At 69.9% G+C, this 230,686-nt stretch carries 168 protein-coding genes, 1 other RNA gene and 2 pseudogenes; 100 read left to right on the forward strand and 71 right to left on the reverse strand.

The annotated features are described in order from the left end of the window. Nucleotides 1-134: 134 nt before the first annotated feature. Nucleotides 135-440, forward strand: a pseudogene (locus KY572_RS48175) (hypothetical protein); the annotation flags it as partial. A gap of 363 nt (nt 441-803) precedes the next feature. On the opposite strand, the gene KY572_RS24140 reads toward KY572_RS48175, so the two are convergent. The 4 genes from KY572_RS24140 to KY572_RS24155 all read right to left on the reverse strand — a co-directional run bounded on the left by KY572_RS24140 (nt 804) and on the right by KY572_RS24155 (nt 4,901). After that, nucleotides 804-1,316, reverse strand: coding sequence for a hypothetical protein (locus KY572_RS24140; RefSeq protein WP_224245306.1), 513 nt, complete (start codon nt 1,314-1,316; stop codon nt 804-806). An 18-nt stretch (nt 1,317-1,334) separates the two neighbouring features. Then, nucleotides 1,335-2,285 carry a CarD family transcriptional regulator gene (locus tag KY572_RS24145; protein WP_224245307.1) on the reverse strand — a complete coding sequence of 317 codons (951 nt, stop codon included), beginning with the start codon at nt 2,283-2,285 and terminating at the stop codon, nt 1,335-1,337. Between the two features lie 74 nt (nt 2,286-2,359). After that, nucleotides 2,360-2,542 (reverse strand): hypothetical protein, encoded by a 183-nt coding sequence (locus tag KY572_RS24150; RefSeq protein WP_224245308.1) that lies wholly within the window; start codon nt 2,540-2,542, stop codon nt 2,360-2,362. 151 nt (nt 2,543-2,693) lie between these two features. Then, nucleotides 2,694-4,901, reverse strand: coding sequence for a serine/threonine-protein kinase (locus tag KY572_RS24155; protein ID WP_224245309.1), 2,208 nt, complete (start codon nt 4,899-4,901; stop codon nt 2,694-2,696). A 119-nt stretch (nt 4,902-5,020) separates the two neighbouring features. On the opposite strand from KY572_RS24155, the gene KY572_RS24160 reads away from it, so the two are divergent. The 3 genes from KY572_RS24160 (at nt 5,021) to KY572_RS24170 (ending at nt 8,737) form a co-directional block, all read left to right on the forward strand. Beyond that, nucleotides 5,021-6,007, forward strand: a complete 987-nt coding sequence (locus tag KY572_RS24160; RefSeq protein ID WP_224245310.1) for a phosphatidate phosphatase App1 family protein — start codon at nt 5,021-5,023, stop codon at nt 6,005-6,007. Further along, complete coding sequence (locus tag KY572_RS24165) at nt 6,004-6,819, forward strand: hypothetical protein (protein ID WP_224245311.1); 816 nt, start codon at nt 6,004-6,006, stop codon at nt 6,817-6,819. The genes KY572_RS24160 and KY572_RS24165 overlap by 4 nt, the downstream gene beginning before the upstream one ends. 121 nt (nt 6,820-6,940) lie before the next feature. Further along, on the forward strand, nt 6,941-8,737 hold the full coding sequence (locus KY572_RS24170; protein ID WP_224245312.1) for an acyl-CoA dehydrogenase family protein: 1,797 nt from the start codon (nt 6,941-6,943) through the stop codon (nt 8,735-8,737). A gap of 1 nt (nt 8,738) precedes the next feature. Here KY572_RS24170 and KY572_RS24175 read toward each other — a convergent pair whose 3' ends face one another. Next, nucleotides 8,739-9,266, reverse strand: a complete 528-nt coding sequence (locus tag KY572_RS24175; protein WP_224245313.1) for a hypothetical protein — start codon at nt 9,264-9,266, stop codon at nt 8,739-8,741. After that, nucleotides 9,259-10,581: an AAA family ATPase gene (locus KY572_RS47850; RefSeq protein WP_224245314.1), complete on the reverse strand. Its 1,323-nt coding sequence runs from the start codon at nt 10,579-10,581 to the stop codon at nt 9,259-9,261. Before KY572_RS47850 ends, KY572_RS24175 begins: the two co-directional genes overlap by 8 nt. 181 nt (nt 10,582-10,762) lie before the next feature. Here KY572_RS47850 and KY572_RS24185 point away from each other — a divergent pair, with 181 nt between their 5' ends. The 3 genes from KY572_RS24185 (at nt 10,763) to KY572_RS24195 (ending at nt 13,321) form a co-directional block, all read left to right on the forward strand. Continuing rightward, the gene (locus KY572_RS24185; protein WP_224245315.1) at nt 10,763-11,932 is read left to right on the forward strand and encodes an NAD(P)/FAD-dependent oxidoreductase; all 1,170 of its coding nucleotides are present in this window, start codon (nt 10,763-10,765) and stop codon (nt 11,930-11,932) included. Beyond that, nucleotides 11,929-12,774, forward strand: coding sequence for an RNA polymerase sigma-70 factor (locus tag KY572_RS24190; RefSeq protein ID WP_224245316.1), 846 nt, complete (start codon nt 11,929-11,931; stop codon nt 12,772-12,774). Before KY572_RS24185 ends, KY572_RS24190 begins: the two co-directional genes overlap by 4 nt. A 112-nt stretch (nt 12,775-12,886) precedes the next feature. Further along, nucleotides 12,887-13,321, forward strand: a complete 435-nt coding sequence (locus KY572_RS24195) for a chitosanase (protein ID WP_224245317.1) — start codon at nt 12,887-12,889, stop codon at nt 13,319-13,321. An 86-nt stretch (nt 13,322-13,407) separates the two neighbouring features. On the opposite strand, the gene KY572_RS24200 is transcribed toward KY572_RS24195, so the two are convergent. The 3 genes from KY572_RS24200 to KY572_RS24210 all read right to left on the reverse strand — a co-directional run bounded on the left by KY572_RS24200 (nt 13,408) and on the right by KY572_RS24210 (nt 18,271). Further along, nucleotides 13,408-15,075: a hypothetical protein gene (locus tag KY572_RS24200; RefSeq protein ID WP_224245318.1), complete on the reverse strand. Its 1,668-nt coding sequence runs from the start codon at nt 15,073-15,075 to the stop codon at nt 13,408-13,410. Nucleotides 15,076-15,165: 90 nt separating this feature from the next. Then, nucleotides 15,166-15,786: a hypothetical protein gene (locus KY572_RS24205; RefSeq protein ID WP_224245319.1), complete on the reverse strand. Its 621-nt coding sequence runs from the start codon at nt 15,784-15,786 to the stop codon at nt 15,166-15,168. Between the two features lie 328 nt (nt 15,787-16,114). After that, entirely contained in the window at nt 16,115-18,271 is a 2,157-nt protein-coding gene (locus KY572_RS24210; RefSeq protein WP_224245320.1) for a DUF6851 domain-containing protein, read from the reverse strand. 212 nt (nt 18,272-18,483) lie between these two features. Between KY572_RS24210 and KY572_RS24215 the strand changes: the two genes are divergently transcribed. Further along, nucleotides 18,484-19,029: a hypothetical protein gene (locus tag KY572_RS24215; protein WP_224245321.1), complete on the forward strand. Its 546-nt coding sequence runs from the start codon at nt 18,484-18,486 to the stop codon at nt 19,027-19,029. Between the two features lie 651 nt (nt 19,030-19,680). Continuing rightward, nucleotides 19,681-20,067: a hypothetical protein gene (locus KY572_RS24220; protein ID WP_224245557.1), complete on the forward strand. Its 387-nt coding sequence runs from the start codon at nt 19,681-19,683 to the stop codon at nt 20,065-20,067. 150 nt (nt 20,068-20,217) lie between these two features. Here KY572_RS24220 and KY572_RS48180 read toward each other — a convergent pair. Then, nucleotides 20,218-20,574: pseudogene (locus KY572_RS48180) on the reverse strand (FadR/GntR family transcriptional regulator); the annotation flags it as partial. Then, a complete protein-coding gene (locus KY572_RS24230) occupies nt 20,531-21,025 on the reverse strand; it encodes a tetratricopeptide repeat protein (protein ID WP_224245548.1) in 495 nt (164 codons plus the stop codon). The pseudogene KY572_RS48180 and the gene KY572_RS24230, both read right to left, overlap by 44 nt. 76 nt (nt 21,026-21,101) lie before the next feature. Here KY572_RS24230 and KY572_RS24235 point away from each other — a divergent pair, with 76 nt between their 5' ends. Then, nucleotides 21,102-21,620: a hypothetical protein gene (locus KY572_RS24235; protein WP_224245322.1), complete on the forward strand. Its 519-nt coding sequence runs from the start codon at nt 21,102-21,104 to the stop codon at nt 21,618-21,620. 9 nt (nt 21,621-21,629) lie between these two features. Here KY572_RS24235 and KY572_RS24240 read toward each other — a convergent pair whose 3' ends face one another. Both KY572_RS24240 and KY572_RS24245 read right to left on the reverse strand, forming a co-directional pair. Then, on the reverse strand, nt 21,630-22,349 hold the full coding sequence (locus KY572_RS24240; protein ID WP_224245323.1) for a PilZ domain-containing protein: 720 nt from the start codon (nt 22,347-22,349) through the stop codon (nt 21,630-21,632). 105 nt (nt 22,350-22,454) lie between these two features. Further along, the gene (locus KY572_RS24245; RefSeq protein ID WP_224245324.1) at nt 22,455-23,084 is read right to left on the reverse strand and encodes a hypothetical protein; all 630 of its coding nucleotides are present in this window, start codon (nt 23,082-23,084) and stop codon (nt 22,455-22,457) included. A gap of 323 nt (nt 23,085-23,407) precedes the next feature. Here KY572_RS24245 and mraZ point away from each other — a divergent pair, with 323 nt between their 5' ends. The 18 genes from mraZ (at nt 23,408) to ftsZ (ending at nt 58,257) form a co-directional block, all read left to right on the forward strand. Beyond that, entirely contained in the window at nt 23,408-23,857 is a 450-nt protein-coding gene (gene mraZ, locus KY572_RS24250) for a division/cell wall cluster transcriptional repressor MraZ (RefSeq protein WP_224245325.1), read from the forward strand. 47 nt (nt 23,858-23,904) lie between these two features. After that, nucleotides 23,905-24,288, forward strand: a complete 384-nt coding sequence (locus tag KY572_RS24255; protein ID WP_224245326.1) for an STAS domain-containing protein — start codon at nt 23,905-23,907, stop codon at nt 24,286-24,288. A gap of 14 nt (nt 24,289-24,302) precedes the next feature. Continuing rightward, a complete protein-coding gene (rsmH, locus tag KY572_RS24260; protein ID WP_224245327.1) occupies nt 24,303-25,208 on the forward strand; it encodes a 16S rRNA (cytosine(1402)-N(4))-methyltransferase RsmH in 906 nt (301 codons plus the stop codon). Continuing rightward, nucleotides 25,205-25,603 carry a cell division protein FtsL gene (ftsL, locus tag KY572_RS24265; protein ID WP_224245328.1) on the forward strand — a complete coding sequence of 133 codons (399 nt, stop codon included), beginning with the start codon at nt 25,205-25,207 and terminating at the stop codon, nt 25,601-25,603. Before rsmH ends, ftsL begins: the two co-directional genes overlap by 4 nt. Further along, a complete protein-coding gene (locus KY572_RS24270; RefSeq protein ID WP_224245329.1) occupies nt 25,600-27,621 on the forward strand; it encodes a penicillin-binding transpeptidase domain-containing protein in 2,022 nt (673 codons plus the stop codon). The genes ftsL and KY572_RS24270 overlap by 4 nt, the downstream gene beginning before the upstream one ends. Before the next feature lie 51 nt (nt 27,622-27,672). Further along, entirely contained in the window at nt 27,673-29,196 is a 1,524-nt protein-coding gene (locus tag KY572_RS24275) for a UDP-N-acetylmuramoyl-L-alanyl-D-glutamate--2,6-diaminopimelate ligase (protein WP_224245330.1), read from the forward strand. 24 nt (nt 29,197-29,220) lie between these two features. Then, the gene (locus KY572_RS24280; protein ID WP_224245331.1) at nt 29,221-30,624 is read left to right on the forward strand and encodes a UDP-N-acetylmuramoyl-tripeptide--D-alanyl-D-alanine ligase; all 1,404 of its coding nucleotides are present in this window, start codon (nt 29,221-29,223) and stop codon (nt 30,622-30,624) included. Further along, the gene (mraY, locus tag KY572_RS24285) at nt 30,624-31,802 is read left to right on the forward strand and encodes a phospho-N-acetylmuramoyl-pentapeptide-transferase (RefSeq protein WP_224245332.1); all 1,179 of its coding nucleotides are present in this window, start codon (nt 30,624-30,626) and stop codon (nt 31,800-31,802) included. Before KY572_RS24280 ends, mraY begins: the two co-directional genes overlap by 1 nt. 12 nt (nt 31,803-31,814) lie before the next feature. Beyond that, on the forward strand, nt 31,815-33,182 hold the full coding sequence (gene murD / locus KY572_RS24290; RefSeq protein WP_224245333.1) for a UDP-N-acetylmuramoyl-L-alanine--D-glutamate ligase: 1,368 nt from the start codon (nt 31,815-31,817) through the stop codon (nt 33,180-33,182). A gap of 10 nt (nt 33,183-33,192) precedes the next feature. After that, nucleotides 33,193-34,350, forward strand: a complete 1,158-nt coding sequence (gene ftsW, locus KY572_RS24295) for a putative lipid II flippase FtsW (protein WP_224245334.1) — start codon at nt 33,193-33,195, stop codon at nt 34,348-34,350. Further along, complete coding sequence (gene murG, locus KY572_RS24300) at nt 34,347-35,492, forward strand: undecaprenyldiphospho-muramoylpentapeptide beta-N-acetylglucosaminyltransferase (protein WP_224245335.1); 1,146 nt, start codon at nt 34,347-34,349, stop codon at nt 35,490-35,492. The genes ftsW and murG overlap by 4 nt, the downstream gene beginning before the upstream one ends. Before the next feature lie 3 nt (nt 35,493-35,495). Then, entirely contained in the window at nt 35,496-36,923 is a 1,428-nt protein-coding gene (gene murC / locus KY572_RS24305) for a UDP-N-acetylmuramate--L-alanine ligase (RefSeq protein WP_224245336.1), read from the forward strand. Nucleotides 36,924-36,925: 2 nt separating this feature from the next. Next, on the forward strand, nt 36,926-37,858 hold the full coding sequence (gene murB, locus KY572_RS24310) for a UDP-N-acetylmuramate dehydrogenase (RefSeq protein ID WP_224245337.1): 933 nt from the start codon (nt 36,926-36,928) through the stop codon (nt 37,856-37,858). Nucleotides 37,859-37,905: 47 nt separating this feature from the next. Then, entirely contained in the window at nt 37,906-38,799 is an 894-nt protein-coding gene (locus tag KY572_RS24315) for a D-alanine--D-alanine ligase (protein WP_407659993.1), read from the forward strand. A gap of 129 nt (nt 38,800-38,928) precedes the next feature. Continuing rightward, nucleotides 38,929-39,783 (forward strand): cell division protein FtsQ/DivIB, encoded by an 855-nt coding sequence (locus tag KY572_RS24320; RefSeq protein WP_224245339.1) that lies wholly within the window; start codon nt 38,929-38,931, stop codon nt 39,781-39,783. Between the two features lie 44 nt (nt 39,784-39,827). Further along, complete coding sequence (ftsA, locus tag KY572_RS24325) at nt 39,828-41,060, forward strand: cell division protein FtsA (protein ID WP_224245340.1); 1,233 nt, start codon at nt 39,828-39,830, stop codon at nt 41,058-41,060. 216 nt (nt 41,061-41,276) lie between these two features. Beyond that, nucleotides 41,277-56,681 carry an Ig-like domain-containing protein gene (locus KY572_RS24330; RefSeq protein WP_407659994.1) on the forward strand — a complete coding sequence of 5,135 codons (15,405 nt, stop codon included), beginning with the start codon at nt 41,277-41,279 and terminating at the stop codon, nt 56,679-56,681. A 346-nt stretch (nt 56,682-57,027) separates the two neighbouring features. Further along, nucleotides 57,028-58,257 (forward strand): cell division protein FtsZ, encoded by a 1,230-nt coding sequence (ftsZ, locus tag KY572_RS24335; RefSeq protein WP_224245342.1) that lies wholly within the window; start codon nt 57,028-57,030, stop codon nt 58,255-58,257. A 102-nt stretch (nt 58,258-58,359) separates the two neighbouring features. Here the strand turns inward: ftsZ and KY572_RS24340 are convergent, their stop codons facing one another. Continuing rightward, a complete protein-coding gene (locus KY572_RS24340) occupies nt 58,360-58,737 on the reverse strand; it encodes a hypothetical protein (protein WP_263451961.1) in 378 nt (125 codons plus the stop codon). A 155-nt stretch (nt 58,738-58,892) separates the two neighbouring features. Here KY572_RS24340 and KY572_RS24345 point away from each other — a divergent pair, with 155 nt between their 5' ends. The 3 genes from KY572_RS24345 to KY572_RS24355 all read left to right on the forward strand — a co-directional run bounded on the left by KY572_RS24345 (nt 58,893) and on the right by KY572_RS24355 (nt 61,309). Continuing rightward, entirely contained in the window at nt 58,893-60,242 is a 1,350-nt protein-coding gene (locus tag KY572_RS24345; RefSeq protein WP_224245343.1) for an acetyl-CoA carboxylase biotin carboxylase subunit, read from the forward strand. Nucleotides 60,243-60,304: 62 nt separating this feature from the next. Next, nucleotides 60,305-60,517 carry a biotin/lipoyl-binding carrier protein gene (locus tag KY572_RS24350; RefSeq protein WP_224245344.1) on the forward strand — a complete coding sequence of 71 codons (213 nt, stop codon included), beginning with the start codon at nt 60,305-60,307 and terminating at the stop codon, nt 60,515-60,517. A gap of 15 nt (nt 60,518-60,532) precedes the next feature. After that, complete coding sequence (locus KY572_RS24355; protein WP_224245345.1) at nt 60,533-61,309, forward strand: enoyl-CoA hydratase/isomerase family protein; 777 nt, start codon at nt 60,533-60,535, stop codon at nt 61,307-61,309. 9 nt (nt 61,310-61,318) lie between these two features. Here the strand turns inward: KY572_RS24355 and KY572_RS24360 are convergent, their stop codons facing one another. Both KY572_RS24360 and KY572_RS24365 read right to left on the reverse strand, forming a co-directional pair. Continuing rightward, a complete protein-coding gene (locus tag KY572_RS24360) occupies nt 61,319-61,912 on the reverse strand; it encodes a response regulator (RefSeq protein ID WP_224245346.1) in 594 nt (197 codons plus the stop codon). A gap of 71 nt (nt 61,913-61,983) precedes the next feature. Continuing rightward, nucleotides 61,984-63,696 (reverse strand): FHA domain-containing protein, encoded by a 1,713-nt coding sequence (locus tag KY572_RS24365; RefSeq protein ID WP_224245347.1) that lies wholly within the window; start codon nt 63,694-63,696, stop codon nt 61,984-61,986. Nucleotides 63,697-63,869: 173 nt separating this feature from the next. Here KY572_RS24365 and KY572_RS24370 point away from each other — a divergent pair, with 173 nt between their 5' ends. The 3 genes from KY572_RS24370 to KY572_RS24380 all read left to right on the forward strand — a co-directional run bounded on the left by KY572_RS24370 (nt 63,870) and on the right by KY572_RS24380 (nt 67,898). Continuing rightward, nucleotides 63,870-65,468: a rhomboid family intramembrane serine protease gene (locus KY572_RS24370; RefSeq protein ID WP_224245348.1), complete on the forward strand. Its 1,599-nt coding sequence runs from the start codon at nt 63,870-63,872 to the stop codon at nt 65,466-65,468. A gap of 115 nt (nt 65,469-65,583) precedes the next feature. Further along, nucleotides 65,584-66,366, forward strand: coding sequence for an outer membrane lipoprotein-sorting protein (locus KY572_RS24375; protein WP_224245349.1), 783 nt, complete (start codon nt 65,584-65,586; stop codon nt 66,364-66,366). After that, a complete protein-coding gene (locus KY572_RS24380; RefSeq protein ID WP_224245350.1) occupies nt 66,363-67,898 on the forward strand; it encodes a hypothetical protein in 1,536 nt (511 codons plus the stop codon). The genes KY572_RS24375 and KY572_RS24380 overlap by 4 nt, the downstream gene beginning before the upstream one ends. 138 nt (nt 67,899-68,036) lie before the next feature. Here the strand turns inward: KY572_RS24380 and KY572_RS24385 are convergent, their stop codons facing one another. After that, nucleotides 68,037-68,936 carry a hypothetical protein gene (locus KY572_RS24385; RefSeq protein WP_224245351.1) on the reverse strand — a complete coding sequence of 300 codons (900 nt, stop codon included), beginning with the start codon at nt 68,934-68,936 and terminating at the stop codon, nt 68,037-68,039. Between the two features lie 12 nt (nt 68,937-68,948). Then, nucleotides 68,949-70,301 carry a hypothetical protein gene (locus KY572_RS24390; protein WP_224245352.1) on the reverse strand — a complete coding sequence of 451 codons (1,353 nt, stop codon included), beginning with the start codon at nt 70,299-70,301 and terminating at the stop codon, nt 68,949-68,951. A gap of 439 nt (nt 70,302-70,740) precedes the next feature. On the opposite strand from KY572_RS24390, the gene KY572_RS24395 reads away from it, so the two are divergent. The 6 genes from KY572_RS24395 to mtgA all read left to right on the forward strand — a co-directional run bounded on the left by KY572_RS24395 (nt 70,741) and on the right by mtgA (nt 77,638). Then, complete coding sequence (locus KY572_RS24395; protein ID WP_224245550.1) at nt 70,741-73,059, forward strand: glycosyltransferase family 39 protein; 2,319 nt, start codon at nt 70,741-70,743, stop codon at nt 73,057-73,059. Continuing rightward, a complete protein-coding gene (locus KY572_RS24400) occupies nt 73,056-73,973 on the forward strand; it encodes an ABC transporter ATP-binding protein (protein ID WP_224245353.1) in 918 nt (305 codons plus the stop codon). The genes KY572_RS24395 and KY572_RS24400 overlap by 4 nt, the downstream gene beginning before the upstream one ends. 2 nt (nt 73,974-73,975) lie before the next feature. Next, nucleotides 73,976-74,776 (forward strand): ABC transporter permease subunit, encoded by an 801-nt coding sequence (locus KY572_RS24405; protein WP_224245354.1) that lies wholly within the window; start codon nt 73,976-73,978, stop codon nt 74,774-74,776. Nucleotides 74,777-74,962: 186 nt separating this feature from the next. Further along, a complete protein-coding gene (locus tag KY572_RS24410) occupies nt 74,963-76,015 on the forward strand; it encodes an SPFH domain-containing protein (protein ID WP_224245355.1) in 1,053 nt (350 codons plus the stop codon). Between the two features lie 105 nt (nt 76,016-76,120). Next, on the forward strand, nt 76,121-76,756 hold the full coding sequence (locus tag KY572_RS24415; protein ID WP_224245356.1) for an alpha-ketoglutarate-dependent dioxygenase AlkB: 636 nt from the start codon (nt 76,121-76,123) through the stop codon (nt 76,754-76,756). Nucleotides 76,757-76,777: 21 nt separating this feature from the next. Beyond that, nucleotides 76,778-77,638, forward strand: coding sequence for a monofunctional biosynthetic peptidoglycan transglycosylase (mtgA, locus tag KY572_RS24420; RefSeq protein ID WP_224245357.1), 861 nt, complete (start codon nt 76,778-76,780; stop codon nt 77,636-77,638). Nucleotide 77,639: 1 nt separating this feature from the next. Here mtgA and KY572_RS24425 read toward each other — a convergent pair whose 3' ends face one another. From KY572_RS24425 to KY572_RS24435, 3 genes are all read right to left on the reverse strand, one after another. Continuing rightward, complete coding sequence (locus KY572_RS24425; protein WP_224245358.1) at nt 77,640-78,917, reverse strand: alpha-amylase C-terminal beta-sheet domain-containing protein; 1,278 nt, start codon at nt 78,915-78,917, stop codon at nt 77,640-77,642. A gap of 79 nt (nt 78,918-78,996) precedes the next feature. Continuing rightward, nucleotides 78,997-79,362 (reverse strand): response regulator, encoded by a 366-nt coding sequence (locus KY572_RS24430; protein WP_224245359.1) that lies wholly within the window; start codon nt 79,360-79,362, stop codon nt 78,997-78,999. Between the two features lie 2 nt (nt 79,363-79,364). Further along, nucleotides 79,365-80,861, reverse strand: a complete 1,497-nt coding sequence (locus tag KY572_RS24435) for an ATPase domain-containing protein (protein WP_224245360.1) — start codon at nt 80,859-80,861, stop codon at nt 79,365-79,367. A gap of 239 nt (nt 80,862-81,100) precedes the next feature. Here KY572_RS24435 and KY572_RS24440 point away from each other — a divergent pair, with 239 nt between their 5' ends. Further along, the gene (locus tag KY572_RS24440) at nt 81,101-83,548 is read left to right on the forward strand and encodes an RCC1 domain-containing protein (RefSeq protein WP_224245361.1); all 2,448 of its coding nucleotides are present in this window, start codon (nt 81,101-81,103) and stop codon (nt 83,546-83,548) included. A 48-nt stretch (nt 83,549-83,596) separates the two neighbouring features. Here the strand turns inward: KY572_RS24440 and KY572_RS24445 are convergent, their stop codons facing one another. After that, nucleotides 83,597-85,315 carry a chromosome segregation protein SMC gene (locus KY572_RS24445; RefSeq protein ID WP_224245362.1) on the reverse strand — a complete coding sequence of 573 codons (1,719 nt, stop codon included), beginning with the start codon at nt 85,313-85,315 and terminating at the stop codon, nt 83,597-83,599. Nucleotides 85,316-85,345: 30 nt separating this feature from the next. Here KY572_RS24445 and epmA point away from each other — a divergent pair, with 30 nt between their 5' ends. From epmA to KY572_RS24460, 3 genes are read left to right on the forward strand one after another with little or no spacing between them, the layout of a single operon-like run. Next, a complete protein-coding gene (gene epmA, locus KY572_RS24450; protein WP_224245363.1) occupies nt 85,346-86,350 on the forward strand; it encodes an EF-P lysine aminoacylase EpmA in 1,005 nt (334 codons plus the stop codon). Next, nucleotides 86,347-87,081 (forward strand): lysophospholipid acyltransferase family protein, encoded by a 735-nt coding sequence (locus tag KY572_RS24455; RefSeq protein WP_224245364.1) that lies wholly within the window; start codon nt 86,347-86,349, stop codon nt 87,079-87,081. The genes epmA and KY572_RS24455 overlap by 4 nt, the downstream gene beginning before the upstream one ends. Beyond that, on the forward strand, nt 87,078-87,743 hold the full coding sequence (locus KY572_RS24460) for an inorganic pyrophosphatase (RefSeq protein WP_224245365.1): 666 nt from the start codon (nt 87,078-87,080) through the stop codon (nt 87,741-87,743). The genes KY572_RS24455 and KY572_RS24460 overlap by 4 nt, the downstream gene beginning before the upstream one ends. 12 nt (nt 87,744-87,755) lie before the next feature. On the opposite strand, the gene KY572_RS24465 is transcribed toward KY572_RS24460, so the two are convergent. Then, nucleotides 87,756-88,940 (reverse strand): TonB C-terminal domain-containing protein, encoded by a 1,185-nt coding sequence (locus KY572_RS24465; protein WP_224245366.1) that lies wholly within the window; start codon nt 88,938-88,940, stop codon nt 87,756-87,758. Nucleotides 88,941-89,062: 122 nt separating this feature from the next. Between KY572_RS24465 and KY572_RS24470 the strand changes: the two genes are divergently transcribed. The 3 genes from KY572_RS24470 to KY572_RS24485 all read left to right on the forward strand — a co-directional run bounded on the left by KY572_RS24470 (nt 89,063) and on the right by KY572_RS24485 (nt 95,199). Next, nucleotides 89,063-90,508, forward strand: a complete 1,446-nt coding sequence (locus tag KY572_RS24470; RefSeq protein ID WP_224245367.1) for a nicotinate phosphoribosyltransferase — start codon at nt 89,063-89,065, stop codon at nt 90,506-90,508. A gap of 445 nt (nt 90,509-90,953) precedes the next feature. After that, entirely contained in the window at nt 90,954-94,175 is a 3,222-nt protein-coding gene (locus KY572_RS47340; RefSeq protein WP_263451962.1) for a fused MFS/spermidine synthase, read from the forward strand. A gap of 52 nt (nt 94,176-94,227) precedes the next feature. Further along, nucleotides 94,228-95,199, forward strand: coding sequence for a nicotinamidase (locus KY572_RS24485; RefSeq protein WP_224245368.1), 972 nt, complete (start codon nt 94,228-94,230; stop codon nt 95,197-95,199). Between the two features lie 30 nt (nt 95,200-95,229). On the opposite strand, the gene KY572_RS24490 is transcribed toward KY572_RS24485, so the two are convergent. Genes KY572_RS24490 through KY572_RS24505 form a run of 4 tightly spaced genes read right to left on the reverse strand, consistent with a single transcriptional unit; the run spans nt 95,230 to nt 98,567 of the window. After that, entirely contained in the window at nt 95,230-96,405 is a 1,176-nt protein-coding gene (locus KY572_RS24490; RefSeq protein ID WP_224245369.1) for a glycerate kinase family protein, read from the reverse strand. Then, complete coding sequence (locus tag KY572_RS24495; protein WP_224245370.1) at nt 96,402-96,746, reverse strand: hypothetical protein; 345 nt, start codon at nt 96,744-96,746, stop codon at nt 96,402-96,404. Before KY572_RS24495 ends, KY572_RS24490 begins: the two co-directional genes overlap by 4 nt. Continuing rightward, nucleotides 96,743-97,240, reverse strand: a complete 498-nt coding sequence (locus tag KY572_RS24500; RefSeq protein ID WP_224245371.1) for a YkgJ family cysteine cluster protein — start codon at nt 97,238-97,240, stop codon at nt 96,743-96,745. Before KY572_RS24500 ends, KY572_RS24495 begins: the two co-directional genes overlap by 4 nt. A 49-nt stretch (nt 97,241-97,289) precedes the next feature. Continuing rightward, nucleotides 97,290-98,567, reverse strand: a complete 1,278-nt coding sequence (locus KY572_RS24505; RefSeq protein WP_224245372.1) for a class I SAM-dependent rRNA methyltransferase — start codon at nt 98,565-98,567, stop codon at nt 97,290-97,292. Between the two features lie 64 nt (nt 98,568-98,631). On the opposite strand from KY572_RS24505, the gene KY572_RS24510 reads away from it, so the two are divergent. The 4 genes from KY572_RS24510 (at nt 98,632) to KY572_RS24525 (ending at nt 101,544) form a co-directional block, all read left to right on the forward strand. Beyond that, a complete protein-coding gene (locus tag KY572_RS24510) occupies nt 98,632-99,120 on the forward strand; it encodes a hypothetical protein (protein WP_224245373.1) in 489 nt (162 codons plus the stop codon). A 40-nt stretch (nt 99,121-99,160) separates the two neighbouring features. After that, nucleotides 99,161-99,892, forward strand: a complete 732-nt coding sequence (locus tag KY572_RS24515; protein ID WP_224245374.1) for a DUF1499 domain-containing protein — start codon at nt 99,161-99,163, stop codon at nt 99,890-99,892. Between the two features lie 9 nt (nt 99,893-99,901). Beyond that, nucleotides 99,902-100,414, forward strand: coding sequence for an FxsA family protein (locus KY572_RS24520; RefSeq protein WP_224245375.1), 513 nt, complete (start codon nt 99,902-99,904; stop codon nt 100,412-100,414). A 68-nt stretch (nt 100,415-100,482) separates the two neighbouring features. Then, nucleotides 100,483-101,544 (forward strand): serine hydrolase domain-containing protein, encoded by a 1,062-nt coding sequence (locus KY572_RS24525; protein WP_224245376.1) that lies wholly within the window; start codon nt 100,483-100,485, stop codon nt 101,542-101,544. A gap of 9 nt (nt 101,545-101,553) precedes the next feature. On the opposite strand, the gene KY572_RS24530 is transcribed toward KY572_RS24525, so the two are convergent. Both KY572_RS24530 and KY572_RS24535 read right to left on the reverse strand, forming a co-directional pair. Further along, on the reverse strand, nt 101,554-103,146 hold the full coding sequence (locus KY572_RS24530; RefSeq protein WP_224245377.1) for a FecR domain-containing protein: 1,593 nt from the start codon (nt 103,144-103,146) through the stop codon (nt 101,554-101,556). Then, nucleotides 103,133-103,861 (reverse strand): RNA polymerase sigma factor, encoded by a 729-nt coding sequence (locus KY572_RS24535; RefSeq protein WP_224245378.1) that lies wholly within the window; start codon nt 103,859-103,861, stop codon nt 103,133-103,135. The genes KY572_RS24530 and KY572_RS24535 overlap by 14 nt, the downstream gene beginning before the upstream one ends. Before the next feature lie 122 nt (nt 103,862-103,983). Between KY572_RS24535 and KY572_RS24540 the strand changes: the two genes are divergently transcribed. Next, a complete protein-coding gene (locus KY572_RS24540; RefSeq protein ID WP_224245379.1) occupies nt 103,984-104,736 on the forward strand; it encodes a DUF7107 domain-containing protein in 753 nt (250 codons plus the stop codon). A gap of 149 nt (nt 104,737-104,885) precedes the next feature. Here the strand turns inward: KY572_RS24540 and KY572_RS24545 are convergent, their stop codons facing one another. The 3 genes from KY572_RS24545 to KY572_RS24555 form a co-directional block, all read right to left on the reverse strand. Beyond that, nucleotides 104,886-105,389 (reverse strand): hypothetical protein, encoded by a 504-nt coding sequence (locus KY572_RS24545; protein ID WP_224245380.1) that lies wholly within the window; start codon nt 105,387-105,389, stop codon nt 104,886-104,888. A 37-nt stretch (nt 105,390-105,426) separates the two neighbouring features. Then, on the reverse strand, nt 105,427-106,908 hold the full coding sequence (locus KY572_RS24550) for a hypothetical protein (RefSeq protein ID WP_224245381.1): 1,482 nt from the start codon (nt 106,906-106,908) through the stop codon (nt 105,427-105,429). A gap of 262 nt (nt 106,909-107,170) precedes the next feature. Beyond that, complete coding sequence (locus KY572_RS24555; RefSeq protein ID WP_224245382.1) at nt 107,171-108,166, reverse strand: class I SAM-dependent methyltransferase; 996 nt, start codon at nt 108,164-108,166, stop codon at nt 107,171-107,173. On the opposite strand from KY572_RS24555, the gene KY572_RS24560 reads away from it, so the two are divergent. After that, on the forward strand, nt 108,165-108,854 hold the full coding sequence (locus tag KY572_RS24560) for a UdgX family uracil-DNA binding protein (protein ID WP_224245383.1): 690 nt from the start codon (nt 108,165-108,167) through the stop codon (nt 108,852-108,854). The two genes, KY572_RS24555 and KY572_RS24560, sit on opposite strands and share 2 nt — an antisense overlap. A gap of 63 nt (nt 108,855-108,917) precedes the next feature. Next, a complete protein-coding gene (locus KY572_RS24565; RefSeq protein WP_224245384.1) occupies nt 108,918-110,063 on the forward strand; it encodes a cystathionine gamma-synthase in 1,146 nt (381 codons plus the stop codon). A gap of 56 nt (nt 110,064-110,119) precedes the next feature. On the opposite strand, the gene KY572_RS24570 is transcribed toward KY572_RS24565, so the two are convergent. Beyond that, nucleotides 110,120-110,587 (reverse strand): hypothetical protein, encoded by a 468-nt coding sequence (locus KY572_RS24570; protein WP_224245385.1) that lies wholly within the window; start codon nt 110,585-110,587, stop codon nt 110,120-110,122. A gap of 173 nt (nt 110,588-110,760) precedes the next feature. Here KY572_RS24570 and grxC point away from each other — a divergent pair, with 173 nt between their 5' ends. Next, the gene (gene grxC, locus KY572_RS24575) at nt 110,761-111,036 is read left to right on the forward strand and encodes a glutaredoxin 3 (protein ID WP_224245386.1); all 276 of its coding nucleotides are present in this window, start codon (nt 110,761-110,763) and stop codon (nt 111,034-111,036) included. Between the two features lie 96 nt (nt 111,037-111,132). Here grxC and KY572_RS24580 read toward each other — a convergent pair whose 3' ends face one another. Continuing rightward, complete coding sequence (locus KY572_RS24580) at nt 111,133-112,500, reverse strand: pyridoxal-phosphate dependent enzyme (protein ID WP_224245387.1); 1,368 nt, start codon at nt 112,498-112,500, stop codon at nt 111,133-111,135. A 282-nt stretch (nt 112,501-112,782) separates the two neighbouring features. Between KY572_RS24580 and KY572_RS24585 the strand changes: the two genes are divergently transcribed. Together KY572_RS24585 and KY572_RS24590 are read left to right on the forward strand one after the other, a co-directional pair. Further along, nucleotides 112,783-113,823: an aminoglycoside phosphotransferase family protein gene (locus KY572_RS24585; RefSeq protein WP_224245388.1), complete on the forward strand. Its 1,041-nt coding sequence runs from the start codon at nt 112,783-112,785 to the stop codon at nt 113,821-113,823. A 10-nt stretch (nt 113,824-113,833) separates the two neighbouring features. Then, nucleotides 113,834-114,862: a nucleotidyltransferase family protein gene (locus KY572_RS24590; RefSeq protein ID WP_224245389.1), complete on the forward strand. Its 1,029-nt coding sequence runs from the start codon at nt 113,834-113,836 to the stop codon at nt 114,860-114,862. Nucleotides 114,863-114,946: 84 nt separating this feature from the next. On the opposite strand, the gene KY572_RS24595 is transcribed toward KY572_RS24590, so the two are convergent. After that, nucleotides 114,947-115,351, reverse strand: coding sequence for a hypothetical protein (locus KY572_RS24595; RefSeq protein WP_224245390.1), 405 nt, complete (start codon nt 115,349-115,351; stop codon nt 114,947-114,949). Nucleotides 115,352-115,495: 144 nt separating this feature from the next. On the opposite strand from KY572_RS24595, the gene KY572_RS24600 reads away from it, so the two are divergent. Further along, on the forward strand, nt 115,496-116,332 hold the full coding sequence (locus tag KY572_RS24600) for a helix-turn-helix domain-containing protein (RefSeq protein ID WP_224245391.1): 837 nt from the start codon (nt 115,496-115,498) through the stop codon (nt 116,330-116,332). Between the two features lie 14 nt (nt 116,333-116,346). Here KY572_RS24600 and KY572_RS24605 read toward each other — a convergent pair whose 3' ends face one another. The 6 genes from KY572_RS24605 to KY572_RS24630 all read right to left on the reverse strand — a co-directional run bounded on the left by KY572_RS24605 (nt 116,347) and on the right by KY572_RS24630 (nt 122,946). Then, nucleotides 116,347-118,074 (reverse strand): DUF4340 domain-containing protein, encoded by a 1,728-nt coding sequence (locus KY572_RS24605; protein WP_224245392.1) that lies wholly within the window; start codon nt 118,072-118,074, stop codon nt 116,347-116,349. 27 nt (nt 118,075-118,101) lie between these two features. After that, a complete protein-coding gene (locus KY572_RS24610) occupies nt 118,102-119,733 on the reverse strand; it encodes a GldG family protein (protein ID WP_224245393.1) in 1,632 nt (543 codons plus the stop codon). A gap of 13 nt (nt 119,734-119,746) precedes the next feature. Next, nucleotides 119,747-120,466: an ABC transporter permease subunit gene (locus tag KY572_RS24615; RefSeq protein ID WP_224245394.1), complete on the reverse strand. Its 720-nt coding sequence runs from the start codon at nt 120,464-120,466 to the stop codon at nt 119,747-119,749. 42 nt (nt 120,467-120,508) lie between these two features. Continuing rightward, the gene (locus KY572_RS24620) at nt 120,509-121,513 is read right to left on the reverse strand and encodes an ATP-binding cassette domain-containing protein (protein WP_224245395.1); all 1,005 of its coding nucleotides are present in this window, start codon (nt 121,511-121,513) and stop codon (nt 120,509-120,511) included. A 177-nt stretch (nt 121,514-121,690) separates the two neighbouring features. After that, nucleotides 121,691-122,455: a Stp1/IreP family PP2C-type Ser/Thr phosphatase gene (locus KY572_RS24625; RefSeq protein ID WP_224245396.1), complete on the reverse strand. Its 765-nt coding sequence runs from the start codon at nt 122,453-122,455 to the stop codon at nt 121,691-121,693. Nucleotides 122,456-122,562: 107 nt separating this feature from the next. Continuing rightward, nucleotides 122,563-122,946: a DUF192 domain-containing protein gene (locus tag KY572_RS24630; protein WP_224245397.1), complete on the reverse strand. Its 384-nt coding sequence runs from the start codon at nt 122,944-122,946 to the stop codon at nt 122,563-122,565. 17 nt (nt 122,947-122,963) lie between these two features. Between KY572_RS24630 and KY572_RS24635 the strand changes: the two genes are divergently transcribed. The 7 genes from KY572_RS24635 to KY572_RS24665 all read left to right on the forward strand — a co-directional run bounded on the left by KY572_RS24635 (nt 122,964) and on the right by KY572_RS24665 (nt 137,755). Further along, nucleotides 122,964-123,467, forward strand: a complete 504-nt coding sequence (locus KY572_RS24635) for a tRNA (cytidine(34)-2'-O)-methyltransferase (RefSeq protein WP_224245398.1) — start codon at nt 122,964-122,966, stop codon at nt 123,465-123,467. Between the two features lie 33 nt (nt 123,468-123,500). Further along, nucleotides 123,501-130,094, forward strand: a complete 6,594-nt coding sequence (locus tag KY572_RS24640; protein ID WP_224245399.1) for a DnaJ domain-containing protein — start codon at nt 123,501-123,503, stop codon at nt 130,092-130,094. A gap of 152 nt (nt 130,095-130,246) precedes the next feature. Continuing rightward, nucleotides 130,247-133,138: a response regulator gene (locus KY572_RS24645; protein WP_224245400.1), complete on the forward strand. Its 2,892-nt coding sequence runs from the start codon at nt 130,247-130,249 to the stop codon at nt 133,136-133,138. Between the two features lie 42 nt (nt 133,139-133,180). Further along, the gene (gene tsaD, locus KY572_RS24650) at nt 133,181-134,179 is read left to right on the forward strand and encodes a tRNA (adenosine(37)-N6)-threonylcarbamoyltransferase complex transferase subunit TsaD (protein WP_224245401.1); all 999 of its coding nucleotides are present in this window, start codon (nt 133,181-133,183) and stop codon (nt 134,177-134,179) included. A gap of 15 nt (nt 134,180-134,194) precedes the next feature. Then, a complete protein-coding gene (gene rsmA, locus KY572_RS24655; protein ID WP_224245402.1) occupies nt 134,195-135,028 on the forward strand; it encodes a 16S rRNA (adenine(1518)-N(6)/adenine(1519)-N(6))-dimethyltransferase RsmA in 834 nt (277 codons plus the stop codon). A 198-nt stretch (nt 135,029-135,226) separates the two neighbouring features. Further along, the gene (locus tag KY572_RS24660) at nt 135,227-136,771 is read left to right on the forward strand and encodes a hypothetical protein (RefSeq protein ID WP_224245403.1); all 1,545 of its coding nucleotides are present in this window, start codon (nt 135,227-135,229) and stop codon (nt 136,769-136,771) included. Between the two features lie 117 nt (nt 136,772-136,888). Beyond that, nucleotides 136,889-137,755, forward strand: a complete 867-nt coding sequence (locus KY572_RS24665; protein ID WP_224245404.1) for an AraC family transcriptional regulator — start codon at nt 136,889-136,891, stop codon at nt 137,753-137,755. Between the two features lie 69 nt (nt 137,756-137,824). Here KY572_RS24665 and KY572_RS24670 read toward each other — a convergent pair whose 3' ends face one another. Beyond that, nucleotides 137,825-138,730: an NAD(P)/FAD-dependent oxidoreductase gene (locus KY572_RS24670; protein WP_224245405.1), complete on the reverse strand. Its 906-nt coding sequence runs from the start codon at nt 138,728-138,730 to the stop codon at nt 137,825-137,827. Nucleotides 138,731-138,856: 126 nt separating this feature from the next. Next, nucleotides 138,857-139,135: a hypothetical protein gene (locus KY572_RS24675; RefSeq protein ID WP_224245406.1), complete on the reverse strand. Its 279-nt coding sequence runs from the start codon at nt 139,133-139,135 to the stop codon at nt 138,857-138,859. Nucleotides 139,136-139,248: 113 nt separating this feature from the next. Here KY572_RS24675 and KY572_RS24680 point away from each other — a divergent pair, with 113 nt between their 5' ends. The 5 genes from KY572_RS24680 (at nt 139,249) to KY572_RS24700 (ending at nt 142,869) form a co-directional block, all read left to right on the forward strand. Then, a complete protein-coding gene (locus KY572_RS24680; protein WP_224245407.1) occupies nt 139,249-139,896 on the forward strand; it encodes a deoxynucleoside kinase in 648 nt (215 codons plus the stop codon). Between the two features lie 171 nt (nt 139,897-140,067). Then, the gene (gene panB, locus KY572_RS24685) at nt 140,068-140,976 is read left to right on the forward strand and encodes a 3-methyl-2-oxobutanoate hydroxymethyltransferase (protein ID WP_224245408.1); all 909 of its coding nucleotides are present in this window, start codon (nt 140,068-140,070) and stop codon (nt 140,974-140,976) included. Nucleotides 140,977-140,981: 5 nt separating this feature from the next. After that, nucleotides 140,982-141,836: a pantoate--beta-alanine ligase gene (gene panC / locus KY572_RS24690; RefSeq protein WP_224245409.1), complete on the forward strand. Its 855-nt coding sequence runs from the start codon at nt 140,982-140,984 to the stop codon at nt 141,834-141,836. A gap of 11 nt (nt 141,837-141,847) precedes the next feature. Then, on the forward strand, nt 141,848-142,333 hold the full coding sequence (smpB, locus tag KY572_RS24695; RefSeq protein WP_224245410.1) for an SsrA-binding protein SmpB: 486 nt from the start codon (nt 141,848-141,850) through the stop codon (nt 142,331-142,333). Between the two features lie 26 nt (nt 142,334-142,359). Beyond that, entirely contained in the window at nt 142,360-142,869 is a 510-nt protein-coding gene (locus tag KY572_RS24700) for a ClpXP protease specificity-enhancing factor SspB (protein ID WP_224245411.1), read from the forward strand. Nucleotides 142,870-142,875: 6 nt separating this feature from the next. On the opposite strand, the gene KY572_RS24705 is transcribed toward KY572_RS24700, so the two are convergent. The 6 genes from KY572_RS24705 to KY572_RS24730 form a co-directional block, all read right to left on the reverse strand. Further along, nucleotides 142,876-144,741, reverse strand: a complete 1,866-nt coding sequence (locus tag KY572_RS24705) for a protein kinase domain-containing protein (RefSeq protein WP_224245412.1) — start codon at nt 144,739-144,741, stop codon at nt 142,876-142,878. A 19-nt stretch (nt 144,742-144,760) separates the two neighbouring features. Beyond that, nucleotides 144,761-145,099, reverse strand: a complete 339-nt coding sequence (locus KY572_RS24710; protein ID WP_224245413.1) for a DUF971 domain-containing protein — start codon at nt 145,097-145,099, stop codon at nt 144,761-144,763. A 77-nt stretch (nt 145,100-145,176) separates the two neighbouring features. Continuing rightward, nucleotides 145,177-146,883: an HD domain-containing phosphohydrolase gene (locus KY572_RS24715; protein WP_224245414.1), complete on the reverse strand. Its 1,707-nt coding sequence runs from the start codon at nt 146,881-146,883 to the stop codon at nt 145,177-145,179. A gap of 18 nt (nt 146,884-146,901) precedes the next feature. Continuing rightward, the gene (locus KY572_RS24720) at nt 146,902-147,795 is read right to left on the reverse strand and encodes a LysM peptidoglycan-binding domain-containing protein (protein WP_224245415.1); all 894 of its coding nucleotides are present in this window, start codon (nt 147,793-147,795) and stop codon (nt 146,902-146,904) included. Beyond that, nucleotides 147,792-148,259, reverse strand: a complete 468-nt coding sequence (locus KY572_RS24725) for a FecR domain-containing protein (RefSeq protein WP_224245416.1) — start codon at nt 148,257-148,259, stop codon at nt 147,792-147,794. The genes KY572_RS24720 and KY572_RS24725 overlap by 4 nt, the downstream gene beginning before the upstream one ends. A gap of 74 nt (nt 148,260-148,333) precedes the next feature. Continuing rightward, on the reverse strand, nt 148,334-149,140 hold the full coding sequence (locus KY572_RS24730; protein WP_224245417.1) for a carbon-nitrogen hydrolase family protein: 807 nt from the start codon (nt 149,138-149,140) through the stop codon (nt 148,334-148,336). A gap of 210 nt (nt 149,141-149,350) precedes the next feature. Here KY572_RS24730 and KY572_RS24735 point away from each other — a divergent pair, with 210 nt between their 5' ends. The 17 genes from KY572_RS24735 (at nt 149,351) to purB (ending at nt 168,449) form a co-directional block, all read left to right on the forward strand. Beyond that, nucleotides 149,351-149,836, forward strand: coding sequence for a ribosome maturation factor RimP (locus KY572_RS24735; protein WP_224245418.1), 486 nt, complete (start codon nt 149,351-149,353; stop codon nt 149,834-149,836). A gap of 60 nt (nt 149,837-149,896) precedes the next feature. Next, the gene (gene nusA, locus KY572_RS24740; RefSeq protein WP_224245419.1) at nt 149,897-151,594 is read left to right on the forward strand and encodes a transcription termination factor NusA; all 1,698 of its coding nucleotides are present in this window, start codon (nt 149,897-149,899) and stop codon (nt 151,592-151,594) included. Nucleotides 151,595-151,614: 20 nt separating this feature from the next. Beyond that, on the forward strand, nt 151,615-151,920 hold the full coding sequence (locus KY572_RS24745; RefSeq protein ID WP_224245420.1) for a YlxR family protein: 306 nt from the start codon (nt 151,615-151,617) through the stop codon (nt 151,918-151,920). Nucleotides 151,921-152,022: 102 nt separating this feature from the next. Then, nucleotides 152,023-155,217 carry a translation initiation factor IF-2 gene (infB, locus tag KY572_RS24750; protein ID WP_224245421.1) on the forward strand — a complete coding sequence of 1,065 codons (3,195 nt, stop codon included), beginning with the start codon at nt 152,023-152,025 and terminating at the stop codon, nt 155,215-155,217. A 78-nt stretch (nt 155,218-155,295) separates the two neighbouring features. Further along, nucleotides 155,296-155,895 carry a DUF503 domain-containing protein gene (locus KY572_RS24755; RefSeq protein ID WP_224245422.1) on the forward strand — a complete coding sequence of 200 codons (600 nt, stop codon included), beginning with the start codon at nt 155,296-155,298 and terminating at the stop codon, nt 155,893-155,895. After that, nucleotides 155,892-156,251, forward strand: a complete 360-nt coding sequence (gene rbfA / locus KY572_RS24760) for a 30S ribosome-binding factor RbfA (RefSeq protein WP_224245423.1) — start codon at nt 155,892-155,894, stop codon at nt 156,249-156,251. The genes KY572_RS24755 and rbfA overlap by 4 nt, the downstream gene beginning before the upstream one ends. Nucleotides 156,252-156,284: 33 nt before the next feature. After that, nucleotides 156,285-157,154, forward strand: coding sequence for a tRNA pseudouridine(55) synthase TruB (gene truB, locus KY572_RS24765; protein WP_224245424.1), 870 nt, complete (start codon nt 156,285-156,287; stop codon nt 157,152-157,154). A gap of 11 nt (nt 157,155-157,165) precedes the next feature. Next, nucleotides 157,166-157,486: a hypothetical protein gene (locus KY572_RS24770; protein WP_224245425.1), complete on the forward strand. Its 321-nt coding sequence runs from the start codon at nt 157,166-157,168 to the stop codon at nt 157,484-157,486. Nucleotides 157,487-157,610: 124 nt separating this feature from the next. Next, the gene (gene rpsO / locus KY572_RS24775) at nt 157,611-157,880 is read left to right on the forward strand and encodes a 30S ribosomal protein S15 (protein WP_224245426.1); all 270 of its coding nucleotides are present in this window, start codon (nt 157,611-157,613) and stop codon (nt 157,878-157,880) included. Between the two features lie 386 nt (nt 157,881-158,266). Continuing rightward, complete coding sequence (gene pnp, locus KY572_RS24780) at nt 158,267-160,435, forward strand: polyribonucleotide nucleotidyltransferase (protein WP_224245427.1); 2,169 nt, start codon at nt 158,267-158,269, stop codon at nt 160,433-160,435. Between the two features lie 168 nt (nt 160,436-160,603). Further along, a complete protein-coding gene (locus tag KY572_RS24785) occupies nt 160,604-161,398 on the forward strand; it encodes a hypothetical protein (RefSeq protein ID WP_407659995.1) in 795 nt (264 codons plus the stop codon). A 9-nt stretch (nt 161,399-161,407) separates the two neighbouring features. Beyond that, complete coding sequence (locus KY572_RS24790) at nt 161,408-162,418, forward strand: M23 family metallopeptidase (RefSeq protein ID WP_224245429.1); 1,011 nt, start codon at nt 161,408-161,410, stop codon at nt 162,416-162,418. Nucleotides 162,419-162,643: 225 nt separating this feature from the next. Beyond that, nucleotides 162,644-163,465 carry a mechanosensitive ion channel family protein gene (locus KY572_RS24795; protein ID WP_224245430.1) on the forward strand — a complete coding sequence of 274 codons (822 nt, stop codon included), beginning with the start codon at nt 162,644-162,646 and terminating at the stop codon, nt 163,463-163,465. 22 nt (nt 163,466-163,487) lie between these two features. Further along, nucleotides 163,488-163,937 (forward strand): dUTP diphosphatase, encoded by a 450-nt coding sequence (gene dut / locus KY572_RS24800; RefSeq protein WP_224245431.1) that lies wholly within the window; start codon nt 163,488-163,490, stop codon nt 163,935-163,937. Between the two features lie 95 nt (nt 163,938-164,032). Further along, nucleotides 164,033-166,204: a protein kinase domain-containing protein gene (locus KY572_RS47855; protein ID WP_224245432.1), complete on the forward strand. Its 2,172-nt coding sequence runs from the start codon at nt 164,033-164,035 to the stop codon at nt 166,202-166,204. After that, complete coding sequence (locus KY572_RS24810; RefSeq protein WP_224245433.1) at nt 166,201-167,139, forward strand: ABC transporter substrate-binding protein; 939 nt, start codon at nt 166,201-166,203, stop codon at nt 167,137-167,139. Before KY572_RS47855 ends, KY572_RS24810 begins: the two co-directional genes overlap by 4 nt. Further along, nucleotides 167,136-168,449 (forward strand): adenylosuccinate lyase, encoded by a 1,314-nt coding sequence (gene purB, locus KY572_RS24815; protein WP_224245434.1) that lies wholly within the window; start codon nt 167,136-167,138, stop codon nt 168,447-168,449. The genes KY572_RS24810 and purB overlap by 4 nt, the downstream gene beginning before the upstream one ends. Nucleotides 168,450-168,573: 124 nt before the next feature. On the opposite strand, the gene KY572_RS24820 is transcribed toward purB, so the two are convergent. Both KY572_RS24820 and KY572_RS24825 read right to left on the reverse strand, forming a co-directional pair. Then, entirely contained in the window at nt 168,574-173,664 is a 5,091-nt protein-coding gene (locus KY572_RS24820) for an Ig-like domain-containing protein (RefSeq protein ID WP_224245435.1), read from the reverse strand. Nucleotides 173,665-174,674: 1,010 nt separating this feature from the next. Continuing rightward, nucleotides 174,675-176,669: a protein kinase domain-containing protein gene (locus KY572_RS24825; protein ID WP_224245436.1), complete on the reverse strand. Its 1,995-nt coding sequence runs from the start codon at nt 176,667-176,669 to the stop codon at nt 174,675-174,677. A 134-nt stretch (nt 176,670-176,803) separates the two neighbouring features. Here KY572_RS24825 and KY572_RS24830 point away from each other — a divergent pair, with 134 nt between their 5' ends. Together KY572_RS24830 and KY572_RS24835 are read left to right on the forward strand one after the other, a co-directional pair. Beyond that, nucleotides 176,804-177,835: a patatin-like phospholipase family protein gene (locus KY572_RS24830; protein ID WP_224245437.1), complete on the forward strand. Its 1,032-nt coding sequence runs from the start codon at nt 176,804-176,806 to the stop codon at nt 177,833-177,835. A 48-nt stretch (nt 177,836-177,883) separates the two neighbouring features. Continuing rightward, nucleotides 177,884-183,298, forward strand: a complete 5,415-nt coding sequence (locus KY572_RS24835) for a patatin-like phospholipase family protein (protein ID WP_224245438.1) — start codon at nt 177,884-177,886, stop codon at nt 183,296-183,298. Nucleotides 183,299-183,304: 6 nt separating this feature from the next. On the opposite strand, the gene KY572_RS24840 is transcribed toward KY572_RS24835, so the two are convergent. The 3 genes from KY572_RS24840 to KY572_RS24850 are packed head-to-tail and all read right to left on the reverse strand — an operon-like array spanning nt 183,305 to nt 201,161. Next, entirely contained in the window at nt 183,305-188,644 is a 5,340-nt protein-coding gene (locus KY572_RS24840; RefSeq protein ID WP_224245439.1) for a trifunctional serine/threonine-protein kinase/ATP-binding protein/sensor histidine kinase, read from the reverse strand. A gap of 54 nt (nt 188,645-188,698) precedes the next feature. Then, a complete protein-coding gene (locus KY572_RS24845) occupies nt 188,699-193,765 on the reverse strand; it encodes a type I polyketide synthase (RefSeq protein ID WP_224245440.1) in 5,067 nt (1,688 codons plus the stop codon). Next, complete coding sequence (locus KY572_RS24850) at nt 193,755-201,161, reverse strand: non-ribosomal peptide synthetase (protein WP_224245441.1); 7,407 nt, start codon at nt 201,159-201,161, stop codon at nt 193,755-193,757. The genes KY572_RS24845 and KY572_RS24850 overlap by 11 nt, the downstream gene beginning before the upstream one ends. Nucleotides 201,162-201,330: 169 nt before the next feature. Here KY572_RS24850 and KY572_RS24855 point away from each other — a divergent pair, with 169 nt between their 5' ends. Continuing rightward, nucleotides 201,331-202,932 (forward strand): sigma 54-interacting transcriptional regulator, encoded by a 1,602-nt coding sequence (locus KY572_RS24855; RefSeq protein WP_224245442.1) that lies wholly within the window; start codon nt 201,331-201,333, stop codon nt 202,930-202,932. Nucleotides 202,933-203,661: 729 nt separating this feature from the next. Here KY572_RS24855 and KY572_RS24860 read toward each other — a convergent pair. The 3 genes from KY572_RS24860 to KY572_RS24870 all read right to left on the reverse strand — a co-directional run bounded on the left by KY572_RS24860 (nt 203,662) and on the right by KY572_RS24870 (nt 205,555). After that, the gene (locus KY572_RS24860) at nt 203,662-203,859 is read right to left on the reverse strand and encodes a hypothetical protein (protein WP_224245443.1); all 198 of its coding nucleotides are present in this window, start codon (nt 203,857-203,859) and stop codon (nt 203,662-203,664) included. A 108-nt stretch (nt 203,860-203,967) separates the two neighbouring features. Beyond that, entirely contained in the window at nt 203,968-204,924 is a 957-nt protein-coding gene (locus KY572_RS24865; RefSeq protein WP_224245444.1) for a phosphoribosylaminoimidazolesuccinocarboxamide synthase, read from the reverse strand. Between the two features lie 43 nt (nt 204,925-204,967). Then, complete coding sequence (locus tag KY572_RS24870; protein WP_224245445.1) at nt 204,968-205,555, reverse strand: hypothetical protein; 588 nt, start codon at nt 205,553-205,555, stop codon at nt 204,968-204,970. Nucleotides 205,556-205,607: 52 nt separating this feature from the next. Between KY572_RS24870 and KY572_RS24875 the strand changes: the two genes are divergently transcribed. Continuing rightward, on the forward strand, nt 205,608-206,342 hold the full coding sequence (locus tag KY572_RS24875) for an RNA methyltransferase (protein WP_224245446.1): 735 nt from the start codon (nt 205,608-205,610) through the stop codon (nt 206,340-206,342). Between the two features lie 39 nt (nt 206,343-206,381). Here KY572_RS24875 and KY572_RS24880 read toward each other — a convergent pair whose 3' ends face one another. From KY572_RS24880 to KY572_RS24890, 3 genes are all read right to left on the reverse strand, one after another. Beyond that, nucleotides 206,382-206,660: a vegetative protein gene (locus tag KY572_RS24880; RefSeq protein ID WP_224245447.1), complete on the reverse strand. Its 279-nt coding sequence runs from the start codon at nt 206,658-206,660 to the stop codon at nt 206,382-206,384. A gap of 144 nt (nt 206,661-206,804) precedes the next feature. Continuing rightward, nucleotides 206,805-208,040 (reverse strand): S1C family serine protease, encoded by a 1,236-nt coding sequence (locus KY572_RS24885; RefSeq protein WP_224245448.1) that lies wholly within the window; start codon nt 208,038-208,040, stop codon nt 206,805-206,807. 94 nt (nt 208,041-208,134) lie between these two features. Further along, the gene (locus KY572_RS24890) at nt 208,135-208,437 is read right to left on the reverse strand and encodes a hypothetical protein (RefSeq protein ID WP_224245449.1); all 303 of its coding nucleotides are present in this window, start codon (nt 208,435-208,437) and stop codon (nt 208,135-208,137) included. Between the two features lie 114 nt (nt 208,438-208,551). Here KY572_RS24890 and KY572_RS24895 point away from each other — a divergent pair, with 114 nt between their 5' ends. From KY572_RS24895 to KY572_RS24925, 7 genes are read left to right on the forward strand one after another with little or no spacing between them, the layout of a single operon-like run. Then, complete coding sequence (locus KY572_RS24895) at nt 208,552-209,622, forward strand: CFI-box-CTERM domain-containing protein (RefSeq protein ID WP_224245450.1); 1,071 nt, start codon at nt 208,552-208,554, stop codon at nt 209,620-209,622. Continuing rightward, nucleotides 209,619-210,215 carry a TlpA family protein disulfide reductase gene (locus tag KY572_RS24900; protein ID WP_224245451.1) on the forward strand — a complete coding sequence of 199 codons (597 nt, stop codon included), beginning with the start codon at nt 209,619-209,621 and terminating at the stop codon, nt 210,213-210,215. The genes KY572_RS24895 and KY572_RS24900 overlap by 4 nt, the downstream gene beginning before the upstream one ends. A 4-nt stretch (nt 210,216-210,219) precedes the next feature. Beyond that, nucleotides 210,220-211,062 (forward strand): hypothetical protein, encoded by an 843-nt coding sequence (locus KY572_RS24905; protein ID WP_224245452.1) that lies wholly within the window; start codon nt 210,220-210,222, stop codon nt 211,060-211,062. A 15-nt stretch (nt 211,063-211,077) separates the two neighbouring features. Then, nucleotides 211,078-211,935: a DUF350 domain-containing protein gene (locus KY572_RS24910; protein WP_224245453.1), complete on the forward strand. Its 858-nt coding sequence runs from the start codon at nt 211,078-211,080 to the stop codon at nt 211,933-211,935. Further along, nucleotides 211,932-213,191, forward strand: a complete 1,260-nt coding sequence (locus tag KY572_RS24915; RefSeq protein ID WP_224245454.1) for a glutathionylspermidine synthase family protein — start codon at nt 211,932-211,934, stop codon at nt 213,189-213,191. Before KY572_RS24910 ends, KY572_RS24915 begins: the two co-directional genes overlap by 4 nt. 13 nt (nt 213,192-213,204) lie before the next feature. Next, complete coding sequence (locus KY572_RS24920; protein WP_224245455.1) at nt 213,205-214,632, forward strand: hypothetical protein; 1,428 nt, start codon at nt 213,205-213,207, stop codon at nt 214,630-214,632. Between the two features lie 9 nt (nt 214,633-214,641). Continuing rightward, nucleotides 214,642-215,205, forward strand: coding sequence for a hypothetical protein (locus KY572_RS24925; RefSeq protein ID WP_224245456.1), 564 nt, complete (start codon nt 214,642-214,644; stop codon nt 215,203-215,205). Between the two features lie 15 nt (nt 215,206-215,220). Here KY572_RS24925 and KY572_RS24930 read toward each other — a convergent pair whose 3' ends face one another. From KY572_RS24930 to KY572_RS24945, 4 genes are all read right to left on the reverse strand, one after another. Continuing rightward, the gene (locus KY572_RS24930; protein WP_224245457.1) at nt 215,221-215,982 is read right to left on the reverse strand and encodes a 2OG-Fe(II) oxygenase family protein; all 762 of its coding nucleotides are present in this window, start codon (nt 215,980-215,982) and stop codon (nt 215,221-215,223) included. Nucleotides 215,983-216,005: 23 nt separating this feature from the next. Next, nucleotides 216,006-217,874, reverse strand: a complete 1,869-nt coding sequence (locus KY572_RS24935) for an OmpA family protein (protein WP_224245458.1) — start codon at nt 217,872-217,874, stop codon at nt 216,006-216,008. 117 nt (nt 217,875-217,991) lie between these two features. Then, nucleotides 217,992-219,605 (reverse strand): M16 family metallopeptidase, encoded by a 1,614-nt coding sequence (locus KY572_RS24940; RefSeq protein WP_224245551.1) that lies wholly within the window; start codon nt 219,603-219,605, stop codon nt 217,992-217,994. After that, nucleotides 219,605-220,951 (reverse strand): M16 family metallopeptidase, encoded by a 1,347-nt coding sequence (locus KY572_RS24945; protein WP_224245459.1) that lies wholly within the window; start codon nt 220,949-220,951, stop codon nt 219,605-219,607. Before KY572_RS24945 ends, KY572_RS24940 begins: the two co-directional genes overlap by 1 nt. A gap of 189 nt (nt 220,952-221,140) precedes the next feature. Here KY572_RS24945 and ssrA point away from each other — a divergent pair. Next, nucleotides 221,141-221,502, forward strand: a transfer-messenger RNA (tmRNA) gene (gene ssrA / locus KY572_RS24950). A 106-nt stretch (nt 221,503-221,608) separates the two neighbouring features. Here the strand turns inward: ssrA and KY572_RS24955 are convergent. The 5 genes from KY572_RS24955 to KY572_RS24975 form a co-directional block, all read right to left on the reverse strand. Next, nucleotides 221,609-225,229: an ABC transporter permease/M1 family aminopeptidase gene (locus KY572_RS24955; protein WP_224245460.1), complete on the reverse strand. Its 3,621-nt coding sequence runs from the start codon at nt 225,227-225,229 to the stop codon at nt 221,609-221,611. Continuing rightward, a complete protein-coding gene (locus KY572_RS24960) occupies nt 225,226-226,137 on the reverse strand; it encodes an ABC transporter ATP-binding protein (RefSeq protein WP_224245461.1) in 912 nt (303 codons plus the stop codon). Before KY572_RS24960 ends, KY572_RS24955 begins: the two co-directional genes overlap by 4 nt. A gap of 117 nt (nt 226,138-226,254) precedes the next feature. Next, the gene (locus tag KY572_RS24965) at nt 226,255-227,184 is read right to left on the reverse strand and encodes a hypothetical protein (protein WP_224245462.1); all 930 of its coding nucleotides are present in this window, start codon (nt 227,182-227,184) and stop codon (nt 226,255-226,257) included. Further along, nucleotides 227,181-228,149, reverse strand: a complete 969-nt coding sequence (locus tag KY572_RS24970; protein WP_224245463.1) for an ABC transporter ATP-binding protein — start codon at nt 228,147-228,149, stop codon at nt 227,181-227,183. The genes KY572_RS24965 and KY572_RS24970 overlap by 4 nt, the downstream gene beginning before the upstream one ends. Next, entirely contained in the window at nt 228,146-228,565 is a 420-nt protein-coding gene (locus KY572_RS24975; protein ID WP_224245464.1) for a GntR family transcriptional regulator, read from the reverse strand. The genes KY572_RS24970 and KY572_RS24975 overlap by 4 nt, the downstream gene beginning before the upstream one ends. A gap of 307 nt (nt 228,566-228,872) precedes the next feature. Here KY572_RS24975 and KY572_RS24980 point away from each other — a divergent pair, with 307 nt between their 5' ends. After that, nucleotides 228,873-229,256 carry a hypothetical protein gene (locus tag KY572_RS24980; RefSeq protein WP_224245465.1) on the forward strand — a complete coding sequence of 128 codons (384 nt, stop codon included), beginning with the start codon at nt 228,873-228,875 and terminating at the stop codon, nt 229,254-229,256. Nucleotides 229,257-229,452: 196 nt separating this feature from the next. On the opposite strand, the gene KY572_RS24985 is transcribed toward KY572_RS24980, so the two are convergent. Further along, nucleotides 229,453-229,986 carry a hypothetical protein gene (locus KY572_RS24985; RefSeq protein WP_224245466.1) on the reverse strand — a complete coding sequence of 178 codons (534 nt, stop codon included), beginning with the start codon at nt 229,984-229,986 and terminating at the stop codon, nt 229,453-229,455. Nucleotides 229,987-229,996: 10 nt separating this feature from the next. Then, nucleotides 229,997-230,425: a hypothetical protein gene (locus tag KY572_RS24990; RefSeq protein WP_224245467.1), complete on the reverse strand. Its 429-nt coding sequence runs from the start codon at nt 230,423-230,425 to the stop codon at nt 229,997-229,999. Nucleotides 230,426-230,686 lie beyond the last annotated feature (261 nt).

Consider the following 230,686-nt stretch of genomic DNA (forward strand, 5'->3'; position numbering starts at 1 on the left):
GGCCTCGTCCCTTCTGCATCCCTCCAACGTAGGCCCCTCCCGGCTCTTGTGTCAGGAACTTTTGCCTACCTACTTAGGAGGTGCGCGTCCGGCTGGAGCTCCAGGGGCGCTCAGGAGAGGCGCTGTCGCTCCAGGTGCCGAGCTCTCTCGGGGCCGGCCATGACTTCCGGATCGTCTCGGACGTGGAGGCCCGGGATGGCGCGGGAGCCCCTGTCCCGGTGGTCGTCCGCTCGCTCAATCACTGGGAGTTCCAGGTGCCGGCGGATGGTCGGCTCGTGGTCAGCTACCGGGTGAGGACCGATGTCGAGGCGCACGGGCTCCAGCTCGGCCAGTCGGGCGGCGGAGAGATGCCAGCGTTGGACGAGCGCCAGCTCTTCCTCCCGGGCGCCCTGGTGCTCCTGGCTCCGCCGAAGACTCATGCCGTGCGGGGGCCCATCCCCGTCGAGTGGCAGCTGCCTCCCGGCTGGCAGGCCCTCACGCCCTTTGGGGACGCGGCGCCGGATCTGCCTGCCCTCCTCGACAACTACCTGGCGGCCGGGAAGTTCAGCCTCGCGACGACGCAGGTGCCTGGAGGGCTTCAGCTCGACATCGCCTGGTTCGGGGAGGGAGATGTGGCCCGGTCGGAGCTCTCTCCCAGGCCAGCGAGCGCTTCTTCGAGGACGGCCCTGCCCGTCGGCTCTCCTACGACGGTGGGATGGTGGTGGCGTTCCTCTGTGACGTGGAGCTGCGCTCGCGAGGGCTCGGTTCGCTGGAGCGCTTCCTCGACGACCTTCCTCCAGGACGTCACGTCGAGGGATGGGGGCTCAGGACTTCGCCATGCGGATCTTCTGCTCGCTCTTCTCGCGGCAGAACGTGCAGAAGGTGGGCTCGCCCTGGCCGAACGACGGCGTCCAGGGCGGGTACATCGAGCAGCGCGGATCCAGGCAGTGGTGCAGCTCCCACAGGTGCCCCAGCTGGTGCAGCGCGTGCCGCGCCACCGGCTTGAACCCCACCTCCAGGTCCTTGTACCCGGCGCTGGTGATGATCGCCTTGTCCTTGCCGAACTTCGAGAAGCCGTTGGTCGGCGCGGTGCCGCTCGGCAGCTCGCGCTCCTTCAGCTTCCGGGCCGTCAGGTACAGCACCTTGTCGTCCTTGTAGGCCCGAATGCCCTTCACCGCATCCAGCAGCTTCTCGGCGTCGAGCGGCTCGGGAAAGCCCGCCGGCAGCTCCACCTGGCCGGAGTGCTCGCTGCCCACGCCGAACGCCGTGTAGAGCGTTCGGCTGAACTTGGCCAGCTGCTTGTCATCGTAGGCGTCCAGCGTCACCACGCGAATCACGGAGCATCTCCTCGGCCACTACTCGGTCTCACCCTCGGGCTTCTTCTTCGGCGGACGGCCCCGCTTCTTCGGCGCCGCCGGCACCGCGGCCTCACCCTCGGGCTTCGGCTTGGGCGGACGGCCCCGCTTCTTCGGCACCGCGGGCGCCGCCGCGGCCTCACCCTCGGGCTTCGGCTTGGGCGGACGGCCTCGCTTGCGCTTCGGAGGCTCACCCTCCGCGCCCGCCTCGGCGGCGGCCGGCTCGCCCTCCGCCTTGGCCGTCTTCTTCTTGGTGGCCTTGGGCGCCTCCTCCTCGTCCTCGGAGGCGGCTTCCTCGCCAGAGGACTCCTCCTCCTCGGGCGGGGCCTCCTCCTCGTCCGGAGGCAGATCCAGCTCGCCGTCCAGCCCCAGCAGCCCGCCGTCCAGCCCCAGGTCCTCGTCATCCTCCCCGCGCGGCTTGAACTCGGCCACGGTGCGCTTGGGCCGCTCGCGGCCCGGCGGGAAGAGGACGATGTCGATCGAGTCCTCGGCGTTCACCTCGGGGATGTTGAGCGCGGCGGCGACCTCGGACACCAGCAGGTGGCGCGCGTTGTCGTAGAGCTCGCGCTCCTTGGTGGGCAGCGGCCGCAGCTCGCTGAGCACCTGCAGGCCCTTGACCACCTCGGCCAGGCCGAGGATGCCGCCCTGGGTCATCCGGTCCAGGTTCGTGCGGGCGCGCTGCTTCCAGTCCAGGTCCGCCTTGTCGCTGTCCGAGCGCAGGAAGGAGTAGATCTCCTCCACCTCCTCGGGCGTGGCCACCTTGCGCACGCCAATGGTCTGCACCTTGGCCTGTGGCACCATCACCACCGCGCCGTCTTCCTCCCGGCGCATGGTGACGAAGGTCAGCTTCTGACCGGCCACCTCCTTCACGTCGATGGCCGAGACGAGGCAGACCCCCTGGTTCGGGTACACCACCCGGTCACCGACCGCGAGCTGAAGTCCTTCTGGCATGTCCCCCTCGAGGGCGAAAGCAACGAGCGCGCAAGCATCGGTCGTAGCACCGAGCGCCGCCGGATGCCACGAGTTTACCGAGCGAGGGCCGCCGTGCGCGCTTCAGAACGTTGGCCCGCCAGCACCGCCCGCATCACCTCGTGCAGGCGCGCGTCCACCTTGGCCTCGAGCTCCGCGTCGGTGGGCTCCCGCTCCGGCTGCGCCACCACCCGCGAGGACAGCCCCACCGTCCCCGCCACCGCCGCGCTGAACACCATGATCGTGAGCCACTTCTTTATATGAGGCCTCCTGTCGCGCCCGCCGGGACGGGCTTTCCAAGCGACAGGGTAGGGAAGGCGCTCGGTTGATCAATTTTTCGGCTACAAGATGCTCCACATTGCTACAGGGGGCCACACCCCGCCCAGGCGCTCAGCAGCCCTGGGGGCGGCCACCCGGCACGGGCAGCACCTCCACCGCGAGTGCGCCCGCATTGTCCTCCAGGTCATCATCCGGGAAGGTGAAGCGCAGCCAGGAGGCGCCGGTGAAGCGGGTCGTCCGCCCGGTCTCCACCACCCGAGCAGCCCCTCGCTTCCAGGGCGCCCCCTCGTCCGCGCTGCACCCGCCTCCCTGGAGGACGAGGGCCCTGCCCACCGCTTCACCCTGGATGCCCTGGGTGCGAGCGGGGCGGGCGGTGTCCCTCAGGCGGACCTCATAGGTGGTGGCCGCATCCAGGCCGTGCAGGGTGAAGCTCTGCTCGGGGCGAGGGGTGAGCGCGTGCTGCCGCGCGTCCACCATGACGGTGGCGCCGGTGCCGCTGCGCGTCTCCTGCACGCGCACCTGGAGGCTGCCCACGCCGCCCTTCGGCGCCGCCTCCGGAACGAAGAGGTAGAGCGCGAACGCGTTGCTGATCTGGATCTCCTGGGGCCCCACCATGCCGAAGGAGGCCCGCGCCAGCAGCCCCGGGCCACCCTCCAGGAAGTAGATGACCGTGTCGCTCGGGCCCCCCGCGACATGGCTCGCCGCCAGCGTCCCCTCGGTCCTCAGGGAGTAGGTGCGCGAGGGATCCAGCCGCAGGCGGGCCGCGGTGGAGGGGGGCACCAGGAAGGCGTGCTGGGAGGGCCGCAGCTCGAAGGCGGGCAGCGGGAAGCGGCCCTCGGTGGGGACCCGGGGCGCGGAGGCCGAGGAGGGGGTGCCCGCCTGGGGCGGCGAGCTGGGGCGCGGGCGCGAGGGCAGCAGCTGCGCGCGCACGGCCAGGGTGGCGCCCTCGTCCGCCTTGACGCGCTGGCTCCAGGACTCCATGCCGATGGCGTGGACCTCGATGAGGTGCTCGCGGTCCGCCGTCAGGGGGATGAGCGTGGGCGTGTGGTCCGCGAGCAGCTGCCCGTCCACCCACACGGAGGCGCCCTGGGGCGTGGAGGTGAGCTCCACCGAGAACGTCTTGGCGTCCTCCCCGGTGAGGATGAGCACGGCGGCCAGGAGCGCGGCGAGCACGGGCGCGCCGAACAGCACCCAGGACAGGGGGGACAGCCGCCGGCGAGCAGGCTCCAGCGGCTCCGGGGGAGGCGGCGTCACCGCAGGCAGCGCGCGCCCGTACGAGGGCGTCCGGGGGCGGAGCGGATCCGCCGGCAGCCCCTTGCTCCACAGCTCGAGCTGGCCCAGGAAGTCCGGCGGCAGGCGCACCGGGCGCCCCTCGGCCACCAGCTCCGACTCGAAGAGGTAGCCCATGAAGTGCGCCAGGGCGCTGGCGGGGAAGTCCGGGGCCACCGTGTGCAGGTACGTCTCGAGCGCCTCGCCGAACGCCTCCGCCGAGGGGTAGCGCCGCTCGCGCTCCACCGCCAGCGCCGTGAGCAGGATGTTCTCCAGCTCCTGGGGCAGGCTGGGGTTGATGGCGCGCGGGGCGGGGAAGTCGCCGCTGGTGATGCGCCGCAGCACCTCCATCCGCTCGCCCTCCCAGGGCAGCTTCCCGCAGAGCATCTCGTAGAGCACCACGCCCGCGGCGAAGATGTCCGCGCGCGCATCCAGCTCGCGGCCCCGGGCCTGCTCGGGCGCGAAGTACAGGTACTTGCCCTGGGCCGCCGTGGCCTCCGGCTCCATGCGGCTGGCGAGCCGGGCCCGGGCGATGCCGAAGTCCACCAGCTTCACCTGCCCCTCGTAGCCCAGCAGCACGTTCTGCGGACTCACATCCCGGTGGACGATGTTGAGCGGGCGCCCGGTGTCATCCAGCCGGTTGTGCGCGTACGCCAGCCCCTGGAGCATCTCCGTGGCGGCCAGCAGCGCCAGCGGCACCGGGAGCACCTCCAGGTGCTTCTCCTTGGCGCGGCGCAGCACCTTGGACAGCGGCTGGCCGTGCACCCACTCCATGGCCAGGTAGTACTCGCCGTCCACCTCGCCGAAGTCGAACACCTGGGCGATGTTGCCGTGGCTCAGCCCCACGGCGATGCGCGCCTCGTTGATGAACATCGAGATGAAGGCGGCGTTGTCGGCGTAGTGCGGGAGGATCTTCTTGATGACGACGTGCTTGGTGACGCCCGCGGCGGCCGTCATGCGCGCGAGATAGAGCTCCGACATTCCGCCCACCGCGATGCGGTCGAGCAGCAGGTACTTGCCGAACTCCTGGCCCCCGGCAGGCAACAGCACGTTCGTCTTGGCTCCTTACAGGCAGGCTCCGCGCAGGGCTTGCTTCACTGGATGACCCTCGCGCGGAGCCGGCAGACGCTATCATGCGGACCCGACCGACCTGTCCTGAGAGATCTCCGGTGAACTTGCCTGCCCGCTTTCTATTGCTCGGCCTCCTGCTCGCCTCCTCCGGGGCGCTGGCTGGGCCCGCCGTCCTGCTCTTCCCCGCGCTGGGGCGGGGCACTGGGGTTTTCCTCCAGGGGCGGGTGCTGAAGGAGGCGCCCACCCGGGGCAGCTCCGTGCTGTCGCGCAACCTGCGCCGGCTCACCGCGCCCAACTGGAAGGGCGCCAAGGTGGAGGTGTCCTTCCAGGGCCTCACCACCACGGTGACGAGCGGGGATGACGGCAACTTCGAGGTGACCCTCCAGCCCGTGCCGGGCGCCACCTTCCCCACGGGCTTCTACATGGCCGAGGCGAAGGTGGCCGGCGCCAGCGCCCAGGCGCGCGTCGAGGTCGTCTCGGACACCACGCCCTTTCTGGTGGTTTCGGACTTCGATGACACGCTGGCCGTCACACAGGTGGTGAAGAAGGCGAAGCTGCTCGAGTCCGCGTTCTTCAAGGACTCGGACACCCAGGAGGTGGTGGCGGGGATGTCGGCCTTCTATGGGTGCCTGAAGGCGCCGACGTCGCCGGCCTTCGCGCTGGTGAGCGGCTCGCCCCTCCAGTTCGTGCCGCGCGTGTCGGCGTTCCTCGGGCGGCATGGGTTCCCGCCGTTCGCGCTGTACCTGAGGGACCTCGGCCCGGGGACGCTCTCCAACTACAAGCAGCCCGCCATCCGCCGGCTGCTGCAGCAGTTCCCCCAGCCGGTGGTGCTGGTGGGGGACTCGGGGGAGAAGGATCCGGAGGTGTACGCGCAGATCCGCGAGGAGTTCCCCGGGCGCGTGAAGGCCATCTACATCCGCGACGCGGGCCACGCCGAGGACGCCAGCCGCTTCAAGGACATGATCCTGTTCCGCGAGGCCAGCGATGCCGCCGCGCACGCCGCGACGAGCGGGCTGGCCAACGCCGAGTGCGTCGCCACGGCGTTCCCCGCGACGGCGCCCACGGTGGAGAAGACGGCTCCATGAGGAGAGCCGGGCCGGGACTGCTCCTGGCGGCGCTGGTGCTGGGGGCGGGGTGTCGGGAGGAGAAGCCGGCCGCGCCGCTCTCGTCCCTGGCGCCAGCACCGATGGCTCCGCTCGCCGCCGATCCGGTGGACGCGGGCGGACCACCGGATGATGCGCTGTTCCGCATCGCCCACGCGGAGGTGTACGGCGAGGAGGTGCCCGAGAAGGCGCTGCGGCTGGAGCTGGCGGGCGAGTCCGTCCGGCTCGCGGGAGAGGCGTTCCGGCCGGTGAACCCCGGCGAGCTGGCGCGGCTGACCGAGCGCCTCCGGGGCAAGGCCGTGCTCGTCGTGCCGGACGCGGACACGTTCTTCGCGCAGGGCTCCGAGCTGCTGGAGGCGCTGCGGGACCAGGCGGGCGAGGTGTGGCTGAAGCACCCGGACGCGGCGGTGGCCTACCGGCTCGTCCTGAGGGACGAGGACGGCTTCCGCGCGTGGCTGGCGGAGGTGGCCCCGGGCAAGCTGCGCATCATCCAGCGCTCGGACGGCTTCGAGCTGTCCACGAGCGTGGGCAAGCTGCCCGGAGCAGACCCCAACGGCCCGTCCGTGCCCGTGCGAGGCGGCAAGCAGGACATCGCCACGCTGCGCAAGGGGCTGGAGCGGCTGAAGGGGCGCTTCAAGACGGCGGAGGACATCTGTCTGGTGCCGTCGTTCGGGACGGAGGTGGCCCAGGCCGCGCGCGCGCTGAGCGGGGTGTACACGGCGCCGGGCGAGCCCCTCTTCGACACGCTCTGTCTGGTGTACCCCAACCCCCCGAGGCGCTCGGACGGGGGGTAGGGGCCGAGGGCTCCGCCGCCTGCTGAAAGGGTTGAGACGGAAAGGCCCGGCGCTTACTGGCTCGGTGATGCGACGCGCCACACCTTGCCCGGGTTGCGGCGCATACCGAGGGAGGTTCCCGATGGCCGTCGTCTCCGAGACTCCGCAGTCCACCGAGCTGCCCACGGGGGGCGCGTTCCTCCTGCAGGAGGTGGGCTCGCAGCGCATCGTCACGCCGGAGCTGTTCACCGAGGACCAGCGCCTGTACCTGAAGACGGCGCGACAGTTCATCCGTGAGCAGGTGCTGCCGCAGACGGACCGCATCGAGTCCAAGGATAACGCGCTGCTGAGGGAGCTGCTGCGTCGCGCGGGCGAGCTGGGGCTGTTGATGATCGACATCCCGGAGGCCTACGGCGGGCTCGGGCTGGACAAGACGACGTCGCTGCTGCTGGCGGAGGCCATGGGGGCGCAGGGCTCGTGGTCGGTGACGTTCGGGGCGCACACGGGCATCGGCTCGCTGCCCGTCGTGTGGTTCGGCAACGAGGCGCAGAAGGCGAAGTACCTGCCGAAGCTGGCCATCGCCGAGTGGGTGGCCGCGTACGCGCTGACGGAGCAGGGCAGCGGCAGCGACGCGCTGGGAGCGAAGACGAAGGCGGTGCTGTCTCCGGACGGCAAGCACTACGTGCTCAACGGCTCCAAGCTGTACATCACCAACGCGGCGTTCGCGGACGTGTTCGTGGTGTTCGCGAAGGTGAACGGGGACCGGTTCACGGGGTTCATCGTGGAGCGGGGGACGCCGGGGTTCACCGTGGGCCCGGAGGAGCACAAGATGGGCATCCGGGGCTCCTCGACGTGCCCGCTCTACTTCGAGGACGCGCGCGTGCCGGTGGAGAACGTGCTGGGCGAGGTGGGCCGGGGGCACAAGATCGCCTTCAACATCCTCAACTACGGGCGGCTCAAGCTGGGCGCGGGCGTCATTGGTCCCATGAAGTACCAGCTGGAGAACGCGCTGCGGTTCGCGCAGGAGCGCAAGCAGTTCGGCACGCCCGTCGCGCGCTTCCCGCTCACGCGCGAGAAGTTCGCGCGCATGGCCATGCTCACCTACGCGCTGGAGTCCATGACGTACCGCACGGCGGGGCTGGTGGACGCGCGGCTGACGGGGAGGGACAGGCACGCGAAGGACTACGACGCGCATGTGATTGCCTCGATCGAGGAGTACGCCATCGAGTCGTCGATCATGAAGGTGTTCGGCTCGGAGGCGCTGGGGCAGCTCGTGGATGACGCGGTGCAGATCCACGGCGGCGCGGGCTACATCGAGGAGTACCCGGTGGAGCGGGCCTATCGCGACGCGCGCATCAACCGCATCTTCGAGGGCACCAACGAGATCAACCGCATGCTCATCGCCGGGCTGCTGCTGAAGCGCTCGGTGAAGGGCGAGCTGCCGCTGCTGGCGGTGGCGCAGTCGGTGGAGGAGGAGCTCACCCAGGGGACGCTGCCTCGGGCGCGCCGGGAGGATGCGCTCGCCGCGGAGGAGCGGGCCGCCGAGTGCCTCAAGCGGATGGCGCTCTACGGCCTCAAGGTGGCGGCGGAGACGTTCGGCACCGAGCTGGAGCAGCACCAGGAGGTGCTCGCCGGGCTGTCGGACGTGGTGATGGACGCGTTCGCGCTGGACTCGATGGTGACGCGCGCGAGGCAGGCGGGAGCGGACGGGGCGCTGGACGCCACCCAGGTGGCCATGACGCGGCTGTATGGGATGGACGCGATGGCGCGCTCCTTCGAGCGGACGCGGCGGGCGCTGTGCGGCTCGGCGCAGGGCGGGGCGCTCCAGGCCCACCTGGCGAAGGTGGCGCCGCTGCACCTCTTCACGCCGTACAACCCGGCGGAGCTGCGCGAGACGGTCGTCACCGCCCTCGAGCAGGCCGGCGGCTACCCGCTATAGCTCACGGTGAAGGCTGGGCATCCAGCCAGCGGAGGGCATCCTCGTAGGAGAAGGCCCTTCCCAGAGCGCGGAGTGCCCTCCACTCCTCTCCCTTGTCCTCGACAGCGATGACCGCATTGGCATCGCGCTCGACAGCAAGGGCCATCCACCAGTCCGTGGTCATGGGGACGCGTGAGGCCGGGAGCGTCGTGCCCTCCGGGAGCTTCGCCTTGACGCTGGAGAGCTTGGCGGCCTTCCAGAGCTCGCTCGTGAGGAAGCGCTGGTTCAGCATCTCGGCCCATGTCTCGGCGGTGGTGCGATCGAGCCGCGCTTCGACGACCTCGATCCCATTCTGGGCGAGGAAGGTGTCGATGAGCTGCTGCGAGAATTGCGTGCCCGTCTTCTCACGCACCTGGCGGCAGATCTCCAGGTGGACCTGCGCGGGCACGACGACCCGGATCCCCTTGGGGCCAGCTCGCTTGACGAGCTCGCGAATGTCCGCCGGGCTCCGAGCCACGTTGCTGTCGAGCCAGAGGGTCGGACTACTCATCGCCCTTCTTCGCCTCCGGATCCGCCAGGAGGGCAGTGAGCTGGTCCTCGGGCCAGGCCTCCCAGGCGCGCTGTCCCTTGAGGAACCAGAGATGCCCACCGTTGGCGAGGTTCAAGTCGCCCCGCATGACGGCGGGGAGCTGGGTGTAGCCGTCACGCGTCACCCACTGCGCCTCGGCTCCCTGACCCTTTGCCCGCTCCTCCAGGTCACGTCGGTTCGTGTCGTCAGTGACAGGAGCGCGTGTGACCACGGTCTCCCCAGCGGCGCCCCGAGAGAAGCGGATGACGCTCGGCCCATCATCGAAGGTGGGAACGTGGCTCTCGATGATGACCTGATCTCGAAGCCCTGCGTTGATCTGCTCGCGTAGCAGCTCCTTGAAGAGGCCTTGGTTGGTGCTATCGAGGCTGAGTTCCGGTTCTTCGATCGCCAGGATGCTGGACTTGAGCAGTACGGTGGCGGCGCAGAGCCGCACCAACTGTTGCTCGCCCGAGCTGAGCTCTCTCAGGGCCAGAACGGATCTTCCCCGCTCCTCGAAGGTCAGCTCCGCGGCACCGTTGGCGGTGAGCCGATCCACCGATACCTCCCGGCCACGGAGGGTCACGAACCGCTGCATGATCTGGGTGAAGGTGCGCCAGCGATCCCGCTCCTGGGGAGAGAAGGAGGTCCTCAACCGGAAGAGCGCTTCCGCGAGCCGGACATCAAAGCCTTCCGCCGTCCTTTCATGGCCTGGACGCACCGAGCCACGACGGTGAGAGTCCAACCCCAGGTATGGAGCGCTGCCCGGACCGAAGGGGGTCTCGATCCAGGTCAGAAGCCGATCTCTTCTATCAGCCGGCTGCAGCATCATGGAGAAATCCGGGGGGGAATCCCCTTCTCGCTTGATGCCAAACGCTGCGTGCAGGCGGACTTGGTTGCCTGCGGGAGTGAACCTTACGAGCAGCACTCCTAGCCGTTCATCCGCGAAGTGTGCCTCAAGATCGGTGGGGCCTTCGGCACCAGCAGGGCGATCCCTGAAGGCCAATCCCCACTCTTCAGCGCCCCCGGAGTGCCAGGCGAGCGTCAGATCGCGCCCCGACTTGGCCTCTTCTTGGCTCAGGTACTTCACTAGGGAGTCGAAGAACAGATCCAGCGCAGCCAAAGCATTGGATTTGCCTGTGCCGTTGTCCCCGTGAAACGTCGCGATCGCGTCCGGTTCTGCTGTGCCACCACGGAAAGGGATCACCGTCCGCGTGGTGAAGGTGCGGAAGTTGGTGATCGCGAACTGCTCGAGACGAAGCGAGGGACCTGTGCGTGCAATGGTCGGAGTGATCGACACGTCGAGAGCATAGGCACGCTCCCATGGCTCGTCACGATTCGTGATGGCGAGCAGGAAGCCCGTAGAGCGGTTGTTTTCATGCGTAAACTCCTGAAGTCACAGGGGTTCTTCTTTTCGTGTACCCGTGTCACGCCTGCGCGCGCTGACTCGTCTCCCGGGCGAAAAACAAGGAGAGAGCATCATGCGCGTCGTCATCCTGGGGGGCGGTTATGCAGGGCTCAGCTGTGCACTTCGGCTCGCGCGTCGCACGCGCGGGCAGGTCGCGGTCACCCTGGTGAGTGCCAGCCCGTGGTTCGTGGATCGCATCCGGCTGCACCAGCAGGCAGCCGGGCAGCAGCTGGTGCAGCGGGAGCTCGCCGAGCTGGTGGCGGGCACGGGCGTCACCCTGAAGATTGGTCGCGTCACGCGCATCGAGCCCAGAGGCCAGGTGCTCCTGGGCGACGAGCGGCTGCCGTTCGATCAGCTCGTGGTGGCGCTCGGCTCGCAGGTGGACCGGGACGGCGTGCCCGGCGTTCGTGAGCACGCCTTCACGCTGGACGCGGCCTCCTCCGCGGAGCTGGCCGCGCGCCTGCCGTCCATCGCGGCGCGGGGCGGCCACCTGGTCGTCATCGGCGGAGGGCTCACCGGCATCGAGGGCTCGACCGAGCTGGCCGAGGCGTACCCAGGCCTCCGCGTGACGCTGCTCTCCTCGGGAGACGTGGGCGCGGACCTCTCGGAGGCCGGGCGCAACCACCTGCACGGAGCCCTGCGCCGGCTCGGCATCACCGCCGCGCAGGGGCAGGTGCGGCGGCTCCACTCAGGCTCCGTGGAGTTCGCGGACCGCACCGTGCCGTTCGATGCCTGCCTGTGGGCCGGCGGCTTCGTCGCTCCGGAGGTGGTGCGCCAGTCCGGGCTGCCCGTGAACGCTCGAGGGCAGCTCCTGGTGGATCCGTCCCTGCGTGTCCTCGGACACGAGAACATCCACGGAGTCGGTGATGCGGCAACGCCCGTCGATCCGCCTTCCGCCATGCTCATGGGCTGCAAGACCGCCATCCCCATGGGCATTCATGTGGCCGAGAACCTCGCGCGGCTCGCCCGAGGCCAGGACGTACTGCCCTTCGACTACCTGGACGCGGCCTTCTGCATCAGCCTGGGTCGCCGGGATGGGCTCGTTCAGCCCTACCGGAAGGACCGCTCGCCCACGCCCTGGGTGATGTCGGGGCGCCCGGGCGCCTGGGTCAAGGAGGCGATCTGCCGCATCGTCATCGGCACCCTCCAGATCGAGCGGATGGGCCTGCGCCTCTACGCCTGGCGAAAGACGGGCCGGAAGCTCTCGCCTGTCGCCTCCGAGCAGAGGACACTGGCGGCATGACGGACGGAGCCCTGCAATCGTTCGAGGCCCACCGGCCCTCGATGTTCGCCATCGCCTACCGGATGCTCGGCTCGGCCGCCGAGGCCGAGGACATCGTCCAGGAGGCCTGGCTGCGCTGGCAGGCCACGGACCGCGAAGGGGTGCGCTCGGAGGGGGCGTTCCTCTCCACCGTGGTGACGCGGCTGTGCCTGGATCGCCTCAAGAGCGCTCGGGCCACTCGCGAGGAGTACGTCGGGCCGTGGCTCCCCGAGCCCGTGCGCACCGACACGACGGTGGATCCCGAGTCGATCTCCCTCGCGTTCCTGGTGCTGCTCGAGAGCCTGTCGCCCGTCGAGCGCGCCGTGTACCTGCTGCACGAAGTCTTCGGCTACAGCCACGCCGAGGTGGCCGAGATGGTCGGCAAGGAGGAGGCCGCCTGCCGCCAGAGCCTGCACCGCGCCCGAGAGCACATCCGGTCGCGGCGCCCCCGCTTCGCTCCCTCCAAGGAGTCCCATGAGCGGCTGGTGACGGGCTTCATGTCGGCCTGCCTCAGCGGCGACCTCGAGGGCCTCAAGAGCCTGCTCGCCCATGACGTGACGAGCTGGGCCGATGGCGGAGGCAAGGTCCGGGGCGCGGCCTCCAACGCCGTCCGGGGTGCCGATGCCGTGGCGCGCCTGTTCCTGGGAGTCATGAAGAAGGCGCCCGCGGGCCTGGTGCCCGAATTGGCCGAGGTGAATGGCTGGCCCGCGCTGGTGATTCGGCTGAACGGCGCGGTCTTCGATGTCATCTCCTTCGAGACGGACGGCGAGCGCATCCACGCCATCCGCTCGGTCCTCAATCCGGACAAGCTTGCCCGGATGTGAGCCTTTTTCTGGGATAGGAGGTGACGAGCCCGCGCATCGCCTTCACGGTGCCCAGCGGCGTCACGAGCGATCACGACGAGCCGGGCTGGTCCCACACCCAGAGCGGCACGACGTGCACGTCTCGCGGACCTCGGCGCTGACCGTGGCCAACAACACCACCACCCGCGCGGACTTCAAGAGCTGCCAGGATCGCATCGTCGACCAGCGCTACTACACGCCGTCGATCAACCTCGCGAAGCGGTGGGGCCTGACCAAGGCGCTCTCGAAGGCCGCGCTCTTCGACGCGTACATCAACCACGGAGAGAGCGGCATCGTCGCGCTCATCTCGGCCACGAACTCCGCGCTCGGCAACAGCGCGCAGGTGGCGCCCGCCGTCGGCTACAACTGCCTCACCGAGAGCTCCTGGCTGCGGAGGTTCCTCGAGAAGCGCCGCGACGTGCTCAAGAACGACTCGACGTGGGTGGAGTCCGTCGATCGCGTCGCCCGTGCGCAAGATCAACCCGGATGGGACGTGGAGCACGCCGGCCTCCTATCCGTTCTCGTGTAACTGGGCCCGGAGGTCCGGTGGCTCGAGCGGACGGCTCCTGTTCGGCGCGGGGCAGCTCTCGCCGAACAGGAGCGCATGGCCCGGCGCTACTGCACTCTGAGCAGCGCGCTGGAGGTCGTCGCGCTGGAGTACGGCACGGTGAGCGTGAACCACACGCGCTCCGGAGCGGTGACCCCCGGCGCGGCGTGCGTGGTGAGCCGCAGCACGTAGTCGTTGCCCGCGGTGAGCAGCCCCGCCGGCAGACGCACGCTGCGCTCACCCGGGCCCGTGTAGACGCGGGCGACGGTCTGGGTGCCGCTGAACTCGGCGTTGTAGCGAGAGATCAGCAGCGTGTAGCCCACGACAGTGCCCGTCGAGGGCGCCTCCCACGTCACCAGCGGCGTGGCCGAGGAGAGGATCCGGGGCGTCGTCGCCGCCACCCCGTCCACCTGGAAGTCTCGCGGCAGCGAGATGCGGGGGCGCACCGGCGTCGTGGCCAGAGTGCTCGCCGCCTCGGTCGTGACGAAGCTCTCCGTCACGCGCAGGGTGATGCTGCCATCATGGTTGGTGACGTTGTAGCCGTAGGTGTTGGTGAACTGGACCATCGGCTCCCAGCTGGCGGGGTAGGGGTTGCCGTAGGACAGCTCCTTCACCAGCGGCGTCTGCGCCTCGTTGGTCCGGGGCAGGAACTGGAGCATCATGTTGACGGAGTAGTCGATCCACCCGTCCTGGGCCGTCTTGTACGCGGGGAAGACGTCGACGCGCCCGCTGGTGAAGCTCGAGGTCGCGGAGGCGCTGCGCAGCGCGCTGAACTCATCGCGGCGCCAGTCGAAGCGCAGCGTCTGCTGCGGCGCCGGCTGCAGGGCGGCCTGGACGGAGAACGTCCCACCGTCATAGGCGAAGGGGTTCAGGTGCGCCGCGCGCACGAGCGAGTCGTAGCCGCGGGGCGAGCCACCATCCAGCTCGACACCCGCGTCGCGAGTGACGGTCTGGACCACCCAGGCGCTGTCGCCCGCGGCGGCGTTGAACTGGGGCACGTTGCCATAGTCCGACAGGTACTCGGCCTCGGTCGTCGCCACCGTGGTCTGTCCTTCCTTCAGCCCCTGAGGAAGCATCAAGTGGCCGCTCTCCTCGACGTCCAGCGAGTGGAAGCTCAGCTCGGAGAAGTAGGGGAAGAACGGGTCCGTGGTCGACGCGAGCCCCGTGAGGTCGAGGCTGGCGGGGGTCGGAGACTGGAAGAACACGTCTCCCCGGTAGGCCCGGCCGTACCGCCGGCCGCTGATGTCCAGCGAGCGCTGGGAGAAGAGCAGGTACTGGGTGTTGGAGTTCTTCACCAGGTAGGTGCCCGGCGGAACATCGAAGCGGACGCGGCCCGGCTCCAGCACGGTCCCCGTGATGGGCGTCCCACCGTCGTGGAGGTACAGCATGGCGGGCGAGGAGGCGAAGTTCCGCGGCCGAGGCTCGACGCCGTTGCGGGTGTAGAAGGTGTCCACGGACCGGAGGACGATCGACGTGGCGGGATCGATGCTCGCGTCGGGAGTGCCGGAATCCGGGCTGCCGCCGTCCGGGCTGCCCGAGTCGGGAGTGCCTGAATCCGGAGTGCCCCCGTCCGTGCCTCCGTCACCTTCGTTGATGGGCGGATCGCAAGCCTCGGGCTGCTCGTCGCACTTGCTCTCATCGTCGTCGGGGCAGCCGAGGACGCCGACGGAGAGTGCCGCGGCGAGGAGCCAGGCAAAGGGTGAGGACAGACGGCGCGGGTGTGGTGTGTAAGGCATGAAGACGTATCCCTCTTGTGGAACGGGGCGCGGAGGATAGTCATGTTGGGCGTAAAGCCCAGTTGCTGCGGGTGTGGGCCCGGGTGCTCGCTACGGTGTCGTCAGGCGGATGTTCACGTCGTCGAACCAGCCCGCGCCGATGCCCGTCCACACGGTCTCCGCCCACACGTCGCCGATGCTGATGGACTCGGGCAGGAACGTGTAGGCGCCGTTGAAGGCGAGCTGCCCGTCGATGGAGAGGGTGAGCGAGCCGCCGCTCCAGACGAAGCGGAACTCATGCCAGCCCAGTGAGCGGGCAATGGTCGTGGTGCTGTACGTCGTCCCGACGCGGCGGCTGTAGTGGCACGTGGCGTTGTTGGTGATGACGCCGAGCATCGCGGTGGACGCCCCTCCGGAGCCCGTCTGGATGAAGGCCACCTGGCTCTTGGGGACGTTGTTCGAGCATCCGCCCATGTCGTCGTAGAACCAGAGGGAGACTTCGCCGTCGGCGACGCCCGTGAAGAAGGTGTTGACGGCGCCGCGCTTGCGCGGGTCCCCGGCCGGGTCGGACTTGAGGCTGGTGGAGCCGATGTGCGCGCGCTCGTTGGTGTACTCCATGCGGCCCACGGTCTCGTAGCCATCCGCGACGGAGACGGTTCCCGCCAGCGCGGAGCCGGAGACCAGGGCCGTGGCGGCGAAGACGGCGAGGGCCGTGCGCGGAGTGGCGTTCATGTCGTTTCCTCGCGCCCTGAACGTCCCGTGGGGGGAGCACGGAGGGCTGGATGGGGCCGTACGCTGGGAGGAGCACCTGCTCGGAGTGCGTAAATTACCGGTCTTGCGGGGAAAGTCGAGTGCCCCCCCTTCCCGCGCCACGGGCCTCGCGCTCGATAGGCAACACACCCGCCGCTTCGCTCAGGGCACGGCGCCGCCGTCGAAGAAGCGCCGGGCGCGCTCGATGGCGACGAGCCCCACGCGCTGGCCGAGCCTGCGGCCCACGAAGTCATCCGGCTGCACGTGGATGCCGCCCCACAGGCGGGACTGTCCGGCCTGGTCCGCTGCGTCATGGTAGGTGGTCCACTGCAGCTCGCACCTCGGTGGAGGGGCCCTTCTCGAAGGTGAGGGCAGTGTCCCTGGGAGCGACGTACTCGCCCATTCCCCCGGGGAAGTACGGGCTGCCGGTGAGCGAGGTGCGCACCTCGGAGGAGGCTCGGCTGAAGGTGCTGTGGCCGGAGACGAAGCCGGGGAAGGCCGGCGTCACGAAGGTGCGCAGCTGGTAGGGCATCCACTCGACGGCGCGCACCCAGCCGGAGCCGCTCACCTCGCGCTTGCGATCGGCCGGCTCGCCTCGCCAGGCGTGCACCACCTGGCCCTGGAAGCGGGCCAGGTGCTCATGGCGGGCGCCGGGCGCGGAGCTCTCGGCGGTGACGAGCTCGATGAGGCCGGGGAGGAGCGGCAGGCCCGAGGGGTGGTAGGCCGGGCCGCTGGGGTTCGAGGCCTGGCCCAGGCCGCCCATGTAGCGGATGAGCGAGACGGGGCGCGCGGTGAGGAAGGTGCGTTTGCCTTCCCAGGCGGTGATGGCCGCGTCGTGCACGGCGCCGTTGAGCGCCAGGTACACCTTCACGTCCCACTCGAGCGCGTCCACCGGCTCGCCCGAGCCGAACAGGCGGCGACTGAAGCCCGGGGCATCCGCCACCTGGTTGGCGATGACGTTCCAGTGGCCGGGAGGCGTCTCGGCCTTGGGGCCGTCCGCCCAGAACTCGGCCAGCACGCGGCCGAAGTCTCCCCGCTTCACCACCTGCGGCGCGTAGGGCTGATCGGTGATGGGGTTGAGCGGGTAGCCCGCTCCGTCGTTGGCGCCCAGGCTGTTGTTGCCGAGCGCGCCGGGCGAGATGTCCATGGCGTCGGTGCTGCCAAGCCCGCTGGCCTTGCGCACGATGTCCACCGCGTGGTCTCGCAGCTCGGCGCCGAAGGCGGGGGCGGGGCCTGGGTCGAGGTACAGCTCGCCGACGCCGGGCCGCACCAGGGCGAAGGGCGTGACGCGTCCCCAGTGCGCGCCGATGTAGCCCTGCACGCCCGAGCTCGTGACGATGCCGTTCTGCGTCACGGCCACCGCGAGGTTGAGCGGCTGCCAGCGCGAGGGGTTGTTCAGCGTCACCCTGGGGTTCTCCACCACGAGAGGTCCATTCTCCGACGCGAAGCCGGTGGTGTCCTTGGAGTCCTGCCGCTCGTTGGCGCCGTCGTCCGCGCCGAAGCTGAGCACGGTCCGGGCGATGCGGTTGCCCACGGCGCGGGGGCTTGTGCCCTCGGAGTTCGTATCGTCCGGGTCGTACCCCAGCTTCCGCATGAAGGCGCGGAAGCACGCCATCGACGTGGCGCCGCCCACCGCGGGGGCATAGCGCTGGGCGAGCACTCCATACGCGGCGTAGCGGATCGCTTCGGAGCGCGCGGCCGCCACATCCGCGGCGGTGTGCTTCTCGCGGAGGAAGGTGCCGTCCGCGGTCGCGTCATAGGCGGCCCACGCGTCCCACATGGCGGCGGACAGGTGGTACAGGTTGCGCGCGTGCACCGTGGGCCTGGGGAGATCCCGGCGGATGGCGCCGAGAAGCTGCTCGTCCCAGCGGCGAGCGATGGAGCGCGAGGGGGCCGGATCCACCTCCTTCTCCGCGCAGACCACGGGCGGAGTCGGAGGCGTGACGGGGGCGGGCACCGCGGGCACCTCGGGCCCGAGCTGCAGGAGCGCGCCGCCGGAGAGGCCGCCGGACAGGACGTTGCCGCCCGCCATCAGCACGGGACCCTGTTCGAAGGCGTGCACCCACCACAGGTCGCCCCGGTGGCCGGTCTCCAGTTTCCGCCACTCGATGCCGTCATAGTGCAGCACCTCGGGCCCGCTGCCCTTGTCCGCTCCCACGGCCCAGACATCGGAGCGCGAGCGGCCCGTGATGGACAGGAGCGCCGCGGGACGGCCCTGGGCCAGGGCGCTCCAGCTCGCCGGCGTGGGCTCCGGGGGCTTCTCCTCATCGCAGCCGCTCAGCAGGACTCCCAGCAGCGCGACCAGCAGCCAGCCGCGGAGCAGGCCCGCGCGCGGCTCGAACGACGTGGATGCACACCCATGGATGATGAATCTCCTCGTGTGTCCGGGGCTCGAAGAGCACCACTCGAACAGGCGCGAGACGTTACCAGGGGGGCCCCGAACACCGGCCAGGGCCAGGTGCGGCAACTGCGCTGATCAGCGGATACAGCAGTGGTCACCCCGGCTGGTCTCCGCAGTGATCAGCCCTCCGGCACTGCCGGGCACAGTGTGGGGCAACTCCCTGAAAATACCTGCCTTCGCCAACACACCCTTGCCTCCATTTCGTGGCAGAGGGGGGGCGGTAGGGCCAGGACACACCCGCCGGGCTCCTCCGGCGCGCTCCTCAAAGGAAACGTCCCATGGCCTCGATCACTGGCACCGTCAGCTCCGTCGCGCTCAACACCTCCCCCCTCACCGCAAACCAGAAGAAGATGTTGGAGCCGGCCGTGCCTGGCACCGTCGCCCGGGCGGCGGAGGCGCAGAACAAGCCGCTCTCGGTTGGAGTGGGCCGGGTCGCCGACACCTTCACGTGCCGGCCGCCGGGCCTGAGCACGAACGCCACGCAGCCCCGGCAGCTGCACGCCATCGACGCGGCGCTCCAGGGCGGCGGGCGGAACCTGGGTTCGATCTTCGGCCTCAACAAGGACGGCCAGCAGCAGGCGGCCCAGATCCACAAGCTGGCTGACGGCATCTCGCGGGGCACCATCACCCAGGCCGAGACCGGGCACCTGCTGGGACAGCAGGTAGCGATCGCGCATGCCCGTGGCGACTCCGACACGAAGGCCGAGAAGTCCGATGTCAGCGCTCAGCTGGAGCGGGCAGGCAAGGAGCTCGACAAGCACGGCAAGCCGGGCACCCAGCTCGACAAGATCCGGATCGTGGGCGCTCACGTCGCGCGCGGCTGAGCCCACCGTCTTGCGCGCGGCGCTCCCGGCATCGCTCTAACTCCCTTCAAAGCCAGGCTCCCAAGAAGACGTGGGCCAACGGGTAGGCTGGTGGTGTCGTGGACAGGAGGGGGTCGTCGCCTCGTGCTCAGGGGGCTCACCTGGTCGCTGGCAAGCGCCCACTCCTGGCGCGCCGCCGGGAGCAGCGACGCAGGCCTCCCCCGCATCCATCGACAGAGCAGTCTGGCTCTGACCAAGGACAGCTCCCCCTGCCACGGCAGCTGCCCCGTCAGAGGACGGGGGAGGTGGGGCTGCCGCTTCTGCTGCCGGTACTCCCAACGAGGAAGAAGGCGCCCAGGCAAGGAACTGGGTGGACGCAGCACAGGAGCAGCCAGGACCCCCCCCGGTGGAGGCGCGAGGAGCGGCTGAGTCCGCAATGGGTTCGGGGCTGCAGGAGGCCGCCTGGAAATCGCCAGTGGAGAGCGGAGCGGGGAGGGCCGAAGGAGCGTCTCGGCTCGAAGTGGCACACGCGGTGGCGCCTCCTTCCTCGTGGTCCGAGCCCCTGCCTGTCGGCTGGACTTGTTGCGAACTGGTATGACAAGCAGACCAGTTGCTGGCGTTCTCGCCCGACACGGGCACCTCCCCGTGAGGAGGTGGGGGCTTGGGCACGGTATGTGCGTCGCGCACCGGGGCCAGCCGGTCGAGCAGCGGCTCATCGGCAGCCTTCAGCAGCGCCGGCAACTGTTGGCGAAGGGCCTGGGCGTCACGGTCGGCCAGAGCGTTGAACACGCACTGGGCCCACTGCTGGAGGGCCTCCGGTTGCAGCGCAGGGAGCAGCGCGTCCGCCAAGCCTCGGAAAGCCTTCTCCAACGACATCAGGAGCAGCAGGTGGCCGGGACGGTCCGCTGCTTGGGCTGCCAGCCGCAGCAGGTCGAACTCTCGCTCCACCCACCGGGTGCGCTTCTCCTGCCAGCGGGCCTCATCTCTCAACGCGAAGCTGGCATTGAGCAGCTGCTCCACAGCGGGCTGGCTGGCGTGCTCGCAGCAGGCGGCCAGTAGTTCCACCGTCACCTCCCGCTTGAGGGCGAAGTACCCCTCGAGCAGCGGCCGGCGATCCATGTCTTGGCGGCCCTCGGGAAGCAGCAGCTTCAGGCTCTCGAGCGACAGTGCTTCACCGAGTGGCACCGTGCGGCTCTGTCTCCCCGGGTGTTGAACGATGAGTCCTCTGGCGGCCAGCCCCTGGAGGGCTCCTCGGATGGTGGTGCGCGACACCCCATAGCGCTGGGCCATCTGCCGCTCGGAAGGCAGCCGGCCCTTGGGCCACTGCCCCAGGGCAATCGTTTGCTCCAACTGCTCCGCCACCCTCGACACGAGCCCCTTGTGTTCCATCCTCGCCGCCCTCCTCGTTGCACGCCTCCTCCATCCAAGCAGAGGCCTCTGACAACGCGTGCGGCAGTCCGAATGGGTAGCTGCGTTCATCTCCGCCACATGCTTGCGCCTGACCGGACTGCCCTGAAGCAGCTCAGGGAGCGTGCTCCGCCAGCCATCGGGAGGACGGCTCGGCATCGGCCTTCCGGCCCTGCTGGCTCCAGTCCTCTCGGGCCTGGGTGGCCGGCTCTCGGGCTCGGGGACGATTCTTCCGCGTCTCCCAGAGCGCAGGGGCCAGCAGGATGCGTGTCTCGGCGCGCAGGCCCTCCGGAGCCAGCTTCAACGCGCGCTCCAGGAAGGGGAGGGCGTCGGCGGGCCGGTGCTCCTCCAGCCCAAGGCGGCCCATCCCCAGGAGGATCTCGGCGTGATCCAGGTGCTCGGGGGGCAGCACCTTCTCCTGAAGGGCCAGGGCGCGCGTGTACTGCTCACGAGCCTCCGCGAACCGGCCCAGCTCGCGGAGGGCGTTGCCCAGGTTGTTGAGCGTGTTGGCGATCTCCGGGTGCTCCGGCCCCAGCGCCTTCTGCTGCAGCGCCAGGGCGCGCTCGTGCATCTGGCGGGCGTCGTCGTACCGGCCGAGCTCTCCGGAGATGACACCCGGGTTTCACCGCCGCGAAGGCCTTGAGCGCCGCGAACCCGGACTGGCTCATCGTGCCGGGCACCACGTATTGGGAGGCCGTCTCGGGGATCCGGCGCAACCGCACGCCCTACAACACCGCAGGCACCTGGCTCAACGTGTTCATGGGGCCGGAGTTCTTCTTCGCGTCCCCGGCCGGCCTGCCGCTGAACGAGGACGAGAAGGAGCACGCCTTGAGGAGCAGGACCTGGAGGGCGTCTTCACCATCCGCCACGTCCGCTTCGGCATCGAGATCTGCAACGACTACCGCCAGCGCAACTTCGGGGACTACTACGATCAGCACTTCGGCGGGCAGCAGGGCGTGGACGTCCACCTGCTGCCGACGCACTCCGTCAACGTCAAGACGGTGAATCACGACGGCCGGCTGGGCGCGAACGGCACCCCCATCCGCTTCACCCACAGCCGCTCGCGCCAGCGAGCGCCGCTCGACGTCGATCACTCCGTCTACGTGCAGCGCACGGGAGTCCTGCGGGGCGCCGCCCCCGCGCATGCGGCGAACGGCCCCTTCGAGCAGTTCGTGGCCTTCACGGAGCTGTTGCTGCCCCCGTGAGCGCTGGCCTCAGGGAATGCGCGTGAGCGCTTCCTGCCCGAAGCTCACGCGGGCCCACCACGGGCCGGGGGGCAGCGCATCCAGCCCCAGCAGCGCCTCCAGCCGCTGGGCGGTGTCCGCGGGCAGGTTCTCCCGGAAGGCCACCCCGAAGATGGGCGTCACCGGCGAGTGCGCCCGGAAGGCCGTGGACGTCCACACCACCTCGCCCGGCAGCAGCAGCGGGCCGGGCGCCAGCTCCATCTCCAGCAGGAACGGCGTGCCCACCTTCACGATGGGCGGCAGCGACGGAGCGTCCACCTCCATGCCCACGCCGCCGCGCGAGATGTCCCGCACGTAGAACGCCGGCGAGAAGGGCGTCGCCTCGATGGCGCGCACGTTCAGCGGCACGCGCGGGTAGCGCCGCAGCTTCTCGTGCTCCTGCGCGAAGATGCGCTGCAGCACCGCGTCCAGCGCCGCGCGGTCCACGTCCGTCGCGTACTTCACCGTCAGGTGGTAGCGCCCGCCGGGCCGCGGCGTCACGTTGATCACCTCGCCCACCACCTCCACGGGCTGCGCCACTCCCTCCGCCTGCATCTCGAAGACGAAGCGCGTGCCGCGCGCCAGGCTGCGCCGCGTCTCGAGGGTGACGCTCCCCTGACCGACACTCCGGGTGTACTCGTCGATGAGCGCCTCGGGAGTCTTGTAGCTCACCTTCAGGCGAACACTGGAATCGTGCGGGGAGATCTGCATGCGCGGGCTCACCCATATGGTCGGGCGAGCGAGCCAAAAAGACAAGGCCGGGCCTCCCTCACGGGTAGCCCGGCCTTTTCGTGTTCAGCGGTCAGGCCCGGGTGATCACGACTTGCCGCTGTTGTCCGCAGGGATGGCGCCATCCACGGTGATGGACAGCGACTCGTTGGCGTAGACGTAGCTGCCGTCGGACGTCTTGATGGTGCCGTCGAGCTTGATGCTCACCGTGCCCGAGGTGGCGCTGGTGGCCGTGGCGGAGATCGTCTCGGTGATGTCCGCGTCGATGTAGTCGTTGATGTCGCCGGTCAGCTCCAGCTTCCCCTTGAGGCGCATGGACAGCTGCCCCGAGGAGAGGATGGCGGACATGTCGATCTCCGTCGTCATCTTGCCGTCGAAGCTGTTGACGCCGTCCTGGTTGCAGTCCTTGTACTCGGTCTCGTACTTGAACTTGCCCTGGTTGCCGGTAGCCGTGACATCCAGCTTCATCGAGACCGTGCCGCCCTTGGCGCAGTCGACCTTGAAATCGAGGGCGCCGGTGGCGGCGCCGCTGGCCAGCTGACGCAGCAGCGACTGGCTGTTGGTGCTGCCTCCCTGGCCCACCGGCTGGCTGGCGGCGAACAGGGCCTTGGCGGCGCCCTCCTTGCCACCCCCGAGCTTCGCGCCATCCCCGCCGCCACAGGCAACGAGGGCGGTGGTGGCGGCGGTGAGGAGCGAGAGACGAACGATGCGGAACATGTGCTGAGCCTCCTGGAAGGAGGGTGCCTGGCACCCTCCCATGCGGCCCGTCCTCCCGGCGAGGACGAGCGGCTTCCCCCGGTGGGGAAGGCCTCGCCGGCTTAGCAGAGCGCCGAACTCCCGCTCAATCCGAACTCCCCCGTAGCGGGCGCTGTGGGTCCACCGGCGCCACCGAGCGGGGCCGATCCATGCCTGTTGCATTTCTTGACCCGGTGGGAGGCCGCGCGTATTTTCCGCGCCGAAGTGGCAAGGAGTGGGAAGCAGTGGCGGGAAATCCCGTACCGTGGTGGGGCGGCGCACGCTCCTGAGGGGAAGCGCTCCCGGTGTTCCGTGGCGTCTATGAGCACCAGATCGACGCGAAGGGGCGGACCAGCCTCCCGGCCAGGCTGCGGGAGACGCTGGTGGGCGCGTACGACGAGCGCCTCATCCTCACCACCGCGCTGGATCCCTGCCTGCACGCCTATCCGGTGCGGGAGTGGGAGGCGCTCGAGACGGCGCTGGGCAAGCGCAACCCCATGGAGCCAGGGGTGAAGACGCTGATGCGGCTCTACGTGGCCAGCGCCCAGGAGTGCCCGCTCGACAAGATGGGGCGTGTCCTCGTGCCGCCCTCGCTGCGCGCGCACGCGGCGCTGGAGAAGGAAGTGGTGTGGGTGGGGATGGTGAAGGTGATCGAGCTGTGGAGCCGCGCCGGCTGGGCCAAGGCCCAGGAGGACGCTCGCGCCGCGGCGGACTCGGCGGATGTCGCCCGCGTGCTCTCCGAGCTGCGGCAGTAGCCAATTTCTCGACGGACTACGGAAAACCCGGGAATGTGGGGAGGTGTATGAACCAGGTATCGGAGGCGAGGCGGGTTCTCACGTCGGTGGCGAGCACCGGCCGCGTGGAGACGCTGATGCTGGAGGGCGAGCTGGGCGAGCAGGCCCTGGCGCAGGTGTGCGAGGAGCTCGCCGGCCGGCTGCACCGGGGCGTGCGCCAGGTGGTGGTGGACTTCAGCGAGGTGGCGCACCTGGACTACCGCGGCGTGAAGCCGCTGATGGCGCGCGCCGAGGCCTTCCGCCGCGCCGGTGGGGACATCAAGCTTGCGGGCCTGTCGCCGTACCTGGCCGCCATCTTCCGGGCCGCCGGAGCGCACGACCGGTTCGAGATGTACCCGCATATGAACGATGCCCGGGCGGCCTTCGCCCTCATGCGGGCTCCCTTCGTCTAGCGCCAGGGCTCCCTTTGGCCTTCAGCCACCAGACCGTCCTCCTGGAAGAGACGGTGGAGCTGCTGCACCCCGGAGCGGGCAAGGTGATCGTCGACGGCACATTGGGGGGCGGTGGCCACACGGAGGCGCTCCTGGCTCGGGGCGCCACCGTCATTGGCGTGGACCGCGACCCGGTGGCGCTCGAGGCGGCCACGGCCCGGCTGGGGGCCAACCCGCGCTTCCAGGCGCGCGCCGGCAACTTCGGCGAGCTGCCCCGGGTGGTGGCGGACGTGCTGCCGGTGGACGGGGTGCTGGTGGATCTGGGCGTGTCCTCTCCGCAGCTGGATGTGGCCGAGCGCGGCTTCTCCTTCATGAAGGACGGGCCGCTGGACATGCGCATGGGCGCCGAGGGGCGCACCGCCGCGGAGCTGATCGCCGAGGAGGACGAGCGCGAGCTGGCCCGCATCATCTATGAGCTGGGCGAGGAGTCCTTCTCGCGGCCCATCGCCCGGGAGCTCAAGCGCGCCCTGCCCACGCGCACGCTGGAGGCCGCCGAGGTGGTGAAGCGCGCGGTGCCTCGCAAGGCGTGGCCGAAGAAGATCCACGTGGCGACGAAGACTTTCCAGGCGCTGCGCATGGCCGTCAATGGCGAGCTGGAGGCGCTGGACGCGCTGCTCGGCGCGCTGCCCTCGCTGCTCAAGGTGGGCGGGCGCGCGGCCGTCATCGCGTTCCACTCGCTCGAGGATCGCAAGGTGAAGGAGGCGTTCCGCGCGCTGGTGGGGCAGTGCCGTTGCCCGCCGGGCCTGCCGGTGTGCGCCTGTGGCGGCCAGGGCGACTTCGCCCCGGTGACGAAGAAGGCCGTCTCCGCCTCGGAAGCCGAGGTGGAGGCCAACCCCCGCTCTCGCAGCGCGCACCTGCGCGTGGTGGAGAAGATCCGATGACCCAGGTGAGTCCGCGCAACAATGGAGTGTCGGTGGGCCGCGTGCTGCTGCACCTGCTGCCGGCGGTGCTGCTGGCCGCGCTCTTCGCGGCGGTGGGCATCCTCCACGTCACCAGCCGGGTGCTGGTGGTGGACATGGGCTACCGGCTGTCCAAGGCGGAGGCCGAGAGCCGCGGCCTGACGCGCGAGAATGATCGGCTCAAGCTGGAGCTGGCCACGCTCCGGGCTCCGGCGCGCCTGGAGCGGCTGGCGCGCGAGCAGCTGGGGATGATGATGCCCCCGGGCTCGGCCGTGGTGGCGCTGCAGCCGGAGCTGCCGAGCGCGCGCCGCAACGGCAAGGCCGCGGCCCGCACGCCCGCGGGGGTTCGCGTGGCCGATCGGGAGAGCGCCCGGTGAGGGACCTGAAGGCGGCGCGCGTTCCCGAGTCCAACACCCGGTGGCTGCGGCTCCGGGTGATGCTGATGGGCGGGTTCTTCCTGAGCCTGCTCGCGCTGGCGTTCGGCCGTGCCGTCTACCTGCAGGTCTACGAGCAGGACAAGCTGCGCGGGCTCGCGCAGGACCAATACGTCCGGCAGATCGAGATCCCCGCGCGGCGCGGCGACATCTTCGATCGGCGTGGCACGCCGCTGGCGCAGAGCGTGGAGGTGGACTCCATCTGGGTGGATCCCTCCATGCTGCCGGATGTGAAGAAGGGCGCGCGCTCGCTGGCCAAGGCGCTCAAGCTCAACGGCGGGGACACGGAGGACTTGCAGGCCCGGCTGCAGCGCGCCAAGCGCTTCGCCTGGGTGAAGCGCCAGGCCAGGCCGCAGGAGGTGGAGGCGGTGAAGGCGCTGGGGCTGCCCGGGATGGGCTTCACCAAGGAGCCCAAGCGCTTCTATCCGCAGCGCGAGCTGGCGGCGCAGGTGGTGGGCGTGGTGGGCACCGACGGGCGCGGCCTGGAGGGGCTGGAGCTGGCCTTCGACGACGAGCTGTCGGGGCAGAACTCGCGCCTGTCCGGCTTCCGCGACGCCAAGGGCCGCAAGCTGCTGGTGCAGGGCACGTTGGACCCCATCGAGCGCGAGGGCGCCGCCGTCACCCTGACGCTGGATCGCCACCTCCAGTACGTGTCCGAGAAGGCGCTCTACCGCGCGGTGGAGGACGCCAAGGCGGTGGCGGGCATGGTGGTGGTGCTGGATCCGAAGACGGGCGAGCTGCTCGCCCTGGCCAGCTCGCCGGGCTTCAACCCCAACACCCCCGAGGCGCTGCAGCGCGAGGCCATCCGCAACCGCGCCGCGCTGGACACCTTCGAGCCGGGCTCGACGATGAAGTCCTTCGTCGTCGCCGCGGCCCTCGAGGAGAAGGTCCTCAAGACGGACGACGTCTTCTTCTGCGAGAACGGCGCGTGGAAGATTGGCCGCTACACCATCAACGACACGCACTCGTACGGCTGGCTGGCGCCCAAGGCCATCCTCCAGCTGTCCTCCAACATCTGCTCGGCCAAGGTGGCCCAGGTGCTGGGGCGTGAGAAGCTGGTGGCCTACTACCACGCGTTCGGCTTCGCCGAGCGCACCGGCCTGGCGCTGCCCGGCGAGGGCAAGGGCGTCATTCCCTTCCCCAAGGCCGAAGTCTCCCTGGCCACCCAGTCGTTCGGCCAGGGCATGACGGCCACCGCCGTGCAGCTGGCCTCCGCCTATGGCGCGCTGGCCAATGATGGCGTGCTGATGCGGCCCTACCTCATCTCCAAGGTGGTGGACCCCGACGGCGTGGTGCTGCTGGAGAACCGCCCCACGGAGGTTCGCCGCGTCGTGTCATCCAAGGTCGCTCGCCAGGTGGTGGGCATGCTCGAGAGCGTGGTGACCAAGGAAGGCACCGCTCCCAAGGCCGCCATGGAGGAATACCGTGTCGCCGGAAAGACAGGCACCGCACAGAAAGCGGATCCCGTTGCACGCGGGTACTCAGACAAGCGGATCGCTTCCTTCGTCGGCATGGTACCGGCCGACAATCCGCGCGCTGTCATACTCGTAGTGGTGGACGAGCCCAAGACGGACGTGTACGGGGGTCTTGTGGCTGCCCCCGCTTTCAAGGAAATCGCTACCGCCGCCATGGCTCATCTCGCCGTGCCTCCTTCGCGCCCGCTCGCGCCAGAGGTGGCGGTAGCACCGGTCGTGTCCCCGGTGGCGGCAAAAGCCCCTGTACCTCCCAAGCCCGCGCCGGCTCGGCCCATGGTGGCCGAGCAGGAGGGGGCGGGGGAGGGCACGGTCCGTGTTCCGGACGTGCAGGGGCAGGTCGGACGCGAGGCCGTGGTGAAACTGCTCGCCGCGGCTTTGGAGCCACAATTGTTGGGCAGTGGACGCGTGGTATCGCAGACCCCCGCCGCCGGTGCTCTGGTGGAGAAGGGGGCACGGGTGACGCTGGAGCTGGCGACGCGGCCATGAGGCCGCACCAGTCCGGGCCCCGCGCTTGCAGTTGCGTTTGAAGGGGAAACGATGAAGCTGACGGATGTCCTCGCAGGGTGTGGAGCCGAGCAGATCTCGGGCGGTAGGTCCTCGGTTGATGTCACGGGGGTGACGCAGGACTCTCGCCGGGTGAAGGCGGGCGATCTCTTCCTGGCTGTGCCAGGGACGAAGGAAGATGGGGCCCAGTACATCGGTGAGGCGGTCTCTCGTGGGGCCGTGGCCGTGGTCTCCGAGAAGCCCGTGGGCTCCTCGCAGGTGCCGTTCTTCGAGGTGAGCAGCGCGCGCAAGGCGCTGGCGCTCATCGCCGCCAACTTCTACGGGCGCCCCGCGCAGCAGCTCACGCTGCTGGGCGTCACCGGCACCAATGGGAAGACGACGACGACGTACCTGCTGGAGGCCATGAGCACCGCGGCGTACGCCTCCACGGGCGTCATCGGCACGCTGGGCTACAAGGTCGCCGGCCGCACGGTGGAGCTTGCCAACACCACGCCGGACGCGCTGGAGCTGCACCGCATCCTCAAGGAGATGGTGGACTCGGGCGTGGAGACGGTGGTGATGGAGGTGTCCAGCCACGCGCTGGTGCAGGAGCGCGTGCACGGGCTGACGTTCAAGGCCGCGGCCTTCACCAACCTGAGCCGCGACCACCTGGACTACCACAAGGACATCGAGGACTACTTCCAGGCCAAGCGGAAGCTCTTCGGCGAGCACCTGTCGCCCACCGGCGTGGCGGTGGTGAACGGGGACGACACCTACGCCTCGCGCATCTACAACGAGCTGCGCGGCCAGAAGCGCATGGCGTGGAAGTTCAGCCGCCTGGGCAACGGGGAGATCTCCGCCACGGACGTCTCGTACTCGCTGCAGGGCATCAAGGCGACGCTGAAGACGCCCGCGGGCGACATCCCCGTGAAGAGCCGCCTGATGGGGCCGCACAACCTGGAGAACATCCTGGCGGCGGCCGGCGTGGCGCTGGGCGCGGGCATGGCCCGGCGCGACGTGCAGACGGGCATCGAGCGCATGACGAAGGTGCCCGGCCGCATGGAGCGCGTGGAGAACTACATGCCGGGCCCCGCGCCCGCGGTGCTGGTGGACTACGCGCACACGGATGACGCGCTCAAGCGCGCCCTGGAGGCCACGCGCTCGCTGGCCAAGGGCCGCGTCATCGTCGTGTTCGGCTGCGGCGGAGACCGGGACAAGGGCAAGCGCCCGCTGATGGGCACCGCGGCGGCCGAGGGCGCCGACCTGGTGGTCGTCACCAGCGACAACCCGCGCACGGAGGATCCGGAGGAGATCATCTCCCAGGTGACGCCGGGCCTGGAGAAGGGCGGGCTGCGGCGCATCTCGGCGGGCAAGGCCAAGAGCGGCGAGAAGGGCTACCTGGTGGACGTGGACCGGCGCGCCGCCATCGAGACGGCCATCGGCATGGCGAGCGCGGACGACGTGGTGCTCATCGCCGGCAAGGGCCACGAGGCGTACCAGATCATCGGCGGCGAGAAGCGCTCGTTCGATGACCGCGAGGCGGCCACCAAGGCGCTCGCGAGCCGTCCCCAGGGCTGAGCCCAGCGCGACGCCGGAGCCCTCATGGCCGCTCGATTCACCGACGAAGAAGTGGCGAAGGCAACCGGGGCGCAGCGGCGCTCCGGGTTCGCTCCGGCGACGTACACGGACGTCTGCACCGACACGCGGGCGCTCAAGCCGGGCTGCCTCTTCGTGGCGCTCCAGGGCGAGCGCTTCGACGCGCACACCTTCCTGGCGCAGGCCCGGGCCGGTGGCGCGGCGGCCGCGGTGGTCCGGGATGACCGGACGCTGCCGCCGCTGCCGGGCAGCTTCCCGCTCTACGCGGTGCCGGACACGCTGGAGGCGCTGGGGGCCCTGGCCCGCCTGCACCGCCAGCGCTTCCGCATCCCCGTGGCGGCGGTGGGCGGCTCCAACGGGAAGACGACGACCAAGGAGATGGTGGGGGCCATCCTCGCCACGCGCGGCCCGGCGCTGAAGACGGAGGGCAACCTCAACAACGAGATCGGCGTGCCGCTCACGCTCTTCCGGCTCGAGCCGGAGCACGTGGCGGCCGTCATCGAGGTGGGGATGAACCACCCGGGGGAGATCACCCGCCTGGCGCGCATCGTCGAGCCGGACGCGGGCCTCATCACCGTGGTGCAGCCCGAGCACCTCGAGGGGCTGGGCAGCATCGAGGGCGTGGCGGAGGCCGAGGGCGAGCTGTTCCGCGAGCTGAGCGCCGAGGCCGTGGCGGTGGTGAACCTGGATGACGCGCTCATCCCCGCGCAGGCGGCGCGCAGCAAGGCCCGCAAGCTGACGTTCGGACGCGCGGAGGCGGCGGACGTGCGGCTGGCGAAGGTGGAGACGCTGGGCCGCGACGGCCTGCGCGCCACGGTGAGCCACCAGGGCAGGGACTGGCCGGTGCGGCTGCACTTCATCGGCGAGCACAACGCGCTCAACGCCACCGGGGCGTTCGCGGTGGGGCTGGCGCTGGGCTACTCGCCCGAGGAGTGCACGCGGGGCCTGGAGGCGGCGCGGCCCTACGCGCGGCGCCTCAACGTGGTGGACGGGCTGGGCGGCATCACGGTGGTGGACGACTGCTACAACGCCAACCCGGCCTCCATGGACGCGGCGCTGGACACGCTGCGCACGCTGGTGCCCGCCCATGGGCGCGCGGTGGCGGTGCTCGGAGACATGCTGGAGCTGGGCCCGGGCGAGCTGGAGGACCACAAGGCGCTGGGCTCGAAGGTGACGGACAAGGCGCGGCTGGTGGCCTTCTTCGGCCCGCGCTCGGAGCACGGCTTCCGGGCCGCCTCCAGCCTGGGGGACTCGGCGGCGCACTTCGTCGAGGTGGAGGCGCTGGTGGCCTGGCTGAAGCCCCGGCTGAAGGCGGGGGATGTGGTCCTGGTGAAGGGCAGCCGCGGCATGCGGCTGGAGCGGGTGGTGGCGGCCCTCACGGGAGCCGCGGCACCCGGAGGAGCGCACTAGTGCTGTTCCTGCTTTACGAGTGGCTCAAGGACACGGGAGCAGGGCGGATCCTCAACTTCCTGCGCTACCCCACCTTCCGCATCATCGCGGCGGGGGTGTTCGCCCTGCTCCTGGGGATGCTGGTGGGGCCCAAGCTCATTGCCCGGCTGCGGCTGAAGCAGCACGGGCAGAGCAACGTCCGCGAGGACACCCCGGACACCCACCAGAAGAAGAAGGGCACGCCCACCATGGGCGGCCAGCTCATCCTGCTGTGCATCGGCGCGGGCACGCTGCTGTTCGCGGACCTGAAGAGCCGCGCGGTGTGGGTGATGCTGCTGCTCACCTTCGGCTACGGCTTCATCGGCTTCCTGGATGACTGGCTCAAGCTGTCCAAGCGCAACTCCAAGGGCCTGGCCGGGCGCAAGAAGATGGTGCTGCAGACCTTCTTCTACCTGGTGGCCATCTTCGGGCTGATGTGCACGTGGACGAAGGCGGACGGCTCCTTCGGGCCCACGCTGCTCATCAGCACGAAGGTGACGCTGCCCTTCATCCCCTCGCACTGGTTCAGCCCGGACCTGGGCTGGTTCTACGTGCTGTTCGGCTGGATCGTCGTGGTGGGCACCTCCAACGCGGTGAACCTCACGGACGGCCTGGACGGCCTGGCCATCGTGCCCACCATCGTCGCGGCCACCACCTTCGCCATCCTCTGCTACGTGGCGGGCACCACGCTGAACATCGCGGACTCGGCCACGGTGGACGGGGTGACGCGCACGGTGGCCACGCCGCTCTACCAGTACCTGGGCATCCTCCAGGTGCCGGGCGGCGCGGAGCTGTCCGTCTTCTGCGCCAGCATCGTGGGCGCGGGCATCGCCTTCCTCTGGTTCAACACCTACCCGGCGTCCGTCTTCATGGGCGACGTGGGCTCGCTGGCCCTGGGGGGCGCGCTGGGCGGGCTGGCGGTGCTGTCCAAGAACGAGGTGGTCTCCGCCATCATCCACGGCATCTTCTTCGCGGAGATCCTCAGTGTGATGATTCAGGTCGTCTCCTTCAAGACGACGGGCAAGCGCGTCTTCAAGATGGCCCCGGTGCACCACCACTTCGAGCTCAAGGGTATGGCCGAGCCGAAGATCATCGTCCGTTTCTGGATCGTCGCCATCCTGTGTGGTGGCGTGGCGCTGCTGTCCCTCAAGCTGCGCTAGGAGTCGCATCCCATGCCATCCGCGCTGTCCGGTCAGAAGGTGCTGGTGTTCGGGCTGGCGAAGAGTGGAGTGGCGGCCATCCGGCTGCTGCTCTCGCAAGGAGCCCACGTCACCGCGCTCGACGCGCGCGACGAGCAGCAGCTGGGCGACGTGGCCCGCGAGCTCAAGGCGCAGGGCGTGAAGCTGGTGACGGGGCCGACGCCGCCGGGGCTGCTCGAGGAGCAGTTCCTCATCGTGGTGAGCCCGGGCGTGCCGCTGTCGCTGCCGGAGCTGAAGGCCGCGCGCAAGGCGGGCATCCCGCTGTGGGGCGAGATCGAGCTGGCCTGGCGCTCGCTGTCCACCGTGCCGCTGTTCGGCATCACCGGCACCAACGGCAAGAGCACCACCACGGCGCTCACCGGCGAGCTCTTCAAGCGCGGCGGCGGCCGGACCTTCGTCGGCGGCAACCTGGGGCTGCCGCTGGCCGAGGCGGCGCTCAAGCCTCGGGACTGGGACACGCTGGTGGTGGAACTCTCCAGCTTCCAGCTCGAGGGCATCCTCCAGATGAAGGCCCGGGGCGCCGTCATCCTCAACCTCACGCCTGACCACCTGGACCGGTACCCGAACCACGAGGCCTACGGCCAGGCCAAGGCGCGCATCTTCCTCAACCAGAACCTGGGGGACTTCGCGGTGCTGAACGCGGAGGACGCGCACGTGATGCGGCTGGGCAACCACGCCAACGTGCCCGCCTACGGCTTCAGCCTCTCGGGGACCGTGGAGCCGGGAGGCCCCCGCCTGAAGGGGCTGGCGGTGGCGAAGGAGGGCGGCTTCCGCCTGGACTTCCTGGGCGAGGACTACACGCTGACGAACCGGGCGCTGCGCGGGGCGCACAACACGCAGAACGCCATGGCGGCCACGCTGCTGGCCCGGCTGGGCGGCGTGTCGCGCGAGGCGGTGCAGGCGGGGCTCGACAGCTACCCGGGCCTGCCCCACCGTCTGGAGAGCGTGCGAGTGCTGGACGGCGTGGAGTGGGTGAACGACTCCAAGGCCACCAACGTGGACTCGGTGCTGGTGGCGCTCAAGGCCTTCCCGGGCAACCTGCTGCTCATCGCGGGAGGGAAGGGGAAGGGCGCGCCCTACCAGCCCATGGTGGACGCGAGCCGAGGCAAGGTGAAGGCGGTGCTCACCATCGGCCAGGACGCGGAGACGGTGGCCGCGGCGTACGCCGGCCAGGCTCCCGTGCACCCCTGCGGCACGCTGGACGTGGCCGTGCGCAGGGCACGCGAGCTGGCGAAGTCGGGGGACACGGTGCTGCTGTCTCCCGCGTGCGCGTCATACGATCAGTTCAAGAACTTCGAGGACCGCGGCGACACGTTCAAGCGGCTCGTGCAGGCGCTCTGAGAGACAGGCCATGAAGACACCCGCGGCGCCCGCAGTCCGGTTCGATCCCATCCTCCTGTGTGCCGTGCTGGCGCTCGTGGCGCTGGGGCTGGTGATGGTCTACTCGGCCAGCGCCATCCTCGCGCAGGACAAGCTGGGCGACAGCCTCTACTTCCTCAAGCGCCAGCTGATGGCCGCCGGCATGGGCGTGGTGGCCATGGCCGTGGCCATGAAGCTGGGCTGGCGCCGGCTGGCGCGCCTGGCATGGCCGCTGCTCATCGTCACCCTGGTGCTGCTGGTGGCCGTGTTGATTCCGGGCATCGGCACCACGGCGGGCGGCGCTCGGCGGTGGATCCGCTTCCCGGGCTTCGGCCTGCAGCCGGCCGAGGTGGCCAAGTTCGCCTGGGTCGTCTACCTGTCCTACTCGCTGGCCAAGAAGCGCGAGAAGGTGGCCACCTTCTCCGTGGGCTTCCTGCCGCACCTGCTCTTGTGCGGCGTGCTGGTGCTCTTGTGCATGCGCCAGCCGGACTTCGGCAGCTCCGTGCTGCTGGTGTTCCTGCTCTTCGTGCTGCTGTTCGCCGCCGGCACGAAGCTCAGCTACCTGGTGGGCTCGGTGCTGCTGGCGCTGCCGCTGGCGTACGTGGCGATTGCCTCCAGCCCCTACCGCATGAAGCGCGTGATGGCCTTCCTGGACCCCTGGGCCCACCGCCATGACGTGGGCTACCAGGTGGCCGAGTCGCTCATGTCCATCGGCTCGGGAGGGCTCACCGGCCTGGGGCTGGGAGACGGGCGGCAGAAGCTCTTCTTCCTGCCCGAGGCCCACACCGACTTCATCTTCGCCATCATCGGCGAGGAGCTGGGCCTGGTGGGCGTGACGCTGCTGGTGGCGCTCTACGCGGTGGTCATCTGGCGCGGGGTGCGCATCGCCATGGCGTCGCCGGAGCCGTTCGGCACGTACCTGGGGCTGGGCCTCACCTCCATCATCGCCTTCCAGGCGGCGGTGAACATGTGCGTGGCCATGGGGTTGCTGCCCACGAAGGGCCTGACGCTCCCGTTCGTCTCCTATGGCGGCACCTCGCTGCTGGTGTTGATGGGAGCCGCGGGGGTGTTGCTGTCACTGAGCACCGCCTCGCAGCCGGCGGGCCGGACGGCCCGGGCGGGCATGGACATGCGGGAGGTGGCGGCGTGAAGGTGCTCATCGCGGGTGGCGGAACGGGTGGTCATCTCTTCCCGGGCATTGCCCTGGCCGAGGAGGTGACGACGCGTCACCACAAGAATGAAGTGGTCTTCGTCGGCACCGAGCGAGGCCTCGAGGCGCGCGTGGTGCCGAAGGAGGGCTACCCGCTGGAGTTCATTCGCGCGCAGGGACTCAAGGGCAAGGGCCTGTGGCAGCTCATCAAGGGCCTGCTGGCGCTGCCGCTGGCCTTCATCGAGTCCTTTCGCATCCTCTCGCGCCACAAGCCGGACGTGGTGGTGGGCGTGGGCGGCTATGCCAGCGGGCCGGTGGTGATGGCCGCCTGGCTGATGGGCATCCCCACCGCGGTGCAGGAGCAGAACGCGCTGCCGGGCTTCACCAACAAGACGCTGGGCAGGTTCGTCAAGGTGGTCTTCACCGCCTTCGAGGAGGCCAGGCGCTTCTTCCCCGAGGGCAAGGTGCACCTGGTGGGCAACCCCATCCGCCGCAAGCTGATGGACAACTACCTGCGCTCGCACGTGGCGCACGAGCGCTTCTCCATCCTCGTGTTCGGCGGCAGCCTGGGCGCCAAGGGCATCAACCAGCGGGTGGTGGAGGCGCTCGACTTCCTGGGGGACTTGAAGGACCAGATCACCTTCGTGCACCAGACGGGGAAGAACGACCTGGAGATGGTGCGCAAGGGCTACGCGGACAAGGGCTTCCAGGCCGACGTGCGCGAGTTCATCGACGACATGTCGGACGCCTACGCCCGGTCGGACCTCGTCGTGTGCCGGGCGGGCGCCACCACGCTGGCCGAGCTCACGGTGTGCAAGAAGGCCAGCATCCTCATCCCCTTTCCGTACGCGACGGATGATCACCAGGCGGTGAATGCCCGCGCGATGGTGGAGGCCGGCGCCGCGATCATGTTCCGCGAGTCGGAGCTCACCGGGCAGAAGCTGGCCGAGCAGATCCGCCTGCTGAAGACGGAGCCGGCGCGCCTCAAGCAGATGGAGAAGAAGGCGGGCCTGCTGGGCCGCCCCGAGGCCTCCAAGGAGCTGGCGGACGTGTGCGTGGAGCTGATGGTGGCGGCGTACGGGCCCAATGGCCGCGATCGCCCGGCCAAGGATGAGGCGCCCAAGGCCTCCAGGAGCGAGTGAGTCATGACCAAGGCCGGCGGCAAGCCTCAGAGCCTCTTCAAGACGCGCCATGCGGCGCAGGTGCACTTCGTGGGCATCGGCGGCATCGGCATGAGCGGCATCGCCGAGGTGCTGCTCAACCTGGGCTACCGGGTGTCGGGCTCGGACCTGAAGGGCAGCGACATCACCCGGCGGCTGGCCTCCATGGGCGCCACCATCTACGAGGGCCACAAGGCGCAGAACCTGGTGCAGGCGGACGTGGTGGTCATCTCCTCCGCGGTGAAGAAGGACAACCCGGAAGTCGTCACTGCGCGTCAGCGGAAGATCCCCGTCATCCCCCGCGCGGAGATGCTCGCCGAGCTGATGCGCCTGAAGTACGCGGTGGCGGTGGCCGGCAGCCACGGGAAGACGACGACCACCTCCATGGTGGCCACGGTGCTCTCGGCGGCGGGGCTGGATCCGACGGCGGTGGTGGGCGGCAAGGTGAACGTGCTCGACTCCAACGCCAAGCTCGGCAAGAGCGAGCTGATGGTGGTGGAGGCCGACGAGAGCGACGGCAGCTTCCTCAAGCTGCACCCGGCCATCACCGTGGTGACGAACATCGACCCCGAGCACATGGACCACTACGGGACGCTCGAGGCGTTGAAGTCGGCCTTCGTGGAGTTCTGCAACCGGGTGCCCTTCTACGGGCTGAACGTCCTGTGCCTGGACCACCCCAACGTGCAGGCGCTGGTGCCCCGGTTGGAGAAGCGCGTCGTCACCTACGGCAGCTCGCACATGGCGGACTACCGCCTGGAGGGCATCACGCTTGAGGGCTTCACCACGCGCTTCAGCGCCTTCCGGCGCGATGAGCCGCTGGGCGAGTTCCGCGTGCGCATGGTGGGCGCGCACAACGCCCTCAACGCCCTGGCCGTCATCGCCGTGGCCGAGGAGATGGAGATCCCCCTCGACACCGTGCGCGGCGCCCTGGCCGAGTTCGGCGGCGTGCAGCGGCGCTTCACGGTGAAGGGCGAGGTGAACGGCATCACCGTGGTGGACGACTACGGGCACCATCCCACCGAGGTCATGGCCACTCTGGCCGGTGCGCGGCGGGCCTTCGGCCGGCGCCTGGTGGTGGCCTTCCAGCCGCACCGCTACACGCGCACGCACGATCTGCTGAAGGAGTTCGCCACCTCCTTCAATGACGCGGACGTGGTCTTCGTCTCCAGCGTCTACGCGGCCGGCGAGGAGCCCATCCCGGGCGCCACGGGCGACGCGCTGGCGGAGGCCATCCGAGAGCACGGCCACCGCGACGTGACGTTCGTGGAGAAGCGCGTGGACCTGCCGGCGGCCATCGCCCCGCGTCTGCGCGAGGGCGACATCGTCCTCACGCTCGGCGCCGGCGACATCACCCAGGTGGGGCCGGACCTGCTGGCGCAGCTCGGCAAGGGCGGGGCCGCCAAGGGCGGGTGAGCATGACGGCGCGCATCGCATCCTCCCTCCCGGAGCGGGTGTCGCTCCTGGGCGGCTGTGAGGTGAAGGCGGGCGAGCCGCTCGCGCCCCTCACCAGCGTCCGGGTCGGTGGCCCGGCGGAGGCGCTCGTGCGTCCGCGCAGCCCCGAGGCGCTCGTGGCGCTGCTGCGGCTGGCTCGGGAGGAGGGCGCTCCGGTCACCATCCTCGGAGGTGGCGCCAACACGCTCGTGGGAGACGGGGGCGTGAAGGGCATCACCCTGCGCCTGCCGGGAGACCTCTTCCCGGAGGTGGTCGAGCCCGGCGCGGAGGAGGGGACGCTCACCCTGGGCGCGGGCGCAGCCATCGTCCGGCTCATCAACCTGATGCGCGCCAACGGCCTGGTGGGCGCCGAGTTCCTCGCGGGCATCCCCGGCACGCTCGGCGGCGCGGTGTCCATGAACGCCGGCACCAAGAACGGCGAGTGCTTCCGCGTCGTGGAGGCGGTGGAAGTGGCCACCGTGGACGGGGTGGGGTGGCTCACCAAGGCGCGGATTCCGCACGCCTACCGTCACTCGGAACTGCCCCCGGGCGCCGTGGTGACGCGGGTGCGCTTCCGGCTGCCCAAGGGGGACCTGGTGGCCTCCAAGGCGGCCATGGACAAGGACCTGGGCTACCGCAAGAGCACGCAGCCGCTCAGCCAGCCGAACTTCGGCAGCGTCTTCACCAACCCGCCGGGCGACTTCGCCGGGCGGCTCATCGAACTGGTGAAGCTCAAGGGCCACACCCTGGGCCGCGCCCAGGTGTCCACGCTGCACGCCAACTGGATCGTCAACCTGGGCGGTGCCGCCGCCCGCGACGTCCTCGGGCTCATCACCCTGATGCAGGAGCGGGTGAAGGCCGAGACGGGCGTCGAGCTCAAACCCGAAGTCAAACGCGTAGGGGAGTTCCTTCCGTGAGCGTCCTGTCCAAGTCCGATCTGAAGAACAAGCGCGTGGGCGTGCTGATGGGTGGCCTGTCCGCGGAGCGCGACGTGTCGCTGCGCACCGGAGCCGCCGTGTCCAAGGCGCTGCGCTCTCTCGGCTACGACGTGGTGGAGATCGACGTGGGCAAGGACATCGCCGCGCGCCTGGCCGCGGAGAAGGTGGATGTGGCGTGGATCGCCCTCCACGGCCGCTACGGCGAGGACGGCTCCATCCAGGGGCTGCTCGAGTCGCTCTTCATCCCCTACACCGGCAGCGGCGTGCTCGCCTCGGCGCTGGGCATGGAGAAGGTCTACGCCAAGCAGGTCTTCACCCACCACGGCATCCCCACGCCTCCTTATAAGGTGTTCACCGACGCCGCGACCGCCCGCGCCGCCGTGGACTCGCTGCCCTTCCCGTTCCCCGTCGTCGTCAAGCCCAGCCGCGAGGGCAGCAGCGTGGGCGTCCACGTCTGCAAGACGAAGGAGGCCTACCTGGCCGCCGTGGACGACGCCTCGAAGTTCGCCGGCTTCCTCCTGGTGGAGCAGTTCATCAAGGGCCGCGAGGTGCAGGGCGCCGTGCTGGACAACGAGGCCCTGGGCGTCATCGAAGTCGTCGTCGCCCGCGAGTTCTACGACGCGGAGGCCAAGTACAAGGCCGGCAGCGGGACGAAGTACCTCTTCCCCGCGCCGCTGCCCGAGGCCCAGTACACCCGCGTCAACGAGGTGTGCCTGGCCGTCCACAAGGCGCTGGGGTGCTCCGGAGCGTCGCGCTCGGACGTCATCGCCACCGAGTCCGGGGACGTCTACGTTCTGGAAATCAACACCCTGCCAGGTATGACGGAGACGAGCCTGCTGCCGAAGATCGCCGCCGGAAGGGGTATCGACTTCCCCGCCCTGTGCGAGCGCATCCTCCTGACGGCCTCGCTCAAGTCCTGAGAGCGCGCCGGCGCTCTTTTCCCCCAGGAAGATAAGGGGTTTCCCTGAGCCCCTCCGCTACAGCCACGTACCTGTAGCCAAAAACTGGCGCGCCGATCCAACCCGGCGCAGCATGCGGACCTGTTTTCCATGGCCTTTGGGAAGTCCAAGAACCGTCGCCGCGTCGACACCGCCCAGAAGAAGGAGGCGGTGAAAGGCGTCGTGCGGACGCACGGGGCACCCGTGCTCAAGGGCCTGCTCGCCGCGGCGCTGACGGCGGGGCTCATCTGGGGCGGCATCGAGCTGCGCGCCTGGGCGCTGAGCTCCCCGCGCTTCCAGCTGCAGGACGTGAACTTCTCGGGCCTCACGCGGGCCTCGCGCCCGGAGCTGGTGAAGCTGTCCGGCCTGGCGCTCGGACAGAACCTCTTCTCCATGGAAGTGCCGCTGCTGGAGAAGGCCATGCTCCAGCACCCGTGGGTGCGCAGCGTGGAGGTGACGCGGCACTTCCCGGCCTCCGTGTCCGTCCAGGTGGTGGAGCACACCCCCGAGGCGCTGGTGGTGCTGGGCGACTTGTACGTGCTGGACGCGGAGGGCGAGCCCTTCAAGCGGGTGACGCCCGGAGACGGGCTGGACCTGCCGCTCGTCACTGGCGTGGAGCGCGATGCGTACGTGAAGGATCCCGCCGTGGTGCGCGAGCGCCTGAAGGCGGCGCTGGAGGTGGCGCGCTCGTACTCGGCGCTCAAGCTCGGCCGCCACGAGCGGCTGTCCGAGGTGAGGGTGGAGGGCACGTCCCTGGCGCTGGTGACGGTGGCCGGCCAGGAGGTGCTGATGGGGGAGGGGAACACGGAGGCCAAGCTGACGCGCCTGGCGCGCGTGCGGCGCGAGCTGAGCGCCAAGGGGCTGGCCGCGGATGTCATCCACCTGGACAACCGGGCTCGGCCCGGCTGGGTGGCAGTGAAGCTTTCGAGCCCCGTCTCCGAGAGGAACGGGAGCTCGGCGCAGTAGGGAACGCCCTTTCACGAGAGTGGGGGCACCGGGAGGCAGTGGTCATGGCGAAGCAGAAGTCTGGGGAGATCATCGTCGGCCTCGACATCGGCACGACGAAGATCTGCGCGATCGTCGGTGAGCTCACCGACAGCGGGATCGACATCATCGGAATCGGCACCCACCCCTCCAAGGGGTTGCGCAAGGGCGTCGTGGTCAACATCGAGGCGACCGTGTCCTCCATCCGCCGGGCGGTGGAAGAGGCCGAGCTGATGGCGGGGGCGGAGATCTCCCACGTCTACACGGGCATCGCCGGAGGCCACATCAAGGGCTTCAACTCCCAGGGCATCGTCGCGGTGAAGGACAAGGAGGTGCGCGAGGCGGACATCGCCCGCGTCATCGACGCCGCCAAGGCGGTGGCCATCCCGCTGGACCGGGAGGTCATCCACGTCCTGCCGCAGGAGTTCATCATCGACGACCAGGGCGGCATCAAGGAGCCGCTGGGCATGGCGGGCGTGCGGCTGGAGGCCAAGGTGCACATCGTCACCGGCGCCGTCTCCAGCGCGCAGAACATCGTCAAGTGCGCCAACCGCACCGGGCTGAACGTCGCCGACATCGTCCTGCAGCCGCTGGCCTCCGCCGAGGCCGTGCTCAGCGACGACGAGAAGGAGCTGGGCGTGTGCCTGGTGGACATCGGCGGCGGCACCACGGACATCGCCATCTTCTCCGGCGGCGCCATCGTCCACACCGCCGTCATCGCCCTGGGCGGCAACAACCTCACCAGCGACATCGCCATCGGCCTGCGCACCCCGGCGCACGAGGCCGAGCGCATCAAGCAGAAGTTCGGCTGCGCGCTCGCCTCCATGGTGAACAAGGACGAGACCATCGAGGTGCCCAGCGTGGGCGGCCGCCAGCCGCGCGTGCTCGGCCGGCAGATCCTCTGCGAGATCCTCGAGCCGCGCGTGGAGGAGATCTTCCAGCTCGTCCACCGGGAGATCCAGAAGTGCGGCTACGAGGACCTGCTCGCCTCGGGCGTCGTCATCACCGGCGGCTCCACGCTGCTGGCGGGCATGCCCGAGCTGGCCGAGGAGGTGCTCGGACTGCCCGTGCGGCGCGGTATGCCTCGCGGTATCGGTGGCCTGGTGGACGTGGTGAAGAGCCCCATGTACGCCACCGGCGTGGGCTTGGTCGTCTACGGCGCTCGCCACCTCGACCGGCGAATGTTCCGGATTCGCGAAGAGAACGTGTACAAGAAAGTGAAAGGCCGGATGCGCGAGTGGCTGGAGGAAATTTTCTAGCCTGACTGCGCGCCCGAAACCCGGAAAGCAAGAAGAGGGATCCCGAATGGGATCCCTCTTTTTTTTGATCAACATTCCTCGGGTACAATCGTTAACGCAACGCTTCGGGTAGGCCGCAGTAGTCCAACTGATCACGTCGTTACCCAGATCCGACACGACCGCAGCATGAGGCCGCTCCCCGGAGTGGCCCCGTCCCGGTCCGGAACATCCACCATGATGGGTTCCTCTTCGTCCTCTTTGTGCTCCGTGAACGCTCGCTTGCTGATGCCCCTGCTCCTGATGGGAGTGATGGGAGTCGGCTGCGGCCCGGAGTCGCTGAACGCTCCCGAGACTTCTCCCGAGCCATCCACCGTTCCGCAGCAGCTGGTCGCTCCGCGCGAGCAGCCGAGCAAGGCTGACTGGATGGTGGAGCCCGACGCGCACGTGTCGTGGATGATGGCCGACAGCGCGAACCTGCAGCTGTTCCTCGCGGACTCGGCCGATCCGATCGCGGAGCTGTCCTCGGTCACCTACTCGATCGACGTGGTGAACCTGGGGCCCAACGCGGCGGCCGACGTCGCGGTGGCGATCACCCTGCCCACCCAGGCCTTCTTCCAGTCGTTCGATCCGGCGGGCTTCGCCTGTAGCCCGAACGCCAATGTGTGGACGTGCCGGCTCTTCACGCCGTGGGCGGTGAACCAGCCGGCGACCATCAAGTTCACCATGCAGGCGCCCAACCAGGATGACATCCTGCTGCAGGCGAGCGCCACCATCTCCTCGACGACGGCGGACCCCACGCCGGGCAACAACTCGGATGCGGAGGAGACGGTCATCGGCATCAACGACGCGCCGTCGATCACCGCGCCCATCCCGGTGCCGCCGCAGACGGCCCCCGAGGACACCGACATCATCTTCTCGGCGGCCAACGGCAACCGCATCGCCCTGGCGGACCCGGACGTCTTCAACCGCAAGCTCAACCTGACCCTGGACATCACGGGCGGCGCGGTCCGCGGCTCGCTGTCGCTCAGCCAGACCACGGGGCTGACCTTCATCAAGGGTGACGGCTCGTTCGACTCGTCCATGCAGTTCGAAGGCACGCTCGCCAACATGAACGCCGCCCTGAACGGGCTGCGCTTCACCCCGGCGCCCAACTACTACGGAGAGACGGGCATCATCCTGTTGGTCAACGACCTGGGCAACAGCGGCCTCCAGGGGATCAAGGCGGTCTCCCGCATCGTCCCCATCAGCGTCTCGCCCGAGGTCAATGACCCGCCGGACGCGGTGGACGACAACTACGCGGTGCCGGGTGATGCCGTGGCCTACGCGCTGGACGTGCTGGCCAACGACACGTACCTGCCGGATCCGCCCGAGACCCTGACGATTACCGCCGTCACCCAGCCGGCCAATGGCTCGGTGACCTTCACCCCGACCGGGGTGAGCTTCACTCCGACCGCCGGCTTCCGAGGCACCACGACGTTCACGTACACGATCTCGGATGGGCACGGGCTCTTCGACACGGCCACGGTGACGTGCGTCGTCGGACAGCCGAACAACCCGCCCACGGCCGCCAACGACAGCTACACCGTGGCCGAGGACAGCGGCGCCACGAACATGTTCGTGCTGGCCAACGACAGCACGGCGCCGGACGCCAATGAGACGCTGACCATCACCGCGCTGACGCAGCCGGCGGGGGGCACGGTGACGCACTCGAACGGCATCGTCCAGTTCACGCCGACGCCCAACTTCTTCGGCACCACGACGTTCACCTACACGATCTCGGACGGTCGAGGCGGCACGGCGACGGGCACGGTGACGGTGACGGTGACGGGCTCGAATGATCCTCCGACGGCCAACGCCGACACCTTCGTGGTGCAGGAGGACACCCCCACGCCGCTGGATGTGCTGGCCAACGACTCGAGCGCGCCGGACGGCCCGGAGGCGCTGACCCTCACGGGGGTGACCCAGCCGACCAACGGCACGGCGACCATCACCGGCGCCACCGTGCTGTTCACGCCCGCCGCGGAGTTCAGCGGGAGCACGACGTTCACCTATACGATCTCGGATGGCACGGCGACGGCCACGGCCACGGTGACGGTGAACGTGGCGCCGGTGAACGACCCGCCGGTGGCCAACCCGGACAGCTTCACGGTGGCCGAGGACAGCGCGGCCACGCCGCTCAACGTGCTGGCCAACGACAACTCCGGGCCGGAGACGGGCGAGACGCTGACCATCACCGGCGTGACGCAGCCGACGGCGGGCGGCTCGGTGACCTTCACGGCCACGAGCGTGAGCTTTACGCCGACGGGCAACTTCTTCGGCACGGCGACGTTCACGTACACGCTCTCGGACGGCAATGGCGGCACGGCGACGGGCACGGTGACGGTGACGGTGACCGGGACGAACGACCCGCCGGATGCCGTCGAGGACAGCTTCATGGTGGGTGCCAACACCAGCGGCACGGTGCTGGACGTGCTGGCCAACGACACGAGCGCGCCGGACGGTCCGGAGACGCTGACGATCACCGCCACCACGCAGCCGGCCAACGGCACGGTGACGCGTACGCCCACCAACGTCAGCTTCACTCCCACGGCGAACTTCCGTGGGACGACGACGTTCCAGTACACGATCTCCGACGGCAACGGCGGCACCGACACGGCCACCGTCACGGTGGTGGTGGGCAACAACCCGCCGGTGGCCACCGCAGACAGCTTCACGGTGAACGAGGACAGCGGGTTCACCGATCTGAACGTGCTGGCCAATGACAACACGGCGCCGGACACGGGCGAGACGCTGAGCCTCATTGGCGTGACCCAGCCCGCCAATGGCCAGGTCACCTTCGACACGAACATCGCCAGGTTCAGGCCCGCGAACAACTTCCACGGCACCACGACGTTCACGTACACGGTGTCGGACGGCAGCGGCGGCACGGCGACGGCCACGGTGACGGTGACGGTGACGCCGGTGAACGATCCGCCGGTCGCGGTGAACGACAGCTTCACCGTGCCCCGGAACAGCGGGGCGACGGTGCTGAACGTGCTGGCCAACGACACGTTCGCGCCGGACACGGGCGAGACGCTCACCGTCGCGACCGTGACCCAGCCGGCCACGGGCGGTACGGTGACTCTCAACGCGGGCGTGGTGAGCTTCACCCCGACGACCAACTTCACGGGGACCGTGACGTTCCAGTACACGGTGTCGGACGGCAACGGCGGCACGGCGACGGGCACGGTGACGGTGGTGGTGGAGCAGGTGAACGCGCCGCCCAACGCTGTGGACGACACCTTCACGGTGGCCGAGGACAGCTCGGTCACGACGTTCGACGTGCTGGCCAACGACTCGATCGCCCCGGACACGGGCGAGACGCTGACCGTCACCGCGGCGACCCAGCCGGCCACGGGCGGCACGGTGACCTTCAACACCTCCAACGTGCGCTTCACCCCGACGGCCAACTTCAACGGGACGGCGACGTTCCAGTACACGGTGTCGGACGGCAACGGCGGCACCGACACGGCGACGGTGACGGTGACGGTGACGCCGGTGAACGACCCGCCGGACGCGGTGAACGACACCTTCTCGGTGGCCGAGAGCAGCTCGAACAACCCGCTGGACGTGCTGCTCAACGACACCACGGCGCCGGACACGGGCGAGACGCTCACGGTGGCCTCCGTCACGCAGCCGGCCAGCGGCACGGTGACGCTCACCGGCGGGGTGGTGCGCTACACGCCGCCCGCGGGCTTCAACGGCACCGTGACGTTCACCTACACGGTGTCCGACGGCAACAGCGGCACGGACACGGCGACGGTGGCGGTGACGGTGACGCCGGTGAACGATCCGCCGACGGCCAACAACGACAGCTTCGCGGTGGCCGAGGACAGCGGCGCCACGCCGCTCAACGTGCTGGCCAACGACAGCACGGCGCCGGACACCGGTGAGACGCTGACCATCACCTCCGTCACCCAGCCGGCCAACGGCACGGTGACGTTCGCGGCCTCCAACGTCACCTTCACGCCGGCCCCCAACTTCAACGGCACCACGACGTTCCAGTACACGGTGTCGGATGGCAACGGCGGCACGGCCACCGCCACGGTCACCGTCACGGTCGACCCGGTGAACGACCCGCCGACGGCCGTCAACGACGCGCTCACCGTGGCCGAGGACAGCGGCGCCACGGTGGTGACCGTGCTGAGCAACGACTCGAGCACGCCGGACACGGGCGAGACGCTCACGGTGACGGCGGTGACCCAGCCGGCCAACGGCACGGTGACGCTCACCGCGGGCGTGGTGCGCTTCACGCCGGCCCCCAACTTCAACGGGACGACGACGTTCCAGTACACGGTGTCCGACGGCAACGGCGGCACGGCGACGGCCACGGTGACGGTGACGGTGACGCCGACGAACGATCCTCCCGACGCGCTGGACGATGCCTTCACGGTGGCCGAGGACAGCGGCGCCACGACGCTGGACGTGCTGGCCAACGACTCCATCAACGGGGACGTGGGCGAGACGCTCACGGTGACGGCGGTGACCCAGCCGGCCAACGGCACGGTGACGCTCACCGCGGGCGTGGTGCGCTACACGCCGCCCTCCAACTTCAGCGGCACCACGACGTTCACGTACACGATCTCGGATGGCAACAGCGGCACGGACACGGCGACCGTCACGGTGACGGTGACGCCGGCGAACGATCCGCCCGACGCGGTGGACGACACGGCCACGGTGGCCGAGGACAGCGGCCCCACGGCGCTGGACGTGCTGACCAACGACACCACGGCGCCGGACACCGGCGAGACGCTGGCCATCACCTCCACCACCCAGCCGCTCAACGGCTCGACGACGTTCACCTCCACCCAGGTGCGCTTCACGCCGGCGGCCAACTTCTTCGGCACCACGACGTTCCAGTACACGGTGTCCGACGGCAACGGCGGCTCCGACACGGCGACCGTCACGGTGACGGTGACGCCGGTCAACGACGCGCCCTCGGCCAACGATGACACCTTCACGGTGGCGGAGGACAGCGGCGCCACGTCGCTCAACGTGCTGGCCAACGACTCGTTCGCGCCGGATGCGGCGGAGACGCTGACCATCTCCGCCATCGTGACCCAGCCGACGGGCGGGACGGTGACCAACACCCCCACGAGCGTGAGCTTCACGCCCGACGCCAACTTCACCGGCACCACGACGTTCTCGTACCGGATCTCGGATGGGAATGGCGGCACCGACACGGCGACCGTCACGGTCACGGTCTCCCCGGTCAACGATCCGCCCGACGCGGTCAACGACGCCGTCACGGTGGCCGAGGACAGCAGCGCCACGGTCGTGAACGTGCTGGCCAATGACAGCACGGCGCCGGACACCGGCGAGACGCTGACCATCACCTCCGTCACCCAGCCGGCCAACGGCACGGTGACGAACACGCCGACGAACGTGAGCTTCACGCCGGCGGCGAACTTCAACGGCACCACGACGTTCCAGTACACGGTGTCGGACGGCAATGGTGGCTCCGACACGGCGACCGTCACGGTGACGGTGACGCCGGTGAACGACAACCCGACGGCCAACGCCGACACCTTCACGGTGGCCGAGAACAGCGGCCCCTCCCCGCTGGCCGTGCTGGCCAACGACACGGCCGTGCCGGACACGGGCGAGACGCTCACGGTGACGGGTGTCACCCAGCCGACCACGGGCGGCACGACGTCCTTCTCGGCGGCGGGAGTGACCTTCACCCCCACGCCTGGCTTCGTGGGGCTCGCGACGTTCCAGTACACGATCTCCGATGGCAACGGCGGCACGGCGACGGCCACCGTCACGGTGAACGTCAGCAACTCGAACGATCCGCCGACGGCCAACGACGACGCCTTCACGGTGGCCGAGGACAGCGGCCCCACGCCGATGAGCGTGCTGGCCAACGACACGACGCTGCCGGACACCAGCGAGACGCTGACGATCGTCTCCGTCACCCAGCCGGCCAGCGGCACGGTGACCTTCACGGCCACCGAGCTCACCTTCACGCCCGCGCTCAACTTCAACGGCACCGTGACGTTCTCGTACACGGTGGACGACGGCAACGGCGCGACGGACACGGCGCAGGTGACGGTGACGGTGACGCCGGTCAACGATCCGCCCACGGCCGGCAATGACGCCTTCACGGTGGGCGAGGACAGCGCCGCCACGGTGTTCAACGTGCTGGCCAACGACTCGACGGCGCCCGAGCTGTCCGAGACGCTGACGATCGCCTCCACCACCCAGCCGGCCAACGGCACGGTGACGAGCACGCCCACGAGCGTGAGCTTCACGCCGGCGCCCAACTTCAGTGGCACCACGTCGTTCCAGTACACGGTGGACGACGGCAACGGCGGCACGGCGACGGCCACCGTCACGGTGACGGTGACGCCGGTGAACGACCCGCCGGACGCGGTGAACGACACCTTCGTGGTGCAGGAGAACAGCTCGGACACCCCGCTGGACGTGCTGGCCAACGACACGACGACGCCGGACACGGGCGAGACGCTCACGGTGGCCTCCGTCACGCAGCCGGCCAGCGGCACGGTGACGCTCACCGGTGGAGTGGTGCGCTACACGCCGCCCGCGGGCTTCAACGGCACCGTGACGTTCACCTACGAGGTGTCGGACGGCAATGGTGGCTTCGACACGGCGACGGTGGTGGTGACGGTGACGGCGGTGAACGATCCGCCGACGGCCGCGGACGACAGCTTCACGGTGGCCGAGGACAGCCAGGACAACGCGCTGGACGTGCTGGCCAACGACACCACGGCGCCCGACACGGGTGAGACGTTGACCATCACCGCCGTGACGCAGCCGGCCAGCGGCACGGTGAGCTTCACGGCCTCCGGCGTGAGCTTCACGCCCGTGGCGGACTTCAACGGCACCGTGACGTTCCAGTACACGGTGTCGGATGGCAACGGCGGCACGGACACGGCGACCGTCACGGTGACGGTGACGCCGGCGAACGATGCGCCCACGGCCGTGGACGACAGCTTCACGGTGGCAGAGGACAGCGGCGCCACGGTGTTCGACGTGCTGGCCAACGACTCGTTCGCTCCGGACACGGGCGAGACGCTGACGATCACCTCGGTGACGCAGCCCGCGGCCGGCGCGGTGACCTTCACCGCGTCCAACATCAGCTTCACGCCGGCGCCGAACTTCAACGGCACCACGTCGTTCACGTACCGGCTCCTCGACGGCAACGGGGGCTCCGACTCGGCGACGGTGACGGTGACGGTGACGCCCGCGAACGATGCGCCCACGGCGAACGACGACGGCTTCATCGTCGCCGAGGACAGCGGTGCCTCGGAGCTGGACGTGCTCTTCAACGACAGCTCGGCGCCGGACGACAGTGAGACGCTCACGGTGACGTCGGTGACGCAGGCGCTCGAGGGCACGGTGACGCTCACCGGCGGGGTGGTGCGCTTCACGCCGGCGCCCAACTTCTTCGGCACCACGTCGTTCACCTACACGGTGTCCGACGGCAATGGCGGCACCGACACGGCGACGGTGGTGATGACGGTGACGCCGGTGAACGACAACCCGACGGCCAACAACGACAGCTTCCTGGTGGCCAAGGACAGCCCGGCCCAGGCGCTGGACGTGCTGGTCAACGACTCGGCCGTGCCGGACGTGGGCGAGACGCTCGTCATCACCTCGGTGACGCAGCCGGCCAGCGGCGGCACGGTGAGCTTCACGGGCTCCAGCGTCAGCTTCACGCCGACGGCCGGCTTCGAGGGCATCGTGACGTTCACGTACACGATCTCCGACGGCAACGGCGGCTCGGCGTCCGCGACGGTGACGGTCAACGTCGGCAGCGCGAACCGCCCGCCGACGGCCAACGACGACAGCTACACGGTGGCCGAGGACAGCGGCGACACGGTGCTGGATGTGCTGGCCAACGACAGCACGGCGCCGGACACGGGCGAGACGCTCACGGTGACGGCCGTCACGCAGCCGGCCAGCGGCACGGTGACGGTGTCTCCGGCCAGCGTCACCTTCAGGCCCGCGGCCAACTTCAACGGCACCGTGAGCTTCTCCTACACGGTCTCGGATGGGAACGGCGGCTCCGACACGGCGACGGTGACGGTGGTGGTGACGCCGGTGAACGACAACCCGACGGCCACGGATGACAGCTTCACGGTGGCCGAGGACAGCGTCGCCACGGTGCTCGACGTGCTGACCAATGACAGGGCGGCGCCGGACACGGGCGAGACGCTCACGGTGACGGCCGTCACGCAGCCGACCAACGGCACGGTGACGCTCACCAGCGGGGTGGTGCGCTTCACGCCCGCGGCCAACTTCAGCGGCACCACGACGTTCCAGTACACGGTGTCGGACGGCAATGGCGGCACGGCGACGGCGACCGTCACGGTGACGGTGACGCCGGCGAACGATGCGCCCACGGCCGTCAACGACGCCATCACGGTGGCCGAGGACAGCAGCGCCACCGTGGTGGACGTGCTGGCCAACGACTCGTTCGCGCCGGATGTGGGCGAGACGCTGACGGTGGTGTCCGTCACCCAGCCGGCCAATGGCACGGCGACGCTCACCGGTGGGGTGGTGAGCTTCACGCCCGCGCCCGACTTCTTCGGCACGACGACGTTCCGGTACACGGTGTCGGACGGCAGCGGCGGCACGGCCACGGCCACCGTCACGGTGACGGTGACGCCGGTGAACGACAACCCGACGGCCAACGCCGACAGCTTCACGGTGGCGGTGGACAGCCCGGCCACTGCGCTGGACGTGCTGTTCAACGACTCCAGCGCGCCGGACGTGGGTGAGACGCTCACGGTGACGGCCGTCACGCAGCCGGCCAATGGCACGGTGACGCTCACCGGCGGGGTGGTGCGCTTCGCTCCGGCCGCCGGCTTCTCCGGGACCACGACGTTCACCTACACGGTGTCCGACGGCAATGGCGGCACGGCCACGGGCACGGTCACCGTCACCGTCACGGGCAGCAACAGGCCTCCGACGGCGGTGGACGACGCCTTCACGGTGGCCGAGGACAGCGCCGCCACGTCGTTCGACGTGCTGGCCAACGACTCGTTCGCGCCGGACGTGGGCGAGACGCTGACGGTGACGGCGGTGACGCAGACGACGGGCGGCTCGGTGACCTTCACGGCCTCCGAGGTGCGCTTCACGCCTGCGCCGAACTTCAACGGCACGACGACGTTCCGGTACACGGTGTCGGACGGCAACGGTGGCACGGCCACGGCGGCCGTCACGGTGACGGTGACGCCGGTGAACGACAACCCGACGGCCGGCGACGACAGCTTCACGGTGGCCGAGGACAGCGGCGGCACGGTGTTCGACGTGCTGGCCAATGACTCGAGCGCGCCGGACACGGGCGAGACGCTGACGGTGACGGCGGTGACCCAGCCGACGGGCGGCTCGGTGACGCTCAGCGCGGGCGTGGTGCGCTTCACGCCGGCGGCCAACTTCAACGGCACCGCGACGTTCCAGTACACGGTGTCGGATGGCAATGGCGGGACGAGCACGGCCACGGTGACGGTGGTGGTGACGCCGGTGAACGACCCGCCCAACGCGGTGGACGACTTCACCTCGATGCCCGAGGACTACCCGCTCACGCTGGTGGGCGTGCAGGTCAACGACACCACGTCGCCGGACACGGGCGAGACGCTGACCATCACCGCGGTGACCCAGCCGGCCAACGGCACGGTGACGCTCACCAACGGCCTGGTCCGCTTCTCTCCGACGCCCAACTTCTTCGGCACCACGACGTTCACGTACACCATCTCCGACGGCAACGGCGGCACGGACACGGCGACGGTGCACATGACGGTGACGCCGGTGAACGACCCGCCGACGGTCGTGGACGACAGCTTCCTGGTCGCGGTGAACAGCTCGGCCACGGAACTGGACGTGCTCATCAACGACACGTACCTGCCGGACGCGCCCGAGACGCTCACCCTCACGGCGGTGACGCAGCCGATCAATGGCTCGGTGACGCTCATCGGCGGGGTGGTGCGCTTCACGCCGATGCCGGACTTCAGCGGCACCACGTCCTTCCAGTACACGGTGTCCGACGGCAATGGCGGCACGGCGACTGGCACGGTCACCGTGACGGTCTCCGGGACCAACAACCCGCCGGATGCGGTGGACGACACCTTCACGGTGGACGAGGACAGCAGCGCCACGGTGCTCAACGTGCTGGCCAACGACACGACGACGCCGGACACGGGCGAGACGCTCACGGTGGTGTCCGTCACGCAGCCCGCCAACGGCGCGGTGACGCTCAACGCGGGCGTGGTGAGCTTCACGCCGGCGCCGAACTTCAACGGCACCACGACGTTCCAGTACACGGTGTCCGACGGTCGCGGTGGCACGAATGCCGGCCGCGTCACCGTCAACGTCACGCCGGTCAATGATCCTCCGGACGCGGTGGACGACAGCTTCGTGGTGGCGGTGAACAGCCCGGCCCGGGCGCTCGACGTGCTGTCCAACGACACGATTGCGCCGGACACGGGTGAGACGCTGACGGTGACGGCGGTGACTCAGCCGGCCAACGGCACGGTGACGCTCACGGGCGGCGTGGTGAGCTTCACGCCGGCCGCGGGCTTCACGGGTACCACGACGTTCACGTACACCGTCTCCGACGGCAACGGTGGCACGGACACGGCCACGGTGACGGTGACGATCGCCGGGGCCAATCCTCCGCCGACGGCCAACGACGACAGCTTCGCGGTGGCGAAGAACAGCCCGGCCCAGGTGCTCAACGTGCTGGCCAACGACACCACGGCGCCGGACACGGGTGAGACGCTGACGGTCATTGCGGTGACCCAGCCGGCCATCGGCGGCACGGTGACGCTCTCGGGTGGGGTGGTGAGCTTCACGCCCGCGACGGACTTCCTGGGTACGACGGTGTTCACGTACACCATCTCCGACGGCAACGGCGGCACGGACACCGCCACGGTGACGATCACGGTCGGCGAGCCGAACAACCCGCCGAACGCGGTGGACGACACCTTCACGGTGGACGAGGACAGCGGGCCGACGACGCTCACCGTGCTGGCCAACGACACGACGGCGCCGGACACGGGCGAGACGCTCACGGTGACGGCGGTGACCCAGCCGCTCAACGGCCTGGTGACGCTCACCGGCGGCGTGGTGCGGTTCTCGCCGGCGGCCAACTTCAACGGCACCACGACGTTCCAGTACACGGTGTCCGACGGTCGCGGTGGCAACGACACGGCGACGGTGACCGTGACGGTGACGCCGGTGAACGATCCTCCGGACGCGGTGAACGACACGTACACGGTGCTCGCGGACGGCGGAGCCCAGGTGCTCAACGTGCTGCTCAACGACACGTTCGCGCCGGACACGGGCGAGACGCTGACGGTGACGGCGGTGACGCAGCCGGCCACGGGCGGCACGGTGACGCTCACCGGCGGCGTGGTGAGCTTCACGCCGGCCGCGGGCTACACGGGCACCACGACGTTCACGTACACCCTCTCCGACGGCAACGGCGGCACGGACACGGCCACGGTGACCGTGAACGTGAGCAACACGGCGAACAACCCGCCGAACGCGGTGGACGACACCTTCACGGTGGATGAGGACAGCAGCGGCAACATCCTGGCCGTGCTGGCCAACGACACGTTCGCGCCGGACACGGGCGAGACGCTGACGGTGATCTCGGTGACCCAGCCGGCCACGGGCGGCTCGGTGACGCTCAACGCGGGCGTGGTGCGGTTCACGCCCACGGCCGACTTCAACGGCACCGTGACGTTCCAGTACACGATCTCCGACGGCAACGGCGGCGACGACACGGCCACGGTGACCGTGACGGTGGCGCCGGTGAACGATCAGCCCAACGCGGTGAACGACACGTACACGGTGCTCAGGGACAGCGGGGCGACGGTGCTGGACGTGCTGGCCAACGACACGTTCACGCCGGACACGAACGAGACGCTGACGGTGACGGCGGTGACCCAGCCGGCCAATGGCACGGTGGCGCTCGCCGGCGGCGTGGTGAGCTTCACGCCGGCGCCCAGCTTCTTCGGCACCACGACGTTCACGTACACCATCTCCGATGGTAACGGCGGCAGCGACACGGCCACGGTGACCGTGATCGTGAACGACACGCAGAACAACCCGCCGGATGCGGTGGCCGATACCTTCACGGTGGCCGAGGACAGCGGGGCCACGGTGCTGGACGTGCTGGCCAACGACACGTTCGCTCCGGACACGGGCGAGACGCTGACGGTGGTGAACGTGACCCAGCCGGCCACGGGGGGCACGGTGACGCTCGACGCGGCGGGCGTGGTGAGCTTCACCCCGGCGCTCAACTTCTTCGGCACCGTGACGTTCGACTACATCATCTCCGACGGCCGTGGCGGTAACGACACGGCGACGGTGACGGTGACGGTGACGCCGGTGAACGACGACCCGACGGCCAACGATGACACCTTCACGGTCCTCACCGACAGCTCGGCGAATGTGCTCGACGTACTGCTCAACGACACGATCGCGCCGGACACGGGCGAGACGCTGATGATCACCTCCACCACCCAGCCGGCCAGTGGCACGGTGACCCATACGAGCACGAACGTCAGCTTCACGCCGGCGGCGGGCTTCACCGGCACCGTGACGTTCGACTACACCATCTCGGACGGCAACGGTGGCAGCGACACGGCCACGGTGACCGTGATCGTCAGCGACACGCCGAACAACCCGCCGGATGCGGTGGCCGACACCTTCACAGTGGCCGAGGACAGCGGGGCCACGGTGCTGGACGTGCTGGCCAACGACAGCACCGAGCCGGACACGGGCGAGACGCTGTCGGTGGTGAACGTGACGCAGCCGACCAACGGCACGGTGACGCTCACCGGTGGCGTGGTGCGGTTCACGCCGGCGCCGAACTTCAACGGCACCACGACGTTCCAGTACACGGCCTCCGACGGCCGTGGTGGCACGGACACGGCGACGGTGACGGTGACGGTGACGCCGGTGAACGACGACCCGACGGCCAACGACGACACCTTCACGGTGCTCGCCAACAGCGGGGCCAACGTGCTCGACGTGCTCGTCAACGACACGTTCACGCCGGACACGGGCGAGACGCTGACGGTGACGGCGGTGACGCAGCCGGCCACGGGCGGCACGGTGACGCTCACCGGCGGCGTGGTGAGCTTCACGCCGGCCACGGACTTCATCGGCACCGCGACGTTCACGTACACCCTCTCCGACGGCAACGGTGGCAGCGACACGGCCACCGTGACCGTGAACGTGGGCGAGAACCCGAACAACCCGCCGGACGCGGTGGATGATGCCTTCACGGTCGTGGAGAACAGCGGGGCCACGGTGCTCAACGTGCTGGCCAATGACACGTCCGCTCCGGACGTGGGCGAGACGCTGACGGTCGTGGCGGTGACCCAGCCCGCGACGGGCGGCACGGTGACGCTCACGGGCGGCGTGGTGAGCTTCACGCCGGCCACGGACTTCGCGGGCACCGCGACGTTCACGTACACCATCTCCGACGGCAGGGGTGGTAACGACACGGCCACGGTGACGGTCACCGTGACCAAGGCCCCGGATGTCGACACCGACGGCGATGGCCTGACCGATGAGCAGGAGGCCGAGCTCGGCACCGACCCGAACGATCGCGACACCGACAACGGCGGCGTGGAGGACGGCGCCGAGGTCGCCGGCGGTACCAACCCGCTGGACGACACCGACGACTTCCTCGTCGGCGGCAGTGGCTGCGCCTCCACGGGCACCACCAGCCTGATGCCGCTGCTGCTGCTGCTCGGCCTGCCGCTGCTGCGGCGGCGCCATGCGGCGGTGGGCTCGCACCCGGCTTCTCGAGCCGGCGTGTGGGGCGTGCTGGCCGTCCTCGTGGCGGCTCCGGCGAAGGCCCAGTCCGACATCGTCACCAGCCCCACGTCCGAGAAGATCGACGTGCAGCAGTACAAGCCGGCCCCTGGTGCCTACGACGTGCTGGGCCTCCACAGTCCGAGGGTAGCCCGGAACTTCGAGTGGAACCTGGGCGTGTCGGTCAACTACGCGAAGGACCCGCTCACCTTTCTCGACCCCCGCCAGGACAACAAGGCCGTCTACAAGCTGGTGGAGAGCCAGCTCACCGTGGACCTGATGGGTGCCATCGCCCTGTTCGACCGGTTCGAGCTGGGCCTGGCGCTGCCCATCACCTCGCAGACCTCCCAGTCGTCGCCAGAGGTGGCGCCGGCCTTCGAGGAAGGCGTGGGGAAGACCGGCCTCGGAGACCTGCGCGTGATTCCCAAGGCGAGCCTGTACTCCTCGGGCGGTCTGAGCGTGGGCGCCGCGCTGCCCATCCACCTGCCCACCGGCGGGTCCACGGGCTTCCTCGGGGGCGGGTTCTCCGTCCGCCCGAGGGTGCTCGGTGAGTGGAGCAGCAGCGGGGGAGTTCGCGTGCTGGCCAACGTGGGCCTCAACCTCCGCTCCAAGCAACAGCTGCGCAACCTGGTCGTCTCCAACGAGCTGGCCTACGGCATCGGCGCGGAGGTGCCCTTCAGCGTGGCCGGCAGCGAGCTGTCCGCGGGCGGCACGCTGATGGGCGCGATGGGGCTCGGCGAGTCGGGCTCCGAGGAGAAGCCGATGGAGTTCCTGGCCACGCTGAAGTACCGCGTCTCGGAGGCCTTCTCGGCGCACCTGGGCGGTGGCCCGGGCATCGGGCAGGGCTACGGCACGCCGGGCTTCCGCGTGTTCGCGGGCATCGCCTACGCGCCGTCCGACCGCGGCACCGAGTCTCGGCCGACGCCCGTGGCCACCCCCGCGCCGATCAAGCCCTCCAAGCCCGTGCCCGAGCAGCTGGTGGACACGGACGGGGACGGCCTGCCGGACGTGCAGGACCGCTGCCCGATCGCCGCCGAGGACAAGGACAGCTTCCAGGACGACGACGGCTGCCCGGACCCGGACAACGACAACGACACCCTGGCGGACGCCAGCGACAAGTGCCCCAACGAGCCGGAGACGAAGAACGCCTTCGAGGACGAGGACGGCTGCCCGGACCAGGCGCCGCCGCCGCCGCCCGTGGACACCGACGGAGACCTCCTCACGGACGACAAGGACCGCTGCCCACAGGAGGCCGAGGACAAGGACGGCTTCCAGGACGAGGACGGCTGCCCGGACCCGGACAACGACCGGGACGGCGTGGCGGACGCGGACGACAAGTGCGCCAACGAGCCGGAGACGATCAACGGCGTGAAGGACGAGGACGGCTGCCCGGACAAGGGCAAGGTGAAGGTGCTCGTCCAGGGCGAGAAGATCGTCATCACCGAGACGATCTTCTTCGCCAACAGCAAGGCCACCATCCTCCCCAAGTCCTTCCCGCTGCTGAAGCAGGTGGCGCAGGTGCTCAAGGCCAACACGCAGATCGAGAAGCTCCGCATCGAGGGCCACACGGACGACAAGGGTGACGACGGGGCCAACCTGGTCCTCTCCCGCACCCGCGCCGAGGCCGTGCGCGATCGCCTCGCCCTCGAGGGTGTCGATGCAGCCCGGCTGGAGGCGGTGGGTTACGGCGAGGCCAGGCCGATTGCCCCCAACAAGACCGCCAAGGGCCGCGAGAAGAACCGCCGCGTGGAGTTCAACGTCGTCAAGATGAGGGCCCAGGAGGTGGAGGTCGTCCAGCCCTGAGCCTCACCGGGCGGCATGTCAGACCCCTGATCGACACTGCCGCTCGTGACCGTCCTGCGGTCCGCGCCTCGGGGTGGATCTCCGGAGCGCGACCGCCAGGGCGGTCATGCGGTGCCGCGTGAGCGCGGGACAAAATCCGGATCGCGAGTCAAGGTCCGACAAGGCCACATCCCGCGACACGGAATGGATGTTCAGGCCGCCGCGTAAGTGCCTGTCAGGACTTGGGGGAACCGAGGCCTGCTACAGGCAGGTAGCGGAATACTTGCCAAAGATCTCGACTTGCTGATGATGGGTGACCTTGGGGACTCGCACCAAAAGGTGCGTGAGTTCCGCTGAAAGGATCACCATGGACCAGTTCGAGCAGAACAAGCAGGCCGCGAAGATCCGTGTTGTCGGCGTGGGTGGAGCCGGCTGCAACGCGGTGAACACGATGATCCTGGCCAAGCTGGAACGGGTCGACTTCATTGCTGCGAACACCGACGTGCAGGCGCTCGCCGCCAACAAGTCTCCGACGCGGCTGCAGCTCGGACAGACGCTGACCAAGGGCCTGGGCGCGGGCGCCAACCCGGAGATGGGCCGCGAGGCGGCGCTCGAGTCCAAGGAGCAGATCGCCGCGGTGCTCGAGGGCGCGGACATGGTGTTCGTCACCGCGGGCATGGGCGGTGGCACCGGCACGGGCGCCGCGCCCATCATCGCGGACATCGCCAAGAGCCTGGGCTGCCTCACGGTGGGCGTGGTGACCAAGCCCTTCCTCTTCGAGGGCAACAAGCGCCGCAAGCAGGCCGAGCAGGGCCTGGTGGAGCTCAAGGCCGCGGTGGACACGCTCATCACCATCCCCAACCAGCGGCTGCTCACCCTGAGCACCGAGCCCATGCCGCTGCTGGAGACCTTCAAGCGCGCCGACGAGGTGCTCCTCAACGCCGTGCAGGGCATCTCGGACCTCATCCAGTACCACGGCTACATCAACGTGGACTTCGCGGACGTGAAGACCATCATGAGCGACAAGGGCCTGGCGCTCATGGGCACCGGCCGCGCCTCGGGCACCTCGCGCGCCCTGTCCGCCATGCAGCAGGCCATCTCCAGCCCGCTGCTGGAGGACATCTCCATCGACGGCGCCACGGGCCTGCTCATCAACATCACCGGCGGCCGGGACATGACGCTGCAGGAAGTCAACGAGGCCCTCACGCTGGTGCACGACGCGGCCGACAGCGAGGCGGAGATCATCTTCGGCTCGCTCATCGACGAGCAGATCCAGGACGAGGTGAAGATCACCATCATCGCCACCGGCTTCGTGCACCGCGACACCCGGCAGCCCCAGCGCGTGGTGGCGGTGCCGGCCACCCCGGTGCCGCTCGTCAGCCGCCCCGCGCCGTCGGTGCTGTCCGCCGCCCGCGAGGAGGTGGCCAGCCTGGTGCCCTCCAAGGCCGGTGCGCGCGCCATGTCCTCCACGGAGAACAAGGCGGTGACGACTCCGCCGCGCACCGCGGTGGTGAAGGACGCGGCGCTGCCCCTGGACGAGGATCAGTTCGACATCCCCACCTTCCTGCGCCGGCAGGGCCAGACCGAGATGCCCTGAGCGGGCCCGCGGGGCCCCAGGCCCCGCTGAAGCACCCGAGGCACCTCTCGCCATCGCGCGTGAGGTGCCTCGTTCTGTCTCGACAGGGCTGGAGGCGTGGGCTCAGCCGCGGGGGAGGCGGGCCACGCTGGCCCCGTCCCGGCCGGACAGCGCGTCGCTGCGCGCCAGCAGGGTGTCCAGCTCCGCATACACCTCTTCCACGCGCTCCGGGATGCGCGGAGGAGGCGTCACACCCTCACCGGCGAGCAGCTCCACGAGCGTGTTGACGCGCTGCAGCATCTGGCGCGCCTTCAGGAGGGCGCGGCCCGTCCGGGTGCCCTCGGGGGAGAAGAGGGTGCCGCCCTGGTAGAGGGTCTCCAGCGCCAGTCGATTGGCCGCCAGCCGATCCGAGAGCCGGGCGCGGTAGAGGTCCAGCCTCCGCTCACGCCGAGCTCCCTGCAGATCCACCACCGTCCCCGGGCTCGTGTCGTTCCGCTTCAAGGTGCAGGCAAGGTACGCCAGGGCCGCGAACGATCGCAACGGTGTGACGTGGTTGTGGAAACCTGTACGGTCCTGTGGCGAGCCCTCGGCTGGCAGCTTGTCAGTCCAGGGGGCGGGGATTAGGTTGGCCGCCCTCCCGAGCCAGGGTGCCAGCCATGTTCAAGAAGCTGCTCATCGCCAACCGGGGTGAGATCTCCCGCCGCATCGGAGCGGTGGCCCGTGCCATGGGGATCTCCACCGTCGCCGTCTATTCGGACGCGGATGCGGACCTGCCCTTCGTCAAGGAGGCGGACGAGGCCGTGCGCCTGGGGCCCGCGCCGGCCAAGGACAGCTACCTCAACATCCCCGCCATCCTCGAGGCGGCGAAGAAGACGGGCGCCCAGGCGGTGCACCCGGGCTACGGCTTCGTGTCGGAGAACGCCGAGTTCGCCCGGGCCTGCACGGAGGCGGGCATCACCTTCGTGGGCCCGCCGCCCGAGGCCATGCTGCGGATGAAGGACAAGAGCCAGGCGCGCAAGCTGGTGATGGCCGCGGGCGTGCCGGTGGTGCCGGGCACCGAGGACGTGGTGCCGGACGTGGCCAGCGCGCTCGCGGCGGCCGAGCGCATCGGCTACCCGGTGCTCTGCAAGGCGGCCGGCGGCGGCGGCGGCATCGGCATGGCCGCGGCGAAGGACCCGGCCGAGCTGGAGAAGGTGTTCCGCCAGTGCACGGACCGGGCGAAGGCGGCCTTCGGGCGCGAGGGCGTGTACCTGGAGCGCTACTTCCCGGCCCCGCGCCACATCGAGGTGCAGATCCTCGGCGATCACCACGGAAACCTCATCCACTGCCTGGAGCGCGAGTGCTCCATCCAGCGGCGCCACCAGAAGGTGGTGGAGGAGGCGCCCTCGCCGCTGTTCGCGGACGGCAGGAACGCGGACGTGGCCCAGAAGCTGTTCACCGCGGCCGTCACGGCGGCCAGGGCCTTCGGCTACGCCAACGCGGGCACGGTGGAGTTCCTCTACTCGGACGGCGACGTCTACTTCATCGAGATGAACGCCCGGCTCCAGGTGGAGCACCCGGTGACGGAGCTGACCACGGGGCTGGACCTGATTGGCTGGCAGCTGCGCATCGCCGCCGGGGAGAAGCTCACGGTGCGGCAGGAGGACGTGAAGCGGCGCGGGGCGGCGCTGGAGTTCCGCATCTACGCGGAGGATCCGGTGAAGTTCTTCCCGTCGCCCGGGCCGCTCAAGGTCTACGTGCCGCCCACGGGCGAGGGCGTGCGCCTGGACTCGGGCTACGCCGAGGGCAACACCGTCACCCCGAACTACGATCCCATGATTGCCAAGCTCATCGTCACCGGCGCCACCCGCGCGGAGGCCATCGAGCGCTCGATCAAGGCGCTGGAGCAGTACCGCATCGAGGGCATCAAGACGAACATCCCGCTGCACCTGCGCATCCTGAAGGCTCCGGCCTTCAGCGCCGGAGAGCTGGATACGCGCTTCCTGGAGAACCACGCGAAGCCTTAGGCTGCGCGCGGCAGCGGACCTTCCAACTTCGGCGCTTCGGGCGCGCGAGGAGGCAACACGGTATGGCGGACGTGGCGGCGCACATCACGGGCACGGTGTGGAAGATCGAGGTGAAGGTGGGGCAGACGGTCTCCGCCGGAGAGACCCTGGTCATCCTCGAGTCCATGAAGATGGAGATGCCGGTGGAGGCCCCCGAGGGCGGCACGGTGAAGGAGATCCGCTGCAAGGAGTCCCAGCCGGTGAACGAGGGTGACGTCCTCGTGGTGCTCGGCTAGGCGCGAGCTTCCGCCATGCAGCCCACGGTGGAGGTGGAGGACCGCGAGGGCGGCGTCCGCGTGCTGACGCTCGCCAACCCGGCGCGGAAGAACGCGCTGGATGACCGGCTCCTGGGGCTGCTGGACGCGGCGCTCTCCCCGCCGCCGGACGTGCCCGTGCGCGCCTTCCTGGTGCGCGGGGCGGGCGGCACCTTCTGCTCCGGCTACGACTTGACGAACCTGGGGCCGCCCACGCCGGAGGGGCGGCTGCCGGACGATGCGCTGATGGCGCTGCTGTCCCGGCTGGAGCGCCACCCGGTGCCCAGCGTGGCGCTGGTGCAGGGGGCCGCGTTCGGCGCGGGGTTCGACCTGGCGTGCGCCTGTGACTTCCGCGTGGGGACGCCCGAGACGGTGTTCTGCATGCCGGCGGCGCGGCTGGGGCTCGTCTACTCCGTGGACGGGATGGCGCGGGCCTCGCGGCTGGTGGGGCCGGCCCGGGCTCGGGCGCTCTTCCTCACCGCGCGCAAGCTGGACGGAGCGACGGCGCTCGGCTGGGGCCTGCTGGACGAGTGCGCGAAGGCGGCCGAGGCGGAGGCGCGCGCCCTGGCGCTGTGCCAGACGCTGGCCTCGCACGCGCCGCTGGCGGTGGCGGGGATGAAGGAGGTGTTCGGGCTGGTGGGCCGGCCGGCGCTCTCGGACGAGGAGCGGGCGCACGCGCGGGCACTGCGGGCCCAGGCCTTCGGCAGCGAGGACGCCAAGGAGGGCAGGGCGGCGTTCCTCGAGAAACGCCCGCCCCGCTTCCGGGGCCGCTAGCCCGGCGGCTCAGGTGTCGCCGAACAGCTCGCCCATGCGCAGCTGCAGCGCGGAGGCGATCTTGTAGAGCGACGAGATGGACGCCGAGGACTCGGCGCGCTCGATCTGCGACAGCAGCGACACGGACAGGCCGGTGCGCCGCGCCAGCTGCTTGAGCGTGAGCTCCTGCGTCTTGCGCGCGTCGCGGATGACGCGGCCGATGGCGCGGTGCAGGTCCGCCTCCGGGTCCTGCGACAGGCCCTTCTTCTGCAGGGCGTTGCGGACCGCGGTGATGAACTGCTCCGGCTCCATCGGCTTCTTCACGTAGTCGGAGGCCTGCGCCTTGAGCGAGGCGACCGCCGTGTCCACCGTGGGGTATGCCGTGGCGACGATGACCGCCACGTCCGTGTCGTACTTCCGGATCTGGTCCAGCACCTCGGTGCCGGACATCTGCGGCATCATCATGTCGAGGATGACGAGGTGGAAGTCGGACCCCCGGAGGATCTCCACCGTCTGGGTGGGGTCCGTGGTGGTGACGACCTCATAGCCCTCGCGGGTCAGCACCAGCTTCAGGTAGTCGCAGTTGTCCTGCTCGTCATCGACCACCAGGATGCGAATCTGCACAGCCTCTCCTCGCCTGCGGTTGGGAACCTCTGGGTTGGAATCGCGCGCCCCGGAACCGAGCCGGGCTCGCGCTATTGCGCCTTGGTCTTCTCGTAATTCTCCACGGACTGCCGGACCTTGGTCGCGTTGGGGTGATTGGGCGCCAGCTTCAGGAACTCGCGGTAGTGCCTGGCCGCCATGTCCCACTTGGAGACGCCTGCATACGCGGCGCCCAGCACCATCTGGCACTCGGCCTTGTCCGGAGCCAGCTCCACGCACCGCAGGGCCCGGTTGAGCGCCGCATCATACTGCTTACCGCGCAGCGCCGTAGCGGCTTCGTTGTAGGCGAGCCGGGCCTCCTCCTCGGTGTCTTCCTGGGTCCGGGTGGGCGTCTTGTTCGGCGGTGGCGTCGTCACCTTGACGGGCTCGGTCTTGGGCTGCGCCTTGCGAGCCTGCGCGATGGCGCCCATGAGCTTGTCGTACTCGGTGCCGGAGAACCGCGAGCCCTTGGCGGGCCCGGCCAGGGACTCGGCCTCGTCGAGGTTCTTCGCCTCGAAGGCGGCCTGGGCCGCCTCCAGGGCCTTGGCGGCTTCCTGCTCGAGGGCGATCTTGTCGGCGAGCTCCTCGCCCTCGGGCGGCAGCTTGCCGGCGAAGTTCTTCAGCTCGTCGGCGGCCCGCTCCAGCTTGCCCTCTTCGTAGGCCTTCCTGGCGCTCTGGATGCGCGCCTTGCCCGCGTCCGCCACGGCGGTGTCCGGAGGCGCGCGGGGGGTGCCGGGGTCGGCCTCGGGAGGCTCGGGCTGCGCCGGCTCGGGCGGCTTCTGGACCGGATCCTCCTGGGTGAGCTCGGGCGGCTTCTGCGGCTGCTCGGGCTGCTGGAAGGGGCCCACCTTGAGGAACCACGCGGCGCCGGCGCCACCGCCCACCAGCAGCACGCCGAGCGCCAGCACCAGCGGCAGCTTCGAGCGGCCGGCCGAGCTCACCGAGCCCGCGGACTCGCCCGCGCCGACGAAGCGCAGCTTCACGTGGCCCAGCTCGACGACGTCCCCGTTGCTGAGCGGCGCCTGGGCGTACGTCTCACCGTTGACGGTGAGCCCGTTGGCCGACTGCATGTCGATGATCTTCCACTCGCCGTTGTCCTCGCGGACGACCTTGGCGTGGGTGCGCGACAGGGAGCGATGGTCGATGACGATGTCGTTGTCGTCGGTGCGACCGATCTTCATCTCCGTGCGGATGCAGGCGTACTCCTGGCCCTTGAGCTCCGCGCTCACCACGACGAAGCGGGGAGCCTCCTCGGCCTCGAGCTCGACGACCTTGCGGTTGCGGTTGCCCTCCACGTGCTCCATCTTGATGATGGCGGTGGAGTGACGGCGCTCGGCGGAGGCCGGCGCGGCCTCCTCCTCGACGGGGGCCTCCGTCTCCGTCTCCGGCTCGGAGTGGCCGTCCGCGTCGCCGGAGTCCTGAGGGGCGGGCGCGGGGGCGGGACGGGCGGCGGCGCGAGGGGCGGCGGCGACGGCCGCGTCGCTCTGCAGCGCCAGATCGTAGTCACCGATCTGGATCAGATCGCCGTCCTTGACGGGCGACTGGCCGCTGATCCGCTCGCCGTTGATGCGAGTCCCATTGGAACTGCCCAGATCCTCCACCACGACATGCCCGTTCAGGCGCATGAGGCGAGCGTGGCGGCGGGACACGTTTCGTTCCGTCAGGCGGATGGTGTTGCCTTCCTGACGGCCGATCGTGATCTCTTCGCGCACGAAGGGAACAACGGTCTTGCGCCCCTCGTCGTCTTCGATGATGAGCTTCAGCACGGGTCGGATCCGCTTACAGCTATAGCAGAAGGGGCAGAAGCGTTACAAGGTATGCATCCCCCGCAAAACACAGAGGAATTCGGCACGGTTGGCGCGAAGAGGCCACCGTTGTCCATCGGACAGGTGGCCGCTGCGGCCGTCTTCCTGGGGGGGGAGCAGGAGGACCAACCCGCGTGAGCTCTCCGGTGCCAGGCCCCGGCGACGCCCGATCAGGCGACACCGTCCGAGGGCGGCTGGGGCGGGTGCCGTGGGTGACGCTGGGGTTGGCGCTGGTGCTGGTGGCCACCTATGGGTGGAGCGCGCTGGCCGGGCCGCTGGATGTGGACGCCATGGTGCGCTTCGGCGCCAAGGTGGGTCCGCTCATCACGGAGGCGGGGCAGCCCTGGCGGCTGCTGACGGCGAACCTGCTGCACCGGGACGGGGTGCACCTGGGGCTCAACCTGCTGGTGCTGCTGGCGGCGGGCTCGGTGCTCGAGGGGACGTGGCGGCGGCTGGACTATGGGCTGCTGCTGGTGGTGGCGGGGCTGGCCACGATGACGTGCTCGCTGCTGTGGGCCGAGGAGGTGAGCGTGGGGGCCTCGGGCGTGGCGTACGGGTGCGTGGGCGCGCTCATCGTGCTGGGGCGCCGGTACCGGGCGGTGCTGTCTCCGGCGGGGAGGAGGATGGCGGGGGAGGGCGTGCTGCCGACGGTGCTCGTCTTCCTGTGGATGGGGTGGACCTCGGTGGGGGTGGACAACGCGGGACACCTGGGCGGCTTCGTCGCGGGGCTGCTGCTGGGGGTGTACCTGGTGCCGGAGCGGCTCACCGCGAGCGAGCCTCGGGGCGTGGGGTGGGTGCGGGCGGGGAGCGTGCTGGCGGTGGCGGTGGGGCTGGCGGGGGTGGGGGTGCTGGGGCGCTCGGCGTGGCGTGTGGAGCGGGATGACGTGTTCGGGGTGTCGGTGGCGATGCCGGGGGGGTGGCGGCAGGGGGCGGATCGGCTGGGGCGGCTGGCCTTCTCCAACGGGTTGCCGGGGCTGGGGCGCGCCAGCTTCGCGGCGGAGGCCATCGAGGCCGGGGAGCCGGGGGATGGAGAGCTCCAGGCCGTGCGCTTCGTGGAGACGACGCTCTCGCCCGAGGGGGCGATGCCCGAGGGGCGGCCGATGAAGGTGCGGGGGCCGGAGGCGGCCTGGGTGAGCGGCGGGCGGGCGCAGCGGGTTCAGGCGGAGCTGCACGGGCCGGCGGGGGTGACGCACCTGAGGGCGCTGTTCGTGCCGCGGGGCGAGTTCGTGTACCAGCTGGTGTTCACCTGGCCGGATGCGTTCCCGCGGTATGCGCGCGTGGTGGAGCGGATGGTGGCGGAGCTGCGGCTGGAGGAGCCGGCGATGCTGCGCGAGGCGCGAGCGCGGGCGCTGCTGGTGCCCGGGGCGAGCGAGCCGCTGTCGGTGCTGGGCACGGCGCTGCGGCGGTGGGGCCGGCCGGCGGAGGCGGTGGATCCGCTCCTGGAGTCCGTGCGGCTGTCACCGTCGCAGGTGGGGACGCGGGTGGAGCTGGCGCGGGCGTTCCTCGAGTCGGGGCGTGTGGACGAGGGCTGCCGGGCCTCCGAGGAGGCGCTGGTGTACGGGCCCTCGGAGACGGTGGCGCTCGAGGCGGGGGTGCGCTGTGAGCTGGCGAGAGGGGACACGGCGCGGGCGCTGCTCAGGTTGGAGGAGGCCCGGCGCGTGGACCCGAGAGATCCGAGGCTGCGAGCCGCGGAGGCCGCCCTGCGTGCGACGCTGGGCGCTGGAGGCCGGTAGAGACAGCTCGAGGGGCATACCTGCAAGAGTGGAATGACGCGTGCCTACTCATTGCTGGTCTGCTTGTCATACCAGTTCGGTACCGGCTCGCCCCCAGGGGGCCTAGAGTCCGGATATGCGGAAGACCCATCTCTCTGTGTCCCGTGCGGCCCTCGTCCTGGCGCTGCTGGCGTTCCTGCCGGCGCGCGCCGAGGAGTCCGCCGCGGACATCGCGCGGAAGAGCCGCGAGCGCGGCGCGCTCAACCTGCTCGGCCTGAGCGCCCAGCTCAAGCTCACTACCGTGAGCAAGGACGGCAAGCGCCAGGAGCAGGTCGTCACCAACGCGGCGAAGAAGATCGGCGAACGGACGCACTCGCTCGTGCGCTTCCTGCAACCCGCCGGAGTCGCCGGAGTGGCCGTGCTCACGGTGGAGGGCGCCAAGGGCGAGGCTTCGGACATCTCGCTGTACCTGCCGAAGCTCAAGCGCGTGCGCAAGGTGGCGAACACGCAGCGGGGACAGTCCTTCATGGACACCGACTTCGCCTATGCGGACCTCGGCGGCACCGGCGGTGAGAGCGACGACGCGATGAAGAAGGTGGGCGAGTCGAAGGTGATGGATCGCCTCGCATGGGTGCTGGTCGGCAAGGCAGGGCCCAGCTCTCCCTATGGAGAGGTGAAGGTGTACGTGGACCAGGAGACCTATGTCCCCACCCAGGTCGAGTACTCCGACAAGGAGGGCAAGCCCTTGAAGGTGTACCGGGTCGCTCAGCTCAAGCGCTTCAAGGACCGCGTCATCGCCGCCCGCTCTTCCATGGAGAACCTCCAGACGGGCTCGGTGACGACGATCGAGGTGTTGCAGCTCGAGGAGGCGCAGCTCGGTGACGAGGCCTTCACCGAGCGGGCGCTGGAACGCGGGTGAGTCGCGCGCTCGCGCTTGGCCTGGCGCTCCTGTCGGCGAGCGCGCTCGCTTCGGCTGAGGACGGAGGGAGCACGCCGCCCGACGCGCCAGATGGCGGAGTGGGCATCGAGGCCTTCGAGCCGGCGCCCGAGGCTCCCGATGCCGTTGGGGCCATGCCGCTGGCTGGGCCCACGGTGCTGGTGAGCGGGAGCCTGCGACTCCAGGCCGGCGTGGATACCGGCTTCGAGGCCCGGCGGACCGACGGCCTCTCCGAGCGTGTAATGGATGGACGAGGGCAGGCCTCGCTCGCCACGGACGTGAAGCTGTCCCCATCGCTGCGGCTGCTCGTCGAGGGACGGGCGCTCTGGCGCGCGAGCGCCGAGCGGGGCCTGGAGCGGAGCAAAGCCACCTTCGAGCCCACGCTCGGAGAGGCCTTCCTCGATCTCTACACCTCGCGTGTGGACGTGCGCGTCGGGCAGCAGACGCTGGCCTTCGGAGCAAACGCGGCCTTCGCTCCCACGGACGCGCTCAACCCGAGGGATCTGCGCCAGAGCTTCGTGCTCACCGAGCCGGAGGACGCGAAGCTGCCCGTCTTCGCGGCGCGGGCGCTGGGCGGGGTGGGGCCGCTCTCGCTCACCGTGGCGTGGGTGCCCTTCTTCACGCCGCACCGTTACGACGTCTTCGGCCAGGACGAGGCTCTCGTCCAGCCAGGGCTCGGAATGAGCCTCCCCTTCACGGTGGACCCCTCCGTTGAGGACGCGCTCCAGCCCCGGCTGCTGGAGACGGAGCGCCCGGCGGCGTTGCCGTGGCTCGGAGACGTGGGCCTGCGGGCGACCACCGAGCTCCGAGGTGTCCGCGTGGGCGGCTCCTGGGTATGGGTGAACGAGAAGCTGCCGGCGGTCCGGTTGGATCCCGAGCTGGACGCCGTGCTGCGCGCCCAGAGCCGGGGCGAGGCTCCAGACGCGGCGCTGCTGCTGTCGCTCCAGGAGCGTCTGCGCGCCGGAGAGACGCTCGTGACGGGCCGCTACGCGAGGCAGCACGTCTTCGGCCTGGAGGCGACGACGCTCTCGAGGACGGCGCAGCTCGACGTGGACGTGGGCTTCAGCCCGGCGCAGACGTTCTTCGACGAGCGGCTGCGGCCCGTGCGCAAGCCGGTGGTGAGCTGGGTGCTCGGAGTGTCCCAGGCGGAGGACTCCGACTTCCTCTACTCCGTCACCTACCTGGGGCTCGCCGTGCCTCGGGTGGCGGCTGACGAGCTGCTCGTCCTGCTGGAGCCGGGGACGGCCCGAGGCCAGGCGCGCACGGCCTTCCTGCACCTGCTGGTGGCCGAGGCGAGCTACGCCCCGCGAGGAAGCTCCTGGGAGCTGGGCTTCCGCGGCGCCTTCGAAGCCGTGCAGCGCTCCTTCGTGCTCGCACCCCGAGCGGGCTGGCGCTTCACGGAGCACGTGAGCGTGGGGCTCGCGGCCGAGGTGTACGCCGGCAAGCCCTACAGCCCGCTCGGCTACCTCGGCCGGAACGACCGGCTCCTCGGCTCGCTGCGCCTGACGCTATAGCGAACCTTGGCTTGAACCCCTTCGTCGGTGAATGCCCCCTGTCGGGCCGAACCAGGACCGAACTGGTATGACAAGCAGACCAGTTCGGACAGATCGCGCCCGGCAGGGCCTCGTCTTCATGGGCCCTCCTGAAAAGGGCTAGAGCGAGCTGAACGTCCGAACCATGAGCCGCGCGCCCGCCGTCCACTCGGTCTGCTTCGCCAGCCCCACGTCCTTGTGGGCATACGTCCCGTAGAGCTGGAGCCACAGCGGCTGGTTGTTCACCGCGAACAGGAGGCGCTCGATGCTCGCGTCCGCCCGCGCCCGGAACCGCCGGTCGCCCTCAAAAGCGTTGATCCACCCCGCCAGCGCCGAGGCGCGCAGCGTCCACCAGCCATCCACCGTCTCGTACCCCGTCTCCAGCACCCCGGACGTGAAGGGCGAGATCTCCTGCTCCAGCTCGCCATCCGGCATGCGACGCAGGGAGTGGCTCGCCGCGGGCCCGAACCCCAGCCACAGTCGCCCGCTCTCCGAACGGATGGGATCCAGCAGCAGCGCAGCCCGCCCCGTCTCCAGCGTCAGCCCCGGCCCCTCCCAGACCCTCCGCTCCAGGTGGCCCGCCCGCACCGCGAGCGTCACATCGAACGGGAAGGGGATGCGCAGCGGCCGCGAGGTGGGGATGAGGATGAAGCCCTCCTCCAGGTGACGGCGGTACGTGCCCTCATACAAGGTGGTGGTGAGCGCCTGCCGCGTGTGGCCCGGAGTGCCCTCCGTGACGAGGATGCGGTGGGTGTTGAACCAGAGCATCCCCTTGCTCCGGCTGGTGCGCTCGGTGCGCAGCAGGATGCCCGCCTGCAGCGTGGGCAGCGCCACCCCGTCCCGCACCTGCAGCCCCGTCCCGAGCAGCAGCGCGTTGCCCGGATCGAAGCAGGTGGGGAAGCGCTCGCCGCTCTCGTCCTCCGAGTAGCACTCCTCCCCCTGAGGCACCGCGGCGACCACCGACCCCTGGGGGCCAGGGGGCAGGGCGAACAGGAGGGCGGTGAGTCCGAGCGCGAGCATGCCGTCCCGTTCCTAGCGAGCGCTCGCCAGCGGAGCGCTCCGCCGCGCCGGAGCCCACAGCGAGACGCGCAGCCCCGCGTTGCCAGACCACTCCCACTTCGCGGCCACTCGGGGGATGTCGCTGCGCCAGGTTCCTCGCCCGTCGACCACCAGGCTCACGGGCTGATCGTTGATGGCCAGCAGGATGAGCTCGTAGCCGGCGCGGACCCTCAGGCGCTCGGGGCGCAGCGGGCGGCCCTCCACCCGGTCTCCCAGGAGCACCTGCTCCGCCTCCGCGCTGAAGAGCAGGTGGTGGAAGCCGTCCGTGTCCAGGGTGAGATCGCCCTCCAGCGCGGCGGTGGGCACCAGCGTGTTCATGCCATGCGTGCGGTCGCGCTCGATGGACGGGCCCGCCCGCAGCCGGACGAAGGAGACCAGGTCCTCCGAGTGCCACAGGTCCAGCGTGCCGTGCACCGCGGCCCAGGTGAGCACGCTCAGCTCGGAGTCCTCGCGCTCGATCGACTCCTGGTGGAGCGCCTCGACCCAGGCGCCCAGGTTGAGCCCGAAGTCGTAGCGGCGCGGCTTGCCGAAGAACGTGGTGATGCGGAAGAGCGGCACCTTGCGCTCGACGTTGAAGTCGTAGCGGACGAGCGTGAAGTCCAGGCTCGACTGGCCCAGGTACACCTCGGTGTCCAGGAACGTGAGCCGGTGGAGCCGGTGGTCCTCCTCGCCTCCCGGAAACTCGGTCCGGATGCCGAAGTCCACCCGGACGCGATCGGTCACCACGTCGTTCCCGTGGCGCAGCAGGGGCGCCCACGCGCCGCCCAGGTAGATGCGCCGGTGCAAGTCGAAGTTGAACTGCATCACCCGGCCCTGCTCGTCGCGGTACCAGCCCGGAGGCGACTCGGCGATGGCGGGGACGAAGCGGTAGCCCTCCTGGACGCGCGTCTCGGCGCTGACCTCGGAGCGGTCGCAGTAGGAGGTACGCAGCAGGGGGCGGTCCGTCTCCTCGCCGCTGGAGTCCAGCTCGTGGGCGGGGGCGATGAGGCAGCGGCGCGTCACCGGGTCGCACTGCATCCGGTACTCGCCGGAGGGGACCTGCTGGGTGGACGGCAGCCGGGTACAGAGGATGGGCTGGTCATACCGGAGCGAGGGGCGTGGCTCCTCCGGCGTCAGGAGCCCCGTCAGGTCGCTGACCGGGCCGCCCGGTTGCGCGCTCGGAGCGGGGGACGGCTTCTGAGCGGGTGTGTCGGTGGGCTGCTGCTGTGTCGTGCCCGGGTCGGAGCTCACTCCCTCCTGCGGTGTCCCGGGCGGGGGGGCACTCTCCTGGCCCTCGACCTGCGAGAGCAGCAGGGTCCAGCTGAGTGCGACTGCCTGGATGATCATCTCGCCTCCCACATCAGACCCCGTCTCGGCCGGGGCCGGCCCTGGAGGCTTCTTCAAACCCCGTGCCCCTTGCCCAGAGAGCGAGCATTCGCGGGTTTGCCGCGCAGAGTGTGCAGCGTCCGGCACACTGCACGGCAGCCGTGACGCGGTCATGGCACAGAGGTGGAGGTCGACCCGGGGCGGTACGGGGGGTATAAGGCCGCGACCCGGGGTGTAGGCGGGCCTCATCCAGACGGAGGCATCCTGTTCCGTGGCCAGTGACGGCGAGCAGAAGCAGGCGGAGAACCAGCAGTCGGACAAGCCCCAGGAGGCCGACAAGCCCCAGGAGGCGGAGCCGGCTCGGCAGGCGGACGCGCAGCAGGCGGAGAAGTCCCTGCCGGCGGACGCGCAGCAGGCGGCAGCGCCTACAGCGGAGAAGGTCCAGGCCGAGCAGGCCCCGGTGGCGGCCCCTCCGGCGGACACTACGTCACAGCCGGAGAAGGAGCCCGAGTCCTTCGTCGAGGGCATCCTCGGCAAGAAGCTCCACGAGGAGAAGTGGATCCAGCGCTGGGGGACCCTGCCGCTGACGCTGCGCACCCTGCTGCTGGGCGGTGGGTTCGCGGCGCTGCTGCTGCTGCCCTACATCGGCGCCGTGGGCCTGTGGGACCCCTGGGAGACGCATTACGGCGAAGTGGCGCGGATGATGGTCATGCGCCAGGACTACCTGTACCCCTTCTACGAGAACGCGTGGTTCTTCTCCAAGCCGCCGCTGACCATGTGGATGCAGGCGCTGGGGATGCAGGTGGTGGGGGCGCTGCGCGGCACGGGCGAGCTGGCCCGCTACACCGAGTGGGGCATGCGCATGCCGTTCGGCCTGCTCAGTGTCACGGCGGTGGCGCTGTTGACGCTGGCGGTGTCGCGGGTGGTGAGCCGGCGGGCGGGGCTCGCCACGGCCTTCGTGCTGACCACCATGCCGCTGTACTTCCTGCTCACCCGGCAGGCGGTGACGGACACGCCCTTCGTCACGACGATGATCTGCGCCATGGCGTGCGCCTTCATCGCCCAGCTGGACGAGACGACGAAGCGGCGCACGGCCTGGTGGTACGCCTTCTATGTCTTCCTGGGCCTGTCGGTGCTGGCCAAGGGCCTGCTGGGCCTGATGCCGGCGGCGTTGCTGGTGGTGTACGCGGCGCTGGCCGTCATCCCCTGGAGCTGGGACGCGGGGCGCGAGCACATCCTCTGGCTGCTCAAGCGCAGCGCTCGCAAGGAGGTGCGCGAGGGCAAGAAGCCCATGCCCGTGCTCTGGGGGCAGATGTTCCGGATGCGGCTGGGCACCGGCATCCTCGTGTTCGCCGCGGTGGCCGTGCCCTGGTACCTGGCCCTGAGCCTGTTCGACGGCGTGGATGACGAGGGCAAGAACTTCTTCTACCGCTTCTTCATCCATGACCACCTGAACCGCCTCACGGCGGGCGTGCACACCACCACGCCGGGCGGCTCCTTCACCTACTTCATCGAGCAGGGCGGCTACGCCATCTTCCCGTGGGTGGCGCTGTTGCCCGGAGCCTTCGCCGTCGTGTCGCGGCTGCGGCTGCGCTCGGCGTCCAAGGCGGACCACCTGGCGCTGCTGGCCGTGGTGTGGGTGGCCTTCAGCTTCTTCCTGATGGCCTCCAGCGCCACGAAGTTCCACCACTATGTGTTCCCCGTCCTCCCCGGGCTGGCCATCCTCATCGCCCTCTTCATCGATCGCCTCTGGCACGAGGGCCCCGCCGAGCACGCCGTGAGCCTGCTGTTCGGCCTGGTGCTCTTCGCCCTGGTGGGCAAGGACATGGCCGAGAACCCCAAGGAGTTCACGGACCTCTTCGTCTACAACTACGACCGGCCGTACCCCGCCGACCTCGTCAACAAGCCCATCGCCTTCTTCACCTCGCGCTCCCTGTGGATGGGTGACCTGGCCACGATGGTGCTCCTGGCGCTCGGGGTGTACACCTCGATGGACGCGTTCTTCTCCAAGGACCCCAAGGAGCACACCCCCGCCGCGCGCACCGTGGCGCTCCTGCTGCTGCTGTGCGGAGGCGTGGCGCTGATCTCCGTGGCCAATGAGGGCAAGGTGTCCTCCCTGGGCCTGCTCGGCATCGCCCTGATTGTAGTGGGCGCCTTCAGCGGCTGGGTGGCCCTGCGCTCCAAGAAGGAGGAGCGCCTGTGGAACGCCGGCCTCGCGGCGGCCTGGGTGATCGCGGGTGGACTGCTCGCCTGGCGGGGCTTCTCCACGTCCGTGGGCTCGGATGCGCTCTTGCGTGCGCTGATGGAGCCGGTGAACGTGAAGAAGGCCATGGGCATCGGCTTCGCGGTGGGCGGCACGCTCACCGTGGTGGGCGCGCTGCGCCGCTCGCGGGTGATGCTCTTCGGCACCTTCTGGATGTTCACCTTCAGCTTCGCGCTCTGGTTCAACTGGAACCACTGGGTGGACCTGTCCCACCACTGGACGCAGCGGGATTTGTTCTGGCGCTACTGGCGCCAGGCCAAGCCCGGCGAGCCCATCGCCGCGTTCATGATGAACTGGCACGGAGAGACGTTCTACTCGCGCAACACCGTGGAGCAGTTCCGCTCCGGGGACTCGAACCAGCGCATGCGCAACTTCGCGGCCCAGCCCGGCCGCGAGTGGGCGCTCGTCGAGCACAACCGCCTGGGCATCCTGACCAACGCCATTGGCTCGGACAAGAAGGTGACCGTCATCGACCGGGGCATCAACAACAAGTTCGTCCTGGTGGCCATCGATTGAGTGGCATCCAGGTCCAGGGGCTCGCCAAGCGCTTTGGCGCGCGCACGGCGGTGGAGGGGCTGACGTTCGACGTGCGCCCTGGCGAGGTGTTCGGGCTGCTGGGCCCCAACGGGGCCGGGAAGACGACCACGGTGCGCATGCTCACCGGCCTGCTCCAGCCCTCCGAGGGCGAGGCCGTGGTGTGGGGCTTCTCGGCGCGCACCCAGGGCGAGGAATTGCGGCGCAGCGTGGGCCTGCTCACCGAGCAGCCCGGCCTGTATGACAGGCTGACCGCGCGCGAGAACCTGCGCTTCTTCATCAAGCTGCACGAATTGGACGAGGCGACGGTGTGGCCCCGGACGCGGAGCTACCTGGAGCGCTTCGGGCTGGCCGGGCGTGAGGACGAGCCGTGCGGCGGCTTCTCCAAGGGCATGCGCCAGAAGCTGGCCATCGTCCGCACGCTGGTGCACGACCCGAAGGTCATCTTCCTGGACGAGCCCACCTCCGGGCTGGATCCCGAGTCCGCGCGCGCCGTGCGAGACGCGGTGGCGGAGCTGGCCTCCGAGGGGCGCACCATCGTGCTGTGCTCGCACAACCTGGCGGAGGTGGAGCGGCTGTGCTCGCGGGTGGCCATCATCCAGGGCCGACTGCTCGCGCTGGCGCCGCTGGGAGAGCTGCGGCGCTCGGGGCAGGCGCTGGACATCCGCGTGGAGGGGGACGCCGGGAGCTTCCTGCCGGCCCTGGCCGCGCTGCCCTTCGCCCCCAACGTGCTGCACGAGGGCTCGCGCCTGAAGGTGATGCTCACGGACGACGCGCAGGCGCCCGAGGTGCTCGCGTGCCTGGTCCACGCGGGCGCGCGGGTGCACAGCGCGGTGCCCTCGCACCGGCCGCTCGAGGAAGTCTACCTGGAGCTGATCCGCCAGGGGAGGGTGTGAGCATGGCGTTCCGACCGAAGCGCGCGCTGGCCGTCTTCTGGAAGGACTTCCTGGATCTGCGCAAGAACATCGGCCTGCTGCTGTCCATGTGCATGCTGCCGCTGGTGTTCATCTTCGTGCCCATCGGCGTGGTGTGGACGTACGCCCAGCGGCCGGATGATCCGAACCTGCGCGTCATCGCCCAGTACTACGACCGGGCCCTGCCGCTGGGAGCCAACGCGGCGCGCTTCCTCATCGACCGGACGCTCACCGACTGGTTCGGCATGTTCCTGGTGATGCCTGTCTTCGTGCCCATCCTCATCTCCTCGCAGAGCGTGGCGGGAGAGAAGGAGCGGCGCACGCTGGAGCCGCTGCTGGCCTCGCCGGTGACGGCCGCGGAGCTGGTGGCCGGCAAGAGCCTGGCCTCGCTGGTGCCCGCGGTGGGCATCTCCTGGGTGGCCTTCATCCTGTTCTGCATCGGCGTGGACATCGTGGCGTGGCCGCTGGTGAGGGGGCCGCTGATGCCCAATGCGCTGTGGTCCTTCGGCATCTTCATCCTGGCGCCGCTGTTCGCCTTCTTCGGCAACGGGGTGGCGGTGCTCATCTCCGCGCGCGTGTCCGAGGCCCGCACCGCCCAGCAGCTCTCCGCCCTCGTGGTGCTGCCCCTGGTGGGGCTGGTGGGCGGCCAGGTGGCCGGCTGGCTCACCGCGGGTGTGGGCTACTACGCCGTGCAGGGCGTGGTGGTGCTGCTGCTGGACGCCGTGCTCCTGGTGGCCAGCATCCGCCTGCTCGATCGCGAGCGGCTCATCAGCCGCTGGGGCTGATCGGCCCGGGTCGACGGGCGCTTGCTCGGTCGGCTAGGCAAATCCCAGTGAAACTGGCATCTTGCGGGCAACGGTTCCCCCACCGATGGGCGAGCATGTAATGGCCCGGGCCGCTATCCGTATGGAAGACGCGGCGGCGTGGGTTTCTGTAGGTGACGCGGTCGACACGGAGGCGAAACGAACACGATGGGTCTATTCGATTCGATCAAGGGCGAAGCGAAGCGCAACTTCATTGCCCGGGCGGACGAAGCCAAGGGTGAGATCATCTACAAGTATCCGGAGAAGAACATCCGGATGCTCACCCAGCTCACCGTGGACGCAGACGAGATCGCGCTCTTCGTCAAGGACGGCCGCGTGGAGGGCAAGCTGGGGCCGGGGCGGCACACCCTGGACAGCAAGAACATCCCCTTCCTGTCCCGGCTGCTGGAGAGCTTCACCGGCGGCAACATGTTCATGACGGAGGTCTTCTTCGTCTCCACGCGCGAGCACCCGGGCGTGAAGTTCGGCGGCCCCATCGGCGACGTGAGGGACCCCGAGACGGGCCTGGGCATCGGCACCATGGTGTACGGTGACTTCTCCATCCGCGTGACGGAGCCGGAGAAGCTGGTGGTGGGCCTGGTGGGCATGGGCCGCTCCAGCAACGAGGACTTCCTGGGCTGGTTCAAGAGCCAGGTCCTCAAGGTCACCAAGGATCGCATCGCCGAGCTGTTGGTGAAGAAGCGCTGGCCGCTGCTGGACGTGACGAGCGGCGCGTACACCGAGGAGATCGAGACCGAGGTCATCGCCGGCATCAAGCCGCACGTGGACACCTACGGCCTCACGGTGGTGCGCCTGGGCAACTTCCACGTCAGCATCAAGGAGGAGGACGAGGCGACCCTCAAGAAGTTCTCCAAGGACGTGGCCTACTCGCGCGTGGCCGGCGGCTTCCAGCAGTACGCGCAGGGCCAGGCGATGCTGGGCGCGGCCGAGGGCATGGCCAAGGGCGGTGGCGGCGGCTCGGACGGCGCCATGGCCGGCATGGGCATGGGCATGGGCATGGGCATGGCCCAGATGTTCATGAACAACAACCAGCAGCAGCAGCGTCAGGGTCCCCCGCCCCAGGCGGAGGCCGCGGCGCCCCCGGCCGACACGCGCAGCCCCGCTCAGCGCCTGAAGGAGATCAAGGAGCTGAAGGATGCCGGCGTGCTCACGGATGAGGAGTACAACGCGAAGCGCGCGGAGCTGATGAAGCTCCTGTAGTCCCGTCTCGAGAGTCCGGAGGCCTCCACCGCACGCAGGGTGGGGGCCTCTGTCATTTCGAGCGCCCGCGATGCCGGTTCGGGCATGCATGCGCAGGTTGGAGCCATGGCAGGACAGGACTCAGAGCGACCCGAGGGCCTCGTCTACCTTCCCGACTTCCTGACGGGAGCGGAGGAGCGCGAGCTGCTGGAGCACATGCGCGCCGTGGCGTTCGCGGAGATCCGGATGCGGGGGCAGGTGGCTCGGCGGCGCACGGCGCACTTCGGCTGGCTCTATGGCTACGAGAGCTGGAAGGTGGAGCCCGGGCCGCCCATGCCGGACTACCTCCTGCCGCTCAGGGCCCGGTGCGCGGAGCTGATGGGCGAGGTGCCGGAGCGGCTGGTGGAGGCGCTCGTGAGCGAGTACACGCCGGGGGCCACCATCGGCTGGCACCGGGACGCGCCCATGTTCGGGCCGAAGGTGGTGGGCGTCTCGCTGGGGAGCGCGTGCCGGATGCGCTTCCAGCGCGGCAAGGGCGAGGAGCGGCGCACCTATGAGCAGGAGCTCCAGCCGCGCTCGGTCTACGTGCTGGGTGGAGAGGCGCGCGGCGCGTGGCAGCACAGCATCCCCGCGGTGAAGCAGACGCGGTACTCCATCACGTTCCGCACCCTGCGCGAGCGGAAGGCCTCGGCGCGCGCCCCCGGTGACAGCACGGCGCGGCCGGCCGGAGCCGAGCCTGAGGAGTCGGTGCCCTCGCACTGATTTCGAGGTAGAGGGGCCTTCATGGAGAGCCGTCACGAGCCTGGAGCCGATGTTCCGGGACAGGTTCCACCGGGAGTGGAGCCGGGAAAGCGGAGGAAGTGGACCTGGCGCCGGGTGCTGGCGCTGGCCCTGGTGGCCCTGCTGGCGTTCGCCGCCTACGAGTACCTGACCCTTCCGGACGCGGCACCCCTGCAGAAGAAGAACCCGGAGACGACGGCGCTCATCGAGCAGCGGGCGGAAGAGGCTCGGGAGGCGGGGCGCAAGCCACGGCGGAGACAGCACTGGGTGTCGATGTCGAACGTGCCCAAGCACGTGATCGACGCGGTGCTGATGTCCGAGGACGCGGGCTTCTATGTCCACGAGGGCGTGGACACCGCGGAGCTGGAGAAGGCGCTCGAGGAGGCGTGGAAGGAGGGGAAGCTGGGCCGAGGGGCGTCGACGATCACCCAGCAGCTCGCCAAGAACCTGTGGCTGTCCACCGATCGCAGCCTGCTTCGGAAGGCCAAGGAGCTGGTGCTGGCGCGGCGGCTCGAGACGGAGCTCACGAAGAGCCGCATCCTGGCCATCTACATGAACGTGGTGGAGTGGGGGGACGGCGTCTACGGCATCGAGGCGGGCGCGCGGGAGCACTTCGGCGTCTCGGCCCTCAACCTCAGCGTGGCCCAGGGCGCCATCCTCGCGGCGATGCTGCCGGCCCCGAGGAAGCGCTCGCCGAAGTCCGGCTCCAGGGCGCTGAAGCGCCGAGCCCACTGGATCATCGAGCAGATGCAGGCGGTGAAGCGCATCTCTCCCCAGCAGGGCTCGGCGGCTCAGGCGGAGATCGATCGAATCCTCAGCGGAAAGCCCGAGGCCGAGGACTCGACCGACGAAGAGGACGCCTGAGCTACTGCGTCCACACGGCGTAGTTGGTGCCGGAGGTGGCCAGCGTCCAGGTGCCGGAGGGAGCCCAGGCGCCGTAGCCGATCTTCACGGCCACCTTCTTGCCGGTGCTGCCGGTGATGATGGCGGCGTACTTGGAGCCGTCCGCCACCTGGATGCTCACCGTGGAGGTGCTGGTGATGCCCTGCGCCTTGCGGATGTCCATGAGCCGCTTGATGGCGTCGCGGGTGGCGGTGCCCCAGTCGAAGTAGTGCACCCAGTACACGGTGGGGATGCCGGGGTGGGTCAGGATGTAGGCGTACCCCTGGAGGACCTTGTCGCCGGGGAAGGGCCAGTGGTTCTGGCCGCCGCTCGGGTAGCTCGGGCCGGTGTCGTGGTTGTCGATGAAGGTGACGGACCTGGCCGCCCACCAGCCGATGGCGCCCGCGGGCGCGCCCGCCGAGTCCCGAAGCTTGCCGAAGTCGTTGTTCTGCACCGCGTGCTGGAGCAGCCCCTTGGTGGTGAAGTCGAACGCGGCGGACCGGCCACCCGTGGCGTCGATCCAGTTCATGATGAGCTGGCGGTGCGGGTTGGGGTTGTTGATGTCCAGGTCCGTCCACAGCTCGCCCACGGAGAAGTACGGCGAGGTGCGCGAGTTGTACGAGCCCACGTAGGAGCCGTGGTAGCCCTTCACGTAGTCGTACCGCCAGCCGGCGAACCCGGCGCCCTTCAGCGTGTTGTTCATCCACCCGACGATGCTGTTCTGCACGTACGTCTTGGTGTGGTCGATGTCGCGCCCGGCGTTGAAGCCGTCGCCGGTGTCGGCGGCGCCCTTGGGCTGGGTGGTGACCCACTCGTCATTGCCGCAGACCGAGTCCGAGCCCCAGGTGGGAAAGGTGAAGTCCGCCCAGTTGGTGGTGCCCACGCGGTGGTTGATGACGATGTCGGCGATGGGCTTCACGCCCTGGCCGTTCAGCGCGGCCAGGGCGTTGCGCAGGTCCGTGGCGGAGCCGTACTTGCTGTCGAGCACCTCGAGCCGGCGGGGCAGGTAGCCCTCGTTGGAGCCGGCGTCGCTGGGGGGCGGCAGCCACACCATGGTGAAGCCGGCGTTCTTGATGGTGGCCGCGTTGTTCTGGATGACGCCCCACCACGGATACGTCTGGTACGAGTACCAGTGGAAGCCCTGCAGCATGACGTCGCTGCTGTTGCCGTCGAGCGGGCCCGCGCTGGCCAGCGGGGCGATGAGGACGAACGCGAGAAGGCCGGTCAGGGCCATCCAGGTCTTCTTCAGGTGAGTCAGCATGTCGGCTCCTTGGTGAAGGCAGCGTGCTTATGGCATGCCTGGGAAGCCTCGGGCCATGTGGGAGGGAGGGAATCGAGCACTACCGTGTGCTGGGGGGGCCCAGGGTGCGCTGGATGAGCTCGACGAGCTCCGCGAGGCCGAAGGGCTTGGGCAGGAACGCGGTCGCCGGCAGGTGCTTCCAGGATCTCGGAGGGCTGGCGCTCATGAGCACCACGGGCACAGCGCTCAGGAGGGAATCGGCCTTCATGGCCTCCAGCACGGCGGGGCCGTTCATCACCGGCATCATGTAGTCCAGGAGGACCAGGCTCGGCCGCTCCGCCGCCATCTTCTCGAGAGCCTGCCGGCCATTGAGCGCAATGACCGTCCGGTAGCCCTCGTCCTGTAGGAAGTCCGAGAGGGCTTCGACGATGCCGAACTCGTCATCGACGATGAGGATGGGCCCCATACCTACGTGCCTCGGCGCTTGAGCCGGAACTTGTGGGACTTGCGGTGGGTGGAGGAGGCCAGCGACAGGCCCGTCATCAACAGCTGCGCGTCCTCGATGGGCTCGCCGACGGAGAGGCCCTCGGGGGTGATGCGGAACTCGCGCAGGAAGGGATCATGGCTGCTGGTGCGCAGCTTGAGGACGGCGAGGAAGCGGCTCAGCCCCGGGCCCACCTCCGCGCAGCGCAGGAAGAGGATGTTCTCGCAGATCATCGAGATTCCCCGGACGGGGAACTTCAGCTCGAGCCCGAAGAGCGACGCCGTCTCGACGCTGAACACCATCGTCACTCCGCGGGCGCGGCACTCGTTGACGAGCGCGGCCATGAAGCGCGAGATGCGCGGGCGATGGACGACCGCCTTGCTCAGGGCGTCGAAGCCGTCGATGAAGAGCCTGCGGACGCCGCGCTCGCGGATGAGGGAGATGAGCTCGCTCCCGATTGCGTCGAGCCGGTTCTCCGTCGCGGGGCGGTAGCTCAGCTCGAGCAGCCCCTTGTCGAGGAGGGAGTCCACCTGGAGGCCCACTCCGGCGGTCAGCTCGCGCGTGCGCTGGGGGCTGTCGTAGAAGGCGAAGTAGTGGGAGCGCTCTCCCTGGCGTGCGCCCTCCACGAGGAAGTGCAGCCCCAGCAGGGTCTTCCCGCTGCCGGGCGTACCGAAGAGCATGGTGGAGGAGCCTCGGAAGACGCCTCCGTGGAGCATGTCGTCCAGGCCCGGGATGCCAAAGGCCGTCCGGCCTTTCGCGGGCTGGTCCTGGAAGCTCTCTTCCACCAGGCTCTCGAGCCGGGGGTGGACGACGATGCCGCGGTCGGTGATGTCGAAGGTGTGCTGGCCTCGGAGGTGTCCGCTGCCGCGGAACTTGCGGATGGTCAGCTCGCGCACGGCGCGCACGCCGAAGGTGCGCTCGCGGAGGATGAGCAGGCCGTCCACCATGGTGTGCTCGGCCTTGAGGCCCTTGCCGCCACCGGTGGTGAGCAGGAGGGTGGTGCAGCCCACCATGCCCGTCATCACCTGGAGGGCGTGGATGAACTTCTTGAAGGCCCGCTCCGTCGGGGCGACCTCTTCGGCCGCGACCAGGCCGTCGAGGATCAGCAGGGTGGCCTCGTGCGCCTTCACCTCGCGGCGGATGAGGTTGATGAGGGCGTCCAGCCCTCCCTCCTCGAGCACGGAGTAGGCGCTCAGGTAGGCCAGGGCGTCCGGGATGAGGGCGGGCTCGAAGAAGCTCATCGGGCGCAGGTTGCCGATCATGCGCGTGTGGGACTCGGCGAGCAGGGTGACGTAGAGGGCTCGGCCTCCCGCGCGGACGTGGTGGAAGCACACCTGGTTGCCGAGGATGGTCTTCCCGGCGCCGGGCATGCCCAGCAGCATGTAGACGCCGCCCTGGACGAAGCCTCCTCGGAGGATGGTGTCGAGGCCCGGGACGCCAGTCGGGACACGCTCGGTCTGTGTGGGTCTGTTCTCGGTCATCGCGTGCTGGGAGGCTGAAGGTCCCCACGTATCGCATGCCTGCTCTGACTTGCCATCTCCGGAAAGAGGCGAGTGGCAGCGGAGGGAGGTGAGGGTTGGAAACTGGATGGGAGAGCGACCGTCTCCAGGTGGAGACTGACGGTCTCGCAATCCGGACGGTGGAGCCTCTTACCCCTCGGTTGGATTGAAGGGGAGAAGCGGAGTAGACGGTGGAACGAACTCTGCACGGCAGGCGAGATATGCCCCCACTCAAGATTGCTGCTCCCTTGGTTTTGCTCCTTGCCTCTGCCTGCATTTCGCTTCCGGAGGTCGAACCGAGTGCGCCTCCGACGATCCTCGAGAGCACACAGTCGGCGACCCAGGTGCTGGCTGAGGCAGAGGTGGCCTTCCACGTCACGGCGCAGGACGCCGAGGCAAGCCCGCTGCGCTTCGAGTGGACGGCCAGCATCGGGACGCTCGGGACTCCGACGAGCACCAACACCTCGAGCGATGTGACGTGGACGGCGCCACGGTGCGTGCCCGCGGGAGGGCCGGTGACCGTCACCGTGACGGTCAAGAACGACACCGAGCTCTCGGCGTCCAGGTCGTTCAGCATTTCAGCCAACCGCTGCCCGACTCCCGCTCTCGCCGCTGGGACCCGCCACTCGGTGGCTCTCCGCGGCGACGGTACGGTCTGGGCCTGGGGCAGTGTTCAGTCCGTCTTTGATCCCAGCACAGACCGTCTCATCCCAGTCCAGCTCGCAGGGCTGCATAGTGTCACGGCTCTTGCGGCGGGTGGCTTCCACTCCCTGGCCGTGCGTGCGGATGGGACGCTCTGGGCCTGGGGGGATAATGGAAAGGGCCAGCTGGGGGACGGGACGACCACCCATCAACTGGTCCCGGTTCAGGTTCCCGGGCTGAACGGAATCACCGCCGCTGCGGCCGGCTCTGAGCACTCATTGGCGCTGAGCAGTGATGGGACCATCTGGGCCTGGGGCTTCAACGACAAGGGCCAGCTTGGGGATGGGACGACCACGAGCTCTCCCACTCCCATTCGAGTGCCTGGCTTGTCGGGGGTCACGGCCGTCGCCGCGGGGACCGACTATTCGCTCGCTCTTCGTAGCGACGGTACGGCCTGGGCCTGGGGCGTCAATAGTGATGGTCAGCTTGGAGATGGCACCACCAGCGATCATCCCGCTCCAAGGCAGATTGCGGAGTTGACCAACATCATGGCCATCAGTGCAGGTACCTTCCACGCACTGGCGCTGCGGAGCGACGGCACCGTCTGGGCTTGGGGCTCCAATATGTGGGGGCAGCTTGGCGATGGCACGACGAGCCGTCGGCTCACTGCCGTGCAGGTACCTGGGATGACCAATATCACTGCGATTGCCGCGGGGGCCGCCCATTCCATGGCGCTGCGGAGCGACGGCTCCGTCTGGGCGTGGGGCTTCAATGGTTCCGGGCAGGTCGCAGATGGAACGCTCGTTGACAGGCTCAGCCCCAAGCAGGTGGCTGGAGTTGCCGGGATCACCGCCATTGCGGCAGGTGGGGTTCACTCATTGGCCCTCGGCAGTGATGGAACCGCGCATGCCTGGGGCAGCAACGGCAGCGGGCAGGTCGGAGATGGAGTGTCTCCCAGACATCTGGTGCCCGCGCAGATCCCGGGGCTGACGGGAGTGAGCGCAATCAGTGCTGGGTACTCGTTCTCCATGGCCCTGAGAGATGACGGTACCGTCTGGTCATGGGGATCCAATTTCGATGGCGTACTTGGTGATGGCTCGACCACAGAGAAGCTCACTCCTGTGCAAGTCTCAGGGCTCTCGGGCGTGACTTCGATAGCTGCAGCGACCCACCACTCATTGGCCTTGCGCAGCGATGGCACGGTCTGGGCATGGGGGGACAACTTCTTTGGCCAGCTGGGAGATGGAACGGCCATCAATCGATCAGTGCCTGTGCAGGTATCTGGCCTGACCAACGTCACAGCCATTGCTGCTGGGGGGAACGGCTCATTGGCGTTACGCAACGACGGCACTGTCTGGGCTTGGGGCGGCATTAGCTATCGTTCGCTGCCCACCCTTGTTCCGCTTCAGGTTTCGGGGCTGAGCAGCATCGCCTCCATATCCGTGGGGAACGGTTTCGCGCTAGCCCTTGGCAATGATGGGAGTGTCTGGTCCTGGGGCCATACCAGCGCCGAGGGCCAGCTCGGGAGTGGAACCACCGACGCCCGCTCTTCACCTGCAAGAGTGTCCGGCCCGGGGACAATCAAGGCAATCGCCGCAGGGGGCTTGCACGCGTTGGCCCTGCAGAGCGATGGCTCCGTCTGGGCCTGGGGCGCCAACGGAGGCGGTCAGCTGGGGGATGGAAAGACCGAGAGCCGGCTCTCTCCCTGGCATTCGACCGCGCTGTCCAGCATCACTGCCATTGCCGCGGGAGACGTGCATTCGCTGGCAGTGCGCAGCGATGGCACCGTCAGGGGTTGGGGATTCAATGGGAACGGTCAGGTGGGCGATGGGGCGATGGCCAATCGACTCTATCCGGCGGAGGTCGTAGGCCTGACCAGCATCACTTCTGTCAAGGCAGGCGCACGCCACTCACTGGCTCTGCGCAGCGATGGCACCGTCTGGTCCTGGGGAGAAGCTGACTACGGTCAGCTGGGGGATGGGACGTCGTGGCGGCGGCCGGTACCCGTCACGGTCTTGCTGCCTTGAAAGACGGGGCCGCGTCACGGCGGCGCCCGGTCGATGTGTGGGCCCCGGCTATTTTCCAGCGTCCGGAGCGCTGCTTGGCTCCGGTGGAGCCGTGGTCGGTGCGGGGGCGGGCGCCGGCGCGGGCGCTGGGGGGGCGTCGCTCGTCTTCGTGTCCAGGGTGATGGGGACCTGGAGCGTCGTGCCCAGGCGCAGCAGGAGCACGTCCGGCTCGATACCCTGCTCGCCAATCGCCTGCGCCACCTCCCTCGCGGACAGGGCGTTGCCGCTCGCCCAGAGACCCTTGAGGAAAGTGCCGGCCTCGGCGCTGCGCCACCACGCCGGGCCGAAGCGGGCCTTGAGCTGGCCCTGGAGCTGCCCCGCCAGGAACCACGCCCGGAAGTTGTCCGCCGACTGGAAGAAGTCCTCCTGGTCCACTTGGTAGCGCGCCTCGTCCTCCGGCTTCAGCGGCATGGCGTCCGTGCGCTCCATGATGGCCTTGTAGAGCTCCTTCGCCTCCACGCCCTCCTGGCGGTGCAGCCCCAGCTGGTACAGCAGTCGCCCGGCGGCCCGCCGGATGAGGAACAGCTTGTGCGCGCTCGAGGCCGCCAGGTACTGCGCCCGCTGGTCTCCGCTCACCCCCGCGTGCTCCTCCAGCCACACCGGATCCTCCAGCAGATCCTCGAAGAGCGCCGCGTACACCTCGCCCACCGTGGGGTTGCCCAGCCTCGCCAGCTCGAAGCGCTGCTCTCGCGTGAAGCCGTAGTGCAGCGCATGGCCCACCTCATGCAGCAGGCGCGCCTGGTGCAGCACGCCGCCGGCGGGCTTCTCCGACAGCCGCACGTCTCCCGGCACCTCGATGGGCAGCGTCAGCGGGCGCGGGTTCTTGCGCGGCAACTCCCTCGCGTCCAGGTAGATGTTGGGCATCTCCGTCAGGTCGATGCCCATCCCCTGCAGCGTGCCGTGCACGCGCAGCATCGAGCCCTCCTTCGGGAAGGCGTCCTCCACCTCGCGCGAGCGGAACAGCCGGGGAATGTCCGCGCGGGTGATGCTCGCGAAGGGCAGGGCCAGCTCGCGCTGCGAGAGCCGCTCCATCACCGTGCGGTACGGCTCCTGGGTGGCCTTGAGGATCTCCTCCGCCAGCACGCTCAGCCGGCTCAGGTCCGCCTGGCGCAGCTCCGCCCCGAAGGCCTCGTACGAGGCGTAGCCCAGCTCCTTCACCAGCACCTCGGTGCGCTCCTCGCGCCGCCGCAGCGACTGGCTCAGCCGCTCGATGGCCGGCACCGCCGCGGCGTAGAGCGCGCGCCGCTTCACCGCGCTCTTCTCGTTGGCCAGCAGGCGCTCCAGGTCCCGGTAGCGCACCTCCCGGCCGTCCACCGGGAAGGTGAGCGAGGCCTCCAGGTTCGCGATGGCGTCGTTGTACTCGGCCAGCTCGCGCGCCAGGTACTCCCCCGCGAAGTGCGACTGCAGGGCCGTGTACGCCCGCACCTCGCGCGGATCCTCGGTGAGCTGCCGCAGCCGGTCGATCTTCCGGATGTTCTCCACCGAGAAGAGCGCCTCCTTGCCCTGGTAGGTGGCGGCGATGTTCACCGGCTTGCCCTCCGTCCAGAGCTCCCACACCAGGCGGTTCTGGGTCTCGAGCAGCGCCTGGGCCTGGGCAGCCAGGTCCTTCACCTCGGTGGTGAGGCGCTGCGTCTCCGTGGGCACGGGGGGCGGAGCGGGTGGGGGCGCCTTGGGACAGGCGCTGATACAGAAGGCAACAGCCAGCAGGAAGGGAAGCCTTGGGTGCATGTGGGGGGCAATGTAACTTCCGCCGGGCCCATGCCCAATCCAGTCCGTTGGAGAGCCGCCGCCGGCCGACAGGCGCTCCATGCCGCCCTCCGGCGCTTCTTCGCCAGCCAGGGGTACCTCGAGGTGGAGACCCCGCTGCTCGTGCCCGTCCCGGGCATGGAGCCCCACATCAACGCCTTCGAGGCTCCCTTCATCCCCGAGACGGACGTGGGCAAGCCCCGCTCGCTCTACCTGCACTCCAGCCCCGAGTACGCCATGAAGCGGCTGCTCGCCGACGGGGCAGGGCCCATCTTCCAGATCTGCAAGGTGTTCCGGAACGGGGAGGTGTCCCTCACGCACAACCCCGAGTTCACCATGCTGGAGTTCTACCGGCCCCACGCCGACTACCACGCCATCATGCGCGACCTGGAGGAGGCGCTGGCCGAGGCGGGGCGCTCGGCGACGCAGGGTGAGCCCGGGGCGGACCCGGCCTTCTTCACCCGCGTGCCCTACGAGCGCGTCACCGTGCGGGACGCGGTGCTGCGCGCCACGGGGGTGGACCTGCGCGCCTGCCCGGACGGCCTGTCCCTCAAGCGCGCCGCCGAGGCGGTGGGGGTCCGCACCTGGGACGCGACGAGCTTCGATGATGTCTTCTTCCACCTCTTCCTGCAGAAGGTGGAGCGAGGGCTGGGGATGGAGCGGCCCACCTTCCTCATCGAGTACCCGGCCTCCATGGCCTCGCTGTCGCGGCTGAAGCCGGGAGACCCGACGGTGGCCGAGCGCGTGGAGCTGTACGCCAAGGGCCTGGAGCTGGCCAACGGCTTCTCCGAGCTGACGGACGCGGCGGAGCAGCGCGCCCGGCTCGTGGAGGAGCAGCAGCTGCGCAGGTCGCTCAACCGCCCCGTGTACCCGCTGGACGAGCGCTTCCTGGAGGCCGTGGGGCGCATGCCGCCCTCCTCGGGCATCGCCGTGGGGCTCGATCGTATCCTCATGCTGCTGATGGGAGTCTCCAGCATCACGGACGTCCTCCTCTTTCCCGCCCACGAGTTCGTGTGATTCCAGCCTTCCTCAAGACGGTGTTCTCGGATGTCGTCGCGGCGGGGCTCACGGGAGTCACCTCGCCGCTGACGTCCATCCTCTCCATCCGCGATCCACGGGATGCGGACGGCCTGCTGTACTACTGGGGCCGCTCGATGATGGCCGCCGCCGGAGCCACCCACACCGCGCGCGGCCTGGAGCACCTGCCCGAGGGCAACGTCGTCTTCGTGTGCAACCACCAGTCGAACTACGACGTGATCCTCTTCTTCGCCCACGTGCGGAAGCACACGCGGTGGGTGGCCAAGCGCGAGCTGTTCAAGATCCCCGTCTTCGGCCAGACGATGCGCCTGGCCGGCAACATCCCCGTGGACCGCGACGGGAGCGACTCGGACAAGAGCCGGCTCTCGGAGGCGGTGACGGCGGTGCGCGAGCGGGTGAGCGTCATGTTCTTCCCCGAGGGCACTCGCAACTCGGACGGGAAGCTGAAGCCCTTCAAGAAGGGCGCCGCGGTGTTCGCCATCCAGGCGGGGGTGCCCATCGTGCCCATGGCGGTGTCCGGCACGCGCCTCATCCTGCCCAAGGGCAGCCTGGGCATCCGGTGGGGACACCGCGCGGCCCTGGTCATCGGCGAGCCCATCTCCACGCAGGGGCTCACCGTGGATGACCGCGAGGCGCTCACGCATCGATTGGAAGAGACCGTTGCGAAGCTCTACGCCGAGGCGTGCGAGCTCTCAGGAGACAGACCATGAAGAAGCCCCCGCAGCACGCATTCCAGGCCCACCCGTGGCACGGCGTGAGCCCCGGCGCCGACGCGCCCGAGCGGATCACCGCGTACATCGAGATCGTCCCCACGGACGCGGTGAAGTACGAGCTGGACAAGGAGACGGGCATCCTGCGGCTGGACCGGCCCCAGCAGTTCTCCAGCCAGTGCCCCACGCCCTACGGCTTCATCCCGCAGACGTACTGTGGCTCGAACGTGGCGAAGCGCGCCGCCGAGCGCACCGGCTACAAGGACATCAAGGGGGATGGAGACCCGATGGATGTCTGCGTGCTGACGGAGAAGGCCATCACCAGCGGCAACCTGCTGGTGCACGCGGTGCCCATCGGCGGCTTCCGGATGATCGACGGCAACGAGGCCGACGACAAGATCATCGCGGTGCTGGAGTCGGACCTGGCCTACGGAGAGATCCAGCACATGGCCCAGGCGCCCCGGGCGATGCTGGATCGGCTCAAGCACTACTTCCTCACGTACAAGCAGATTCCGGGCGAGGGGAAGCGCAAGGTGGAGATCGCCGAGGTGTATGACAGGCCCGAGGCGCTGGAGGTCATCCGGCGCAGCCTGAAGGACTACCAGCGCCTCTATGGAACGGGGAAGTCGGGCACCTTGCTCGCGAATCGCCGCAAGCGCTGAGCCCGCCTCCGCTCACTGGACCGAGAGCAGCCGCACCCGCTTGGTGATGCGGCGGTCCAGTGGCAGCCGCATGTCCACGAACTGCAGCGCCTCGTCGAACTCGAAGCTGAGCGTGGGCACGGGCGGGGTGATGGAGATGATGAGTTCGAACTGCCAGAGGCTCGTGAGCGTCTGCCGGCCGGCGAGCGCCTCGGGAGGAGGGGGCGGGAGCTGCTCGGCGGCGGCGCGCACGTCCTTCATGGCCTCCTTGTCCACCTGGACGTTGTTGCTGGGGGAGACGAGCGTCACCTCGAGCAGCTGCCCTTGCGTGTCCTGCACCACGCGGATGATGGCGCGGCGGGTGGCCAGGAACTGCTCTCGCATCTGCTGCCTCATCTCCCGGCGGGCGTTGAGGTTGGGGTCTCCGCTGGGCGGCCGGCGGTTCGGCTTGTCGGCGGCATCCGCCTCGAGGGGCGAGCCCGAGGAGCCATAGGCGGCGGCCCGGTCCCGCCAGATGCTGTTCCACGCCTTGCTGTTCTCCTGGGCCTGCTCCAGGAACCCCTTGAGGCCCTGGGAGGTGACGGCGCGCTCCGCATCCCAGGCCTTCAGCAGGCTCTTGCCGAGCTGGGTGAAGTAGGGGTGGACCAGCCCACGCTCCACCTTGCCCTTGCCCAGGCTGTTGAGGGCCAGGTTGTCGACGATCTGCTGCGCGGACTGGGTGGGGAGCCCTCCCGAGGGGACTCCTGCATCCACCGGGCCCACGGCGATCCCACCGCCCGGAGTGAGGGACGGGGAGGGGATGAGCCTGGGACTGGGAGTGAGACGGAGGCTGTCGGCACGGGGCGCATCCGCCGCCAGGGGCATGTCGGCGCGCGGGACGTCGCTGGCGGGAGGAGGAGGCTCGGCAACCTGAGCCGTCGCCTCGGGCGGCGTCGCGGGGCGAGGCGGTGGAGGTGGAGGAGGCGCCTCCACGACCGGCCTGGGTGGGGGGCGTGGTGGCGCCGGAGCGGGTGGTGGAGGAGGAGGCGGTGGCTCGGGAGGCTGCGGAGCGGGTGGGGAGACCTCCACCTCCACGAACTCGAGCGTCACCGGAGGAGGGGGAGGAGGACGGTTCGCGGCATCCCGCGCGTTCGCCGCCAGCAGGAGCCACGCGAGTGCGTGCACGCCCATGCTGAGGGCGAGGGCGAGCAGCAGGCGACGGGGAGGTGCCGGCGACATGGAGTCCTGGATCTAAACGCGGTCGCTCCATCGCGCTCGGCGCCGGTCGGGCGGAGCGTGGAGCATGAGGATGCCCCCACGCGCGGGATGATACTCTCCGCGGCCAGGAGGCAGATACCTACATGGCGACCTCGCTGCTCGCGACGGACGGCTACAAGTTCAGCATGGCGGAGGCGGGCTGGCCCCTGCGCCGGGAGACGTTCTATTACACCCACCGCAAGGGCGGCCTTCAGGTAGTCCCGCTGGACATCCCTGCCTTCATCCACAAGCTGCTGCCCGAGCCCAGGCCCGAGGACTACGAGTTCCTGTCTCGCAACGACTACGAGATGGGCATCGGCTTCAAGGCGGGCATCCTGGGAAAGGATCGGCTCGTCATCCACGCGCTGCCTCGCGGAGCGCTCTTCTATCCGAAGGAGCCGGTGCTCTCGCTCTGCGGGCCCTCGGCCATGGTGTCCTGGCTGGAGCCGCTGCTGATCCAGCTCAACTTCCGCATCCAGGTGGCGACGATGGCGCTCATGGACCGGGAGGAGCTGGCCCGCGCCCTGGCCGTCGTCACCTGCGAGCAACAGAAGCACATCGCCCTGGAGACGCTCGATGAGGTGGGCGTCAAGGCCGTGCCCATCCGCGTGGACTCGGAGGGCTACCTGAACCGCGTCCGCGGCCAGGTTCGCGAACTGGTGGAGATCGTCGAGGACCCCAGCCGCATCTTCGAGGTGGGCCTGCGTGCCGCCACCTGTCTGGAGCAGCACGAGATCGCCCTGCGCGCCTGCAAGGAAGCGGGCGTGGTACGCACCAGCAACGTGGAGGGCGCCCGCGCGCTGGGGATGATCCCCGTGGGCACCATGGGGCACGAGCACATCCAACGCTATGGCTCGGATGAAGCGGCCTTCCGCGCCATGCGCGAGCGCCGACCGCAGCGCTCCAGCTACCTGCTGGACACCTATGACACGCTGGCCTCCGGCCTGCCCGCCGCCTTCCGCCTCATCCGCGAGGAGCCGGGCCGGAGCGACTCCATCCGCTTCGACTCGGGCAACAAGAAGCTCCAGTACCTCTACGCCGTGACGCAGGCACGCGATCTGGGCATCCGCCCCGTCCACATCCTCGAGGACGGCCTGGACGCGCAGGCCACTCGCGAGTTCGAGGAGCTGCGCCGGCAGGTGGGCTGGGAGCCGTCGGCCCAGTTCTACGGCTACGGGGGCCACATCGTCGCTCGCCCCATGGAGTGCCCGTTCACACGCGACCGGGTGGCCGCCGTCTACAAGCTGTCACTCACGGGGCACAACCCGACCATGAAGTTCGGCAACGAGCTGGCGGAGGGCAAGCAGAGCGTCCCGGGCTCGCCTGTCCTCTTCCGGCGCCGCCACGGCTCCGGTCCCATCGGGCTTATCGCCCAGGAGGGCGAGGCGCCGCCCGAGGGCTACTTCCAGCTCACGGACAGCGCTCCCGAATCCCCCTCGCTCGTGGGCTCCCACAACACCGGCGCCAAGGAGATGCGCGTCGCCTATACGCCCGCGACCCAGGCGCTCGTCGACGAGCTGCGTCGCCGCCACTTCCCTCAGAGTCGCTAGGCGGTCCAAAGAAGTCTCGTCACGACTCCGTCAGAGGCTGCCCCTGAAACGGGCAGAGGGCCGAGTCGCGCCCGCGTCCGGTCCGCCCGCCTGCCGGGCGCGCTCTGTACGAACTGGTCTACTTGTCATACCAGTTCGGTACCAATCCGAACCGGTATGCTTGTCATACCAGTTCGCTACAAGTCCGCTGACAGGGTGCCTCCCTGGCCAGGCCGGTGTCTTGGCTCAGGTGCCTCCCTCCAGGGTCCAGGACCTTCGGCCCACGTACCTGGTCGGCCCCGGGGCGGTCAGGCAGCAGGCTCTCGAGGGCCCTGGTCGCCCGTGACCCAGGCTGGGGAACGTGGCGCCGATTCTGGCCGCCCTGAAGGGGCTGCGGTTTAATCCGCGCCCTGGCGCGCCGCGAGGGCCCGGGGTGGGATCTGCCCGCGCGCACACGAGAGATTGAATGAACGCACGTGCCTTGAAGATTGCCCCGTTTCTCTTTGGTTCGGGGCTGTGCGCACTGGTGTACCAGACCGCGTGGCAGCGCGAGCTGCGCCTCATCTTCGGAGCCTCCACCGCGGCGTCCGCGGCGGTGCTGGCCATCTTCATGGCCGGGCTCGGCCTGGGTGGCGCGCTGCTGGGTGGCCGCGCCGACAAGCACCGCCGCCCGCTGGAGCTGTACGGCAACCTCGAGGGGCTCATCGCCCTGAGCGCCGCGGCCACCCCGGTCCTCGTGTGGCTGGCGCGCAAGGTGTACGTCGCGCTGGGCGGCACGGTGGCGCTCGGCATGTTCGGCGGCAGCGTGGTGCGGCTGGTGCTCTCGGCGCTGCTGCTCGCCGTGCCCACGATCCTGATGGGCGGCACCCTGCCTGCGGCGGCTCGCGCGGCGGAGACTTCCGATGACGTACGGCGGCGCGCGCTGGCCGTGCTCTATGGCGTGAACACCCTGGGCGCCGTGGCCGGCGCGGCCCTGTCCACCTTCTTCCTGTTCGAGGTCTTCGGCACCCAGCAGACGCTGTGGCTGGCGTGCCTCGCCAACGGCCTCATCGCCGTGGCGGCGCGGGTCGCCTCGCGCTCGATGCCGGAGCAGGAGACCGCCGCGGCTCCCGCTGTCGCTGCTCCCGTGGCCGAGTCCCCGGCCTCGACCGTGGCGCCTCCGCCGCGTCGCTTCGTCCTGGCCGCCGCCGCGGCGGTGGGCTTCGCCTTCCTGCTGATGGAGCTCGTCTGGTACCGGATGCTGAGCCCGCTGCTGGGCGGCTCCACCTTCACCTTCGGCCTCATCCTCATCGTCGCGCTGCTGGGCATCGGCCTGGGAGGCGCGGCCTACGCGGTGTGGCGGCAGGACCGGCCCGCGACCATGCGGGGCTTTGCCCTGACGTGCCTCGCCGAGGCGCTCTTCATCGCCGTGCCCTATGCGCTCGGGGACCGGCTGGCCGTCGTCGCGATGATGCTGCGCTCGCTCGAGGGCTTCGGGTTCCTCGGGCTGGTGCTGAGCTGGGCCATGGTGGCCTCGCTCGTCATCCTCCCGGCGGCTTTCATCTCGGGCGTCCAGTTCCCCCTGCTCCTGGCGCTGCTGGGGCGCGGCCGTGACAACGTGGGCCGCGAGGTGGGCCTGGCGTACGCGTGGAACACCGTGGGCTCCATCGTGGGCTCGCTGGCCGGTGGCTTCGGGCTCATGCCGCTGCTGACGGCACCTGGAACCTGGCGGCTCGTCGTGGCGCTGCTCCTGGTGCTGGGCGCGGCGGCCCTCGTGCTGTCTCTGAAGCTGGAGCGCCAGCCCGGCAAGCTCTGGGTGCCCGCCCTGGCTGGAGCCCTGGCCGTGATGATGCTGATGGAGGCCGGCCCCACCGCCGCCTGGCGTCACAACCCCATCGGCGCCGGCCGCGCGCGGCTGGAGAAGCCCACGCTCAACAAGCTGCGCAACTGGCTGGAGACGCCCCGGCGCGAGACGATGTGGGAGTACGAGGGCATCGAGAGCAGCGTCGGCGTGCTCGTGCGCGATGGCCCGGCCTTCCACGTCAACGGCAAGTCGGACGGCGGCAGCATCGGAGATGCCTCCACCCAGGTCATGAGCGGACTGGTGGGCATGCTGCTCCACCCGCAGCCGCGCAAGGCGCTCGTCATCGGCCTGGGCACCGGTAGCACCGCGGGGTGGATCGGTGCCGTGCCGGACGTGGAACGTGTGGACGTGGTGGAGATCGAGCCCGCCATCCTCAAGGTCGCCGAGCACTGCTCGGCGGTGAACCAGAACGTCCTGTCCAACCCGAAGGTCCACACCTTCATCGGAGACGCGCGCGAGGTGCTGCTCGCCTCCCGCGAGAAGTACGACATCATCTTCTCCGAGCCCTCCAACCCCTACCGCGCCGGCATCTCCAGCCTCTTCACCCAGGACTTCTACCAGGCGGTGAGGGAGCGGCTGGCCCCCGGCGGCATCTTCATCCAGTGGCTCCAGGCGTACGAGATCGACGCCACCACGGTGAAGAGCGCCTACGCCACGCTGGCCTCGGTGTTCCCCTCCGTGGAGACGTGGCAGACCAACAGCGTGGACCTGCTGCTGGTGGCCACCGAGGCCCCGCTCACGTACGACGCCGACCGGATGCGGGCCCGGCTGGCCCAGGAGCCCTTCCACAAGGCCACCACCGTCGCGTGGTCCACCGATGAGCTGGAGGGCGTGCTAGCGCACTACATCGGTGGGGACCTGCTCGCCCGGAAGCTGGCGGAGGGGCAGGAGGAGCTCATCAACACCGATGATCTCTCCTTCATGGAGTTCGCCATCGCCCGGACGGTGGGGCGCACGGAGTCCGCGAAGCTCCCCGTCTCGCTGCGCGCGGGGGCTGCCAGCCTCCAGACGACGCGTCCCCAGGTGGGCAAGGGCACGGTCGACTGGGACCGTGTGGAGATGCAGCGAGTCCTCGTGGCCGCCGCCAGCCGTCAGAAGCTGCTGACATATCCCACGCAGGTGCCTCGCGGCGCCGCGGACCGCCAGCTGTTCGTCGAGCTGTTCACCCGCGGGGACGTGCCGGGCGCCGTTCGCCGGTGGCGCGAGGCGGGGTGGCAGCCCCGAGGCCTGGTGGAGCTGACGATGGTGGGGCAGGCGCTGGCGCAGATGGGGGATGAGGCCGCCGTGCCCGTCCTGGATCAGCTCCGGCCGCTGGCGCCCATGGAGGCGGAGACGCTACTCGGCGTCCTGCGGCTGCGGCAGGGGCGCTGGACGGAGGCCGCCAATGCCCTGGGGCTGGCCTACGAGGCGCTCCACCGCGAGCCCTGGGGGCAGCGCACCGTGGCCAGCCTCCTCATGGCGGCGACGCAGGAGCTGGCGCAGAAGGAGCGCTCGCTGGGCATGCGCCTCTATGCCCAGCTCGAGAAGCCTTTCGCTGGACTGGCGCTCCAGCCTCAGCGCGAGCGGGCCCGGCTGAGCCTGGCCCGGGTGCTCGACTGGCGCGGGCTCTGCCAGAAGGCGCTGCAGCCCTACGAGCAGCACCCGATGTGGCAGCGCGGCTTCCTGGTCGATCGCTACGAGTGCTACGACGCCAACAAGGATCCGCTGCGCGAGCCGGCCCTGGCCTCGCTCTCCGCCTTCCTCATCGACGAGCCGCCCGCGCTCTTCGAGCAGGAAGGGGGCGGCCCGGTGCTGGACGAGTCCGACCCGGGCTCCAGCGCCGTGTCCCAGGACAACGCGCCCTAGCGGACCTCCAGGCGCCTATGATGGCGCAGCAACCCAGACCTCGGAGAACGTCATGGCATTGCCCATCCCCCGCTTCCATGAGGACGCTCGCGCCGGACAGCTCTACCTCGAGCGCGCCGCCGAGGTCGCCCAGGAGGCCCGCCGCTACGCCGAGGCCCATCGCATCCGCCCCGCTCGCGAGGACCGCGTCCGCGTGGCCGCCTTCGGCATCGACGTGCAGGTGGCCTTCTGCACCCCCGGTGCCAGCCTCTTCGTCCCCGGCGCCGTCGAGGACACCCAGCGCGCGCTGCGCTGGCTCTACGCGAACCTGGATCGCGTGAGCGAGCTCGTCTTCTCGCTCGACACCCACCGCGCCTTCCAGATCTTCCACCCCTCCTGGTGGCAGGACGCCGGGGGGATGCCGCCGCCGCCGCTCACCCCCATCACCTCCGCCGACATCCGCGACGGGCGCTGGCGGCCCACCCGCCACCCGGAGGAGAGCCTCGCCTACTGCGAGCGGCTCGAGTCCAGCGGCAGGTACATCCTCACCATCTGGCCCTTCCACGCGCTGCTCGGCGGCCTCAGCCACCCGCTCGTGCCCGCCGTGTACGAGGCCAGCCTCTTCCACACGCTCGTGCGCGACACGCAGACGTGGTTCGAGCTCAAGGGCGAGCACCCGCTCACGGAGAACTACTCCGTCCTCTCGCCCGAGGTGACCGAGGTGCGTGGCCAGAAGGTCGGCGCCTTCAACACCGCGCTCTTCGACCGGCTCATGTCCTTCGACCGCGTCTACGTCTTCGGGCAGGCCCGCTCCCACTGCGTGCTGTCCACGCTCATGGACCTGCGCCAGCACATCGAGAAGACGGACCCCTCGAAGATGGGCCGCATCTTCATCCTCGAGGACGCGATGAGCTCCGTGCCCGCGCCGCCGCTGGAGCCGCTGCCGCCCTCGCTCGACTTCCCGCGCGTGGCCGACGCCGCCTTCCGCGAGCTCCAGCAGGCGGGGATGCGCGTGGTGAAGACCACCGAGCCCCTCGACGTGTGAGCCGGGGCGGCGTCCCCCGGCGCCACACCGCTACAGAGCGTTTCCGTCCGCGTGCTCGTCCCGGCGCCCCCGGTCGCGATCCCGGGCGTCGTGGGGCTTCATGTGCCGGGCCGTGGAGGCCCAGCGCGCGGCGGCCGCCTTCAGCGCGAGGATGGCGGCCTCCTTGTCGAGCGCCGGGTTCCCCACGTCGATGACCTCCTGGAACATGGACGTGTCCAGGCCCTCCTCGCGCACCACCGAGCCCGCGAAGAGCACCACGGGCTTGCCCAGCTCCTTGCCCGAGCGCGCCAGGGCGGAGGGCCCCTTGCCCAGCGCCGTCTGCCGATCGAACCGCCCCTCGCCGGTGAGCACCGCGTCCGCCACCGCCACCCGCCGCTCCAGGTGGAGCGCTCGCGCCACCAGCCCATACCCCGAGACGATGTTCGCGCCCGCGAGCACCGCGAGCCCGTAGGCGAACCCGCCCGCCGCTCCCGCGCCGGGGACGCGGATGAACTCGGGCGCCAGGCCCTGGGCGAAGAAGGCCAGCGCCTCCTCCAGCTCCTCCACGAGCTGCGGATCCGCGCCCTTCTGCGGGCCGAAGAGCCGCGAGGCCCCATTCGGCCCGAGCAGCGGCGCCGTCACGTCCGTGGCCGCCAGCAGCTCCACCTCCACCAGCCGCGGGTGGGCCTGGCTGCTGTCCACTCGCGCCAGCCGGCGCAGCGCCGTGCCTCCGGGGGGAAGCTCCTGGCCCTCCGGGTCGAGGAAGCGGTAGCCCAGCGCCTTGAGCGCCCCGGTCCCCGCGTCATTCGTCGCGCTGCCACCCAGCCCGACGATGAGCCGCGAGCAGCCCGCGTCCAGCGCCGCCCGCATCAGCTCGCCGGTGCCGTAGGTGGAGGCCCGCCGGAGATCCCGCTGCTCCGGGCGGAGCAGGGACAGCCCCGAGGCCGCCGCCATCTCGATGATGGCCGTGCGTCCGCCCTCCAGCAGCGCATAGGCCGCCTGGACGGGCTCGCCGAGCGGCCCCTGCACGGTGAGCACGCGGCGTTCGCCCGGAGCTCCGGCGAGCAGCGCATCCACCGTCCCAGGCCCGCCATCGGCCAGCGGCGCGACATCCAGGAGGACGTCGGGGGCCTCCTGGCGGAGCCCCGCGCGGAGCGCCTCGGCGGCCTCCGAGGCGGTGAGGGTTCCCTTGAACTCTTGAGGAGCGATCAGCCAGCGCAGGATCACGGTTGGGTCTTCGCTTCCTGGGTGGGCTCCACCGTGACGGTCTCTCCCGGCAGGCCAATGGCGATGCACCGGGACTGGATGCCGTCCTCCACGCACTGCTCGTGGGCCTTGCACCGGCCCCGGCAGGGCAGGGAGACGCAGTAGCCGGTGGTGGTGTCGCACGTCGTCCCGGTGGGGCACGCGGCGTAGCAGCCTCCCTGGGCGCGCGAGACGCCCGAGGCCGCCACCGCGATCGCGGTGTTGATGGCCGCGTCCGCCGCCCCTCCCGAGCCGCTCGACTGACAGCCCGCGCTCAGCGCCAGCAGCGCCACCGCGGCCCACTGCTTCCATCGAAGGTTCATCGCCGTTCCTCCACAGACTCCAGGGGCAAGGCCTCGGTGTGCCACTCCAGCAGGGGCCGGGGACCGGTGAGGGACGGCATCACCCGCTGCGACACGGCCTCCAGGCGCCGCAGGAGCGCGTCGACCGTGTCCGCGGGCTGCCGGGCGGGGCCGCGGATCCGCTCACAGAAGAAGGTGCGGCAGCCGAAGGGCCGATCCGCGTAGACGGTGCACCGCCGGCCCACGGCATCCAGGTACGGGCAGCCCCCATCCTCACGGGGCGGGGGCAGCGCGCGCTGGGCCGAGAGCAGCTTCCACTCGGGGTACCACAGCCAGGGCTGGCGCTTGGTCACCGCCAGCTGGCAGCACTCGCCGCTGGCCGGACAGGAGAAGGCGGCATAGGCCGCGTCCGCCTGTCGGTAGATGGCCCGCAACTCCTGAAGCGCGCGTGCCTCCGCGACGGCCCCGCTCGCGGGAGGGGTGTCGTCCTCATCGTCCCAGTTCCGCAGTCCCATCCGATTCTTCTTTTCTCATAATGGAGGGGTTGCGGTCGAACGGCGAGCCTCACAACACACGCAGGACGAAGCACTTCAGGTAGCGCGTTTCCCTCAAATTCAGGAGTACCGGGTGATCCTTGCCGGCTCCCCGGCGCTCGATGATCTGCACACGGCGCCGTGCGTCAGCCGCGGCGGAGGCCAGCATGTCCTCGAAGGACTGCTCGTCCACGTGGTAGGTGCAGCTGGCGGAGATGAGGTAGCCGCCGGGCCGCAGCAGCTGCATGGCGCGCAGGTTGATCTCCTTGTACCCGCGGACGGCGGCGGCCACCGCGTCCTTGTTCTTGGCGAAGGAGGGCGGGTCCAGGACGATGGTGTCGAAGCGGCGCCCCTCGTCCACCGCGTCCCGGAGGAAGTCGAAGGCGTTGGCCACGACGACGTCCAGGTTGGTGAGGCGGTTGGCGGCGGCGTTCTCCCGCAGCTGCGCGGCGGCGTCGTCGGAGATCTCCACGGCGGTGACGCGCTGGGCCCGGGCGGCCAGCTGCAGCGCGAAGCCCCCCACGTAGGAGAAGCAGTCCAGCGCCTCGCCCATGGCGTACTGGGAGGCCATGACGTGGTTCTCGCGCTGGTCCAGGAAGGCACCTGTCTTCTGGCCCTCCAGCAGGTCCGCGCGCATGCGCACCAGGCCCTCGTCGAAGGAGACCGGGCCGGGCAGCTCGCCGCGCAGCAGGCCCTTCTCCGGCTGCAAGCCCTCCAGGTTGCGGACCCCCACGTCCGAGCGGTTCACGATGCCGCGCGGCTTGAACAGCTCGGTGAGCAGGTTCGCGATGAGCTCCTTGCGGCTCTCCATGGCGGGCACGAGGAACTGGACGCTGAGGTAGTCGCCGTAGCGGTCCACCACGAGCCCCGGGAGCTGGTCCGCCTCGCCGTGCACCAGGCGGTAGGTGGTCTCTCCGGGCAGGGCCTTGCGGCGCATCGCGTCGGCCGCGGCCAGCCGCTGGCGGAAGAAGTCCGCGTCCACCGGGACGTCGTCATAGGAGAGCCAGCGCAGGGAGATCTTCGAGTGCTTCGAGTAGAAGGCCTTTCCGAGGAACCAGCCTCGCCCGTCGGTGACGCGCACCACCTCGCCGCCGGCCAGGCCTGGGTCTCCGTTCAGGTCGGCGCGGTAGATCCACGGGTGGCCGCCCTGCCAGCGCTCGACGCCGCGGCGGACGAGGGAGACCTGGGGGAGCCCGTCCGGGCCGAGCTCCGGCGTGGTGCGGTCGGGGGCCGGCTTCTCGGGGCGGTGAGGCCGTCCCCGGCCGTGCTGCGAGCGCGGGTGGTTTCCCCTCTTCTGTCCGGGCGTCATGGGCATGGTCGTGGCGCGGCGTATACTGCCAACCCGCGTGAGATACGAGCTGCTCCTTCAGACAATGGTTCCCGGGACGCCTTATGACAGCGCCCGGGTGGATGCCCTCCTCACGGAGAAGGGTGTGTTCGCGCGCCCGGACGGCCAGCGCATCTGGCGGCTCAAGAACGGGGACGTGGAGGTGGGGCTGGTCCGGGAGAACGGGCAGGTCATCGCCACGGAGCTGCGCGTGCCGCTCTCGGACAAGACGGAGCTGGTGCGCGAGGTGGTGGAGGAGGGCGCCGCGCTGGCCACCGCCGCCGAGGCCCGGCTCATCGATCCCCAGCTCGGCAGGACGCTGACGGCCAACGACAGCGGCTCGGTGGCCGACCAGTTCCTGCGCACCGCGCGCTACGCGGGCGAGATGATGGGCGTGTCCGAGGCCGTGGCCGCCAGCTACGCGCCCCCGCCCGAGGTGCTGCCCTCGAGCGTGAAGTACTTCGTGGCCATCGTGGGCGGGCTCATCTTCCTTTACGTGCTGGTGACGTCGCTCATGGAGAAGCTCGGCGGCTGAAAGCTGGATTTCCGGCCCCCAGTCGAGCAAGCCTGCACGCATGCTTCGCTCCTGGTCGGTCCGGATCTCCCTCTTCGCGGCCTTGCTCTCGGTGCTGGGGCCGCTGCTCGCGCTCTCAGGCCTGCTGTCCGGCCTGTATGGCTTCTTCCTCTTCGTGCTCGGGGCCCTCGTGGGCTTCGTGGGGGTGATGGCCGGCATCATCGCCGCGCTCCGAGGGCGGGTCCGGCCGGGGCTCACCGCGGTGGGGCTGGGCCTCGCGGTGATGCTGGTGGTGCTGTTCCCCGGCTTCGCCTCCGGGGGGCGGCCGCGCATCAACGACATCAGCACGGATCTGGAGGACGTGCCCGCGCTGACCCAGGCCCAGGCCGCGCCCGAGAACAAGGAGCGGGACATGGCCTACCCGGCGGACTTCAAGCCCGTGGTGCGCGAGTTCTACAAGTCCCTGGCGCCTCTGAAGGTGAGTGCCCCGCCGGACACGGTGTTCCAGCAGGCCCTGGCGCTGGCCCGCGAGCAGCCGCGCTGGCAGGTGACGACGGTGGATCCGCAGGCGCGGACCTTCGAGGGCGTGGTGGAGACGAGCCTGTTCCGCTTCCGGGATGACTTCGTCGTGAGGGTCCGGCCGGAAGGCGAGGGGAGCCGCGTGGACATGCGCTCCAAGTCCCGCGTCGGCAAGGGGGACCTGGGCGCCAATGCGCAGCGCATCGAACAGTTCTTCCAGGCGCTCGCCCCCCGGGTCGGCGCGGGGGCGGCAAAAGCGGGCGCGGCGCATTAGGGAGGAAGCGTGGCGAAATACCTCCTCCTCGCGTTCATCGTGGTGCCGGTGCTGGAGCTGTACCTGCTCGTCGTCCTGGGCCGGCAGTTGGGCCTGGCACCCACCCTGGGGCTGCTCCTGGTGACGGCCCTGCTGGGGTCCGTCCTCGCCAAGAGGGAAGGGCGGCGCGTCCTCCGGAGCTGGCAGACCCAGGTGGCCCAGGGCCGGGTGCCCGAGGAGGGCATCCTGAGCGGCGCCCTGGTGCTGCTGGGCGGGCTGCTGCTCATCCTCCCGGGGTTCATCACCGACGCGGTGGGCCTGTTCCTGCTCCTTCCTCCGACGCGGCGGTGGGTGGCCGGCCGGGTCCGTCGCTCGATGGAGCGCGGCATGGCCACCGGCTCGATGCGGGTGACGACCTGGACGTGGAGCGGCTCTGCCCAGTCGCGCCCGTCAAGGGAGACCTTCGGGACGCCCTCGCCTCCGAGCCGCCAGATTCCAGGCGAGGTGGATGCCGAGTTCACCGACGACAAATCCGGGCGCTGAGGACACCCATGCGGCTGTGCTCCCTCCCGAGGTCTTCTCCTCTGTCGGGCCTGCTCCATGTGGCGCTCGTGGCTGGCCTGATGGCGTGCGGACACCACCGGACGTCCGGTCCCGGCAGTCCACCCGATCTGCTCGATGACGGGTGGCCCGTCTCCTCCCTGGAGGCGGAGGGCATGGCCCCCGAGCCTCTCGCGGAGCTCGAGCGGCGTATCGAGAAGGAGGAGATCCGCGCGCCGGACTCCCTCCTCATCGCGCGCCACGGCAAGCTCGTGTACGAGCGGTACTGGAACGGCTTCAAGAGCGACGAGCTGCATGATCTGCGCTCGGCCACGAAGAGCTTCACCTCGCTGCTGACGGGCATCGCGCTGGAGCAGCACCTGCTGCCCGGCGTGGACACCCCCATCCTGCCGCTGCTCCAGAAGTACGCGCCGCTCGAGAACGCGGACGAGCGCAAGGAGCGAATCACCGTGCGCCGCCTGCTCGAGATGCGCACGGGCCTGGCGTGCAACGACTGGGAGGAGGACTCCCCCGGCAAGGAGGAGAAGATGTACGACTCCAAGGACTGGGTGAGGTTCGTCCTCGACCTGCCGATGGCGGAGGAGCCTGGCCAGTCCACCGTGTACTGCACCGGTGGCGTGATGGTGCTGGGGGCGCTGGTGGAGGAGGCCGCCGGAGTGAAGTTCCCCGAGCTGTCCCGCCGCCACCTCTTCGAGCCGCTGGGCATCACCCGCTTCAAGTGGCAGGAGGCGAACGGCGGGCGCACCGACACCGGTGGCCACCTGCGCCTGCGCCCCCGGGACTTCGCGAAGCTCGGCCAGGTGATGCTGGAGGGAGGCAGGTGGCAGGGACGGCAGCTCGTCTCGGAGGCCTGGATCCAGGCGTCGACCACCAGCGAGCGGCGCCTGGGGGACTCCCGCTACGGCTACCTCTGGTGGCTCAACACCTTCGGCGTGAGCGGCACGCCGGTGGAGGCCTGGTTCGCGCGCGGCAACGGCGGCCAGTACACCTTCGTCTTCCCCTCGCTCGACCTGGTCGCCACCTTCACCGGCAGCTTCTACAACGAGCCGGAGTCCGACCTGGCCATCCTGCTGGTCGGCCAGTTCGTGCTCGCCTCGGCGCTGCGGCAGTAGCGGTCAGGGCTACGGCAGCAGCGCGGCCCTGGCCTCCTTGACGTAGCGGCCCTTGGGGAACTCGCGCAGGTAGCGGCGGTACTCGGCCTCCGCCTCCGCCTTGGCCAGGCGCTCCTCGAAGCACCGCGCCCGGAGGTAGCGCGCCTGCTCGCGGAACTCGCGGACCCGGCTGCGCTCGGCCAGCTCCGCCAGCCCCACCAGGAAGCTCTCGCACGTCCGGGCGGCGAGCTGCTCCCGGGCGTGCCACAGGAAGCGGGCATCCGCGGCGTCAGGCTCCGAGCCTCCCGGCTCCGGCGGCGTCCAGGGAGCCGGCGAGCCCGTGCGCGACGTGGCTTCCGGAGCCGAGGTCGACGGCGCCACCACCATGGACTCCAGCGGCTCCGGGCTCGTCGGCACGGGGTAGGGGGCGATCTCCGAGCCGGCGGCCTCCTCGCCCGGCAGCGCCGTGCCTGCCACGGCGGACGGGCTCTTCACCGGCGCGGAGCTCGCGGGCTCGGCGGGAGCGGTCTCCTGGGGCGGCGGCGCGGAGGCGGGGGACTCGGGGACCAGCGCGGGGGCCACACCGCGAGACGCGGCGGCGCTCCCTGGCACCGGGCTGGGACGGGGCGAGGAGGACGCCTCGGCCGGCGGCGCCTTCAGCTCCTGGAAGGCCCGGCGATCCTGCGCGGAGAGGGGCCGCGCCTTGGGAGCCGGCTGGCCCGCGCGCACCTCGAGCCGCTCTCCCGCGCCGACGAAGCGGACCGGCTGTCCCTCGGTCTCGACGCGCACCTTGCCCTCGAGCACGGCCACCACCGCGCCGCGCTCGGTGCACTCGACGGAGAAGACGGTGCCCACCACGGAGGCGCGCACTCCCGCCGCCTCCACGGTGAAGCCCTCCCGGGCCACGTGCGAGGCCTCCACGGCGAGCCGTCCGCGCGTGACGGTGAGCTGCACGTCCTTCGCCTCGGTGCGCGCCAGCGTCACCTCCGAGTTCGGAGACAGCCGCACCCGGCTCTCATCCGGCAGCCGCAGCAGGGCGTCGGACTTCGCGCGCGTCCGCACGGAGCTGCCGGAGCGAAGCTGGGTGCCTGCCTGGAGCGAGCGCTCCGGAGCGTTCGCCTCCCGGATCCACGCTCCCGCCGCGCTCTCGACGCGCGTGGCGACGGCCACGGGAGCAGGCGAAGGCTCCACGGGAGCAGGCGAAGGCTCCCGCGCCGCGAGCTCCTCACGCGGGGCCGGCGCCACCGGCGCGGAGGGCTCCTCCCGGACCGCGACCGGCGCGCTCTGCTCGGGCCCCGGCGCCGAGGGCCGCAGCACCACGAGGGCGAGCAAGGCCGCCATCACCCCCACCGCGGCAAACGCCCACGGCCACAGGGGCTTGCGCTCCATCCCGGTCAGCCGCCGCGCCGCGGCACTCTGGATGCGCTCGTCCGTCTCGGCCCAGCGCACCGCGGGCACCTCCGCCCGCACCGTGTGGAGCAGGGCCTGGGCCTGGCGCACCTGCGTCAGCTTGCGGGCGCACTCCTCGCAGCTGGCGACGTGGGCCACCACACGGGCCTTGTCCTCGGCCTCCAGCGCGTCCGCGGCGAAGGCCCACAGCGCGTCTGTCTCATGGGGCCCCATGGACGCCTCCCGCGCGCGGCTTGTCGAGCAGTCGGTGCATGGCCTCGGTGAACTCCAGTCGCGCGTGGTGCAGGCGGCTACGCACAGTATTGACCGAGCTTCCCACGGCCTCGGCGATCTCGTCCGGACTCATCCCACACAGCTCGTAATAGACGAAGACGATGCGCTTCTTGGGCTTGAGCCGCTCCAGGGCCAGCTCCACCAAGCGGGCAGCCTGCCGCCGCGCGGCCTCCTGCTCGGGATCCTGGCCGGTGGCCAGCACCTCCGGCAGCACCTCCATCGGATCCTCCGGCCGCCGCCGCTTCCAGCGCAGGTGCGAGAGCGCCACGTTGGAGCACACCCGGTAGAGGAACGTGCGGAAGCGCGACTCGCCCCGAAACCCCTTCACCGCCGACAGCAGCCGCAGGTACGTCTCCTGGAGCAGGTCCTCCACATCCGCCCGGTTGCCCACCAGGTGGTGCAAGGTGCGAGCCGCATCCACCCGCGTCAGCTGGTAGAGGCGCTCAAAGGCGGTGGAGTCCCCCTGCTGGATGCGCCGGACGAGCGCGAGCAGCTGGGCCTCCTCGGGGGCCTGGGTGGCCGGGGGAGCCAGGCCGAGCCGCTCTCCGAGCGCCGGTGACGTCTCCTGGGAAGGTTCTCCGCGGAAGAACAACCAGGGCCCCCGAGGGTGGGTGGTGATTTGGATGGTCCAGGCCAGCACAGTACCTCCGTGCACCTGGGTTGCCGCACCTGCGGAAAGCGATCAAAAAGGAAATTTGATCAAGATCGAGGGCTTCGGACACCAAGCCCGTCAAACCGAGGACGGTTGGCCGGACCGCCTCGTTCGGAGCACCCCCAATGCCGAACGCCCCCTCTCGCCTCTCCTTGTTGGTTCCCCTCGTCGCCCTGGTCTTCTCCACCGGATGCGTCATCGAGCACGATGGCCACGACTGGTACGAAGACGAGTACAGCTACTGCGAGGACTCGACCGACTGTCGCTACAACCAGTTCTGCCGCAATGGCACCTGTCGCGACATCGACTCGAACGCAAAGCGGTGCACCTCCGGTTCCCAGTGTGGGTGGGGGGAGAGCTGCATCGACGGCGTGTGCTGCCAGTCCTGCGATCAGGACTCGGACTGCAGTGGGGGCGGCAGGTGCGGCAACGACAACTACTGCGATCCGAAGCCGCCGCCCCCCCAGGACGGTGGGACGCCGGACGGGGGCAGCTGCCAGGAGCCGGACGGGGGCGCCTCGTGCCGCCAGAACAGTGACTGCGGCTACGGCAACTACTGCATCAACGCCGTCTGCTTCCGCGGGTGCACCACCAACACCCAGTGCTCGGCCAACGAGACGTGCCAGTCCGGGCTGTGCCGCCCGTCCCCGCTGAACCAGTGCACCACCAACGCCCAGTGCCCGGCCTCGCAGGACTGCGTGGACGGCCAGTGCCGCGCGCCCTGCAGCTACGCCTCGCAGTGCCCGTCGGGCTACTCGTGCCAGATCGGCTACTGCCTGCCGGGCTCTGGCTCCGGCAATGGCTCCGGCCAGGTGTGCAACGTCAGCTGCGACTGCCCCTCGGGCGAGCGCTGCGTGGGCGGGCGCTGCTCGCGCTGACCCGGGGAGGTGCCCGTGTCGGGCGCGCGCGCCGCCGACTGGTATGCTTGTCATACCAGTTCGCAGACCGTCGGACCGACAGGCGGCGGTCCGGTCCCTGAGGACGGACCGACCCGCGGCGAATCGCGGGTCGGCCGTGGGTCCGGCGGCTACTGGGTGTCGGCGCCGTTGGCGGGCATGATCTTCACCCGCTGACCGTCGTCTCCGGTGACGGCGGTGCCCGAGGCCCGCTGCTGCTCGGGCGAGGGCGTGCCGATGGCGAAGCTCGAGACGCTGGTGCGGTGCGAGCCCTTGAACGTGCCGTCCACCGCCACCACGAGGTGGGAGCGGCCGGTGCCCGGGGTGAAGGCGACGTCGAAGGTCGTCTCCGAGCCCTGGGTGAAGTTCGAGTTGTCCACGGGCGTGGCGGCGCTCTTCACCACCAGGCCATCCGCGCCATGGACGTTGATCTTCACACCCGTGGCCGCGGCGTCGAAGCGGACGGTGACGCGGGCCTGATCTCCCTGGAGATCGGCCTTCACCGCCACGGGCGCGGAGACCTTGGCCGTCTCGTGCTGGGAGGTGGAGTTCGGGGCCGCCGGGGCCGAGGAGGAACAGGCGGCGGACGAGAGCAGCGTGAGGCTCGAGAGGACTGCGAGTGCCATGCGGTTCATGTGCGCTCCAGAGGTGTGTGCGGGCATCGAGGCCGTGTCACGGGCTCTTGATGGAGATGGAAACGGCGTATTCACCGGACTGCTCCTCGAAGCCGGTCACCACCAGGACGTACCTCACGTCCGGCTGGGACATGAAGTTGAAGGTCTCCGTGCCGGTGAGGTTCTCGTCGGCCTGGCCCACGCGCACGCCCTTCTGGTAGGCGGCGATCGCCACGTCCGAGGCGGAGTTGGCGGTGATCGTCATGCGCGACCCGTTGCCGGTGAACACGTAGTACTGGTTCTGGCCCCACTTGTTGGAGTCGAGGCCGCCGTCCAGGAAGATCGACCGGCTGAACGGGTATGCCGTCACGTTGGTGTACATGTCGCGCAGTTTGGAGTCTCCGTCGCCAAAGGCCGTGGTGATGGGCCCCATGCTGTAGCGGTTCAGCAGCGTGTTCACCGCGTTCACGTTCACGCCGGGCTGCGCCTTGAGCCCCGTGATGAACGAGCCGATGGTGGTCATGCCCTCCGTCGTCTTCTGGGGGCCCACCAGCACGTCATAGATGGGGCCCAGGCCCAGCGCGACCGTGTCAAAGGACGACTCGTTCGAGCCCGAGTCGTAGAGATCGTAGAGCAGGCGGAGCACGCTGTACTCCGAGAAGACGCTGGGTGTCGGATCGTCGGTGGGGCTCGGCGCCGTCTCGGCATCGAAGCCGAAGGCCCCCGGGGGGCCCGAGCTGCTGCTGCCCCAGGCGGTGTCCGTGTAGATGGACTCGGGCAGGAGCATCGCCGCGATGGCGTTGCCGTAGCCCTCGCCGAAGGCGATGCGCGGATCCAGCACGTCCCCCGCGCTGTGCGGGCCACCCGGGCTGTCCGAGCGCGAGAGGCCGTCCTCGAAGTAGTGCCCCCACTCGTGGACGATGACGTGCGAGTCGAACTCGTCGGTGTCGACGCCCGTCTTGCCCAGGATGTAGATCTCCTTGTCCCCGAAGGCGTAGTGGGACGTGCCGATGAAGCCCTGCTTCTTGTCACCCGACTGGGGGACGTTGTCCGGGCTCCAGTTCACCCGGAGCGCCGGGAAGCTGACCTGGCGGACCGCCATGAAGCCCTTGGCGGCGGTGTACATGCTGTCGAGGATGGCGAAGGGCGCCGCGGTGCGCTTGGCGGCGTCGTAGCTGGAGCCGTTCCAGCCATGGGTGGCGCGCAGGTTCTTGGTCGTGGTGCCGGAGCTGACGGTATCCCCGATGCCCCAGATGGCGTCCGCGTCCGTGTTGTCCTCGACCTGGATGGTCGGGTTGCTGCTCTTGGCCAGCGCGACGATGGTGACGGCGCCGGTGGAGCCCGCCGTGAAGGAGAGCTGGTAGTTGCCCTGCTCATCCGTGTTGGTGGTGCCGAGCACGTTCGAGCCCTGGCGGGCCTGGACGACGGCGTTGCGCACGGGCTTCTCGGTGACCTGGGCGAAGGCGAGCGTGCCGGAGCGCGTCGAGGGGTTGTAGATGGCCGGGACGAAGTCGTAGGTCACCTTGCCGCTCACGGACATGGGACCGCCGCCACCGCCGCCGCCTCCTCCACCGCCGCCACCCCCACCTCCACCGCCATCACCTCCATCTTCCTCCACACAGCCCGCGGTCAAGGCAAGGGCTGCAGCGAGTGCCAGCAATCGGAACGGTCGGCCCAGGATGGCCCTACGAGGCGGATGCATTCTCTGCCTTTCTCTTTCGACGGATGCAGCGCGCATTCTCCCCGGGCCCTGCCCCAAAGTTCAAATGGCAAGGTCAGGTTGACTGCTTGGGGAGCGGGTTTCAGCGGGAGCGGCTGGGGCCAGGCGCCACCATGCGCCAGCAGCGGTGGATCTCCTTGCGCTGGAAGTCCTCCGGGATGGAGGCGGGGGTGAGCTCCTCCACCTCCATGTCCTGGACGGCGGCGTCACGCAGCTCGAAGCCCAGGAAGTTGGTGGAGAAGTAGAGGACGCCGCCGGGCGCGAGCACGTCCCGGATGGCGGCCAGCAGCCGAGGGTGGTCCCTCTGGACGTTGAAGCTGCCGCTCATGCGCTTGGAGGTGGAGAACGAGGGCGGATCGCACACGACGAGCTCGTAGCGCTCGGGCTCGTCGGCCTGCTCCTCCAGCCACGGCAGCACGTCGGCGCGGATGAGGGTGTGGCGCGGGTCCGCCAGGCCGTTGAGCGCGAGGTTCTCCTCGGCCCAGTCGAGGTACGTGTTGGACAGGTCCACCGTCACCGTGCGCGCGGCTGCTCCCGCGGCGGCATAGACAGTGAAGGCGCCCGTGTACGCGAAGAGGTTGAGGAAGCGCTTGCCTCGGGCCTCCTCGCGGACGCGGGCCCGGGTGAGCCGGTGGTCCATGAAGAGGCCGGTGTCGAGGTAGTCGCCCAGGTTCACCCAGAACTTCAGGCCCTGCTCCTCGACGACGAGCCGCTCGCTGCCCTGGCCCTGGCGCTCGTACTGCTTGCGGCCCCAGGGCTGAGGCGTGTGCGTCTTGACGTGGATGTGCTCGGCGGGGACCTCGAGCACGCGAGCCACGGCGGCGAGCACCTCCTCGCGCTGCTCCTCCACCGTGCCTGTCCGGAGGGCACGCCGGCGAGGGTACTCCACCAGGTGCACCCGGTCCCCGTACACGTCCACGGCATAGGGGTACTCGGGGATGTCCCGGTCATAGACGCGGAAGCAGGTGAGGCCGCGCGCGTGCGCCCACTTCCGGAAGTGGCGGGCGTTCTTGCGCAGCCGGTTCTCGAACATACCTGTTGGATTGTGAGGTGTGTGCTTACCCTGTGGAGTAGCCATGCCCAAGCGACCCTCTTCCCTGGAAACCGCTGCCCCCCTCATCCCTGAGTCGCCCACGTTGGACAAGCTCCGAGAAGCCGCCGCAGGCTGCCGGGCGTGTCCTCTCTGGAAGACGGGGACGCAGACCGTCTTCGGCGAGCAGGAGGGGCGGGACCGGCGGGGGCCTCGGGTGATGTTCGTGGGGGAGCAGCCGGGCGACCAGGAGGACAAGGCGGGCAGGCCCTTCGTGGGCCCGGCCGGCCGGCTGCTGAACGAGGCCTTGAAGGTCGTCGGCATCGACCGCCGGCAGGTGTACGTCACCAACACGGTGAAGCACTTCAAGTGGGAGGAGACGCAGGGCAAGAAGCGCATCCACGCCAAGCCCGCCTCCGGAGAGATTCGCGCCTGCAAGCCGTGGCTGGAGGCGGAGATCCGCGTGTTCCGGCCGGACATCATCGTCTGCCTGGGCGCCACCGCGGCCCAGGCGCTGCTGGGCAGGGACTTCCGGGTGACGAAGCAGCGGGGGCAGCCGACTGCCTCCGAGTACGCCCGGGTGGTGGTGGCCACCGTCCACCCGTCGTCGATCCTCCGGGCTCCGAAGGAGGAGGACCGCAAGGCCGCGCTCCGGGCCTTCATCGAGGACCTGCGGGGGGTGGCCGAGCTGCTCGAGGGCGAGCGGGCAGGGGAGGGGGCTGCGGCCCAACTGTGACGGTGTGTGCAGGGGGGTAACTGCCTCTCCCCGGGGGCTGGATGACTGTGGTAGGCCCCTGGCATGCGCTTCGACACGCTCGCCATTCATGCCGGCCAGGAGCCGGACCCCACCACTGGCGCCATCATGACGCCGGTCTACATGACCTCCACCTACGTCCAGGCCGGACCGGGAGAGCACAAGGGCTACGAGTACAGCCGTACCCAGAACCCCACGCGCAACGCGCTCCAGGCCTGCCTGGCGGCGCTCGAGGGGGCGAAGTACGGCGCCGCGTTCGCCTCGGGCCTGGCCGCCACGGACTGCCTGATGCACATGCTGGACGCCGGGGACCACGTCATCGTCTCGGATGACGTGTACGGCGGCACCTTCCGCATCTTCGACAAGGTCTTCAAGCGCCAGGGCCTCACCTTCTCCTTCGTGGACCTGTCCAAGCCGGAGAACTTCGAGGCGGCCATCACCCCCAAGACGAAGATGGTCTGGGTGGAGACGCCCACCAACCCGATGCTCAAGCTCATCGACCTGGCGCGGCTGGCCGAGGTGGCGAAGAAGCGGGGCATCCTCTCGGTGGCGGACAACACCTTCATGACGCCGTACTTCCAGAAGCCGCTGGACCTGGGCTTCGACGTCGTCACCCACTCCACGACGAAGTACCTGAACGGTCACAGCGACGTCATCGGCGGGTTCTCGGGCACCAGCCGGCAGGACATCGCGGAGAAGATGTACTTCCTGCAGAACGCGGTGGGCGGCGTGCCGGGCCCGCTGGACAGCTTCCTGGTGCTGCGCGGCCTGAAGACGCTGCACGTGCGCATGGAGCGCCACGCGCAGAACGCGATGAAGGTGGCCCAGTACCTGGCCACGCACCCCAAGGTGCAGAAGGTCACCTACCCGGGCCTGGAGTCGCACCCGCAGCACGCCCTGGCGCGCAAGCAGATGAAGGGCTTCGGCGGCATGCTGACGTTCGACATCAAGGGCGGGCTGGAGGCGGCGCGCACGTTCCTGAAGACGGTGAAGGTGTTCGCCTGCGCCGAGTCGCTCGGCGGCGTGGAGTCGCTCATCGAGCACCCGGCGATCATGACGCACGCCTCGGTGCCCAAGGAGACGCGTGAGAAGCTCGGCATCGCCGACGGCTTCATCCGCCTCTCGGTGGGCATCGAGGACGCGCAGGACCTCATCGACGACCTGGCGCAGGCGCTCGACGCGGCGAAGTAGCCCGCCTCACGGAGCCTGAGGGCAGGAGCGCCTGGCTGCCTCCTGCCCTTTGCCCCTCAGCGCTTCTTCGGCGACTTGCCCACACCGATCTTGCGGGCCACGCGCTTCACGGACTTCTTGGCCGCCGCGGCCACGCGCGACACGATCTTGCTCCCGCTGGCGGACTTCGGAGCGGCGGCAGGGGCCTGCCGGGGGCTCTTCCTGCCGGTGACGGCCTTCTTCGCCGCGGGTGCCTTCTTGGCCGCAGAGGCCTTCCTGGCCGCAGGTGTCTTCTTCGCCGCGGCGCGTCGGCCAGTTCCCGCGCCCTCCTTGGCTGCCGCCCTCCGCGCCGTCTTCTTCTTCTGGTAGCGCTGGATGGTCTCGGCGTGGGGCTGCCGGAAGCCGCTGGGCGCATCGGGCGGCGCGCTCTTCTGCTGGCCCAGCTTCTGTTTGTCCTCGTCGTTGCCGAGTCGCGGGCCGGAGCCCTGTACACCCAGCATCGGCTGTTGTTGATGGAAGGGATATTCGCTGTAGCTACGGCCCATCGCATCCTCCAGAGGCGGGGGCGGAGCACACCCGCCCAGGTTCATGCTCCTCAAGCTGGACATGCCTCGAAGCGTTGGCGAGCCGTGCCGATGGCTGGGGGGCAAGGAAGCAACCCTCTCGCATACCCCGCATCGCGCTTCCCAGGGCTGGAGCGGTGCCTACCTTGACCCCCATGAATCCGGTCAAGATCTACACGAAGGCCACGTGCCCCTACTGCATCCGCGCCAAGCAGCTGCTCGACAGCAAAGGCGTGAGCTACGAAGAGATCCGCATCGAGGGTGATGCCTCCAGGCGGAGCGAGATGATCGCCGCGGCGAACGGACGAACCACCGTGCCACAGATCTTCATCGCCGGTCGCCACGTCGGCGGCTGTGACGACCTCTACATGCTCGAGGACTCCGGCCGGCTCGACGAGATGCTGGGGCTCGGCGTGCAGCCGGGAGTCTGAGCCTCCCCGGCCCGCGCCGGAAACACCAAGGGCCCCCAGCTCCCCGACTCGCGGGTGGCGTGGAGGCCCTTCGTGCTACCGGGACGCCGAGAGGGCTCAGGCCCCGGTGCGGTGCAGGTAGTCGATGAGATCGATCTTGGTGACGATGCCGACGATCTTCTCGCCCTCCTTCACCACGGCCACGTTGTCCTGGGAGAAGATCTCCCGCAGGCGGTTGATGCTCGTGTCCGGGGAGACGGCGCCCTGCATCGGCGCGACGATGGCGTCGATCGTGTCGTTGAACCGCGCCTTGTTGGCCACCAGCGCGTTGAGCAGATCGTACTCATGGACCATGCCCACGGCGCGGCCGTCGCTGTTGAGCACCGGCATCTGGCTGATGCCGTGCTTGCGCATCAGCTCCACCACCTGGTCCACCTTGTCGCCCTTGCGAGCGGTGAGCACCTCGCGGCGCTTGTCCCCGATGATGTCGCGCACCGTGCCCGCGCCCTTCTCCTCCAGGAAGCCGTTGTCGCGCATCCACTCGTCCGAGTGGAACTTGCTGATGTAGGCCATGCCCGAGTCGGGCAGCACCACGACGATCGTCTTGCCCTTGCCGACCTCCTTGGCCAGCTGCACCGCCACGTGCACCGCCGCGCCCGCCGAGCCGCCGGCGAAGATGCCCTCCTCGCGCGCCAGCCGCCGCGCCGCGACGAAGGACTGACGGTCATCCACCTGCCGCACGTCGTCCACCACCTTGAAGTCCATGGCGCCGCACAGCATGTCCTCGCCGATGCCCTCCACCTTGTAGACGTGCGGGGTGGTGAGCTTGCCCGTCTTGAAGTAGCCCTCGTACACCGAGCCCTCCGGGTCCACGCCCACGTTCTTCAGCCCGGGGATCTTCTCCTTCAGGAACTTGCCGGCGCCGCTCATCGTGCCGCCGGTGCCCAGGCCGGACACGAAGTAGTCGAACTTGCCCTCGGTCTGCTCGTAGATCTCCGGGCCGGTGATCTTGTAGTGCGCCTCGATGTTGTCCGGGTTGTGGTACTGGTTGAGCATGAACGAGCCGGGCGTCTCGCGGTGCAGGCGCTTGGCCGTCTCGTAGTAGCTGCGCGGGTCCTCCGCCGGCACGTTCGTCGGCGTGACGACCACTTGAGCGCCCAGCGCCTTGAGCCGGTTGATCTTCTCCAGGGACATCTTGTCCGGCATGGTGAAGATGCACTTGTAGCCCTTCACCGCGGCGGCCAGCGCCACGCCCATGCCGGTGTTGCCGGAGGTGTTCTCGACGATGGTGCCGCCGGGCTTGAGCTTCCCCTCCCGCTCGGCCTTCTCGAGGATGTAGAGCGCCATGCGGTCCTTGATGGACGCGCCCGGGTTCATGAACTCGCACTTGACCAGGACCGTGGCGTCGTTGGGCCCGACCATCTTGTTGAGCTTGACGAGCGGGGTGTGGCCAATGGCCGTGAGGATGTTCTCGTGGATGTCCATCGTGGCTTCCAGGCAGGGGTTGCGGGCGGCCCTTATACGTCGCCGCTCCCCATCGGGTCGACAGGGGCCGGACCTCGGGCAGTCACTGGGGAACAGCGGAGTGGGGGCTGTCCTTCCGGGAACCCTGAGCAGGACTGATGGTGCCGCACCACGTCATTTCGGAGCCCGTCGCGTAGGCGACAGCCCGGGTGCCTGCCTGGCGTGCCTGCATCTCCTCCTTTGACCCACCCCCCGGTGGCCCCCATACTGGCGGCCTCCCCATCCCTTGGAGATTTCTTCCGTATGGAACTCGAGGCCGCCCTGCGCGACCAGGTGGGCAAGGCCGTTGGCCGCCCCGTTCCCAATGCCGCCATCAAGAAGCTGAAGGGCGATGCGAGCAACCGCTCGTACTACCGCGTCGGCACACCCCCGGAGAGCTGGGTGGTGATGGTGATGCCGCTGGATGCGACGAAGAAGAGCGAGGAGGCCACCAAGGGCGAGCCGCCCAAGGAGCTGCCCTTCGTCAACGTCCACCGCTACCTGGAGAAGCTGGGCGTCCGGGTGCCGCGCATCCTTCGCTACGACGAGCCGGCGGGGATGATGGTGCTGGAGGACCTCACGGACACCACGTTCGAGGCGGCGCTGGACGGTGGCAAGCACCGGGACGCGCTCTACGGGCGGGCGGTGGAGCTCCTGGCGCGCCTGCGCCACCAGGCCGAGCGCCAGCCGGACCCGGACTGCCTGGCCTTCACTCGGGCCTTCGACGAGGACCTGTACGACTGGGAGCTGCACCACTTCCGCGAGTGGGGCCTGGAGGCCTGGAGTGGCAAGAAGCCCACCGACGCCGAGCGCGCCGAGCTGGACCGCACCTTCCGGGAGATCGCCCGGACGCTGGCGGCGGCGCCGCGCGGCTTCACGCACCGCGACTACCAGAGCCGCAACATCATGGTGAAGGAGGGCGAGCTGGTGGTCATCGACTTCCAGGACGCCCTGCAGGGCCCTCGGCAGTACGACCTGGTGGCGCTGCTGCGCGACAGCTACGTGGAGCTGGACCGGGACTTCGTGGACAAGATGCTGGACCGGTACATCGACGCCTTCGCGGACGCGGGCGGCGAGAAGATCGACCGCGGTCCGTTCAAGGACTTCTTCGACCTGCTGACCATCCAGCGCAAGCTGAAGGACGCCGGGCGCTTCGAGTTCATCAACCGGGTGAAGGGCAACCCGGGCTTCCTGGTGTCCATCCCGGCGTCGCTGCGCTACGTGAAGGCGGCCTTCTCGCGGCGCCCGGAGCTGCGCAAGCTGCAGGAGCTGATCAGCCGGTACGTCCCCGAGCTCTCCGCGTGACCCACTCTTTATGAAGGCGATGATCCTCTGCGCGGGCCTGGGGACGCGCCTGCGCCCGCTGACCGAGCGCTGGCCGAAGCCGGCGCTGCCGTTCCTGGGGCAGCCGTTGCTGCGCTACCACCTGGCGGTGCTCAAGGCGGCCGGAGTGACGGCGGTGGGCATCAACACGCACCACCTGCCGGAGGTGATGACGGACACGGCTCGGGCCGAGTGCGAGCGCGCCCGGCTGCCGCTGCACGTGGTGCACGAGCCCGTCATCCAGGGCACGGGCGGCGGCATCCGCGGCCTGCGAGACTTCCTCTCCGAGGACGACTTCATCGTCTTCAACGGGGACATCCTCTTCCCGGTGGATCTGCGGCCGGTGGTCGAGGCGCACCGGAAATCGGGCGCGGCGGCCACGATGGTGCTGATGCCGATGCCGGAGAACGAGAAGTACGCCGCGGTGGAGATGGATGCCGAGCGGCAGGTGCGCCGGATCGGCGGGCATGGGCCTGGGGGCACGGGGCTGAGCCCGTGGCACTTCACGGGCGTCCACGTCATCTCGCCGCGCGTCTTCGACTTCATGTCTCCGTCGGGCCCCGAGGACATCAACCGCGACATCTACGTGCGGGTGATGCAGGCGGGGCTGCCGGTGCGAGGCGAGGTGGTCCAGGCGTACTGGTCCGATCTGGGCACGCCCTCGCGGTACCTGGCCACGGTGCGGGACGTGCTCTTCGGGCGCGTGCCGCTGGAGGGGCTGGGGAAGGCGTCGCCGTTCGTATCGGCGCCTCGGGGACAGGGGAACTGGTGGGCGCACCCGGAGGCTCGGCTGGGAGCCGCGAAGGTGGCGGGCCCCGCGTACTTCGGCGCCGGCTGCGAGCTGGCGGATAGCGCACGTGTGGGCTCCGCGGTGGCGGTGGGGGAGGGGGCTCGGATCGGGGATGGGGCGCGGCTCAACCGGGTCGCCGTCTTCGAGGACACCGAGGTGGCCCCTGGCGAGGAGCTGGTCGAGGTGCTCGCCTGGGGCGCTCACCGCGTCCCCGCGCCTCTGGCTCCCTGAGCCGGTCCGCCGGTCGAGCCGGCGCTCAACTGGTCTACTTGTCGGACCAGTTCGCGCGCCGGTCCGCCGAGCTCCAGGCTCGCGTCAGGCCAGGGCCGGGGCCGAGCGCCGCAGGCCGGCGTACTCCAGCCCGGCGAAGACGGTGACGGCGAGCGCCTGGCCCACGGTGAAGAGGTAGCCCAGGAGCGTGGGCTCGGCCCAGCCCGTCACCAGCAGCAGGATGCTGTCGACGACCCACAGCAGGTTGACGGTCACGATGAACCACACGGCTCGGTGCGAGACGTGGGGCTTCGCGGCGAAGTACAGGACCAGGGCCCCGAAGGGGATCAGGATGATGCCGGCCGTCCGCAGCAGGGCCGTCTCCAGCCCCAGCAGACCCTCCAGGGGGACGGCGGCGAACAGCAGCAGGGCACCCATGGCGCCACAGGCAATCCCATCGGCCAGCAGGGCGCGGCGCAGCAGGTTCCACGAGCCAGTCATCGCGTTCATATCGGTTATCTCCGGTGAGGCGGGTTGGGGCGGCGGCTCACGAGTCGTCCGTCGCTTCATGGTCAAGATGCGCGCCGGCCTGTCCGGTGTCGATTACGTCCGAGGTAATTGGTGCGCTGAGGGCACGCCCCTATCCTTCGGAGCATGACGACGACGACCTCAGCGCAGGGCCGCCCGATAGGAGAGCTGCTCCGCATGTGGCGCCAGCGACGTGGCTTCAGCCAGCTCGAGCTGGCGCTTCGTGCCGAGGTCTCCGCCCGGCACGTCAGCTTCCTGGAGACGGGCCGCTCGCAGCCGAGCCGGGACATGCTGCTCCACCTCGCGGAGGAGCTGGAGATCCCCTTGCGCGAACGCAACACGTTGCTGATGTCCGCCGGGTTCGCCCCGGTCTACCCCGAGCGGAGCCTCGAGGATCCCGCGCTCAAGGCCTCGCGTGAGGCCGTCGAGCTCGTGCTCGCGGGCCACGAGCCCTACCCGGCGCTCGCCGTGGACCGGCACTGGACGCTGATCACCGCCAACCGCGCGGTGGCGCCGCTCCTCGAGGGAGTCGCACCCGAGCTGTTGACGCCTCCTCTGAACGTCTTGCGGCTCAGCCTGCACCCTTCAGGGCTCGCGCCCCGGATCGTCAACCTGGAGCAGTGGCGGAGCCACATCCTCACCCGGCTCCACCGGCAGATCGAGCTCTCCGGGGATGAGAAGCTCACCGCGCTCCTGGAGGAGCTCCGCGCCTATGGCGCTCCGGGCGGCAAGGCCTCCTCGCCCAAGACCGTTCAGGAACTGGACTACGCGGGGGTGGTGATTCCCATGCGCCTTCAGAGCCCCCACGGGGTCCTCTCGTTCTTCAGCACCACCACCGTCTTCGGCACTCCGGTCGACATCACCCTCGCCGAGCTCGCCATCGAGTCCTTCTTCCCCGCGGATCCGGCCACGGCCGCGGTGCTCAGGCGCGCCGCGGAGGGCTGGGCCCGCACGGACGCCTGAGCTCGCGCCGTTCGTCACGGATGGGAGCGGCCGCTGCGGAGCTGCTGCTCGATCTGGCGACGGATGTCGGGCGGGAGGCTCTCGAAGCCCTGCATCGAGGCGGTGGTCTCGGGGGCGGTGGGCAGCTTCTTGAACAGCTCCACGCCGGGCTCGAAGCGGGTGCGCTGGCCCAGGTGGGTGGCGTAGACGGCCGTGTCCACCGCTCCCTTCACGAAGAGCTCCGCGGCCCCGGTGGCCGAGGTCGTCTCCTTGCCGAAGCGCAGGGACTGGGTGCCGCCGCCCTCGAGGGTGAGCTCCACCACGGCCGACGGCTTGCCCAGCCCCGCATCCGCGTCGCTGACGGGCGTCTCCAGCCACCTCGCGGCGCGAAGGCCCTTGAGCTCGCTCAGCTGGGCATCCACCCGGCTCGGATCGAACTCGAAGCCCGCCGGCAGCTTCTCGGGCTGCGTGAGCTTCCAGGTGGAGCCGTCCTTGACCACCACCGTCTTCTTGCCGCCGGCCTGGATGGAGAGCCGGGTGACCTTCTGGGGATCGAAGCTGAGCAGGGACAGGTCGCGCAGCTCGGTCAGCCGCTTGCGCAGCCCCTGGGCGACGGGCGCGGACACCATGTAGAGCTGCGCATCCCCCTCCTTGCGAACGGGCACCAGCCCCAGCGTCTTCGAGGCGCCGTTCAGGTCGTCCAGCGTGATGGCGCCGTCCTTCGGGTTGGCGGCAAAGCCACCCGTGTCGAGCCGCGCGAACGCCGCCGGATCCGACATCAGGCGGGTGGCGACCTTGCGCAGGTCCTCTTCCTGCTCGGGGGTGGCGGCCACCTTCTGGAGGTCCTCGAGGGTCACCTTCGAGTCCGCGGTCCCCGCTCCGTCCGCGAACGAGAACCGCTGCTTGAGGAGGCTGGCATCCGGGGCGTCCCGCGGATCGCTCTGCGTGCCCAGGTGCACCGTGACGACCTTGCCGTCCTTGAGCCGGGCTTCGAGCACGTCATGCGGTCCCGCCAGACCGGTCTTGTCGTCGCTCAGGCCCTGCGCGAAGTCCTGCGCCGAGAGCGAGGTGAGCTGGTGCACCATGGAGCGCGCCACCTGCGGGTCGAAGCGGAAGTCCGCTGGCGGCTGGGCGGGCTCCTTCAGCTTCCAGCTCCCGGCGTCTCCGGCCTCGAGGGTGTAGGGCTCGGCACCGGCCGGGCGGACCGTCACCTGCGCCAGCTCCTCCGGCTTCAGCTCCATGAAGTCCCGCTTGCGCCAGGAGTTGAACTCCCGGCGAGCGATCCAGCCCAGGCGGCTGGGCGTGGCGAACACGGTGTTGCTACCGGCCTTGCGCACATAGGTGCCATTCCTGGCCGTCTTGCCGAAGATGAGCTCGGCCACGGGCTGGCCTCCCTTCAGCAGCCGCACCTTGCTGCCATGGGCGTCATCCACCTCGAGCTCGGCGTGCTTCTCGGCCCGCTCCGTCACCAGCTCGGAGCTGTTCAGGGCCGGCAGGCTGTCCAGCGCGGAGCGCACCTGCACCTCGTCGGCGGGGTGCTTCGTGTCCGGCTTCGCCGGATCGATCACCACCCAGGCGTCGCCCTCCTTGCGCAGGGTGGCGGACCGCGGGCCGGAGAACTCCAGGCCCGAGATGGCGTCCTTCTCCAGGCCGCTCAGCTCGAGCTTCGTGACGCCCTCGCTCACCTGGCGCTCGCGCGTGGTGAGGAAGAGCAGGAGGAGGACCGCAAAGACTCCAATGGCAACGAGCGTTCCTTTCTTCATAGGTACCCTCGCAATCAGCTCCAGTTCTCAAGTCATGGCCACGTTCCGGCTCGCCTCACGCCTGCGCCAGCGCACCACTCCGTAGAGCGCCAGCAGCAGCGGCAGCCCGAGCGCGTTGCCGAACTTCACCCCGTTGCGCGTGGCCTCGCTCAGCTCCTGCTGCAGCGGGGCTCCCGCCAGGCCGCGCGTGCGCATGGCCAGCAGCGCCGGATCCAGCAGCAGCCAGTCCGCCACGTTGAGCAGCAGCGCCTGGTTGGGCCGCGCCATGAAGTCGTCCCACAGCAGGGACGAGCCGCCCACGACGATGACGCGGGACTCGCCCTGGCTGTCGGCCAGCACCGGCCCGTTGGGGCTGGAGGCGTTGGCCTCCGAGGCGAAGTGGCTCTTGAGCTTGCCGCTCACCTGCACCATCAGGTTGTAGGGCCCGGCGGGAGTGATCGTCTCGTTACGCCAGTCGCGCCGAGGGTCGATGTTGTACGGCTTGGACTCCAGCCAGCTCTTGGCGGAGGAGCGGGCCAGGACGGTGGCCTGGGTGCCCTCCACCGGCTGGGTCGTCACATCCGTCACGAACGGGAAGGTGACGCCCGAGAGCCCCCGGGTGACGGGGCTGTCCACCTCCAGCCGCTGTAGCTGCGGGATGAAGGGGAAGGGCACCGGCATGGACACCACCATGAAGCCGCGGCGCTCCTCCACGTTGAGGTGCGCCGACTGGACGTCCGCCACCAGCTTGTCGCCCACGGTGATGCCGTAGGTGGCCAGCAGGGGCCCCAGGCCGTGCTCGGCCGGGGTCGTCTCCAGCGTCCGCGTGTCCACCTGCACCGAGTCCAGGAAGAAGGCCGCGCTCTTGCCCTTCATGAGGAACTGGTCCACCGCGCGCAGCTCCTCGGGCTTGAAGGCCGTCTTCGGCCCCAGGACGAGGAGCGCGTCCACGTCGTCGTCCACCTTGTCCTTGCCCGTCAGGTCCAACGGGCGGACGTCATAGAGCTGCGACAGCATCGCCTGGAGCCGGGTGAACTTCTCATGGAGGGCCGGCTCCCCGTGGCCCTGGAGGATGGCCAGCACCGGCGTCTTGGGCCGGGTCATCTTCCGGATCAGGCTGGTCAGGTCGTACTCCAGCGTCCCCACGTCCTGGACCACCGGGATGACCTCCTTCTTCTCCTGGTGCTTGATGACCAGCCCCATGTAGGCCCGCTTCGTCTGCATCTGGTCCTGCTCGATGACGCGGATCTCCACCGGCTGGATGCCCAGCGAGGACAGCTCGCGCTCCACGCTGGTCTGCTCGCGGAACTGGCGCCCGAAGATGTCCCGCTTCACCTCGCGCCTGGCCTCCTTGTCCTCCTCCGTCTCCTGGGCGGACGGATCGATGAACTCGAAGGAGAGCTTCCCCTGGGAGGCCGAGCGGTACTCGGCCAGCAGATCGCGCACGTAGCGCGCGTTGCCGGAGTAGGGCGCCGGCAGGTTCTCGGTGAAGTAGGCCGTCACCGTCACCGGATCCTCGAGGCCGGCCATGGTGTCCTTGGACGCCCTGGCCAGCGTGTAGACGCTCTCCTTCGTCACGTCCACACGGAAGAAGGTGCGGACGGCGAGCAGGTTGAGCAGCACCACGATGCCCACGAGGGCCATCAGGAAGACAGTCGCGTTGCGAGAATCAGCACGCATGGGAGCACCTCACTCACTGGCGGACCGCGGCCAGCGACCGCGTCGTCATGAGCAGACCGATGGCGGTCAGGCTCAGGTAGAAGAGCAGATCCCTGCTGTCGAGCACCCCGCGGGAGATGTTCTCGAAGTGGTAGTCCACCGAGAGGTACTGGAAGAGCTCCGCCAGCGCGTCCGGCAGCAGCAGGGCGAACTTGTCCACGAAGTAGAAGGCGAAGCACAGCAGCAGCCCGATGATGAAGCCGACGATCTGGTTGCGGCTCAGCGTGCTGGCCCACAGCCCCATGGCGATGAAGCTGGAGGCCATCAGCAGCAGGCCCAGGTAGCCGGCCACCACCGGGCCCCAGTCGAAGCTGGCGCCCTGTGCCGTCAGCGCCGCCACGGTGACGGGGTAGGGCAGCGTCCACAGCAGCCCCACGCCCATCATGGCCAGCGCCGCGAGGAACTTGCCCGCCACCACCTCCCAGTCGCGCAGCGGCATGCTCAGCAGCAGCTCCAGCGTGCCCGTCTTGCGCTCCTCGGCCACCAGCCTCATGGTGATGGCGGGGGCGAAGACGACGAACAGCACCGGCGAGATGCCGAAGAAGCCGCGCAGCGACGCCTGTCCCGCCAGGAAGAGCGTGCTGAAGTACATCCACCCGGCGACCAGCAGGAAGCCGCCGAGCACGATGTACGCAATCGGAGAGTTGAAGAAGGTCTTGAACTCACGTCTGGCGATCGCCAAGGACGTACTCATGGCCTGAACCTCTCTTTATGTAGGGCGATGAATGGGGGGAACTCAGGCAACCGCGGAGCGGGCGCCGTCGGAGTTCTCCGCCGCCGGACGCGGCGTGTCGGAGTTCTCCGCCGCGGTCAGCTTGCGGAAGGTCTCCTCGAGGCTGATCTGCTGGCGTCGGACCTCGAGCAGCAGCAGGTCATTCTTCACGGCCGCCTCGAACAGCGAGCGGCGCGGATCCTCGAGCCCGTACCGGAGCGTGAAGCCGAGCGTGTCGGCGCCCTCGCCCTCGGTGGTCTCCACGCGCGACACGCCGGGCACGGCCGCCAGCAGCTGGCGCACCGCCCCCGGGTCGAGCCGCGAGCCCGTGCGCGAGGCCAGCACCACGGCCACGGCGCCTCCCTCGCCCGACGTGAGCCGCTCGGGCGAGTTGTCCGCCACCAGCCGGCCGTCGCTGATGATCAGCACGCGGCCGCAGGTGCTCTGCACCTCGCTGAGGATGTGGGTGCTCAGGATGACCGTCTTCTCGCGCCCCAGCTCCTTGATGAGGTTGCGGATCTCGACGATCTGGTTGGGGTCCAGGCCCGTGGTGGGCTCATCCAGGATGAGCAGGTCCGGATCATGGAGGATGGCCTGCGCCAGGCCCACGCGCTGCCGGTAGCCCTTGGACAGCTGGCCGATGTCCTTGCCCAGGTGGTTCTGCAGGCCGCAGCGCTCGGCGGTGCGCAGGATGCGCGCCTTGCGCTGGGCCGGAGGGATGCCCCGAAGCTCCGCGATGAAGCCCAGGAACTCCCGGACCATCATCTCCTCATAGAGGGGGTTGTTCTCCGGCAGGTATCCAATGGAGCGTCGCGCGGCCACAGGATCCACCGCCACGTCCACCCCGGCCACCTTCGCCGTCCCCGTGCTCGGCGTCACGTAGCCGGCCAGGATGCGCATGGTGGTGGACTTGCCTGCGCCGTTTGGACCGAGAAACCCGACCACCTGGCCGCGTGGAACCTCGAAGCTCAGCCCACGCAGCGCCTGGGTGGCGCCATAGCTCTTGGTCAGCCCTTCGATCTGAATCATCGATTGCGTCACGATTTTCACCTCGTGAAGCGCGCCTAATTCCGCGCGGCGGGCGAAGTAGAAATCGGCATTACCCAGCACGGGTACGAGCCTGACTCGCCCCGCTGAGGCAATCGAAAAGGGGGCCAGAAACTCCCCGAAAAAATCATCTATTCCCGGCTCGGGAACGTGGGCGGGTCAGCTGTTGTAGTAGCGAACCAGCACACAGGTGACGTTGTCGTTACCACCCGCGGCGTTGGCCAGATCGATGAGCTGGGAGCAGGCCTTCTCCAGCTCCGAGGTGCGCCCGAGCACCTCCTGGATCTGCGGATCGGTCACCATGCCGGACAGGCCGTCCGAGCAGAGCAGGAAGACGTCGCCCTCCTTCGGCTCGATGCGAGTGACGTCCACCACCACGGACTCCTTCATCCCCAGCGCGCGGACGATGACGTTCTTGTGGGGGAAGTTCTCGATCTCCTCCGGCGTGAGCTTCTTCGCCTTGAGGTAGTCGTTGAGCAGGGAGTGGTCCTCCGTCACCTGCTTGAGGGTGCCGTCCCGGAAGAAGTAGACGCGGCTGTCGCCCACGTGCCCCACGTAGGCCGTGGCATTGGCGAAGTACACCGTGACGATGGTGGTGCCCATGCCCTTGAACTTCGTGTCGCCGGCGGCGCGCTCGAAGATCTTCGAGTTCGCCAGCTTGATGCCGGTGGCCAGCCGGTTCTCATCGTAGTTGCGCGTCTTGTCCATCTTGAAGGGCCACGTCGCGTCCGCGTCGCGCGACGTCATCCGGAAGAACTCGCCGAGCTCCTCCACCGCGATCTTGGACGCGATCTCTCCAGAGGAGTGCCCGCCCATGCCGTCGGCGACGCAGCAGAGGTTCTCCTCCGGCAGCAGGAGGTAGTTGTCCTCGTTGTGGTTGCGCTTCATCCCGACGTGGGTGATGCCTGCTACCTCGATGCGCATGCTGGGGAGCTCGTGTGACGCGTGGCTGTGGGACGCGTGGAAACAGTCCTGCAGGTTAACAAAGCGCCCCTGAGGGGGCAAAACCGATCCTCACCTTCCTGTGGCGCTCATTCGGGGGCCGTCTGCCCGGCGGCCGGGTCCACGGGCTCGAAGAGCAGCTTGTCCCCCTCCTGGGTCTGGCTTCCCGCCAGCGTCCCCGCCGGTAGCTCCAGCACCGAGTGGGCCTTGAAGTACACCGAGCTGAGCCTCCAGGGGGGCATCGCCGGGATCTGCTTGACGATGAGCCCGTCCGGGTCCAGGAAGGCCACGTCGATGGGGATGCGCATGAAGAAGGTATGGATGGAGTTGCAAGGAACGATGTGCATGCCCTCGCCGAACGCCAGCGAGCGCCGTCCCATCAGCCCCATGAAGCGGTCCATGAACGAGCTGGCCCGCTCGGCGCGATCCGCCAGCAGCTTCCCCCGCGTCAGATTGTTCACCTTCCAGCGCATGCCGAGCGTTCTACCCCATGCTTGAGCCTCTCGCGCGGCCGCTGCACCTGGTACTGGTGTCGCCGCAGATTCCCCCCAACACCGGCAACGTCGCCCGCCTGTGCGCGGTGACGGGCAGCCGGCTCATCCTCGTGGAGCCGCTCGGCTTCTCCATCGCGGACCGGGACCTGAAGCGCGCCGGCCTGGACTACTGGGACAAGGTGTTCCTCAAGCTGTATCCCACCTATGCCTCCTACCTGGCGGACTACCCGGAGGCCCGGCGGTGGCTGTTCTCGGCCCGGGCGACTACATCCCTGTATGCCGCGCGGTTCGAGCCGGGGGATCACCTGGTGTTCGGCTCCGAGGTGACGGGGCTGCCGGCCGAGCTGATGGAGGGCGGATCCGGGCAGCCGGTGACCATCCCCATGCTCCCGGAGCGGCGCAGCCTCAACCTGTCCACCTCCGTGGGCATTGCCACCTACGAAGCATTGCGTCAGGTCCAGCTGGGGGAGGCGGCCAGGCAGCCGCCCCCGGCAAGTTGAGGGTCCCCGTAGAGGGAATAGACTCGGGGGGCAATGTCTCCCTCTCTCGTCGCTGACGCCCTCTACTCCGCCCACAAGTCTCGCGCCACCGGGCAGCTCACGCTCCATGCGGGGGGGAGGCAGTCCCGGCTCTTCCTGCACGAGGGGAACCTGGTCGGCACGCAGCTGGGGTTCGGCTTCCAGAGCCCGGCGCAGGCGCTGCTGCTGAGCGGTCGGCTGAAGGTGGAGGCGCTGGACGCGCTCTGGGCTCGGGGTGGGGCGGGCAGGCCGGATGAGGACCTGCTCGAGGAGCTGGGCCTCGAGGAGGGCGCGGTGGCCGAGCTTCAGGTGCTCGCCCACGTGCGGCGGCTGAGCCAGCTGGCCGAGCGCTCCGCGTTCGAGCCGGGCGAGGTGGAGGAGATGTTCCGGCCCATTGCCGGCGCCCGGGTGATTCGGGCCGCGCTGGAGCCGGCGGTGGGGGAGGGGCGAGGGGCGAGGGTGTACCGCTGCGCGGATGTGGCGGCGTGCGAGCCGTGGCTCTCGAGCGAGGAGGAGCGGGCCTTGCTGGGGACGCTGGGGGCCTTCCGGCAGCCGGAGGCGCTGAAGCTGGCTCAGGAGGTGTTGCTGCAGCTGCTCGAGCGCGAGGGGCTCGTCGAGTCCCTGAGCGTCGAGGAGTGGGAGGCGCGAGAGCGGGCACGGATCGAGGAGGAGGCGCGGCTGGCGGAGGAGGCGCGGCTGGCGGAGGAGCGTCGGCTGGCCGAAGAGGCCCGGCTGGCGGAAGAGGCTCGACTGGCGGAAGAGGCTCGACTGGCCGAGGAGCGACGGCTGGCGGAAGAGGCGCGCTTGGCGGAAGAAGCGCGTCTGGCCGAAGAGGCGCGGCTGGCGGAAGAGGCGCGGCTGGCGGAAGAGGCGCGCAAGGCTGAAGAGGCTCGGCTCGCAGAAGAGCTTCGTCTGGCCGAGGAGCGTCGGCTGGCGGAAGAGGCGCGCAAGGCTGAAGAGGCTCGTCTGGCCGAGGAGCGTCGGCTGGCGGAAGAGGCTCGGCTGGCCGAAGAGGCCCGACTGGCTGAAGAGGCCCGACTGGCTGAAGAGGCTCGGCTCGCAGAAGAGCGTCGTTTGGCGGAAGAGGCCCGGCTCGCGGAAGAGGCGCGATTGGCCGAGGAGGCGCGGCTCGCCGAAGAGGCTCGGCTCGCGGAGGAGAAGCGCCTGGCAGAGGAGGCTCGGCTCGCCGAAGAGGCTCGGCTCGCGGAGGAGAAGCGCCTGGCGGAGGAGAAGCGCCTGGCGGAGGAGGCGCGGCTGGCGGAAGAGCGTCGTCTCGCGGAAGAGGCGCGATTGGCTGAAGAGCGCCGGCTGGCCGAAGAAGCTCGTCTGGCGGAGGAGGCGCGGCTCGCTGAAGAGCGGCGCTTGGCCGAAGAGGCCCGGCTGGCGGAAGAGGCTCGGCTGGCGGAAGAGGCGCGGCTGGCCGAAGAGCGTCGTTTGGCGGAAGAGGCTCGTCTGGCGGAGGAGGCTCGTCGCGCTGAAGAGGCCCGTCTGGAGGAAGAACGCCGGCTGGCGGAAGAGGCTCGACTGGCCGAAGAGGCGCGGATTGCTGAAGAGAAGCGTCTGGCCGAGGAGGCTCGCCTAGCTGAAGAAGCGCGGCTGGCGGAAGAGGCTCGGCTCGCGGAGGAGCGTCGTCTGGCCGAAGAGGCCCGGCTGGCGGAAGAGGCTCGCCTCGCGGAGGAGCAGCGTCTGGCTGAAGAGGCCCGACTGGCCGAAGAGGCCCGCCTGGCTGAAGAGGCCCGATTGGCTGAAGAGGCCCGCCTGGCTGAAGAGGCCCGGTTGGCCGAGGAGCGTCGTCTGGCCGAAGAGGCCCGGCTGGCTGAAGAGGCCCGTCGAGCCGAGGAGGAGCGTCTGGCTGAAGAGGCCCGGCAGGCTGAAGCGGCTCGCCTGGCTGAGGAGGCGCGACTCGCAGAAGAGAGGCGCCTTGCGGAAGAAGCGCGTCTGGCCGAGGAGGCTCGTCGCGCTGAAGAGGAGCGCCTGGCTGAAGAGGCCCGTCAAGCCGAGGAGGCCCGTCTCGCGGAGGAGCGAAGGCTGGCTGAAGAGGCACGACTGGCCGAGGAGGCTCGGCTCGCCGAAGAGGCACGACTGGCCGAGGAGGCTCGGCTAGCTGAGGAGGCCCGGCTAGCTGAGGAAGCGCGTCGGGCGGAAGAGGTTCGCCTCGAGGAAGAACGTCGGCTGGCGGAAGAGGCTCGGCTGGCTGAAGAGGCTCGCCTCGCGGAGGAAGCGCGTCGGGCTGAAGAAGCGCGTCTGGCGGAAGAGGCTCGGCTGGCCGAAGAGGCTCGACTGGCTGAAGAGGCCCGGCAGGAGGAAGAGCGTCGTCTGGCGGAAGAGGCTCGACTGGCTGAAGAAGCGCGGCTGGCCGAAGAGGCGCGGCTGGCCGAAGAGGCTCGCCAGGCCGAGGAGAAGCGTCTGGCGGAAGAGGCGCGTCAGGCGGAAGAGGCTCGGTTGGCCGAAGAGGCCCGACTGGCAGAAGAGGCTCGACTGGCTGAAGAGGCCCGGCAGGAGGAAGAGCGTCGTCTGGCTGAAGAAGTGCGGCTGGCCGAAGAGGCGCGCCAGGCTGAGGAGAAGCGTCTGGCGGAAGAGGCTCGACTGGCAGAAGAGGCTCGACTGGAGGAAGAGCGTCGTCTGGCGGAAGAGGCCCGACTGGCTGAAGAAGCGCGGCTGGCCGAAGAGGCGCGGCTGGCCGAAGAGGCTCGCCAGGCCGAGGAGAAGCGCCTGGCGGAAGAGGCGCGTCAGGCGGAAGAGGCTCGGTTGGCCGAAGAGGCCCGACTGGCGGAAGAGGCGCGCTTGGCCGAAGAGGCCCGGCTGGCGGAGGAGGCTCGTCGAGCCGAGGAAGCTCGTATCGAGGAAGAGCGACGGCTGGCGGAAGAGGCTCGACTGGCCGAAGAGGCGCGGATCGCTGAAGAGAAGCGTCTGGCTGAGGAGGCTCGCCTAGCTGAAGAAGCGCGGCTAGCTGAAGAGACTCGTCGCGCTGAGGAAGCCCGGCAGGAGGAAGCTCGTCGGGCTGAAGAGGCGCGCTTGGCCGAAGAGGCTCGGTTGGCTGAAGAGGCCCGACTGGCCGAAGAGGCCCGACTGGCCGAAGAAGCTCGTCGAGCTGAAGAGGCGCGTCAGGCCGAAGAGGCTCGGTTGGCTGAAGAGGCTCGTCAGGCCGAAGAAATGCGCTTGGCCGAAGAGGCCCGGCTGGCCGAAGAGGCTCGGCTCGCGGAGGAGCGGCGTCTGGCGGAAGAGGCCCGCTTGGCCGAAGAGGCGCGTCAGGCCGAAGAGGCCCGGTTGGCAGAAGAGGCGCGTCAGGCCGAAGAGGCTCGGTTGGCCGAAGAGGCTCGGTTGGCCGAAGAGGCTCGGTTGGCCGAAGAGGCTCGGTTGGCCGAAGAGGCTCGCCAGGCTGAAGAGGCTCGGCTGGCGGAGGAAGCGCGTCAGGCCGAAGAGGCTCGGTTGGCTGAAGAGGCGCGTCAGGCCGAAGCAGCGCGTCAGGCCGAAGAGGCTCGCCAGGCAGAGGAGGTTCGCCAGGCAGAGGAGGCTCGCCAGGCAGAGGAGGTTCGTCAGGCAGAGGACCTCCGCCTCGCCGAAGAGCGGCGTCTGGCGGAGGAAGCCCGGCAAGCCGAGGATGCGCGTCAGGACAAGGATCGGCTCCTGGCGGAAGCCGCGCGGCTGGCGAAGGACCTTCGTCAGGCGGCCGAGGCCGCTCGGCTGGAAGAGGAAGCTCGTCTGGCCGACGAGGCCCAACAGGCCGAAGCAGCCCGTCAGGCCGAGGAAGCCATCGTCGAGCAGGAGCGCCGCCGCGCCAAGGAGGCGCGCCTGCTGGAGAAGGCTCGCCGCGCCGCGGAAGAGGCGCGTCAGGCGGAGCAGTTCCCAGCCCCCGCTGATCCCTTCCTGGATGAGGAGGCCCGCCGCGAGGAAGAGCAGCGCCAGGCCAAGGAAGCCCGTCTGGCGGAGAAGGCGCGTCAGGCCGCGGAGTCGGCTCCGCTCCAGGAGCAGACCGAGCCCGAAGAGGAAGTCCTCGCGCTCGAGGAGGTGCTCCCGGTCGAGGAGACAGCGCCCGCGGACGCGCCGAGCCCCTTCGAGCAAGCGCGGCTGGCCGAAGACGCCCGCCAGGCCGAGGAAGCCCCTCTGGCGGAGGAACTGCGTCTGGCTGCCGAGGCCCGTCAGGCCGCCGAGGCTGCACATCCCGTGGAGGCCGCGCCCCAGCCCGAGGCTACGCCGCAGGACGAGGAGTCTCTGCGCGAGGAAGAGCGCCGCCGAGCCAAGGAGGCACGACTGGCGGCCAAGGCCCGGCGAATCGCGGAGGCCGCCCAGCTCGCGGAGCCCGCCAGTGGCAACGAAGCGCCTCCAGACGACAGGCGGCATGTCGAGGAGGTCCACCTCGACGATGCCGTCCTGCTGATGGAGGAGGCGCGCCAGGCGGAGCTCCACGCCGAGGAGGCCCGACTCGCGGAAGAGGCCCGCCAGGCCGAAGGAGCGCGTCTGGCCGAGGAGCTGCGTCAGGCCGCCGAGGCGCGTCAGGCCGCCGAGGCCGCGCGGTGGCACGGAACCCGTCCGGCGGAGGAGCCCTCGACCGCCGTCGATCCGTTCGCCGATCCCTTCGAGGATGAGGAGACCCGCCTCGCGGAGGAGCGGCGTCGATCCAAGGAAGCCCGACTGGCGGAGAAGGCGCGCCGCGCCGCGGAGTCGGATCCGTTCGCGGAACCCGCACAGCCCGAGGAGGTGATCGAGCCGGTCGCCCTGGACGACGGGGACTTCATCGCCGAGGAAGCCCCGGCCCCGGCTCCGGCGGCGTCCATCACCGACTTCTCCTGGTCCGATGCCATCCCGCACCCGGAGCCCGCGCCCCAGGAGCCCTTGCTCTCGGAGAACAAGGAGGCCCTGCGCCATGCGCGACAGCAGGCGGAGGCCGCGCTCCTCCACGACCTGGAGGAGGCGCAGCGGCGCACGGTAGCGCCTCGGGTCGACTCCTGGCTCACCGAGGAGCCCGTGCGCGCCGCCAGGTCCGCCACGGCGGCGGACGACGCTCCCCAGGAGCCACTCGCCACCCCGGCGCAGCCCTCGCCGTTCGAGCCCGAGCCCCAGGCGGCTGCCGCCCAGTCCTCGTCCACGGATCGCACGACGGAGGAAGTCGATCTGGACCAGGACATGTGGAGCGATCTCGTCCCCTTCATGGAGCCACCCGGCACCGGGCTCCAGGCTCCTCCGCCCGCCACGGCGGCCGCGCCGAGCCAGGCCGTCGCTCCGCGCGCGCCAACCCCCGCGCCCCTCCCGGTGGCACCAGCCGTCACCGCGCGCCCCACGCCCCCTCCCAGCCAGCCCTCTCGTTCGGGGCCGGACACTCGCCCGGCCGGCGAGGACGACCTGTGGCGCATCGTCACCTTCGACGAGACGGAGATCCCCACCAACCTCTCCGCCTCCTTCGAGGCCGCCCTGAACAAGGTGGAGTCCCACCTGGAGTCGCTCGTCCAGGAGGAAGTCCCCCAGGCAGGAGCCGATGTAGGTGAACCTCCCGGGGCGGTTTCTCCCCAGCCGACCTCCGCCGTGGGCGGTTTCCCACCTCCCCCTGGTGACAAGGCCTCGGCAACTGGCCAGACTGCGAGCAACACCCCATCCGCGAGAGCCCTGGACGATGAGCTCGACGGGCTGGATGATCTCAGTGATCTAGACGATTGGGACTTCGACGAGGACGACGTGGCGGGAGATCCCTCCAACCCTGACGAAGCGGCTCGGCAGCGGCGGCAACGCCTGTTGCGCCGCGCCATGGAGAACATGGGCGCCCTGGGCGCCCGGCCGGATGCCCCGGTCGGAGCCGTCGCCGTCAACCCGGCCCCCGAGCCCGTGGCGGCTCCTGCTCCAGCGGCGCCTCCGCCCGGCGCGGAGGACTCCGGGCTCGCGCAGCAGATCGAGCAGCGCTTCTCCGAGCTGCAGAACAAGCCCGACCACTTCGCCATCCTCGGCGTCACGGCGGACACGCCTCGCGACCAGGTGAAGGCGTCGTTCCTCAGCCTGGCCAAGGTCTTCCACCCGGACCGCCTGCCGCCCTCGCTGCCGCACCTGGCGCCGAAGATGACCTCCGTCTTCGAGGCCATCCGCGAGGCGTACGAGATCCTCTACGACGACGCCAAGCGCGCCGCGTACGTGGAGAGCCTGAAGAAGGCGGCGGCTCCCAAGCCTCCTCCGTCCCCGTCCGCGCCGGGCATGAGTCCCGGCGGCAAGGGCACCTCGGGCAGCGACCCTGGGGATCTCTTCAAGATGGGGGAGATCTTCTTCCGCAAGCGGGACTTCGTGGCCTCCGCGACCCACTTCGAGCGCGCCTACGCGCTGGAGCCCAAGCCCGTCTACCTGGCCGCGCTCGCCTGGACGATCTACATGGATCCCCAGCGCAAGGCGGAGGTGGCCAAGGCCAAGCAGATGATGGCCGAGGCCATCAAGGCCGATCCCAACTGTGATCGGGCTCACTACCAGCTGGGGGTCATCGCCCGCGTCGAGGGCGACGGCGAGCGGGCCGAGCGCCACTTCCGCGAGGCGGTGCGCGCCAATCCCAAGCACCTGGAAGCCAACCAGGAGCTGCGGCTCATCGAGATGCGGAAGAAGAACACCCCTCCTCCCAAGAAGGGTTTCTTCCGCTGAACATCCACCAGCCAGGCATTCGTGCCCCTGCTCGACGGGTAGGGGGAGGAGCCGGCCAAACCATTGACATGCCTGGAGATTGGGCGTGATCATCCCGCGACTCCTGGGCGTCGGGCTCCTCGTGAGCCGTCCGTAGGGAAAGGCAACCGAACGTGGCCAAGCAGCACCTGCTCCTGGTCGATGGTGACGCGAAGAGCCTTCGCGTGATGGAGGTCAGCCTGAAGAAGGCGGGCTTCTCCGTGACGACGGCCATTCACGGCAAGGACGCACTCGAGAAGGTTCAGATCAGTCCGCCGGATCTCGTGTTGGCCGATACGAAGATGCCGGAGATGGACGGCTTCGAGCTGTGCAAGTCGCTCAAGTCGGATGAGCGCTTCAAGCACATCCCCTTCGTCTTCCTGACGAACCAGAAGTCGGTCGAGTTCAAGGTCCGCGGCCTGGAGCTCGGTGGCGACGACTACCTGACGAAGCCGATCTACATCAAAGAGATCGTCACCCGCGTGAAGATGATCCTCCAGAAGGCGGAGAAGGAGAGGATCGAGAAGCGCGAGACGACCAAGGGCGGCTTTTCCGGCAGCCTGGCCGACATGGGCGTGGTGGACCTGGTCCAGACGTTCGAGATCGGCCGCAAGACGGGCACCATCTCCATCCAGGGCGAGCGCGTCGGCGCCATCTACTTCAAGGAGGGCCGCGTCATCGACGCGGAGCTGGGGCGCCTCAAGGGTGAGAACGCGTTCTACCGGATGCTGAACACCTTCGAGGGCCAGTTCGAGGTGCAGTTCACCCCGCTGGACCGGCCCGAGCGCATCGAGGTCTCCACCCAGGGCCTGCTCATGGAGGGCATGCGCCGGCTGGACGAGTGGGGCCGCATGCTCGAGCAGCTGCCGCCGCTCGAGACGGTGTTCGAGATCGACTACCACCAGCTGGCCGAGCGCCTGTCGGAGATCCCCGACGAGGTGAACGGGCTTTTGCGCCTGTTCGACGGCAAGCGCACCCTGAGCCGCGTGGTGGAGGACTCGGACTTCGAGGACCTGGCCGCGCTGGGCATCATCAGCAAGCTGTACTTCGAGGGGCTGATCCGCGAGCTGGGCAACGTGTCGCAGGAGCCCATCCAGAGCGGCAAGCCTGGCATCGAGGAGTGGCTGCACGCGTCGGCGCCGCTGCCTCCGCCGCCGCCCGCGCCTACGCCCGAGCCTCCCGCCACCGAGCCGGTGGCGGATCCCGCCGCGGCCACGGCCGCCGTGCCGCCGCCTCCGGCCATCTCCGCGGTGGCGCCGCCTCCTCCGCCCGCCGCGCCTGCCGCGCAGGCCTCCGAGACGAAGCCTCCCGCGCCTCCGGCGCCTGCCGCGGTGGAGCCTCCGCCGGCGCCCGCCGCCAGCGCCCCGCCGCCGCCTCCTCCTGCCGCGGGGCAGCCCTCGGCCCAGCCGGCCAATGTCGTCGTCTTCCAGCCGCGGCCCAAGCGCGCCAGCAGCGCGCCCACGGTGGAGACGCCGACCGTGCAGTCGTCCGTGCCGTCTCCGCCTTCGGATGAGTCCTCCTCGTTCCTCGTGGAGCCTCCGCCCGAGCACCGCGCGCAGGAGCATGCGCGGCGCAGCCTGCTGCTGGACTGGAGCCGCGTGGACACCGATGGCCTGGGCTCGGCGAGCACCTGGGCGCCGATTCCCGCGTGGGCTCCGGGAGGTCGTGCCGCCGCTCAGGCCAGCGCTTCGTCCCACTCGCACGGCTCGCCGTCGGCCGAGGCGACTCCGCCGGCTGCCGCGAGCACGGCGGACGCGTCCCAGGATCCGAACGGCGCTGGAAGGGCTCCCATCTTCGGTGGGGCCGCCATCGGTCCCAACCCGCTGCCGCCGGTTCCGCCGCCTCCTCCGTCACCGCCGTCTTCCGAGGTGACGCATGTGACGGCGCCTGTGTCGGCGAGCACTCCCATCCCCGTGGAGGAGGAGGCTCCGGCGCAGCCACCGGCGCAGCTGGCGCTCCCGCCGTACCCGGGGCATGGCGCTCCGGCCGCTCCGGAGCCCGAGCCGAAGACTCCGCCGACGTCTCCTCCGACGCTCACGCCCGTGCCGGCGGCCGCCGCGCCCAAGCCGGCGCCGAAGCGCGAGGACCCGCCGCTGCCCACGCTGGACTTCAAGACGCCGCCGGCGCCGGCTCCCACGCCTGCGAAGCCGGTGTCGGCGCCCGCGTCCAAGAAGGACACGGAGGCCGATGATGCGGCGCTCGCCAGCGCGGTGAAGCCCAAGCGGACGGGCCTCTTCATCGGCATCGGCGTCGCGGCGATCGTCGCCGTGGCCGCCGTGGTGATGGGCACTCGCGACTCGGGCACCTCCGGGCCGACGACGAAGCCGCCGGAGCAGACCGATCCTCAGACGAAGCGCCCCGACGCGCCGGAGACGAAGCCCCCCGAGGCGCCGGAGACGAAGGCTCCCGAGACGCCGGAGACGAAGCCTCCCGAGGCGGTGGTGAAGGAGCCTGCGTCCGCCCCGACGGAGGCGGGCACGGTGGCCGCGCGGCCGGAAGACGCGGCGAAGACGCCGGAGACGCCCAAGCCGCCGGAGACGGCTCAGCCCACGGAGACGCCCAAGCCCACGGTGGCCGAGACGGCGAAGCCCACGGAGCCGGAGGAGCCGCCCGAGCCGCCCGCGGACACCTCGAAGCCCGTCGATCTGGAGGCCGAGTATGCGAGCTCCATCCGGCAGGCGCGCTCGGCCATCGCCTCGGACAACTACAAGCTCGCCGCGTCGAAGTTCCGCAAGGCCCTGCGGGCCAGGCCGGGCTCGAGCGAGGCCAAGGAGGGGCTGGGCTTCTCCCTGGTGATGGGCAGCACGAGCGACTCCGCCTATCGCGAGGCGGCGCGGCTGCTGCAGGACGTGGTCAAGGACAAGGACACCAACGCCCGGGCGTGGTTCGCCCTGGGCATGGCGCTCCAGGTGACCCAGCAGAATAACCAGGCGGTCGCGGCTTATAAGAAGTACCTTGCCATGGAGCCCTCCGGGAAGTTCGCCGCCGACGTGCGCCTCGCGCTCAAGCAGCTGGGCGGCAAGTAGGGGCGGGGGCTCAGGCCCTCGAGGGCCTGGAAGGTCACTGCCTTGCTCGTACTGGGACTGGAAACCAGCTGTGATGAGACCGCCGCCGCCCTCGTGGAGGACGGCCGGCGCGTGCTCTCGGATGTCGTCTCGACGCAGGTGGACATCCACCGTCGCTGGGGCGGCGTGGTTCCGGAGCTCGCCAGCCGCAACCACATCGTCCAGGTGATGCCGGTGCTCCACGAGGCGCTCACGCGCGCGGGCAAGACGCTGGACGACGTGGACCTCATCGCCGTCACCTCGGGGCCGGGGCTGATTGGCGCCCTGCTGGTGGGCGTGCAGGTGGCCAAGTCCCTGAGCCTGGCCACCGGCAAGCCCTTCGTGGGGGCCAACCACCTGGAGGGCCACCTGCTCGCCATCCGGCTGCTGGAGGATGCGCCGGAGCCGCCGTTCCTCGGGCTGGTCGTCTCGGGCGGGCACACGAGCCTCTACGAGGTGCAGGACTACGGGCGCTACCGCCTGGTGGGCAGCACGCGCGACGACGCGGCCGGCGAGGCGTACGACAAGACGGCGCGGATCCTCGGCCTGCCGTATCCGGGCGGGCTGCCTATCGATCAGCTGGCGCAGAAGGGCGATCCGCAGGCCATCCACTTCCCGCGCGCGCTGCCGCAGCCGGACACGTTCGACGTGTCCTTCTCCGGGTTGAAGACGTCGGTGCTGAACCACGTGCGCAAGCACGGCGTGCCGGAGGGGCAGGCGCTGGCGGACCTGTGCGCCTCGTTCCAGGAGGCGGTGGCGGACGCGCTGTCGAAGAAGTTCATCGCCGCGGGGCGGCGGCTGGGGCTGCAGCGGCTGGTGGTGTGTGGAGGAGTGGCGGCGAACTCGCGGCTGCGCTCGCTGTGCCTGGAGCGGGCCGAGGAGCGAGGCCTGAAGCTCTACCTGCCGCCGGTGCGGCTGTGCACGGACAACGGGGCCATGATCGCGGTGGCTGGGTACGAGGCCTGGCGTCGCGGGCTGCGAGGGGACTTCAAGCTCGCGGCGGATCCGGCCTGGCGGATGTGAAGGAGGAAGTGACGGGTGGAATCGCCGCGAGAGATTCTCAAGCGCCACGGGCTGCACGCCAAGCACAGCTGGGGACAGAACTTCCTCGGGGACGAGGGAGCGCTCCAGGAGATCGCTGAGGCGCTGGAACTGCGCAAGGACGAGCCGGTGGTGGAGCTGGGGCCGGGGCTGGGGCACCTGACGCGCTTCCTGGCGGCGACGGGGGCGCGTGTGACGGCGGTGGAGAAGGACCGGGACATGCTCGCGGTGCTGGAGAAGGAGGCCATCCCGGGGGTGCGCGTGGTGTCGGGCAACGCGGCCACGGTGGACTTCGCGCAGGCGGCGGGGGCGGAGGAGGTGGCGGTGGTGGGCAACCTCCCGTACCACCTGACGAGCTCCATCCTCTTCCAGGTGCTGGAGCAGCGGGCGCATGTGTCTCGGGCCGTGTTCACGCTCCAGAAGGAAGTGGTGGAGCGGCTGGCGGCGGAGCCGGGGACGCGGGACTACGGGCTGCTGACGGTGCTGCTGGGGCTGTACTTCGACATCGAGCACCTGTTCACGCTGGAGGCGCACCTGTTCCACCCGCCGCCGAAGGTGGACTCGGCGGTGGTGCGGCTGACGCGGCTGAAGGCGCCGCGGGCGCCGGTGGTGAGCGAGGAGCGCTTCATCCGCCTGGTGAAGGCGGCGTTCGCGCAGCGGCGCAAGACGCTGCTGAACTCGCTCAAGTCGGACCGGACGCTGGCCACGCCTGAGCAGTACGCGAAGGCGCTGGAGACGGCGGGTATCGACCCGATGCGTCGGGCAGAGACGCTCGCGCCCCAGGAGTTCGCCGCGCTGGAGCAGGCCCTGGGGCCGGTGGGCTCGCCATAGGGAAAGAGCGCTTGCGGCACCCGCACTGCGGAATCCGCAGTGCTCTCTGCACTTCCCGCATCCCTTAAGACACGCGGCTGACGTAACCACGCGAACTCACCGGTTCGCCGTGGCTGGCGCACGCCTTGCTCAAGCACAGGCCAGGAGCACGGTCCGGGTGCTCCTCCGAGAAAGACAGCTGTGCCTGTGGAGGGAGCCATGAAGAGTCTGAGCGAGCAGGGCCGAGCAGTCATGCTGGGAGCCATCCTGTCGGTGTGGGCGAGCGGTTGTGGTGCCATGACCGAGGACACCTCGACGGTGGACCCGGTACCGGAGAGCGTGCCCACCCAACCAGAGCGCGGGGGAATCGGCATGCTCCCCCCGCCGCCTCCGCCTCCGGATCAGCAGCAGCTGCCACCCCCGCTGCCGCCACCACCTCCGCCCCCGCCCCTTGGCGGAGTGGATCCGCAGCGCTCGCTCGTGGTGACCGACACCGCCATCCTCAACAAGTTCACCTTGCAGGCGGTGATGGATCAGCTCGTGGGCACCAGCGGCGTGCCCACCACGGCATTGGATCTCTTCCAGCAGTGGTGGGACACGGAGCGACCGGGCCCGGGTCTGGGCGCGGGTCCGCACTGCGACAGCCCGGGCATCGCCAACATGAACGGCTTCCCGTTCCCGTGTCGGCCCGCAGAGGGCGGCCAGGCCCTCGTGAACCCCTTCCTCAACGCCACGACGAGCCCCAGCGCCTACCTCGCGGTCGGCCTCTTCAATCGCTTTGATCTGGCGCCCACCAACGGCGCCAACTGCGGCGAGTACCGCATCGTCTTCGCCAGGCGCTCGGGCATCACCAACCCCCGCGACAGGCTCTTCGTTATCTTCGAGGCGGTGCTGCCCAATCCCACGCCAGCCCAGGGACTGGAGGGCTGCCGTCCAGTGGCCAGCTTCTGGAGCAGCCTCACCGCGGACGCGGACGTGAACTCGCGAGGCGACAAGCTGCGCAACTTCTACTTCCTGGGGCTGCCGGGCTTCGTGCCGGTGATCCACGCCGACAACCTGGGCAACCGTCCCAGCAACACCGGGCAGGTGCGCATCAACCAGTTCATGCAGCCCACCTGGAACCTGCGTGAGTTCAAGCTCCGCCGGAACTGCAGCGCCGGCCCGTGCACCGTCCAGTTCATCCCCGTGACGGTGAAGAGCAACCCGGGCGGCATCCTCTTCAACCCCGGCTCGACGCATCCGCGGACGTCGGACTTCCAGAGCGTCGTCTTCCCCGATCAGGTGGCGAGCCTGGCCGTCAACGACATCAACCTCTTCGGCCTGAGCATCCCGGACGCGTTCAACAGCGGCCAGAGCGACGCGCAGAACCCGATGGAGAACCACTACGTGAACCAGTTCGGCACGGGCCCCAGCACCCTGCGGGCGAACATCCAGAATGAGCTGAACGCCCTGGGCAGCTCGCTCACGCCGGACCAGGTGGTGGCGCGAGCCATGGCGCTCTCGTGCGCCGGCTGCCACCGCCTCAGCAACGGGGCGAACCTGGGCGGAGGCATCATCTGGCCCCCCTCGCTGGGCTTCACCCACATCTCCGAGCAGACCGACCCGGGCCCGGACGGTCCGCGCCACCGCATCTCACCGGCGCTGGTGAACACCTTCATCCCGCGCCGCAAGCAGGTGCTCGACGCGTTCCTCGGCTCCGCGTGCGGTGACAACGTGTGCCAGGCCTGGGAGACGAACGCCACCTGCGGCACGGACTGCCCGTAGCGCGCACGAGGCACTGCCTGGCCTCACCCTCTCGGGGCCGGGCGGCGGCGACTCCCCGTGTGTCAGAGGAGCCGAGCGCCCCTGGCCACGGCGCACCGGCCGGGGTAGACCCGGAGCGTGAGCACTCGACGCCCGCGAGTCCGGTCCGACAACACCCTGGGACAGGGAAAGCCCATCTTCGTGATGAGGCGCGGCGTCACCCCGCATGGACGGCTCGATGACGCCGTGACTCACGACTACATGGCGCTCACCTTCTATACGGCGGGCAGCGCCACCCTCGAACTCGAGAGCCACTGGACCGTGCGGGCGGGAGACGTCCTGCTGATCCCCGCGGGCTCGCCCCATCGCTTCAAGGAAGGGGAGCACCTCGAGGTCTGGGGGCTCGGGTTCTGTCCGGTGTGCGTCGTGGCCGAGGGCAGCGAGAGCCTCCTCGAGCCCTTCGAGCGGGTGCGCTCGGGCGCCTCGGCGGTCGTGACGATCCCCGAGAGCCGTCGGCCGTTCCTCGAGAACCTCTTTCAAGAGCTGCAGCGCGAGCTCACGGAGACCCGCGAAGGAACCCAGGTCATCCGCAAGAGCCTGACCACGCTGATCCTCGCCGAGGTCTCCCGAGCTACCTCTCGGGGCGAGCAGGCGCCAGCCGTCGATGACGTCGTCTCCAACGCCCTTCGCTTCATCGAGCGCCGCTGCCTGGAGCCCATCTCCCTGCGGGACGTGGCGGCCGCGGTCCACCGCTCGCCCGCCCACCTCACGACGGCGGTGCGGCGTGCCACGGGCCGCTCGGTCCAGGAGTGGATCATCGCCGGCCGCATGAGCGAGGCCCGCCGCCGGCTGCTCCACTCGGATGAACTCGTCGACGTCATCGCCGACCGGGTGGGCTACGCGGATGCGACGCACTTCATCCGGATCTTCCGGCGCACCCATGGCGCCACCCCGGCCGCCTGGCGAGCGCGAAACCGCCACCCGGGCACGCCGGGTTCGCGCTGAGCCCGCGGTGGGTTGGCTCGGTACCGAACTGGTATGACAAGCATACCGGTTCGCGGAGACCCGAAGGGGTCAGAGGGCTCCCTCCGCGACGAGCTCCATCGTGAGCGCGTGGTTCATCATGGCCGCCGCGGTGGTGCCTGCGTTGGCGGCGGCGAGGGCCCCCTGGAGGAGCGTCGTCAGATCGCCCGCCGCATGGATGCCGCTCACCGACGTCTGGTAGTGGGCATCGACGCGAACGAACCCCTGCTCGTCGAGCTCGAGCCCGAGCGACGCCACCAGCGCCGTCTGCCGCTGGGGAGAGCGGATGAAGAGGACGTCGCGCGCGACCTCAGAGCCCCCCTCGAGCTGCACGGCCGCGAGCCCCTCGCCATTCGAGCGGAGCCCGATGACCCGACGCTCCTCGATGCGCACGCCAGCGCGCTCGAACTTCTCCCGAGCCTCGGCGGGCACGGGAAACGCCCCATCGGTGAAGGCGATGACGTCCTTCGTCCAGCTCTTGAGGAAGAGGGCCCACTCCAGCCACTGCGCCGCGGGCACCAGGTACCCGAAGGCGCGATCGCGCACCTCCCAGCCGTGGCAGTACGGGCACACGAAGACGCTCTTGCCCCACAGGTCACGCAGGCCCGGCAGCGGCGGGAGCTCGTCCACCAGTCCAGAGCAGAGGAGCACGCGCCGGGCCGACACCGTCTCGGAGCCGAGGCGAACCGCGAAGCGCTCGCCCTGCTTCTCGATGGTGTCCACCCTCGTGTCCCTGACTTCCACGGAGGCGTAGGGCCGGAGCTGCTCGCGGGCGATGCGGCGAAACTCCGCGGGGGGCGTTCCATCCCGGGTGACGAAGCTGTGAATGTGCTCGGCCGCGGCGTTGCGTGGCGAGCCCGCATCACACAGGAGCGCTCGCTTCCTCGCCCGACCGAACATCAGAGCCGCCGCGAGCCCGGCCGGCCCACCTCCCACGATGACGACGTCGTAAGCCATGAGCTTCCTCCCAGAAGCAGTCTCCAGAGTCGTCTCTGAAGTAGCGGCCGGAGGGAGCCCGTCGGTAGCGCGGGTCTTTCGTCGGGATCGGCGGATCTTTCGGCCAGGGGAGGGGGCGCCGCGCTGCTACTTCCCCTGCATCCCGAGCGCCTTCAGCAGATCTCCGCGCTGCTCCAGGAACGCGCGGAACTCGTGCTCGGGGATGCGCATGCGCGCCAGCACGCCTCGGAGGATCTCCTCGGCGCTGCCGTCCTTGCGGCGCTTGAGCTCCAGCGCCGTCTTGAGCAGCACCACGCCATAGAGAGGATCCGGCTCCACGGCGGGTGCGGCCGGCGCCTTCGGACGGGCGGCCTGCTTGCGCTCCTCCAGCTTCACCACCGTCTTCGAGCGCTGCCTTCCGCTCATCTCCCTGCGCACCCCACGCCCACGTGTTGGATCGGCGGGCGGACCGTACGGAAACGCCCCCCGGACCGTCAAGCAGGCACGCATTCGGAATCTGTGCTATCCGCCTTTCGCGGATGGACTACCGGTACATCGTCGTCGAGGGGCCCATTGGCGTGGGCAAGACGAGCCTCTCCAACCTCCTGGCCGAGCGCTTCAGCGCCCGCCGGATCCTGGAGGTGGTGGAGGAGAACCCGTTCCTCTCCAGCTTCTACACGGATCGGCAGAAATACGCGTTCCAGACGCAGATCTTCTTCCTGCTCTCGCGCTTCCGGCAGCAACAGGAGCTGTTCCAGCAGGACCTCTTCAGCGCCATCACCGTCAGCGACTACCTGTTCGCCAAGGACCGGATCTTCGCCTGCCTCACCCTGGACTCGCACGAGCTGGCGCTCTACGACCGGGTGTTCGAGGCGCTGGGGCCTCGGGTGACCAAGCCGGACCTCGTCATCTACCTCCAGGGCCGCCTGGACGTGTTGCTGCACCGCATCAAGAAGCGGGCGCGCGAGTTCGAGCGCAAGTTCGACGCCGGCTACCTCGAGGAGCTGGTGCACGCCTACAACGACTTCTTCGCTCACTACACCGACACGCCGCTTCTGGTGGTGAACACCTCGGACATCGACTTCGTGAACAATGAAGCGGACCGAGAGGGGCTCATGGCCGCCATCCAGAAGGCGCGCACGGGAGGCACCCACCATTACGATCCGCAGACGGCCAGGCGGGCGTAGCGCCCGGGCACTCGCCTGCCTACCTCGGCATGGGGGCCCAGATAATGGGTGCCCATACGACCCAAGAGGGCGTTAGAGTACGCTCAGACCTCCGTCGATCCCCCTGGGACGGCGAGAGGTGGACAGCGCAGCACCAGTAAATACCCCCATCACCGCAAGAGGAGGTGAACCGTGAAGGACAAGGTCACCATCCACACGCTGAAGCGCTTGAAGCAGGCCGCCCAGAAGATCTGCATGGTCACGGCCTATGACGCCACGTTCGCCCGCATCCTGGATGAGTCTGGCGCGGACGTGCTGCTGGTCGGCGACTCGCTGGGCATGGTCGTCCAGGGGCATGACTCGACGCTCCCGGTGACGATGGACCAGATGATCTACCACTCCGTGGCCGTCACCCGCGGTGCCCGCCGGGCCCACGTGGTGGGGGACATGCCCTTCATGAGCTACCAGACGTCGATCGAGGCGGCGGTGCGCAACGCCGGTCGGCTCGTGGCCGAGGGTGGCGTGGGCAGCGTGAAGCTCGAGGGCGGCGCCGAGTTCGCCGACACCGTGGCGGCCATCACCCGCGCGAGCATCCCCGTCATGGGGCACCTGGGGCTGACGCCTCAGTCGGTGCACAAGATGGGCGGCTATGTGGTGCAGGGCAAGGACGAGCAGGCGGCTCGGAAGATCCTCCAGGACGCGCTCGCGCTCGAGCGGGCCGGCTGCTACGCGCTGGTGCTCGAGGGCGTTCCCGCCGAGCTGGCCCGGCAGATCACCCAGCGCCTGAGCATCCCCACCATCGGCATCGGCGCGGGAGTTGATTGCGACGGCCAGGTGCTCGTCTGTTACGACCTGCTCGGGATGAACCCGCACTTCAAGCCCAAGTTCGTGAAGCGCTACGCGGACCTGCACGGCACCATCACCGGGGCGGCGAGCGCCTTCTTCTCCGAGGTCCGCGCCGGCACCTTCCCGGACGAGGATCACTCCTTCCACTCGAAGACGCTGCGGCTGGTGGCCTCCAACGCCCACCCGGAGCCGGACGCCGCCGAGGCCACCGAGGGCACGGAGAAGATCGGCCCCATCTACGGAGTCCCGGTCTGAGCGCCATGACTCCGCAGGTCCTCCGCTCGGTGGCGGAGGTGAAGGCGTGGGCGGCGGAGCTCCGCAAGGCAGGGCGCCGGCTCGCGCTGGTGCCGACCATGGGCTTCCTGCATGAGGGGCACCTGTCCCTCATGCGGGAGGGCCGTCGCCGCGCCGACGTCGTCGCCACCTCCATCTTCGTCAACCCCACCCAGTTCGGTCCCAAGGAGGACCTGGCCCGCTACCCCCGGGACTTGGAGGGGGACCTGGCCAAGTGCGCCAGCGCGGGCGCGGACGTCGTCTTCGCTCCTGAGTCGGGCGCCATGTACCCGCCGGGCTATCAGACGTACGTGGAGGTGACGGAGGTGAGCCAGGGGCTGTGCGGCGCGCGCCGTCCCGGACACTTCCGCGGCGTGGCCACCATCGTCACCCAGCTGCTGGCCCTCTTCCGGCCCGACGTGGCCCTGTTCGGGGAGAAGGACTACCAGCAGCTCCAGGTCATCAAGGCGCTCAACCGCGATCTCCACCTGGGCGCGGAGATCGTCGGCATGCCCACCATCCGCGAGGCGGACGGGCTGGCGATGAGCTCTCGCAATGCCTACCTCGGTGCGGAGGAGCGCAAGCGGGCGCTCGCCATCTCGCGAGGACTGGGAGCGGCCCAGGGGCTGGCGCGCGCTGGCACCCTGGAGGCGTCAGCGCTCACGGAAGCGGTCCGTCGAGAGCTGCGCGCCGCGGACCTTCGGGAGGATTACGTGGAGCTGGTGGATGCCGAGCGACTCACGCCGCTGTCCACGCTCCAGCCTGGGACGCCCGCGCGCCTGCTGGTGGCCGCCTTCTGCGGAACCACCCGGCTGATCGACAACCAGCCCATCGGAGGCTAGGGGACGCGCGTATGGCCGGCGGCAAGGCGAAGGGTGGAGGCACGGGGCCGGGCGTGAAGATCATCGCCGAGAACCGCAAGGCTCGCGCCATGTACACCGTGGACGAGAAGGTGGAGGCGGGCCTCATGCTCCAGGGCAGCGAGGTGAAGGCCCTGCGCGAAGGCACGGCCAACCTGTCGGATGCCTACGCGCTCCCCAAGGGCAGCGAGCTATATCTCCTCAACGCCCACATCGGGAGCTACAAACCCGCTAATGTGTTCACGCATGAGCCGCTTCGAGGCCGTAAGCTGCTGATGCACCGTGCGGAAATCGACCGCTGGGCAGCGAAGGTGCGGGAGCGGGGTTATTCCATCATCCCGCTTGTGCTGTACTTCAAGGATGGGAAGGCCAAGGTGGAGCTGGGGCTCTGCAAGGGCAAGACCCACGAGGACCGTCGGCAGGACATCAAGGAACGGGAGACCAAGCGGGAGATGGAGCGAGAGACGCGACGCCGCTGAGCGCCCGCCCCCCCGCCGTGGACAGGATGGACAAGAAGGGTCCAGACAAGAAGGAGCGGCTGCTGGCGGCCCTGGAGCAGGGCCTGGTGATGATCCACCTGGACGCTCGGCGCCCCGGGGTGCTCGTCCCGCCGCACCTGCGCAATGAGTCCCACTTGAGGCTCAACCTCTCGTACCGGTTCGATCCGCCGGATCTCTCGGTGAGCGACTGGGGCGTGCGCTCGACGCTGAGCTTCTCGGGGACGCGCTTCACGGTGGCGGTGCCCTGGTCGGCGCTGTTCGCCATCGCCAGCCACGTGACGAAAGAACTCTTCTGGATGTACCCGGACGACATGCCGCCGGAGCTGCTCCAGCAGACGATGGTCACCAGCAAGGTGCCCCCGCAGGAGGTGCCCGGGGCCGTGCCGCCTCCCTCGGAGCCGCGCCCGCGCGCGGTGCTCCGCGAGGTGCAGGGCGAGAAGGAACCCGAGCCCGACGGCGGGCCCAGGGACGAGCCGCCCACGCCGCGCCGGGGCCACCTGCGCCTGGTGAAGTGAGGCGCCTCAGCGCTTCTTCAGCTCCACCTCGAACTGCCCGGGGGCTCGGCCGATGAACGAGCCCTTCCAGGGCTTGTACCCGCGCAGCGTCACCTCGAACTGGATCTCCTGGCCGGGGGGGTAGTCGTTGTCCATCACCAGGGGCGTCGTGCCCTTGTCCACGCCGTTCACCATCACCCGGGCGCCGGACGGCTCGCTGCCGATGATGAGGGGCGGAGGCTTGGAGGGGGTGCCCTCCATCGCGCCGCGCACCAGGCTCTGGGCGCCAGGCAGCAGCCGCTCGAGGTAGGGCCGGCCGAAGAACACGCCCGCCGCGAGCGCCCCCACCACCCCCAGGCGCAGCGCCCACCGGCCCCAGGGGAAGCGGCGCTTCGGCTGCCAGAGCGTCCCCTCGCGCGGGCCTCGCGTCTCCCACTGGAGCTGATCCGCGGGTGTCTCCAGCACGCTGGGCCCCGTCACGACCGACGTCACTCCGGGAGTCGCCAGCTCGGTGGCGCAGCGATCGCACGGCGCATGGGCCGAGGGGAGCGGCGCCTCGCAGCGAACGCAGCGGAAGACGGTGGGCGGTCGGGTCTGGAGCTCCAGCTCCGGCTCCGAGGCGGGCTTCGGGCTCACCTCCAGCGGAACCTCCCCCGTGGACTGCAGGGGCGCGCGCAGCTGGGTGCTGGCCAGGCCCTCGGAGGGCGTGGGCGGCACCAGCCGCCCGCTCTGGCTCAGCGCGGAGCTGTCCTCGGGCATCACCCACTCGGCGGAGCGCTCGTAGGAGTGGCCTGTGTGCGCGGGCTGCTCGGCGGCGAGCGGGGAGATCCATCCCGGGTCGGAAGCCGCGGACTGGGAGACGAGCGCCGAGCCTCGCCCCGGAGACATGACCCGGGTGGGAACTCCCGACGGGGGCTGAGGGGGCGGGGGCGCCTGCGGGGCCGGGGAAGTCTGGAGGGGCTGGGGGGCCGAGGCCTCGGACTGCTCCAGCAGGGTGGGGGGCAGGTTCAGCCCGCCGAGGAAGGCGGCCAGCGAGTGGGAGGAGGCGGGCTCGCCGGACCGGGCGAGGTAGCGCGCGAGCGCCTCGGCCATGGCCTCGGGCTGGGGGAAGCGCGCCTCGGGCTTCTTCTCGAGCGCGCGCATGACCACCTCGGCGAGCGGCTCGGGCACGCCGGTGAGCGGCGGAGGCGTGCCGCCCGCGATCGCCATGGCGACGATGATGGCCTCCGTGGAGTCGCTGAAGGGGTGCTGGCCGGTGAGCAGCTCGTACAGGACGATGCCCAGGGAGAACTGATCGCTGGCGGCGGTGGCGGGCCCGCCGGTGATGACCTCGGGCGCGGCATAGGAGGGCTTGCCCTTGAAGACGCCGGGCTGGGTGCCGTGGGAGACGCCCTCCAGCTTGGCGATGCCGAAGTCGGTGAGCTTCACCTCGCCCTCGCGCGAGACGAGGATGTTGGACGGCGAGATGTCGCGGTGGGCGGTGAGCACCGGCTTGCCGTTGTGCATGCGCCGGTAGGCGTGCGTCAGCCCGGCGAGCGCCTGGGCGCCGATGAAGGCCACCAGGTGGGGCGGGAAGCGCGTGCCCTGCCTCTTCGCGCGGCGCACCAGCACACCCAGGTCCCACCCGTTCACCAGCTCCATGACGAGGAACAGGCCGGTGGCGTCGTTGCCCACGTCGTAGACGGAGACGAGGTTCTGGTGGTGCAGGTGGGTGGCCAGACGCGCCTCGGAGAGGAACATGCGCGCGATGGCCTCGTCCTTGGCCAGGTACGGGAGGATGCGCTTGATGGCCACGGGCTTCTCGAAGCCTTCGGCGCCGCGCGCGATGCCCAGGAAGAGCTCCGCCATGCCTCCCGTGGCCAGGGGCCGCACGAGCCGATAGCGTTCGTTCACGGCAGTCCTCCTGGTGTCCTCAGCCCTGGGGCAGGGTGATATCGCGCAGGAGGGGCCAAGGATAGATGCCCGTGCCGTGGCCGTCGGTGAAGGCCAGGGTGAGCGCGTAGTTGCCCACCGGCTGCAGGTTCTGGATGCGCAGGTCCGCCGGCACGCGGGACGGGTCCAGCGTGCGCCGGTTCGTCCACTCGTCCACGCAGGCGGCGCAGGGGCACTGCTGGCGCAGCACCTGCGCGGTGGCGGAGCTGCTCTTTCCATCGTCCCACGTCAACGTCAGCCGCCCGCCGTCCGCAGACAGCTGCACATCCGTGGCCGACACGGGCTTGGGGGCGGGCTTGATGCGATCCCAGAAGCTCAACGGTTCACCTTCCGAAGGCAGAACAGCGCCAGGAGGTGCTTAGCATTCACCGGGCCCACATGGGAGGAGGTGCCACGTCAGGAGGCCAGCTTCACCGGCTGCCGGTGGCCTTCCAGGCGCAGGCCCTTCTTCTGGAGCACGCCGCGCAGCGCCTTCACCACGTCCGGATCCAGCTGGGCGCCGCTGAGCTTGTCGAGGATCTGCATGGCCTGCTCCAGCGGCATGGCCTTCTGGTAGGGCCGGGTGGAGGTGCAGGCGTCGAAGGTGTCCGCGCACGCGACGATGCGGGCCAGCAGCGGAATGTCCTCGCCCTTGAGCTTATCCGGGTAGCCGGTGCCGTCCCAGCGCTCGTGGTGGCTGCGCACGCAGGAGCGCACCCCGGACAGGAAGCTCACCGGGCCGATGATCGAGTCTCCGATGGCCGGGTGCTCGCGCATGATGGCCATCTCCGCGTCCGTCAGCCGCGACTGCTTGCAGAGGATGGACTCGACGATGCCGATCTTCCCGATGTCGTGGAGGATGCCGCCGTACTGCAGCTGCTTGAGCTGGCGCTCGGGCAGGCTCATCTCCCGGCCGATCTCCACCGCCACGTCGCCCACGCGCTGGCTGTGGCCGCGGGTGTACGCGTCCTTGGAGTCGATGGAGTTGGCCAGCGCGACGATCGTCTCCAGGTAGCCCTGCTCCAGGCTCTCGTAGAGCCGGCGGTTCTCCATGTCGTACGCCATGAGCTGCTTGCTCATGTAGTTGAACGTCTGGGCCAGCTCTCCCAGCTCGTTCTTCTGGCGGATCTCCACCTCCGCGCCGAACTTGCCGTTGGCCAGCTCCAGCGCCTTGGCGGTGAAGTTGCGCAGGGGCCGGGTGATGTTGCGCGAGAAGGTGGCCGCCAGCACGCACGCCACGAGGATGGCGGCGCCCAGCCCCAGGAGGATGCGCTTCTCCATGGCCTCCGCCTGGTGGTAGGCCTGCATCACCGGCTGCTCGGAGACGATGCCCCACTCCATCTCGGGCATGTGCGTGTAGGCGGCGACGATGCCGTCCTTGTCCGTGCCGAAGTTGCCGACGTGGAAGTGCTCCGAGTCCGCGCTCTGCGCCTGCGCCAGCTGCTGGAGCAGGTGCGCCACCGGCCCGCGCCGCGACACGTCCATCTCCGAGCCCAGCGCGGCGCCGCCCGCCACGAGGTGGCCATGGCGATCCGTCACATAGAAGAAGCCGCTGGAGCCCAGCCGCTCGTTCTCCATCAGCTTCTGGAGCGCCGCCAGGGAGATGTCCGCGGTGACGTAGCCCTTGACCGGATCTCCCACGGGGAAGGCCATGGTCATCACCGGCATCGCCTGGGGACCCTGGTGCACCACCTCCGAGTAGCGCACGTCGGTGAGGCCCTCCAGCAGCGCCTGGGCGCGCGCCTCGTGCTCGGCCACGGCGGTGGGAGGAATGTCGTTCACCGCGAAGGCCTGCAGGCCCGGCAGCCGCTCCTTCCGCGCGGAGAAGATGGTGATGGCCAGCACCTCGCGGCGCTGGATGAGCACCGAGGCCAGCAGGGCGCGCTGCTCCACCTCCGTGCGCGAGAAGAAGGCGCTGTTGGCCAGCGAGAGCAGCGGCTGGGTGGGCTCGGAGATGAGCTCGCCCAGCTTGAGCCGCAGCTGCTTCACGCGCTCCTGGGCCAGCTCCTGCGCGTCGCGGACGAGCAGCTCACGGGTGTGGGACACGGACAGCCACCCCACCATCACCGTGGGGATGATGCTGGCGACCAGCATCAGCAGGAGGATGGCTTTGAAGAGGCGCACGGGTGTCGTCCCTCGGAGCTACTTCCAGTTGGGCTCACCTACCTGGAGCTTCACCCGATCCTCGGTGAGCTCGAAGAGGTGCTCGGCGGATGCGTTGGACTTCTGGTTCTCGCTCAGGGCCCGGACCGTCCAGCGATAACGGCCCGCCGGCAGCGGCGGTAACTTCCACTGGGTGGTGGGCACGGTGTGGCGCAGCGGCGTGCCCGTGGCGGGCAGCACCTCCACCTCGTACTCGCGGGCGCCCGTGACGGCGCTCCACGTCAGCGTCACCGGGCCCAGCTGGCCGTTCACCGGCACGAACTTGAAGCGGTGCCCGTCGTTGGGCGCGCGCGGCCGGGGCGGCTCGAGGAGCAGCTCGGCCGACGGCGGCGCCTGGCCCTTGGCCACCTTCACCATGTGGCCCGCGTTCACCGGCTGCGTCTTGTCCTCGGCGCGCACCCGCACCGGCGGCCCCGTGTGCACCGAGACGGTGGTCTCCCCCGTCTCGTCCACCTTCACCCGGAACGTGGAGGGCTGCCCCGCGCTGGGAGAGAGCAGGGCCCACGCGCTGTCGGCGGTGTTGGCCGCGGACACGTAGTCGGCCGCCTGGAACTGGGCCTCGGCCTCCTTCAGCTTGGCGGAGGCCTCCTCGCGCCGCGCGGCGTTGCGGTCCGCCTGGGCCACGGCGTTGCGAGCCGCCGCCAGCGCGCTCATGGCCCGGGTGCGGTCGGCCTCGGCCGGCAGCTTCAGCGTGGTGCCCGCGGGCACCTCGTCGGAGGTGAGCCCATTGAGGGCCTTCAGCTCGCTGGCGCCCTTGGGATCTCCGAGCGTGCGCTCGGCGACCTGGGCCAGGGACTCGCGCTCGTTCACCACGACCTGCCGCTCCAGCGGAGTGGTGGCGAGCCATGCAAGGAGCAAGAGGGCGCTTCTCATCGGAACACGATCTCCCTTCCGGCCTGAACGGTGGCGGCGGGCGTGGAGACGGACAGCGACTGGGTGGCGGGCGTCTCCAGCGCCGCGTCCACCTGCCCCTTGAGCACCGTGAGGTCCGTGCGCTCCTGGCCGGGCCGCGGCCGTGTCTCGGCGATGGCGATCAGCGCATCCTCGCCCAGGTTCACCAGGCTGCCGTTGGGGAACTGCACCCGCGCGCTGGCGCCGGCGGAGGTGCGCACCTTGTCGTTCTCGAAGAGCGGCAGCCCCTCGCGCGCGGCCTGCCACTCGTCTCCGGTGGCGCGCTTGAGCTTGACGTCCCCGCGCACCTCCTTGAGCTGGGCGCGAGGCTCCGGCGCACGAGCAGTGGGTGGGGGTGGCGCAGCCGGCTTCTCATCGGCTTTGCAGCCGAGGGGCAAGGCCGGCAGCGCGAGGGCGAGGAGCATGTAGGTCCAGCGTCCGTTCACAAGCGGTTTCCAGGAGGCGCAGTCTAGCGTCGAAAACTTCCCGCTCACACGGGGGGCTCTACAGGGCTTGCTCGCTAGTCCGTCAGCCGACGGTGCTGGAGGCACGGCAGGTTGCGACGGATCCGGGCCAGCAGCTCCGGATCCATCGGTGCGATGGCCAGTCCTTCACCTTCGGACGCCCGCGCGGTGACGAGTCCCCACGGGTCTATCACCATTGCGTGGCCGTAGGTGATGCGCTTGTCGGAGTGGCGCCCACCCTGGGCGGGGGCGAACAGGTAGCACTGGTTCTCGATGGCCCGGGCGCGCAGGAGCACCTCCCAGTGGTCCTTGCCCGTCATGAGGGTGAAGGCCGCGGGGACGGCCAGCAGCGTGGCCCCGTCCCTGGACAGCCGCCGGTACAGCTCCGGGAAGCGCAAGTCGTAGCAGACCGACAGCCCCAGCCGGCCCAGCTCCGTGTTGGCCGCCACCACCTCGGTGCCCGGTGCCACGGCCGCGGACTCCTGGTAGGTGGCACCGTCCCCTACATCCACGTCGAACAGGTGCATCTTCCGGTAGACGGCCAGGCGCTCGCCCTGGGGGCCGAAGAGGACGCTGGTGTTGTAGAGGCGGCCGCCCGGCGCGCCGGCCTCCAGGACGGAGCCTGCCAGCAGGGTGATGCGCAGCTCGCGCGCCAGCTGGGCCATGCGCGAGAGGGTGGGGCCGTCCAGGGACTCGGCGGCGCTGGGCCGGTCGGGCTCGGAGCCCATCCAGGAGAAGTTCTCGGGCAGGCCCACCAGGCGAGCCCCCAGGCCGGCGGCCTGCCGGACGAGCCGGGTGGCCGCCTCCAGGTTGTGGGCCTTGTCCGCTGTGGACACCATCTGAGCCGCGGCGATGAGGTGCATGGGGGGGTTATAACCGGTTGCCCGAGGCGCGGAACTCTCGGGAATCATTGTCCTTGGACGCTCTGTTTCACTGCTGGGCCGGGTGCGTCATCCTTTACACCCCGTCTGGCCGTGTGCTAGGGGACCCGCCCGACATTTTTCGAAGGTCGTTTCTCGAAAAGTGGGCCGCCGCGCCCGCTTTTCTTTTTTTGGAGCCCAGGTTTCGCACGTATGGCGGAAAGCAACTTCAAGCAGACGGTGGAGGAGAAGGCGATGAGCCTGCTCGAGCCCATCGTTGCGGGCGAAGGTCTCGAGCTCGTCGACCTCGAGTTCGTCCGCGAGCGTGAGGGCTGGGTGCTCCGCCTGTTCATCGACAAGCCGGGCGGCCGGGTGGGCCTGGACGAGTGCAGCCAGGTCTCTCGCGCGGTGGATCCGGCGCTGGACGTGGAGGACTTCATTCCCCACGAGTACAACCTCGAGGTCTCCAGCCCCGGGGTCAACCGGCCGTTGAAGAAACTGGCTCACTACGAGCGGGTGAAGGGGCAGAAGGTCAAGGTGAAGACCTACGGCCCCATCGGCGACCCGCCCCGCAAGAACTTCACCGGCACGCTGACCGAGGTGTCGGGCGAGGAGATCGCGGTCGAGGTGGAGGGGGCGGGCAGCTTCCGCATCCCCTTCAAGGACATCGCCAAGGCCAACCTGGAGTTCGAGTTCTAGTCGTCGACATACAGGGCGCGCCCTCGAGCGGCGGGCCCGTGGACCCTTTCGGAGAAGACCATGCCTACTCAAGCCAACCCCAACATCAATCTGAACCTCGTCCTCGACCAGGTGGCCAAGGACAAGGGCATCGAGCGGGGTGTGCTGATCGCGACCCTCGAGGACGCGATGAAGACCGCGGCCAAGAAGCACTTCGGCCAGGACCGGAACCTCGAGGCCAAGTACGACCCTGAGAAGGGCGTGGTGGAGCTCTTCCAGGCCATCGTCGTCGTCGACGAGATCACCGACCCCGTGCAGGCGGTGAACCAGATCCTCATGGCCGAGGCCCGCAGGAAGGGCATGGAAGTGGAGGCCGGCGACGAGCTGGTGTTCCAGATCTTCTACCGTGACGAGGACGCCGCCGAGGCCAAGGCCCAGGACGACCAGTACGGGGACATCCTCCGGCTGAAGACGTTCCGCCGCGGCTTCGGCCGCATCGCCGCGCAGACGGCCAAGCAAGTGATTCTGCAGCGCACCCGCGACGCGGAGCGCGAGAACGTCTTCAACGAGTACAAGGACCGCAAGAACGAGATCGTCACCGGCATCGCCCGTCGGTTCGAGCGCGGCAACATCATCGTGGACCTGGGCCGCGCCGAGGCCGTGCTGCCGGTGCGCGAGCAGGTGCCGCGCGAGACGTACCGCCCGGGCGACCGCGTCCAGGCGTACGTGCTGGACGTGCTGCGCGAGTCCAAGGGCCCTCAGATCGTCCTGAGCCGCGCCTCGGTGAACCTGCTGACCAAGCTGTTCGAGATGGAGGTGCCCGAGATCGCCGAGGGCATCGTCGTCATCGAGGCGGCGGCCCGTGAGCCGGGCGGCCGCGCGAAGATCGCCGTCAGCAGCCGGGACTCGGACGTGGATCCGGTGGGCGCGTGCGTGGGCATGAAGGGCAGCCGCGTGCAGGCGGTGGTGCAGGAGCTGCGCGGCGAGAAGATCGACATCGTCCCCTACGACGAGGATCCGGCCCGCTTCGTGTGCGCCGCGCTGGCGCCCGCCGAGGTCAGCCGCGTCATCATCGACGAGGCCAACCACGCCATGGAGCTCATCGTCCCGGACGACCAGCTGTCGCTGGCCATCGGTCGGCGCGGACAGAACGTGCGCCTGGCCGCCCAGCTCACCGGCTGGAAGCTGGACATCAACAGCGAGAGCCGCGTGCGCGAGATGCGCGAGTTCGCCAACCGCTCGCTGGGGGCCCTGCCGGGCGTCAACGAGATGCTCATCGAGACGCTCTACGCCCACGGCTTCCGCCAGGCCAAGGACGTCGCCGAGGCCAGCCCCGAGGTGCTCGCCCAGATTCCGGGCCTGGACCCCTCGCGCATCCCCGCGATGCAGGAGGCGGCCCGCAAGCAGATGGTGGATGACGCCGCCGAGCTGTCGCGCATGGACCACGAGCGCGAGCAGGCCCGCATCGCCGAGGCTCGCCGCCACCCGGACGAGCTCAGTCAGGCCGAGCGCATGGCTCGCGTGCGAGGGCTCGGTGAGAAGACCATCGAGGCCCTCATGTCCACCGGCTACAAGACGGTGGAGGACATCGCCAACGAGAAGGACCTGCAGAAGCTCGGCGACGTGCCGGGCGTCGGCATCAAGAAGGCCCGCCAGCTCAAGAGCGCGGCCGAGAACTATCTGGTGGAGGAGGCCAAGCTCCGGGCCGAGCTGAACGCCGAGCGCGGCATGCCACCTCCTTCCGCGACCGGGAGCGCGGAAGTCACCAAGTCGCCGTAAGCTAGGGAGCCGGAGGGGGGATGAGCCCGAAAACCCGTTCCGGTTCACAGCAGGGCCCTCTCCCCGAAGGGCCCGTTCGCAGTTGTGTCGGTTGTGGTGCCAGAAAGGCACAAGGGGAATTGACGCGGGTCGCTCTGGACCCGGAGGGGGAGGTCGTGGTGGACAGGGAGAGGAGGTTGCCCGGACGGGGCGCCTACCTCTGCGGTGCCGGATGTCTGACGGCGGCGCTCAAACGGAAGGCCTTCGGGCGAGCCTTCCGTGGCAAGGCGGGCAAGGTTGACCCGTCGAAGCTCGAGCAGGCGTGGGAGCCTGGCTCGGAGCGTTGAGCGGTGGGGTGGGGGAGTGGGTGTTAGGGACCACTCGCGGACATTTTTGGATTAGGGTGCTGCGCCCTCGAGAAGTTGGCGGAGCAGAAGGCCAAGCAACGTATGTCGAAGAAGCGCGTTCACGAAATCGCGAAAGAGCTCAAGGGCCACGGCATTGAGCTCGACAACAAAGAGGTCGTCACCGAGCTTGCGGCGCTTGGTTACGACGTCAAGAGCCACTCGTCTTCGCTTGATGACGATCAGGCGACGGCTGCGGTCCAGAAGATCCTGGACAAGCGCAAGCCGAAGCAGGCCGCCGCGCCGGTGACGGCCAAGGGCTTCGTGGTGCGCCGCAAGGTCGGCGCCCCCACGGGCTCGTCGTCCGATGGCTTGCAGGATGCCCAGCAGCCGTCCGAGGCGGCCCATCAGCAGCCGCCTCCGCAGCAGTCCGAGCCGGCCGCCGAGCCGCCGCGTGCCGCCCAGCTCGAGCAGCCCGCCGCCCCCGAGGCGACGGCGCAGCCGGCTCAGCCCGAGCCGCCCGCTGCTGTCGAGCCGCCGCGCGCCGCTCAGCCCGAGCAGCCCGCCGCCCCCGAGGCGACGGCGCAGCCGGCTCAGCCCGAGCCGCCCGCCGCTGTCGAGCCGCCGCGTGCCGCTCAGCCCGAGCAGCCCGCCGCCGCGGCGGCCCCGGTCGCCCCGCCCGCTCCCGCGGTCGAGACGCCTCCGGCCGTTGCCGCGAGGCCCGAGACTCCGGCAGTTCCCCAGGCCGCCCAGCCGACGGCCACGCCTCCGCAGCGCTTCCCCACTCAGGAGAGGACCTCCTTGCCCTCCAATCCGCCTCGCACGCCGGTTCCGCCGACGGTCCGGTCTCCCGGCACGCAGGCCACTGTCATCTCCCGTCCGCCTCAGGGCGCGGGTATGTCGGGTCGTCCGGGAGGGCCGCAGGGTGGCCGTCCCATGGGCCCCGGTGGTCGTCCGGGCGGTCCTGGTGGTCATGGCGGTCGTCCGGGGGGGCCGGGTGGCCACGGCGGTCGTCCGGGGGGGCCGGGTGGTCCGGGAGCACGCCCCGGTGGCCCGAGCTCGGGTCCGGTGCGTCCGACCTCGCCCGCGCAGGCAGGCGCCCAGGCTTCCTCGGCGCAGCCGGGGCAGAACGTCACCATGGTCGGTGGCGTCCCTCACGCCCCGTCGCAGGGAGACACGCGCCAGCTTCGCCCCACGGCGACGCAGGCCGTCGTCATCTCCCGCCCGCTGATCCAGGTGCGTCGCGTCACGCCGACCACCACCCAGCAGAAGCAGTACCCGATGGCGCCGGGCAAGAAGGCCATCGGCGAGGTGCGCGAGTTCAGGGTCGTCCCGGATCACGCCGGGCGCGGTCGCGAGCTGGTCGACGTCTCCAAGAACAAGGACAAGGCCCCGCGCAAGAGGGGCGGGCCCAATGACACGGCCGTCTCCAAGCAGGAGCTCTCGGACCTCGTCTGGGGCCGCGTCAACATCCCCATCCGTGGCAAGAAGAAGAAGCCCACGAAGAAGGGCGCCAAGACGCAGATCACCCAGATGGCCGAGGAGAAGAAGGTCATCAAGCTCCAGGAGGGCATCAGCGTGTCCGACCTGGGCCAGCGCATGGGTGTGCGCACCGCGGACATCATCAAGAAGCTGATGGGTCTGGGGAAGATGGCCACCGCCAACCAGCTCATCGACGCGGACACCGCGGAGATGATCGCCACCGACTACGGCTGGAAGGTGGATCGCGTCGGCTTCGAGGTCGAGGACTACCTGCCCGAGGTGGAGGCGAAGCCCGAGGACGAGCGTGCTCGCCCGCCCGTGGTCACCGTCATGGGCCACGTCGACCACGGCAAGACGAGCCTGCTGGACGCCATCCGCGCCGCCAACGTGGCCTCGGGTGAGGCCGGCGGCATCACCCAGCACATCGGCGCCTACAGCGTCACCACGGCGCGCGGGGACATCACGTTCCTCGACACGCCGGGCCACGAGGCCTTCACCTCCATGCGCGCCCGCGGCGCCAACGTCACGGACGTGGTCATCCTGGTGGTGGCCGCCGACGACGGCGTGATGCCGCAGACGGTCGAGGCCATCAAGCACGCCAAGGCCGCCGAGGTGCCCATCGTCGTCGCCATCAACAAGATGGACGTGCCGGGCGCCAACCCGGACCGCGTGAAGAAGGACCTGGCCAACCACGAGCTGGTGCCCGAGGAGTGGGGCGGCGACACCATCATGGTGCCCGTGTCCGCCAAGCAGAAGACGGGCCTGGACCTGCTCCTGGAGAACGTCGTCCTCCAGGCGGAGGTCCTCGAGCTGACGTCCAATCCGAAGCGGCCGGCGGTGGGTGCCATCATCGAGGCCAAGCTGGATCGCGGCCGTGGCCCCGTGGCCACCGTGCTGGTGCAGGAGGGCACGCTCAAGCTGGGCGACGCCATCGTCACCGGGACGCACTACGGCCGCGTGCGCGCGATGAACAACAGCCGCGGCGAGCAGGTGAAGGAAGTGCTCCCTGGCTACTGCGCGGAGGTCATCGGCCTGTCCGGCGTGCCCACCGCGGGTGACGCCATCAACGTGGTCGCGGACGAGAAGGCCGCCAAGCAGATCGGCGATCACCGCGCCATGAAGGAGCGTCAGGTGGAGCTCAGCAAGGTCAGCCGCGAGACGCTGGATCAGCTCTTCGCCAAGACCAAGGCGGGCGGCGGCCCCAAGGAGCTGCGCGTCGTCATCAAGGCGGACGTGCAGGGCTCGGCCGAGGCCGTCAAGCAGGCCCTCACCAAGCTCACCGGCCCCAAGGTGCGGGTGGAGATCATCGACACCGGCGTGGGCGCCATCACCGAGTCGGACGTCATGCGTGCGGCCGCCTCCAAGGGGCTGGTGGTGGGCTTCAACGTGAAGCCGGAGTCCGGCGCGGAGGCCGCGGCCAAGGCCCAGCAGGTGACGCTGCAGACGTACAGCATCATCTACGAGCTCATCGATGGTGTCCGTACGGCCATGGAGGAGCTGCTGGAGCCCATCCGCACCGAGCGCAAGCTGGGGCGCGCCGAGGTCCGCAACACGTTCAACGTGCCGAAGCTGGGCACCATCGCCGGCGCCGCGGTGCTGGACGGTGTCATCAAGCGTGGCGCGTTCGTGCGGCTCATGCGCGAGAACAAGCAGCTCTTCGCCGGGAAGATGGCGTCGCTCAGGCGCTTCAAGGACGACGTCAAGGAAGTGGCCCAGGGCTTCGAGTGCGGTATCGGCATCGAGAACTACAACGATCTCAAGCCCGGCGACATCATCGAGGCCTACGAGATCGAGGAGACTCGTCAGAGCCTGACCTAGCCCCAGGTCGCCTTCGGAGCAGTTCACCGTTGGCCCCGGCGGCCGGCCGATGCGCCGCCGCCGGGCAAGGGGTCTCCCATGTTCGTCTGTGTCGCACGCCTCACCCTGCAGATTCACGAGAGCGGCTCGCTCAAGGCCAAGCGCCAGGTCCTCCGCCGGGTGACCGAGCGGGTGAAGGCTCGCTTCAACGTCGCCGTCGCCGAGGTGGATGATCAGGACCTCTGGCAGAAGGCCACCATCGCCCTGGCCGTCGTGGGCAACGAGCGCGCCCACGTGGATGAGCAGATGGAGAAGATCATCCACTTCGTGGAGGAGATGTACGTGGCTCCGCTGATGACCCGGGAGAAGGAGATCCTGGCCTTCGGCGACAAGCTCTTCGCCCATGACGTGGCGCCCGCCGGCGCCGCCAGCTCCAAGGCCAGGGCCAGCTCCGACGGTGACGCCGAGGAGGCGGAGGAGGAAGAGCAGGGCTTGAGCCCCGACGAGCTGATTGCCAGCTTGAACCGCGCGGAGCGCTCTCTGGCGGAGGCCGAGGGGATGGCGGACTGGGACCGGCGGCACGAGGGGAAGGAGAGCGTTGGGAGGCCCGCGCCCTCGGGTGGGGGACCGTTGACGCTGGATGAAGCCCGGGCGCGCGCGCGCAACCTGCGCAACCCCCGGGACTGGGAGAAGAAATGAGCACGCATTCTCGACCGGAGCGCGTCGGCCAGGAGATCCAGGCCGCCATCGGGCAGATCCTCGCCCGCGGCGAGCTGAGGGATCCGCGCATCGGCTACATCACCATCACCGGCGTCAAGGTCTCCCCGGACCTGCGCGTGGCCCGCGTCTTCTATTCCATGATCGGCTCCGAGAAGGAGCGCGAGGAGACGCAGAAGGGCCTGGACGCCGCCAAGGGCTTCGTGCGCCGCGAGGTGACGGCCGCCGTCAACCTGCGCGTCTCCCCGGAGATCTTCTTCACCTTCGACGAGTCGGTGGGGGAGGGGGACAAGATCGACCGCCTCCTTCGCGAGGTTCGCGAGAAGGAAGGCTGGTAACCGCCTCGCGCGGCATCCATGATGTCAGTAGCCATGGACGGCGTCCTCGTCATCGACAAACCCTCGGGGCCCACTTCCTTTGACGTGGTGCGGCAGGTGCGCGCGCTGCTGAAGGTGAAGAAGGCAGGGCACACCGGCACCCTCGACCCGATGGCGACGGGAGTGCTGCCGATCTGCCTCGGGGAGGCCACCAAGGTGGCGGGCCTCATCACCGAGAGCGACAAGGCCTACGAGGCCACCGTCCGCCTGGGCGTGGAGACGGACACCCAGGATGCCCAGGGCAAGGTGACGGCCGAGGCGCCGGTGCCGCCCCTGAACGCCGCCCTGCTGGAGACGGCGCTGGCCCCCTTCCGGGGCACCTTCGAGCAGGTGCCGCCCATGTACTCGGCGGTGAGGGTGGCCGGAAAGCGCCTCTACGAGCTGGCCCGGGCCGGCGAGGAGGTCGAGCGGGCGAGCCGCCAGGTCACCGTCTACGAGCTGACGCTGCGCGACTTCTCCTCAAACCAGCTCAAGCTCACGGTGCGCTGCTCCAAGGGCTTCTTCGTCCGCACGCTCGCCTATGACATCGGCCGGGCGCTGGGCTGTGGGGCCCACCTGGAAGCGCTGCGTCGTACGGTGAGCGGGCCCTTCACCCTGGCCCAGTCGCTGCCGCTGGCGGAGCTGCCGGCGCTGGCGCAGGACCGGGCGGCGGTGGCGCGCAAGCTGCTGTCCCTCTCGGAGGCGCTGGCCCACCTGCCCTCCCTGCGCGTGAGCGCGGCGGACGCGGCCCGGGTGACGCACGGCGTGCCGCTGGAGGCCCCGCCCATGCAGGGCCGCATCCGCGTGCTCGGACCGGACGGCGCGCTGCTGGCCGTCGCTGAAGTGGTGAAGGGCCGGCTGAGCTACCTGCGCGTGCTCGCCTGATTGGGGAGTTCTTGGCCCGCGCGCTCGACATCATGGTGGTGGTGGCCCCGCCGCTCCGCAACGCCTTCGAGGGGCGCTCCGTGGTGAGCCTGGGCCTGCCCGCCACCGCGGACCTCGGGGACGTGGTGGAGACGCTGCTGCGGCTCTACCCGAGGACCCGGAGCCTGCTGGCGGGGGACCGGGGCACTCCCGGCGGCCGCTACATGCACCTGGTCATCGGTGAGACGTCGAGCCGCCAGGAGCGGGGCTCAGGGCTCGCTGCCGGACACAAGGTCTTCGTTTTCGCCCTGTCCCGTCCTCCAGCGAGCAACCAGCCAGGCCTTGAAGGTTGACCGCTGATGTAGGCGAAGCTTATAAGCCCCCGGATCGTTAGTAGAGAAAGGCCCGGTCTGTACCCCTCCGCGGACCGCGGCGCCTCGTAGTTCCACCGGAGCGGGGTTTTCGAGAGAGAGAAACATGTCGTTGCATCAGGAGCGTAAGTCAGAGCTGGTCACGAAGTTCCGGACCCACGAGACGGACACCGGGTCTCCCGAGGTGCAGGTGGCGCTGCTGTCCGAGCGCATCAACATGCTCACCGAGCACTTCAAGACCCACAAGAAGGACCACCACTCTCGGCGCGGTCTGCTGAAGCTGGTCGGTCAGCGCCGTCGGCTCCTGGACTACCTCAAGACCAAGGATACCGCGCGGTACCGCAAGCTCATCGAGGGCCTCGGCATCCGCAAGTAGGCTCGCAGCACCTGGGGCGCTGGCATCCACCAGCGCCCCTTGCGTTTGTGGTGTGTCGTCGTTTGGACGTTGGAAGTGAAGTGAAGTGAAGTGAGGAGGGGCGAGGAAGGAGCAAGGGCGTGGGGTGCTGGCGGAGGTTTTGGTTTCCGTTCGGAGAGGCCGACAGGCGTCGGCCTCCGCGATCAGGGATCAAAATTCCGCGGGATCCCTCTCCGGCGCTCCCAGGCGCCCCAATGTGCAGTCAGACCGCGGTTGCCTGATTCCGCCTGTCTCAAGGCCTGGCGACCGCTCAACACCCGGGGCCCCCTCCGGGGCGCGAACCGTTTCTCGCACACGGCGAGGCGGGACGTGCACGGCAGGGGCCTTTCAGGAAGCAAAGGCAAGACATGCTGAAGAAGACCGTCAAGATTGGTGACAGTGAGCTGAGCATCGAGGTCGGCCGCATGGCCAAGCAGGCCGATGGCGCCGTCGTGGTGCGCTACGGCGACACGATGCTGCTCGTCACCGCGGTGAGCGCCAAGGAGAAGAAGGACGTCGACTTCCTCCCGCTCACGGTGGAGTACCAGGAGAAGCTGTACTCGGCCGGCCGCATCCCCGGCAGCTACTTCAAGCGCGAGGGCCGGCTCACGGAGAAGGAGACGCTGGCCAGCCGCCTCGTGGACCGCTCCTGCCGCCCGCTGTTCCCCGAGGGCTACGCGTACGAGACGCAGGTCATCGCCAGCGTCATCTCCGCGGACCCGGAGAACGAGGGTGACATCCACGGGATTACGGGCGCCTCCGCGGCGCTGTGGGTGTCCGACATCCCGTTCAACGGCCCCATCGCCGGCATCCGCGTGGGCCGCGTGGACGGCAAGTTCGTGGCCAACCCCACGCACAAGCAGCGCGAGCAGAGCGACATCGACCTGGTCATGGCGGTGAGCCGCGAGGCCATCGTCATGGTCGAGGGTGGCGCCGAGGAGGTGTCCGAGGCGGACATGGTGGCCGCGCTCGAGTTCGGCAAGCAGGCCGTGCAGCCCGCCCTGGACATCCAGGACGAGCTGCGCCGCGAGCTGAACAAGCAGGTGCGCGCCTACGAGAAGCTGCCCTCCGTGGACGAGGGGCTCAAGGCCAAGGTGCGTGAGCTGGCCTGGGACGGCATCGTCAAGGGCTACACCATCAAGGAGAAGGCGGCTCGCTACGACGCGCTCGGCAAGGCCAAGAAGGAGGCCGTGGCGAAGCTCAAGGAGCAGCTGGGCGAGGGCTTCACCCCCACCGTGGAGAAGCACGCCAAGGCGGTGGTGGAGGACCTGAAGTACGAGCACATGCGGCAGATCACCGTGGACGGAGGCCGTATCGGCGGCCGCGGCCACGACGAGGTCCGCAAGATCACCTGCGAGGTGGGCGTGCTCCCGCGCACCCACGGCAGCGCGCTGTTCACCCGCGGCGAGACGCAGGCCCTGGTCGTCACCACGCTGGGCACCAGCGAGGACGAGCAGCGGCTGGAGCTGCTGGGCGGCATGGCCTTCAAGCGCTTCATGCTGCACTACAACTTCCCGCCGTTCAGCGTGAACGAGACCAAGCCGCTGCGCGGCCCGGGTCGTCGCGAGGTGGGTCACGGCGCGCTGGCCGAGCGGGCGCTGCGCAACATGGCGCCCAAGAGCGACAGCTTCCCGTACACCATCCGCATCGTGTCGGACATCCTGGAGTCCAACGGCTCCTCTTCCATGGCCTCGGTGTGCGGCGGCACGCTGGCGCTGATGGACGCGGGCGTCCCCATCAAGGCGCCGGTGGCCGGCATCGCCATGGGCCTGGTGAAGGAGGGCGAGAAGATCGCCATCCTCTCGGACATCCTCGGTGACGAGGACCACCTGGGCGACATGGACTTCAAGGTGTGCGGCACCACCAAGGGCATCACCTCCATCCAGATGGACATCAAGATCACCGGCCTCACCACGGAGATCATGAGCCGCGCGCTGGAGCAGGCGCGTCAGGGCCGCATCCACATCCTGGGCGAGATGCTCAAGGCCATGCCCGAGGCGCGCAAGGAGATCAGCCAGTACGCCCCGCGCATCACCACCATCCAGATCCGTCCCGAGTACATCAAGAACGTCATCGGGCCGGGCGGCAAGGTCATCAAGGACATCATCGCCCGCACGGGCGCCTCGATTAACATCGAGGACTCGGGCCGGGTGGACATCGCCAGCGCCAACGGCGACTCGGTGAAGGCCGCCATCGCGATGATCCAGGCGCTCACCCGCGAGGCGGAGATCGGGAAGATCTACACCGGCACGGTGCGGAAGATCGCCGAGTTCGGCGCCTTCGTGGAGCTGTTCCCGGGCACCGACGGCCTCATCCACATCTCCGAGCTGTCCGACAAGCGCGTGAAGAGCGTGTCGGACGTGCTGAAGGAGGGCGACGAGGTGCTGGTGAAGGTCGTCAGCATCGACAAGACGGGCAAGATCCGCCTGTCTCGCAAGGAGGCCATGGCCGAGCGCGCCGCCGCTCAGCAGCAGGCCGCCACGCCTCCGGCCGGCGACGGGGCTCCCGCTCCCACCCAGCCGAACGCCAAGGCCTGAACCACGGCCTGAGCCTCAGGGGCTGAACGGCGCCCTCTTCCACCTCCGGGTGGGGGAGGGCGTTCGTGTTTTCAGGGGGTGGCTTGGCACCCGGTGCCAGGACGGGGAAGATCTTCCGGCCGGCCCGCGCGTTGAAGGCGCGAGCATGTTCCCGGAGCCTCCGTGTCCCTGCCCTCGCTGACGCCTCCCGCCAAGCCGTCCGGCCTCATCTCGGGGGTGTCGCGCTTCATCGGCGGCTTCCGCTGGGCCTTCATGCCGCTGGGGCTGCTGGCCCTCATCGCCGTGGGCGTCCACGCGGCGGCGGACACGCTCGATGACCGGCTCCTGTCGCTGGTGGACCTGGTGGACTCCGCGTTCGACAGGCTGGTGGGGGCCTCCACCGTCACCGAGGGGCTGGTGGACCTCATCTCCCTGGAGCGGCGTACCCTCATCGCCCGGGCGCTGGCCCTGGCCTGGGAGCTCTCCGTGGACCTGGTGCTGGCCCTGCCGGCGCTCGGCTACCGCGAGTCCCGCGCCAGCCTGGAGCAGGAGCCCTGGCGCAAGTACCTCCAGCAGGACACGCGCCCCACCTGGCGGCAGCTCTTCCTGCGCTCGCTGCGCAAGCCCACCACGCTTCGCTGGACGCGCCCGCTGGCCACCGGCGCGGTGGTGCTCGCCGGCGCGTGCGCGGTGGCCCGGCTCGTCCAGGGCTCGGTGTACCTCTCCTGGCGCGAGCTGCTGGGCGAGCAGGCCGCGGACATGGCGGCGCGAGGGCTCGCCCTGGGCGCGCTGGCGGGCATCCTCGTGACGCTGGGGTGGCGCGCGGTGCTGCGCAACCTCCAGCACGCGGACACCGCCTCCCAGGAGAACGTCCACAACCGCCTGCAGGCCCTCTCGTATGGGCTCGTGGGCTCGGCGCTGGCGGTGCCCCTGGCGCTGGCCGCGGCGCTGGATGCCTCTCCCGTCCTCTCCTTCCTGCGCTGAGGTGGCCCTGTGTTCTCTCGCAACGCACGCGGCCTGCTCGACTTCCTGATGGCCGCCCTGTGTCTGTGGACCGCCTGGCACCACACGCCCGCGGGCGCGCTGGTGCGGCGAGGCGCGGCCTGGGCCTTCAACTCCCGGAGCACCGCCCGCCCGCTGCTGGCCTACTACGATGGGGTGAGCAGCTCCGGGGTGACGCCCTCCGCGCTCGTCCCGGAGGCGCCACCCGTGCGCCCCCTCTCCGAGGTCGAGACGCTCGCCTACGGCACGCACCTGGCGCTCAAGGGCCTCCAGCCCAAGGCGCGCAAGCCCGCGCTGGGGCTCGCCATGGAGCTGGGCATCCCCACCGAGTCGCTGCTGGACGCGGCGCAGGGGCCAGACGCCACGCGCAAGCTCCTCGAGGGCCTGGCCGGGGAGTTCCCCAGCGAGGAGGCCCGGCTCACCGCCGTGTTCGCGGGGCGCATCCCCGCGCGCTATGCCCAGGAGCGCGTGTCGGCCGTGGGAGGCCCGTTCACGCTGGAGGAGCTCTCCCGGCAGCTCCCGCCCGGCTACGAGGACGCCACGGTGGCGGCGACCCAGGCGCTGGCGCTCACCACCGCGTTCGGGCTGAAGTGGCCCGTGCCGGAGGCCACGCGCGTCTCCAGCCCGTTCGGCTACCGGATCCACCCCACGCTGGGCACTCGGAAGCTGCACACGGGCGTGGACCTCAGCGTGCCCCAGGGCACGGAGGTCCGCGTGGTGGAGGATGGCACCGTGCGCCGCGCCAGCGAGGACGCGGTGAACGGCCGGGTGCTCATCATCGACCATGGCCGCGGCGTCACGACGGCCTACTGTCACAACTCCGAGCTGCTGGTGAAGGTGGGCCAGCGCGTGAAGAGCGGGGACGTCATCGCCTACTCGGGCAACACGGGCCGCTCCACCGGCCCGCACCTCCACTACCAGCTGGAGCTCTCCTCCCAGCCCGTGGACCCGCTGCGCTTCCGCTCCGGCTCGCGCGCCGTGGCCACCGGCTCCCAGCTCTGAGCCACGTTCGGGCGGCCGCGCTGACACGTCAGAACTGGTACTGACATGTCAGTGGCGGGGGAGCGCTCCGGCCTCCAGCGCGGAAGAGGCAGGAGGCTCCTCGCAAGCGGCGGTTTTCCGAGGGGTAGGCGAGGGAGCTGTCCCAGGCACCGCGTTTGCTAACTCCAGCGGGGCGGCTCTAGAACTGTCGGCTTTCAGACAGGCCCCGCCCGAGGTCCCCCCGACATGGAAGCACTCATCCAGCAGCTCAAAACCCTGGCGCTCACCGATGCGCTGCCCTTCCTGCTCAAGCTGGGCGGAGCGCTCGTGCTGTGGTTCATCGGGCGCACGGTCATCGGCGGATTCCAGCGCGTCCTGCACCTCACGATGCAGAAGCGGAAGATCGACGCCACGCTGATCCGCTACGTCGAGTCGCTCTTCTCCAGCGCCCTCACCATCCTGCTGCTGCTGGGCCTGCTGGGGATGCTGGGCATCGAGACGACGTCGTTCGCCGCGCTGCTGGCGGCGGCGGGCATCGCCATCGGCTCGGCGTGGTCGGGGCTGCTCTCCAACTTCGCCGCGGGCGTCTTCCTGCTCGTGCTGCGCCCCTTCCGCGTGGGCGATGAGATCACCTCGGGGGAGGTCACCGGGATGGTGCAGGAGATCGGCCTGTTCGTCACCGCCATCGACACGCCGGACAACCTGCGCATCTTCGTCGGCAACAGCCGGCTGCTCGGCGAGAACATCGTCAACCTCAGCCACCACCCCAACCGGCGCATCACCATCAAGGTGCCGCTGGTCCACGGCTGCGATGTCCCGGCCGTCAAGCGCGCGCTGGAGGCGAGGGTGGCGGGCGTCCCCGACGTCCTGGCCCAGCCCGCCGTCTCCGTCGAGGTGGAGGAGTTCACCGTGACGGGGCCCGTGCTCGCGGTGCAGGCCTGGTGCAAGCCGCCGAGTGCCAACCCGGTGAAGGACGGCATGGGCCAGGCCATCCAGGAGGCCCTGGCGCTCTCCGGGTACGCCCTGCCCATGCAGTCGCAGAACCTGATTCTCCCCAAGACCGGCTGAGGTCGTGCTAGGTCGCACGCGCATGGCTACCCTGCAGGTTCGACGCGTGCGCCCCGACCATCCGGATCCCCTGCCGCTGCCTCGGTACGAGACGGCCCAGGCCGCTGGGATGGATCTCCGGGCGGACATCGATGGAGAGCGGACGCTGCGCCCCCTCGAGCGGCTGGCCGTACCCACCGGGCTGGCCATCGCGCTGCCTCCCGGCTACGAGGGGCAGGTGCGGCCCCGCTCCGGGCTGGCGCTCAAGCACGGCATCACCCTGCTGAACTCGCCCGGGACGATCGATGCGGACTACCGGGGCGAGGTCCACGCCGTCCTGGTGAACCTCTCCCAGGAGCCCTTCACCCTGCGTAGAGGTGACCGGGTGGCCCAGCTGGTCGTGGCGCCTGTCACCGTGGCGGAGATCCAGGAGGTCGCCGTCCTGGACGCCACCCCTCGGGGGGAAGGTGGGTTCGGCTCCACCGGACGATGACACCGGCTCGTTCCTTGCTGCCCTGGGAGTGGGCAGGATAAGGAGGGTGTGGGCCACCGGCAAAGGGCCCATGCAAGGAGTCGGAGTCCCCTCTCGTGCTCTGCTACCGCTGCGGCAGCCACGTCCCTGATACGACCGACACCTGTCCTACCTGCGGCCAGAAGTTCGACGCCGCGGCTCGACAGGCCTCGGGCGCTTCCGCGCGCAAGCGAGGGGGCGTGGAGGGGGCCCCCTACAAGCAGGGGGACGTCGCCGCCGGGCGCTACGTCATCAAGGAGCTGCTGGGCGCCGGGCCCGTTGGCTACGTCTTCCGGGCGCAGGATCGCTCGCAGGATGTCGACGTCGCCTTCAAGGTCATCAACCCCCGGCTCCTCCAGGAGCCCGAGGAGCGGACCCAGTTCTCGCTGGTGATGCGGGTCGGCAAGAAGCTCAACCACCCGTACCTGTCGCGCGTGTACGAGGAGGGCCTCGACCAGGATCGCCCGTACTTCACCTCGCAGGTCATCGAAGGCATGCCGCTGCGCCGGATGATGGAGATGCGCGCGGCCAAGGGGCAGCCCTTCACCCTCAAGGAGGTGGAGCCGCTGCTCAGCCAGCTGGGTGCCGCGCTGGATGCCGCGCACCGGTACGGGCCCCACTCGGACCTCAAGCCGGAGAACATCATCGTCCTGCCGGACGTGCTCAAGGTGACCGACTATGGGCTCGCCCTGGGCATCCCGCGCCTGCCGTTCGTCCAGGCCCAGAAGGGCTACCGCGCCGAGGGCTACATCGCCCCCGAGTACGTCTCCAACGGGGAGATCGACTCGCGCATGGACATCTACTCGCTCGCGGTCATCGTGGGCGAGATGCTCACCGGGCTGATGCCGGACGCGGACGGCATCCCCGAGGTCCTGATGAAGAATCCGGACCTCCCGCCCGCCTTCGAGGCGCTCTACCGGCGCGCGCTCAACTCCAACCCGCTGGCCCGCCCCAAGACGGCGGGCGAGTTCTCCGCCGAGTTCTCCTCCATCGTGGCCAAGGGGCCGGCCGCCCTGAAGCGTCCGGCGCCGCAGGCGGCTCCGCTGGGCAGCTCGGCGCTCACCCAGACGGCCCGGAGCTCGGAGAAGCCACCTCCGCCGGTGCCCACCGATCAGCTCCCCATCGCCAGCGTCTCTCCGCCGCTGCCGGTGCGGTCGCCGCCCGCGCCGGAGCTGCCTCCGGTGGATGCCACCCAGCCGATGGATGCCGCGATGCTGGCCGCCATCATGGCGGCGCCTCCCGTGGCCGCCGCCAAGCCCGATGGGGCGGACAAGCCTCCCGAGCCCCGGCTCTCCGGGGAGTCTCGCCCCGGCAGGCTCTCCGCCTCGGGGCAGCCCCCGGCTTCCTCCGCGGCGACGGCCAGTGCAGCCCGGGCTCCGGCGCCTGCGGCGACAGGCGCTCGCCAGTCCGCGAAGCAGGCGGCTCCGCGCACCTCCAAGAAGGTGGAGAAGCGGTCCATGCCGGCCCTCTGGCTCGTGCTGCTGACCGTCGCGGGGCTGGCCACGGGCTCGGCCGTTGGCTACCTCATCCTCAAGCGCATGGGCCCGCCGGGCCAGGAGAACGGGGGAGGGCTCCCGGCGCAGCCGCCGCGGCCGCCGCCGACGCCCTCGGTGCCCTCGGCTCCCTCGACTCCCGCGGAGGTGGGGCCGATGGTTCCCGTGGGCCGCTGCCCCTCGGGCATGAAGCTGGTGAGCGGCGGGGCCTTCAACCAGGGCGCACCCGCGGATGAGCAGGACCGCATGGTGGATGAGCGGCCGCTGCGGAGCGTCCAGGTCGTCTCCTTCTGCATCGACGAGTACGAGTACCCCAACCAGAAGGGCGCCCAGCCCCGCGTCAGCGTGACCTGGGAGGAGGCGCGGCAGCTCTGCGACAAGGAAAAGAAGCGGCTCTGCCGGGAGGAGGAGTGGGAGAAGGCCTGCAAGGGGCCCGGCAGCTCGCGCTACCCGTACCCGGGCCCATTCAACCCGGAGCGCTGCAACACCGATGATGCCCAGGGCAAGGATCGCAAGCTGGCCGAGGCGGGCCGCTTCGAGGAGTGCCGCTCGGCCTACCAGGTCGCCGATCTCTCCGGCAACGTGGCGGAGTGGACGTCCTCGCCCTTCACGGGCAATGACCTGAACCGGACGCAGAAGGGAGGCGCCTTCGACCGGCCCGGCTACGCGGTCCGCTGCTCGGCACGGATCAGCGGTGATCCAGGCAAGCCGGAGCCCACCGTGGGCTTCCGCTGCTGCGCGGATGTGCAGCCATGAGGCGCACCGGGGCCGCGCTGCTGCTCGCGCTGCTGCCGGTGGTGGCCGCCGCCCAGGCGCGCCCGAAGGTGGTGGCGGTGAAGTCCTCCGCGCTCGCGCCCTACGCCTCCGTGCTCGCGGGCTTCCGCGCCGAGGCCAACGCCGACGTGCAGGAGATGATGCTGGACGAGAGCCCGGCCGCGGCCGCTCGCGTCTTCAAGGCGCTGTCGCTGCAGAAGCCGGCGCTGGTGCTGGCCATCGGGCCCCTGGCGGCCAACGCCGCGCGCCGCTCGCTGGGCGAGGAGATCCCCGTCCTCTTCGTCATGGTGCCCTACTTCGAGAAGTACGGCCTGGAGGGCCCCAACGTCACCGGCATCGCGCTGACGAGCGACTACGCCCCGGAGCTGGGCGCCCTCAAGGCGATGGTGCCCAAGGCGAAGCGGGTGGGCATCCTGCATGATCCGCGCTTCTCGGCGAAGCAGGTGCAGGCGGCGCAGGAGGCCGCCAGCGCCCAGGGGCTGACCATCGTCCCGCTGGAGGTGGAGACGCAGGCCCGCGTGGAGAAGGTGCTCGGGGGCGCGGCGGGCAAGGTGGACGCGCTGCTCATGGTGGCCGACAAGACGGTGGCCAACACCGCCGTCGTCCAGGCGCTCATCACCTTCGCCACCACCCAGAAGATTCCCCTGGTGGCGCTGACGCCCAGCCAGGTGAAGGAGGGCGCCACGCTCTCGCTGGCTCCCAGCCCCACGGCCATCGGCCAGCAGGCCGGGCGGCTCGCCAACCGCATCATCCACGAGAAGGTGGACCCCGGCGCGCTGGCGGTGGCGCAGCCCGAGGGCATGGATCTGTCCATCAGCCTCACCGCCACCCGTAAGCTGAGCTCCTCCTGCGACGTCGCGATGGAACTGCTCCGGTACGCGGCGAAGCGGGACTTTCCCGTCAAGGTGCTCGAGTGATTCCACGATACAGCCGTCAGGAGATGGCCGCCCTCTGGTCCGACGTTGCCCGCTACCGCCGCTGGCGGGACGTGGAGCTGACCGCGCTGGAGGGCATGGTGCAGGCGGGGCTCGCCCCCAAGGAGGCGCTGGAGGACTGCCGGGCTCGCGCCGGGGACTTCACGCCGGAGGATGCCGCGCGCATCGAGGAGATCGAGCGCACGACGAAGCATGACGTCATCGCCTTCCTCACCTTCATGGAGGAGCGCATCGGCCCCAGCGCCCGCTGGCTGCACATGGGGATGACGTCCTCGGACGTGCTGGACACGTCGCTGGGGATGACGCTGCGCGACGCGGTGGATCTCCTCCTCCAGGGGCTGGCGCGGGCGATGGCGGCGGTGGAGAGGCGCGCCTTCGAGCACAAGAACACGGTGATGATGGGGCGCAGCCACGGCATCCACGCCGAGCCCATCACCTTCGGCCACAAGCTGGCCATCTGGTACGACGAGCTGAGCCGCGCCCGCGCCCGGCTGGAGCGCGCCCGCGAGGCCATCGCCGTGGGGATGATCTCCGGCGCGGTGGGGACGTTCGCGCACCTGCCTCCCTCCGTGGAGGAGCACGTGTGCCGCAAGCTGGGGCTCCACGAGGAGCCGGCCTCCAGCCAGATCATCCAGCGCGACAGGCACGCGGAGTTCTTCACGGCCCTGGCCCTGCTGGGCACCAGCATCGAGAAGTTCGCGGTGGAGATCCGCCACCTGCAGCGCACCGAGGTGCGCGAGGCGGAGGAGCCCTTCACGCCGGGCCAGAAGGGCTCCAGCGCCATGCCGCACAAGCGCAACCCCATCCTGTCGGAGAACCTGACGGGGCTGGCGCGGCTGCTGCGCGGCTACGCGGTGAGCGCCATGGAGGACGTGCCGCTGTGGCACGAGCGGGACATCTCCCACTCCTCCGTGGAGCGCGTCATCGGCCCGGACGCCACCATCGTGGCGGACTTCATGCTCCACCGCTTCGCGGGGCTGATGGAGAACCTGCGCGTCTACCCCGAGCAGATGGCCCGCAACGTGGAGCTGCTGGGCGGGGTGGTGAACTCGCAGCGCATCCTGCTGGAGCTGGCGCGCAAGGGGATGGACCGGCAGGCCGCCTACGTCATCGTCCAGCGCAACGCGATGAAGATGTACGAGGAGGGCGTGGGCTTCCGCGAGGCGCTGCTGAAGGACGCCGATCTGCTGAAGATGATGACCCCCGAGGAGATCAACGACTGCTTCTCCACGGGCTACCACACGCGCCACATGGACGACATCTTCCGCCGCGTGTTCGGCCGCAGCGAGTAGGGCGCGCCCGGCGCCGGCCTGGGCCACCGCTCGCGCGCGCTGGGAGGACTCCCACCTCGAGGAAAGAGGGCCCGGGTAGCACTTCACCCGGGCCCTCTGGTGCTTCAGTCAGTCTTCGCCGGGATCAGGGATCCATGGGCTTTCCATCGATCTCCAGGATGGTGAAGACGACGCGGCGGTTGTTCTCGCGGCCCTGGGCCGTCTTGTTCGTGTCCACCGGCTGCGTCTCTCCGTAGCCCTCGGACTCCAGGCGCTCCGGAGCGATGCCCGCCTGCTCCACCAGGTACTTGCGGACGTTGCCCGCGCGCCGCTGCGACAGGTCCATGTTGAAGTCGTCCGCACCGCGGTCATCGGTGTGGCCCTCGACGCGAACCTTGGTGATCTGCGGGTTGGCCCGGAGCACCTGTCCCACCTGCTGCAGCAGCGGGAAGGAGCGCGCCAGCACCACGTCCTTGTTGGTGGCGAAGTACACCTTCTCGAGGATCATGATCGAGCGGCCATGGACCTCGACCTGGGGCTTGCCCTCGTCCGGGCAGCCGTCCGAGTCGTCCACGCCGTTGATGACCTCGGGCTCGGTCGCGCACTTGTCCTCGCCATCGACGACGCCGTCCCGGTCGTTGTCGGGGTCGGGGCAGCCGTCCTCGTCCTGGAAGTTGTCCTTGTCCTCCGGCTGCAGCGGGCACTTGTCCTGGCCGTCCAGGTTGCCGTCCTGATCGTTGTCGGGGTCGGGGCAGCCGTCCTCGTCCTGGAAGCCGTCCTTGTCCTCCGGCTCGTTCGGGCACTTGTCGGCCGTGTCGGGCTGGCCATCCAGATCGTTGTCGGGGTCGGGGCAGCCGTCCTCATCCTGGAAGCCGTCCTTGTCCTCCGGCTCGTTCGGGCACTTGTCCGCCACGTCGGGGATGCCGTCCTGGTCGTTGTCGAGGTCCGGGCAGCCGTCCTCGTCCTGGAAGCCATCCCTGTCCTCCGCATCGTCCGGGCACTTGTCCTCGGTGTCTGGCAGGCCGTCGTCGTCCGAGTCCTTCGGACGCGGGGGAGGCGCCTCCGCCGTCCAGGAGAAGCCGGTGAACACCCGGAAGGAGGGCATGCCGTAGCCGACCGTCATGCCTCGGCCCAGCCCGAGCGTGGCCAGCACGTTCTTGTTGAAGTGGTACTGGAGCCCGGCCAGCAGCTCCAGGGGGATCTCCTCCTCGTCCGCTCCGCCCGTGGCGCCCAGGCCCAGCGCGCCCGCCAGCGACGCCATGCCCGTGAGATCATGGCCCCGGACCTGGAACGGGATGGCGGCGCCGAGCCCGTAGCTCAGCTCGTTGCCCACCGAGAGGTTGAGCAGTTCCTGGCGGCTGCGCAGGCTCACGCCCACGTTGGCGAGCAGCCGGGTGCCGTTGTCGAAGGCGTAGTCCGCCGCGACGCGCGGCTGCACGCCGACGCCCTTCTGGCCGTGCAGATCCTTGCTGCCGCCGGTGGGGAGCACCACCGGGGCGGCGAGCGCCAGGCGCAGGCCCTCGTGGTCGAGCAGCAGCGCCTTGGGCACCAGCCGCAGGTCGCCCAGGCCGCCCTTCCACGTCTGCTCCACGGGGCCCGAGGCCTGCTCGTTGAACTCGCCATGCTGGAGGTTGAGGGGAACGGACGCCCCCAGCTCGAAGTGATTCCCCAGGCCGATGGCGCCTACCAGGTCGAAGCCCAGCTGGTTCTTCACCAGGTGCTGGAGCAGATCCTCGTTGGCCGCGTTGATGACGACCAGCGGCTCATGGGCGTAGTTGAGGTACAGGCCGGCGCGCCACGCCAGGTGTCCCGGCACTCCCGCGCCGTGCAGGCCCAGCACGTCCGCCTTGCCCGGAGCGGGCTTGAACTGCTGCACGTCGATGGCCGTGGAGCTCTGCGCCCGCGCGGACGGGGAGGCCGCCAGCACCGCCACGGCTCCCAGCCCGAGCAGGGCGCGGAGGCCTCGCGAGGAGGACACCCGCGCGCCCCGGCGACCCAGGACGGTGAGGCCCACCAGGGCCAGGGCCATCCAGAGGGCGCTCGGCGGGCCGCCGTCGTCCGAGGCGCTGCAGCCCCGGCCCACCACGCGGCGCTCGATGATGGGGAGCGGCTCCACCGTGACGGTCACCGTGGCCGTCGAGCTGCCGCCCTTGCCGTCGCTGATGGTGTAGGTGAACGTCTCCGTCCCCGAGAAGCCCGGCGCGGGCGTGTAGAGGATGCGGGTGCCCCCGTCGGCGATGGTCACCGTGCCGCCCTCGCTGCCCTGCGTCACCGTGACGACGGTGAGGGTCTCCTCGATGTCGGGCGCGAACGAGTCGTTGGCCAGCACGTCGATGGAGTTGCCCTCCGTGCTCTCCGTCACCGTGGCCGAGTCATCCGTGGCCGTCGGCACGTCGTTCACGGGGTTGACGGTGAGCGGCAGGGTGTCCGTGTCGCTCTTCGGGCCGTCGGGGCCGGTGTTGCCCAGGTCGTTCGAGGTGATGGTGAGGCTGGCCTCGCCGAAGTAGTTGGCGTCCGGCGCGAAGGTCAGGCTCTGGATCGCCGCGTTGATGGCGGCCAGGGTGCCGGTGAAGGTCATCGTCGTGTCCGACGTGCCATCGCCCGCGGAGAACGTCAGCCCGGTGGTGGTTCCGCCCAGCGAGATGGTGCCGTGGGTGACGGTGAGCGTCACCTCGAGGTTGCCGCTGCCCACATCCACGTCGCTGATGGACAGCCCATTGCCGTTGGCCGTCGAGAGCGTCAGCGAGGTGTCCTCGGGCGTGCTCTGCGCAGTGGGCAGGTTGTTCACCGGCGGGTCGTTGGCGGCGATGACCCTCGTGGTCGTCGAGTCGAAGTTGTCCTCCAGGCTGCCGTCGGTCTGCGCCTCCACGTAGACGTCGGCCCGGATCGTCCCGCTCTCGATGGTGGGGATGACCACGATGGAGATGGGCGAGCCGAGGCCGATGCCCTGGTTCGGATAGGTGCAGACGACCTTGCGCGCCGCCTCCGAGCAGGTCCATCCCGGCCCGCTGGCGCTGGAGAACGTCGTCCCGGTGGGCACGTCGAACGTCACCGTGATGAGCCCCGTGTAGTGGGGGCCGCCATTGAAGGGCGTGGCCGTATAGGTCAGGGGCGTGCCCTGCACCACGGGATCCGGCGCGTCGGTGAGGATGATCGACACCTGCGACTCCGCCAGGAGCTGGTTGCTGTCCGTGGCGGTGTTGTTCGACGGATCGCTGTCGAGGCCCGGAGCCGGCTCCGAGATGGTGGCCGTCACATCCACGTTGCCGACCGTCGCCATCTCGCTCACGGTCAGCTCGTACTCGTAGGTGACGGAGCCGCCCGGAGGCACGGTGAGCGTCGAGGTGATGGCCCCCGTGCCGCTCGCCACCGGGCAGGTCGCGCCTCCCGCGGCGGTGCACGTCCACGTGACAGCCGAGGCGTTCGCGGGCAGCGGCACGGAGAACGGCGCGTTCGTCGCGGTCGCCGGGCCGGAGTTGGTGACGGTGATGGTGTAGAAGTAGGTCAGCCCGGGCTCGACGACGGGGTCCACGTTGTCGATGGTGACGGCGAGATCCAGGGGCACGCACGTCAGCCACGGGAGTGGGATGGCGGGCGCGGCGACCACCTGGCCCGAGCCGCCGAAGGTCGCGCCGTTCACGGGGAACTCCGTCAGGGACGACGAGGTGGTGTTGCCCGAGTCGCCGCCTTCGACGGACGTCGTCACGGTGCCACCGCTCAGGGCGATGTAGCCGCCACCGCCACCGCCGCCCGGGCCCTCGGACTCGGCGGTGGTGATGAGCTGCCGGCCGCCGGCGCCACCATTGGCGTACACGGCGATGCCGGACAGGTCGCTGCTGAGGACGACCACCGTTCCGCCGCCGCCGCCGCCGCCGGGGGCGTCGTTGTGCGGGGAGGTCGTGTTCTGGGCGTTGCCACCGTTGGCGAAGATGGAGCCGGAGCCGTTCACGGTGGAGGAGATGAGGTAGACGAGGCCGCCGCCATTGCCGCCATCGGCGCCCGCGGCGTTGTTCCCATCACCCGCGCCGCCGCCGCCGCCCAGGAAGAGCCGCGAGGTGGGATCGTTGTCGACGGGGTGTCCGCCCAGGCCGCCGACCTCCTCGCGCAGGTTGCCGCCCCACAGTGCGTTGCCAGGGCCCGTGGTGAGCGCATCCTCGTTGGAGGCGGAGTAGCTGTAGCCGCCGCGGCCGCCGCCGGACTCGTCGGTCAGCGCGTTGCCGTTGGAGATGAAGGCCGGGTCGAGCGCCCAGGCCGCGCTGCCCACGACGGTGCTGCTCATCACGCCCTGGCCGCGCCAGAGCTTGCCGTTGTTGCCGTTGGAGCCGCCGCCGCCACCGCCGTTGTGGCTGTTGCCGCCGCCGCCGCCGTTGGCCGGAGCACCACGGCCGTAGCGCCCGCTCAGCGTCGCGTAGGTGGTGCCATCGCCCGCGATGCCCTCGCCCTTCTGCGCGCCATCGGCGGGGTTGTCCGAGCGGTAGAGGGTGACCCTCTGCGTGGAGGCCTGCGAGCTGTTGTCACGCAGGCCCGCGAGGAAGCCCTGGCCGCTGACGTTGATGGTCCCGGACAGCGAGGTGATGCCGTCCACGTGGAGCACCACGACGCCGCCACGCTGGCCGTTCCAGGGCGCCGCGACGACCGTGCCGCCGCTGTCCACCGTGAGGTTGGTGAACTGCGGCACGCGCACCACCTGCGTCCGGCCCGCCTGGCTGTAGCTGTTCTTCAGCCCGCTGCACGCCAGGTGGACGGTGTTGCCCTCGACGCGCAGGACGGCGGCGAACTCGTGGAGGCCCGCGCCGTTGAGGTTGGTGACGGTGCCGTACGCCGGGCCGTCCGAGGTGTCGATGGACGCGCCCTGCATCTGGATGATGAAGACCAGATCGCCGGCCTCCAGGGGACCGAAGTTCGGATCCTCCAGATCCGTGGCGGCCGTCACCTGGACGCTGGTGGCGCCCGCGGCGGCGTCCGCGGCGAGCACCGCGTACCGGTTGAGGACGGTGTTGGGCACGGTGACCGTGAAGTCTCCGTCCGCGCCGACGAGGGCCTTGGCCTGGCTCGTGGGCGGGGAGGCGTCGGAGAGGGTCTGCTCGCAGGCCGTCGCGAAGATGCCGCAGAGGGCGAGCAGCGCCGCACGGAGGACGCGAGAGGAGGGCAGCGAGACGGCACCCGAGAGGTTCCTCCAGGGAGTGTTCTCCCTGGAGCCCAGGGGCTCGATGCGTGCGGGGGAATGGGGATTCATGGACTTGGATGCTCCTGTGTCTGGCGCAGGCCAGGCACGATGGCTCTCTATTCGTTCTGCAACACCGTGGCCAGCCCCCTGGGAGGTCATTCCCGGCCCCGAAATCCCGACCTGGGAGGTGGGGGGCGGGTCCGTCAGCCGGAGCGACGTGTCAATCCGTGTGTCAACGCGTGTGTCAGGGCCCGTCAGGAGGCTCTGGCGGGGCGCATTTCCGCCAGGAACAGAGCGGGGAGAGGGCTGGTCCGGGATGTGCAGAAGGTCGCGGCATGCGAACCATTCGAGAAGGCGCCCACATCGTCTTCAGCGTCCTCGACCCCTCCTTCCTGGAGGAGACGGTGGCGCTGGCCTGCACCGTCTACTCCCAGCGTGAGCCGATGGCGCTGGCCCTGGGACTGACGCCGGAGGAGCTGCGGCCCTACGTGGAGTCCTGCGTGGAGGAGGCCTGCTACCAGGAGCTGGGGGTCGTCGCGCTCGAGCGCGAGAGCGGGTGCGTGGTGGGCTTCAGCCTCGCCAAGGACTACCTCACCCCGCTCCAGTGGAAGGTGACGGAGCGGCTGGCTCCGATGCACGAGCTCTTCCAGGCGCTCGAGCAGGGCTACCTGGGAGAGCACGGCTCCCCGGGAGAGTCCGGCGTGTTCGGGCACGAGCTGATGACGGGCATTGCCGCCGAGCATCCGTACCAGCGGACCCGCCGCGCCACCATCGCTCCCACGCTCGGGTACGAGCTGATGGCCCTGCGCACCGGACTGCTCGGCGCCAGGGGCTACCAGCAGGCCATCGCCATCTCGACGGAGCCCCGCGCCCAGCAGATCCATGAGTGCCTGGGAGCGCACCGGCTCTGCTCGATCAGCTACGAGGACTTCATCACCCTGAAGGATCGCCAGCGGCCCTTCGCCTCGATGAGCGGACGCTCCTGCGCGCTGATGCTCAAGGATCTCCGGGAGGGGAGGGCCAGCCTCGCGAAATCCGGCCGCGTGCTCCGGGGGCCCGTCGCCCTGCCTTCATCCAGCTCAGCGCGAGCCCACGTCCTTGGCCGACGCGTTGAGGGCGGCCAGCAGGGGCGCGCTCTCCCGGATGGGCGGCCGGAGGGTCGACTCCGCGGAGGGGACGACGGCCTCCCTTCGGTGCACCACCTCGTGGACGCGGAGCGGAGCGCTCATGCCGGGCAGTGAGCGCGCACCGAGCAGCGCGCACTCGAAGCCCGAGTCCAGCTGCTGGCGGAGCTCCTCTCGGATGAGGATCTGATCCCGCTCCGCGATGGAGGCCAGCCAGGATGCCCGGTTCACCACGTCTCCCACCACCGTGTAGTCCAGCCGGCCCAGCCCCTGGGTGCCGATGCTGCCCGACACCAGGGCTCCCGAGTCCACGCCGATGCACACGCCATGGGCGTACGGCGAGCCCTCACCGGCCCGGAAGGCCAGGGCCCGCAGCAACTGGCGCGCCGAGAGGCAGGCATCGAGCGCCCGGCCCACGTGCCCCTGTCCCCGGAAGACGGCCATCACCGCGTCCCCGACGAACTTGTCCACCACTCCGCCTCGGGAGACGAGCTCGGGGACGATGACCTCGAAGTTGGCGTTGAGCCGCTGGATGGCCGCCTCCGGCTGATCGCCGCGCGTCCACTCGGTGAAGTCCTTCACGTCGATGAAGACGACCGTGCTCTCCACCTTCTCGCCGACGGCGCCCAGCGGCGTGCGCACCGCCGAGAGCACCCGCTCCACCACGCCGCCGTTCACGAACATCCGCAGCAGATCGTTCTCTTCGGTGGAGCGCAGCATCCGGCGCAGCTCCCGGACGTGCTTGACCGTCTTCTCCATCGTGCTGCGCAGGTCGTCGAAGTTGATCGGCTTGACCAGGAAGTCGAAGGCGCCCCGGTTCATCGCCGTGCGCAGGTTGCTCATGTCGCCGTAGGCGGAGACGATGATGACCTTGGCCAGCGGGTTCACCTCGCCGACGCGGCCCAGGAAGGTGAGCCCGTCCATCTTCGGCATCTTGAGATCCGACAGGACGACCTCCACGTCCGGGTGCTGGCGCAGCTTCTCCAGCGCCTCCTCGCCGTTGGCGGCGAAGATGAACTCGTAGACGGACTCCTCGATCTCCTTGCGCAGCAGCAGCTGCATCACCAGCGCCATGTCAGGCTCGTCGTCCACGACGAGCACCTTCGTGGCGCGGGTGGGACGGCCGGTCTGCACCAGCGCGGAGAAGGTGGCGGCCAGCTCGCGAGCCGAGGAGAAGCGCTGCGAGAGGACCGGCGAGAGCGCGCGGGCGAAGAAGGCATCCAGCTGCGTGCCCAGCTCGGGCTCCAGGCGCGAGGGGGGCGTGGGAGAGACGGAGGTGCTCTCCTGGCGCAGCTGCTCGAGCGCCTGCGGGGAGAAGGGGTAGTCGCCCGTGAGCAGCCGGTACGCGACGACGGCCAGCGACCAGAGATCCGCGCGGTGGTCCAGGTCCGCCTGCCCTCGCATCTGCTCGGGGCTCATGTAGCGCGGGGTGCCGGCCACCTCGCTCTGCTGGGGCTCGCCCGCGTCCATCAGCGCCAGCCCGAAGTCGAGGACCTTGACCACCTCCTCGCCATCGAGGCGGGCCAGGAAGATGTTGCCCAGCTTGAGATCCCGGTGGATGACGCCCGCGGTGTGCGCCGCGGTGAGGGCTCGGGCCACCTGGTTGAGCAGGGGCACCACCGCCGCGGGGGGCAGGCGCTGGCGCCGCTCGAGGAGCGCCGCGAGATCCTCGCCCTCCAGCAGCTCCATCACGATGTACGGAACGTCCCCCTCGTCGATGCCGTAGTCGTAGATCTGCACCACATGCGGGTTCTGCAGCCGGGCGATGGCCTTGGCCTCTTGCGCGAACCGCTGCCGCGACTCAGGCGAGGTGAGGTGGTGTGAGGCCATCAGCTTGATGGCCACGTGCCGCTGGAGCTGCGAATCCAGTGCCAGCCAGATGGCGCCCATGCCACCGCCCGCAATGCTCCGCTTGAGGACGTATCTGCCGCTGATCGGGCGTTCGGTCATGATCCGTGGGGGGCCGCCAGGATGCTGCCAGGGAGCCAGAAGCACTCCCGGACATGTTCCGCTATGAGTGAACAAAAGTGAGCATATCCGTATCTCGCTCTTGCGTCACGGCCCTCCAGACTTCGGATAGCCCCATGAACATCCTGTCGCTGGATGGTGGCATCTCCATCGTGCTCGGCCTGCGCCTGCTGCGGCGCATCGAGGCCTCGCGCCCTGGCTTTCTCTCCCGGGTGGAGCTCTTCTCGGGGACGTCCGATGGGGCCGCGGCGGCCATCATCCTGGCCGCTGGCCGAGGCACTCCCGCCCAGAACCTCCGGGTCCTGGATGATTGCATCGACCTGTTCCACGAGATCGGCGCCATCCTCCGCCCCGGCCCGCGCAGGCTGTGGCAGTACGCGCGGGGGCGGGGCTCGCGGGACATCGCCGCCGGGTTCGAGCAGATGTTCAAGCGCCACCTCGGCGCGCGCGTGGACCTGGGGGAGCTGGAGCGGAGCGGGCGCAAGCTCGCTGTCCTGGCGTACGAGAAGGCCACGTGGCGCAGGCGCGTCTTCCGCAGCTTCGACCTCGAGTCCGATGCGGAGCGGCGCCGGACGCTCGTGGACGTCGCGCTCGCGTGCACCGCCGCCATCCCCATCCTGCCGCCGCACCGCAGCCCGGTGGATGGGCTCGAGTACCTGGATGGGGCGTACGTCACCAACAACCCCGCGCTCGTCACCGTGCAGGAGGCCTGCGCTCACCTGGAGCGCCATGGCGCCGCCGGAGGCAGTCCACTGAGCCATCTGAGGCTGCTGTCCCTGGGGACGACGGCTCGCGCCGCGGATCCCTCCGCGCCCGGCCGGGGGATGCTCTCGGGGCTGCCGCGGGTGATGGATCGGCTCGACAGCTCCGGGTGGGGGATGCTGCTCGGGCGGGCCCTGTACCTGCCGGACGCCTTGTTCCAGGGCTCGGTGGACACCGTGGACCTGCAGTGCGCCGAGCTGCTCGGGCCCCGCTACTTCCGGGTGCGCTCCATCATTCCCGAGATGGAGTGGTTGTCGGGGCTGGTCCTCGCCCCGGAGCGCATGAGGAGCCTGCTGGACGCGGAGGCCGAGAAGCGGTTCTCGGCTTCCCTGCCGGGCCTCGACTGGATCGATGCGAACCTGGGGAGTCCCCTCGGTCGAGCCTGACCTGATGGGTGGACTGTCGGCGGTGTTTATTTGTATTCAAGCCAACATATGGCTACGCCGAGGCACGCATACGAGGGGGTTCGCCCGTCACCGGACCCGGTGGCTCAAGAGGTCAGCCCCAGGCTCAAGCTGGAGCTGCTCATCACCTCGACGGATCTCGATGAGAACCTGAGCGAGGAGATCGCGAGCCGGTTCGAGATCCGCCGGTACGCGCCCGGAGAGGAGCTCCGCTCGGGGCCGGGCGTGTTCCGCGTGGTGCTCTGGGGGCGTGTCCTGGTGACGTCCTCGGCCAGGGAGCGCCAGCGTCAATACGGTCCGCTGTCGCTGCTGGGTGGGGACGCCGTGGTGGCCGGCATCCAGGGGCGCGGAGGGGGAGCGAGCGCGGGGCCCGTGGTGATCGCCCAGGAGCGGACCACGGTGCTCGAGCTGGCCTCGGAGCACTTCCAGGAGATCTTCACGACGGCAGGCCAGCCCAACGCGCTGTTCATGTCGCTGGCGCGGGCGGTCCGGCTCCAGGAGCTCGCGCCCGTCCTCGTGGAGACGCTGTCCACGCTGCCGGAGCTGGCCTCCATCCCCGCGCGGACGCTCCAGCGCCTGCTCGACGGGGCCGAGATCATCGAGGGCCAGCCTCCGCTGGAGCTGCTGGAGCAGGGCCAGCCTGTCCCGGCGTTCTACGTGGCGCTGGAGGGCTCGTTCGACTTCCGGCGCTCGGGGACGCACCGGATGCGGGAGGACGCGCCCGCGGTGGTGGGCCTGGCGGAGCTGGTCCGCGGCCATCCCATGGAGTTCAGCGTGTCGTCCTCGGGCGCGGCGCGGATGATCCGGCTGAAGGCGGAGACCTTCTGGGAGCTCTTCAAGCAGGATCCGGACTTCCGCTCGGCTGTCGCGCGCAACGTCAACGAGGAGATCGACCCGAGCCACGCGAGGAGCTCCGCCGCCGGCAACGGGGTGTTCGTCCTGTACGCGGATCCGTCCCTGCCCGAGGAGTACCGGGATGAGCGGGTGCTGCGGGGCATGGCGGATCTGCTGGCCGAGCGGCTGGCGCTCAGGCTCTGCGACCGGGTGCTGGTGCTCCACGTCATGCCTCCCGGCTCACCCGAGGCCTCGCGGCGCTGGTCCGTGAGGCCGCGGCCCGTCGGACTGGGCGAGGGCCAGCGCGAGGAGCTCGAGCCCTCCTGGATCGAGCACCAGGATGTGGTGCTCTCCAGCAACACGGAGGACGTGGGGCGGCGCATCCAGGGCCTGCTCGCGAGCCGCGAGGTGCCGGAGCAGCCGGACGTCACGCTGGTGGACATCTGCGCCATCGACGAGGCCGAGGAGGGAGACGTGGACCTTCTCGAGATGCTGCGGACGTCCAAGGACTTGCGTTTCAAGCTGGTGCACCTGCTGGCGAGGCCGGACGTGGAGCCGCCGCTCGAGCTGCTGGCGTCGAGGATCGGCGTGGTGCGCACGGCGCTGCTCCTCCAGCAGGAGCCGATCGACTCGCTGGTGAAGCAGGGCGATGGCGGCGGGACGGCCCTGGCGCTCTCCCGGGTGAGGCATGCGCTGGACGGGCTCAAGGCGACCGCGCGAGAGCGGCTCGGGGTGGTGCTCGACGCGATCAAGCCCCGGGAGGTGCCCTCCAGCCACTGGCCCGCGGGCACCGTCCGGGTCCGGCTCGGGAAGCCCCTGGTCCAGGCCCTGAGGCAGTGGGACTCCACCCAGGAGCCCCAGTCCTTCGAGGCGCTCGCGCTCGGCGGCTCCGACAAGGAGTCGGCCATGGCGAGCATCGATCGGTGGGCGCGGGGCATCACCGGCCGCCGCATCGGGCTGGCGCTCGGGGGCGGAGGCATGTACGGCTCGGAGCACCTGCCGCTCATCCGGGGGCTGCTCGCGCAGGGGGTGCCCATCGACGTCATCGCGGGCTCCAGCGTGGGCTCCACCGTGGGCGCCTACTTCGCGACGCGGGACGAGGCGGGGCTGGAGCTCTTCACGAAGCGCATCAACCCCATCCTGCTGCTGATGGGCACCTACTTCCTCACGAGCGCGGTCTTCGAGTGGCTGCTGCTCTACGATCTGGGCTTCGTCCAGCTGGACGAGACGGAGATCGTCTTCATCCCGGTGGTCACCGACGCGGACCTGGGCGTCGAGTGGGACGTGCGGCACGGCACGTACGCCCGAGGCGTTCGCGCGAGCGGCTCGCTGCCCCCCATGGGCCCGACGATCATCGGCGGCAGCCGCTACATCGATGGCGGCGTGGTGGCCAACGTCCCGATCAACGTGGTGCGGCAGGAGGGCGTCGGGGTGGTGATCGCCTCCAACTGCATCCCCAACGTCCGCCGCCGGCCTCAGCGCAAGCCGGGCCGCATCCCCCTGTCCCGCTTCTTCCTCGAGAGCAACCCCCTGCTCCGAGCGGAGGATCTGCTGCGCATGGTGCCCATGTTCTTCCGGGGGCTCGGGGAGTCCCAGGCCAGGAGCGCGGACGTCATGTACCGCTCCGTCTCCCAGGATCGGAAGCGGGGGAAGCTGCTGCAGGGCAGCGGGGAGGCGGTGGAGCGGGAGGGAGAGACGCTTCAGGTGCAGCAGGCCGTGGCGGAGGCCCAGAGCGCGCTCCGGCGCCTGCTGAGGCATCCACCCGCCGCGGTGCACCTCGGCCCGGACGAGAAGACGCTCGTCTACTACGGCTGGGTGGGCTTCGAGGGCGCCGCGGACCTCACGCCGCGCTCCTCCTCGGCGCTGGACGAGATCGCGAAGTTCCTGAGGGCGCACCTGGAGCTGAAGGCCGTCACCGTCCGGGTCACCGCCGAGGCGGAGGCGCTGGGCCGGCAGCGCGCCAGGACGCTGTGTGAGTACCTCCGGAGGCGGGGCGTCACGGCCACGGAGCTGCGCGAGGAGGGCGCCCAGGGCGAGGACTCCATCTCGTTCGAGATCAGCCCCGAGCTCCGGCCTCCCGAGGAGCGCGCGGAGCTGGAGGAGCGGCTCGAGCAGGAGCAGCTCCTGCGGAAGCGGGCGGAGACTCGCGCGCTGTCGCGGACGCTGACCCTGGCCGCGTCGACCCAGTGCTCCCGGGGCGATCTCGAGCTGGGCAGGTTGCTCGCGATCGAGGCCGCGGAGCTGGACCCGGGGCCGGAGACGGATCGCGTGCTCCGCCTGGCGCTCGCGCGTCGCGGCTGGTGCACCTCCGAGTGGAGCGCGGGCACCCTGGACGTCACCCACCTCGAGTACAGCCCGGATGGCCGACTCGTCGCCACCGGCTGCGAGGACGGCTTCGTGCGGATCTGGGATGCGCTCCATCCGCGGCCACAGCCGCTGCACCAGATCGAGCACATTGGCGGCTCGGACCCCGGGATTCGCGGCCTGGCGTGGTCTCCCAACGGTCAGCTCATCGCGAGCGCCGGGCGTGATCGCCGCATCCGGATCCACCAGCGGGCGGAGGGAGAGAAGGGCTGGCGGCAGCTCGCCATCCTCGAGGTGGGCAGCTGGGATCCGTACGGTGTCCAGTTCTCTCCGCGCTCGGAGCGGCTGCTCGGGACGGGCCCGAACGACAAGAAGCTCTCCGTGTGGAGCGTGCAGCCGGACGGCTCCTGGACGCCCACCAGCACCCTGTCCCACTCCGCCTCGGTGCGGTGCGCGGCCTGGAGCCCCGACGGGAACCGCGTGGCCTCGGGAGCGGCGGATGGCTCGGTCAGCCTGTGGGAGGGCCTGGGCCGTGGAGAGGTGCCGCGCAAGGTGCTCGCCACGGAGCTGGGCTCGGTGTCCCAGGTGGCGTGGCACCGAGGAGGAGATCGGATCGCCGTGGCCACCGAGCAGGGTGCGCGTGTCTTCACCCGGGCCGGACTGCTGTGCTTCGTGTGCGACGGGCATCGCGGGCCTGTCATCGAGGTGGCGTGGTCCCCCGATGGTCGCTGGCTCATGACCACGGGCGAGGACGGAGCGGCGCGCATCTGGGAGGCGAACACCGGTCGCTTCATGATGATCCTGCGCATGAGCGGCAGCCTCATCGCCGGAGCCCGGTGGCACCCGGACAGCAAGCGCGTGGCCACCTGGGACCAGGACACCCGCTGCGTCGTCTGGCAGGCCCTCACGGGCGAGCTGGAGATGAGCCTCTACGGGCACCTCTCCGTCATCACCCAGGCTGCGTGGAGGCCCGGACAGGACTCCGTCCTCCTGACGGGCTCGGTCAACGGCACCCTGCGAGAGTGGCGGACCACCGCCTGCGCGCAGGTGTCGTTCACGGAGCACGAGCAGGCGGTGAGCGTCGCGGCCTGCCACCCGAGCCAGGCGGAGTGGGCCCTGTCGGCCAGCGAGGATGGCTCGGTCTGTGTGTGGAGCCCGAGCACGGGGCAGCGGGTGAGCCAGCTGCTCCCCAAGGCGAAGGGTCAGGCCTGGGCTTCATGGAGCCCGGATGGACGCTGGGTCGCCGCCATCCGCTACGGAGAGGCACAGCCCGTGCTCTTCCGGACCCAGGACTGGAAGGCCCGCGAGGCGCCTGCGTTCCAGGCCTCGCGGCTCCATGACACCCCGAGCCCGCTCGTCGGCGTCCAGCTGGCGTTCAGCCCGGACAGCCGGCTGCTGGCCGTGAAGTTCACCCGGGGCGTCGCGGTCTGGGATGTCGAGACCGGCCGCTGGCTCGGCGAGTACCGCCAGGCCCACGACTTTCATGCCGTGGCGTGGGAGCCCCGCCTGTCGGGGGGCGAGTCGAAGCGGGCGCGCCTCGCGGTGTCCTGCTGGCAGCCCGATGGGGCGGCGGTGCACGACGCGCAGACCCTCCAGCCGCTGCTCCCGCTGACGTACCCCGGCGATCCGAGCGAGCGCGATGGCGTGTGGGCGCTGGCCTATGAGCCCCAGGGGCGCTTCCTCGTCACGGCGTGCAACAACGGGAAGGCGTCGCTGTTCGACGCCCGGAGCGGCGAGCCGCTGAAGAAGCCCACCGAGGAGCCGCTCATGCTTCCGCACCAGGGCGGCGTCACCGCGGCGGCCTGGTGCCCGGAGGGCCAGTGGCTCGCGACGGGGGACACGCAGGGCGTGCATGTCTGGAGCGCCCAGGTGCTGGACGGCACGCTCCAGCTCGAGCCCGCCAGCGAAGCGGACTCGCGGAGGACCAAGGTCTGCGCGCTCGCCTGGGAGCCTCGGGGGCGGTACCTGGCCTCGGGAGGCGCCGACGGCCAGGTGCTCATCTGGGAGTGGCTCCCCCGCGCGAGGAAGGAGGGGGAGGCTGGCTCCGAGACCTGGAGCTGGAGCGTGACCCGGAGGCTGGAGGGGCACACCGGAGAGGTCCGCGCGCTGTCGATCAGTCCGGACGGCCGGTTCGTCATCGCGGCGGGCGCGAACCGGGTGCTCGTCCATCCCATCGATCCCGGCGAGCTGCGGCGGCGAGTGGCCGAGATCCCCGGGCGGCTGGCGCTGACCCCGCGGGAGTGGTCCGACTACATGGCGGAGGCCGGGCTGTGGCGCCCGAGCTGGCCCAGGCCCCAGGAAGGCTGAGGGGGCTCAGGTCGCCAGGGCTCCCGAGCGCCGCGCGCGCCGGGGGAGGGTGATGCGGAACTCCGTGTAGTTCCCCTCCACGGAGTCGACCTCCAGCTTTCCGCCATGCCCCTGGACGATGATCTCGTGGCTGATGGACAGCCCGAGTCCGGTGCCCTGGCCCGCGGGCTTGGTGGTGAAGAACGGGTTGAAGATCTTGTCCTGGAGCGCCGCCGGAATGCCCATCCCGTTGTCGCGCACGCGGATCTCCACCTGGTCTCCGAGCTCCCGGGTGGACACCTGGACGGTGGGGACGAAGTCGGGGCCCTGCTTCTTGCGGCGCTCGTCCACCGCGTAGCAGGCGTTGTTCACCAGGTTGAGGATGACGCGGCCCAGCTCCTGGGGCATGGCCTCGACAGGCTGGAGCGCCGGATCGAAGCGCGTCTCGATCTCCGCGTGGAAGGACAGCTGCTGCGCCCGGAGTCCGCTGTAGGCCAGGTGCACGTACTCCTTGATCAGATCGTTCAGCGGGACCAGGACCTGCTCGGAGGTAGTGCTGGTGCGGGACAGGTCGAGCATCGAGCGCACGATGGCGTCCACGCGCTTGCCGTGCTCGTCGATCTTCTGCACGCTCTGCCGCAGGTGGCCGATGAGGCGGTCGAGCTCGTCGGCCCTCTTCGGCTCGAGCCGCGTCCGCTGCGAGTTGGACAGCGTGGCCAGCTCCTCCGTCAGCTGCAGGCTGAAGAGGGAGAAGCTGCTGATGAAGTTGAGGGGGTTGCGGATCTCGTGGGCAACGCCCGAGGTGAGCACGCCGAGCGAGGCGAGCTTCTCCTTCATCACCAGCTGCGCCTGCGTCTGCTTGAGCTGCTGCAGCGTCTGGGCCAGCTCGTCGTTGCTCGCGCGCAGCTCTCGCGTGCGCTCGCGGACGCGCTGGTCCAGGGTGTCGTAGAGGCGCGCGTTCTCCAGGGAGATGGCGGCCTGCGCGGACAGCAGCTCCAGCACCTTGCGGCGCTCCGGGGTGAATGCATCCGCCACCAGCTGGTTCTCCAGGTACAGCGTGCCCACCAGCTGCTTCTGCTTCAGCACCGGCATGCAGAGGACCGACCGGGGCCGCTGGCGCTCGAGGTACGTGTCACCCTGGAACGCGCTCCGGGGCGTGGCCTCGCTCAAGACGACCCGCTCCCGCGTCCGCTCCACGTAGCGCAGGATCGTCTCCGGCGCCTGCTCCAGCGCCCGGGCGGTCGAGTCATGCACCTGCACCTCCGCCCGCGTTCCCTCGTGCAGGCGAGCCTCCACGGTCAGCGGCACATCCCCCTTGAGCAGGAGCAGGCCCCGCTGGGCGCCCGCGTTCTCCAGGATGGTGCCCATCAGCTTCTGGAGCAGCTCGGAGAGGACGATCTCTCCCGAGATGGCCTGCGTGGCCTTGAGCACCGCGGCGAGGTCCAGCCCCTCCAGGCTCGTGCCGCTCTCGCCCCCCATGGAGGCGGACGAGCGCAGCAGGTTGGGGAACTGCCGCTCGAGCGCGGCCACCTTGGCGCGGGCTCCCCAGCGGCCATAGGCCCCGCGAGCCTCCTCCAGGTAGCCCTTCGCCGCGCGCTGCCGCCCTCGGGCCAGGTGGAAGCGGGCCGCCAGCTCGTTGGCCAGCGCCTCCTCGTGGGGGATGCCGTGCTTGACCGCGGCGGTGATGGCCTCGTCATACAGCGCCAGGGCCTCCAGCTCGCGGCCGGCCAGGCGGGCCCGCTCGGCGGCCAGGAGCCGGTGCTTCTGGAGGAAGTTCTCCGGGCACAGCGTGCTCAGGCTCTGGAGCGACTCCAGGTTCGCATCCATCGTCCGCTCGATCCGGGCGCGCTCCTCCGCGTCCGCCGAGGCGTGCCGCGCCGCCAGCACCAGCCCCTGGTACAGGGTCAGCTCGGCCCGGGACACCCAGCCCTGGATCATGGCGACCTGGGGCTCCGCCCGGGCGAGCAGCTCGCGCTGGTTCGGCAGCTCCAGCAGGTACCCCAGGCGTAGCAGGAGGACGGCGAAGCCCGCGGCCACCGTGGGGTTCTGCAGGTTCTGGAGCAGGTAGGCCTCGTTCAGGTACTGCGGGCTGCCCGGGGGAATGGCGCCATGCACGAGCCGGAGGATGGAGTGCATGGACGCGGCCACCTGGCAGATGGACTGGTGGAACTGGCTGCCGCCGCGGCTGTAGAAGTCGACGTGCCACTGGAGCCGGGCCAGCTGCACCCCCAGGTCCTCGCCGCCGAGCTGACCCGAGATGCCCAGCTGCATGGAGCACAGCCCGGCCCAGAAGAACATGCCGCTCTCCAGCGAGGCCTGGAAGCCCTGCTCGAGGATGCGCATGCTCGTCTCGACGGGCCGGCACCACGAGTTCTGGAACGTGGCGAACAGGTAGCGGATCATCGGCCGCTCGCCCAGCGGGTCGTAGCGCTCGCCCAGCTTCATGGCCAGCTGGCCGAACTCGAACGCCCGCTGGTAGTCCCCGCCCGAGGCCAGGCCGATGGCATAGAGCGCGTACGCGGTGCCCGAGCCGGGGCCATGTCCGTGCTCGATGGCCCGGTTCACCGTCAGCATCGAGAGCACCTGGAACAGGTCCGGGTAGACGTAGGCCGCGTAGCTGAGCGCGCGGGAGATGAGCAGGATGCGTGCCCGCTCCCGGGGGTTCGTCGTCTCCGGCAGGTCCGCGAGGCTGGCGATGGAGCGCTGCGAGAGGTTCTCTTCCAGCCGCTGGCGCTCGTGGGCAATCGCCGCGGCGGAGGCCTCGGGGCCCTCGGGCAGCTCGATGCCCAGCTCTCGCAGCGCCAGCCGCGCGGGCTGGATGGCCTGGAGGTACTGGCCCCGGCTCACGTACGTGTCCAGCATGAGGACGTGGATCTCCGTCTTCTCCTCGACGGAGCGGGCCTGGCGGAGGATGAGCTGGAACTCCTGCTCCGCGTCGTCGTAGCGGCCCAGCTGGTTGAGGCACTCCGAGCCGTGGCGATGGAGCTCGAGGGCCAGCTCGTACTGGCGCTCCCAGCAGTCCTCGCGGAGCAGCGAGGTGCCCACCTGCAGGTAGCGCAGCGCTTCCTTATATGCGGAGGAGCGCTTGGCACGCAGGCCCGCCACCAGGTTGAGCCGCGCCAGCCGCTCGCGCTCCTCGGGGCTGTCGATCAGCTCGGTGGCCAGATCGAGCTGGTGGACGATCTCGAAGATGTGCGCGTCGCGCTGGGCCTCCGGAGTCTGCTCCAGCAGCAGCCGGCCAATGCGCAGGTGGAGGCGCTTGCGCGCGTCCTCGGAGCTCAGCGAGTAGGCGGCCTCCTGGACGCGGTCGTGCAGGAACTCGTAGCGGACCTGCGAGGGCTCCACCGCGGCCGCCTCCGTGCCCTGGCTCTGGACGTACTTGTACGCATCTCCGATGGGCAGCAGCAGCCCCAGCTGGATGGCCTCCCAGAGGTCGGCCGCGGCTTCCCGGGGGCTGCGCCCGTTGATGATGGAGATGACCTCCAGGTTGAAGGTGCTGCCCACGCACGCGGCGTGCTTGAGCGCCTCCTGGGTGGCGGGGGGCAGCGCGGCGAGGCGCTCGGCCATGAGGACCGCCACGTTGTCGGTGATGCCCATGCCGCGGATGCGCTCCAGCTCCCAGCGCCAGCGGCCCAGCTCCGGATCGAAGGTGATGTAGCCGCGCTCGTGCAGCGTGGTGACGAACTGGCTCACGAAGAAGGGGTTGCCCTGCGTCTTCTGGAAGACCAGCGCGGCCAGCTCCGCCACGGCGGGGTCTCCCGCCCGGTCGAGGGTGTCCTCCAGCAGCTGCGTCACGCTCTCAAGCCCCAGGGGGCGCAGGGAGATCTCGGAGACAGGTGAGGACTGCCGCAGCTCCTTCAAGGTGGCCAGCAGCGGGTGTCCGGCGCGGACCTCGTTGTCCCGGTAGGCGCCGATCACCAGCAGGTGCCGATAGCTGGGATCCGACAGGATGCGCTGGAGCAGGCCGAGCGAGGCCGCGTCCGCCCACTGCAGATCATCCAGGAAGAGGACCAGCGGGTGCTGCGGCAGCGCGAAGGCGCCCACGAGCCGCTGGAACACGAGGTTGAACCGGTTCTGGGACTCGATGGCGCCCAGCGCGGGGACGGGCGGCCGCGGGCCGATGATGAGCTCGATCTGGGGTACGACGTCCGTCACCACGCGGCCGTTCGGCCCGAGCGCGGCCTGCAGCTCCGCCTTCCAGGTGGCGATGCGCTGCTCGTCCTCGGAGAGGATCTGCCGGACGAGGCCATCGAAGGCCTGGATCCAGGCGGCGTACGGAGAGGTGAGGAACTGCTCGAACTTGCCGGACCCGAAGTAGCCGCGCTGGCGCACCAGCGGCCGGTGGACCTCGTTCACCAGCGAGGACTTTCCGATGCCGGAGTAGCCGGTCACCAGCAGCAGCTCGGCCTGACCGCCCTGGCTGACGCGGTTGAAGGCCGCCGCGAGCTGGGCGGCATCCTGCTCCCGGCCATAGAGCTTCTGGGAGAGGTGGAAGGAGGCGGAGACATCCCGCTGGCCCGGCAGGATGCTCGGGGTGAGCGGATCGGGCACGCCGAGCTGATCGCGGCAGAGCCGGAGGTCCGCCGACAGGCCGTAGGCGCTCTGGTAGCGCTCCTCGGCGTTCTTGGCGAGCAGCTTGAGCACCACGGCCGAGAGCGCCTGCGGCACCTCCGGGCGGAGCTGGTGGGGGGCAGGCGGCTCGACGGCGAGGTGGCTGTACACCAGCGCGGTGGCGTCGGTGCCGCTGAAGGGGGGACGGCCCGTCAGCAGCTCGTACAGGGTGATGCCGAGCGAATAGAAGTCGGTGCGGTAGTCCACCGCCCGGTTCATCCGTCCCGTCTGCTCGGGGGAGATGTACGCCAGGTCTCCATGGAGGATGGCCTGGGAGGTGTAGCTGGGGGCCTCGGAGCTCAGCCGCGAGGCCAGGTCGAAGTTCGCGAGCCGCACCTCTCCCGTCTCCGGGTGGAGCAGGATGTTGGAGGGGGTGATGTGCTTGTGGATGATGCGGCGCTGGTGCAGCTCGCCCACCACGCGGGCCAGCCTCAGGGCGATGTCCATCACCTGGCGCGGCGGCAGGCCTCCCGCCTGGAGCAGGGTGCGCAGCGGCTGGCCTCCGAAGTCCTCCATCACCAGGCACAGCTTGCTTCCGCTCCGGAGCAGCTCGACGACCCTGGCGACTCCCGGCAGGTCCAGGCTGGCGCTGAGCTCGTAGCCGTAGCGCAGGCGGGCATGCTCCTCGGGAGTGGGGCTCCCCTCTCGAGGCATCCGGAGCAGGAAGGAGCGCTCCCCCCGACAGGCTCTCAGGAGGACATGGTTGCGCTCCTCGAGCAGGGGCTGGAGGTTCGTGAAGCCGGGAGTGGAGTCCATGCGCCCTCGGAGATTAGCAGCCCGGGGCGCGGTGCCGAATTGGACGGCAGGCGCTCAGTCCCGGGCCTCCCGGGCGCGCTCGACACAGGCGGCCAGCCTGGCGGCGAGGACCTCCACATAGGGTGGCTTGAGCAGGGACAGGTGATCGCCGGGGATCTCGTGGACATCCACGCCTCCGGCGGCGAGCTTGCCCCAGCCCATGGTCTGCTCTCGGCCCCCCCGGCGTTGGCGCACCTCTTCGGAGGAGAAGAGCGTCACCTTGTGCGGGTAGGCGCGAGGCTCGTAGGCGAACGTCTCCCGGACGTGGATGAGGAAGAGCCGGAACAAGGCCCGCATGGCGGGCTGGCGCAGGGCCATCCTGAGCGCCTCGTCCGGGACGAAGTTCGCCAGCGCGGACCGGGCCAGGAACGTCTCCAGCGGTCGCCGCTCGCGCAGCAGTCGTCCCAGCAAGCCGGGCGCTGGGGCCCGTCGCTCAGCGCTCCCGTGCACCAGGTAGAGGTAGTCGAGCAGGTGGGGCCAGATCGACCGCGAGACGCCCGAGGCGAAGAAGTACGCCATCTGCGAGGGTGAGGGGCGGTGGCCAGGCAGCGGCGCCGGCTCGTCCACGAGGGCCAGCAGTCGTACCTCCTGTCCTGAGGCGGTGAGCTGCTGGGCCATCTCGAAGGAGACGAGGCAGCCGAAGGAGTGGCCTCCGAGGTAGTAGGGCCCTCGCGGCTGGACGCGGCGGATGGCCTCGATGTAGCGCCGGGCCATGTCCTCGACGCGCTCGTCCGGCGCGGACTCTCCGTCCAGCCCGTGCGCCTGGAGCCCGTAGAAGGGCTGATCGGCTCCGAGCCGTCGGGCCAGCTCGACGTACGGGAAGACCGCTCCCGCGGCGGGGTGGACGAAGTAGAGCGGAGGCTTGGAGCCGTGGGGCTGGAGGGCGATGAGGGGGGAGGTCGTCTCCGGCTCGGGAGGGCCCTGGAGGGCCTGGGCCATCCGCTCGACGGTGGTGCCCCGGAAGGCGAGGCCCGGGGGGACCTGGAGGCCCAGCTCCCGCTGGAGCCGATCCGTGAGGCGCAGCATCACCAGGGAGTCTCCGCCCAGCGCGAAGAAGTCGTCCTGGACGCCAATGGGCTCCGTTCCGAAGAGCTCCTCGCAGACCGAGGCGATGCGGCGCTCCAGCTCGTTTCGAGGCGCGACGTACGCACTGCTCAGCGGAGGGCGGGGAGCACGGCGGCCGGTGACGCGAGGGTTCGGGTGGGCGCCAGGGCTGGAGAGAGGCAGAGGGGAGGTGACCGCGATGCGAGGCGCGACGGAGGCGACCGTGGGCCGCCGGGCGAGGATGAGCCCGTGGTCCGACTCCTCATGGGCGCTCCCGGCTCGGGGGAAGAGCTCGATGGTGTCGAAGCCGGCCTCGGCCAGGGCCTGCTTCCACACGGGGAGCGGGAGCAGGGGCGAGTCCTTCCGGAAGGCGTCATCGTAGTACCACCAGCCCTCCGCCAGCCCCCAGGAGAGGACCTCCCAGCGGGGCGTGCGGAGCGCCTCCACCAGCCCGAGTGTTCCTCCCGGAGCGAGCAGCCTCTGGAGGTGGCGCAGCGTGCGTGACACGTCCTTCGTGGCGTGGACGACGTTGCAGGCGACGATGAGGTCGAAGCCCTGCTCGGCGTAGCCCTGCGGGCCCGGCTCCTGGGCGATGTCGAAGACGCCGAAGCGCATCCGCGCGTCCAGGCCGCGCCGGGCAGCCTCTGTCCGGGCGTCGTCGACGAAGACCTTGCCGAGATCCGTGAAGCAGTACTCGAAGTCGTGCGCCTGGAGCGCGGTGACGAGCGGCCAGGTCAGCAGCCCCTGGCCTCCGCCCACCTCGAGGACGCGCAAGCGGCGGCCTCGGGCGGTGGCGGCGATGCGGCGCGTGGCCTCTCCCAGGAGCAGGTTGTAGAGGCGCATCTGCCCGTGCTCGGCCGTTCGCGCGTTGCAGTCCTGCACGAACGCGGGGCTCCCATTCGGGAACAGCAGGCTGATGGCCTCCACCTGTCCGTTCAGCGCCTGGGGATAGCCGCGCAGGCAGTGCTCCACGAAGTCGAACAGGCCGCGGAACTGGGGGTGTGCCGTGTCCAGCCGCTGGCGCAGCGTGCTCGAGGGCTCGAGCCCCGCGGCGTCGCGCTGGAAGACGAGCTGCTCTCCCGAGATACGCACGAGGCCGTCCTCGGCCAGGCTTGCCAGCAGGGCGTCGAAGAGCCGCTCGAAGCGAGGCTGGACGCCGAGCTGTCGCACCAAGGCACTTCGCGTGTGGGTCGCGCCACGCCGAGTCTCCACGCCCGCCGTCCGGAGGTACTCGCAGACGAGACTGGAGCAGAAGGCTTCGAGGCCCTCCTTCAGTCCCGGGTAGCTCCGCACGGGGCGGATGGCCAGCGTGCGGTGCAGCTCCTGCTCCACGTCTTCGAGGGGGCGCTCGGATGCGGAAGCCTCGGTGCGGAGCGGCGCGGGCGTGCGTCCGAGCCAGTGGGAGTGTCGCTCGAACGGGTAGGTGGGCAGCGTGACGCGCAGGCGTCTGCGCTCGGAGTGGTGGGCTGCCCAGTCCACCGGCGCGCCCTGGGCCCAGAGCTGCCCCAGCGCCGCGAGCCACGCCTCCAGATCCGAGCGCTCGTCCTCGGCGGAGGAGCGCAGGCTGGGAATCGCGCGCGCGCCAGGGGAGGGCTGCTGCGAGGCGAGCGCGCTCAGCACGCGCCCCGGTCCTACCTCGAGGAGCAGATGGTCCCGAGAGGAGAGCTCCGCCAGTCCGGAGGCGAAGCGCACGGGCTGGCGCAGGTGCTGGGCCCAGTAGTCGGGATCGGTGGCCTGCGCCTCCGTCACCCAGGTGCCGGTGACGTTGGAGAGGTACGGCAGGCGAGGCGCATTCCGGCGCACCCGGCGAACCTCCTGGGCGAAGGTGTCGAGGATGGGCTCCATCATCCCCGAGTGGAACGCATGCGAGGTGTGCAGCCTGCGCGAGACCTTGCCGAGGGAGGTGAGTCGGGCTTCGAGCGTCGCCACGGCCTCCACGGGCCCGGACGCGACGCACGCCGCGGGGCCGTTCACCGCGGCCAGGGCCAGCTCCGGCCCCAGCAGTGGCACCAGCTCGGTCTCCGCCATGGGCACTGCCAGCATCGCTCCGGGGGGAAGCTGCTGCATCAGCCGGCCTCGGAGCGCCACCAGCCTCAGAGCGTCCTCCAGCGAGAAGACCTCGGCCAGACAGGCCGCGACATATTCCCCGAGGCTGTGGCCCAGCATCGCCGCGGGCCGGACACCGTGAGAGAGCCACAGGCGGGCGAGCGCGTACTCCACGGTGAAGAGCGCCGGCTGGGCCAGCGCCGTCTGCTCCAGGCGCAGCTGCTCCTCGGGCCCGCGACGGCCGGGATGGAGCACGCCGCGCAGGTCCAGACCGAGGTGGGGCTCGAGGAGCCGCGCGCATCGGTCCACCTCCTGCCGGAAGAGGGGCTCTTCCCGGTACAGCGCCTCCGCCATTCCCAGGTGCTGGGTGCCCTGGCCCGGGAAGAGGAAGGCGACGCTCCTTCCGCCATCGGGAGCCGTGCCCTCGTACCGCCGCGCGGGCGTCTCCAGGGCTCGAGTGGCGTCCGCCAGGTTCCGGGCCACCACGGCGCGGCGGTGGGCGAAGGCGCGGCGCCCCTCCTGGAGCGTGGAGGCCACGTCCGAGAGGTTCTCCTCCGGATGGGCCTCCAGGTGGGCCCGGAGCCGGGCCGTCATGCTGTCGAGCGCCTCGGGCGTGCGCGCGGAGAGCACCAGCAGCTCCGCGGAGCGGCCGGGAGCACCGGACTCCCGGGGCGGGGCTTCCTCGAGGATGACGTGGGCGTTGGTTCCGCCCATGGCAAATGAGCTGACGCCCGCGCGCCGAGGAGTGGGCCCTTCCCGCCAGGGAGTCAGGGTGGCGTTGACGAAGAAGGGGCTCTCCTCCAGGCTCAGCTTCGGGTGGGGCTGGGTGAAGTGGAGGCTGGGAGGAAGGAGCCTGCTCTCCAGCGCTCGGGTGGCCTTGATGAGGCCTGCCACGCCCGCGGCGTTGTTGAGGTGGCCGATGTTCGTCTTCACCGAGCCGATGGCGCAGAAGCCGTGCTCCCGCGTCGAGCGCCGGAAGGCCTGCGTCAGCGCCGCCACCTCGATGGCATCACCGAGCGCCGTCCCCGTCCCGTGGGCCTCCACGTACGAGATGGAGCGAGCGTCCACTCCCGCCAGGGCGAGCGCGGTCTGGATGACCTCGGCCTGCCCGTCGATGCTGGGAGCGGTGTAGCCCACCTTCTTGGAGCCGTCGTTGTTGACGGCGGCGGCGAGGATGACCGCGCGGATGGAGTCGCCCGCGGCCAGTGCGTCCTCCAGTCGCTTGAGCACGACCACACCCAGGCCATCCGCCGGGACGGTGCCCCGAGCCGCCGCGTCAAAGGCCCGGCAGTGTCCATCGGGCGAGAGGATGTGCCCCTCTTGCGGCTGGTAGCCCGTGCCGACGGGGAAGGCGACGGAGACGCCTCCGGCCAGGGCCATGTCGCACTGGAAGTCGAGCAGCGACTGGCAAGCGAGCTGGACCGCCACGAGCGACGTGGAGCACGCCGTCTGCACGGTGATGGCGGGGCCGCGCAGGTTCAGCTTGTAGGCGACGCGGGTCGTCAGGTGGTCCTTGTCATTGCCGAGGATGGTGGCCAGCCCGTCGAGCAGCTCCCGCGTGTCCATCGTGGGCGCCACGTGGTGCAGCAGGTAGCCGGGGGCTCCTGCTCCCGCGAAGAGGCCGATCGGGCCCGGGAAGCGGTCCGGATCGTAGCCCGCGCTCTCCAGCGCCTCCCAGGCACACTCGAGGAACAGGCGCTGCTGGGGATCGATGAGCTCGGCTTCCCTCGGGCTGTAGCCGAAGAAGGACGCATCGAAGAGGTCCACGCCCTCGATGAGTCCACGGGCGGGGACGTAGCCTGGCCGCTGTCTCGCCGCCGCGTCGACTCCAGCGTCCTCCAGACTGGCGTCCGGGAGACGGGTGATCAGCTCCACGCCATCGCACAGGCTCCGCCACAGGGACTCCACGTCACGTGCGCCCGGGAAGCGCCCGGCCATCCCGATGATGGCAATGGCGTCCGCGGCCCCATCCATTCCCCTCTCACTGCTCATCGGAGTCCTTTCTGTTCTCGCTCGTGTGTCGGAGCCGGTGGCGTCCGCGAGCCGCGCGCTGCTTCTGGGCACGCTCGTCGATGGCGTTGCCTTCAGCTGACGGTGCGCTGCTCCCGGACAGGTACGTGGCCAGGGCGCGCACCGTCGGATACCGGAAGAGCTCCAGCCCGGTCAGCCGTCGCTCGAAGAGCTGCTCGAGCCTGTGGTGCACCTGGGCCAGCAGAATCGAGTGGCCGCCGAGCTCGAAGAAGTTGTCGAGCACGCCGACCTCCTCCAGCCCCAGGTACTGCTTCCAGACGGCGGCGACCTTTCGCTCCACTTCGTCCCGGGGTGGAACCCGCTCCGTGCTGGCCCCGCTCCTTCCCGGCTCCAGCGAGGCGAGCGCTTCCAGGTCCACCCTTCCGCCATCTCTCGGGAGCTGCTCGACCCGACGGAGCACTCGGGGGATCGGGGTTCCGAAGCGGTCCCGCACCTCGGGGAGAGTCTCGAGTGGTGGCTCTCTCCCTGGCGGGCAGGTGTGGAAGGCGGTGAGCTGGAGCCCTCGGGGGAGGGCGGGCTCGGTGCGCGCGCGGACCTGGGGGGCATCGGGGTCGAGCCCGATGAGGAGCTCTCCCGTCGGCTGTCCCAGGGCCGCGAGCAGCGAGAGCCATCCTCGGGTGGGGGAGATGGCCTGGTAGCCGCGGGCGCTCGCCAGCCGCTCCTGCTCCTCGCTACGTGCGGGGCCGAGCCCCTTCCAGCGGCTCCAGGCGAAGCAGTCGCGCCGAGCTGCCGTGACGCCGCGTCGGGTGTGGAGGAAGTGCTCGAGGAAGCGGTTCGCGGCGGAGTACGCGCCCACGGAGAAGCCTCCGAAGGCGCTGTTCAGCGAGGAGAAGCCGATGAGGAAGGCGTCGGGTCGCTCCTCGAGCATGCGCTCCAAGGCAAGCGTCCCCTCCACCTTGGGACGGAGCACCGAGGCGAAGTGCTCCAGGGACTCCTCCGCGAGCACCTGCTCGACGATGGCCCCCGCGAGGTGGAGGACTCCCTCGAGGGGTTGGTTCCACCGAGCCTCGGCGTGCGCCACCACCTGTCGCAGGGCTTCCGCGTCGGAGACCTCCACCGCCTCGTAGTGCACCTGGCCACCAGTGCGCGCGGCCAGCCGCTCGAGCTCCGCGAAAGCCTGGCGGCGTTCGAGCGCCTCGGGCGAGGACAGGGCGGTCCGACCGATGAGGAGCAGTCGTGCGCGATAGGTCTCCAGCAGCCGGCTCGAGAGCTCCACGCCCAGGGCGCCGAGCCCGCCGGTGAGCAGGTAGGTGCCACCGTCCCGGAAGGGAAGATGCCGTCGCTCTCCGACTCCCGGATCCACCTGCTCCAGTCGAGGCACGAGCCGCTGGCCACCGCGGTAGGCCACCTCGCGCTCGCGCCGCACCGCCCGCAGCTCGCTCAGTACGTGAGGGAGGTGCTCCTCCGGTGGACCGCCCGCGAGGTCCAGATGGCGGACATCGAGCCAGGGCATCTCCTGGGGCAGCGTCTGCGCCAGCCCGAGCAGCAGCGCCTTGTCGCAGTGGATCGCCTCTCCGGGAGCGGTGGGCTGGGCGTGACGGGAGATGACGTGCAGTCGCAGAGGCGCTCCGCCGTGCGGACTTCGAGCCAGCGCCTGTGCCAGGAGCAGCAGGCTCCACGCGCCCTGTCGGCGGGGCTCGGCGGAGGTCTCATGTGGCTCCCCGTCGACGGTCCACAGATGCAACACCTGCGCGAGGGGGCCGCTCTCCGAGGCCAATGCGGCCAGCAGCCAGCCATGGGCCTCCGGGTCGTCCGGACGGATGCGGAAGGCATCGGGCCCGAGCCGCTGCGAGCCGGTGCCTGGCTCCACCAGGACGCACCGCCCGCTGGAGGAGCGCAGGGCCTCGGCAAGCAGTGCCCCAAGTCCGTGCGGGTCCGCGAAGAGCAGGGTGGTCCCGCGTCGAGGAGAGGCCAGGGGCCCCAGCGCTCGGGGGCGCCACACGCGTCGATGGAACCAGGCCGGCAGGGTGTTGTCATTGCCCTGATGCATGTCCAGCGCTTCGAGGACCGCTGAGAAGCGGCCCGCCGCCAGCGCCTCCTTCAGCGCCACTCGCTGGATCTTCCCGCTCGTGGTGCGAGGGAACTGCTCGCGGGTGAGGGGAATGACGTGGGTCGGTGCGGCTCCGAAGCTCGAGGTCACTCGCGTCCGGATCTCCGTGGCGAGGCGGACGTGCGTCTCGATGTCTCCCTCACGAGGGACGAAGAAGACGGCGAACCCCTCCGTCCCCTGGGCGGGGGCGTCCACACTGCACGTCGCGGCGAGCTCCACGCCCTCCACGCCGCACACGCGATCCTCGATGTCGTGGCAGTACAGGTGGGTGCCACGGACGATGATCATCTCCTTCTGGCGTCCGGTGATGGAGAGGTGGCCGCCCAGGAGGAAGCCGGAGTCCCCGGTGTCGAACCAGCCATCGCCGACGAAGGCCTGCGCGTGGAGGCCTCGGACGTAGCCGGGGGTGACGACGGCGCCTCGGGCCTGCACTCGGCCGATCACGGCCTCGGGGAGGAGCTGGTTCTGCGCGTCCACGATGCGCAGCTGCACGCCCGGCGACGGCGTCCCGACGTCGATGAAGGTGACCGTGGAGGGGCTCTCGGAGTCCTGCAGCTCCAGCGCGCCGCCGATGCTGGAGCTCAGCACGTGGTGGCCGCCACTCTCGACGTCGAAGCCCTCGCGGTGAGTGACGACGGTGCACAGCTCGGCCATGCCATAGCCGGGCTGCATCACGGAGGGCTGGATGCCGAAGGGCCTCACGTCCTCGAGGAACGCGCGGATGACGGACAGGGTGACCTGCTCGCCCGCGTTGAAGAGGCGGCGCAGGCGGTCCAGCCGCCAGGTGCGCCCGGGGGCCCGCCGCAGCGCATCGCTGACGAGCTTGTAGCCAAAGTTCGGGGACCAGCTGAACGTCACGTCGTGGGCCTCGATCAGGTCCAACCAGCGCAGCGGGTCGGCGAGGAGCCACTCGGTGGCGACCTGAACCTGCTCCTGGCCCAGGTAGGTGCAGCGCGCGTGGTACATCAACAGCGGGCCCACGTGATCGAACGGGAGCCAGTTGAGGCAGACGTCCTGCGGCACGTAGCCGTTGACCCGAGCCACCGCGTGGGTGTGGTGGGCGACGCCCGTGTGGGTGATCTGGACGCACTTGGGCACGCCGGTGCTGCCCGAGCTGAGCTGGAGGAAGGCGACGTCCTCGGGCTTCGCCGGGTGGAGGTGCTCCGCCGGAGGAGCGTGTCGCAGCGCCTCGAGCGGCACGAGCACGGGCTCCGGCATGGACAGGAGCCTGGGCAGCCCCTGGAGCGGAGCGAGCAGGCGGGTGCTGGCGATGATGCGGGGACGGTCGAGCAGCTCCCACGCCCCATGCAGCTTGTCGATCACCGCGTTGCGCGTCTCATAGGTGGGGGCCACGGCGACCACGACGGGCGTGATGCCGCCCAGCAGGCAGGCCCAGAAGGTGGTGCACAGGTCGCGCAGGGAGTCGAGCTGCAGGATGGCCCGATCTCCCGCGCTCAGCCCATGGGCACGCAGTCCGCCCAGCACGCACCGGGCCTCCTGAAGGAGCTCGGAGTAGCGCTGCCGTTGGACCGAGCCATCCGCGCCGACGTAGGTGACGCCCCTCGGGCCGGACGAGGCGGCAACGTGCAGAAGGGCCGCGACGAGCGTCCGGGGTGCCTCGTCGGGGAGCACCAGCGGCCCGCCGTCGCTGAAGGCCATGGCTCCTGAGTGCGAGTTCGCCGGAGCAGCGCGAGTGGGTTGAGCCGCTGCCTGGGCCTCCTGGGCCCTGCCGGGTCGGAAGCCCGGCACCAGCCGCGAGAGGTGCAGATGCTCGCGGCGCCTCGAGGGAGGGGTGAGGTGCACCTCCACCGTGTCGAACGCGTGTCTCTGTCGGAGCTGCTCCTCCCACTGCCGAGCGAGAGGCTCCTCCAGGACTGGCAGGCGCTGCAGCGCGTCCTCATCCACCCGGCCCTGCGAGGTGAGGGGCAGGGTGTCCACGGGCACGAACACGTCGGGCGTCAGGTGAGCCGGGAGCGGTGGTGCTCGGAACCCACCGGTCGGGCGATGACCCGAGGGGACGACATACGCGACGCTCAGCGGGCGTGCGTCAGGCAGGCGCCGGAAGCGCACCGCGCAGTCTTCCACGGAAGCATCCGCCAGCAGCGCGGCCTCTACCTCGGAGGGGCGAAGCTCCTTGGGGAGTCCCCAGCGCCCTGGGCGCTCCAACCGAGAGAGTGGACGATCAGGGACCGCGGTGACCTCTTCCAGCAGCGCCTGGAAGTCCGAGATCAACCGCTCGACGGTCTCCGCCTCGAACAGGTCCGTGTTGTAGAGGAGCGTGCCCTCGAGCCCGCCTGCGTCCTCCCAGAAGTTCCAGGTGAGCTCGAACGGAGCCACCCCGATGTCCGTCTCCGAGATGCGCACGTGAAGGCCGCCTCGGGTCGCAACCTCGGGAGGCGGGCGCTGGAGCGCGAGCATGACCTGGAACAGGGGCTGGTGGCCCGCGGCACGGTCTGGACGCAGTTCCTCCACGAGCTTCTCGAAAGGAACGTCCTGGTGGGCGTAGCACTCCAGGGTGTGGGCGCGGACGCGCGTGAGGAGCTCACGGAAGCCGGGATCGCCATGGAGCTGGATCCGGAGCGCGAGCGTGTTCACGAAGAAGCCGATGAGCCCCTCCAGCTCGCGCCGGTTGCGGCCGGCGACAGGGGCCCCCACGACCAGATCCTCGCTGCCCGTGCAGCGGTGAAGGAGCGCGCCCAGCGCCGCCTGAAGGGCCATGAAGAGGGTGGAGCCCTCCGCGCGTGCCAGCGCATCGAGGGCCCGTGTGGTGGAGGGCGCGATGCGAAGGCCGCGCATCGCCCCGCGTGACGTCGGCGAGGAGGGCCTCGGTCTGTCGACGGGCAGCTCCAGCCAGCGAGGAGCCCCCTCCAGCGCTCGTCTCCAGAAGGAGAGGCCCTGCGCGAGCCGCTCCCCCTCCAGCCACTGCTGCTGCCACAGCGTGTAGTCGGCGTACTGGACGGGCAGGGCGGGCAGGGGAGCGGAGTCCCCCGCGAGCAGCCCCTCGTAGAGGGCGGTCAGATCCCGAGCCAGCACATCCAGCGAGGCGCCGTCGCAGACGGTGTGGTGGATGGCCAGGAGCAGTGCGTGCTCGGTCGCGCCCATCGATACCAGGTGGGCTCGGAGCAGCGGACCCTCGGCCAGCTGGAAGGGGCGCGCGAGCACCTCTCGCGCCAGAGCGGCGAGCTGCTCGGCTCGCTGGGATTCGGGCACGCTCCCAAGCTCGGTCACGGGCAGCGGAACGGGGGCGGGAGGGAGGATGCGCTGAACCGGTCCGGAGTCGCCGAGTGGGAACGTGGTCCGCAAGCCCTCGTGCCGCTCCAGCAGCGCGCCAAGGGCCCGCGCCAGCGTGGGGACATCGAGCGGCCCCGTCAGCCGCGCGGTGAGCGGGATGTTGTAGGGGTCAGCACCGGGATCGAGCCGGTGAAGGAACCAGAGCCGCTGCTGGGCGAAGGACAGCGGAACCGCCTCGGGGCGCGCAGCTGGGACGAGCGGAGGGAGCTCCGGCCCGTGCTCTCGGGAAGCCTCGATGCGCTCGGCGAGCCGACCCAGCGTCTGGGCCTGGAGCACCTCCAGGGGCGGCACCTCCAGCCCGAGGGCTTCACGGATCCGCAGCGCCACGGAGGTGGCCCGCAGCGAGTCTCCACCCAGCTCGAGGAAGCCGTCATCCAGGCCCACCGGAGCGACGCCCAGCACCTGACTCCAGAGGCTCTCCAGGGCGCGCTGGAGAGGCGTCTCCGGAGGCCGGAAGGGCGCCGCGAGCACGGGGCGCTCCCTCCCCGGAGGAGGCAGGGCGCGGCGATCCACCTTCCCGTTCGGCGACACCGGCAGCGCCGACAGCTCCACGAAGGCCGCCGGGACCATGTACTCGGGCAGCTCCCGCTGAGCGAACTGCCGCCACCCCGAGGGTCCGGGGGACCGCCCCGGAGGAACGACGAGGTAGGCCACCAGCCGCTTCTCGCCCGCCGTGTCCTCGCGACCCACCACCGTGACGGCCTGCACCACCGGGTGTCGCGCCAGCACGGCCTCCACCTCGCCAGGCTCCACGCGGTAGCCGCGGATCTTGAGCTGGTCGTCCTTGCGGCCCAGGAACTCGATGTCCCCATCTGGCTGGACGCGCACCAGGTCCCCGGTCCGATAGAGCCGCTCGCCCGTGGCGGGGTGGGGGACGAACCGCTGGGCCGTCAGCTCGGGGCGGCCGAGATAGCCGCGGGCCACACCCTTCCCGCCGATGAACAGCTCCCCCACCGTGCCATCCGGCACTGGGCGCAGGACCTCATCCAGGACATGGATCGTCGCTCCGTCGAGCGGCCGGCCAATGGGAGGAGGGCGATCGGACGGCGTCGCCGCGGAGCACTCGTAGACGGTGGCGTAGACGGTGGCCTCGGTGGGCCCATACGCGTTCACCAGCCGTCGACCCGGGCTCCAGCGCGAGACGACAGGCGCCGTGCAGGCCTCTCCTCCGGACAGCAGCATCCGCAGGTGGGACAGCCCCTCCGTGGGAAGGACGGCCAGCAGCGACGGAGGCAGCACCGCGTGGGTGATGGCCCGAGCCCGCAGCAGCCCCAGGAGCGCCGGCCCGGGAACGAGCGCGTTCTGCGGCACCAGGTGGAGCGAGCCCCCGGTCTCCCACGCCATGAGCATCTCGGACACCGAGAGATCGAAGTTGAGCGAGGTGTACTGGAGGACGCGAGCCGGTGGTCCCAGGCCCAGCGCACGCGCGAGCGCCGCGGAGAGCTGGACGATGCCGCGGTGCGCGATCAGCACCCCCTTGGGCCTGCCCGTGGAGCCCGAGGTGAACAGCAGGTAGGCCAGGGAGTCCGGCCCGGCGCGGCACGGGGGACGCGAGGTCGGCTGCGTGAGCAGCGAGGGGTTCGAGTCCAGGCGCAAGCGCCGGGCGGGGCTGTCGGGCAACGCGGGCTCCACCGCGCTGTGGGTGAGCACCACCGGGACGGCGGCGTCCTCGAGGATGTAGCCGAGCCGCTGTCGAGGGTAGGCCGGGTCGAGTGGGACGTAGGCCCCACCGGCCTTGAGGATGCCCAGCAGCCCCACGAAGCTCTCCAGCGAGCGACCCGTGCACAGCCCGACGGGGACCTCTGGCCCCACGCCCAGCCCCTGCAGCGCATGGGCGACCTGATTGGCTCGGGCCTCCAGCTCCCGGTAGGTGAGCTGCCCCTCCTCGGACACGAGCGCGACCGCGTCAGGGTGCTGCCGGACGCACGCCTCGAACAGCCCGTGCAGGTGCGGGGGCGATTCTTCAGCGAGGGGGGGAATGGACGGTGACAGTGGGCCGGAAAGCACGGAGTCCATGAGTAGGGGGCGGGAGCCTAGGACAGACTACTCTAGGAGTCACATGGTCCCACGTGGCCTGGTGGGTTCGGGGTGGCGCACCGGCCCTTCCCCAGGCGAGCATGCCTGCCTGGCTCGAGCCTGGCCGTTACACTGTCCGAGACGCCCGGGATCTCATAGAAGGGACGAGATGCAGGAACAGAAGCTCGCAGACGCCTCGACGGTGGTCCCGTCCCCCCGTCCTCGTGAGCGGACGCAGCGGGTCGTGCCGGCCTTGACGGTCATCTCCCACCCCGACCTCCAGCGTGCGGGGGAGCGGCTGGTGCTCGCGGCCCTGGCCACCCAGGAGAGCGTGGCGGTGTCGCGCACGGCCCCGGAATTCAAGTTCCCGGGAGCGCTCCAGGGGATGGCGCTGGCGGACCCCTTCCTCAGCCGCAAGCCCCTGGTCTTCGAGCCTGGCCCCGATGGCGGCGTGAGGCTGCGGGTGGAGGAGGGCGGCACCTCGGTGCGCGTGGGGGAGTCCCCGCTGGTCGGGGCGCAGGAGTTCACCCCGAAGGCGCTGGCCGAGGGCGTGCCGCTGGTGCTCGCCGATCGCATCGTGCTGTGGCTCCACCAGGTCCCCGATGACACGCCCACCGCGACGGAGGGGCTCGGGATGGTGGGTTACAGCACGGGCGTGCGCCGGGTGCGCGAGGGCATCTCCCAGGTGGCGGACCTCAAGGTGCCCGTGCTCATCCGGGGCGAGACGGGCTCGGGCAAGGAGCTCGTCGCCCAGGCGATCCACCGCATCAGCCCGCGCAAGGCCGGCCCCTTCGTCAGCGTCAACCTGGGAGCGCTCTCCAAGGAACTGGCCGCCGCCGAGCTCTTCGGCGCGCGCAAGGGTGCCTACACGGGCTCCGTGCAGGATCGCGACGGCTACTTCCGCGCCGCCCACGGCGGCACACTGTTCCTCGACGAGGTGGGCGAGGCACCGCCCGAGGTGCAGGCGCTGCTGCTGCGCGTGCTGGAGACGGGCGAGGTGTATCCGGTGGGTGGGCACTCCTCCGTGGCGGTGGACGTCCGGCTGATCGCCGCCACGGACGCGGATCTCGAGGAGCGCATCCGCGATGAGCTCTTCAAGGCACCGCTGCTGCACCGGCTGGCGGGCTACGAGATCCGGGTGCCACCGCTGCGCGAGCGCCGCGAGGACATCGGGGTGCTCTTCCACCACTTCGCCCGTCAGGAACTGGAGGCGCTGGGAGAGACACACCGCCTGGAGGTCAAGGACGCACGAGCCGAGCCCTGGTTGCCGGCCGCGGTGGCGCTCCAGCTGCTGCGCTACTCCTGGCCGGGGAACATCCGGCAGCTGCGCAACCTCTCGAGGCAGATCGTCATCGGCAGCCGCAGCCAGCCCGTGCTCCAGCTGAGCCCGCACATCGAGCAGGAGCTGAACAGCACGCCTCCGGCGGTGTCCGAGCCCGTTCCCGAGCGGCGCACGCGGCAGAAGCCGGAGGGGGCAAGCTCCCGGCGCAGACCCTCGGAGGTGAGCGATGAGGAGATGCGGGAGGCGCTGAGCGCCACGGGATGGGACATGAAGGCCGCGGCGGAGCGGCTGGGCATCACCCGTCCCTCGCTCTACATGCTGATCGACAAGAGCCCCAGCCTGAGGACGGCGGTGGAGCTGAGCCCCGAGGAGATCACCCGCTGCTTCCATGAGTGCAACGGAGACCTGGACGCCATGGTGCAGCGCCTCCAGGTCTCCAAGCGCGGGCTCCAGCGCCGGGTCAAGGATCTGGGACTGGTCACCTCGTGAGCAGGGCCGGCCGGTGAGCCGTACCTACCAGGCCGGCGCACAGACCCAAGGTTGCCCTTCCAGAAGCTGTCTGCACTGGAAGTTCGGTCCGCATCCGTCAGGGAGCTTTGGATCGCACGGGCGCAGGCAGACAACGACGGAGCAGATCTGCGGCTCGGGGCAGGGTGGCTTGCCCGGGCCGCACTCATGGGTGCAGTCCATCCACACGTTTCCCGGGGAGGTACTGTCCCCGAGGAGCCGGCACGCCTGAGCCTCGGGACAGCCCGTGTCCTGACAGTTTCGCCCGAAGACCGCGGCGCAGGAGGAGACTCCTTCCTTGTAGCGGATGCACTCCTGGCCAGAAGGACACCCACGCCCTTCGCACGTGGGCAGGCAGATGGGCTCCGGCGCTACGTCCGCGCAGAAGAAGCCCTCGGAGCAGCTGGTGGCGTCGCTGGGTTGGCAGGGTCGCCCGCACCACCCCTCGGCTCCTCCACACATCAGTCCTGGCCCACATGCGGAGGTCTGGCGGAGCGGAATCTCATCGCACCGCTCTCCTTCTCGACGCGTGCCCAGCGGAATGCAGAAGCGCACCAGCGGTCCAGCTCCCTTGGTGGCGATGGGGCGGCAGACGAGCCCTTCCGGGCACTGCGCATCCGTCGTGCACAGGATGCAGCGCGTCGCTCAGTAGCAGGATCAGGGGGATGGGTAGCAGAAGCGCCGCGCAAACACCGAGCGCTACCTTCCATCTCATCTGCCACCCTGCGCAGGGGAACTCGTGCGGCCTCCGCAGTGCTTGAGGCACTCCTCGCTCGTCGGGTCGGCGCAGAAGTCCTCGATCTCCTCGTCCGTGCAGTTCGCCCGCAGGCGCTCGAGCACATCCTTGTGCACGGCCCGATCGAGAGTGCCATCACGACCGAATGCGTGGGACAGCCCAGGCTGGTGCATGCAAGGACGCATATCCAGGCTCTCCAACTCATCCACCCGATCCCTCGTTCAGGAGTGTCCCCCTCCCACGCTAACACGCGAGAGGGGCGGGGGAGCCGCGTCCAGCCCTCACAGGTACCTGGCGGCGCGCAGGTTCTTCTCGATGCGAGCGTGCACGTCTCCCGGCTCCAGCTTCAGCTCCGTGCCAGTGATGCGCTCGTAGGCCGTGATGTACTTCTCCGCCAGGTCCACGCGCACCTCGTCCGGGATCGGCGGCGGCGTCCCGTGGCCCTGGAAGTTGCGCTCGCGGATCAGCCACTGGCGGATGTTCTCCTTGTCCAGCATCCGCTGATCCTCGCCCTTGGCGAACCGCGCCTCGTACTCGTCCGCCACCCAGTACCGGCTGGAGTCCGGCGTGTGGATCTCGTCGATGACGTACAGGTCATCGCCCACCTTGCCGAACTCGTACTTGGTATCCACGAGAATGAGCCCGCGCGTCCTTGCCCACTTCTGCCCCTCGGCGAACAGCGCCCGCGCCGCTTCCGTCAGCCGCGCCCAGTCCCTCGGGCTCGCCAGTCCGCGAGCGAGGATCTCCGCCTCGGAGATGGGCTCGTCGTGCTTGCCGTACTGCGCCTTCGTGGACGGGGTGATGATGGGCGTCGGGAAGGGCTCGTCCTTGCGCAGCCCGGCCGGGAAGGGCAGCCCGTAGGCCGTGTGCGTGCCCTTCTGATAGTCCCGCCACAGGCTCCCCGTCAGGTAGCCGCGCACCACCATCTCGATCGCGAACGGCTCGCAGGCCCGCGCCACCGTGACGTTCGGATCCGGCACGTCCAGCACGTGGTTGGGCACCACGTGCCTGGTGCGCTCGAACCAGAACGTCGCCAGCCGGTTGAGCACCTCTCCCTTGAAGGGAATCGTCGTCAGCACGTGATCGAAGGCGGAGAGCCGATCCGTGGTGACCAGGATCAGCCGATCCCCCTGCCGGTACGTGTCGCGGACCTTGCCGTGGTAGTGCGTGCCCAGCTCGGACAGGTTCACCTGCCGGAGGGTGTGCGGAAGCTGCGCGTGGAGAGCGGACGTGTTCACGAGGCGCCTCGAACCCCGCGGGCTTGCGGGGCGGGCGCGGACTCTACTGGACGTTCGCCGGGGTGGAAGCGGGACCTGAGGCCGCTGCCAGATACAGGAAAGCCGGATTGATGCGGAGGATTCCATCCACGTACGCCACCGCGTACGGAGCGCCAGACACCCGGTCCACCTGCACCGGCCCCGTCTGCTCGATTCCCCAGTGCATCAGCAGCGTGCGAGCCACCAGCTCCGCCGCCTCGCGCTCCGAGAGCCCCTGGAGGCTGTCGCGGCGATCCTCGGGCCAGCGCTCACCGGTGCGCCCGTCGAACGTGAGCTGGAGCACACCGCCCGCATCCGGCGCCTGCAGCAGATCCATCCGCGCACCGAAGCCCGGGGCCGCCACCAGCTCGCCGCGGTGACTGATGGGGAACAGCACCAGCGCCTGCGCGTCCTGGCCTTCCTCCTGCTCGGACAGCCGCGCCAGCTCGCGGAACAGCTCCAGCCGCGTGGTGGCAGACTCGAACTCGAGCGCCTCCGGAGAGCTGGTGAGCGCCTGTCGCGCGCTGAGCGACGAGCGCGCGGGAGCGCCCGTGCCGCCACAGGCGGTCAGGACGACGACGGAGAGCAGCAGGCCAGGGACCCAGCGACGCATCGGCCTGGAATATACCGATCACGGCCCGGGGCAGCCAGATAAACTCGGAGGCATGGGCCTGGGTGAACAGCTCACAGTCGTTCTCCACCAGACGCGCTCTCCGGACAACCTGGGCGCCGTGGCCCGGGTCATGGCCAACTTCGGCTTCTCACGTCTCATCTTGTCCGACCCCGCCACCTATGCGTTCCGGGGCGCCGAGCGGCTCGCCGTCAAAGGGGAGTCCGTCCTCGACAGGATGGCGGTGGCACGGGATCTGCCCGAGGCGCTCACCGACTGCGTGTACGCAATTGGCACCACTTCTCGTACCCAGCTGAAGGGGAGAGTGGCACTCACCCCGGAGGAGGCGGTGCGACGTCTGGCGCAGGAGAGCGCGCGGGGCAGGGTGGCGCTGGTGCTCGGAGGGGAGCAGCGGGGGCTGTCGGATGAGGAACTGGCCCACTGCGCGGAGGTGCTCGTCATCCCGACCAGCGAGGTGCAGCCCTCGATGAACCTGGCCCAGGCGGCGGCGGTGCTCCTCTACCTGTGTGGCCGCGAGGGAGCGCAGGCGCCGGTGGCCGTGGCCGCCGAGCCGGGCGCGCGCATGGGTACGCTGAGCGCACTGAGCGCGCGGATGAACGAGGTGCTGCTGACGGCGGAGTTCCTCAACCCGCAGGCGCCGGAGCACGTGCTGCACGAGCTGGAGCGGACGTTGCTGCGAGCGAAGCTGACCCAGCGCGAGGCGGAGCTGTGGCTCACGGCCTTCAAGCACCTGGGACGGGCGGTGAAGCGGGGCGCCCCCACTCCGTGAGGGGAAGAGGCGCCCGGAAGAAGCAGCCTGCGGACGGAACTACGCCGCCGCGGCAGCTTCCTTCTTGTAGGTCTCGTTGTAGTGCTTCTCGCACATGCCGCCCTTGAAGGTCTTCGCGCGGCACTCCGCCTTGGAGCAGGTGCGGTAGCGCGAGTGGGGCAGCTCGCCCTGGCGCCACTTCTTGAAGTGGAAGAAGCAGTAGCTCTTGGCGCGGTAGGGGCGCTTGCAGCCCTCGACGGAGCACGCCTTCTTGCCGCCGCCCTTGGCAATGCGCGGCCACTTCTTGTGCGGATTGGTCTTCTTGGCTGCCTCAGCCATGGGGTTTCCTCTCTGTTGCGTTGCGATCCCGAGCGCCACGCGAGGTGGCCCGCCCGGAGACGAAAAAGGCGCACTGTGTAGCGCCCGCGCGAGGGGAACGCAAGCTGGGCGACGAGCAAGGGGGCAACCCCTGGCCCCCGGCCGTCAGGGAGACGGCGTGGCGCCGGGCTCGGCGTGGGGCTCCTCCAGCCCCGGAGCCGCTGGCAAGGCTGCCCGTTCCTGCTCCGTGAGCGCCCGTCCCAGGCGTGAGCTGGTGGGCTTGCGAGGGGGCGTGCCCCGGGCGGCCACGGCGGGGAGGGCGGGCTCCTCGAGGGGCGGCTCCACCAGTCGCACCTTCAGCTTGAGCGGCTGCTGTCCCCGGCGCACCTGGAGCACCACCGTCTTGCCCACGCCCCGCGCCGCCACCTGCCAGCGCAGCTTGTGGGCCCGGTCCACCCGCTGGGAGTCCAGCCCCACGATGACGTCCCCCTGGCGCAGGCCCGCCTGCTCACCGGGCGAGTCCGCCTCCACCTTGGAGACGACGACGCCTCGCGTGGGACGGGAGACGCCCAGCCGTCCGGCCACCTCTGGCGAGTAGTCCTCCACGGAGATGCCCATCCACCCCCGGCGCACCTGGCCATAGGCCTTGAGGTGGGGGAGCACCGCCTTGGCGATGTCGATGGGGACGGCGAAGCCGATGCCCTGGCCCGCCACGTTCACCGCGTTGGCGATGGCCACCACGTCCCCGTGCAGATCCAGCACGGGCCCACCCGAGTTGCCCGGGTTGATGGAGGCGTCCATCTGCAGATAGTCGTAGTCGCCGTCGCGCCCGTTGGGCGTCACGTCCGTGCGGCCCTTGTAGCTGATCACCCCCACCGTGACGGAGTGCTCCAGCCCGAAGGGGTTGCCGATGACGACGATCCAGTCGGCCACCTCCACATGCGAGGCGGACGACAACTTCAGCGCCGGCAGCTTGTGGCCCGCATCGATCTTGAGAAGCGCGCAGTCCGTGCGCTCGTCCTGGCCGATGACGCGGGCCGGGAAGCTCTCGCGGTAGCCGCGCGAGGAGTTCACGGAGACCGTCACCTCCGAGGCGCCCTCCACCACATGGGTGCTCGTGAGGATGTAGCCGTCCGGGTGGATGATGAAGCCGGAGCCGATGCCCTTCTGCTCTTCAGCGGGAGCGTCGGTGCTCACCTGCCGGGTGGTGATGGAGACCACCGAGGGCATCGCCGCGCGCGCCACCTGGCTCAGCGTGGAGCGCTGCTGGTGCACCTCCTGGCCGCGCGCCTCCAGCCATACCCGTCCGGCTCCGCCACCCGCCGCCCGCGCGGAGCCCGCCGCCATCAGGGCGCACGCCACCGCCGCCAGCACCACGCCCCTGCCCTGCGACCTTGCCATGGACCGCCTCCACACCACCCCTCCACCTTCGACTCGAAGCTAAGGAGAGGGGGGTGGAACAGGAAGCGGCAGGCGATCAGGCCCGAACGGTTCCTTACCTCTTCTGGGCAATGAGGCGGTTGACTGCCTCACGGTCCTCGGCGGTGATGCGCTCGCGCGGGGCGGACTCCGTCTTCTTGCCAACGGCGTCCTTGGCCTCGTCCAGCGCGTCCTCCAGCCCGTCCTTCATCCGGTCCACCCCGTTCCTCATCCGGTCCATCTGGGAGGGGTTGACGTTGCGCTTCCACGCTCGCTCCATGTGGTCCAGAGGCGTGCGGCCGTCGATCTGTCCCTTGGCGAGGAAGATGCCCAGCCCCACCGCGCACGCCGTCCACACCACGAACTTCAGCAATGCCATGTGTTTACATCCTCCTACCCTCTCTTACATCAAAAGGGAGAAGGGAGCCAGTTTCCAACGCGGGTTGGAAAGGTCGCTGACAGGGGAGGTGGGGGCCTCTAATGTGCGCGGGCCTTGCAGCCCGAAGAATTCTTCCAGGCCGCCCAGTCGCGTGCGGCGCAGATGGACGTGCGGCGCAACGGGATGCCGGCGGCGCTGGAGCGCCTGAGGACGGACGCCTCGGCGCTGTTCGCCCGCATCCCCGAGCCCCCGCTCTACCGGCGCGCGGAGGATCCGGCGCGCAAGGCGGCCGAGGCGCTGCTGCCCGAGGTGGAGAGCGTGCTGGCGCAGGCCATCGCGGTGACGTGGGTGCCGGACGCTCCCGCGGCGGCGCACGGCATCCTGGCGGCGCTGCAGGCGCACGCCGAGGCGCTCTGCCACACGGTGGACGGGCGGCTGGGGCAGGCGGAGACGGCGTGGCGGCGGGCGCTGGAGCTGGAGCGGGCGGCGCACCCCACGCGCAACCTGGTGACGCAGGCGCCGGCGCCGCCGCCGGTGTTCGACAAGATGACGGGGGCCTCGCGGTTCGATCCGCGGGAGGCGCCGCACGCGAAGGTGAAGCTGGTGTGCCCCAACACGGGGTGCAAGCGCATCGGGGACTACGAGTTCACGGCGAGCCACGCCTACCACCGCTACGTGTGCCCGGCGTGCAACACACCCTTCCTGGCGTACTTCGGCGAGCTGCGCACGCTGGAGGTGCACTCGCAGGGCCCCTCCAACCGCTATGTCTTCACGGTGGACGAGCTGGGGAGCAGCAGCAGCGCGCGCATCGACTTCGAGGAGGCCAGCGGCGCCGACTTCCCCGCGGCGCGCCGTGACTTGCTGTGCTTCCTTTATACGGAGGCGCGAGAGCTGAAGGTGGTGGTGAACGTCACCAACGGCCGGCTGATGTGGATCAGCCCGGCGGCCTCGTGCTTCCTGGCAACGGCGGCCTTCGGGGAAGGGGCCCCTGAGCTGGTCGCCTTCCGAGCGTTCCGGGACGAGGTGCTGCGGCACCATGGGCTCGGACGCGCCTTCATTCGTGGCTACTATCGGTATGGCCCGGGGATGGCGCGGTGGGTGGTGCGCCACCCGCGGGTGAAGACGGGCGTGCGCGGGGTGTTGACGCTGGTGCACCGTGGGCTGAAGAGGAGCGGACACACGTGACGGAGCCGGTGACGACGCCACCCCCCGAGGGAGCCCCTCCGCCGCCCGCGCGGCGCAGCGGGGAGTTCGCGTCCAAGGCGCTGCTGGTCCTCACCGCGGGGTTCGGCATCGCCGGGCTGGTGTACCTGGGCGTGATGGAGGCCCAGCGCTCGCGGCTGGTGCCGGATGGGGCCTCGGCGCCCTCGTTCCAGATGGAGCGCTACGGCGGCGGCAAGCTGGCGCTGAGTGACCTGCGGGGCAAGGTGGTGATGCTGGACTTCTGGGCCACGTGGTGTCCGCCGTGCCAGGAGGAGATGCCCTCGCTGGTGCGGCTGGCCAAGGAGTACGAGAGCCAGGGGCTGGTGTTCGTCGCGGCCAGCAGGGATGACGACGACGTGAAGGAAGAGCTGGTGGATCAGTTCGTCAAGCGCAACCTGCCGGACCTGGCGCCCTACGTGGTGTACGCCAACGACGAGATGGCGCGGGCCTTCCAGGTGGAGGCGCTGCCCACGCTCTACTTCCTGGACCGCGACGGCAAGGTGACGGACGCGGTGCGCGGGATGATGTCCGAGGCCTCCATCCGCCGGCGCATCGAGAACGCGCTGAAGCAGTGACGCGATGAGTGGCGCGCGCGAAGGCCTGGTGGGCATCTGGGGGCGTGACTTCCTGAGCCTGGAGCCGTACCTGGATCTGGCGAAGCTGGAGTCGCTGGACGACGAGATCTGCTACGCGCTCTCCCAGGTGCAGACCACCTACACGGGCGGCAGCCACAAGGCGATGGGCATCGTCCCGCCGTCGCTCGCGGAGGACCCGTACATCGACTACGGGCAGGTGATCCGCGGCTTCAGCGAGGCGGAGTTCACCACCTTCGTGTCCCTGGGCCGCGAGCCCGAGGCGTTCGACGCCAGGCGCAGGCACACGTACGAGTTCGGCGAGGAGCGGGACCACCCGCTCACGCGCGAGCAGCTGCTCTTCCTGAAGTTCAAGCACGGGGTGTACTTCCCGTGGAAGGTCTTCTACGAGCTGGTGCCCGGCGGGTACTGGAGCGAGAAGAGCACGGGGAAGGGGAAGGACTTCACGCGCGAGGCCCGGCTGTACTTCCCGCGCACGGTGGCGTTCATTCAGTCGCTGCCGTTCCGGGAGATCGGCCGCTGCACGCTGCTGGGGCTCGAGGCCAACGATCACGGCACCGTCCACCGGGACGGCGAGCCCGAGGAGCAGACGGCCCCGGACCAGTTCATCACCCTGTGCCCCCGGGGTAACAAGCGCCTGTTCCTCTGGGACGAGGAGGCGCGGCGGAAGACGCCGGTGACGGGCCGGGCCTACTGGTTCAACGACTTCGACTACCACGGCGTGGAGGCGGATCCCTTCTTCCGCTACTCGCTGCGGGTGGACGGCGTCTTCGAGCCGGAGTTCCTGGAGCGGCTGCGGAGGGACCACGCGGTTCCCGCCGCGAGTTGAGCTAGCATCGGGGCCATGGAGCTTCGCCCCCTCTACCTGCTCACCTTCAGTGGGCTCACCACGGTCGTCCTGCTGATCATCTTCCGGGCCGGGCAGCGGCTCCTGTCGCCGACGCACACGGTGCGCGAGGACCTGGAGCACGACAACACGGCGCGGGCCCTGCTCCAGGTGGGGCAGGTGCTCAGCATCTTCCTCATCTCCGGCTCGGTGGTGCTGGGCTGCGCGCAGGGGGAGAGCGTGGGCCAGGACGCGCTCTGGGTGGGCGCGTACGGCCTGCTGGCGCTGGGGCTGCTCGCCGTGTTCGGACACCTCGGTGTGAAGGTGCTGCTGCGCGCGAGGCTGCCGGCGGAGATCGATCGCGGCAACACCGCGGCGGGACTGGCGGCCGGCTCGCACTACCTGGCCACCGGCATCATCCTCGCGCGCTCCATCGCTGGAACGGACCTGACGATGCTGGGCATCTCGCTTGTCTTCTTCGTCCTGTCGCAGTTCACCCTGCACGTCTTCGTGATGCTCTTCCGCACCCTCACCAAATATGACGACGCGGAGGAGGTGCTGGGCGAGAACGTGGCCGCGGCGCTGAGCTACGCGGGTGTCACCATCTCCGTCTCCCTCATCGTCGGCCACGCGGTGGAGGGCACCTTCGTGGGTTGGATGGCCTCGCTGCGCGGCTATGCCCAGGCGCTCGTCTTCATCCTCACGCTCTACCCGGTGCGCCAGCTGCTGGTGCAGACGCTGCTGCTGGGAGCGCCCCTCAAGCTGCGCGGGGGACGGCTGGATCAGGGCATCGCCGCCGAGCGCAACCTGGGCATGGCGGTGATGGAGGCGGTGAGCTACCTGGCGGCGGCCTTCGTGGTGACGCGCCTCGGATGAGCACTCCTGCTCTCACCTACGCGGCGCTCGCGGAGCGGCTGCTCGCGACGGGCATCGTCACGGACCCCTGGCTGTCCGGGACGCCGCGCTTTCGCGTCGAGCCGCTGCTGCTGCCGCGCGAGCGCCAGGTGAGGCTCTACCGCGCGGCCGAGGACGTGGCGGCGGCCTACCACGAGCTGAGCCTGGCGTGCACCGAGTCCCCGGAGCTGCTGGAGTCCTTCTTCGGGCTCACGCCCTTCCAGCGGCTCATGTGGCAGGCCTCGCAGCCCTTCTGGCACGGCATCGCGCGGGCGGACGTGTTCGCCACGAAGGACGGCGGGCTGGCGGTGTGCGAGCTCAACAGCGACACACCCACGGGCGAGGCGGAGGCGGTGCTCCTCAACCCGCTGGTGCAGCCCTCGTGGCCGGAGACGGAGGATCCCAACGGGCAGCTGGGCGAGCGGCTGTGCGACATGGTGGAGTCGCTCGCGGCGCGGCTGCTGCTGCCCGTGCCGGAGTCGCTCTCGGTGGGCATCATCTACCCCACGGAGATGCCCGAGGACCTGGCCCTGGTGCGGCTGTACAGCACCTGGTTCCAGGCGCGAGGGTGGGCGGTGAGGATCGGCTCGCCCTTCAACCTCTCGGCGGGGCCGGACGGCCGGGTGCGCCTCTTCGACGAGCCGTGTGACGTGCTGCTGCGCCACTACAAGACGGACTGGTGGAGCGAGCGGTTCCCCGTCTGGAACGACGAGGATCCGGCGGAGGATGCGGCGCCGCTGGCCGGGCCCCTGTCGCTGGTGATGCAGGCGTGTCTGGAGGGGCGGTGCGTGGTGGTGAACCCGTTCGGCGCGGTGCTCACGCAGAACAAGCGGGCCATGGCCTTCATGTGGGAGCACCACGCGCGCTTCTCGCCCCGGGCTCGGGCCACCATCCGCGCCTTCATCCCGTACACGGTGCGCATGGAGGCGGTGCCGGTGGAGGAGCTGGCGCGGGACAAGGCGGACTGGGTGCTCAAGTCGGACTACGGCGCGGAGGGGGACGAGGTGCTGGTGGGGCGCCATACGCCCCAGCACGACTGGAACGCCGCGCTGGTGCACGCGGTGCCGGGCCGCTGGGTGGCCCAGCGCTACTTCGCGGCGGAGGAGGGGGCGGGCGGCGAGTCGATCAACCACGGTGTCTACGTCATCGCGGGAGAGGCGGCAGGCCTCTACGCCCGGGTGCAGCGTGGGGCCACGGACACCGGCGCCCTGAGCGTTCCGGTGCTCGTGACGCCCTGAGGGAGGGCTGGCGGTGGAGTCGGACCAGAAGAAGAGAGAGATCGAAGAGCTCCCCATCCGGCGCAAGTCGACCACCCGTCAGAGGGGGATCGTCGGCGCGCAGTGGTGGAACGACGGCCTGACGGACATGCAGGATCCGATGAGCCGGCGCTCGGCGCTCAAGGCGCTCGTGGCCGTGGGTGGCACCGTGGCGGTGGGCGGTCTGCTCGTCGCCGTCGCCACGAGCGACTCGGGGTCTTCCTCCTCCTACGAGCGGTTCGAGAACTGGGACACGCTGGAGGCCCAGCGCGCGCAGGGCTGGAACTTCGGCGCTCCGGACGAGACGCTCACCTTCAAGGACCAGACGCCGGTCACCCCCGACGCGGCCGTGCTCGACAAGCTCGTCACGGACATGACGCCCCGGCAGGAGTCGCTCAAGCCCTTCTACCAGGCGACGCTCTTCCAGGCGCTCACGCCGACGGCGGGCATGGCCCGGGAGGTCAATGATCTGCGGGCCGCGCTGAAGCCCATCTTCACCCCGGCCATGGACACGGCGTTCCGGCAGGGCCGGGCCATGGAGAGCCTCTTCCCGCTGGGGGAGGAGGTGTCGCGCACCACGGCGGTGTTCGTGGATCTGCCGGGCCCCGAGTCGGTGGCCTTCTCCACGGGGCTGGCCCGGCGCTTCGAGCCCATCTACACCTTCGACAACTGGCCCCACCCTCGCGGCGTGGTGCCGGCGCACCTCACCCTCGGAGCGGTGCTGTACTACCGCTCGCTCCTGACGCGGCTCGCCCCCGAGCGTGTCACGCCCGCGCCGCCGGTGTTCGTGCTCGATCGCAACCGCCTGCTTCCCTACAAGCAGGTGAAGACGCAGTTCGACAACCGCTACCTGGCGAAGCTCCCTCCGGCCCAGCGCCTGTCCGAGCTGGGCGTCAAGAACGTGCTGTACGTCGTCCCGGGAGACGGGCCCCTGGAGGAGCTGGACGACATCAACGAGGACTTCGTGAGCTACCGCGAGGCGGGCCTGTCCGTGAAGCTCGTCACGGCGAGCGAGTTCAAGCCCGTCGAGCAGATGGCGGAGACCACGCCCTCGCAGCCGGCCACCGCCGAGGCCCTCGCCGAGCTCTCGCGGCAGCCCTTCTACTTCGGAGGCTCGCCGGCCTCCCACGCCGCCTTCTGGTCGCTCTACGCCTTGGGGAGCCGCAACACGGGAACCCAGGCAGCAGCCCCCGTGGTGCCGCCCCCGCGCGGGTTGCTCTACGAGCCGACGCGCCGGGCGACGATGTTCTCACCGCCCCCCAACTCGGCGTCCGGGGCGCCACGCCACCGGCCCAACGGCTTCGCCAAGGTCCAGGTGAGGGTTGCCAGCGGGACGCGGCAGCTGCTGGGGTTCGCGCACGGCTCCTACAGCTCGTGGAACCGCGCGCCATCGTCGAGCAGCTACTCGAGCTCTGGAGGCTGAGAGGAAGCCATGAACTACTCCATCTTCGCGATGCAGGTGGTCCGGCCGCTCCAGGTGCCTCGGGATCCAGTCCACGAGCGGCTCCACTCGATCATCACCTCCGGCCCCCCGCGGAGCACGCATGGGCAGCGCCATGGCTTCTACCGGAAGCTGACGGACGCGCTGCTCCCCGTGGTGTCCGAGTTCAAGTGGGGCGTGTGGGACTACTGGGATGTTCCCTCCCGCGCGCCGGGGGACTTCCAGGACTGGGTGGACGGGCTGGATGGCAAGGAGGCGCGCACCTCTCCGGCGCCGGAGGACGGACAGCCGCGCTACACCGTGCTCACGGTGTCCCTGCTGTTGCAGCACGGCAGCACGAGTGACCAGCGCCTGGGGGCGCACTGCAACATCCCCGAGAGCCACCTGTGGCAGGTGGACACGTTCCGGCACCTCCTGAAGGGGCTGACGCTGCTCAACTTCCTGCACGTCCAATCCGAGGTGGTGTACCTGCTGCCCGGGGACGATCCGGAATACGGGCTCGTGCAGACGGACGTGAAGAGCAAGAACTACCACTACCTGCGCAACCTCACCTGAGCGCTCGGGGCAGGCTCAGAACCACACCTCCCAGACGGCGCGGGACTCTTCGAGCGCGGCGTGGGCGGTGGCGGAGATGCGATCCCTCGAGCCGAGGAAGGGCTGGATCTGGTGGAGGCGGTAGCTGTCGAGGAGGACCAGGTCTCCCGTGGCGTAGTTCACGTCCACGGAGGGGATGCTCGGGAGCTCCTCCGGCACCTCGTCGCTGCCCTCGTAGGTGACGTCCCACAGACGCAGGGCGCCGCCGGACTCGGGGGGCTGGAGCATGAGGACCAGGGTGATGGCGCGCGATCGCCGCTGGCACTGGGTCTCGGAGAGCCCCTCGGTGTCGAAGTGGATGTCTCCGCCGTGATGGGACAGCCACTGGCCAGCGGGGAAGATGTGCACACCCGGGCCGCACCATCCCGGGCGGGAGACCGTGGGCGCCCCCACGAGCGCTGAGAGGGCGTCGCGCAGTCGCGCCTGGAGGCCCGGGAGGAAGCGCTCGACCTGGGCATCGGAGGTGCGAGCCTGGGCGAAGTACTCGTCCTCGCGGTCCTGCTCGAGGTGCGTGTACCAGGCTCGCCCCAGGGAGAACTGGACGCCGCCGAAGTCGGAGATCCAGAAGGGCCTGCCGTCATAGACGCGGCGTGAGAGCCGGGCGCAGGTGTCGGGATCGAGGAAGCCGGGCACGCGCACGCCGAGGTGGGTGTCGAGCAGCCGGAAGAAACCGGAGCTGTCCGAGCGGAGCGCATCCCACGGGCGCTCGGCGAGGGTGGCGTGAGTGGGCACGGCCATGGCGGTGGGCTCGAGCAGGGACTTCAGCGAGGCTTCTCGGGAGGGGGAGTGGCGCCCTTGGCAGGAGCCGGAGCCGCCTCCTTCCTGGCGTCCGGCGCGGCCCCGTTGGGAGCCGCGGGCGGAGCCGTGGGTGGAGTCACCTCCCGCTCCGGCGTCTCCACCTCGTCCTTCACGAGGCGGAAGTCGACGCGCCGGTTCTTGGCGCGGCCGAGCGGCGTGGTGTTGGGCGCGATGGGCCGATCGAAGCCGAAGCCCTGCGAGCGCAGGCGCTTGCGTTCGATGCCCTTGCCGACGAGGTACTCCAACACGGCCTTGGCGCGGCGGTTGGACAGGTCGAGGTTGAGCGCACGCGCGCCGACGTTGTCGGTATGTCCTTCGATGAGGACGGGGCCGAGCCCGGGGTTGCGCGCGAGCACGGAGGCCACCTCATCGAGCAGCTTGAACGACTGCTTGCGAATCTTCGCCTGGCCGGTCTCGAAGAGGATGTTGCCCTTGATGCGGATGCGGTCGGACTCGACGACGACGAAGGGCGGGGCGTCGTAGGGGCAGCCGTTGTTCTCCGGCGGGCCGAACAGGTCCGGACACTCGTCCTCGTTGTCGGGCACCTCGTCGCCGTCGGTGTCCGGGCAGCCCTCGTACTCCTTGGGGCCGGGCTTCTGCGGGCAGGCGTCCAGGTGGTCGGGGATGCCGTCACCATCGGTGTCGGTGTCCTCCGGGCAGCCCTTGAGCTCCTTGGGCCCGGCCTTGTCGGGGCAGCGGTCCTCGCCGTCGACGACGCCGTCATCGTCGTTGTCCGGATCCGGGCAGCCATCGTCATCCTTGAAGCCGTCGCGGTCCTCCTTCTCCAGGGGGCACTTGTCGCGGGCATCGGGGACGCCGTCGCTGTCGGAGTCGATGAAGCTCTCCTCGTAGCGGAGGGCGACCATGACGCGGAAGGCCTCGCGCCCGTAGCCGCCCTGCAGGCCGATGCCGCGGCCCAGGTTCAGCTCCAGGCCCCAGGGACCGGAGATGCGGGCGCGAGCGCCCACGAGCACCTCCCACGGCGTCTTGAGGGAGTCGGCCTGGCTGAAGTTGAAGGGAGCCGAGGATGGGGTGGACAGGTGCATCTCGCCCAGCGCTTGGACGTGGGTGAAGCGCCCCAGGTCCGGCAGATCCAGCACCGCGCCCGCGCCCACGGTGAGCTCGTCATCCACGAAGAGGTTGAGGTACTGGGCATGGCGGCGGAAGCGCCAGCCCAGGTTGCCCAGCAGCCGCAGCGGACCGAAGGAGCGCTCCACGGCGAGCCTCGGTGCCACGAGCACCCGACGCTCTCCAAGGAAGCTGTAGCCATCGCCGGTGGGCAGCCGCACCTCGCCGACGAGGGCGAGCCCCACGGGGAACTGTGAGGGATCCAACAAGTGGACGCGCGGCAGCAGGCGCAGATCGCCCAGTCCGTAGCGGTTCACGCTGGCGGCGCCTGGGAAGTCCGGGGCGGCGAGGGCGTCTCGCAGCAGCTCGAAGCGATCGCCCTGGATCACGGTGAATGGCAGATCCACGCCCAGCTCGAAGCGCGGGTGGAGCTGGTAGGCGAAAAGGGCGTGGGCATCGAGCCGGTAGGGGATCAGGTCCCCCAGCCGCTCATCTCCGAGCTTGAGCGCGAGGATGCTCAGGTTGAGGTCCAGCAGCAGGGAGGCACGAAGGCTGCCCACGGGAGAGGGCCGAGCGCCCTCGAGCGCGATGCCGCTGTCCTGGGCCGCGGTGGCCTTGACGGGGACGGCGTCGAAGCTTCGCTGGAACGGATCGTGATCGGCACGGGCCGTGAGGCCTGCGATCAGCGTACAGAGGAGCACCACGCGAATCGCGGCATGGCGCAGGAGCCCTCGGACGGAGTGCTCGCGGAGCGGGCTTCGCATGGGTCCGCTTATACCCTGGATCCAGCGAGCAAAAAGAAATACGCGAGGCAGAAGGGGGCAGCGGCGCCCCACTTGTTGCCTCGCGAGCGAAACGGACGGATCCGGTGTGAGAAACCGTCACTGCTCCATGAAGGCGCTCGCGGGGATCACCTCGATGGACTCGGGCTGGAGCGGGAGTGGCTGCTGGAGGATGGCCTTGTCCAGCTCGAGCAGCTCCGGAGGCTTGGCGGACGCGTAGCTGAGCGGCTTGACGGTCCGGGCCTTCAGCGCGTTGACGAGGGCGGGAGCGTCTTGCGTGACGAAGGCGAAGCTGAGCGCCTCCGGGTGCAGGCGTCGGCGCACGGCCTCCTGGACGGACTCGGGCGTCATGTCGCTCAGGGCCTTGCGGTACTGCTCGAGGAAGTCGGGGGTGCCATGGAAGATCGAGTCGATGGCGAAGCCCAGGCGCCGCTGAGCCGTCTGCTCCCACAGCCGGGTGTAGTTCAGGAGGAAGCCGCGAACGATCTCGAACCGGTCGCGTGGCATGCCCTCGCGCACGAGGCGGTCGAGGAAGTAGACGGCGCCGTGGGTGGCGAAGACGGCGTTGGCCGGCACCACGGGGCGGATCCACAGGGAGACGTCCTGCTGGGTCCGGGCGATGTTGGTCCGGTTGTAGGTGGTGCCCCACTGCTCGATGAAGTGCTCGGCGTAGGCATAGTCGCCGTAGTTGAGGCCGCGCTGCTCGCGCAGCTCCTGGAAGAGCACGCCGTGGAACTGGCGGTGCTCGCCGAGGTACGAGAGCGCGAAGGCCACCGGGAAGAAGTCCGGATCGCCCCGGCGCATGGGAGTGACGTAGCCCATGGAGATGGCGGTGGAGAGCGTGGGCTTCTGGACGACGACGGCGCGGCCGGGCACAACGGGCACGGCAGGCAGCTCCACGCGCGTGGCGCCGGTGGCGGGCAGCGCGGACAGGCGCGAGGTGACGGTCTTCTTCAGCGCGTCGTCCACGGGGCCGGCCAGCCCGATGACGAGCCTATCCTGGGTGAAGACGCGACGGGCGTGGGCCTTCACATCGTCGAGCGTCAGGGCCTGGAGCCCCTGGGCGGTGCCGCCCACGAAGTGCGCGTAGGGGTGGCCACGATAGAGGAGCGCGTCGAGCGCGACCTTGCCGAGCTGCTCGTCGTTCTCGTTGCGCAGCTGGTTGCGGACGGTGTTGAGCGCGTCGGTGCGCAGGCGCTCGAACTCGCTGGGCTCGTAGCGGGGCTCGAGCAGCACGTCGGTGAAGATCTCCAGGAAGCGCGGGAGGAAGTCCTTGTGGACGCGGCCGGAGAAGGTGGTGAACTCCTTGTCCGGGAAGACGTCCAGCTCGGCGGCCATGGGGAAGAGGACCTCCAGGAGCTGAGCGGAGGTGAGCTTCCGGGTGCCGCCCTCGGCGAGCAGGCGGGCGGTGAGCGCGGTGAGGCCCTCCTTGCCCTTCGGGTCATCCACGGAGCCGCTGTGGAAGACGAGCCGGAAGCTGACGATGGGGTTCTCGGCGGAGGCCTGGACGACGAGCTGCATGGGCGCGGGGCGCTTCAGCGGCACGGCCGGGACAGGCGGGAGGGGCGCGGCGGGAGCCTGGGCCTTCGGAGCCGCCGGAGCCTGGGCGGCGGGAGGCGGCTCGGGAGTGGGGGCGGGCTGGGGAGTGCTGGCGCAGGCACCGAGCCACAGCGCGGAGGCGACGACGAGGACGGTTCGGCGGAAGGGAGTCATCACGGCTTGCCTCCGGCGGCCGGCGTGAGGGTGAGGACGGTGAGGTTGGTGTCGACGAAGTACCGCTTCGCGAAGGAGACGAGCTGCTCGGGCTGCACCTTGGCGACGTTCTGGAGGTGGCGGGAGAGCGCGTCCGGCGTGCCGAAGATGCCGGCGTACCAGGCGAGCTGGCCGGCGACGTCGTCGGGAGACTCCAGGTTCATGAGCAGGCTGTAGCGGATGTTGCTCTGGATGGCCTTCACGCGGGCGGAGTCCACCTTGCCGGAGGCCAGCTCCTTCACGGCGCGGGCGAGCGCGGAGTCGACGGTGGCGCGGTGCTGCTCGGCCTTGAGGGTGGCGTTGAGGGTGAAGAGGGAGGGGTCCCGGTGTGGATAGGTGTCACTGCCCAGGGACTCGACGAGCTGCTTCTCGAGGACGAGCTCCTTGTAGAGCGGGCTGGTGGGGCCCACGAGGTAGGCGGTGAGCACGGACTGGATGGCGGCGCTCGGAGTGGCGAGCGCGGCGGCGGGCGTGTGCCAGGCGAGCACGTGGCGGGGCAGGGTGCTCGACGGCCACTCGACGTGGGTGGTGCGCTTCTCCTTCTGGAGCGGCTCGGTGGGGATGGGGACATTGGCCAGCTTGCGGTCCCATGGGCCGTAGTGCTCGCGGATGAGCTTCATGACGGCCGCGTCATCGAAGTCACCGACGATGAAGATGAGCGTGTTGTCCGGGGTGTACCAGCGCTCGAAGAAGGAGCGGCTGTAAGCGTAGGCCTCGGGCATGGCCTTGATGTCCTCGTAGAAGCCGAGCGTGGTGTGCCGGTAGGTGTGCTCCTTGAAGGCGGTGCCCAGCAGCTGCTCCTCCATCTTCAGCTCGGGGCGGGCCTCGTTCTTGTGGTACTCGCCGAGCACCGCGAGCGCCTCCGTGCGGAACACAGGCTCCGAGTACTCGAGGTTGCGGAAGCGGTCGGCCTCCACCTCGATGAGCGCGTCCAGCCCGGAGGACGGGCCGTAGGAGTGGTAGGCGGTGAAGTCGTCGGTGGTGAAGGCGTTGTCGTCGTAGCCGTAGCTGGCGACGATGCGGTCGCGCTCTCCCTCGGGGTGCTTCTTCGTGCCCTTGAACATCATGTGCTCGAAGAAGTGGGCGAAGCCCGTCTTGCCGGGCTCCACCTCGTTGCGAGAGCCCACGCGCACCACGGTGTAGTAGGCCACGAGGCCCGGGGAGTTGAACGGCACGCGCACGACGGTGAGGCCGTTGGGCAGCCGGTCGACCTTGAGCGGGTAGGGGAAGGGCTCACTGCTCGGCTGGGCACTGGCGGGCAGGGCTGCGGCCAGTAGGAGCAGGAGGAGGGGCAGGAGTCTGCGCATGCGGTGGACCTCGCGAGCCAGGGGTGGGTAGGCAACCCCGGCGGTAGGGCACCCTACGGCGTCAGGCACCCTGGTGGGGAGGCAGGCATGAGGGAATGTGTTGGAGAACGTGTGGGAGACGGGGGGAACAGGTGGTCAGGAGGATTGACGACCCCCCGTCAGCGGTTACTGTAGAAGCGTCGAACGAAAGGGGGCGACCTGGTTTCGACGGGGGCATGGAAGCCCGAGACGCGTGCCGAGCCGTCAGTGACTCGTTAAACCGCTGGCAAAAGACACAAAAGCCAACGACAACGTTGAGCTCGCGCTGGCTGCCTAACAACAGTTCTTAGCGCGCGGTCCTCCTGCTCTCGGCCCGTGGGGTGGGGTAGGACCGTCATAATGCGGGCTGGCTGCCGAGGGTGCCTGGGCCCGAGGTGGCGAGATCTTCCAGGACCGGCTCGGAGTATCCCGTCCGTGGGAGCCTTCGGGACGTAGCAAAGCGCGGACTACGCACGTAGGGTCGAAGGGCCGAAGGCTTTCGGACGCGGGTTCGATTCCCGCCGCCTCCACAGAGCAGCAAGGGACGTAGCAAGGCCCCGGCCGCCATCTGGCGAGCCGGGGTTTTCTTTTTCCCCAGTGCCTCCGCGATGAGGCGTGCTCCCTCACCAGAAGTCGCGGTCACCGCCCCTGCGCGTCTCCCCCTGCGCGCAGTGCGAGCTCCTCGGCGCGCTTCACCGCCTCCACGTTGTCCTCCGGATTCACGTCGATGAGGAGGTGGCGTGGGTCGATGCCGGCGCGGGCGGGTTCACTCTTCACCCTCACGCGCAGGCTCTGCGCGCCGGAGCGGAGGCGGTGGCGCTCGAGGTAGAGCGGCTCGCCCTGCGCTCCGTCCTTCCCGGCTGCGTAGACGCCCACCTCGACGAATTCGTCCAGGGCGACCTCGGTCGCGTGGCCCTCGGGGTCCACCGTCTCCTTGCGCGCCTGCACGTCGAGCGTCACCCACCAGGTGCCATCCCCCACGGGCTCCGCCGTGGCACGTCTCGCCTGCAGTGCCCAGAAGGTGTTCGCCTCGAAGAGGTCGTGCAGCAGGCCGCGCTGCTCCTCGGGGGTGACGGCTTGCAACTCCCGGTAGAGGTCGAGCGAGGTGGGCAGCGGGGGCACTCCCGCGCCGTAGCGCTCGATCATCCGCCGCAGCGCGGTGTTCACGCGCGCCTCGCCCACGTACTCGCGCAGCGCATACATGGCGAAGGGTCCCTTGCGGTACGCGAGGAACCAGTCGGTGGCCCTCAGCAGCGGCACGCCGGCGCGGTTGCGCGGGGTGAGGTACGCCTCGCGCATCCTGTCCATCAGCCGCCCCAGGTGCGCGGCCCCATGGGCCTTCTCCACGACCGAGAGCGCGCTGTACCAGGCCATGCTCTCGCTGAGCACCGGCGCGCCCTCCATCCAGGCGGGGGTGACCTGGTTGCCCCACCACTGGTGCGCCACCTCGTGGGCCACCACCGCGAAGGGGAAGTCGATGTCGCGAGGGTCCTCCTCCGGATGCAGCAGCGAGAAGCCCTCCCTGAACGAGACGTTCACCGGTGCCGCGTGCAGCCCGACGCCTGAGCCCGGGTGCTCGACGAAGCGCAGCTGGCGGTGCGGGTAGGGACCGAACTGTCCCGAGAGGTAGTCGAGCGAGGCCTGCACGCTCTTCACCATGCGCGCCACGTTGTGGCCGTGGCCCGGATGATGGAAGACCTGGATGGTGACGTCCTTCCAGCGCCCCTCGTGCACCGCGTAGTCCGCCGAGTAGAAGGCGTAGTCGTTGTCGATGGGGACGTCCGTCACGTAGTGGAAGTAGCGCCGGCCCCTTTCCGCCCACGTGCTGAGCAGGGCGCCGGGAGCGAGCGCCACCTGGCCCTCATCCGTGCCCACCACCGCCTCGAAGGCGATGCGCGGGCCGCTTCCCTCGCGGGCCACATCGTCGCCCTCGTCCAGCGCGCGGACGGCAGGGCGCGGGGCGAGGCCGTGCTTGCGGCGCTCGCCTGCGTTGCTGAGCTCGCGGCGCTGCTGGTAGCCGAGCGCGGGCAGGAGCGTGCGGTGCACGAAGTAGGTGCCGTTCGCGGTGACGGACGCATCCGGCCCGTCGTTCGGAAATCCCCGCGGGGCGTAGCGCACCTCGAAGTGTAGCTGCAGTGAGTCGCCGGGCTGCAGCGGCTGCGCCAGCGCGTAGATGCGGTGTCCGAGCGCCTCGTCCGAGAGCTGCACCGTGGCGGGCGGATCGAAGCGCACCTCGGCCGTCTCTACGTCCGGCGCGGGGGCCAGGTGGATGGTCTCGATGGGCGCCGTGCCACTGTTGACGAGCTGGTAGGTGCCGCGCAGCGCAGCCTCCCGCCGCCGCGGATACAGCTCGACGTGCAGCCGCGTGCCGGTGAGCTGCGGCTGCGGCACGTCCGCGTAACGCCCGTAGCGCCGCTCGTACTCCGCGCTCTGCGCCCGCGCGTCCGCGGCTGTGCGGAAGGTGTTCAGCACGTTCGTGTTGTAGAGGATGAAGCCGCCCACACCGAGGATGAGCCCTGTGGCCAGCGCGGCCGTCGCGAGGACAGGACGGCCCAGGCGCGTGCGCGCCAGCCGCAGCCGCGCACGGAAGCCCCCCTCCCGGCCGCGCACCCACAGCAGCCGCGCCGCCACCGCGAGCAGCAGTGCCCACGCCGCCCAGTAGAGCGTGAACCACAGCCACGGCCCCAGGGAGGGCCCGAAGCCGCGCATGTCGGAGTACGACCAGCCAGGGCTCGCCCCATAGACGAGCAGGTGGTGCTCGAGCCCGAGCGACGCGGCGAAGGCCCGCAGCCCGTGCGCGAGCACCAGGACGAGGTGGCCCACGTACTTGTGGTCCACCAGCACGTGCACGGTGAGCGCCAGCAGGGCGAAGAGGAGGCGCTCGGCGAGCTGCAGCCCGAAGAGGATGCGCAGGTACAGCCCGGGCTCGAAGTGCGTGTAGCCGCTGCTCACCTGGATGGCGAGGGCCGCGGCGAGCAGCAGTGCGTGCAGCGCGACGAGCACGAGCGCGAGCCCTCCGAGCTTGCCCAGGAAGGGAACCCAGTCGGGCACCGGCGCCGCGTCCGCCATCTCGCTCAGGCCCGCCTCCCGCTCGCGCCACACCAGCTCTCCGGCGCACCAGACGGTGAACAGCGGAATGAGCAGCGAGAGGAGATCTCCCGAGGCGCCGATGAAGCCGAGGAGTTGCTCCGTGGTGGGCATCATCGGAACGCCCACGTGACTTATCACCTCCGGCGCGATGAGCAGCAGCAGCGCCGGCATCGTGACGAGGGCGAGCGCGCCCCCGCCCTTCACCAGCGCGCGGAACGAGTGCCATGCCACCGCCCCCACCTGGCGCGCGCGGGCCGCAGGGCCGAAACCGCGCAGCACTCGCGGGACGGCGATGGGAGCGGGACGCTCCGCCGCGGTCTGCCGAGCCGCGGCGCGCGAGCGGCGCCCCCAACGGTGGGTCTCGGTGTGTGGGTGCGCGAAGCGGAAGCGCAGGTGGGTGAGCGCGAGCAGGCCGAGCGCGATGCCCATCCACAGGAGGCGGTTGGTGAGCAGCGCGCCCTCAAGTGCGACCGGGCGCGTGCTCTTCTCGGTGTCCGTCCACGAGCGTGACAGCTCGTTCACCACCGTGAAGCCGAGCGGGTCCAGCAGCTTGCCCAGCCCCCAGTGCCCGAGCGTGTGGGCCACGTACGCGTAGCTCACCATCATCACGATGAAGACGAGCACGCTGCCCAGGTAGCTCGCCATCGGGCGCCGGCTCAGCGCCGCCAGGGTGAAGCCGAGCGCCGTGGCGAGGAAGGCGTTGGGCAGCGCAAGGAAGACGTAGGCGCCGAGGTAGGCCTCCGGCCGAAAGGGCCCGAGCAGCTGCGGCTCCAGGCCGGGAGAGAGCGTGGCGAGCTGCAGGCCCAGCGGCACGGCGAGCAGGATGAGCGCCTGAAGGACGAAGGCGGCGAGGAAGCGGCCCCCCAGATAGGCCCCCTTGCCCACCGGGGTGGTGTAGACGAGCGGGTGCATGCGCAGCTGCACGTCCCTCGCGGCCGCATCGCCCGCGAGCTGGGCGCTCACCAGCAGCCCCATCAGGCTGCCCATGAGGGTGACGATGGCAATGACGATGGGCGCGTTGAAGAAGTAGCCGCCGTCGCGTGCTTGCTCGAACTGCGCCTCCGTCGCCACCTGGTAGGTGAACCCCGTCATCGCCACGAAGCACAGCCAGGGGAAGACGCGCCGCGCCTGCTGCGCGAGCTCGTAGCGCAGCACCTCGCGCAGGCTCATGACGCCACCTCGAGCGTGGGCCGCGCGGCGCGCGCTCCGGAGTGCCCCGCCATGATGCTGAAGTAGACGTCCTCGAGTCCCGGCTCCACGGGCTCGAACCCGGGCGCCGGTGCGCTCTCGGCGTAGACGCGCACCACCGTGCGTCCCGCCAGCAGCTTCGTGGAGATGACGGCGTGCGCGCGCTCGAGCGCCTCCAGCTCCGCGCGTGCGACGGTGCGGCGCCAGATGCGCCCGCGCAGCGCCTCCACCGCGCGCGGGGGCTCTGCCTCCAGGAGGATCTCCCCCCGGTTGATGATCGCCATCCGGCTGCAAAGCTCCGCCACGTCCTCCACGATGTGCGTGGAGAGGATGACCACGCTGCGCTCGCCGAGCCCGCTGAGCAGGTTGAGGAAGCGCACCCGCTCGGCCGGGTCCAGGCCCGCCGTGGGCTCGTCCACGATGATGAGGCGCGGATCGCCGAGCAGCGCCACCGCCACGCCGAAGCGCTGCCGCATCCCGCCCGAGTAGCCGCCCAGCCGCTCCTTGCGCACCGCGTACAGGTTCGTCTGGTGCAGCAGCGCGTCCACTGTCTCCCGGCGCACGCGCTTGTCCGTGATCCCCTTGAGGATGGCGAAGTGCTCGAGCAGCCGCTCCGCGCTCTCCTTCGGGTACACGCCGAACTCCTGCGGCAGGTAGCCGAGCGAGGCGCGCACCCGCTCCTTCTCGCGCAGCACGTCCACGTCCCCCAGCCGGATGCTGCCCGCATCCGGCTCCTGCAGCGTGGCGAGCGTGCGCATCAGCGTGCTCTTGCCCGCGCCGTTGGGGCCCAGCAGCCCGTACATCCCCGCCAGGATGGTGAGCGTGACGTCGCGCAGGGCATGCACTCCGTTCGCGTAGGTCTTCGAGAGGTTGCGAATCTGCAGTTCCATCGGACACCCGGGGGGGAGAGGAGCTTCGGCGTGAGGCAAGGCGGTGGCGTCGCCGTCCCCCATGGCGGAAGACGGCGGGGTGAAGGGGCGGGCGGTGAGACGCGCGGGAGGGGCCGCTCAGCCCCGGCGCTGCTCCCGGTGTCGGGACGCCGCGGCCCAGAGGGCGACGATGCCCGTTCCCATCCACAGCAGCGTGGCCAGGGCCCACTGGCCCAGGTGCGGCAGCGCCCGCCACACGCCCACCGTCTCGCCGGTGGTGAGGGTCACCTCGGTATGGAGGGTCTCGGCCTTCGCGGTGAGCAGCGCGTCGACGCCGTAGCGGCCGGTGAAGAACGTCTGCAGCAGGCCCTCCAGCCGGTCCACGAGCCACCCGGCGCTCATCGCCTGGCTGACGGAGAGCACGAGGAAGACGGCGAGCACTCCTCCGGCGAGCCAGCGCAGCGGGCGGCGCAGTCCCAGCATCAGCGCGCTGGCGAGCACGTAGGCGCCGCTCGCCGCGGTGAAGGGGACGAGCCACAGCAGCGGCTGCGGCGCCCGGCGCAGGGGCTGCAACGCCGCCGGGTCCACGTCCTTCGCCCCCGCGACGGCGCCCGGCAGCAGCCGCAGTGTCTCCTCCGCGAGCGGGTTGCCGCCGGAGAGCAGCGTGAGCGCGAGCAGCCAGAGGAAGAGGAGCGCCACGGCCGCCATCAGCCACACCCACCCGGCGAGGACCTTGGCCAGCGCGTGCTGGCGCCGGTCCACCGGGAGCGTCCAGAAGAAGCCTGGCCCGAAGCGCTGCTCTCCCCGCCAGACGAAGAGGGGAAGCAGCAGCCCCGCCAGGCCCGGCACCATCGAGAGCTCGGGGTGGAAGCTGAAGGGCCCGGCGCCCGCGAGCAGCTGCTTCACGCTGAGCACCGTCGCCAGCGTGAGCAGCGCCGCAGCCCCGAGCGCGGGCGCCCGGAGGACGAGGCCCACCGCCCGCACCTGCTCGCGTAGCACGGCCCCCGCGCGCGGCGGGACGTGCGGCGCGGCGGGCAGAGACGGGGTGGTGGGTGTGGGGGACATCATCGCGAGAGCTCCTCGGGGAAGAAGGCGAGCGCCGCGTCCTCGAGCGGCAGGGACGTCACCTCGCGCACCCGCGCTCCGGAGTGCGTGAGCCGCTCCGTCACCTCATGCTCCTCGCCCACCAGCGTCCACTGCAGCTCGCGGCCTGCGCTCGAGCGCCGTAGCCCCGCGCCCTGAAGCCCCGCCGGCGGCTCCCAGCGCTCCGGCACCGCCACCCGGTAGCTCCGCACCGTGCGCTGCAACTCCTCGCGCGAAAGCTGTGCGACGAGCTTCCCGTCGCGCAGCACCCCCACGTGGTCCGCGAGGCTCTCCACCTCGTGGAGGTGGTGCGTGGAGATGAGCACGGTGGTCGGCGTGTCGGCGAGGTGCTCGGCCAGCAGGGTCAGCGTGCGCTTGCGCACCACCGGGTCCAGCCCGTCCGTGGGCTCGTCCAGGAGCAGCAGGGGAGGGCGATGCGCCATCGCCAGCACCAGCTGCAGCCGCCGCGTCTCACCCTTGGAGAGCGCGCTCACCTTGCGCTGCAAGCGCAGGCTGAAGGCGTTCGCCAGGTGCTCGGCGTAGGCGCGCTCCCAGGCGGGGTAGTAGGCCGCCGCGTGCCGCAGCAGCCGGCCACACGTCATCCAGCCGTAGTCCTGCGCATGGTGCTCCGGCACGTATCCCACCCGCGCCCGCACCTCGGGGCCGCGCAGCGCCGTGTCCAGCCCCAGCACCTGCGCGCTGCCCGCGTCCGGGCGCTCCAGGTTCATCAGCACCTTGAGCGCCGTACTCTTTCCCGCGCCGTTCGCCCCCACCAGCACGTAGACCGCGCCGGCGGGGACGCGCAGGTCCACGCGCTCGAGCGCCGTCTCGCCGCCGTAGCGCTTGGACAGCCCGTGCGTGGCCACCGCCCAGGTAGCCGTCCCCGGCTCGGTGTGGTTCAGGCCGCTCATCTCTCGACTCCCTTGCTCGGCGTGGATCAGGCGCATCATTCGTCGTCTCCCTGGCCCGCGGCGGAGGCCGGACCGGAGCCCTGTCCCTCCTCTGCCGCTACCTCGCGCAGGCTCTTCACCAGCTCCTCCAGGTCGAGCCCGCTGCGCCACGCCTCGCGCAGGGCGCGCCGGGCCACCTCGCGCGCCAGGGCGCGGCGCTCCCGGGCCTTGGGGTGCACGTCGGGCGAGACGAAGGTCCCTTGCCCCCGCCGCACGTAGACGACGCCCTGGCGCTCCAGCTCCCCGTAGGCCTGCGACACGGTGCGCGGGTTCACCGCCAGCTGCGAGGCGAGCTCCCGCACCGAGGGCATCGGGTCCTCGGGGCGGAGGGTTCCGAGCACGAGCGCACGCCGCACCTCGTCCACGATCTGGAGGTAGAGGGGCCGCGCGTCGCGCGGGTCGATGTTCACCAACATCGGCGTCCCCGTGTGGCGGTGTTGCACATGACTACAACACTGCACCAGTGCACGGCTGTGCGCAAGAGGGGGCGACTGCGCGGTCGAAGGGAACGGGCGAGAGCAGAGGGGCAGCGAGGCACTCCACCGAGCAGCCGCCGCTCCACCTCGGAGCCCACTGGAGCCATCCCGCCTGGGCGGTGGGCCTGGGCCGAGCGAGCCCCATCGATCCTTCCCCGTCTCTGCCGGCTTGATTCAGAATGCCGGCCATGCCCGCCGTCGCGTTCGCGGCCCTCGGTGCACGCCATGCCCAGGGAAGAGAAGAACCATGGAGAACAGCAAGTCACTCGCCGGATTGCTTGGGCCCACGCTGCTCGCGCTGGGCCCAACTGAAGCCTTCAACATGGACATCTTCGCCGCGCAGACAGCACCGGTCGTCTACCTGAACGGCACGCTGCTCTTTGTAGCTGGCCTTGCCATTGTGCGAGCTCACAACGTGTGGAGCTTCAGCTGGCGCTGCCTCGTGACGGTGCTCGGGTGGCTCTCACTGGCCTTGGGGCTCTATCGCATGGTGGCTCCCACGGCACACCAGGCTGGGAAAGATCTTTTCACGTATTTGCTGCTCGCTGTCCTCACATGCATTGGCGGTCTGCTGACCTACATGGCCTACCGTCCAGAGCGAACCGCGGCGGCGCCGCGAGCGCGCCATTGACCCGAGGTGTCTCCCATCAGGGGCGCGGCGAGAGCCTGGGCTGGGCCTGTGGTTTGTCTCGAGCGCCTCAACACCCCGCTGCCTGGGGCTGTGGCCAGTTCCAGGTGCTTCACTGTAGCAACGCTCTGGCCGCCATCTGGCGGGTCGGGGTTTTCTTCTCCCCCTGAAATGGGGCCCACGTACGACTTCGGGGGGCTCAGAACGGGTGGCCCTCGGTTTCGACGATGAGCTCGCCTCGGTTGATGTGGACGATGAGCGTACGGGTCAGCTGCTCCCTCTGCGGCCCGGTCAGCTCCGGGTAGAGCCTCCTCAGCTCCTCGGCCTGTTCGTCTCCCCAGCGCCTCGTGCGCAGGGCCTCGTCCAGCAGCCGCTGTCCATGCTCTGGGAGCGCCAGGGCACCGGAGGAGGGCTCGGGCGGGGCCGGTGCGCGCTCGGCGACCTCCGAGGCAGCAGGGGCCTCCGTCGAGGCGCAGCGCTCCTCATGCAGTGCTTGGAGCAGCTCCGCTCGCAGGGCCGAGAGGTCCGGCGCGCTCACGACACAGCTCGTCCGCGGCTGGGCCATGGCCAGCCGTGACGGGAGCTCGTCGAGCTGGACACGGAGCGCTTCGAGCGCCTCCGGTGCCGGGGAAGGAGCGGGGGCGGGTGGGGCCATGAGCCACGACGTGCCGTGGCCCAGCGCCCACCCGACCAGCAGCGCGACCAGGAGCCATGCTCTGGGCATCGAAGCCATGGGCGCCGCCTCAGGGCTCCTTGGGCTCGTATTGCGAGTACGTGGCCACGGTCAGCCCGGTGCAGTTGCCCGTTCCATCCCAGGAGAAGCTGACGTACGAGTCCGAGTTGAGCGTACGCAGCGTCTCGATGAAGTCTGGATTCGACGAGCCGCACGAGACGGTGACGTTCTGCGCGTTGCGTGCCGAGCAGCTCATATAGGAGATGGTGGTGCCAGTGCCGGGGGTACCGCTGGTGGAGGCCGTGCACCCGATGTACTGGACGGTGTCCGAGCTGTTCCGGGCGCTTCCAAGGCGTCCAGAGGCAGTGCCGTTGCCGCCCGAGAACGTGATCGCCACCGAGCCACGAACCTTGGCGCCTGCCCAGGCGCTGGTGCTCAGTACGAGCGCCGCGAGCGTGACCAGCACTCCACCCGGTGAACTCCGCAGTTGCTTCATCATGGAGGTACCTCCTCGAGAACGCTGTCCTGGATGGACAAGGCTCCAAGGAGCAACTGCGATGCCAGGGAGGAGCCGAGGGGGCGGAGTGAAGCGGCTCACCAGCATTGTGGTGATTCACCATGGGAGCCCCGCCGCGAGGTGCACGCATGATGCAGAACACGGCGGAGGGGGTGGGGAGGCGTCGGACGAGAAATCCACGAGGACCTCGGGAGCGACGGGGCTTCCTGCTGCTCCCGGGCTGCCTCCTGAAAGGCCAGCCCT

Origin of the sequence: Hyalangium gracile (genome assembly GCF_020103725.1) — a bacterium.
Taxonomy (GTDB): domain Bacteria; phylum Myxococcota; class Myxococcia; order Myxococcales; family Myxococcaceae; genus Hyalangium; species Hyalangium gracile.

What these genes read in the sequence shown, in the direction of transcription:
- KY572_RS24145 (WP_224245307.1), bottom strand. Translation starts at nt 2,285, where the DNA reads ATGCCAGAAGGACTTCAGCTCGCGGTCGGTGACCGGGTGGTGTACCCG.
- KY572_RS24150 (WP_224245308.1), bottom strand. Translation starts at nt 2,542, where the DNA reads ATGGTGTTCAGCGCGGCGGTGGCGGGGACGGTGGGGCTGTCCTCGCGG.
- KY572_RS24165 (WP_224245311.1), top strand. Translation starts at nt 6,004, where the DNA reads ATGAGGAGAGCCGGGCCGGGACTGCTCCTGGCGGCGCTGGTGCTGGGG.
- KY572_RS24170 (WP_224245312.1), top strand. Translation starts at nt 6,941, where the DNA reads ATGGCCGTCGTCTCCGAGACTCCGCAGTCCACCGAGCTGCCCACGGGG.
- KY572_RS24175 (WP_224245313.1), bottom strand. Translation starts at nt 9,266, where the DNA reads ATGAGTAGTCCGACCCTCTGGCTCGACAGCAACGTGGCTCGGAGCCCG.
- KY572_RS24185 (WP_224245315.1), top strand. Translation starts at nt 10,763, where the DNA reads ATGCGCGTCGTCATCCTGGGGGGCGGTTATGCAGGGCTCAGCTGTGCA.
- KY572_RS24190 (WP_224245316.1), top strand. Translation starts at nt 11,929, where the DNA reads ATGACGGACGGAGCCCTGCAATCGTTCGAGGCCCACCGGCCCTCGATG.
- KY572_RS24200 (WP_224245318.1), bottom strand. Translation starts at nt 15,075, where the DNA reads ATGCCTTACACACCACACCCGCGCCGTCTGTCCTCACCCTTTGCCTGG.
- KY572_RS24205 (WP_224245319.1), bottom strand. Translation starts at nt 15,786, where the DNA reads ATGAACGCCACTCCGCGCACGGCCCTCGCCGTCTTCGCCGCCACGGCC.
- KY572_RS24215 (WP_224245321.1), top strand. Translation starts at nt 18,484, where the DNA reads ATGGCCTCGATCACTGGCACCGTCAGCTCCGTCGCGCTCAACACCTCC.
- KY572_RS24220 (WP_224245557.1), top strand. Translation starts at nt 19,681, where the DNA reads ATGTGCGTCGCGCACCGGGGCCAGCCGGTCGAGCAGCGGCTCATCGGC.
- KY572_RS24240 (WP_224245323.1), bottom strand. Translation starts at nt 22,349, where the DNA reads ATGCAGATCTCCCCGCACGATTCCAGTGTTCGCCTGAAGGTGAGCTAC.
- KY572_RS24245 (WP_224245324.1), bottom strand. Translation starts at nt 23,084, where the DNA reads ATGTTCCGCATCGTTCGTCTCTCGCTCCTCACCGCCGCCACCACCGCC.
- KY572_RS24255 (WP_224245326.1), top strand. Translation starts at nt 23,905, where the DNA reads ATGAACCAGGTATCGGAGGCGAGGCGGGTTCTCACGTCGGTGGCGAGC.
- ftsL (WP_224245328.1), top strand. Translation starts at nt 25,205, where the DNA reads ATGACCCAGGTGAGTCCGCGCAACAATGGAGTGTCGGTGGGCCGCGTG.
- KY572_RS24275 (WP_224245330.1), top strand. Translation starts at nt 27,673, where the DNA reads ATGAAGCTGACGGATGTCCTCGCAGGGTGTGGAGCCGAGCAGATCTCG.
- KY572_RS24280 (WP_224245331.1), top strand. Translation starts at nt 29,221, where the DNA reads ATGGCCGCTCGATTCACCGACGAAGAAGTGGCGAAGGCAACCGGGGCG.
- murD (WP_224245333.1), top strand. Translation starts at nt 31,815, where the DNA reads ATGCCATCCGCGCTGTCCGGTCAGAAGGTGCTGGTGTTCGGGCTGGCG.
- ftsW (WP_224245334.1), top strand. Translation starts at nt 33,193, where the DNA reads ATGAAGACACCCGCGGCGCCCGCAGTCCGGTTCGATCCCATCCTCCTG.
- murC (WP_224245336.1), top strand. Translation starts at nt 35,496, where the DNA reads ATGACCAAGGCCGGCGGCAAGCCTCAGAGCCTCTTCAAGACGCGCCAT.
- murB (WP_224245337.1), top strand. Translation starts at nt 36,926, where the DNA reads ATGACGGCGCGCATCGCATCCTCCCTCCCGGAGCGGGTGTCGCTCCTG.
- KY572_RS24315 (WP_407659993.1), top strand. Translation starts at nt 37,906, where the DNA reads ATGGGTGGCCTGTCCGCGGAGCGCGACGTGTCGCTGCGCACCGGAGCC.
- KY572_RS24320 (WP_224245339.1), top strand. Translation starts at nt 38,929, where the DNA reads ATGGCCTTTGGGAAGTCCAAGAACCGTCGCCGCGTCGACACCGCCCAG.
- ftsA (WP_224245340.1), top strand. Translation starts at nt 39,828, where the DNA reads ATGGCGAAGCAGAAGTCTGGGGAGATCATCGTCGGCCTCGACATCGGC.
- KY572_RS24330 (WP_407659994.1), top strand. Translation starts at nt 41,277, where the DNA reads ATGGGTTCCTCTTCGTCCTCTTTGTGCTCCGTGAACGCTCGCTTGCTG.
- ftsZ (WP_224245342.1), top strand. Translation starts at nt 57,028, where the DNA reads ATGGACCAGTTCGAGCAGAACAAGCAGGCCGCGAAGATCCGTGTTGTC.
- KY572_RS24345 (WP_224245343.1), top strand. Translation starts at nt 58,893, where the DNA reads ATGTTCAAGAAGCTGCTCATCGCCAACCGGGGTGAGATCTCCCGCCGC.
- KY572_RS24350 (WP_224245344.1), top strand. Translation starts at nt 60,305, where the DNA reads ATGGCGGACGTGGCGGCGCACATCACGGGCACGGTGTGGAAGATCGAG.
- KY572_RS24355 (WP_224245345.1), top strand. Translation starts at nt 60,533, where the DNA reads ATGCAGCCCACGGTGGAGGTGGAGGACCGCGAGGGCGGCGTCCGCGTG.
- KY572_RS24375 (WP_224245349.1), top strand. Translation starts at nt 65,584, where the DNA reads ATGCGGAAGACCCATCTCTCTGTGTCCCGTGCGGCCCTCGTCCTGGCG.
- KY572_RS24385 (WP_224245351.1), bottom strand. Translation starts at nt 68,936, where the DNA reads ATGCTCGCGCTCGGACTCACCGCCCTCCTGTTCGCCCTGCCCCCTGGC.
- KY572_RS24390 (WP_224245352.1), bottom strand. Translation starts at nt 70,301, where the DNA reads ATGATCATCCAGGCAGTCGCACTCAGCTGGACCCTGCTGCTCTCGCAG.
- KY572_RS24405 (WP_224245354.1), top strand. Translation starts at nt 73,976, where the DNA reads ATGGCGTTCCGACCGAAGCGCGCGCTGGCCGTCTTCTGGAAGGACTTC.
- KY572_RS24410 (WP_224245355.1), top strand. Translation starts at nt 74,963, where the DNA reads ATGGGTCTATTCGATTCGATCAAGGGCGAAGCGAAGCGCAACTTCATT.
- KY572_RS24415 (WP_224245356.1), top strand. Translation starts at nt 76,121, where the DNA reads ATGGCAGGACAGGACTCAGAGCGACCCGAGGGCCTCGTCTACCTTCCC.
- mtgA (WP_224245357.1), top strand. Translation starts at nt 76,778, where the DNA reads ATGGAGAGCCGTCACGAGCCTGGAGCCGATGTTCCGGGACAGGTTCCA.
- KY572_RS24425 (WP_224245358.1), bottom strand. Translation starts at nt 78,917, where the DNA reads ATGCTGACTCACCTGAAGAAGACCTGGATGGCCCTGACCGGCCTTCTC.
- KY572_RS24430 (WP_224245359.1), bottom strand. Translation starts at nt 79,362, where the DNA reads ATGGGGCCCATCCTCATCGTCGATGACGAGTTCGGCATCGTCGAAGCC.
- KY572_RS24435 (WP_224245360.1), bottom strand. Translation starts at nt 80,861, where the DNA reads ATGACCGAGAACAGACCCACACAGACCGAGCGTGTCCCGACTGGCGTC.
- KY572_RS24440 (WP_224245361.1), top strand. Translation starts at nt 81,101, where the DNA reads ATGCCCCCACTCAAGATTGCTGCTCCCTTGGTTTTGCTCCTTGCCTCT.
- KY572_RS24445 (WP_224245362.1), bottom strand. Translation starts at nt 85,315, where the DNA reads ATGCACCCAAGGCTTCCCTTCCTGCTGGCTGTTGCCTTCTGTATCAGC.
- epmA (WP_224245363.1), top strand. Translation starts at nt 85,346, where the DNA reads ATGCCCAATCCAGTCCGTTGGAGAGCCGCCGCCGGCCGACAGGCGCTC.
- KY572_RS24460 (WP_224245365.1), top strand. Translation starts at nt 87,078, where the DNA reads ATGAAGAAGCCCCCGCAGCACGCATTCCAGGCCCACCCGTGGCACGGC.
- KY572_RS24465 (WP_224245366.1), bottom strand. Translation starts at nt 88,940, where the DNA reads ATGTCGCCGGCACCTCCCCGTCGCCTGCTGCTCGCCCTCGCCCTCAGC.
- KY572_RS24470 (WP_224245367.1), top strand. Translation starts at nt 89,063, where the DNA reads ATGGCGACCTCGCTGCTCGCGACGGACGGCTACAAGTTCAGCATGGCG.
- KY572_RS47340 (WP_263451962.1), top strand. Translation starts at nt 90,954, where the DNA reads ATGAACGCACGTGCCTTGAAGATTGCCCCGTTTCTCTTTGGTTCGGGG.
- KY572_RS24485 (WP_224245368.1), top strand. Translation starts at nt 94,228, where the DNA reads ATGGCATTGCCCATCCCCCGCTTCCATGAGGACGCTCGCGCCGGACAG.
- KY572_RS24495 (WP_224245370.1), bottom strand. Translation starts at nt 96,746, where the DNA reads ATGAACCTTCGATGGAAGCAGTGGGCCGCGGTGGCGCTGCTGGCGCTG.
- KY572_RS24500 (WP_224245371.1), bottom strand. Translation starts at nt 97,240, where the DNA reads ATGGGACTGCGGAACTGGGACGATGAGGACGACACCCCTCCCGCGAGC.
- KY572_RS24505 (WP_224245372.1), bottom strand. Translation starts at nt 98,567, where the DNA reads ATGACGCCCGGACAGAAGAGGGGAAACCACCCGCGCTCGCAGCACGGC.
- KY572_RS24510 (WP_224245373.1), top strand. Translation starts at nt 98,632, where the DNA reads ATGGTTCCCGGGACGCCTTATGACAGCGCCCGGGTGGATGCCCTCCTC.
- KY572_RS24515 (WP_224245374.1), top strand. Translation starts at nt 99,161, where the DNA reads ATGCTTCGCTCCTGGTCGGTCCGGATCTCCCTCTTCGCGGCCTTGCTC.
- KY572_RS24530 (WP_224245377.1), bottom strand. Translation starts at nt 103,146, where the DNA reads ATGGGGCCCCATGAGACAGACGCGCTGTGGGCCTTCGCCGCGGACGCG.
- KY572_RS24540 (WP_224245379.1), top strand. Translation starts at nt 103,984, where the DNA reads ATGCCGAACGCCCCCTCTCGCCTCTCCTTGTTGGTTCCCCTCGTCGCC.
- KY572_RS24545 (WP_224245380.1), bottom strand. Translation starts at nt 105,389, where the DNA reads ATGAACCGCATGGCACTCGCAGTCCTCTCGAGCCTCACGCTGCTCTCG.
- KY572_RS24550 (WP_224245381.1), bottom strand. Translation starts at nt 106,908, where the DNA reads ATGTCCGTGAGCGGCAAGGTGACCTACGACTTCGTCCCGGCCATCTAC.
- KY572_RS24560 (WP_224245383.1), top strand. Translation starts at nt 108,165, where the DNA reads ATGCCCAAGCGACCCTCTTCCCTGGAAACCGCTGCCCCCCTCATCCCT.
- KY572_RS24555 (WP_224245382.1), bottom strand. Translation starts at nt 108,166, where the DNA reads ATGGCTACTCCACAGGGTAAGCACACACCTCACAATCCAACAGGTATG.
- KY572_RS24565 (WP_224245384.1), top strand. Translation starts at nt 108,918, where the DNA reads ATGCGCTTCGACACGCTCGCCATTCATGCCGGCCAGGAGCCGGACCCC.
- KY572_RS24570 (WP_224245385.1), bottom strand. Translation starts at nt 110,587, where the DNA reads ATGGGCCGTAGCTACAGCGAATATCCCTTCCATCAACAACAGCCGATG.
- grxC (WP_224245386.1), top strand. Translation starts at nt 110,761, where the DNA reads ATGAATCCGGTCAAGATCTACACGAAGGCCACGTGCCCCTACTGCATC.
- KY572_RS24580 (WP_224245387.1), bottom strand. Translation starts at nt 112,500, where the DNA reads ATGGACATCCACGAGAACATCCTCACGGCCATTGGCCACACCCCGCTC.
- KY572_RS24585 (WP_224245388.1), top strand. Translation starts at nt 112,783, where the DNA reads ATGGAACTCGAGGCCGCCCTGCGCGACCAGGTGGGCAAGGCCGTTGGC.
- KY572_RS24590 (WP_224245389.1), top strand. Translation starts at nt 113,834, where the DNA reads ATGAAGGCGATGATCCTCTGCGCGGGCCTGGGGACGCGCCTGCGCCCG.
- KY572_RS24595 (WP_224245390.1), bottom strand. Translation starts at nt 115,351, where the DNA reads ATGAACGCGATGACTGGCTCGTGGAACCTGCTGCGCCGCGCCCTGCTG.
- KY572_RS24600 (WP_224245391.1), top strand. Translation starts at nt 115,496, where the DNA reads ATGACGACGACGACCTCAGCGCAGGGCCGCCCGATAGGAGAGCTGCTC.
- KY572_RS24605 (WP_224245392.1), bottom strand. Translation starts at nt 118,074, where the DNA reads ATGAAGAAAGGAACGCTCGTTGCCATTGGAGTCTTTGCGGTCCTCCTC.
- KY572_RS24610 (WP_224245393.1), bottom strand. Translation starts at nt 119,733, where the DNA reads ATGCGTGCTGATTCTCGCAACGCGACTGTCTTCCTGATGGCCCTCGTG.
- KY572_RS24615 (WP_224245394.1), bottom strand. Translation starts at nt 120,466, where the DNA reads ATGAGTACGTCCTTGGCGATCGCCAGACGTGAGTTCAAGACCTTCTTC.
- KY572_RS24620 (WP_224245395.1), bottom strand. Translation starts at nt 121,513, where the DNA reads ATGATTCAGATCGAAGGGCTGACCAAGAGCTATGGCGCCACCCAGGCG.
- KY572_RS24625 (WP_224245396.1), bottom strand. Translation starts at nt 122,455, where the DNA reads ATGCGCATCGAGGTAGCAGGCATCACCCACGTCGGGATGAAGCGCAAC.
- KY572_RS24630 (WP_224245397.1), bottom strand. Translation starts at nt 122,946, where the DNA reads ATGCGCTGGAAGGTGAACAATCTGACGCGGGGGAAGCTGCTGGCGGAT.
- KY572_RS24635 (WP_224245398.1), top strand. Translation starts at nt 122,964, where the DNA reads ATGCTTGAGCCTCTCGCGCGGCCGCTGCACCTGGTACTGGTGTCGCCG.
- KY572_RS24640 (WP_224245399.1), top strand. Translation starts at nt 123,501, where the DNA reads ATGTCTCCCTCTCTCGTCGCTGACGCCCTCTACTCCGCCCACAAGTCT.
- KY572_RS24660 (WP_224245403.1), top strand. Translation starts at nt 135,227, where the DNA reads ATGAAGAGTCTGAGCGAGCAGGGCCGAGCAGTCATGCTGGGAGCCATC.
- KY572_RS24670 (WP_224245405.1), bottom strand. Translation starts at nt 138,730, where the DNA reads ATGGCTTACGACGTCGTCATCGTGGGAGGTGGGCCGGCCGGGCTCGCG.
- KY572_RS24675 (WP_224245406.1), bottom strand. Translation starts at nt 139,135, where the DNA reads ATGAGCGGAAGGCAGCGCTCGAAGACGGTGGTGAAGCTGGAGGAGCGC.
- KY572_RS24680 (WP_224245407.1), top strand. Translation starts at nt 139,249, where the DNA reads ATGGACTACCGGTACATCGTCGTCGAGGGGCCCATTGGCGTGGGCAAG.
- panC (WP_224245409.1), top strand. Translation starts at nt 140,982, where the DNA reads ATGACTCCGCAGGTCCTCCGCTCGGTGGCGGAGGTGAAGGCGTGGGCG.
- smpB (WP_224245410.1), top strand. Translation starts at nt 141,848, where the DNA reads ATGGCCGGCGGCAAGGCGAAGGGTGGAGGCACGGGGCCGGGCGTGAAG.
- KY572_RS24700 (WP_224245411.1), top strand. Translation starts at nt 142,360, where the DNA reads ATGGACAAGAAGGGTCCAGACAAGAAGGAGCGGCTGCTGGCGGCCCTG.
- KY572_RS24720 (WP_224245415.1), bottom strand. Translation starts at nt 147,795, where the DNA reads ATGAGAAGCGCCCTCTTGCTCCTTGCATGGCTCGCCACCACTCCGCTG.
- KY572_RS24730 (WP_224245417.1), bottom strand. Translation starts at nt 149,140, where the DNA reads ATGCACCTCATCGCCGCGGCTCAGATGGTGTCCACAGCGGACAAGGCC.
- KY572_RS24735 (WP_224245418.1), top strand. Translation starts at nt 149,351, where the DNA reads ATGGCGGAAAGCAACTTCAAGCAGACGGTGGAGGAGAAGGCGATGAGC.
- nusA (WP_224245419.1), top strand. Translation starts at nt 149,897, where the DNA reads ATGCCTACTCAAGCCAACCCCAACATCAATCTGAACCTCGTCCTCGAC.
- KY572_RS24745 (WP_224245420.1), top strand. Translation starts at nt 151,615, where the DNA reads ATGAGCCCGAAAACCCGTTCCGGTTCACAGCAGGGCCCTCTCCCCGAA.
- infB (WP_224245421.1), top strand. Translation starts at nt 152,023, where the DNA reads ATGTCGAAGAAGCGCGTTCACGAAATCGCGAAAGAGCTCAAGGGCCAC.
- KY572_RS24755 (WP_224245422.1), top strand. Translation starts at nt 155,296, where the DNA reads ATGTTCGTCTGTGTCGCACGCCTCACCCTGCAGATTCACGAGAGCGGC.
- rbfA (WP_224245423.1), top strand. Translation starts at nt 155,892, where the DNA reads ATGAGCACGCATTCTCGACCGGAGCGCGTCGGCCAGGAGATCCAGGCC.
- truB (WP_224245424.1), top strand. Translation starts at nt 156,285, where the DNA reads ATGGACGGCGTCCTCGTCATCGACAAACCCTCGGGGCCCACTTCCTTT.
- rpsO (WP_224245426.1), top strand. Translation starts at nt 157,611, where the DNA reads ATGTCGTTGCATCAGGAGCGTAAGTCAGAGCTGGTCACGAAGTTCCGG.
- pnp (WP_224245427.1), top strand. Translation starts at nt 158,267, where the DNA reads ATGCTGAAGAAGACCGTCAAGATTGGTGACAGTGAGCTGAGCATCGAG.
- KY572_RS24795 (WP_224245430.1), top strand. Translation starts at nt 162,644, where the DNA reads ATGGAAGCACTCATCCAGCAGCTCAAAACCCTGGCGCTCACCGATGCG.
- dut (WP_224245431.1), top strand. Translation starts at nt 163,488, where the DNA reads ATGGCTACCCTGCAGGTTCGACGCGTGCGCCCCGACCATCCGGATCCC.
- KY572_RS24810 (WP_224245433.1), top strand. Translation starts at nt 166,201, where the DNA reads ATGAGGCGCACCGGGGCCGCGCTGCTGCTCGCGCTGCTGCCGGTGGTG.
- KY572_RS24820 (WP_224245435.1), bottom strand. Translation starts at nt 173,664, where the DNA reads ATGAATCCCCATTCCCCCGCACGCATCGAGCCCCTGGGCTCCAGGGAG.
- KY572_RS24825 (WP_224245436.1), bottom strand. Translation starts at nt 176,669, where the DNA reads ATGACCGAACGCCCGATCAGCGGCAGATACGTCCTCAAGCGGAGCATT.
- KY572_RS24830 (WP_224245437.1), top strand. Translation starts at nt 176,804, where the DNA reads ATGAACATCCTGTCGCTGGATGGTGGCATCTCCATCGTGCTCGGCCTG.
- KY572_RS24835 (WP_224245438.1), top strand. Translation starts at nt 177,884, where the DNA reads ATGGCTACGCCGAGGCACGCATACGAGGGGGTTCGCCCGTCACCGGAC.
- KY572_RS24840 (WP_224245439.1), bottom strand. Translation starts at nt 188,644, where the DNA reads ATGGACTCCACTCCCGGCTTCACGAACCTCCAGCCCCTGCTCGAGGAG.
- KY572_RS24845 (WP_224245440.1), bottom strand. Translation starts at nt 193,765, where the DNA reads ATGAGCAGTGAGAGGGGAATGGATGGGGCCGCGGACGCCATTGCCATC.
- KY572_RS24850 (WP_224245441.1), bottom strand. Translation starts at nt 201,161, where the DNA reads ATGGACTCCGTGCTTTCCGGCCCACTGTCACCGTCCATTCCCCCCCTC.
- KY572_RS24855 (WP_224245442.1), top strand. Translation starts at nt 201,331, where the DNA reads ATGCAGGAACAGAAGCTCGCAGACGCCTCGACGGTGGTCCCGTCCCCC.
- KY572_RS24860 (WP_224245443.1), bottom strand. Translation starts at nt 203,859, where the DNA reads ATGCACCAGCCTGGGCTGTCCCACGCATTCGGTCGTGATGGCACTCTC.
- KY572_RS24870 (WP_224245445.1), bottom strand. Translation starts at nt 205,555, where the DNA reads ATGCGTCGCTGGGTCCCTGGCCTGCTGCTCTCCGTCGTCGTCCTGACC.
- KY572_RS24875 (WP_224245446.1), top strand. Translation starts at nt 205,608, where the DNA reads ATGGGCCTGGGTGAACAGCTCACAGTCGTTCTCCACCAGACGCGCTCT.
- KY572_RS24880 (WP_224245447.1), bottom strand. Translation starts at nt 206,660, where the DNA reads ATGGCTGAGGCAGCCAAGAAGACCAATCCGCACAAGAAGTGGCCGCGC.
- KY572_RS24885 (WP_224245448.1), bottom strand. Translation starts at nt 208,040, where the DNA reads ATGGCAAGGTCGCAGGGCAGGGGCGTGGTGCTGGCGGCGGTGGCGTGC.
- KY572_RS24890 (WP_224245449.1), bottom strand. Translation starts at nt 208,437, where the DNA reads ATGGCATTGCTGAAGTTCGTGGTGTGGACGGCGTGCGCGGTGGGGCTG.
- KY572_RS24905 (WP_224245452.1), top strand. Translation starts at nt 210,220, where the DNA reads ATGAGTGGCGCGCGCGAAGGCCTGGTGGGCATCTGGGGGCGTGACTTC.
- KY572_RS24910 (WP_224245453.1), top strand. Translation starts at nt 211,078, where the DNA reads ATGGAGCTTCGCCCCCTCTACCTGCTCACCTTCAGTGGGCTCACCACG.
- KY572_RS24915 (WP_224245454.1), top strand. Translation starts at nt 211,932, where the DNA reads ATGAGCACTCCTGCTCTCACCTACGCGGCGCTCGCGGAGCGGCTGCTC.
- KY572_RS24925 (WP_224245456.1), top strand. Translation starts at nt 214,642, where the DNA reads ATGAACTACTCCATCTTCGCGATGCAGGTGGTCCGGCCGCTCCAGGTG.
- KY572_RS24930 (WP_224245457.1), bottom strand. Translation starts at nt 215,982, where the DNA reads ATGGCCGTGCCCACTCACGCCACCCTCGCCGAGCGCCCGTGGGATGCG.
- KY572_RS24935 (WP_224245458.1), bottom strand. Translation starts at nt 217,874, where the DNA reads ATGCGAAGCCCGCTCCGCGAGCACTCCGTCCGAGGGCTCCTGCGCCAT.
- KY572_RS24940 (WP_224245551.1), bottom strand. Translation starts at nt 219,605, where the DNA reads ATGACTCCCTTCCGCCGAACCGTCCTCGTCGTCGCCTCCGCGCTGTGG.
- KY572_RS24945 (WP_224245459.1), bottom strand. Translation starts at nt 220,951, where the DNA reads ATGCGCAGACTCCTGCCCCTCCTCCTGCTCCTACTGGCCGCAGCCCTG.
- KY572_RS24955 (WP_224245460.1), bottom strand. Translation starts at nt 225,229, where the DNA reads ATGAGCCTGCGCGAGGTGCTGCGCTACGAGCTCGCGCAGCAGGCGCGG.
- KY572_RS24960 (WP_224245461.1), bottom strand. Translation starts at nt 226,137, where the DNA reads ATGGAACTGCAGATTCGCAACCTCTCGAAGACCTACGCGAACGGAGTG.
- KY572_RS24965 (WP_224245462.1), bottom strand. Translation starts at nt 227,184, where the DNA reads ATGATGTCCCCCACACCCACCACCCCGTCTCTGCCCGCCGCGCCGCAC.
- KY572_RS24970 (WP_224245463.1), bottom strand. Translation starts at nt 228,149, where the DNA reads ATGATGCGCCTGATCCACGCCGAGCAAGGGAGTCGAGAGATGAGCGGC.
- KY572_RS24975 (WP_224245464.1), bottom strand. Translation starts at nt 228,565, where the DNA reads ATGTTGGTGAACATCGACCCGCGCGACGCGCGGCCCCTCTACCTCCAG.
- KY572_RS24980 (WP_224245465.1), top strand. Translation starts at nt 228,873, where the DNA reads ATGGAGAACAGCAAGTCACTCGCCGGATTGCTTGGGCCCACGCTGCTC.
- KY572_RS24985 (WP_224245466.1), bottom strand. Translation starts at nt 229,986, where the DNA reads ATGGCTTCGATGCCCAGAGCATGGCTCCTGGTCGCGCTGCTGGTCGGG.
- KY572_RS24990 (WP_224245467.1), bottom strand. Translation starts at nt 230,425, where the DNA reads ATGATGAAGCAACTGCGGAGTTCACCGGGTGGAGTGCTGGTCACGCTC.